Raw genomic sequence first — 230,686 nt, 5'->3', positions numbered from 1 at the left:
TACAGGCAAGCGATCAAAACAGACAATATGTACATGTAAAAGCTTCTCATTTAGATATTCTTAAGAAAATTAATAGATATGTCTATTATCAAGATAGTTTGCTTGATGATGAGATGATTATAACTGAAAGTCTAGCTCTTGAGATGAATTTAGACGTTGGAAATGAAGTTTTTATTCAAGTGAATGAGCAACAAAAAACATTTAAGATTGTCGAAGTTGTTAAAGATGATATGCTTTTTGATGAAATGCAAATCTTTATTGATAAAACTGAAGGGTTACCATTTTTCTTAAATGCATTAAGCCCCTCATTGGCAAGTTTAAATCCAATCTTGCTTTCTAACATTTACAATAAAGTGTATATTGACATCCATGCATCATATGAGATCAACGATGTCATTACAATACTTCAATCAAAAGAACCTTATCGTTTGTTAACCTACAATATCACTGTTGACGACGATGCAATTCAACAGTTTATTCAAAGAAATATTACAGCATTTTTTATGATTATTTCAATCTCATTGTTTGCGATTATGTTCGTATTAAAAACGACACTAGAAGTTTATTTCCACGAGAAGAAACAATTGTATGCTACCATTCATATCTTGGGTGGAAAAAAACGATTCTCCATTGGGATTGTCATGATGGAGATGCTGATTTTCTTTTTTATCTCATTTCTTTTAGCAATTTCTTTATCCCAACTCATCATTAATTTTGGATTAAATTATCTTGCTTCAGATATGATATACAAAATATCCTATATACGTATTTTATACGCACTTCTAATCAGTATGGTTTTACTATGTGCTGTTGTTTATTTTTACTTTAAAAAGTTTTTTCAAGTTTCTGACATTAAGAGTCTTAAAGATTTAGATGACAGAAATAAATTATCGAAATCATTATTACTAGGTATAATTATATTTTTTATCTTCGTATATATGATTCTATCTATCGATATTATAGAGTCCTTATTTAATGGTTATCATGTGATTATTATACTTATAATTACTTTATACATCCTTGTTTACTTGATAAAACTTTCATTTTTTTCAATCAAAAAGTATTGGTTTAAAAAACATGATAGAAATATCGGTTATTATCAAATAAAAGCGATGCTTACAAAAAGCACTTTTAAGCATTATTTAAACTTGGTACTTATTGCATTTTTAACAATCTTGTTATTGGTTTTTGCGAATGATTACATGGTCCAAAGAGCAGAAGCTTATCAACAAACTTATGAACTCGATTTCATCATTGGAAATATTACAAGTGAATATGATGATAAATACATAGAAATTGAATCAATTTATGAAGTTGAGGACATTTCAAAAGCTGGTTTATTTCAAGAAGTGAAAATAGCGAATGAAAATCAAACCATTAAACAACTGATTTCGATGAACTCTGAAGATATTCAAAAATTCTTTCATACTAATATAAGTGATGATGCACTTAGAGATTTAAACAAAGTAACAACCTTATATGTCATCTTGCCTGATAGGTATACATATTTATATGATTATCATCTTGGCGATGAGATTGAGATATATGTAAATGGAGAATACAAAGAACAAACATTTATCATCGCCGGTTTTTTTGAAAAACAACTAGGTGATCTAGCTTTCACAAATCTACATCATATATATGATGAAGGTGATATCTATAATGTGTTTTTAGTTAATGCAAGTGGACAAAAAAACACACTAAAAGATATACTTTTGGATGCATACAGCCAAGAACTCATTTCAATCTTTGATGTTGAAGATGAAATGGCACCACTTATTTTTGAGATGAGAAGAGTCACTACATATATTACATTTATTCTTGCGATTATCATTATATGTTTCTTAGTCGCTTTAATGAATCATTCTATCTTGCTCTATCATGATTTAAAAGAAATATATGCAAGAATGTTTGTGTTGGGTATAGATAAAAAGATGATGACAAAATCGCTCATTAAAGTTTTCGTTACTATATTTCTTGTTTTGTGGCTTATTAGCACTATAGGTTATGTATTGATTGCAGTCAAAATGTCTGATTTAGCTATTTTGTTTGGAGAATATGAACCGATCAGATTATCAATCAAACCTATATGGCTAGGTGGAATATTATTAATACTAACATTTAGTATCAATCAACTGTTTTACATCTTAAAGGTAAATCAAGTGGATGCGATAGAAGTTTTAAAAATAAATAGAATGTAAAGAACTTCAAAACAATTGATATTTTATGGACTAAGTAATATAATGAGGGTAAGCAACAAGAAACATTTTTGAAACAATTGACATAAAAATATTCTATAAGGAGGATATTATGAAAAAGATTCTTTTATTGTTTGTATTTTTAACTTTTGCATTTGGGATTGCGGCTTGTACAAGAGAAGTTGATCTCGATTTAGATGCACCACAGAACTTAGATATTACGGATGGTGTTTTGACCTGGGATGCTGTTCCTGAAGCCGATCACTATGTCGTTTTTGTTAATGATGCAGAATACGAAGTAGAGGAAACAACATTTGATTTAACAACATTAGATCTAGCACCAGATACATATGCTGTATCGGTGGTTGCTGCTAAAGACGATAAAGTCTCCATACCTTCTGCTGTTTTAAACTATGTCGTTACGGATGGAACTGTTGATACGGTTGATGCACCAACAGGAGTTGCTATCAGTGCGGGTGTGCTCACGTGGAATGCTGTGACAGATGCAACCGGTTATATCGTTTATGTTGGATCACTTTCTTACAGTGTTACAACAACTTCACTAGATTTATCAACTAAAAATATTCCAGTAGGTACACATAATGTTTATGTTGTTGCTAAGAAGGATGCTTTAACATCTGATAATTCTGCTACAGTAACTTATACGGTAGAAGAAAACATTTCACAAGATAACATTATTACTTCAATACTAAGTGGTATAAACTCTAATTATGAAAAAGATATGACTGAAGATGATTTTGAAGATGAATGGGCATACAATGAATACTTAACCACTTATGATATGATTGAAGCTTATGCAGGTGCAGCAATATCTATGGGCATGTCACAAAATCAAGCAGTTATGTTCTTTGATGATGCTAAAGATATGGCTATGAATATGCCAATGATGACAGGTTTAGATGATTTCTTATTTGAACTAGAAATATTAGATCTTTATGGTATGGACCATCAAGATTTAGCAAACATGGTTTATCAGTTTGCGCTTGTTATGCTAGAATCAGGTATTAGAAGACAAACATTAGATATTGCTTACTATACAGAAGAAATACCAATGTATGAACAACAAATCACTGATATTGTGTTGACACAAGATTATATCGATGCATACAACTATATGAAGAGTTTTGCAACTGTTGATGAATACGATGGTCTTGATGCATTCTTTAGTGGAAATCATCGTGAATTTAGATATAGTGTAGAAGAAATATATTATGCTTTAGTATATGGATATAATTTCTATCCTGAAGATTATTATTTTGAAGATGAAATGATGAGTGAGTACTTAACTGATATGCATATGATCATGGTTGCAATGTATCAAGATGTTCAAGGACAAGCATTTATAAACAATATGTTTTCTGAATTAGAAGCGTTATTTAATCTTTACGATGCAATTGAGTGGAAACATGAAGCAGAAATGCACGTTGAAGAACTCACACAAATGAATGTCATGATGGGTGAAATGATAACACTGATGACTACTGAAGAAACACATTTTAAGGGGTCTTTAGAAGTTGTATTTGAGTTCTTATTGACTGTAAAAGATACATTCCCTCAAAATTCTATAGACTTAATCGATGGCGCGATATCTGGCGATGCTTTAACATTAACAGAAGGATTAATCATTAAAGACGAAATGGTACTGATGTTACAAAACGCATTACCAGCAGCTACTGATTTTGAACTTTTATATGAAACAGTGTTAATCATCTCAGGTGAACTTACAAATGCGGATATTACAACAGGATTACAGTATGCTCAAGTCAATGGTCAAATAAGTCATGCGTCAATTAACCTATTCTTAAGTTTAATCGGAGACATTGATGAAACATTAATCACTGGTGGTCAAGCAATTCTTGATCAAGCTTATGATGAAGTATACGAATACTATGATTTTGAAAACAACCCATTAGTTGTTATTGACTTTGCTTTATATGTGATTGATTATCTTGATCAATTTAAACTAGATTATGCAACTGAAATCGCTGCACTTGAGGCTTTAACAACACCTGCATATGAAGAGTATTATTATATGTTAGCCATCGAAAATATCATTTACCAAGTAGAAAACGATGCTTATATGCCTGAAAATGAAAAAACCATTGTGTTAGGTATGTTAGAAGATTTAAAACTTGAGTTTGATACTTATAAGGCACTTAGTGATTTATTAGGTGGTGCTGCAAATGATGTATTTAGATATGTTGTTGATACAGAAGCAAGAATTATTAAAACTGTCATTGCACTCAATGAAAATCAAGGTACTAATATGATTCAAATGATGGTTGATTTAGAACAACTGATCAATGACATTAATATGATTGATTTAGAACTATTTGAAGGGGTTACAAGTGCTGAGTTTGATATTATCTTAGATGCTGCTAGACTTCCACTTAAAACTGCATTACAAATGGAAGGTGTTGTATTACCATTTGATACGATGTTTGAAGCATTAAAACCATATATCAATACTGTGATGTTAAATACGATAAATCTTCAAGCTGATTTAATGGCTCAGGCGGATTTAATTGATTTAGATGCGTTTATCTTAAATACAAATTTAAGTACTCCAGAATTGGGTATCGGACTAGCAATCGCAGAAGTATTAGATAATACATTTACTGCAACTAATGAAGCTTTAGTTTTAGCTACTGTTGATATTGTTTTTGATCAAATCATTGAGTATACTGATATATTTGCACTTACTGGTGCAACTCAAGCAGAAGTTGATCAAATGCAACTTGATGTTAAAGCACAGCTTAATATGATCTTTGATGAAGTTGAAGCAATCGCTTTATTAGATGCTGATAATTTAACTTTAGCTGATGAAGAGAGAATTTATAATTTCATGATGATGTTTGGTAGTGAACAGCAAGAAGAACCAATCATTACATAAAAAAAACTTAATGAAATAATAAAAGCTATTTGACAAATCATCGTCAAATAGCTTTTTTGTTATCTTTTTTCTATAGGTATAAAAATTTCGAAATAAGGATTGTTCAGATCTCTTCCACTGCTATAAACTTCATGCTTAATTGGAAGTGGATCATAATATTTTATATGAGGATCTAATTTTAATTTGTACTCACTATGCTCAATCCATTCAAATATGTCATGATATGTTTGACCAATCGATTGATTTTCTGGATGTGATACATGTAAATATAAGGATTCTGGGACGTTAAACTCAATCATCCCCTTTGGTATATCTTGTGATTGATCAACTTCATATACAGAATAATGAACAAAACCACCATTTTTTGTATGGTAAGATAAACCAAGTTGATGTTCAGGATTCACCGCTTTAGGTAATTCAGAAACACGTTCACTCATATCTTTAATCATTTGTTTTAACTCAGTAATTTCTTTCCAATTGCCTTCCCACTTCATGCCTATCGTGCGATAAGCTTCAAGCTCAATAATGTCAAAATTTAACTTTTCCATACGACACCTCCTCAAAATACATATCTATTCTATCATGAAATACTTTAATTTCAAATGAAAGATTTATGATATGGCTTCAGTTCTAAATAAAGTGTTTAACCACTTTATATGCAGGGTAATCATTGGACCTATTGCGAAAGCTAGTATGAAACTGCCGACATTAACTGCCCCAAAACCTATGCCTGCTAAAAAACCAAATAACGTTGCGAGTACAATGGCGAATAACTCAATCATGATACGCATCGTAAAAAATTTCTTTATGTTCAAAAGACGCATTAAACTTATAGTGAGTTCATCATAGACCATTGCAGGGTATTTTGAAACGATGATCACTGCTAAGCCTAAAGATAAAATGACTGCACCACCCACATAGAAGATGAGTTGTAGCCAAAGGACATTTACTGTGTAACTACCAAAAACAATGATATCCCAGAAGTCAATGACTAAGCCCAAACTAAAAACTGGAACTAAAATGAATAGATATTTCCAATGTTTGTTGTATAAAAAAACAAAAGCTAATACAGTAACATTGATGATGATAGAAGCTGTACCGATTGTCATACCAATCAGTTGACTGAAATTATTTGAGACAGTGTCCCATGCTCCAGCACCAAGTGATGATCTTAGTAAGACATTAATACCTAATCCTAGAATCATGATCCCAAACACATACAAGAATATCCGTAACGGATAGTTTTTCATAAACTTTTGATCCATATTGACCTCCAAGGTTGATCAACTACTAATTAACATTATAACAAAAAAAACCTTCTTATTATGTCAATAATCAATAAAATTCAAAGATTATTGACACATTATTAGAAAAATTATGATAAGATATATACAAATCATTTATTGGAGGATTTGTATGGATGCATTGCTTATTATTCTAGGGATATTAACAGTTGTCTTCTTTGTGCTTGCGATGACGAATGGTATCAAAAAATATATAAAAAATAAACCAGTCTTATGGATTGCATCAAAACATAAGATTTTTGGTATGGCTGCATCTTTGTCTGCATTGACACACTTTATCATCGCTATCATTAATGATGCTTTAAGACTTACCGGATTATTGACGCTCATCGCATTATTATTAACAGGTGCATTTGGAATGATGTTTTCGAAGCTTAAAAATAAAAAATTATACATTGCACACCGTGTGATGGGTCCAATCACGTTTGTTTTAATTATCATTCATATTATTTTTAATACGACTACGTAATCAAACAAGGATTTTGTCCTTGTTTTTATTATATCGACAAGTTTGGTTGTGATAGATTGAGAACTATTTTGAAACATGGTCACATGGCGAAAGTTTATATCGAAGACGACATCGTGTATAAAACATACGATGATTTTTATCCTGAAGAATGGGTGGATAAAGAAATATACATACACGATATTTTAAGACGTAAAACGCACTTGAATGTCTCTGATGTTGAAAAAGTAAATGCACATGAAATAAAAATGCCTTATCTAAGCCATCAAAATTTAGGATTTTACTTAATCAGAAATATCGATGAAGCATTACTCAATGACTTTGTAAACATTCAGCATGAAATTCACCAATATAAAGGCCTTGAACTTGAAAATGCACATATCGTATTTAAAAGATGGATTGAGATGAGTCAGCTCGCAAAAGAGATCAAACATATCGCACAAAATGTATTAGAAACCATAGAGTATGAAAACTATTTATGTCATTTTGATTATCAGCCTTCTCATGTTGTTCTTCATGATAGTTCATACTATATTATGGATTGGATTCACGCGAAACTTGCCAATCCGATATTAGATGTTGCTAGTACATATGTTACGCTTAGGTTAGAGCAATATGATCTTGCAAAAAACTATTTGAATAAAGCTTCATCCATCATGGATTTTGATAAAGAAAAAATTCTTTTTGCAGTCCCACTGATGGCAGCAATCAAAATGATTGAGACAGATGATATTTTCGAACACAAAGTTTTAACAACTTTAGTATATGATCCTAAAAACAAAGATATTACAAAATAGACCTTTGGTCTTTTTTTTCTGACGTTTGGTGCATAGTGTTGTTATTTTTCATAATAATCACTACTCACTGATTCTAGTACATCCGTAATTCCAGGATCACTTTGGAAATTTCTATAAGTGATTCTCTTTTTTATCTTTTTAACTCTTCTGTATAAATCATCAATCATAGAATTCCTGCTTTCAATAATTTGACGACTGTTAATGTGTTTTGATTTAGGCGTATGATTATATCTATAAACGAAAAAATTCATGTAATGTTGTAGATTTTTTAGACGATATCCTGCGTGCTTGAATAAGTATCTTTTTATATTGCTATGTAATGAATCTACTAAAAGTGTATTGTATTTTCCATCACATTCTCTGCGTGCATCATAATTAGGGACACTAAATTGACGCATAAATTGTTTCTGTATTACCGATCCATCATGGATAAATTTAGTCACTTCTCCAATGTTTTTTGTACATAAATCAATAAACTTTTTTGGTGAAGCGTTTCCTCTTGATGACACTTTAGCTATAGTTATTCCTTCTAAACTTATCAAAGTAATCACGCAAAGATGATTAAATGAAATCCCTCTAATCCCCTTACCATCACGTCTAACCAGTTTATATCTTTTATCACTTATTCTGACGAAAGTCTCATCTACTAGAATAGTTCCATTCAAAAATACCTCATCTTGGTAATCTCTTAAAGATTCGAAGATAAGGTATCGATAATATAAAGCTGTCTTTATATCAATGCTTAGGTTTCTTGCGATTACTTCTAAAGTTACATCATCAATCATAAATCCAATAAATCTTTTGAAGATGTAATCACTATTATTTAAGTAACTTGTTGTAGATTCGTCTTGTATAAAAGTTCCCATACAAGATTTACACTTAAATCTCGGTTTACCATTCTTAGTACGACCATGCTTGATTGTAGAATTAACTGTACCACAAAGTGAACATATTTTGAACTTGGGCATAATACTCCTTAGACCACAAAAGCGAGTATTTCACCCAACTAAGGAAAGTCGCCAAACAAACCAGGGTAAAATACTCGCTTTTGCGGTTCCTTAGTTTATTTGTTTGGCACGTTCATTATAACATTTTAGTTTTGGAAAATTCCACTCAAAATAAAAAGTTTAATATTCGCCCTTGTTAATGATTTATCAGAAAAATTTAACAACACTATGCACCAAACGTCAGCTTTTTTTTGTAAAAAAATTCAACAGGATTTTATTATTTCAATAAGAAAATGATATAATGAGTGAAAATGGCATTATAAAAATGAATAGGATGGTGCATATATGGATATAATTCTTGGTGTAAAAAACTTAGTGAAATCATATAAGGATATCGTTGCTGTTGATGATATATCTTTTGATGTAAAAAGAGGCAGTCTTTTTGCATTTCTAGGACCAAATGGTGCTGGTAAATCAACAACAATCAATGTAATCACAACGCTATTAAATAAAGATTCTGGTGACGTTACATTAAATGGTGAAACCAATGAGAAATATTTTAGAGAAAAAATAGGCGTAGTCTTTCAAAACAATGTGCTAGATGATGTTTTAACAGTTAAAGAAAATTTGATTTATAGAGGAGCTCTATATCTAAAGACCAAAGAAAAAGTGTTGGAAAGATACGAAGAGTTATCTGAGTTTTTAAATTTGAAAGAATTTGAGAATCAAAGATTTAAAACATTATCTGGAGGACAAAAAAGAAGAACAGAAATTGCTAGAGCATTGTTTGCTAATCCAGAGTTATTATTGCTTGATGAACCAACAACTGGATTAGATCCAGAGACTAGACAAATTGTTTGGAAAGTTATTCAAAGACTACAAAAAGAAAAAGGTATTACCATATTTTTAACTACACATTATATGGAAGAAGCAGCAAATGCAGATCATGTAGTTATCATTAATAAAGGTAAGATCATGGTTCAAGGTACACCAGCTTACTTAAAGGAAAAATTTAGCTTTGATCGTATTAAAGTTGTTCCATTTGATAAAGAAGCCTTTAAGGATAAAATGAAATTTTTGAAAAGAGCTTATGAAAAAATAGCTGATCAATTTATCATAACTGTTAAAGATACAAAAGATACTTTAGACCTGATTGATGAAATCAAAGAGCACATCAAACAAATTGAAGTTGTTAAAGGATCTATGGATGATGTGTTTATTAATGTCGTCGGAAAGGATGAAATTTATGTATGAGTTTGTTTCATTAGTCAAAAGACATATGCTTAAGTTTTTAAGAGATAAAACTGCAGTCTTTTTTTCATTCTTAAGTGTTATTATTTTGCTAACGCTATATTTTCTTTTTATTGGTGAAAACTATGTGAATGAGTTAAGAAATATTCAAGAACAAGGACTCATTACTAGAGAGTTTGTTGACTTCATGAAAATCAGTAATATGATGGGTGGGATCTTAGTCATTAACACAATCTCTTTATCTTTGGGTATCATGGGAAATATAATAACTGATTTAGAACAAAGATCTTTAGATGCATACTTAGTAACGCCTGTTAAGCGATATAAAATCATTTTTAGTTATTACATCTCATCGATTATTGTAACTGTATTCTTCACATTATTGATGTGGGCATTTACAATTGTTTATGCAGGTATTATCAGTGGATACTGGTTCTCATTTGAAGTGATATTACAAACATCATTATTGTTGTTATTCTTCACTTTTGTCTCAGCATCATTGATGATTTACTTAACAACTTTATTACGCTCAGTTAATGCTTTTGGTACATTATCTGGTGTTTTAGGCACATTAATTGGATTTATATGTGGTATTTATATGCCTTTAGCAGTGTTCTCTACTGGAGTCACTTATGTTTCATCCATATTTCCATTCACACATATGACAATATTGCTAAAAAATATCATGTTAAATGAACCTCTTACAACCTTAGAAAGTATTATACCAGCTGAAAATGTTGATATCATGAGATTATACTTTGGTGTTAATGAACTTGGATTGTTTGGACAACATGTGGATATGATTTGGTTGATGCTTGGTTCAGCAATGATTGCGGGAGCTTTATTATATTTTGGTTACTTAAATATGAGTAGAAAAATTAAGCATTAACATACGATTTAATGAAAACACCTTGATGGTGTTTTTTTTGTAAAAACAAAAAAATGACTAAAAATACCTAAATTTTAACAAAAAAAATTGAATTAAAACGTTTTCTATGCTAAATTATATTTACATGTGGAGAGAAATATATATGGAGAAATACTTTAAACAGGCACAAAAAAATTTAAAAAATAAATACGGTGTTGATGTTATTGATGATATTATTCTTGGGAGTAAAGATCGTGTTTTGCTTTATGCAGATATATCAAATAAAGAGGATATTCATTTACATGTCATTAGCAACTCATTAAAACTCGTTGGATTATCAGAAAGCGATCAAATATCGATGAAAGAGCTGATGAACCTCATTGATTACAGTAATAAATATGCTGAGGTATCGGGTATTACAGAATACAAGAAGTATATTATTAATGAATTACATAATTTCGATAAAAGCATGAATATAACTATACCAGTCATTCATAAAAATCTAAGAACATGGATTCACTTTGATGGTTTTAAAGTTGAGTCAAATCAAAACATTTATGCGCTATTTGCAACTAACATTACTGAACTTATGGAACACGAAGAAGAATTATACGAAAAAACACATAAAGACTCATTGACAAAATTATTTAATAAATATGCTTTCGATTATCATTATGGACTAAGATATCATATGGATCATTTACATATTTTATATATAGATATTGATGATTTTAAGAATATTAATGATCAATATAGTCACCATGTTGGTAATGAAGCCTTAATAAAAATGTCTCATGTACTTAAGCAATACGAAACCGAACATAACAAATTCTATAGGTTAGGTGGAGATGAGTTTGTTGGATTATTTTTTGAACAAACGGAGAAAGTTTTACACGTTGCAAATGATATTTTAAGTAAAACAAAACAGATCGAGTTACCTAAGACAAGTAAAAGATTTTCAGTTTCCATGGGTATCATAAAAGGCACAGTCAAAAATGATTTAGTTAGAAAAGCAGATGATTTATTATATCAAGCTAAAAATAATGGTAAAGATCAATTCGTTTTTGAGATTGAAGTATAAAAAATGCGCTTCTCGATTTGAGAAACGCATTCTTTTTTACTTAATAGGAAGATATCTTTATTCATAAAATCGTGGATATCAACAGGTGGTCCAAAGTAAAAGCCGTTTTGAAGGGCATAGCGATAGTCTTCTAAGCGAAGTTTTTTCTCTTCATCAGAAATTTTCAATTTGATGGTATTAAAATATTTTGGCATAGGTTTAACCTCCGGGGTCTCTTAGTAAAGAATAATCTAGATTAAGTTTCATGATGTGGCCACATGAACATAAGATGGGATGATACTTATAAATTGATTTTAGCATATGTATCCAATTTGAGCGAGAACGTTTGAGTTTAATAGAAGCATTTGAAAGTAGTTTTTTGAAAGTAGCGACCGATTTCTTTGATTTATTTGCATAGAAACCAAAATAGCGAATGGTGTGAAAGTGCTCATCTGGAATGTGAACGATGAGTTTGGCAATAAACCTAAAGACATGTTCAGTGATGGTTTGTCTACCAAGAAATGAAGGATCATCTTCTGATTTATCATCATCTTCATGAGGATCATAGGTCCAAGTGATCATATGGGTAGAAGTATCGAGATTCAAAATACGTTCTTCAGAAATTGCAGGACGTGAAGCATAACGTGTGATATAATCAGAAACTTTTTTCGCAGCATTCAGAAAACCATAATCTTTAAGTTTTGGACCATGTGCATAAAAGCCTTTCTTATATTTTGAGATGAGAGAAGATCTCAAACGATTGAAGCGGTTATAGATGTCCTTACTCGCGTGGACCTTTAAGTAATTTGAGATATTTCTAAGTAAAGCAAGTTGGAAGTAAAGTCTAAGTTTTTCAAAATGAAAGTAAGAAAACTTTCGCAAGTTTTGATTGAGATCGAGCGTTCTTTCAGCAACCAAAACGTGAATATGAGGATTAAACTTAAGATCACGCCCAAAGGTATGAAGAAAAGCAATGAGACCAAGTCTACGATCTTCTTTAACTGCAATCTTTGATGAAAAGACAAGTGCTTGAAGCGCTTCATTAACAGATGAGAAAAAGACATCAAAAAGCCCCCGATAAATTCTAAAGTAATCTCTAAGTTCTCTAGCGATAGAAAAGACGAAGTGACGGTGAGGGACATCTAAAAGTTTTGATTGAACAGCAATCGTTCTTTTCTCACGATAGTTCTGGTTACAAGAAACACAAAATCTAGAATGACAAGATAAACCTTGGAGATGAAAGTTATCACAAGAAGGACACTCGAAAAAAAGATGTCCTTTAGATAAATTTTTACAGTCAATCATTTTTTCAACATTAGAAATGATGGCAGGTCTTAGTCTATCGATAAACAAAGGTTTAAATATGGGCCAGTATGTTTGAAAGATGGATTGAATGGTTAGTTTTGGCTTTCGATAGGCTTTCAAATTTGAAAGTTTATTCAGTTCATTTTCATAGACATCCTTACCCTGCATCGCAGCGAAGGCTAAGAGATCTATAAACTTATATTTGAGTAAGATAGGGTCCATGATTCTATTATAAAAAGAAAGATAAAAAAAGAAAAGGCGATTTTATCGCCCTGAGTGAATTTATTCACTTTTGTTCCTCTTCTTTTTTTGTTTCCTTAAGCTTTGAGTAAAATAAGTCTTTGATTTCATTTGGACTCATAAATGGTAACAAATGAGACTCATCAAATCCTTCAAGTTTACCTTCACTTATTTTTTCTCTAATCATATGAATTGTATTTGCAGATACAAATGGTAACACATGCATCAAGTGATCATGCTCATTTTTCTCAATCATTTGGGCAACGATTTCTTCTAGTTTGTGTCTTGATAAAAATGGGTATAACTTGTAAAGAGGTACTTCAGTAACTTCATTAGATAATATTTTATCAGCAAGTTCTTCTAAATCTTCATCATTCATAAATGGTAAATATTTGTAAACGTTCATTAGTTTACTCCTTTCTTATATAAATATGATTTTTATGTGAGACCATACGTCTCTCTTCAACAGTTAAATATGGATATAGTTCATCGATCTGAAGTTTATCATAAGTGATGATATATCCTAATAAGTAAACACGTTCATCTTCACTTAAATGTGGCCGCATGAGTGTATATGGTAGTGTTATCTTGCCTTGAATGACAAGGTTAATAAACTGTTTTCTTTCTTCAATAGTAAATAAATAGAAATATGACTTAAAATCTTTATCAAGTTGATCAGACTTGATAAGGTTTGAAAACACAGCTTCTCTTGGTAACTGGATCAGTTGTTTATCCAAATCCTTTATTAAGAGATCAGTATCTTCTAAGAGTGATTCTATACTGATGTTAAATAGTTCAGTAAGAAGAATCATCGCCTCAATGGAAGGTATACTTTTTCCAGTTTCCCATTTGCTAACTGCTTGACGTGACACATATAGCTTGCTAGCGAGCTCATCTTGTGTCATGTTTTTTTCTTTACGTAAAGATTCAATCGTTTTCCCGATTTTTGCTAAATCAACCATACATACCTCCTTTACACTCTTATTTTAGCACACAAAAAAATGTTTTAAAGCAACCTTTAGTTGCAGCATATATTTACAAAAAACAAGTGATATAAGATTAAGATTGGTAAATAGAAAATGTTTACACTTTTAATTTTACAATAAATTTACTTAACTCTTACTGATTCATGATATCTTATTTATTTGATTAAACATATAATATGATTGAAAAAATAAATGAGGAGATTTGAAATGAAGAAAATTAAAGGTTTAATGTTATTATTAGTCTTTGGCTTAACTTTAGGACTTGTTGCATGTCAAGCTGAAGAAGAAGGATTTAATACAGATAGTAATATTACTGTATATACAAGAGATACTACGTCAGGTACAAGAGCAGGTTTTATGGGTGGTATTGGATTTGATGAAGCAGAATCAAGTGATGATGTTTTGGTTGAAGGTTTTGTTATTAAAGATAACACAGGCATCATGACATCATTGCAAACAGATGAGTTTGGTATTGGTTATGTATCATTATCAAGTTTAACTAACGAAATTAAAGGTTTATCATTTAATGGTGTAGCACCAACAGAAGCAAATGTTATTAACAACACATATGATTTAAAACGTCCATTTAACTGGATGGTTAGAACTGAAGGTGACTTCCCTAGTCAAGAAGTTGAAGACTTAGTTGAAGCATTCGTTGCATTCTTAGGAACTACTGATGGAGCTGATATCATCAATAATGCAGGTGCAGTTGCACTTCCAGCTACTCAAACTTGGGATGATATTAAAGCAAATTATCCAATTACTGAACAAGATAATAGTGGTGTAACTGTAAGATTTGGTGGATCGGATTCTATTCAAAAAGTAGCAGAAGCATTAACACAAGCATTTAGTGCTAAAGCTGGTAACTTCGTCGCTGATCATGACCATACTGGTTCAAGCGATGCGTATAAGAGAGTTGTTGGCGATCAAAAAGATGAATCTGTAGGCAAAGATGTTGGATTTGCATCTAGACCATTCAAAGATAGTGAGTTAGAAGTTGGTGGAGTTGCACTTCCTGAAGAACAATATGGTCAACTTGCATGGGATGCTATTGTAGCAATCGTTCATGTTAATAATCCATTGAACAATGTCACAGCAGATGATTTAAGAAAAATCTATGATGGTACCTATACTAAATGGTCAGATTTAATCACTGAATAAAGTTTAAGATAAATAAGATGAAGACCTTTATTAGGTCTTTTCTTGCGTGTAAAGGATGAGAATATGCAGCAATTATTAAATTTAAGAAAATCAAAGAACGGAAAAAACAAAATCATTGATATCATCACAAGAAATTTTTTATTCTTTCTTGCGATTTTATCATCATCATTTGTGTTTGTTGTTGTAGGTGTTATCCTAGTCAAAGGAATCACACCTTTTATCAGTGATAATGGTGGACTAGGATCAGTGAGTTTGTGGAGATTTTTGACAGGAGATACATGGCTCATTGGTGAATCTTTCAACTCTAATCTATACAGTGTAGGGTTTATCATAGTAAGCACATTGTTTATCGCCTTTTTATCACTATTATTAAGTTTTCCTGTAGGTGTATTAACTGCTTTATTTATTGCAAAGATTGCACCAAAAAGACTTGCTGAAACGTTAAGAACGGTTATAGAACTTTTAGCATCGATACCCTCAATTATTTATGGTTTATTTGGTGCAGGTTTTGTATTAAAATTCGTATATAATTTTAGTGCACTTATCGGCTATCAATCAAAGGGTGGTAACTCTATGCTAGCAGCTGTGATTGTGCTAGCAATTATGACAATACCAACAATTACTTCAATTAGTGAAGTTGCAATTAGATCAGTAGATAAAGAAATTATTCACGGTTCACTAGCATTAGGAGCAACGCCTATGCAAACGAATTTTAAAGTTGTATTAGCGGCAGCTAAATCTGGAATTTTCACATCTGCAATATTGGGTGTAGGTAGAGCACTGGGTGAAGCAACTGCAGTCAGTTTAGTCGCTGGTGGTAGAAGATCTGGACTATCTTTTAATATACTAGATACAACATCCACTTTAACAACAACTATGCTTGAAGGTATGAAAGAAACTGTAGGCTTGGATTATGATATACGCTTTTCAGTTGGTATTGTTTTAATGGCAGTGATATTGCTTACCAATTTAATCTTGAATACGATTAAAAAGAAAGTAGGTCATGTCCATGTTAAATAGAAATAAAAGAGAAAATTTATATAAAGGGATAACATATGGTGCTTCGTTTATATCTCTTGGTGTATTATTGCTGATTGTAGGATATGTATTTTTAAATGGATTTAGATTATTAAATTTTGATTTAATTACCAATAATTATACTGCAGTTACTTATATTGCAGATCTGGATGAAGGATTTGAGTTAGGTAATTATACAACAAGTAAAGAGTTTAATGAAGAGACTTTTTATTCGGAAAAATGGGGGCTAGCATTAACTGATGATACTGATTTACAAGGTAAAAATGTGATTGTAGTGACTTATGTTCATCCTGATTCACCACTCCATACACTTCAAAATAAAGGTGTAGGTGATCCTAATTTAGATTTGAGAACTGAATATGAAGTGATCAGAATTGCATTTGATGGTGCAGCAAGCGCTTTATCAAGCCGTGGTGCAGAAAACATGATCAATCTCCTTGATCAACAAGATAATATTAGAGAATTAGAGTTTGCGACCACGGGTGGAGGCATTAGAGGTTCTATTATTACAACACTTTACTTAATTGTATTAACCCTCGTATTTGCCCTTCCTATTGGTATTGGTGCAGCAATCTATTTAAATGAATACGCAAAAAATAATAAATTTAATCGTATGTTAAGATCATTTATTGAAACTTTAACTGGTGTACCATCGATTATTTATGGTCTCATGGGTCTAGCCATATTTGTACCCATAACCATTAGACTAACATCAGCAACTACAGGGAATCTAATTTCTGGTTCAATGACTTTAGCAGTAATTCTATTACCAGTGATTATTAGAACGACAGAAGAAAGTTTAAAAGTTGTTCCTGATGATTATAGATTTGCAAGCTTAGCTTTAGGAGCAAGTAAAACACAAACAGTGTTTAAAGTCATTTTGCCGAATGCATTTAGTGGTATTTTAACAGCAACATTACTGGCAATCGGTAGAATTATTGGTGAAAGTGCTGCGTTAGTATTCGCAATCGGTACATCGATTAAAGATGACGTGTACCTAACAGATAGATCAACCTCTTTAGCAGTGCATATATGGTCGATGATGACTGATGAACCTGCAAATATAGAGTTATCATCAACGATAGCATTAATTATCTTGATGATTGTATTAGTATTAAATATATCAATTAAGTTGGTATCAAAAAGATTTATGAGAAAGTATGGTGTAGTCAGATGACAATAGTTGAAAATAAAAAAACATTTGAAGTAAAAAATCTAGATTTATATTATGGTGAAAAACAAGCTTTAATCAACATAGAACTACCGATTTATGAAAAAGAAGTTACAGCGCTAATCGGTCCTTCTGGATGTGGGAAGTCCACATTTTTAAGAACGTTAAATCGAATGAATGATTTGGTTGAATCATGTAAGATTTCTGGTGATGTTTCATATCACGGACAAAACATTTATGATCAAAACACTGATGTTATTGGACTTAGAACGAAAGTCGGTATGGTTTTCCAAAAACCTAACCCCTTTCCAATGAGTATTTATGATAACATTGCTTATGGTCCAAAATGCCAGGGTTTAAAAAACAAACAGGAGTTGAATGAAATTGTTGAAACTAGTTTAAAACAAGCAGCTCTATGGGATGAAGTTAAAGACAGGTTAAAAGAAAGTGCATTGTCGTTATCTGGTGGACAACAGCAAAGACTTTGTATTGCTAGAACGATTGCGATGAAACCAGAAGTGATACTAATGGATGAGCCGACTTCTGCGCTTGATCCGGTTGCAACCGCAAAAATAGAAGATTTAGTGGTAGAATTAAAGAAAGATTATACAATTGTTATCGTAACACATAACATGCAACAAGCTGCGCGTATATCAGATAAAACAGCATTCTTCTTAATGGGTGAGCTCGTTGAATTTGGGGATACAAATCATGTATTTTCAACCCCAGAAAATAAAAAAACAGAAGAATATATCACCGGTAGATTCGGGTAAAAAGGAGAAAAAATATGACATTAAGACAACATTTAGAAGAAATGATTGAAGAACTAAAAAAACAAGTTGCAGAGATGGCAGATCTTGCCTTAAGTAATTTAAGAGAAGGTTTGGATGCATTTAAAAATAATGATTTAGAGCTTGCTAAAGTAGTCATCAAAAAAGATGACCAAGTTGATCAGTATGAAGAAGAGATCGCTAAACAGGCGTTAAAAATTATATGGAGAGAACAACCAGTCGCAAGCGATCTTAGGCTGGTTACTGGTATTTTAAAACTCATTACAGACTTAGAGCGTATTGGTGATCATGCTACAGATATCGCAGAAATGACACTTCACCTAGAAGGTAGTCTAAATAAAAGAGTTTTACCAATTACATCTAAAATGGCTGAAATTGTTGAAGAAATGGTTTTATTAAGTATAAAAGGATTGGTTCATGTGAATGAAGAAATTGCACAAGAAGTCATTAAAAAAGATGATTTAGTCGATGAATTATTCCAACAACTCATCACAAAGATGACAACTGAACTAAAAAATGATAAAATTGATGCAAATGAGCTCATTTATGTGCTCATGGTTGCTAAATATTTTGAGCGTGTTGGTGATCATGCAGTAAACATAGCACAATGGATTATCTTCATGGTTAAAGGAACACATAAGAATACATTGTTATTCTAAAGGAGGGGCATATATGCCAATGATTTATTTTGTAGAAGACGATCAAGCTATTCAATATGTGATTGAAAAAACGATTGAAAATGCTGGCTTTAAAGGTCAAGGCTTTTCTACTGGAGAAGCATTTATGCAAAGTTTTAGAAAACAAAAACCAGATATGATTTTACTCGATGTGATGCTACCTGATACATCAGGGTTAGATTTGCTGAAATTGATTAGAAAAATTGATACCCATATACCGGTTATGATGGTATCTGCACTACAAAATGAAATGGATAAAGTGATAGCTCTGGACTTAGGTGCCGATGATTACATGACAAAGCCATTTGGCGTTTTAGAGTTAACATCACGTATCCAAGCAAGACTTAGAACCCTTCAAGGCGATTATATTTTCTCGCTAAAAAATGTGAGATTAAATGACAAAAAACATACATTTAAAATCAACGAAGAAGAAGTTTATTTAACAAATAAAGAATATGAAATATTAAAATTGTTATTAAAAAATCAAGGTGATGTTGTTTCTAAAGAAATGATTTTTAAATTTGTTTGGGAAACAGATTTTATTGGTGAAACAAGAACATTAGACATGCACATCAAATCATTAAGACAAAAACTAAGAACAAATGACGCGCATGTAGAAATAAAAACTATACGTGGTGTGGGGTATCATATCGAATGAAAAAAGCCGTCATTAGAAATAACATCTTACTTTTATTAAGTGCATTTATGTTGTTTTTTGTGATTGTTTTTTTAGCCATGTATCATTTCGAAAAAAGACATCAATCATCGATGATGTCTTTTTTGTTAGATGAAGTTGTTACAAGTTACGAAAACTATAGCGAATCAGATCAAGATTTTGTGAGTTCATTTGATCAAAGCCAAAGAAGAATAACTATTTTAGATCAAAATGGATTAGTCTTAGCGGATACACATGATGAAGAAATAGGGCAAGATAAAAGTGAGAGACCTGAAATTCTTGATTTAGGAGCAGTGTACATCAGAAAATCTGACACGATTAATGTCGATTTACTATATATTGCTAGTCGTCTAGATGATGGCACATATATAAGGGTTTCTATTCCATTAGAAACACAAATCAGCACCTATCGTCAAGTGATGTGGGCATTAGTCATCAGTGCCTCATTCATTTTAGTTATTTACTATTTTGGATTAAAAAGAGTTAATGAAAATTTATTAAAACCTTGGGATAAAGTCAAAGATGGTATGGTTAGACTTAATCAAGGAAAATATCAGATGATGAGTTTAAATAGCCCTTATGAAGAAATCAATGAAATGCTTCATGAGATGAACCAAATCAATTATGAAACATCAAAAAACTTAAATAAAATTCATAATTATCAGGAACAGCTTAGATTTATTTTAAGCGAAATTAGACAGTCTATATTGTTATTTGATCATCAAAAAAAACTCATGTTCTTTAATGATGATGCAAGCATATTATTCGACTTAACAGATGAATATTTGAATCAAGAAGGATATAAGTTTATTAGAGATGTCGAGCTTAATAAGGCGATTGATAGTGTTTATGAGCACAACAAACCATTTCAAAAAGACTATAAAGCTAAGGATAGAATTTATGATTGTTATATTTATCCTCTACACAAAAACGAAGAAGATGAACATCTTGCAAGTATTTTAATGGTGTTAAAAGATGTTACTGAAGAACGACAAATAGGACAGATGAAAAGAGATTTCTTCTCTCATGCATCTCATGAACTAAAATCACCACTGACTGCGATCAGAGGATATGCCGAATTAATTCTTTATGACATGATTAAAGATCAAAAAGAAGTTAAGGAAAGCTCTAAAAAAATTATCAATCAAACTGAGTTTATGTCAGCGCTTGTTGAAGATATGCTGATGTTATCAAGATTAGAAAACATTAAGGAAGAAACATATCAAGATATAAAACTTCATCAGATTTTAGATGAAGTCCTAGATACACTTAATCAACCTTTAAAAGAAAAAAATATGAAAATCAATATCATACACAAAGAAGATATTTCATATTACGGTGATCCTTTGGATTTTACTAAGTTGTTTAAAAACCTGATTGAGAATGCTTATAAATATAGTGATGACAACAAGACGATTTCACTTGAACTAAAAGCAGTTAAAGATGAAGTTTTATTTATTGTTAAAGATCAGGGTAAAGGCATTCCTAAAGAACACCAAACACGCGTGTTTGAAAGATTCTATCGTGTCGATAAAGGTAGACTTGATGGTGGTACAGGTTTAGGACTAGCAATCGTTAAACATATTGCGATCAAATATCATGGGAAGATTAATTTGAAATCGAGCCTTTCAGAAGGTACAACCATCAAAGTTTCTTTTAAGCGTTAATATGAAGAAAAGGAGTTATCTTTGTTAAAATGTATTTGATATAAAACGTAAGGAGTTTAAAAATGTCAAAATTATATATGTTAACAAAACCTAATTGTCCTAATTGCAACAAATTAAAGCTTTTTTTAAAGACCGTGTTAAATAATAAATATCAACATGATATTACCATAGTAGATAAAGAAGAGAACTTTGATTTCTTTGTAGAAATGGTAAAAAAATATATGGTATTAGCTTTACCTGTACTAATCAAAGATGACGATATCTTAATAGATATGAAGCCGGATTTGGTTAAAGCATTTTTACAAAAGCATACTGGAAAATAAAAAAAGAGCAGTAATTCTGCTCTTTGTCATTTATATATGGCAGGGATAACAGGATTCGAACCCGTACTAACGGTTTTGGAGACCGCTGTGCTACCATTGACACCATATCCCTAACAGCATGTATAAGTATAGCATAAACAAAGATTAAAATGCAATTGTTAAAAAAGAAAAAAGACGAAAATTTACTTTTCGTCTTCAACATCATCTTTAAAGATTGCTTGATTGGATACTTTAACTTCCTTTTCTTGTTTCATTCGCATTCTTTGTCTTACATATTTATGGAAGAATAAGAAATAAGTAATCATGAGTACAACTAAACCATAAATAAACATGATTCTCCACATCACACCATTATATCCTGATAAATCGTCTTTTTCGGTAACTAAATTAAACTGAATGATATCATCTTCTGTAAGACCATCATCACCAAAGTCATCACTTAAACGATAAGATTCAGGATCGATCGCAAAATTGCTATCTTTATGATCGTCGTGTACAGCATCTCTATATTCAGTAGTAGAAGCAACAAAGAATGGGATTTCATCAAAAACATAACTGCCATTATCATTTGTTTCGCCATTAGAATACTCTAGTGTTAAAGTCTCGATAGTTGCATACTCAGGTTCAGCATTTTCATCATCGTTTTGAATCAACATATAATTTACAGCATCAAATAAAAATAATGCAGGAACATTGTAAATACTAAACTTTAATATAGGATCATAAATAATGCTGCCATTGTTTTGATACTCTTCATTAACCAAGAGTGTTTGATGAGATAAAGTTACTGACATTCTTATAATAGGGTTATCGATGAGTTCATCGTTTTCAGTGATCTTAATATTATTAATCACAAACATTAAACCATCGTATTTTTCTTCTCCATAAGAAATACCAATAGCATAAGCAGATAAATTAAATTGATAATCGCCTTCGTCACTGATGTATTCATAAACTTTTGGAGTTTCACGATAATAATCAATCGTAAGAGATGTCATTAATCCCTTAAGTAAAGTTTCATCATCGTCTCTATTTTCTCTAATCTCACCATCATAATATTCTTGTAGTTTCGCAGTATATGCTAATCTAAATACTACAACTGAAATAAATACAATTGCAAGCACATAGATGGATCTACCTATCCATTTCATCATGTATATCACACCTTTCGTAAAGTATGATACACGATAATTTATAAATATACAACTAAAATAAAAAAATTACATTATTTCACTTTACAAATATGAAATTTATTGTATAATAGAAATTGCGCTATGATATGGCGACCGTGGCGAAGTGGTTAACGCATCGGGTTGTGGTCCCGACATTCGAGGGTTCGATTCCCTTCGGTCGCCCCATAATAGCATTTAGGCCCATAGCCAAGGGGTAAGGCAAGGGACTTTGACTCCCTCATCGTTGGTTCAAATCCAGCTGGGCCTGCCATTTAAAAGTTAGAGAAGCGACCTGTCGTTTCTTTTTTCTTTTTAAAGTAAAAAACCTTTTATTTCAATAGTATGAAATAGGAGGAATAAAAACATGAAAAAAATATTTATTTTTATTACAATGATTTGTTTAAGTTTAATCTTATTGCACGGAGAAAGTTATGCAACAGTTGAAACGCTTCCTATTGGAAAAAATTATTTAGATGTTTCAACATTATTTGAAGTTGGTAATGAACCAAATGTCTATCAAAGTAACACAGAGTTTAAAATTAATAATGGACCAACCTATACGCTTGTGATGAGTAGACAGGCTGTTTCTGTTTGGTATGACGAAATACAAACATTAGAAGCCGAAATAACTTATGTGAATGCTGCAAACCCCATGCCTTTGGCTTATCAAAAAGATGAAGTTAATGAAAGAGTTTATATTGAATTTACACCAAATGATGATTATCTTTTAATCGAGATTTTGCATTTAGATGCTTCAAATTTTGTTGCACCATATGAAATCATTTTATATGAAGGTACCTATCAAGATTTCGCTGGTTTTGAACCATTTATTGATCCTAATGATGTCTTAAAATATTATGGGCAAATAAAAATAAACTACGATAATCTTTTAACAACAGAAACCATCTCTTCATATATTACAGCACAATCACCATCAGGATTAAATCTATCTAAGCAACTTTCTTATGATACTTATAGTCAAAGTGATCGCTTGCCTGGAAATTATGAAATGATTTATGAAGCAACTTTCAACAATATAACAAAGCAATACATTTTATCTGTTTTAGTTGAAGATTTAACTGCACCGGTGCTATCTTTATCTGAACCAATAAGGATACCTTTATCTGATAAAGTTGATGTCAACACATTAACATCATACATAAGTGTTACAGATAATGTTGATGTTTTATCACATGAACATTTAGCTATTACGTATGATACTTATACATCAGCTACAACTGTAGGGATCTATCAGATAACTGTCGATGTTACTGATTCAAGTTTGAATCATACTTCACAAACGTTTGATGTAGAACTATATGATAATCAAGGACCTATTATAAGAGGCTCATCGCAAATTTACTTGTATGTAGGAGATACACCTTTAACTCACGAACAAATTCTAGGTTATTATGTGATCACCGATGATGTCGGAGTTAATCTATCTAGCATTCGTATATCTCATGATGGATATTTGCTAAACACTGAACCAGGCATCTATATGATGACCGTATCTGCCAAAGATACATCAGGAAATACATCGACAAAAGACATTTATATTCATGTAATTGATAACCGAGGACCGGAGTTTAATGTGAACGATTCATATATCATTACAACAACACCAACTCAAATAAAGTCAGCAGAGGATATTATAACTTGGTTATCACAGACACTAGAAAGTGAAGGTGTAACAGCTACAAATATATCTATAGATCATAACGAATATGAACATAGAGCAAGTAAATCAGGTGCTTATTATGTATATATGAACTATCAAGTTGATGATCAAACATATCAAACACGTGTTCTCATAGATGTTGTTGACGAACCGGGGTTTAATATGTTATATTTATTAGGAATCATTCCAATTTGCGGACTCATTGTTCTTTCTTCGTATATATATAGAAAGAGAAAATTAAAAATCTAAGATTATTTCAAAAAAGAATTGACACTTTTCTAAAAAAAAGGTATAATTCTTTTTGCGCGGGTGTGGCGAAATTGGCAGACGCACTAGACTTAGGATCTAGCGCCTTACGGCGTGCAGGTTCAACTCCTGTCACCCGCACCAATTACTCAAAAGAAGCGACATTGTCGTTTTTTTATTTGAAATCCTAAAGTTTATAAACTTTTTAAACTTTATTAAATATATGTGAAATTTCGAGAAACCCTTAAAAAAAACCTCCAAATGCGTTATAATGAAATGTGGGAAATGCTCATATCAAAAATGGAGGTTAACTATGTTAAAGGTAGGAACAAAAGTTCAGGATTTTTCTTTGCCTGATGCTTATGGAGAAACACATAGCTTAAAAGATTATTTAGGAAAAAAAGTAGTGATTTATTTTTATCCAAAAGATAATACTTCAGGATGTACAGCACAAGCCTGTGCATTTAGAGATTCATATGATCAATTCAAAGAAAAAGATATCGTCGTCATTGGGATTTCCAAAGATAGCGTAAAAAGTCATAAAAAGTTTGTTGAAGACTATGACTTACCGTTTATCTTATTAAGTGATGAGGATGTAAAAGTATGTTCATATTTCGGAGTATATGTTGAAAAAAGCATGTACGGTAGAAAATATATGGGTGTAAATCGTTCAACATTTATTTTAAATGAAGAAGGCGTTATTACTCACGTGTTTGAAAAGGCATCTCCAAAAGAGAATGCAGCTGAGATTTTAGAAGTATTAACTTAATACTAGAATCAGGAGGAAGTATTTATGGTAGCTAAAAAAGTTATTAAATCAATGGATGGTAACGAAGCAGCAGCATATTGTTCATATGCATTTACAGAAGTTGCTGGTATATATCCAATTACACCATCCTCACCAATGGCACAATACGTTGACCTTTGGGCTTCTGCAGGTAAAAAGAATTTATTCGGCATGCCTGTGAAGATTATCGAAATGCAAAGTGAGGCAGGCGCTGCTGGTACAGTGCACGGGTCATTACAAATGGGAGTATTGACTACAACATATACTGCATCACAAGGTTTATTATTAAAGATACCTAACATGTATAAAATCGCTGGTCAAATGTTACCAGGTGTTATTCATGTTGCGGCTAGATCTATTGCTGCTCAAGCACTATCAATCTTTGGTGATCATCAAGATGTTATGGCAGCAAGACAAACAGGATTTGCATTCTTAGCATCTACATCTGTTCAGTCTTCAATGGATTTAGGCGGTATTGCACATTTAGCAGCAATCAAGTCAAGTATTCCATTCGTTCATTTCTTTGATGGATTTAGAACATCACACGAAGTTCAATCAATCGAAGTTTTAGATTATGAAGTATTTGATCGATTATTAGATAGAGAAGCTGTTGCGAAGTTCAGACAAAAAGGATTAAATCCTGAAAGACCTGTAACTCGTGGTACAGCTCAAAGTGATGATGTTTACTTCCAAACAAAAGTATTACAATCATCACATTATGCACAAGTTCCTGATATCGTTAATGAGTACATGCAAGAAATCTCTAAGGTGACTGGTAGAGATTATGCACCATTTACTTATTATGGTGACAAAGATGCAACTGATGTTGTGATCGCAATGGGTTCTGTGTGTGAATCAGCTAAGCAATCTATTGATTATTTAGTAGGTAAAGGTAAGAAGGTTGGTTTGCTAACTGTTCATTTATATAGACCATTTAGCACTAAATATTTCTTAGACAAAATGCCTAAGACTGTTAAGAGAATTACAGTGTTAGACAGAACAATGGAACCAGGAGCAACTGGCAACCCATTATACTTAGATGTTAAATCTATTTATTATGATAAAGAAGATGCACCTATGATTTTAGGTGGTGTTTACGGATTATCATCTAAAGATACAACTCCAGCGATGGTTGTCTCAGTATTTGAGAATATGGCTGGTGCCCAAAAAGACAAGTTTACTATTGGTATTGATGATGATGTCACACATACATCGATTACCTATGATAAGAATTTAGACTTAACTGATGCGAACACTACAGAATTATTATTCTTCGGATTAGGTTCTGATGGTACAGTTGGGGCTTCTAAAAATATTACTAAGATTATCGGTGATAATACTGACTTATACTCACAAGCTTATGCGTCATATGACTCTAAAAAAGCTGGTGGTGTAACACGTATGCACTTAAGATTTTCTGACAAACCTATTCGTTCTACTTACTTAGTTAATTATCCTAACTTTGTATCATGTTCAACTGATACATATCTAACAAAATATGATATGTTAAAAGGATTGAAACAAGGTGGAACATTCTTACTAAATACACAAACACCTGCAGAAGATATTGAAACGTTATTACCTAATAAAGTTAAACGCCAATTAGCAATTAAAAAAGCTAATTTCTATATCATCAATGCAGTTGACTTAGCTTATGAAATTGGATTAGGTCGTCGTATTAATACAATTATGCAATCTGCATTCTTTAAGTTGAATGAACACCTAATGGACGCAGAAAAAGCAAATGAATTAATGAAATCATATGCTAAAAAAACATATGGACGTAAAGGTGATGCAATTGTTAAACTTAATGAAGAAGCAATTGACGCTGGATATAAGAACATCGTTAAAGTTGATGTTAAAGCTGAATGGGCAACATTAACTGATGAAGTAGAAGCATCTCATGATAGCCGTCCAGATTTCGTTAAAAAAATCGCTGATATCGTTAACGCAATTGAAGGTGATTCACTTCCTGTATCTGCATTCTTAGGTTATGAAGATGCACATATGGAAAATGGTGCTTCTGCATTTGAAAAACGCGGTATTGCAAATTACGTTCCTGAATGGAGAAGCGAAAACTGTATTCAATGTAATCAATGTGTGTTCGCATGTCCACATGGAGTAATTAGATCATTCTTAGCAGATGATCAAGAAGCAGCAAACGCACCTGAAAGCGCAAAATTCATTGATGCTAAAGGTAAAGACATGGCAGGATACAAATTCTCAATTCAAGTATCTACACTTGATTGTACAGAATGTGGTGTCTGTGTTGAAGTATGTCCTACAAAAGAAAAATCACTTGCAATGGTACCAATTGGTGATGAACTTGCTAAAGGTAGCCAAGAAACTGCAAATTATTTCTTCAACGAAGTTACATATAAAGACTTAGGTGATAACAATCCTAAGAACTTAAGTTTCAGACAACCTCTATTTGAATTCTCTGGAGCATGTGCTGGTTGTGGTGAGACACCATATGTTAAAGCACTTACTCAACTTTATGGAGATCATTTAGTGATTGCAAACGCGACAGGATGTTCATCAATTTATGGTGGATCATTCCCTGCAACTCCATATACGACAAATGCTGAAGGCTTTGGTCCAGCATGGGCAAACTCATTATTCGAAGATAATGCTGAGTTTGGTTTCGGTATGAGAATCGCTTATGAAACTGTAAGAGATAGAGTACAAACATTATTAGCAGACCATATGAGTGAAATGCCTGAATCACTTCAAGCATTAGCTAAAGAATGGATTGAAAATAGAAAAGATGCTTCAATCACAAGAAGATTAAAACCAGAAATGGTTAAAGAACTTGAAAAGATTGATAAACCATATGCTAAAGACTTACTTGATATCAAAGATTACTTTGTGAAGATTTCACAATGGATCCTTGGTGGAGATGGTTGGGCTTATGATATTGGTTATGGTGGTATTGACCATGTTATGGCAAATAACGAAGATGTTAATATTTTAGTACTAGATACTGAAGTTTATTCAAACACTGGTGGTCAATCATCTAAATCAGCGCCTACAGGATCAATTGCGAAGTTTACAGCTGCTGGTAAGAATACGAAGAAGAAAGACTTAGCTGCAATCGCTATGAGCTATGGCCATGTTTATGTAGCTCAAGTATCTTCAGGTGCTTCACAAGCTCAAGTTGTTAAAGCAATGAAGGAAGCTGAAAGCTATGATGGTCCATCAATCGTTATCGCATACTCACCATGTATCGAACACGGTATTAAAGGTGGTTTAACTAATTCTGCTCAACAAGGTAAGTTAGCTGTTGAATGTGGATATTGGCCAACATTTAGATTCGATCCAAGAAGAGAAGCTGAAGGAAAGAATCCATTCCAAGTTGACTCAAGACCTCCGGTATGGGATAAATACCATGATTATCTACTTAATGAAGCAAGATACTCACAACTTGCACAAATCAACCCAGATCATGCTGCTGAATTATTAGATAAGAATATGCAAGATGCTAAGAAACGTTGGAAGATGTATCAAAGATACCTTGCAATGGATTACTCATTAGATCAAGAATAGTAAAAAAATAGTAAAAACTGTACGATGTTTAGCATTGTGCAGTTTTTTTTAGTAGAAAAGTTTTGACTTTTTCCTAAAAAAGATTAAAATAGTATAAAAGAATAGCAGAAAGGAAATTTATACATGAGCCAAACTTTTTTAAAAAAGTTTTCTTTTAGTATCTTCATGTTGCTTTTGATATTTACTTTAGTTGCATGTGATCCTGAAGAAACCCCTGAGGATCCTATTGATCCAGTAGATCCAGTTACTTATGTTGTAACATTTGATACAAATGGAGGAGGTGAAGTTGCTTCTCAAACAATTGAAGAAAACAAGACAGCTACTCTGCCACAGGCACCAGAAAAAGAAGGATTCAATTTTGTTTATTGGTACCTTGACGATGAGAATGTCGCGTTTGATTTCTTGACAGTCATCACGGAAGATGTAACACTTTTCGCACTTTGGGAAGAAAAAATCCCTGAAGGGCCAACCGAAGAAGAACTGATTATGCTTGATATCGAAGCATTTGACAGCTTCGAAGGACTTGTTGTAACGACTAGTAGTCTTGAACTACCAAGCAAAGGTGAAAATGGAACTGTATTATCATGGTCATCATCTGATCCTACTGCAATCACAAGAAGAGGCATTGTTATTCCTAATCCAATCGGTGGAGAAGATAAACAAGTTACTTTGACACTTAATACAAGAAACGGTGATACAAGATTAACATTTACTTATGATTTAGTTGTTAAAGCAAAAACTGAAAGTGTCATTACAAGTGAAGTAGAACTCCCTTTTGAATCTACAACAAACGAATATACAGTCGCAAATGGAACTTTACTGACATATTATGTAGATGAAGGGCATGTACCATACGTCAATTTACAAGATTATATGAATTTGTTGAATGGATTTGTCTATTCTGATGAGATTGAATACTTATTTGATGCTGAAACTCAAGTCTTAACCATGACTTATGATGTCACTTATGATAATGACACTGAAGATCCTCTTGATGATGAGACATATACGTATACAGCATTATTGGATTTCGTAGAAAACACGATTACTGTAGATGATATGGCATTTTTTAGTGGTTATGTTCAATCAACCGGTACAAATTATTCTGAAGGATTATCGTATTTAGACGAAATGTATATCGAAGATGGTGACCAAGTTGTCTTTGATTTAGATGCTTACCGTTTTGATATGATTTATGATGATGGGGCGTATGTCATGCCTATTCATATTATTAATCTATTATTTGCTGGTAGTAGCTATTATAATGTTTATTATCACGTCGATGGTTATAAAGGCATTTATGCATTTGGTGAAGAACCAGAAACATTTAGAACAAGTGTAGCAAATGATACATCAGTACCTGCAGATGTTCAGTTAGCAACATTTGATGCGTTTGCATTTACTCTAGATTATTTATATGGTCTCAAAAAGACCAATAGCGTAGTTACGTATTATGATCAACTTTATGCAAACGTTCAAGGATTCTTAGGTGTTTCAACAAGCACAATAAATAATGCATATAGTGATTTTGTATTAGAAAACTTAGATGAACTGCATTCATCAATGATTTACACAACGGTCTATGATGATGTTGAAGGTGAAACACCTAGTTTATCGATATTAGATTTAGGGCCTAGAGTTAAATCTTGGTATGATGTTTTATTCTCAGTTCAAGATGCAATTGATGCAAGATGGCCAGATGGAAATATTCCGCCATATCGAATCATTGAAAACACTGCAATCATCTATCTTGATGGATTTGTAACGAAATCTGTAGATGATGATGAAAGTGTTGTTGATAGTGACGATTATATGAGAGATGCAATTGAAGCTATGTTTATCGAAAATCCAAATATAGAAAATATTGTTGTCGATTTATCATATAATACAGGTGGTAATTTAGGTGCATTATACCGAGTATTAGGATACGTAACAGAAAACCCTATAGAAGTAAATTATCAAGATCCACTGACGAATGAAAAACAAACGTATTGGGTAGAAGTAGCTACAAACGCAGTACAAAACGTCGATTGGTACTTTTTAACATCAAAAGTAACCTTTAGTGCAGCAAACCTTATGGCTGCAATCGGAAAATATCAAGGTATTGCAACTATTATAGGCTCAACGTCAGGTGGTGGAGCAAGTTCAATCATACCTGTTATATTACCTGATGGCTCTATATATCAATTAAGCAGCTTAAATGTCTTAAGTTATAGAGAAGGATCTGATGTAGATGGCTGGACATATAATGATATTGAGTATGGCGTAGAACCTGACTATTTCTTGGCAGTTTCTGACCTTTATAAAGATCAAGCCATTCTTGACTTAATAAATGCTATTAAAGATGGTACTGCAACACCATATGCTTCTTCATAATAGAAACAATGTATTCAAAAGTATTTCAAACACAAAAAAACTCATATGATTTCTATTTACAAAAGAAGAAAGTGGCATAATGTACCTATAAATATTATAAAAAAGGTAAAATTTTAACTATTATAAAACGTTTTCACATGAAAACTATAGAAATTTCCAAATAACGTGATATAATAGTAAAAAATAAAAGAAAGATGGAGGAATGAAAAAAGTATGATTAAAAAAAGTTTATTAGTATGGCTTTTACTTATCTCAGGCGTATTACTTGCTGCTTGTGGTTCTAAATCATTTACTGTAACATTCGATAGCCAAGGTGGAACTGCTGTTCCTGCTGTTGAAGTTGAAGAAGATGCATTAGTAACTGAACCTACAGCACCAACAAGAGAAGGCGTTGATGGTAAGGCATATAGTTTCACTGGTTGGTTTACAGACGAAGCTGCAACAAGCGCTTTTGATTTTGAAACACCAATTACTGAAGATGTAACATTATATGCTGGTTGGACATTAAATGTCGTTGTTAGTTTTGAAACTAAAACTTCTGAGACTTTAGATCCAGTATTATTGGGTGAAGATGGTGGTACAGTGACTAGTGCACCTACACCTACAAGAGCTGGTTATGAGTTCGGTGGTTGGTTCTTTGGTAGACCAGGTTTAACTTGGTTAGAATCAAGTGCAATTGAATTCCCACTTGAAGTAACTGATTCAACAACATTATATGCTTATTGGGAACCAATTGATTCAAAAGCTGTGAGCTACGCTGCAGGCGAAACTTATACATGGAGTTTAACTGCTGATACAGCATTAATCTTAAACCCATTAGTTTATCGTTGGAGTCATGAAGATGCTTTAGTTGATTTAATGGCTACTGCCCTTTATTCAACAGAAGTTGACTGGGAAACAGCAATCGCTGATGGTGTTGCTGATTACATGGGCGATTTCTCTAAGATTGAAAATAGAGAATTCTCAATTGAAGCTTTAGACTATGTTAATATTTTAGTCGGTGCTACAAGATTCCCTGTCGATTCAAATGGTGATGAACACTTAACACCAGAAGGTAGATATAATCGTGATGCTGCAAGCAGTATTATGGATACTACATGGACTTACCATATTAGAGAAGACTTAATGTTTGAAAATGGTGTAGCGATTACAGCTGAAACTTTCGAATATAGTTTACAACAATATCTAGATCCACTTCAAAATAACTTCCGTTCTAATATTTTCTTCAAAACTGAAGAAAACAGAAGTGGTTATCCAATTGCAAATGCTTATGAATACTTTACTGGAACAGCAACTTGGGATCAAGTTGGATTTGAAATTATTGATGATTACACATTCTCAGTAACTACATTTGAACCAGTATCACAAGCAAGTGCTGTTGGATTTGGTAATAACTTAAGACTTGTTGAACCAGCTGCTTATGAAGCTTCATTAACTGCTGATAAGACAAATTCAACTTATGGTACACCTGCTAATCCTTATGTATCATATGGTGCTTATATCATTAAATCTTGGGATGAAAACCAAAGAGTTGTAATGAATAAAAACTATGACTATGTATTAAAAGGTACAATTAACTATAAATCACAAGTTATTGAAATCGTTGATGATGTTGATCAAAGAATGCAATTATTTGAAGATGGTCAATTATCTGTTGCTGGATTAACTCAAGATTATTATGCACAATATGCAGAAAATCCAAATGTTAAGAAAGAATGGGATGGATATCCTCAATATATTATTCTTAATACTAGAGGTTCTGTTGCAGAATACGGTGGAACACACGAAATTCCAGAAATCATGTTAGACAAACGCTTTAGACAAGCATTATTCTATGGTTTCGACAGAATTTATTATGCAAATAATGTTTATGCACCAAATACTGCATCATTATTACATGTTCCTATGGATACAAAAGCATATAACCAAGATCCACTATATTACTCAGAATCACCACAATATTTCCAAGTTCTTGAAAATGCAGATATTGATCCAGAAACTATGGGTTACATCCCATCAAGAGCAGTTGATTTATTCAACGCAGCTTACAATGACTGGGTAGCAGATGGAAATACAGGTCCTGTTACACTTAAATTAGCAGGAACAGATGGACCATTTGAACTTATATTATATCAATATGTAAAACAAAGTTTTGAAGAACTATTTGGTACAGATAAACTGATTGTTGAAATTTCTACAAACCCACAAGAAGCTCATGACGCAGTATTAGACCGTATGGACTTTGATATCGTGTTAACTTCAGTTGGTTTTGGTACTTCAACTGGTATTCAATGGCAATATGGAGCTATCGGTGGCTTTGCTGGTGAATTCTGGCATGGTTTTGGTTTAGCTAATCCATTTGATAAATCTGCAATTTCTGAAGATAATCCAAAGGGTTATGCATCATATTGGATTGAAGATTTAGAAGTTGATCTATCTAACACTTGGGCTTTCTTAGAAGAACTTGGTTTAGATGAAATTGGCGACAATGAAGACTATATGAAATGGTATAACTGGTTACAAGAAGAAACAGACCCAGACACTGGTGCAGTTGTTAAACCTGCTGGTATCCTTAGAGAAACAATGCAAGATGTAGCAATCAGTCTATATGCTGACTCTACACCATTTGATGCTACTGCTAAAGAACCATTCCCAGGTGCAACTACAGATGTTTATAACATCGTAGCAGCTATGCATGAAGCAATGATGGATTGGGTTAACTTAATTCCAACAGTTACTCGTTCTTCAGCTATCGTTTATGCTGATAACGTTGTAATCACATGGCCATTCTATCACGGCGCATTTATTTGGGGACCAAACAGATATCGTTACCTAAATACTGATGCTGATTTCGCTGATGGACTATATAATCCATACGCACAATAAGATTCATTATAAGTTTATAATTTAGAGAACTACTATGTAGGGGTATTTAGTCAAACTAAATACCCTTCATATTGTCTATAAAGCTCATTAAATTTAGATAATTGAGTTAAATATAGACTTTGAAAAAACTCAATTATCTAAGTTTAACCCAGCTTGAAAAAGTATCACATTTATTATAAAAATATAATAAAATCTTCGGTGATCATAAGTAAGATTAAGTGATATATTTATCACATTTTTTAAGTAATCTTTTAAATCGTAATTTCAAATTTTCCTAAAAGTTATTTGTGACAATGATGCTTATTGAAAAACTGAGGTTTTTATGATATCATAGTCTAGAAGTTTCACATATTCACTATGTGAATATTTTTAGTACACTAAAAAAGTCAATTCATGAGGAGTGATGAAAGTTGTTAAAGTATTTTGCAAAAAGAATGGGGTTAATGGTGATTACCTTTTTTATCATCATCTTTTTATTCTTTATCTTCATTAAAATGTTACCAGACAATTATGTTCCTGTACCAGGACAAGGTAACGATTGGTACGAAATTCATAAGGCCAGAGAAGGTTGGGATCAACCCATCGTTGTACAGTTTGGTTTATGGATTAGAAACATCGTAACTGAAGGATCATTTGGTTTTTCACACATTTTGAGAAGAGATGTTTCTACGATTTATTTTAGTAAAATTCCAGCTTCAGTACAAATCAATATTGTACCTTATTTATTATCTATACCATTTGCTATTGTATTAGGTATAGTTGCGGCACTTAATAAAAACAAATGGCCTGATACCATTATTTCAATTGGTATTATGATTTTTATCTCTGTACCATTTTTTGTTGTCGCTGTATTATCACAATATTTATTCTATTTTAGATTAGGATGGGCACCAGATTATAAGATTGCCACCGCATCTGAGTTTGCAGAACTTGGAACGATGTATGGCTTGAGTACTTATATATTACCAGTAATCGTATTAACTGTTGCCAGCATTCCAGGTTTTGCACGTAGTGTTCGCGCAGAGCTAACTGAACAGTTAACTCAAGATTATATGCTACTAGCGCGTTCTAAGGGATTAACAAAGAGACAAGCTGTCTTTAGACACGCATTAAAAAATGCGCTTATACCATTCTTGCCAGCGATTTTCATTGGCGTAGTACTTGTTTTTAATGGTGGTATCATTACAGAACAAATCTTTAGAGTTGATGGTACTGGACGTATCTATTTATCAGCATTTAGAAGTAGGGATTATCCGCTGTTGATGTTAGTTAATACATTTACTCAATTTATTGGCTTAGTTGCAGCAATTGTAAATGATGTTTCATATACATTGTTTGATCCAAGAATTCGTGTAGGAAGTGGGAAGTTATCATGATAGATATTGATAAGAGTAAATTAGTTTTCGCTCGTGAAGTTGATGAGAAAATACTCGATCAACCACTAGAAACAAAAGAAATTGGTTATTATAAAGATTCATGGAATCGATTCAAGAAAAATAGAGCGTCACTCGTAGCGTTCATCATTATATGTATAGTGTTGTTTTTTGTAATTTTCGGTCCATATATGAAAAAATATGATTTGCCTGAAAGAGACTCAACTAATGCTGTTCGTCTTGGTTTTTTAACACCGAAAATTCCAGTTTTAGAAGAGTTAGGTATTTTTGATGGTACAAAAACTGTTACTAGAGGTAAAAGATTTTTAACATACATGTATCATTCTGAATTTGGTGAAGGTATTATCTTGTCAGGTATGCCACAAGAGTTAATCGATGATCCAAATCATCCGGATTATGCTGATGTAGATTCTTTAACTGTTAAAGTAGATTATTATGCATATACTAATTATATTACTTCATTCATGCCAGAAAGATATTTTGGTATTATTGACACGAATATAGCAAATAACGAAAACGTTGACCCTCTTGGGGAAGTAAGAAGAACACTTACACAAGATGTTTTTGATGAGTATTTAGAAAAAAACTATATTATTGATATATTAGCAATTCGTGAGATTACTGATCAAAATGATCCATCAATTAAGTATTATCAATATGAAGTTAGGTTAAATCAATTCCTTACATCCATAGATCAAACTCCAGAAGACACATATTTCTGGTTTGGAACAACTAGAGAAGGTCGTGATTTATTTACTGAATTATGGAGAGGTGCAAGAATCTCTATTTTAATGGCAGTTGCTGTTGTTATGATTAACTCAATTGTTGGTCTAACGATAGGTGCGATTGCTGGATATTATGGCGGTCTATTAGACTTAATGTTTGACCGTTTTGTTGAAATTGTATCAGGTATTCCATTCTTAGCTGTATTAACCTTATTAACATTAAGATATGGTAGTCCATTCTGGGTCATTGTCTTAGCGTTTACGTTAACTGGCTGGATTGGTTCTTATGGAACAGGTCGATTACAATTTTATCGATTTAAAAATAGAGAGTATGTTTTAGCTGCGAGAACTTTAGGTGCGCCAGATAAACGCATTATGTTTAAACATATATTCCCAAATACTTTAGGACTTATTGTTACAGGATTAGCTCTTGCAATTCCAATATTTGTCTTTACTGAAGCAACATTCTCATTCTTAGGTATTATTAACTACCAAGATGCAATCAGTGTTGGTATGCTTATTCAACAAGGTCAAGCAGTGATGCAAGTACATCCACATACACTATTATTCCCTGCGACATATATTTCAATTTTAATGATTGCATTTAACTTGTTTGGAAACGGATTAAGAGATGCATTCAATCCATCATTGAGAGGAGTAGAATAATGGCAGAAAAAATTTTAGAAGTTAAAGATCTAGCGATCTCATTTAAAACTCAATATGGTATTTTACATGCAATTAGAGGTGTTTCTTTCGATTTATATAAAGGTGAAACTTTGGCAATCGTAGGTGAATCTGGATCCGGTAAGAGTGTTACATCTCGTGCAATTATGGGATTATTAGCTGGTAACTCAATTTATGAAGACGGAACAATCATGTACAAAGGTAGAGATTTATTACAAATTGATGAAAGTCTTATGCATGAAATTCGCGGAAGTAAAATTTCCATGATTTTCCAAGATCCAATGAGTTCACTTAACCCAATTGTTAGTGTCGGTAAGCAGATTACAGAAGCATTAAGATTCAAGCTTGGTATGCCAGATGAAATGGCTAAAAAAAGAGCAATTGAACTCATGAAATCTGTTGGTATTCCTGAACCTGAGAAAAGATATAATCAATATCCTTTCCAATTTTCAGGTGGAATGAGACAAAGAATTGTTATCTCTATTGCGCTAGCAAATAATGCAGAGATTCTTATTTGTGATGAGCCAACAACATCATTAGATGTTACCATTCAAGGTCAAATTCTTGATTTGATTAATGAACTGAAAAAGAAAAGAGATTTAACAGTTATCTTTATTACGCATGACTTAGGTGTTGTTGCAAATGTTGCAGATAGAATTGCAGTTATGTATGCAGGTAAAATTGTTGAAATCGGAAAAGCTGATGAAGTTTTCTATGATCCAAAACATCCGTATACATGGGCATTATTATCATCTATGCCAAATTTAGCAACTTCAAGAGAGTTAGATGCGATTAAAGGTACTCCACCAAATATGATTTACCCACCAAAAGGTGACGCTTTTGCACCAAGAAATAAATACGCATTGGAAATAGATTTTGAAGAACAACCTCCAATGTTTAAGGTATCAGATACACATTACGCTGCTACATGGTTATTACATCCAGATGCACCTAAGTGTGAAGTTCCAAATGCAGTTAAGCGATTAAAAGAAAACAGAGGGAGTGTAAAATAATGAAAAAAGAAAATACTTCAACTGTTGATTATTCAAAAAAAGTTTTAGAAGTCAAAAACTTAAGAAAATATTTTTTCTCTGGTACTGGTAAAAACAAACTTGCTGTACCAGCAGTAGACGGTGTATCTTTTGATGTGCACAAACGAGAAGTTTTTGGTTTAGTTGGTGAATCTGGATGTGGAAAGACTACAACAGGAAGAACAATCATTAAGTTATATACACCAACAGATGGAACGATTGATTTAGATGGCGTTCGCATTTCTGCAGGATACCAAGGTAACAAAATTAGAATTAAAGAAATTAAACAAGAAGCAAAAGAAAAGATTGCTTCATTAAATGAATATAACCGCAAGGTTCTTGATCTAAAGAAAGAGTTGAACCAAAAAATTGAGCTTTTAAAAGGTGATTTAGAAAGCATTAGAAAGCAAGAAAAAATCGACCTTAAAAAGGCACAAGATCCAATTGAAAACTACAATGCTACATTGTATGAACTGAAAAACAAGTTCAATTTGGATGTAGAAAATGTAGATTATAATTTTCATCTTAAAAAGAATGAAATTCTTGGCCACATCAATAATACTGCTGCAAAAGAATATGATTACGAACTAAAACTCGCTTTAAGAAGATATCAAAGAAGAATTGAAGCATTAAAAGAATCAGCTGCTTTAAAAGCAGAAGTTATTAAAGAAAGAATGGAAGTTCAAAAGGAAGAGTATTTGAAGCTCAAAGCTCAAATTGATGCTAAATATGAACCTTTAATTAAAAATGCTGAAAATGATATTATTGATCACAAAGCTGCAAACGAACAAATTAAGCAATTAAAAGCTCAAAGAAATCAAGAAAAAGCCGAACTTAAAAAGCAATATCTAGAGCAAAAACGTAGCGTTGTATATCCAAACAAAACTGAGATCAATAATGAGCTTAAAAAGATTAAACTAAGTTACAAACAAAAGGCTGATGAAAAATTAGCCGAAATCAATCAAGTCAAACAAGAATACAAAAACCTTATTGACGGTATTTCAAAAGATAGTACTAGTACGGTTGTTGATAAAAACTTAGTTGAACAAATCAAGCAAGAAGCTAAAGAAAAAATCAAAGAACAAAAAGATATTATTGATGAAATTAAAAAGACTAATAAGTCTCACGAAGCATTAGAAAACTCAAGAAAAATGCAAATGATCTTCCAAGATCCAATTTCTTCATTAAATCCAAGAATGACTGTTAAAGAAATTGTTGGAGAAGGTTTAATTATTCAAGGTGGTTACACTGATGAAGAAATTAGCAAAAAAGTTGGAGAAGCACTTCAGTTAGTTGGGTTAAGTGCTGAATATGGTACAAGATATCCACATGAGTTTAGTGGTGGTCAAAGACAAAGAATTGGTATCGCAAGAGCACTTATTATGAATCCAAGTGTTATCATTGCTGATGAACCAATCTCTTCATTAGACGTTTCTATTAGAGCTCAAGTCATCAACTTATTAACAAAATTAAAAGATGAACTTGGACTTACAATACTATTTATCGCACATGATTTATCTGTTGTAAGATTTTTCTGTGATAGAATAGCAGTTATGTACTATGGTAAAATTGTAGAGGTTGCACCAGCAGAAGAATTATTCAACAATCCGATGCATCCATATACAAAATCATTGCTTTCTGCGATACCTCAACCAGATCCTGACTACGAGAAAGGCAGAAAGAGAATCGACTATAATCCAAGAATGCATGATTATAGGATTAATAAACCTGAACTTAGAGAATTAGCTGAAGGGCATTTAATTTATGCCAATGAACAAGAGTTTGTTGAATATAAAAAAATATATAAAGCATCAAATCAAGAAGCTAAACCTAAGAAAGAAACTAAAAAAACAGGAGGAACTAAGAAATGAAAAAAATACTTCTTGTAGTATTCCTCATGGTTAACTTACTAGTATTAGCATCATGTAGAGATAATGGAAATGATGAAAAACTAATTAACGTTTTATTTTTTGCTGGTAATAATGTAACATCTGTAGATTCTTATATAGATTTAAAACAAGGTGAAAAGATTGAACAACCAGATTTACCTGAACGAAGTGGCTATACTTTTACAGGTTGGTATAAAGATATTGAAAAAACAGAATTATGGGACTTTGAAAATGATGTCCTTGGTGATAAGACAATCATTCTTTATGCAGGATGGGAACCACAAATTTTAAACTTATATTTTGATCTAAACGGTGGTACGATGTTAACAGATGATTATCCGACACAGTTTACTGCTGGAGATTCATTTGTTTTACCAACAGCAAGAAGAACAGGTTATACATTCTTAGCTTGGTATACATATGATTGGGAAGATGAGTCATCAACCATTCCTGGTGATAAAGGTTATCAAAATACTCCAAAAGATCAAACAGAAGATCTTTATTTATATGCACATTGGGATCCAATTATTGTAACAGTTTCATTTAGAGCAAATTATCCAGTTGAAGGTGGACCTGCAAGTCCAAATTCAATATCTATACCTTATGGAGATGTTATAGATTTCCCTGATATGGAAGATACAGATAGTTATGTGTTCCTTGGTTGGAATTCACGCTCTGATGGTGAAGGTACTTGGTATGTCAATGGAGAAATATTTACAAGATCTCAAAGATTGACGGTTTACGCTATATGGCAAATCAAGTAAGTCAGCCAATTGAACAACTAAAACACTACAAAAAAAAGAGAAACAAAATTCTCTTTTTTACTCTTATACCCCCTGTAGTGTTTTTAATCCTGTGGGCATTTTTTAATTTTGTATTAAATATTAACCCAGATATTCTGCTGAGTATTTATATTCCACTAATCATCGGATATTTGGTTTATGTTAATTTACTAAGGGGTAAACTTTCTTATTATAGTATGTATTATGATTATTATCATATGCTCACCTATCAAGAAGGCATCCAGAAAGTTAATGGCAAACTTTATACAAAATCGTGGCTTTCACAATTTGAAACTGATGGATATACAAAGACATTAGAAACTAATGACTACATTGTCTATCTGCAGTTCTTAACTAAGCTCAAAAATGTTTCTAAGTCTGGTCATGTCATGAATGTTGTCGTTGTTGCAAAACATAAAGATGTCGACTTTTATAACGAAGAACTTCAAAAACATGTCGAGGAAAAGCTTAGAGAGTATGATGAACATGACAAAGTGAGCAAACATTTGTTTTTTCAGTTTAAACGCTATGAGAAGATAGATGATCATGCGAAAAATGAGATTAATCAAATTGTAAACTATAAACATAACAATCAACATTTAATTCATATTAATATTGGATACTCAAATGAACAAGGTATGGCATATTTTCTTTGTCCAATAAAGAGATATCCAAGCAAGTATTACTATTATAGTTGTCAACAAATCAAAAAGTATAGTAAAATAAGGGTGAATGACAACTAGCGATGTATGTGAGTAACATACAAACAACGAAAGGAGTAAAGATTTCATGAGAAATCTTATACATATAGATGAAAGATGAGCAAAAGATTATGCTTGATGAACAAGAAAACTTTCTAATAGAAGATGATCTAGAAGAAGAAATATCTGAAGCACAAGCTCCTAAAAAAAGCGCTGAAGAAATACGTAAGCTGAAAAGAAGAAAAGCAATCAAAAAACATTTGATAAGCGCACTAGTAATGACTGTTGTTTCAATACTGTTATTCATATTTGGACTGATTTGGCAAAATGATACCAGCCTATTGGCAATTACTGATGCTTTGTGGCTTGTTGTCGTTATAGAATTTTTTATAGGATGGACGTTCTTTGTTTATAATTTAAACATATTTTCTTCTATCATTTATTCAACAAAATCATTTTTCCTAATGATTACAGGTAAGAAACCAAAAATAGATTATTATACATATATGAAAAAAATTGAAGATGATCCGATTCCTAGTTATTATTATAAAGTAATTTTTATTTCCACATTTATTCTATTAATTCCTGCGGTCTTATTGCTTGTTATATATTTTTAGAAAAGAGGGTATGATATTGTGAGATTACTTAGGAAATACAGAAAAAGAGCTTCAAGAAGACATGATAACGATAACGAACACTATAGAAAAGGGTTGAAGTATCAATTTGGTGTTGGTATTAAAAGAGATCATGATTTAGCACTGGATTGCTACAGGCAAGGTGCTCAAGAAGGTGATTTTTTATCACAGCAAAAAGTTAAGTATAGCAAACTCAGTCAAAGAGACTTGATGATCAATCTCATTGTCATGATTATAGCAATCACAATCGGTATTATTTTTAACATTTTATGGATTAGTGTATTTGTTATTGGTGTGACAATTGCCGTTTTTTCAATTATAGGTACACAACATTATTGGCATCGTAAGAGTTTTGCTTATATTATGAACTGGACTTCGTTTTTCTTAACAACGCTTCTAATTATCCCGATTTCGACCATCATTCCATATTTTAATGGCATCACATGGATTCCAATTACCATGATGTTTACCATTGGATTCTTTGTTTTCTTTGGAGGTATTCTTTTATTTATCAGTGAAAAAGAGAAACAAAATATCGTCATATTTGTATCAGGTTTATTCATACTCGTATTGACTTTTGCAGCATTATCATTTGAAACACCTGGGAAAAAGTTTATTGTTAGAGAAGTTGATGGCGGAGTAGAAATCGCAGCTTATCGATCATCAGATACTCATGTTGAGATTCCTAAAAGAATCAATAATCAAAAAGTCGTTTCTATTGGACCATCAGCATTTTACGGAGAACCCATCGAAAGTGTTATTGTACACGACGACATCATAGAAATTAAAGATTATGCATTTGCACATACGAGAAATCTTGTAGAAATTGAGTTGCCAAAGGATATCATTTTATCAACTGGAGTTTTCTATGGAGCCAGTAGTTTAACAAGTGTAGACTTACCGGATAATATGACGAGTATCCCTGATGAGTTATTCTTTGGAGCAACCAAACTCAATCAAATTGAGATACCAAATACGGTTACTTCCATTGGTGATCAAGCTTTTGCTTATACATATGCTTTATCAGAAATTGAGATTCCATATGGTGTACTCAGTATAGGTTCTGGTGCATTCATGGCTAATCATTTCACATCGCTTGAAATCCCAGATAGTGTATCTACTATAGGAAGTTTTGCGTTTGCAAACGCTCCGTATTTAGCTGAAGTCAGTTTATCAACTAACATCAGTAAAATCAGTGATAATTTATTTCAAAATAATTATAGTTTAACAACATTTACAGTACCTAATCACATCATTTATATAGGTAAAGAGGCTTTTTTAGGAGCAATCAACTTAGAAAGTATTAGTCTTCATAATCAAATCACCCATATTGGTGAAGGTGCATTTAAAAATAATTATCAATTGGATAATGTTTCAATTCCTAATTCCATCACAAGTTTAAGTCCTCACTTGTTTCAACAAGCAAGATCTTTAAAAAATATTACTTTGCCTAGTACATTAGTTGGCATTGGAGATCGTGCATTTAGTGGTGCATCAAGTTTAGAACAGATTACATTACCAAATAGTATAACCCATATTGGTAGTGGAGCATTTGAGTATAATACAAGCTTGACAAGCATTGATTTACCAAGTAATCTAACATTTCTTGGTAGTGGAGCATTTTACGGAAATACAGCATTAACTGAATTAAACATACCAAATCAAGTTAAGAAAATTCAATCTGATTTATGTTATGGTTGTGAAAGTCTAACAACAGTTACATTCGCAAACGATATAACAGAAATAGGAGATCACGCATTTTATAACAATCAGATGTTAAAAAATATCGTGATTCCAGGTACAGTCACTTCAATTGGTGAATATGCATTTTATGGAAATAGTGAACTTGAAACAGTTACGATAAGTGAAGGCGTATTAGAGATAAAAGCTTATGCATTTTATGGCAGTTCAAGTTTAAATGAAGTGAATTTACCAGCATCTCTACAAACCATTGATGATGGGGCATTTGGAGGATGTTTGGCACTTGATGAAATATATCTACAAAATAATTTAGTAACGATGGGACATTATGTCTTTTATGGATGCTCTAATCTAACCATTTACTTACAAATGGCTTCAGTTCCAGAGACATGGACATCAAGTTGGAATCCAGAGGATTTAGATCTTGTCTTATCACACAACCCATGATAAAAACATAGAATAAACAACAAAAAGAGTGACCCTTGATTAATAAAATAAAAAAGGACTTCTTAGGAAGTCCATTTTTTTAGGGAGTTAACTTTTTTATGATGATACCTGTGGATGGCAGTCCAAGTATATCAAGCGTAAGTAACACGCTGTATTTTGGGAGAAAAATACATTAATTGCAGTATGTTGATATAAAAGGTCAACGACTACACATATATAATAACATAAAAAATTGAAAGTCAATGTAAATTTACATAAAATTTTCATTGAAAACGTTTCCCTATGATTTATCGATATAGTTAGTATATTATTAGATATATTTTGGGAAATAGTTTATAATAGTAATGGTAAATAAGGAGGAAATTATGGCAAAATTAGAAATCAAAAACCTTCATGTAGAAATCGAAGGCAAAGAGATATTAAAAGGCGTAAATCTTTTAGTTAATTCTGGAGAAGTTCATGCAATTATGGGTCCAAACGGTACTGGGAAATCAACACTTGCGAGTGCACTGATGGGACATCCAAAATATGAAATTACTTCAGGTGAAGCATTTTTAGATGGTGAAAACATTCTTGAGATGGAAGTTGATGAAAGAGCTCGTGCGGGCTTATTTTTAGCTATGCAATATCCAGCGGAAGTTCCAGGTGTTACAAATAGTGATTTTATGCGTCAAGCACTTAAGGCAACTTCAGGTCAAGAGGTTGGATTGTTTGACTTTGCGATTAAGTATGAAAAAATGGTTGAAGAATTAAAAATGAGACCAGACTTAGCGCATCGCTATTTAAATGAAGGTTTTAGTGGTGGAGAAAGAAAAAGAAATGAGATTCTTCAACTTAAAGTATTAAAACCTAAATTTGCAATTCTTGATGAAATAGATTCAGGATTAGATGTAGACGCATTAAAAATTGTTGGTGAAAATGTAAGTGGTATGGTTAATGATGAGTTTGGATGTATCTTGATTACACACTATCAACGTATCCTAGATCATATTACACCAACTAATGTACACATTATGATCGATGGTAAGATTGTAATGAGTGGTGGAAAAGAACTTATCGAAAAAATTGATAAAAATGGTTACGAATGGATCAAGGATGAATTAGGTATAGATTTTGAAGTAGAGGAAGCGTAATGGAATCAATTGTTATTAAGAATCATGAAATAACATCAAACATTCCAAGCGGGTTTGTTTTTGAAAATCAAAAATTAATCATTCCTAAAAATAACCATTACCCAGATCCTATAAAAATAACGATTGAAGACGATAACAACGAGGATTTGACAATCATCGTATCAGAACATACAAGTATTAAAATCATTTTAGAAATTGCAAGTACAGATTTAATAGAAAACACGTATAAGCTTAATTTAATCGCAAAAGATAATAGTCAAGTTAAATATTTACTTGTTAGTGAATTAGAAAGTAACAAAGCATTGCTAGAACATTATTTTACAGCACATAGAGATGCAAAATTAGATTTAATTGGTGGATTTGTAAGCAATGTCATCGAAGCGAAAATGCATGTAGATCTTATTGGTGAAGGTGCCGAAGTTAATATGAGAGCTGTTGCAGTATCATCAGATGAACATAAACAAAGTATTGATGTATTGATTGTACACAAAGCACCGAACACATTTGGTAATATGACAAACATAGGCATAGCAAATAAATCAGGTAGAATATTACTTAATGGTGTTGAAAAAATTGAGAAAGGTATGAAGAATGCAAATGCTTTCCAAACCTTAAAAGGTATTATTACTTCAGATAAGGCTGTTGTCGAAGTAAATCCAATACTACTTATTGATGAATATGATGTTAAAGCTGGTCATGGTGCTACCATTGGTAGAATCGAAGAAGAACAACTTTATTATCTGCAAAGTAGAGGATTGAATAGAGCTGAAGCTGAAAAATTAATTATTAATGGATTCTTAAAACCAATCATTGATGAAATCGATGATGAACCATTAAGAGAAAGATTTGTAAATCTTGTAAACTCAAGAATATGATAGATGTAAAAAAAATAAGACAAGATTTTCCTATATATAGTAAAGAACCTAAATTGACATATCTTGATTCAGCAGCATCATCTTTAAAGGTGAAATCTGTCATTGATCAAGTTGATCAATACTACCAATATTTAGGTGTAAATGTGCATCGTGGTGCTTATGACCTAGCGTATGAAGCAACAAGACTTTATGAAGCATCTAGAACAAATGTATCTAAGTTCATCGGCGCAAACGAAGACGAAATCATCTTTACAAGAGGAACTACATCAGCACTTAATATGGTTGCTTATGCGTATCGTGATATTTTAAAGGAAGATGATGAGATTATCACATCTGAATTAGAACATCACTCATCAATTCTTCCGTGGATGATGACCGCTAAAAAAACCGGTGCATCCTTAACTTATGTTCCTCTTACAAAAGAAGGTAGAATTACAGTTGAGTCATTTAAGAAGGTCTTAAGTGATAAAACTAAAGTTGTAGCATTAACCTATGTGTCAAATGTCATGGGATATCAAACGCCTATCGAAGAAATCATACGTCTAGCACATGCTAATGGGGCTATAGTCGTTTTAGATGCCGCACAAGCTGTTCCACACATGGCAGTTGATGTAAAGGCTTTAGATGTTGATTATATGGCTTTTTCAGGTCATAAAATGTTTGGTCCTTCTGGTATAGGTGTCTTATTTGGAAAAAACCATCTACTCAACATGTTAGAACCCGTAGAATACGGTGGAGAAATGGCAGATCAAGTCTTTAAAGATCATGCAACGTGGAAAGAAGCGCCTTTAAGATTTGAGGCAGGAACACCGATTATTAGTGGTGCGATTGGTTTATCTGCAGCTGTTGATTACATTCAAAAAGTAGGATATGAAAATATCCATGAACATACAATGGCACTTAGAGATTATACCATCAAAAAACTTGAGGAAATTGATAGTTTAACCATATATAATAAAGAGGCAGATATTTCAACGATTACGTTTAATATCGAAGATATACATCCACATGACATTGCAACAATGTTAGATCAATATCAAGTAAGTGTCAGAGCAGGACATCATTGTGCTCAGTTAGTTTCTAGATTCTTAGGTGTAAACTCTACACTTAGAGTATCATTTCATATTTATAATGACTTTAATGATTGTGATGTATTAGTTTCAAGCATTAAAGCAGCAAAAGATTTTTTCTCATCATTTTAGGAGACTTACTATAATAAGTCAAGCAATAAATGATAAAAAATAGTAAAAGACCTCACATGGAAGCCTATATAAGTTTTATGAACAAATAAGAGGTAGCTACACCCTCATTTGATTATTTGAAATGTGAATGATCAAATGTCAGTTGGTTGACACCTAAATAGTATATCGTGCGTATTAGTTTTCTAACAGAGTGAACCATGGCGACTTTATGATGTTTACCTTCAGCACGTTTCTTAAGGTAATAATCATAGAGTTTAGGATTCAATCTTAAGCCCGCAAAAGTGATTTGCCAAAAAGTCATTCTAAGTAATCCGGATCCACGTTTGACGATATGTCCTCTGGTTTCTATTGTTCCTGATTGATTGACAGATGTATCCAGTCCAGCAAATGAAACAATTTGAGCTGGATTTGTAAAGTTTTTAAAATCACCAAGTTCGGCGATGATAATTGCTGCAGAGATGATGTTGAGACCTGGAATGGTTGTCAGTGTTTGATTGATATTTTCCATGAGATGGATGATTTCATGTTCAACAGATTCAATGATTTCAGTTAACGTCTCATAGTGTTTTATGGAGTGTTTAAGAAGTAACAGATCAGACTGAGTTTCATATCCAACTGATGATTTAGCTAAAGATTTAAGTTTTTGAACTCTAACATAAGATAATCTGCCTTTAGAGTGACTTCTAATGGATTCATAGTCATTGTTAGAAAGTTTCGAAATTCTTGCTCTGGATTTGAACTTTTTAAGGATGAACATCGCACTACTAGAGAGTCTTTCGTTAAAAAAAGGTTTAAACTCAGGAAAGATACGATCAAGGATGTTTGTCAGTTCAATGAGTGTTTTAGAACGATTGACCATTTGAACATGACGATACCTTACCAGTTGTTTTAATTCGTTGATGTGGTAAAATTTAGTATGTAAGGTCTTGTAGTCAACAGAACCTAGCATACTTGAAATCGTTTTGGCGTCAACTTTATCTGTCTTTGTCTTACGTAACGATAATGCCTTGGAAAACATGTGCGTTAAGTAAGGGTTAAATTCCAGATAAGTATAACCAGATGCCGTGATAAACTGTTTAAGGTTTGATCCATAGTGTCCTGTTGACTCAAGACCTATTCTTATTTCTTTTGACTGATCTAAAGATTTTAAGACCTCAAGAAATAAATCGAAACCTAAACGATTGTTATCAAAGCTGAATGCTTTGATTTGAATACCTGCTTCAGTAGCTATGAAGCAGTCGTGTTTGTACTTAGAGATATCAATTCCGATTAAGTACATAAAAACACCTCCAATATAAGTTTTAGCACTGGGTAAGTCACAGATTTCTTATTTATGTAGTCTTGTGATGAAGCGTCAAGCGCTAACTTACTGATTGACATTAAAAATAAGAACTGTGGTAAGAGTCTCCTCCAATAGTCAAAGCTATATATAAATGACACAAATCCACAGTGCTTAATTTAATTATAACAATAGAAAGAAAGGAAGTTATACTCTAACTATTATTACAGTTTTGAGTATACAAGGTCAAGATGAACTTAGAACAACTCTATAGACAAGTCATTATGGAACATTATAAAAACCCTAAAAATAAAGGATTTATCGCAGATCCATCATACATGACTGTACATTTAAATAACCCTAGCTGTGGTGATGAAATGACAGTTCAACTCAAAGTTGAGGATCATAAAATCACTGATATTAAACATCAAGGCACAGGGTGTTCAATATGTTGTTCAAGTGCTAGTGTGATGAGTGAATCATTAAAAAACAAAGACATCGGTGAGGCTACTGATATTATTCATGAATTTTACGAGCTGATTAAAGGATATCCATATAATCCAGATATTCTTAAAGGAGATGCGATTGTATATCAAGGTGTATCTCAGTTTCCTGCAAGAATTAAATGTGCAACATTAGCATGGAAAGCAGCTGAACAAGGATTATTAAAAATAAAGGAGGATCAAGATAAATGATGGATGACAATAAAAAGAAAATAGATGCCATTGTTGGTGATTACAAGTTCGGTTTTAAAACTGAAAGTAAAGCACTTATTAACACTGGTAAAGGTCTTAATGAAGACATTATTAGAGCTATTTCTAAATATAAAAATGAACCAGAATGGATGTTGGATTTCCGTTTAAAAAGCTACCATAAGTTTTTAGAACTTCAAAACCCATCATGGGGACCAGATTTATCTTTCATCAAGTTTGATGAAATCACATATTTCTTACGTGCAAGCGAAAGAGCAGAAACTAGTTGGGATGAAGTGCCTAAAGAAATTAAAGATACTTTTGAAAAATTAGGTATTCCAGAAGCCGAAAGAAATTATTTAGCAGGTGTATCTACACAGTTCGAAAGTGAAGTTGTGTATCATAATACCATGAAAGAACTAGAAGATTTAGGTGTTATTTATGTAGATACAGATACAGCTTTAAGAGAGCACCCTGAACTTGTTAAAAAGTATTTTGGAACTGTCATACCATACAGTGATAACAAATATGCAGCATTAAACAGTGCAGTTTGGAGTGGTGGATCATTTATTTATGTACCTAAAGGTGTGAAAGTACCGAAACCATTACAATCATATTTTAGAATTAATTCAGAACAAATGGGTCAATTTGAAAGAACACTCATCATCGTTGAAGAAGGCGCATATGTCAATTATGTCGAAGGATGTACAGCTCCAACATATTCAAAAGATTCCCTTCATGCAGCGATCGTCGAAATTGTTGTACATAAAGATGCAACATGTCGCTATACAACGATTCAAAACTGGAGTAATAACGTCATTAATTTAGTAACAAAACGTTCATTTGTCTATGAAAATGGACATATGGAATGGATTGATGGAAACATTGGTTCAAGTGTTAATATGAAATATCCATCTTGTGTATTATTAGGCGAAAGAGCAAAAGGAACAACCATTTCAATTGCCTTTGCTGGTCAAGGTCAAATCCAAGATGCTGGTGCAAAAATGATTCATGTTGCACCTAACACAACATCAACCATCATCTCAAAATCAATTAGTCGTGGTGGTGGATCAGTGAACTATCGTGGTAAAGTTGATTTTGGTAAGAAAGCAAAAGGTGCTAAGGCGCATGTCGAATGCGACACAATCATTTTAGATGACTATTCATTTAGTGACACGATTCCAACAAATGTTGTAAAAAATAGCGATGTTTTCTTAGAACATGAAGCAACCGTATCGAAAATCAGTGAAGAACAATTATTCTATCTCATGAGCCGTGGTTTAACTGAAGAACAAGCTACAGAAATGATAGTTATGGGCTTTATAGAACCATTTGCAAAAGAACTACCTATGGAGTATGCAATCGAGTTAAATCAACTGATTAAACTTGAAATGGAAGGCTCAATTGGATAAAAATTTTAAAAGAGGTATTTGTTTGAAATAAATACCTTTTTTTTGTACCATTTTTAGCGTAAAATAGACATAAGGTGATTTCATGAAAAAATTATTGATTCTAGCAGTTTTCATTTTAATCGTGACTGGATTATCGTCTTGTGTTAGACAAGTAACATATGATGATCTTTTAATGCAATACCAACAGGATGTTTATGCTCGAAATGATATATACGAAGATTATATAAAAACATATAATGATTTGAATCAGCATGTGATTCCAGCGATTGTTAAAGTGAATCGAACAATTCCGTTAAGTCAGACGACTTCCACAGGTTCTGGATTTATTTTTCATGAAGATGATGAGAATTATTATGTCATCACGAATTATCATGTGATTGAGTCTAATGGTTTTTATGCAACAATTACAGTGTATGATTATTTAAGTCAGGCATATCAAGCTGAGTTAATTGTAGCTGATCCTGCTTATGATCTTGCAATATTGTCTTTTCCTAAAGAGGATGACGTGCTTCATGTTTTAGTTTTTGATGAAGATATGTTGAATTACAGCGATCCTGTTTATGTGATTGGATATCCAAATGGACAAATTCATGGAATTACCATTGGAAAACTAGTTGATATTGATCAAGTTGACCTCGAATCTGGGGGTATATCTGCCATCGATTTTGAAATTTATATTATCGACGCTCCTGTTGAAACAGGAAGTAGTGGTAGTGTTGTTATTAATGAAGCATATGAAATCGTTGGTGTTATTTTTGCTGGAAATTTTAGAGAGAATCAAGATACTTCAACGTTTGCTTTTGTCGTACCAACCGAAAAAGTTTTTGAGTTTTTTGAGCTTTATGAGTTTTTACTTGAAGACGAGGTGACATCATGAAAAAAATATTAGGTCTCATTGTGGTTATGCTCGTCATTTTATTGCAAAGTTGTGGCATGATTGTGGTTGAAGAAGATACAGAAGAGTATCTTATGCTTTCAGATCAATACAACCAGTATATAACACATGATGCAGTTGACTTTGATGATTTTAAAGCACTGATGAACAATGTCACAAATCAAACAACACTTTCTGTATTCATGCTTGTAATAGAAACCAAAAATACTTTTAATAGAGTTACGAGTAGATCTTACCAAACTGCAACTCTAGTTGAGAATGATCTTAAGTATATGTATTTATTGACTACGTATGAAAAGGTTGATGAACGTGCAACTTCTATTGATTATAGTCTTTATGATGCATATGGTAACCTTTTAGAAGGTGAGCTATATGATCATGATGAAGAGTTATGTGTGATTCGAGTTGAAAAAGCAGGTACTGCATATCCTAAAGCTCAACTTGCAAAATTTCATCCAATGAATAAAGAGTTAGTTATCATGATCTCAAACGCTGATACGGTCTTAAACTTGCAAAAACTCGGGTTTTTCTTATATCAAAATGAAGCGTCTTATGTAGAGATCAAAAGTCTTGAAAGTGCAATTGGAAGTCCTGTTTTTAACTTGAAACTAGAGTTGATAGGTATTCAAGTTTCATATGGTGTTGAACATGCTTTACTTATAGACTATCTTGTTATTTCTGAGTTTTTAGATAAAGTTTTTTCTACATAAAGGTGGTATTTATGTATAAGTTTATTGTGATTGAAAGCAAACTAAATATTGATCAATATGAGTCGATGTTGCTATCGCTTTTTTCAGAGTTTATTGATATTGATAAAGTTGACAAGTATGATCATCAACTGATCATATATTTTAATCATGATTTGGAACATTCTTTAAAAGATGTCATCATTAATCTATCTCAAGATACTCTTGTTGATTTTAGATTATATGAATCTCACAGATATATTTTAAAAGAAGATTTGGAGCGAAGTCTTGATTTTATTAAGAATAAACTCAAGACGATTAGTTTTAACTTATACACTTATTTAGATGATCATATCATCATGCTTCATTTTATTGATCATTTGAATAAGTCATTTAAAGCTTTTGTATTTGGAAAATTTATGCATGATCAAATTATGTTAGAAACAATTAAGACATTTCTTGAGCACAATCAAAATGTTGGTTTAGCAGCAAAAGCATTATATGTTCACAGAAATACATTAACGCAACGATTGGACAAATTTTATCAAACGACTGGATTTGATGTAAGAAAGTTCATGGACGGATTGATCGTTTATCATTTATTAAGATTGACATAAAAAGTGTGCAACGTGCACATTTTTTTTTATTTGATTCCTTGTTATAATTGAATTACGATTTACAAATAGAAAGGAAATGAAAGATGGCTACTTTAAAATTAAAAGATATTAACAAAGTATACCCAAATGGTGTTCAAGCTGTATTTGACTTTAATCTACAAATTAGAGATAAAGAATTTATTGTATTTGTTGGACCTTCAGGATGTGGGAAATCAACGACACTTAGAATGATCGCTGGGTTAGAAGAAATTACTTCAGGAGAATTATACATTGATGATGAGTTAGTAAATGATAAAGCACCTAAAGATAGAAATATCGCGATGGTATTCCAATCTTACGCTTTATATCCTCATATGACTGTTTATGATAACATGGCTTTTGGTCTAAAACTAAGAAAAATGCCAAAAGATGTGATTAACGAAAAAGTTCAAGAAGCTGCAGATATTCTAGGTCTTACTCCATATTTAAAACGTAAACCTAAAGCTTTATCAGGTGGACAAAGACAACGTGTTGCCTTAGGTAGAGCAATCGTTCGTAATGCTAAAGTATTCTTAATGGATGAACCATTATCAAACTTAGATGCTAAATTACGTGTGCAAATGCGCGGTGAGTTAATTAAACTTCACAATAAGATCGAAACAACAACAATTTATGTAACCCATGACCAAATTGAAGCGATGACAATGGCTTCAAGAATTGTAGTTATGAAAGATGGTTATATTATGCAAGTTGGTGCACCTAAAGATATTTATGACAATCCAGAAAATATGTTCGTTGCTGGATTCATTGGTACACCTCCAATGAACTTTATCTATGGTAAAGTCGATAAGAGTGGTTTATTTGTTGCTGGTGAACATAAAGTTCAAGTTCCAGAAGATAAGATGGAAATCATCAAATCAAATGGTATGGTTGATAAAGAAATCGTTTTAGGTATTAGACCTGAAGACATTCATGATGAAAAAGTGGTTATGGATACTTACCCAGGAGCAGTACTTAAGTTAAAAGTTGACGTTGCAGAATTATTAGGATCTGAAACAAACATTTATACTCAAGTTAATGAATCTAATATTTGTGCAGTTGTAAATGCAAGAGCAAATATCTCAATTGGTGATGATATCAAATTAGCACTTGACATGAATAAGTCACATTTCTTTAATCCAGAAACTGAATTAGTATTAAAATTAAAAGATTAATTTAAAGGCCGAAAGGCCTTTTTTTTGAGGAAAAATATATGAATTATATTATTAATAGCAAGCTTGGATGTAATATATATCAAAAAAGCAATATGGATTATTTTAAAGGTAGTAGTATAAGTTATATTAAACAATTATGTCAAAAGCACTTATTTACATTTGAAGGATATCTTAAATCATGTAGAGTTGTATTTAAGTATAAATATAAAATACCTTTATATATAAGCAACTCAATACAACTGATTCCAACAAAATCAGCGAAGCATATGGATGTGATTTGGATCAATTATGCTCAAATCAAGCACTTTATGGTAAAAAATCAGAACTTATTGCTGGTTTTTCATGATGGCATGGAAAAAATGATTGAAATGAGTGAAATTGCATGGATAAAGCAAATTAAAAGGTTAGATATGATTAAATCCTATAAAGTAAAGCATTTTCATAGCTAATCTTATAGAAAATGTATAGAAATAGTGTTATAATAATAACGGCTTATAACAAGAACAAAAACTAATTAAGGAGGAAATCATATGGCTAAAAAGACTGTGAGAGATGTCGAATTAAAAGGAAAGAAAGTTTTAGTAAGAGTTGATTTCAACGTTCCACTTAAAGACGGTGAAATTAGTGATGAAAACCGTATTGTCCAAGCACTACCAACGATTAAGTATATTTTAGAAAAAGGTGGTAGAGCAATATTATTTTCACATCTTGGCAGAATTAAAGAAGCTAAAGATTTAGAAAAGAATAGCTTAAGAGTAGTAGCAAAAAGATTAAGTGAATTATTAAACCAAGAAGTTAAGTTTATTCCAGAAACAAGAGGTCAAGCATTAGAGGATGCTGTATCTGCATTAAAAGATGGGGAAATCCTAATGTTTGAAAATACCCGTTTTGAAGATTTAGATGGCAAAAAAGAAAGCAAAAACAATCCAGAACTAGGTAAATACTGGGCTTCACTTGGTGATGTGTTTGTAAATGACGCATTTGGTACAGCACATCGTGAACATGCATCAAATGTTGGTATTTCAAACAACATCAAAGAGACTGTTGCTGGTTTCTTATTAGAAAAAGAAATTAATTTTATTGGGGGAGCATTAGAAAATCCTGAAAGACCATTTGTTGCAATTTTAGGTGGAGCAAAAGTTTCTGATAAGATTGAAGTTATTAAAAATTTATTGAAGGTTGCAGACCGCGTTTTAATTGGTGGCGGTATGGCATATACATTCTTTAAAGCAATGGGTTATGAAATTGGCACTTCTTTATTAGAAGCAGACAAAGTAGACCTAGCTAAAGAATTACTAGAGATTTCTCAAGGTAAAATTTTATTAGGTGAAGATATCATAACAGGTAAATCATTCGATCCAGAAACAGAAAAAAATGTAAGAACTATTGATCAAATCCCAGCTGATGAAATGGGTATGGATATTGGACCTAGAACTGCTGAAAAATTTGATTCAATCATAAAAGAAGCTAAAACTGTTGTTTGGAATGGACCACTTGGAGTGTTTGAGTTTCCTAGATTTGCAGATGGTACGCGTCATGTTGCACAATCATTAGTTGAAATCAAAGATCAAGCAACAACAATTATTGGTGGTGGCGATTCAGCTGCTGCGGTCATCCAATTTGGATTAGAAGATGGATTCACACACATTTCAACAGGTGGCGGCGCGTCTTTAGAATATTTAGAAGGAAAATTACTGCCTGGTATTGAATGTGTTGATAACAAATAACATATGGTAAATATTGGGAAAAAAATAAGAGCACTTCGGTTAGGAAATAACTTAACCCAAGAAGAACTAGCAAACCGTTTAGAACTTACTAAAGGATATATATCTCAACTAGAAAACAATTTAACATCTCCATCGATGCAAACCTTATTTTCGATCTTAGAGGTGTTAGGAACTGATGTTCATGAATTCTTTAGTCATGAAGAAGAACAAACGGTGGTCTTCAAAAAAGAAGATTTCAATGAAAAAGAAAATGACTTACTAAAACACAAAGTAAGTTGGGTTGTACCAAACGCATTAAAATATGAAATGGAGCCTATCATCATCGATATAGAACCAGGTGGACAGTCTGAAATTGATAATCCACATGCAGGTGAAGAATTTGGTTATGTCCTTGAGGGGCAAATTACACTTGTCTTAAATAAAAGAAGATACGTGATTAGAAAAGGCGAAACATTTTATTATTTAGCAAATAAAGAACATTATTTGATGAATCCTAGTAACCAGAAAGCAAAGGTACTATGGGTTTCAACACCACCAATGTTTTAAAAGGAGAGATATAAATTATGGAAAAAGAAATTAGTATTAAAAGTACAACAGGACTACACGCTAGTCTAGCTGCAAAAGTTGTGCAAACAGCATCAAAGTATGCTGTAGAAATTGAATTACATTATCAAGACAAAGTTGTCGACTTAAAGTCAATCCTCGCTCTAATGAGTTTAGCTGTTCCTTACGGCGAAAACGTCAAAATTATCGCAAGAGGTTCTAGAGCTGAAGAAGCGATTAAAGATGTTTCTTCAATATTAGGATAATTCTATGAAAAGAATTCCTATGATTGCAGGGAACTGGAAGATGTTTAAGACAAAAGATGATGCATTAGCATTCATCTATGCTGTAAATGTCAAGGTTCCTGAAAAAGAAAAAGTTGAATCAGTGATTTGTGCACCAGCAATCTTCTTAAGAGATTTAGTGAAACGCGAGGGAGAAGATTTAAGAATAGGTGCCCAAAATATGCACGAACTTGACGAAGGTGCATATACTGGTGAGATTAGTGCAGGTATGTTGAAATCTTATGGTGTTGAGTATGTTGTGATTGGACATAGTGAACGCCGTGAGTATTATAATGAAACTGACGAATCAGTTAATAAAAAATTGATTCAAGCAGTTCGTCATGAAATCACACCTATCGTTTGTGTCGGTGAATCTTTAGAAATTAGAGAAAATGGCACAACAAATACGTTTGTTAAAGATCAAGTTGTTAAAGCTTATCAAAATGTTACTGAAAAAGAAGTTTTAAAAACAGTTATTGCTTATGAACCTATTTGGGCAATTGGTACTGGAAAAACAGCGACACCTGAACAAGCAAATGAAACCATTAAAGCGATTAGAGATGTATTAGTTGAACTTTATGGAACGACTATTGCAGAACAGATCAGAATTCTATATGGTGGCTCAGTGAAACCAAATAACGTTGATGAATTACTAGCACAATCAGATATTGATGGTGCATTAGTTGGTGGTGCTTCACTTGATCCAGAATCATTTTTGACACTTGTAAATGCAGCATTAAAATAAACTTATAAACATATAAAATCCACAGATGTGGATTTTTTTGTTATATCAATAACAACAAAAAAAGCAACCCAATTTGAGTTGCTTTCTGTTTGATAAGTTTATTATCTGTTGTAGAATTCGACGATTAATTGTTCGTTAACTTCTTGAAGAATTTCATTTCTTTCAGGATAACGCGCGAATACACCAACATTTGTTTCTTGGTCGTAAGTAACAAAATCAACTGATCTAAATTGTGCTTCTAAAGCTTCTTTTACGATTTTTAAATCTTTTGAAGCTTCTCTTAATTTGATTTGTTGACCTGGAACTAAACGATAAGATGGAATATCTACTTTTTTACCATCAACTAAGATGTGTCCATGATTTACTAATTGACGAGCTTGTGCTCTAGTTCTAGCTAATCCTAAACGGTAGACAACGTTATCTAAACGTGCTTCCAATAAACGTAAGAAATTTTCACCATGAATACCTCTGATCTTAGCAGCATCATCGAAGATTCTTCTAAATTGTTTTTCAGATACGCCATAAGTGAATCTAACTTTTTGTTTTTCTTGAAGTTGTAGACCGTATCCGCTTAATTTAGAACGACGTTGACCATGTTGACCAGGTGCATAAGGACGTTTTTTTAATTCTTTTCCTGTTTCAGAAATTGAATAACCTAAACGACGTGAAGTTTTCCATGTTGATCCAGTGAAACGTGACATAATTTTTACCTCCTATATTTTTTTGGTGGTAAAAATTGCAATTTCTTTAATCACAAGGTATCCCGATGTTCTGTTCACCATAAAGCAGAATGGCTACTAAGGGCTCCTAAAGGTAGGGATCTCACTTATGATAAAAAGTTGCCTGCTTTTTACCGACGCTATTTATTTTACCTTACTAAAGGTTAAAAGTCAATCAATTTTGTTAGTAAATCAACAAATGCTTCAAAGAAGTTTTTTAATTCGTCATCAAATCTTGATTTTACGGGACTATCGACATCTAAAACACCAAAAAGTTTGTTGTTAATGATGATAGGAACAACAATTTCAGATCTAGAATTCGAGTCGCATGCAATATGATTTTTGTGGGCTAAGACATCATCAACAACCATGGTTACTCTTTTTTCTGCTGCCTCACCACAAACGCCTTGACCAAGTGGTATGGTTGAGCATGCAATATGACCTTGAAAGGGTCCTACGGTTAAGACTTTTCCATCATATAAGTAAAAACCTGCCCAGTTGAGTGTATCAATAGTGTCATTGATAAATGCAGATGCATTTGATAGAAGTGCAATTTGATTTGGTTGTGTTTCTAATAAAGCTTTTGCTTGTTCAATATATTCTTTTATTTTCATAACTAATCACCTAACATATTATAACATATATGTTAAAATAATATATGGTGATAACATTGAAAAGAAAAATATTAATTAGATTTGGGGATTTAATGCTAAAAGGAAAAAACATTAATTTCTTCATAAAAAGAGTAAGAGCCCACGTTCAAAATAAATTAAAAGATTTAGAAGTATCATTTAAGTTTGAACACGATCGCATATATGTAGATTATTTATTAGAAGATGAAAAAGAAGTGGTAAAAAGATTAAAACAAGTACCAGGTATTTTTTCGTTTAGTATTGTTTATTTAGCATCACACGATATTGATGATATTGTAAGAGTTTCAATTGATTTACTCAACCAAGAAATCGATAAGCCATATAAGACATTTAAAGTTGAGACAAAAAGAACTGATAAATCATTTCCACTAACATCATTAGAAATTAGTAGAAAAATTGCTCCTATGATTTTATCACAAGTCGATAAAAAACTTATCGTTGATGTTAGACATCCTGAAGAGGTTTTGAATGTAGAACTTAGAAAAGATCAAACCTATATATATGTCTCTAGTATTAAGGGAATGGGTGGTTTTCCATATGGTACTGGTGGAAAAGGGCTCATGATGATGAGTGGAGGCATAGATTCTCCAGTAGCAAGCTATCTTGCGATGAAACAAGGCATTGAACTTGAACTCATTCATTTTGAATCAACACCACTGACACCGCTTGAGTCAACACAAAAAGTGATTGATTTAGCCAAAATGCTTACCAATTTCACGCAAGATGGACAAATTAAACTTCATATTATTCCATTTGGCGATATACATCAAGAGATTTTAAAAAATGTTTTTGATCCCTATATCATCACAGTTATGAGAAGAATGATGTACCGTATCGCTGAAAAATATGCAAGAAAAAATAAAATACTCGCACTCTTAAATGGCGAGTCAGTTGGGCAAGTCGCATCACAAACATTAAACAGTATGGGCGTTGTTGAAGCGGTGACGAAAATGCCTATTTTAAGACCATTAATCACGTATGATAAACAAGAAATCGTTGACATATCTAAAACAATTGAGACTTATGATATTTCGATCAAACCATTTAACGATTGTTGTAGCATATACGTCCCAAGAAACCCGGTTACTAAACCTATGGAAGTCTACGCGAAAAAATATGAAAACACATTTGATTATGAGTCTTTAATTGAAGAAGCTATCTCAGGTGTTATGACACTAGATATCAATCAACATACGGAAATAGATTTAACCTTACACGGATTTAGCGTTAAAGAAGCATATCAAAATTATATGAAAACAAAGGGTGATTCAAATTGATGATTGTTTCCAAACAAAATAAACAATTTAAGATATGGAAAAAATTAAAAGTAAAAAAATATCGTGATTTTCATGACATGTTTTTAGTGTATGGAAAGCACTTAATTGAAAAAGCAAAAGAGACGAATCAGTTGATTGAATTATTAACATCAAATCCAGATGTTGAAGGCACATTGATATCTAAAGAACTGATGGATGAATTACAGCAAACAGAAACTTATATCGATCAAATTGGTGTCTGTAAAAAAAAGAACACAAAAATCGAGTCTAAGAAGATTTTAGTTTTAGATGATGTTCAAGATCCTGATAATGTTGGTGCCTTAATCAGAAGTGCATCAGCATTTGGATTTAGACATATAATTTTGAGTCAAAAATCTGCTGATTTATATAATGAAAAAGTTATTCGTGCATCTAAAGGTGCTATCTTTGATTGCTATATTGAACGCGCAAATTTAATTTTTGAATTACCAAAATTAAAGCAACAAGGGTATCAAATTGTTGGTGCTGATGCGCATGAACAAGGAACACCAAAATACGATCAAAAAGTTGTTTTAGTCATGGGTAATGAAGGTCATGGATTAAATCAGGAAGTTAAAGATTTATGTGATCAATATGTTACTATTAAAACTGATCATGTAGAAAGTTTAAATGTGAGTGTTGCAGGAGGCATCCTGATGTATGAGTGGAGGGATAATAAATGAAAAGTACAATCACAGGTTTTTTCGATCATAAAGGAAAACTTTCACTAGAAGGGCAAATAGATGTTGCTGTTAAGCATGATTTAGATGCAATTTGTCTACGGTATTATGATCATAAACCATTACTTGAAATTTCAGATAAAGGCATTAAAGATATTTTGCAACAAACAAAAGATAAAAAAATAAAGATTGCAGCAATTGATACACTCATTGAAGCATATGACCTCAACAATGACGCAAAGGCTGCTAATGCTTTTGATGAGTTTAAATTTGTGGTTAAGCTTGCAGATAAGCTAAAAGTTAATCACCTGTTTATTAGATTACCTAAATTTAACGATGTCATTGAAGAATTTGAAAATATAAAGTTAAGATTAGAGCCTTGGATTACTCACGCTTCCAAGCATGGTAAAAAACTCATTCTTGTACCAGATAATGACTATAAAGCTAATACATATGCTTATGTAATAAAAAAGATGAAGACAAATATTTTGTCGGTTGCATTTGATCCGGTGTATTTCATGATGATTCACGAATCTACAACGACATCATATCGCATCTTAAAAAAGAAGATATCAGCGTTTATTTGTCACGATGCTGATTTTAAACTAAAACCAAAACTTATCGGATATGGAAAAGCAGATATTATTAATCTGTTTAAAAAGTTGATTAGGGATCGTTTTTCAGGATTACTTATGATGGATAATGAGTTCTATCATGAAATCTTCGAGCCTGAAGCTAAAAAAGAGGGATTTTTTAAAAAGATTTTTTCAAACAAGAAAAAGCAAGAAAAACAACAGATTGATGATTTGTCACGACGTATTTTCCCCAACGAAGAAACAAAAAATGTCACCTATGATGACATTTTGAGTAATCAGATTAAAGTTGTAAATATTGTGTTTAAAAAATAATTATTCAACTGTATCTACTGAATGATCAAGAAATTCGAATGCAGGTTTTGCATTTGGTAGATTATCAAATAGCTTTGTTGTATACATGATGCCATTAATATGATCAAATTCATGTTGGAAAACAATGCCTACATAGCCTTCTAGTTCTAGTTTTACTGGAATGAGTTGATCAGACTTTATATCATAATGGAGTGCTTCAAAAGTCACTGATTTATATCTAGGGGTGATACCTTCAGTTTCACGATCCACACTAAGACATCCTTCACCACCAGGTAAGTATATAATTTCTTGACTTTTACTTGTAAGCACCGGATTGACTAGAGCGTAAGAATAAAGAGTTCCATCAAAGTCTTGAACATGACAAGCAAACATACGTTTTGATACATTGACTTGTGGTGCAGCTATACCAACTGCTGGTCTAAGACCGTATTTTTCAACCATTTCTTCATTTTGAGAATTCTTTACATATTGTAATAAATCTTTTAATAGTTTTTTGTCAGCATTCGACAAAGGAACCTTGACTTCTTTAGCAACCATTTCTAGTGTCTTATGGCCTTCACGAATGATGTTTTTCATTAATATCATATTATACACCTCATATATATTATAACATAACTGGGAGGATCTATGCGCGTTGATAAGTTTTTAAGTTCCATGAAATTTTGTACACGAAAGCAAGCGAAATCATTTTTAGAAACCCATGAGTTTTTAATAGATGAAACTCGCATATTTTCACAAAGTCATAGTTTTGATCCGAACATTGAAAAGGTATATATTGATCGAAACTATGTTTATTATGAACATCCAATACATCTTATGCTAAATAAACCGAAAGGTTATATATCAGCAAATAAAGATCAAATGTTTCCTTGCGTAACGGATTTAATTAAAGAGCCTTTTCATCGATTTGACTTTTCGATTGCAGGTAGACTTGATTTAGATACTGAGGGACTATTGATCTTAACAACAGATGGACAGTTTTTACATGAGATTACACATCCAAATTATCACCTGCCTAAAGTTTATGAAGCTCACTTAGATCATCGATTTATGCATGACCAAGAGTTATTAGAAGGTGTTCAAATATTGGATGGAAAAAATAAACCATATGAAGCAAAGGCATTAGAAATCAGAAATGAAGGACAAATCGTCTTTATTACTATTGATGAAGGAAAATTCCATCAAGTCAAACGGATGTTTTCTTCTGTAGGATATAAAGTGCTATACTTAAAGAGAATAAAAATAGGAAAATTATCACTTGGAGACTTAAAACCAGGTGCATATGTAAAAATAGAAAGAAGGGATTTATTTGACTGAAATAATCATGCAGGCTTATAACGTACTTGAAGAAATACTAAAAGATCCTAAACTAAAAGAAATTAAGAAACTCAATCAAAAGTTAGACCAAGCTTATCCAAATGAGATCAAGGCTTTTGAAGAAGCTAAAATAAACTATCAAAAGGTTATGGATGAAGGTGGAAAATATCATCCAGACTATAAAGACGCAATCAAAAAGTTAAGTGAGTCTAAAAAAAATCTATATGAACAACCAGATGTAAAAAGATACCTATCATTAGAATTAGATTTTGAAACTGAACTCAACGCATTCTTAAATGAATTATCGAAAGCAGTTTCTGATCATGTGCCAGCTCCAAACAAGTTTGGAATGATTAAAAAAGGAGGTAGTTGCCATGTACACGAATAGAATTTCATATGTAGCCATCTATCATGGGAAACATGTCTTAAACAAGCTAAAAAATCTACCTGTAGATATCACATATATCTCGGAAAAGCAAAATTATGCTGTAGTTTTTTTTGATAAGAACAATGAGCAAATGATTCAAAAGCAAATGAAAAATGTGAAGGGGTTAAAACATTTTGGACCATCACAAACATATAACGAAGAACTAAATTTTTAAGTGTTAAGGAAAAATACTTGACAGATATAAAAAAATCGTTATAATAGATATGTATAATCAAAAAGAAAGAGAGTGAAAACACATGGCAGTTAGATTAAGATTACAACGTTTTGGTTCAAATAAGAAACCATTCTATAGAGTTGTAGCAAGTGAATCAAGTAAACCAAGAGACGGTAAATTCTTAGAAATTATTGGAACTTATGATCCACTGATTGGAAAAGTTTCAGTAGATCAAGATAAAGTACAAAAATGGATGAATAATGGTGCATTACCAACTGATACTGTTAGAAGTTTATTTAAAAAGTACAACGTTTTAGACAAATAAATTAGGGGGGTATGAAGTATGGCGGTAGATTTTGAAAAGCTTATCAAAAATATGATAGTGCCATTAGTCGTGTACCCTGATGATGTTTTAGTTAAAATATTATCAACCGATGATAATACCATTACCATTCAACTTTTAGTGAATGAGGCTGATTTAGGCCGTGTTATTGGTAAAGGCGGTAAAATTGCGAGTGCAATGCGCACCATCGTTTATGCTGGAGCGTCAAAAGAAAACAAACGTGTACACATCGATATTGATGCGTTTTAAGGAAGATTATCCATGTATCAAATAGGAAAAATTACAAATACACATGGCATAAAAGGCGAGGTTAAAATCTACAGTTTAAGTGATTTTGACCGCTTTTTAGTTGGTCATGAGATATATACCTTAAATAAAAATGATAAAACCGTTTTTGAAATCGAACAAGTTCGAATGCATAAAGGGATGTATATCGTTAAGTTTAAAGGGTATGATAATATCAATGATATACTTCCATATAAAGGGTTATTCGTATATTCTGATGAAGAGATAGAAGATCAACTTGAAGATGATGATTATCATTACGAAGATGTCATCGGTAAAGATGTTATATTAGAAAACAATGAAGTTATTGGTAAAGCAGTAAGTTTAATTGAGGTACCACAAGGACATTTGCTTGAAATCGAAAAGCTAGATGGAAAAAAAGTGTTAGTTCCTTTTATTAAAGAGTTCATCGGTGAAATTGATGATCAATCCATAGTGATCAAACCTATAGAGGGTTTATTATGAAAATTGATATTATCACTATTTTCCCTGAGTTTTTCCAAGCTTTTTTAGAAACTTCCATCATTAAAAGAGCAATTGATCAAGGATTAGTTGAAATCAATATGCATCAACTTAGAGATTATTCACACCAAAAGCATAATAAAATTGACGATACACCCTATGGTGGTGGTGTTGGCATGCTGATGCAGTTCCCGCCATTTTATGATGTCATCAACACATTAAAAACTGATGATAGTTATGTGATTATGCTCTCACCACAAGGAACCGTATTTAACCAAAAGAAAGCAACAAAACTATCTTCATATCAACATTTAATTTTGATTTGTGGACATTACGAAGGCATTGATGCAAGAATAGAAGCATTTATTGATGAAGAAATATCTATTGGAGATTACGTGTTAACTGGCGGAGAGATACCTGCGATGATCTTAAGTGATGCTGTCATTAGACTTGTTCCTGGTGTCATCCAAGAAGCGTCCTATCAAGAAGATAGTCTTCAAAACGGTTGGTTAAAATATCCACAATATACAAAACCTGAAACCTATAAAGGGTATAAAGTTCCAGAAATATTAAGATCTGGACATCATAAAAACATCGAAGATTGGCGTCAAAAAGAAAGTATCAAAAGAACCTATTTAAAGCGGCCAGATTTAATTAAAAAAATAAAAATGACAGATCAAGAAAAAATGATTTTAGAACAAATCAAATCTGAAAGCAAAAAATAGTGAAAAAGGTTGCAAGTTCAATTGAACTTTGATATAATAAAAAAGCCGAAAATGCACAATGGTCCGCTGTTAAGATGACAAGAACATTGGAAGGAAAGAGAGTGAGACGAACATGGCTAGATTAAAAGGGCAAGCATTAATTGCTTCAATTACAAATGCTTACATCAAAGAAGTACCTGAATTTGGTGCAGGGGATACTGTTAAAGTATTCGTTAAAATTAAAGAAGGTAACCGCGAACGTATTCAGTTATTCGAAGGACTTGTTATTAAAAGACAAGGCGGTGGAGTTTCTGAAACATTCACTGTAAGAAAAGTTTCTTACGGTATTGGTGTAGAGCGTACTTTCCCACTACATTCACCAGCGATTGACCACATCGAAGTACCACGTAGAGGTAAAGTAAGACGTGCTAGATTATTCTATATTCGCACGTTGTCAGCTAAGGCATCTAGAATTAAAGAAAAACGATAAGTTTTATAAAGAGGCGATTGCCTCTTTATTTTTTTTGTAAGCGAATGAAAATATTTTCATAAAATGCTTGAAAGCCTTTACACCGCGTGATATAATATCACTATAAAAAGATTTAAAGAGGTGATATTGATGGGTAATGCAACCATTTATGATGTTGCTGGTGCTGCAGGCGTATCTTTAGCTACAGTATCAAGAGTACTAAATAACCCTGAAAAGGTAAAAGAAGAAACGAGACAACGTGTCTTAAAAGTCATCAAAGAATTAGGGTATAGACCAAATGTGATTGCTAGAGGTCTAGCAAGTAGAAAAACAACAACGGTTGGTATCGTTATTTCAGATGTCACTAGGGCTTCAGTTGCTGAAATGTTAGGTGGTATCGGTGATATCGCTCAAAACTATAAATATTCAGTCAAGCTTTTTTCAATTCGTGAAGATATGGATGTTAATGATATTTTACAAGATATTGTTGCTGAACAACTTGATGGTGTCCTATATTTAAATGACGAGTTAAGTGAGAAGAGGATTGATGATGTTAGAAAAGTATTTGTTGAGAACCAAATTCCATTTGTTTTAGCAAATGTGGTTACTGATGACCCAACAGTACCTATGGTATCAATCGATTATGAAAAAGCTGGCTATGAAATCACTAAGATGATGATTGATGATCACCGTAAAGATATTTATTTATTAAGTACTGCTCGTCGTTATTCAGTGAATGATAAAAAAGAAGCAGGTTATGCTAAAGCGATGACTGAAGCAGGACTTGAACCAAAAATCTTTAGAACAAGTGGCGATACACATATTAATCGTCAACATTTTACAACGTTTTTTAGCGATAAGAAAATTGATGCTGCTATAGGTGTTAGAGATTCAATTGCGGTAAGCTTTATGAATATCGCAAGAGATCATGGAAAAGAAGTTCCAGAAGATTTAGCAGTTGCTGGATTCCAAAATACAAAATATGCACTTTTATCTAGACCTAACTTGACTTCTATTGATGTTCCAGTGTATGATATAGGTGCTGTCTCAATGAGACTACTTACGAAGCTCATGAACTCAAAAGATGTAGATAATATTAGAATTATATTACCACATTATATTGTTACTCGTGAGTCTACAAGAAAAAACTAAATCGATCGATGAAATAAATTAAAGTAGAGTTTTAAAAACCTAAAGTAGAGACTTCATGAATGGTGGAACATGAGGAGAAAATAAAACTTGAATTACACTTATGGAGATCAACCTAAAAATGAGTGCTAGGGCAACCTAGAACTAAGGTGGTACCGCGAAATGATTCGTCCTTAGAGTGTTCTAAGGGCGATTTTTATTTTTTATAATACAAGCAACCGGTAAAGATGTCAAGCACTAAAAATATAAAAAACGAGTATAAAGTTAATAAAAAGCATCATTTAAAGACATGCTTAAAAAAGTAAAAGTTATAAGAATTAATCTAATTAAGTTTTACTTATAAAGTCTATTGGTACTCAACAAACCATAGATAAGACGAATAACTCTTCTAGCAGTTAAGGCGAGTGCACGTTTGTGTTGATGAGTCGTGACTTCATCATATTTCTTATGATAAAAATCACGATACTCAGGTATATGAATTCTAGCCATGTTGGCTGCTTGGATTAAAAAGTAGCGCAAATATTTATTTCCAGTTTTAGTCATGTAAGTCTCATCAGCGGTGAATTTCCCGGATTGATTTTTACGCCAGGTAATACCTGCATATTTAGCAAGTGCATCATTGGATTCAAACTGACTAATATCAACAATCTCAGCTAAGATACCGGCTGCATAAACTTTACCAATACCAGGTATAGACGTTAAGATTTGATAGTGATCATGATTAAACCCAGCGACTTGTCGCAAAATGGCTTTATCAATATCTTTCATTTCATGTTCATAACATTTAATGACATTTATGGATGAGGCGAGAGCTGTATTAATAGGATCATAAGAAACTTTATCAAGACGATAAGAATCTCTAGCAGCTTTTTGGATCTTAGCAGCGATATCAAGTGAATTATCAAAGCGATTTTTACTTGATTTAGCAACAAAGTCAGATAAATCTTCTAAAGATGAATCGATAATATCATCAATGGTTTTATAATCTAATAAGAGATCAACAGCAGTTGATCCAAAGTTATTAGAAAATATAGTTTCAAAGTTAGAAAACTTTATAAACACGTTATTAAGGGCATAAACCTTCTCATTGGATAGTTTTTCAGCAATATGAAGTCTATGCCTTGTGAGTCTTTCTAAAGCAAGTCTTTGACCACCTTTAAAGGGAGTTAACTCATCGGTTCTTCCAACTCTAGCAATATCAGCTAAGATGTAAGCATCTTTAGGATCAGTTTTATCCATATCAGCAAAACTTTTTCTATAATTTTTAGAAATTTTAGGATTGATGAGATAAACTTTGATATCGAAAACACTCAAAAACTTAGAAGCTGATAAGTAGGTCGCAAGATGACCGGAGTAAACACCAGTTGACTCTAAGATGACAATGACTTTAGAGAGATGATGTTTATCAAGAAGTTTTAAAATATGCGTTTCAATTAAGTTCGCACCATCTTGGGTATTAGGAATATTGACAGATAAAAGTTTATCACGATTAAAGTTAAGTGCATAAACGTGATTGGACAGTTTAGCAACGTCAATACCAACACATAAAGTATGATTCAAAAGAACACCTTCTTTCAAGGGAAAATAGATATAAGAGAAGTCCTAGCCTTGAAAGACAACTGCAGCCTCGCCAATAAGAAACCACCGTTAGACATAGAAGTTGAGTGAAATCTAACGGGTAACAACAACCGGTTAGCAGATAAGCCAATCAAGCAGGTTTGCACGCTTAAATAGCACCATGATGTGCAAGGAGTGGAAGCAGATTCTTCTGGTTACATCTTGATTTAATTATAACACTAGGACTTCAAACTTATAAATAATGATATGTAGTAAGGTATCAACCTAAATCTACACTACATATTATACGAGGAGTGAGAAACATGAATTTATATGATGATTTAAAATGGCGTGGACTGATCAAAGATGTCAGTAATGAAGAAGAAGCTAGACGCTTATTAAATGAAGAGAGCGTTAAATTTTATTGTGGATTTGACCCAACAGGAGAATCTCTTACCGTTGGACACATGGTCCAAATCGTTAGAATGTTATTACTAGAAAAATATGGACATACACCAATCGTATTGATTGGTGGAGCTACAGGTTTAATTGGTGATCCTAGACAAACAAGTGAAAGAAAGTTATTAACACTTGAGGAATCGCTAAAGAATGCAGATAAAATCAAGAACCAATTGAGTCTGTTTTTAAATCCTGAGAAAGCTATATTTGTTAATAATTATGATTGGATTAAAAATATTGATATGATCTCTTTTTTAAGAGATTATGGTAAACATTTTTCAATCAATTATATGCTTGCTAAAGATACTGTACAAAAAAGATTAGATGTAGGTATTTCATACACTGAGTTTTCTTATATGCTGATTCAAGCGATTGACTTTCTTCATTTATATAGAACACATGATTGTAAGATTCAATTTGGTGGTTCAGATCAATGGGGAAATATTACAACAGGTTTAGAACTTATTAGAAAACTTGAAGGTGATGAGTCAAAAGCTGTAGGTCTTAGTTCACCGTTGTTACTCAAAGCTGATGGATCCAAATTCGGTAAGAGTGAATCTGGTGCATTATGGCTAGATAAAGAATTAACAAGTCCATATGAGATTTATCAATACTTTGTTAATGCTTCTGATCAAGATGTTATTAATTATCTCAAAACTTTAACATTATTATCAAAAGAAGTTATTGAGGATCTAGAAGAAAAACTGCAAAAACAGCCAGAGCTTAGAGAAGCACAAAAGAAACTTGCTGAAGAAGTTACAGAGCTTATGCATGGGAAGCAAGCTTTAAGTGAAGCTTTAAGAGTAACAAATGCTTTATTTAGTGGAGATTTCAATGATTTAAATGAAAATGAGTTTAAAATGATTGAAAAAACACTTGATGTAGCGCATTTGTCAAGTGGGACAGAACTTGTTGATGCACTTGTTGAAACGAAACTAGCATCATCAAAAAGGGAAGCTAGACAGTTTATTACAAGTAACGCAGTGAGCATTAATGGTGAAAAAATAGATGATTTAGCATATACTTTAAGTCAAGAACAAACGTATCACAACCGTTATGTCATGATGAGACGAGGAAAGAAAAAATACGCACTTGTGATCCTAAACTAGGAGTCAAAAAATGGATATCATATTATTTAATCCTTTATCAAGAAATGGAAAAAAAGAAAAATTCATACAAGGGATTGTTGATCATTTAGAGCATAAAGGTAATGAAGTTAAAACACAAAACTTACTTGATATCACAGATGTCAAAGGTTTTTTAGAGACGCTTGATCCTCACGATCGTTTGATTTTAGTTGGTGGAGATGGTACATTAAATAGACTGGCTAATAAGATATATGAACTTGATTATCCAAATCCTTTATACATGTATCAAGCAGGAACTGGCAATGACTTTGTTAGAAGTCTAAAAACAAAAGAAAAGATCGTTTTGATTAAACCTTATTTAAAAGATTTACCTACTGTAACCTACGAGCGTCGGGATCAATATTTTTTAAATGGAGCTGGAGCTGGTCTTGATGGATTTATTGGTCATTTAGTTAATCATTCGAAATATAAGAAGAATAAACTCAATTATTTTAGACATGCATTTGAAGGTTTTATTAAATTTAAGCCAATTAAAGCGACCATTCATTATGAAAATGAAACTGTTCAAGAAAACAAAGTTTGGTTTGTGAGTGTCATGCATGCGCCATATTTTGGTGGAGGTATGAAGATTGCACCTAAAGCAAGTAGAAACGAAAGAAGTTTATATGTAGTTATGGTCAAAAAGATTCCTAAATGGCTACTTATATTTATATTTCCTACAATCTATTTAGGATGGCATGTTATCTTTAGAAGATATGTATCAATCAAACGAGTAGATCACGTAAAAATAACATTTGAAAAAGGAACGTACATGCAAATTGATGGAGATGTTATGTATCCAATTGATTCATTTGAAGCAAAAATATAAAGAAAGAGCGATGCTTGCCAGCATCGCTCATTTATTTTATTTGACGCGTCCTAAACCTATGCGTTTATAGACTTTAAACATTTTCTTTCTAGCAATTTCTGAAGCTCTTTGTCTACCTTGATCTAAAACTTCATCCAGGTAAGGACTATTGATAATTTCATGATATCTTTCCTGAATTGGTTTTAAAGTATCTGCGACTATGTCAGCTAGATTTTCTTTAAACTCTTTATAACTCGAGTCTTTATATTTGAGTTCAATGTCTTTAATTGATAAATCCGTTAAGGATGCATAGATTTGAAGTAAATTGGATATACCAGCTTTATTTTTCAAATCATATTTGATAGTTGTATCACTATCTGTAACTGCTGATCTAATTTTGTTTTTCACTTGATTTAAATCATCTAACAATAAAATATAGGCTTTCTGATTTTCAGCAGACTTATCCATTTTTTTATCTGGCTCAGTTAAAGATTTGATACGAGCTCCAGTTTTTGGGAAAAATCCTTCAGGAACAACAAATGTATCTCCATATAAGTGATTAAATCTTTGTGCAAGATTTCTTGTAAGCTCTAGATGTTGTTTTTGATCATCACCAATTGGAACAATATCGGCATCATAAAGTAATATATCTGCAGCCATGAGTGCTGGATATGTTAAAAGTGAGGTTCTTATCCCTTCAGTTTGTTTTTGCTTTTTGTCTTTATATTGTGTCATACGTTCCATTTCACCAACATATGCAGTTGATTCCATGATATAACCTAGCACAGCATGTTCAACGACTTCAGACTGCACAAATAAGTTAACTTTATTTGGATCAAGTCCACAAGCAATATATAGAGCTGCAATACTTTTGATACTCTTCTTTAGCGCTTGTTTTTCTTGTGGTGTCGTGATAGCATGTAGGTCAGCGATAAAAATGAAGAACTCTGTATCTTCTAATTCATCTTGTAGTTTTACAAATTGTCTAAGTGCTCCAATATAGTTCCCTAAAGTAAGAGAACCAGTAGGTTTAATACCTGATACTAATCTTTTCATATAAAATACCTCCAAAAATAAAAATAGACGTCCTTATCATCTAAGGACGTCTTTAAACGCGGTGCCACCTTAGTTCTAGATTAAAATCTAGCCCTCAAACATCGTTAAAGCCGATGATACTTTATGCTCCAAGGCCCCATTCATTTAAATCAGTGTTATTGGTTTCCATCAGCCCAACTTTCTATAAACACACATATTTAAATTACTTTTTCCTTTTCATTGCATATTCATTATATCACTTTTTTGATTTATGCTTCAAGTGTTTTTTCAAGTTCTGTAACAAGTTCATTAAAACGTTTGATGACAGCCATGAAAGTTTCTTTATTGGTTAAGTCAGCTCCAGCTTTTTTCGCTTGGTTTACTGGATAGTCACTACCACCTGATTTAAGTAGTCCTAGATATTTTTCCATTGCTTCAGGTTTTTGCGCCTTCACATCTGCATAGATTTTAAGTGATGCACTAAAACTTGTCGCATATTGATATACATAAAATGGTGTATGGAATAGATGAGGGATATATGCCCAAACATATTCTTTACCATTTTCTTCCGTAATATCAATATCATAGAAGTGTTTGTATAAGTCAATCATAATCTTGGACAATGATTGTTCTGTAACAGGCATGCCTTTTTCAACTAATTCATTTGCTTTATATTCATAAGTTGCAAATAGTGTTTGTCTAAAGAATGTTCCCATAATCCCGTCAATAGCTTTTTGCAATAAAGCAATTTTTTGTTCCTTTGTCGTTGCTTTACTCACCAAATAATCTAATAAGTTGTGTTCATTAAATGTTGATGCGATTTCTGCAACAAAAATCGTATAATCAGCAGTTGCCATTGGTTGATGTTCATTTGAAAATAATGTATGTGCTGAATGTCCTGCTTCATGTGCTAAAGTAAATAATGCATCAAGTGTATCATCGTGGTTTAGTAAAATATATGGATGGAATCCATAAAAACCAGAAGAGTAAGCGCCTGTACGTTTACCATCTCCAGGGAAAGCATCCACAAATCCATCTTTAACAGCTTCTTTTTGTCTTTCAACAAAAACAGGATCTAAATGACTGATAGATTCGAAGAAAATGTTTCTTGAATCTTCAAACGTATATTTAGTATCGTCTGTTACTAAGTCTAAGAAACGATCATAGGTACGATGTTTTTCTAAGTTTAAGTATTTCTTTCTTATATTGAGATAACGTTTAATACCTTCTGTATTTTCATAGGCAGCATCCATTAAGTTCTTATAAACTTCAACTGGAATGTTGTTTCTAAATAATGCAGCTTCTAATGCAGAGTTATATCCTCTTGACTTATAATTTGCTGCTAATTGTTGTAATACTAAATTGTAAGTTGCAGCAAATGTTGTTTTATTATCTTTATAACGCTTAAATGCGGCTTCAAAGACTTTTTGACGATCCTCAGCATCTTTTGTTTGACTAATAATAGAGCGATAATTTGAAGAAGTAATCTTTTTCTTTGAACCATCTTTGAACTCAACTTCTTGATCAACAGCATCAACAATCGCTAATCCTTGATATAAAGATGACGGTATAGATCTGATTGGACCAAAGTTTGCCATGATTGATTCTTGATCATCTGATAATACATGTTTTTGTTGGAAGAATAATTTTTGCATAGGAAACTTATAAGTTTTTAAGAAATCATCTTTTTCAATAAAACTCATCACTTTTTCTTCACCAATTGCGATTAACTCAGGTGATACATATGATGTTTTTTGTCCTAAGTCTGATAACATTAACATAAGTTGTTGGTTTTTTGAAGATTTTACATTGTCTTTTAAGTTCAAATCACTATTTAAGTGAATAAAACCATATAAGCGATATAATAGATGCGTTGCTTCCTCTTCTATTTTGTAAAATGATAAGAAATCATCAAAATTACCTAGTTTTCCTTTAAATCCAGCTAATTTGTTGATATATTCAGGCATTTCTTTTAAGCCCTCATCCCAAGCTTCAATGCTTGGATAAAATAACGATAAATCCCATTTTGACATAATAAGACCTCTTTCTTGATAGTATTTCCTTTAATTATAACGTATAAACCATAAAAAACCAACCTTAATAGTCTATGGGAAAAGATGTAAAACACCAGAAAAAACGTTTTCACAAGTTGAAAATAATTCTAAATAAGTATATAATTAAATAGCAAGACTACAAAAGTGCTATAGGATAATACCTATGCTCCAAAAGGAGGAAGACAGTGATTACAATATATACAACCCCAAGTTGTTCGTCATGTCGGAAAGCGAAGAAGTGGCTTGATGATCATAAGGTACCTTATGAGGAGAAAAATTTGTTTAACCAACGCATTACTGAAGAAGACATTGATATGATGTTAGCAAATGCTGAAAATGGATTTGATGATATTATCTCAACTAGATCAAAAGTCTTTAAAGAACAAGATTTAGACATTGAAGACATGAGAATTAGCGAATTAAAAGAATTTATTCTCGATAATCCAAGTGTTTTAAAGCGACCAATCATTATTGATGGGGATAAACTTCAAGTTGGTTATAATGATGAGGAAATACGCGTATTTATTCCTAAGAGACTTAGAGAACTAATTATGTGTACGAACTGTCCACAAGGTGAACACTGTGACTATCAAAGTGCGCTTAGACGTTATTTTGATGAAATCAAACAAGAACATACGAATCGTTAGATTATCAATAAAACAAGTCGCTGTATGCGACTTTTTTATTTCATGAATCTAAATAAGTATAAAAAAAATCCCTTATTGGGATTCTTTTGATTTTTTAAGAAGTTTCTTAAAATTGTTTTGTAAGTGTGTAAAGAAAGCTAAAACGACGGATGCTAAAGTTAGCATTAAGCTTAAAACATAAGCTGTTTTAACCGCTGGTGCATATCTTGAAATGACATAAGGATCATTATTTAATATACCAGAATGATCAAGATGTAATGCGAAAACAATTGCTAGAATAACAGCGCCTGATAATAAAGTGCCCTTATCTTCAAAATACCAAGCCAGCCAAAACAAAATCACTGGAATCACTAGATAATGTATAGTAGGTACAGCAAGTTCTCCATAATTATTTAGATTATACCAACTTTGAGTTCTTGCGAGTATAGAAACAAGTAATAAAATACTTGCGACAAGTGCAGTAATGAAAAACAATAAATTTCTTTCCTTCATTTAGATCCTCCATCGATTGTAACTTTATCTTTTATTATAGTTTTATTAGGCCGTTTTGTCAATATTTCATAAAAAAAGATAGCATTTTAGCTATCTTTTACATGTAAATGCTCTTTCACTCTTGCGTTTTGTTGGTTTTATCTCTATATTGTGCGATTTTAGGAAATTTTCAAAAATCTTTTTTCCTTCATCGTAATGTGAAGCTTCATATTCAATTTCATAATCAGTCACATTGCAATAATCGCAACGATCTAAGAATAATGTCCCACCTTCATAAGGTGTTGATACTCTGTGATTTTCTAGATTAACTTTGTATGTAACAAAATCATCCATGTTTTCAAAAAAGTCTCCGGTATTAAATCCGTTTTCAATCATATCTAATGCTTGATCTTTCTGCAAGAATACATGATTTTCAAATGCACCATCATCGCTTTGACATTTCATTGTGACTTTAAATCTGGAATCACCTTTTTGTCTGATACGTAAAACGGTTTGTTTTTGATTAAACTTGTAATCATCAGTATCAAAATAGTAATTAACCTGCTTAAAGATATTATTTTCCAAATCGAATTGCTTTAATAATTCCAAGTATTTCTCCTTGGTTATTGCTGACTTAAACTCAATTTCAATATTTTTTATCATGACAATCTCCTTCATAAAGAACTCACATCATTGATATGCATTTACATTATACCAAATCACCCATTTTTTTTAAAGCAAAAACGTTTACATTTCACAAGATATATCCAATATATTTGATATTATCAATTAATTTGGTAAAATAAAAACGTAGAATAAAACTATTCAATAGGAGGAATATTAAATTATGGCTATTAAAGTAGCAATTAACGGTTTTGGCCGTATTGGTCGTCTTGCGTATAGACTCATGGCAGATGATCCAAAGTTTGATGTTGTAGCAATCAATGACTTAACAGATGCAGAAACATTAGCTTACTTATTAAAGTATGATACAGCACAAAGAAACTTCAAGGTGGATTCAATTTCAACTGAAGGTGACAAATTAGTTGTAGACGGTAAAAAGATTACAATTCATGCAATTAAAGACCCTAAAGAGTTACCATGGAAAGAGTATGGTGTAGATGTAGTATTAGAATGTACTGGTTTCTTCGCTAGTAAAGAAAAAGCTTCATGGCATTTAGAAGCAGGTGCTAAAAAAGTTGTGATTTCAGCTCCAGCTGGTAGCGATGTTAAAACAATCGTTTATAATGTAAATGATGATGTTCTTGATGGATCTGAAGATGTAATTAGTGGTGCTTCATGTACAACTAACTGTTTAGCTCCAGTTGCAAAAGTGTTAGATGATAACTTTGGTGTTGTTGGTGGATTCATGACAACTGTTCATGCTTACACAGCTGACCAATCTTTACAAGATCAACCACACAAAAAAGGTTTCATGTCAAGACGTGGACGTGCAGCTGCTGAAAGTATCGTTCCATCATCAACAGGTGCTGCAAAAGCAATCGGTTTAGTATTACCACAATTAAAAGGTAAGTTAGATGGTACAGCATTACGTGTTCCAACTGTTACAGGTTCAATTGTTGACTTAACAGTAGAAGTTAAGAAACATACCACTTTAGAAGAAATCGATGCTGCATTTAAAGCTGCTGCAAACGAAACTTTAGCATATGTATCAGATCCAATTGTATCAAGTGATGTTATTGGTACAAGATATGGTTCATTATATGATGCAAACACAACTCAAATTGTAAACTATGATGACAGACAATTAGTTAAAGTTATGGCATGGTATGACAATGAAATGAGTTATACTGCTCAATTAGTAAGAACAGTTTCTAAATTAGCAAGTTTAATTAAGTAATAAAAAAAATTCGAGAAGCGGCTCAAATGAGTCGCTTTTTTTGACTTAATAGGAAATTCTATTTTCAAATCTAAAAATCAAAATAGACAAAAACCCCACAGTTATGTGGGTGAGTAAGATATAAGTCAAAACAATTATCTAAAAACCTTTAAGGTTTGTTTATGATAAACATCAAGTGGTACAGAAGATTCTTTCCCACAGTTTTCACAGTATATTTTAGGATAATCAGAAATAGATTCATCCCAAATTTCTAGTAAGATATCATATTCCTCAACATGTTCAGTGCCACAAACAAGACATTTAAAACGAACGAATTCATCAAAGATATCTTTATTCATAAAATCGTGGATATCAACAGGTGGTCCAAAGTAAAAGCCGTTTTGAAGGGCATAGCGATAGTCTTCTAAGCGAAGTTTTTTCTCTTCATCAGAAATTTTCAATTTGATGGTATTAAAATATTTTGGCATAGGTTTAACCTCCGGGGTCTCTTAGTAAAGAATAATCTAGATTAAGTTTCATGATGTGGCCACATGAACATAAGATGGGATGATACTTATAAATTGATTTTAGCATATGTATCCAATTTGAGCGAGAACGTTTGAGTTTAATAGAAGCATTTGAAAGTAGTTTTTTGAAAGTAGCGACCGATTTCTTTGATTTATTTGCATAGAAACCAAAATAGCGAATGGTGTGAAAGTGCTCATCTGGAATGTGAACGATGAGTTTGGCAATAAACCTAAAGACATGTTCAGTGATGGTTTGTCTACCAAGAAATGAAGGATCATCTTCTGATTTATCATCATCTTCATGAGGATCATAGGTCCAAGTGATCATATGGGTAGAAGTATCGAGATTCAAAATACGTTCTTCAGAAATTGCAGGACGTGAAGCATAACGTGTGATATAATCAGAAACTTTTTTCGCAGCATTCAGAAAACCATAATCTTTAAGTTTTGGACCATGTGCATAAAAGCCTTTCTTATATTTTGAGATGAGAGAAGATCTCAAACGATTGAAGCGGTTATAGATGTCCTTACTCGCGTGGACCTTTAAGTAATTTGAGATATTTCTAAGTAAAGCAAGTTGGAAGTAAAGTCTAAGTTTTTCAAAATGAAAGTAAGAAAACTTTCGCAAGTTTTGATTGAGATCGAGCGTTCTTTCAGCAACCAAAACGTGAATATGAGGATTAAACTTAAGATCACGCCCAAAGGTATGAAGAAAAGCAATGAGACCAAGTCTACGATCTTCTTTAACTGCAATCTTTGATGAAAAGACAAGTGCTTGAAGCGCTTCATTAACAGATGAGAAAAAGACATCAAAAAGCCCCCGATAAATTCTAAAGTAATCTCTAAGTTCTCTAGCGATAGAAAAGACGAAGTGACGGTGAGGGACATCTAAAAGTTTTGATTGAACAGCAATCGTTCTTTTCTCACGATAGTTCTGGTTACAAGAAACACAAAATCTAGAATGACAAGATAAACCTTGGAGATGAAAGTTATCACAAGAAGGACACTCGAAAAAAAGATGTCCTTTAGATAAATTTTTACAGTCAATCATTTTTTCAACATTAGAAATGATGGCAGGTCTTAGTCTATCGATAAACAAAGGTTTAAATATGGGCCAGTATGTTTGAAAGATGGATTGAATGGTTAGTTTTGGCTTTCGATAGGCTTTCAAATTTGAAAGTTTATTCAGTTCATTTTCATAGACATCCTTACCCTGCATCGCAGCGAAGGCTAAGAGATCTCTAAACTTATATTTGAGTAAGATAGGGTCCATGATTCTATTATAAAAAGAAAGATAAAAAAAGAAAAGGCGATTTTATCGCCCTGAGTGAATTTATTCACTTTTGTTCTTTCACGTAAAAAAAGTGTAAAAAATAATGAAAATCAAAGTTTTTTGTACTGATAAGTGTTTTTTTGTTGACATTTTATGAGAATAAGATATAATTATAATGAATTATGATACGGTCATAGTTCAAAAACATAATGTTAAAGGCAAACTTAAGGAAACTTAAGGACGCAAAACTATAGGGCCTGCAATGGTAGCCAGTTGTCATTAATACTTTAAAAAGTTATGACATGCTGATTATCTAGGGCCTTTTATATTTAACAACTAGAAAAAGATAGTCAACGGCATAATCGTTGGCTTTTTTCATAGCCTGTAATTAGGAGGTAGTTTATGTGCTAAGAGGAAAACATGTTCAAATTTTGATCATTATATTATTAGTTATCGCTTTAGCATTTACATCGACTGCCGCGGTTGCTTATTGGAATGATGTCAATACAAACTCTAATGTAATCATTGAGTTTGGAGGCGAACAAGCAAACCTTCAAATTGTTGAAGTCGGAGATGAGTTCACTGGACGGTTAGTACTAAAGGCAAAGCGTTCTTCGTTGGACAATATGAAGAAGCAAGTTTTACTTACTCAGTATCAGTTGATAAGGAGTTAGTAAAAAGTGTGAATTTGATTGTAGAAGCTTCAAGTATATTGATTGGTGGTTCTGATGAGTATGCTCATTTAGTTGAAATTACGATTAATGGCACTAAAGACTTGCATGTGAATGAATTATTCAATTCCGCAGTTGAAGTCGTTGTTGTAGTTAGACTGATTGAACCTCTTGATGAAAGCGAAGTAGATGATCCTTTAGATGCAAATGTGGAAGATTCGGTTGCTGCATTTGAAGCTATTAAGGGTCAGGATTTAAGTTTCACGTTAAGTTTTAGTGTAGAACCGAAAGAAGAAGTTGTTGAATAAAAAATAAAAATAAAAAAAAGGTTAAAAACAAAGGAGAGATTTATTTATGAAACAAAGAAAATTAGTTATTGGTTTATTAGTTATGTTAGCGGTAGCAGTTAGTGGATTTACATTTGCGTTTTGGGCAGGAGCAGTATCAGATGCAACTGCATCAGCAGACGAAACTATTACTATTGGTTCTGGTCAAGATGTTACAACAACTGTTACTTTAGGTGAAGGTGCAGGAAATGCAAATAATATTAATAATATTTTAGTACCTGCTGGCAGAATATCAGATAGCACACCAGCTGGTCAAGGAGAAACACTTGTTACACAAGTAGTTTACACTTACAATGTTGATTGGGATGAAGCAGGTACTGCTGCAGATGGATTTGAAGGAACATTATCAGTGGTTGAATCTAATGTGTTTATTGATGGAGCAGTTGTTAGCTGGGATGATAATGGTACACCAAATAATTATGTGAATGTTGCTATTTCACTAGCAAGTACATCTATTTCAGTAAATGGTGGTTCTGTAGAAGTAACTGTTACAGTAACTATTGATGAACCAGTAGATGCAAATGACTATGATTTGGTAGCAAATGGTGTGATTACATTTAATTTGACATTCTCTGTTGATTCTTCTTTATCAGCATAATTCTTATTATACAAGTCATATATCAAATGCGACTCTATTGAGTCGCTTTTAAACCTAAACCTTAGGAGGTGATTTCATGAAAAAATGTCATAAATGTATTTTATCAACATTACTAATTGTAATGCTTTTCATGTTATCACTAACTACAAATGATACATTTGCTTTTTGGGCAAGTTCGATATCAAATGCTCAAGATCAAGCAAATGGTCAAGTGACAGTAGGTACTTGGACATTCGGTCCTAATTCTCCAAATGGCATCTCATATTATGATGCACAAACACCATATACAACTGGAAACCTCGTTTGGTTTAATGGTCAAATGTGGGAATACAAAGGTTCATATACTCTAAATAATGAACCATCCATTCAAAATAATTGGACTGTATATAACGATCTAAACTGGTATGCAGAAATCACTTATTATCCAGGAGATATCGTCTTATTTAATGAAAACATTTATGTTGCTCAATGGCAACATACAAATGCAAATCCAGAGACATCAGGTATAAATGGCCCTTGGGCACCTGAAGTTACTGATACGTTAAGTTGGACAACAGGACAAGCATCTGAACTTAATAGCATTGTATATCATAATGGTTCAATTTGGATTTATAAAGGTTACTATACAACATCAGAACCAGGCACCCAAAATGACTGGGCATTATATGGTGATTTAACATTCTCATTAAACTATGTGTATGCTAATGGTGATATTGTCGAGTACAATGGCAATTATTACATTACAACCAATGGTGGATGGGCTACAGGATCTGTTCCAGGAACAAATGGAGCATGGACAGTATTGAATGTTCCTACATTTAATGGTTCAGTACCTAACAATACAGAATACACATTATATAATGGTTTATTCTATGTGGCTCTTCAAGGCAAAGTTACTGGTAAAGACAGAACAGTTGTTCCAGGTTCTTTAGAATCAAAAGGTATATGGCAAGCGATAAACACTCAAGAGTGGCAACAATATAACACATATAATAATGGTGATTTAGTTATGTATCAAGGTGATGTTTATGAACTAGCTAATAGTCTTAACTCATCTGATATACCAGGTACAACTCAAAACAGTTGGAATGGTATGGCAACCATATACTACAATTCACTGAACACCTATACTCTTGGTGAATATGTTGTCTATAATGGTGAAGTATATGTTGTTGTTAATGCAACTAACGCAAACCAAGGTGCACCAGGCACTATTCAAAATGCTTGGAATAGACTCACAGGTTATGACTGGTATTCATATCATGTATATCAATCAGGAGATGTTGTATTCTATAATGATGCTGTATATCAAGCATTACAACAAACCGTAAACGAAATACCAGATATAACACCAGCTTCATGGGGTTTGTACGAAAATTAATAAAAAAGCCAGCATGAACATAAAAAATGCTGGCTTTGTCATAAAAAGTTTAAAAATATGATATAATGACATCAATAATTACTATAAATATAGGGATGGGTCATATATGAATCATAAAACAAAATCTGTTATAAAAGATGTAGCTTTCTGGTCAATGTTTGTCTTACTTGGACTCTTAGTCTTATTCATTCTTATGGAAGCTTTTATACCTAAACAAACCATTAATATTTTTCAAGTAAGAACTTATATAGCGAAATATGACACAATGGAACCTTCAATTAAACCTAATGATCTTGTGTTTATCAATAAAGTAAATGCTAGTCAATTAGAAGAAGGGGATTTAATCACCTTTGAAGCAGATATTAACTATGATGGTGATACAGAAATGGTCACATATTATGTTGATAGTATCACTGAAGTTGATACTGATACATATCGTATATCTGTGATTGCTGAAGGAGCAACCGTTCCTTTTGGAGTGATTTTATCGGATCGAATTGTTGGAGGCTATGCTTTTAGAATTCCTGTTTTAGGAAGCATTATTGAGTTTATCAAAAGTCCATTTGGTATTGGTGTTATTGTCATCAACGGATTAATTATAACAGGCATTGTCATCATTGTTAAACATGGGCAAAAGGTTGAAGACAAAAAAGAGGTAAGCGATGAAGATTAGTGCATTTAGGATGTGGAATCTTGAATGAATTATTATCAACTGAAGATTTATTACTATATTTAAATCATAAATCAGAACAGGTAGTTACTAAAAAAAGTAAAAAACCTAAGCATAAAAAGAAAACTAAACAAATCATATTTGGAAGCATTGTTATCCTAGCAGTGCTTCATTTAGTGTTTATGGCTTTACCGCTGATATCCAAAGATTTATCTAAAGAAATTTTTAACTATCGATATGTGATCGCGATTAGTAAAGATCAAGAAATCGACGAAGATTTGACAGGTGAAGTCGTAAGACTTAAGACCATAGATAAAACTACTTTAAACTCTGGAGATCGAGTATTGGTTTTTGGGCTTTATGGCAACAACTATTATTGGGAAGTCGAAATCTTAGATAATGATATAATCAGTCAAGAAGTCGAAGCTACTTTTGATGATGTCATTAGAAATAGGTATAGTTATGATGAAATCGAAGGTATATATACTGATGAAGCTAACATCATTGGCATATTCTATTACACAGCATCGACACCTAGAGGATTCATAACGATGATTATATTACATGCATTAATTGTATATATTGTTCATTATGTGATGTTTAAAGATAAAGATAAAATACTAAAGGATCAAAAAAGATGAAAAAACAGAACAAATCTCAAACAATTAAAACAGTTTTATTTTACTTGGTTACACTCATTTTACTTGTCTATGTTTCTTTAAGTTTGTTTTTACCTGAGAAAGTGATTGATGTTTTTAGATTTCAATTAACAACGATTTCCACATTAACAGAATCCATGAAGCCTACCATTGAGCCTGGTGATGTCATCATGCTTAAAAAAGTTGATGAAGAAGATATCGAAGTAGATGATGTCATCTCATTTTATAATTACGCAAGAGGACAAAATTCACAAGGTGAAACAGTTTGGGTGAAAATTAGAATTGTCCATAGACTCATTGATATTGATGATCAGACAGGTGCGTATATCACTCAAGGTGACAACAACTCCAGTGTTGATACAATATATGATGAAAACGGTAATATTACTGATTTAACATATGATCAAGTGATTGGTGCCTATGTGTTTAGATTGCCATTCTTAGGAACGATAGTTTCAGGACTAAGAAATCCTGTATTAGTTGGTTTATTGATTGTTAACATCACTATTGTTGTTGTGATTGTTAAGTTAATTAAGAAAAAGGATGAACCAAAAACTGAAGGTGAAGATCATGACTTGGGATGATTTAATCAAAAAAGAATTAGAAAATCCATATTTCAAAGCATTAATCGCTTTTTTAAAAGATGAAGATGCACATCATGTTGTATTACCACCAAAAGAAAAGAGGTTATCCTGTTTTAAACTAACTCCGTATGAAGATGTTAAGGTAGTCATCATTGGACAAGATCCATATCATAATCTTAATCAAGCGCATGGGCTAGCATTTAGTGTGGAAAATGAAGATTATCCACCGAGTTTAAAAAATATCTATAAGGAGTTAGTATCAGATTTAAATATCCCATATCCAAAAACAGGAAATCTTACGCATTGGGCAAAACAAGGCGTTTTATTGTTAAACACAGTATTAACAGTTAGACTGCATGAACCACTATCTCATCAAAAAAAAGGGTGGGAAACTTTCACTTTAGAAGCAGTTAAAAAAGTAAATGATAAAGAAAAACCAGTGGTATTTATTTTATGGGGGAATCATGCGAAAAGTTTTATGAAATACATTGATCTAAATAAGCATCATGTTATTTCATCTGCACATCCATCTCCATTATCAGCATCAAGAGGTTTTTTTGGATCAAAACCGTTCTCTAAAACAAATTATTTTTTAGAAAAAGAAGGTCTAAAACCTATAGATTGGATTTTAAAATAAATTGATATACAAAAAAAGATTAATATTGTATAATGAACCTACAGAGTAATTAGGAAGCGTTAAGTGTCTAATCATGGGATGTCGGATTAGAACGAACACATTTGTGGCGGTTTTCTAATGCGTCCGCTGTAAGTGATTATGGTGGACCTCTAACATAAGGAGGTCTTTTTTCATGAAAAAAAGTAGAGAATTACAGAAGTTAGTTTTAGCATCATCGCTCGTTGCGATCTCAATTGTTATCGACATTTTCTTTAAACAAATATTGAGTTTCAACAACTTTGGTGTACCGTTTTATGCGATCCCAATAATATATGGATCAATTGTTTTAGGGCCCATCTATGGGTTAATTATGGGATATGTTTCAGATTTAGTGGGCTTTGTTGCTTTTCCAAACGGAACATATGCGATTATCTTTGCATTAGGTGCTATGCTTTGGGGATTTGTACCCGGTCTGTTCTTATATAAGAAATATGATCGTATTAAACTTGTGTTTGTATTGTTTTTAACACATGTTTTAGTTACTGTCGCAAATACCATAGGTTTACTAACATTTTTATCAAGAGAAACAGCTTTAGCGAGTTTAACTGTAAGATTAACAATGATTCCAATAAATGTTGTAATCATTACAATTTTGGTTCATGCTTTACAAGAAAAATTAAATCCAGTTTTAGTTGATATGCAAATTAAAAGACCAAAAGGACAAACTGCTTAAGAAACGATGAACAAGGCTGAAAAAACCTTGTTCATTTTTTTATTAATGAGCAGTTTTCATGTATAATAGAAGTGGTGATGAAATGGTAAAAATAATAGGAGCTGGATTAGCGGGCGTTGAAGCTGCTTACTTTCTAGCCAATCAAAATATTAAAGTAAAGTTATATGAAATGAGACCAAAAAAAATGACTCCTGCACATCAAACAGGTCATTTTGCTGAACTCGTTTGTTCGAACTCATTAAGATCAAATGATGAACTTAATGCTGTTGGTTTGTTAAAAAGAGAGATGCAATCTTTTAACTCTTTAATCATGGAAGCAGCTTATCATGCACAAGTCCCTGCAGGATCTAGTTTAGCTGTAGATCGTGATATGTTTTCAGGATTTATTGAAGATAAAATTAAGCATCATCCAAATATTGAAGTAGTTCTTGATGAAGTTTTAGATATTGATGTTGATGAATATACGATAGTTGCTGCTGGACCACTTGCTAGTGATCATCTTTTCGAGAGTATCAAACAGCTGGTTCATCAAGATCATTTACATTTTTTTGATGCGATTGCACCAATTATCGATGCATCTTCGATTGATATGAACACATGCTATTTAAAGTCAAGATATGATAAAGGTGAAGCTGCATATATTAACTGTCCTATGAACAAAGAAGAATATGATAGATTTTATCAAGCACTCATTACAGCTGATTTAGTAGAACATAAAGGTTTTGAAAACAATGTGTTTGAAGGGTGTATGCCCGTTGAAGTGATGGCATCAAGAGGAGAACAAACACTCTTATACGGACCATTAAAGCCAGTAGGTTTAGAAGTTGAAGGGAAAGATAAACCTTATGCAGTTGTTCAATTAAGACAAGATGACTATAGTAAATCAATGTATAACATTGTTGGTTTTCAAACACATCTCACATGGCCAGCGCAAAAGAAAGTCATTAGTTTAATTCCTGGATTAGAACATGCTAAAATTGTAAGATATGGTGTAATGCATAGAAATACTTATTTAGAAAGCCCAAACATATTAAATCCTGCATTTCAATCTAAAGTATATCCTAAACTTTTTTTTGCAGGTCAAATATCAGGTGTAGAAGGATACGTGGAATCAGCGGCATCTGGACTTAATGCTGCAATTCAAATGGCATCATTGATCAAAAACAATCAAATAGTGCCACTACCTAAAGAAACAATGATGGGCGCAATGGCACATTATATATCAACACCAAACAAATCATTTGTGCCGATGAATGCGAACTTAGGATTATTTCCTGAACTTGGATATAAACATAAGAAAAAAGAAAGAAAAATGCTATATAGAGATCGTTCTTTTGAAGCACTTAAAACCTTTAAGGAGGAGAATGCTTGGATTATCTAGATGATTTTTTAAATGACTTGCAAACACAAAAAAATTATTCAATCCATACGATACAAGGATATAAAAGAGATATCCTTGATTTTCATGCGTTTATAACCAACGAAGAACTTGCTGAATCTTTAGTTGATGCAACCCGAGAACGTCTAGCAAGACATTTTATCGCACATTTGGATAGTTTAGAGTTATCTGCTAAAACTATCTCTAGAAAGATATCCGCTTTAAGAACTTTCTATGGATATTTAATGAAAAATCATATGATAGATATCAATATTTTCGAGCATGTTGAAACACCTAAGATTCCTAAGAAATTACCTAAGATCATTGAAGATGATGAAATGGAAATGATCTTTAAATCGATTGATAGATATAATCCTTTGGGGTTTCGAAATTATGTCATGTTAGATTTACTGTTTAGTTCAGGACTAAGAGCATCTGAACTCATCAATATGACAATTAAGGATTTGATGCTTGATCAAGAACAAATTTTAATCCATGGTAAAGGTTCAAAAGATCGTTATGTACCCCTTCATAAAAAGCTAGTTGATGATCTTAGACACTATCTCACATATATACGTCCTATACTGCTATCAAAAGGTAAAGACACACACACGTTATATGTCTTTATAAACTATAAAGGTGGACATTTAAGTGTTAGAGGACTTCAAATCATATTAAAAACGATCATTCAAAAATCAGGTGAAACATTTAAAATACACCCACACATGCTAAGACATGCATTTGCAACCACGTTACTCAACCATGGTGCAGATCTTAGAGTTGTTCAAGAGCTTTTAGGCCATGAACATTTAAAATCAACACAAGTCTATACGCATGTATCAAGTGAAACTATAAAAGAAAAATATAAGTTAACACACCCAAGGATGATCAAAAAATGAGAGAGCTAGGACCCCCTATTATTGAAGAGGGAATTATTAAAAAACCTCAGAAACGTAGAAAAACAATTCGAGCAATTATTATCAATGATGAAAAGCAAATTCTCATGCTCTACTCGAAACGTTTTGATGATTATACATTTCCTGGTGGTGGATTGAAATCTAATGAAAATGAAGAAAAAGCCTTAAAAAGAGAACTTAAGGAAGAAATTGGGGCTTCACAAATAAAAATTAAAGAACCCTTAGGGTTTATTAACGAAATCAAATATGGTTTATTTACAAATGAATCAATTTATCTTCAAACATCAATCTATTATTTTGTTGATGTTGAAGAAATTGGATATAAAAAACTAGAAAAAAGAGAAATCATTGATGATATCAAACCTGCATTTGTTGATATAGACTTATGTATCGATCATAATCAAAAAGTGATGAAAGATGCTAATCATCAGGCGTATGGTTTGAAAACAGTATTACTCAGAGAAGAAGTTGTATTAAAAAACATAAAGGAGAGATTACATGAGAAAATTTGAAATTGTCAAGGCTTATGAAAATTATGACGTTATGGTTCCACAAAGACAGACAAAACACAGTGCAGGATATGATCTTGCAAGCATTGAAGATGTAGATATTAATCCAGGGGAAATTAAAATGATCCCAACTGGACTAAAAGTATTACTTCCAGATAACGAAGCATTACTCATTTTCCCAAGATCATCTTTAGGCATTAAAAAAGGTCTAATGATGAGCAATAGTGTTGGTGTTATTGATTCAGATTATTATAATAACGAAAATAATGAAGGACATATCATGATTCCTTTATATAATTTTTCAAATAAAAAAGTGACCGTTTCAAAAGGTGAAAGAGTGGCTCAAGGGATCTTTATGAATTACCTTCAAACTATAGATGATGACCCAAATCATACAGTGAGACTAGGTGGTTTTGGTAGCAGTGACAAAAAAAGATAAAAAATAAAGCAATAACTTGAAAAAACACTATAAATATGATATATTTAATAAGGCTATTAAAATACACATGTATGATGTTAAACACTCAAGTGCCTTTAAAGCATTAAAGGTGGGTGTCTAAAAGTCATGCAGAGGAAAAAACAAAAATGGAGGAATGAATTTTATGGCAGTAGTTTCAATGAAACAATTATTAGAGTCAGGTGTACACTTTGGACATGCGACACGTCGTTGGAATCCTAAAATGGCACCATACATCTTTACGTCAAGAAATGGTATTTATATCATTGACTTAAAGAGAACAGCAGAAGAGATTGAGATTGCGTATAAAGCATTATACGACATCGTTGCTGACGGTGGTAAAGTACTATTTATTGGTACTAAAAAACAAGCTCAAGAATCAGTAAAAGAAGAAGCGATTCGTACAGGTCAATTCTATGTTGATCAAAGATGGTTAGGTGGAACACTTACTAACTTCAAAACCATTCGTCGTCGTATCAAGAGATTACACGACCTTTACAAAATGGAAGAAGATGGTGTGTTTGAAAAATTACCTAAAAAAGAAGTTTTACAACTTAAAAACGAACGTACTAAGTTAGAAAAATTCTTAGGTGGTATCAAAGATATGAAGAAAGTTCCAGAAGCAATCTTCATCATTGATCCTAGAAAAGAAAGAAATGCAATCTTAGAAGCGCGTAAGTTAGGTATCAAAGTATTCGGTATTGTTGATACAAACTGTGATCCAGATGATGTAGATTACATTATTCCTGCAAACGATGATGCAATTCGTGCAGTTAAATTAATCACATGGGTTATGGGTAATGCAGTGATTGAAGCACAAGGTGGAGCTGTTGAAAAATTTGATGAAGAAACAGTTCAAGAAGCTTCAAGAAGAGATTATAACAATGATCAAAAAGAAGCGAAACCAAAACCGAAACCTCAACCAAAACCTCAACCTAAAGTAGAAGAAGTTGAAGTAGACGAAGATGAAGTCGAAGAAGATGATGCTGATGATAATAGTGTATCAGAAGAAGAATTAGAATCAATGACAGTTGCTGAACTTCGTGCCTTAGCTAAAGACCGTGGCATTACTGGTTATTCAACCCTTAAAAAAGCAGAACTTATTGATGTACTAAAATAATGCGATAAGGGGATTTTTATCCCCTTATTTTTTACAAAAAATATAGATTAAAAAATAATATATAAATGAAAAATCAAGGAGGCATATCATGGCTATAACAGCTCAAATGGTAAAAGAATTAAGAGAAAGAACTGGCGCAGGCATGTTAGATTGCAAAAAAGCGTTAGAACAAAATGATGGAGACATCGAAAAAGCTATAGATTTCTTAAGAGAAAAAGGTATGGCAAACGCGGCTAAGAAAGCTGGAAGAATTGCTGCTGAAGGTTTATGCAGTATCGAAGTGAATGGTAATGAAGCAGTCATATTTGAATTAAACTCAGAAACAGATTTTGTTGCTAAAAACAAGCAATTTTTAGATTTATTAGACAGTGTAGGAAACACAATTTTAAATTCAAGTGCAGCAAATACAGAAGAAGCTCTAAAAGTAGAAGGTAATGGTAAAACTGTAGAACAAATGTTAATTGATGCAACTGCTACAATTGGTGAGAAAATATCACTTCGTCGTGTATCAAGAGTTGTTAAAGAAGACGCTCAAGGATTTGGCGCTTACAAACATATGGGTGGACGCATCGCAGTTTTAGCAGTATTAGCAAAAGCTGATGAAGAAGTTGCAAAAGATATCGCAATGCATATCGCTGCACAAAACCCTAAATATCTAAATCGTGATCAAGTTGATGCAGAGACATTAGAACATGAAAAACACGTTTTAACACAACAAGCACTTCAAGAAGGCAAACCAGCGAATATCGTTGAAAAAATGGTTGTTGGACGTTTAAATAAATTCTTACAAGATATTTGTTTAGTTGACCAACCATTTGTAAAAGATACTGATCAAAAAGTAAGTCAATACTTAAAATCAAATCAAAATGAAGTTTTATCATTCATCAGATTAGAAGTTGGCGAAGGTATCGAAAAGAAAGAAGAAGATTTCGCAGCAGAAGTAGCAGCACAAGTTCGTAAATAAATAAAAAGGGGCGTGGCATGATGTACCAAAGAGTCATTCTGAAATTAAGTGGAGAAGCTTTAAAAGGCAATGGAACTTATGGCATACATCCAATTACTGTCAAGAAAATCGCGACAGAAATCAAAGAGATTTATCAGTTGGGTGTGCAGGTAGGAATCGTGGTAGGTGCTGGTAACCTATGGCGTGGTAAAACAGGTGAAGAACTTGGTATGGACCGCGCACAAGCAGACTATATGGGAATGCTTGGTACCATCATGAATGGTCTTGCAATGCAAGATGCCTTAGAATCTTTAGATGTACCTACAAGAGTGATGACAGTTTTACCAGTCAGTGCGGTTGCTGAACCTTATATTAGAAGAAAAGCAATTAGACACTTTGAAAAAGGTAGAGTGCTCGTTTTCTCAGGCGGTACTGGTTCACCATTTTTCTCAACAGATACTGCAGCAGCACTCCGTGCAGCTGAAGTCAATGCCGATATTATATTAATGGCAAAAAATGGTGTTGAAGGTGTTTATGATAAAGACCCACGCAAACATGAAGACGCAAAAATGTTCAAGGAAATCTCGCAAAGAGAGTTACTGAAGCAAAAACTAGAAGTTATGGATCAAACAGCTGCATCTATATGCACTGAAAATAAACTCGATATTCTTGTGTTCAACATGAATGAACCTGGAAATATGAAAAAAGCAGTTATGCAAGAAACGATCGGGACACTCGTTAAATGGGAGGAATAAAGCATGAATCATGAACAAGCAGATATGATTTTAATGGAATTAGAAGATCATATGGAAAAATCTTTGCATGTACTGGTAAGAGATTTTGCACAAATAAGAACAGGTAGAGCGAATCCAGCTTTACTTGATCACATTATGATTGATTATTATGGTGCGCAAAGTCCAGTAAGACAAATTTCATCTGTTTCCGTTGTTGAAGGTAATCAGTTATATATTAAGCCTTACGATAAATCAGCATTAAAACAAATTGAAACAGCAATCTACGCATCTGATTTAGGACTTAATCCTATGAATGATGGTATGGGGATTCGCTTAATTCTACCTCAACCAACTGAAGAACGTAGACGTGAACTTGTCAAAGAAGTTGAAAAACTAGCTGAGCATGCAAGGATCAGCGTTAGAAATATTCGTCGTGATGGTAATGATCACATGAAAAAATTGGGATTACCAGAGGATGATGAAAAAGGATACTTAGGAGATGTACAAGAACTTACAGATAAGTACATTAAAAAAGTTGATCAGGAATTAAAAAGTAAAACCGACGAACTCATGAAAATATAAAAGGCTCTAAGCCTTTTATTTTTTTGAATGTGTGAAAATAATGAATATGTTTCATTTATAATATAAATGAGTTATAATAAATAAAGGTGATAGATAGTGAAAAGCAACAATATACCAGAACATGTTGCCATTATTCTTGATGGTAACGGCAGATGGGCAAAAAAAAGAGGACAATCAAGATCATTTGGTCATTATATGGGTGGAAGAAATCTTTTTAGTGTCGCAAGACATGCGAAAGATTTTGGCATTAAAAAATTATCTGTTTATGCATTTAGTACAGAAAACTGGAAAAGACCCGAAGATGAAGTCAATTATTTGATGACAAAACCAATCGAAATGTATCATGAAAACAAACACAGAATCAGTGAAATAGATTATAAAGTTACTTTTTCAGGTAGAAGAGATCGCTTTAGCAAAGAGCTATTAGAAGTGATTAATGAAATTGAAAAACAAACAGAAAAACATGAAGGTTTCACTTTAAATATATGTGCCGATTATGGTAGTTATGATGAAATCATTACTGCGATCAATAAGATTGATAAACCAGTCACTAAAGAGAACTTTGAACAAGCACTCATGATCAAAGAACCGGTAGACTTACTCATTAGAACCAGTGGTGAAATGAGAATATCAAATTTCTTACTATGGCAAATTGCCTATGCAGAGTTTTATTTTACCAAAGTCCATTGGCCAGCATTTAATAAAAAACAATTAGAGAAAGCGATTAAATCATATCAAAAAAGAAATCGTCGCTTTGGAGGCTTGAAATGAAAAAGAGATTAATCACAGCGATTATATTATCAGCAATTTTAATACCGATTGTAAATTTTGAAATCTTTTTAGCTGTATTTCAAGTATTTATGATTTTGTTCGTCATCGTGTCATCGACTGAAATGATTCGCATGTATGAGACAGAGAAGAAATTTCAATGGTTACCAAAAATAGGCATTGTTATTTTAACACTAGGCACATTCTTTAGTGTTGGGGGCGTTTTAGGAAATTTAGAACATAATCCATTAGAAGCAAATGGCTTATTGAGCATAACTGTTCCTCTCATCACTCTAGTACTCTTTAGTTTCTTAGTTTTATTTAAAGAGTTTAATGGTCTTGATGTTGGTAAGGCATTAACCATTATCAATTATGTTGGGCTAGGAGCAGCATCCATCGTTATTCTAAGATTTTTAGGTGTTAGATTCATCGTTTACTTGTTGTTGATTACATCAACAACTGATATGTTCGCATATTTTTTTGGGATGAAATATGGTAAACATAAATTAGCACCACATATCAGTCCAAAGAAATCTTGGGAAGGTGCAATCGCAGGTACTGTATTTGCGACGATTATTGCATCATCATTTGCATTGTTCTACGGCTATTTTTTCCCAGCGGGAACATATTTAGGAGATTTAGTGAATTCAGGTGGACAGTTAACACTATTAGATAATTTTTCTTCTTTAGGAGAAAGAACACCACTTTGGGTACAAGCTTTAGTGTTAGTGCCTATTACGATGATCGCATCTATTTTTGCTCAAATCGGAGATTTAGTTGCATCAAGATTAAAAAGAACCTATCATATTAAAGATTTTGGAAACATCTTACCTGGTCATGGTGGACTATTAGATAGATTCGATTCTGTACTATTTGTAGCATTATTTTTAAATGCGATATTCTTTTTAATCTATAGACTTTATCCAACGGTCGTGATTTTATGAAACATATATATTTATTAGGATCAACAGGATCTATTGGCATGCAAACACTTGATGTCATGTTAAAACATCAAGATAAGTTTAATCTGATAGGGTGTTCATTAGGATCTGATGATGAGAAAAATAAATATATTCTAGATACATTCAAACCTGAGATTGCATGTTTGAGATATGAAAAGCAGTTATCTAAGTATCCTAATCTTTACCCAAACGTAAAATTTGTTTGGGGAGATCAAGGATTGATTGAGCTTGTAACATACGATAAAAAAGGTATTGTTGTAAATGCATTATCTGGTTCAGCTGGGTTACACCCAACCGTAGAAGCTATTAAGACAAAAAAAGATATAGCTTTAGCAAATAAAGAAACCTTAGTTATGGCTGGTGATATGATCAATAGCTATGTCAAAACATATGATGTCAAACTCTATCCAATCGATAGTGAACACAGTGCGCTATGGCAAACTTTAGATCATGAAAATCAAAAAGATATCAAAAAAATAATTATCACAGCAAGTGGTGGATCATTTAGAGATTTATCAAGAAACGAGTTACAATATGTGACTGTTGAAAAAGCGTTAAAACATCCAAATTGGGCGATGGGTGCTAAAATAACTATAGATAGTGCAACCATGATGAATAAGGGTTTGGAAGTTATCGAAGCGCATCATTTGTTCAACTTAGATTATGATAAAATCGAGACAGTCCTTCATAAAGAAAGTGTTGTACACGGATTAACATATTTTAATGATGGAACAGTTAAAGCAAGTCTAAGTGTTTCAGATATGAGAATTCCAATTGCTTATGCGTTGTTTTATCCAGAAAGAACAGATTATGATAAGGAGTTAGAATTGACTCATTTATCATTCAAACCCATGGATTATGAACGCTTTCCATTATTGAAGTTAGCTTATGACGTTGGAAAAAAAGGTGGCATTATGCCAACTGTGATGAATGCGGCTAATGAAGCAGCAGTTCATTTATTTTTAAAACATAAAATTTCGTTTTTAGAGATTGAAGAACTGGTTTACAATTATGTGGGCAAAACAAAGCAAATTGAAAAGCCTACATTAGAACAAATTATTGAGATAGATCGTAATATTCAACAAGAGATTTATCGAGCATATGAGAAGAGGTAGTTTATGGTTATATTAAATATATTATTATTTGTTGTTGTATTAGGTGTCATTATCCTAATCCATGAAGCGGGGCATTTTTACTTCGCAAAAAAAGCAGGCATATTATGCCATGAGTTTTCTATAGGGATGGGTCCTGCACTTTATCAAAAGCGTAAAGGTGAAACCATGTACTCAATTAGAGGTATTCCTATTGGTGGGTATGTCTCTATGGCTGGAGAAAGCATTTCTGATGCACTCATAAAAAAAGAACAAACCATTGGTATAAAAATCAATGAGCAAGATCAAGTCTATCAAATTATTCTTACAGATAAAGTTGAAGCTGACTTAACTGGTGTTGTAGAAGCATTTGATTTATATGGTAAAGATTTTGATCCATTATATATTGATTTAAATGTTGATGGCCAAACAAAACGCTATGCTGTATTAAGAGATGCAACTTATCAAGTAAGCGAAAAGAACAAAATGTGGATTACACCAGCAGAAAAGAGTTTTGAAAGTAAAACTTTATGGCAAAGATTTATGGTCATTTTTGCAGGTCCAATGATGAATTTTATTTTAGCATTTCTACTCTTTTTAATTGCGGGATTTTTTGTTGAAAAACCAAATCTTGATTCTAATGAATTATTTGAAATAGTACCTGGTTATGCGGCAGATAACGCACAACTTGAAGTTGGCGATAAAATTTTAAAAATTAATGATAAATCAGTTGAAGATTGGAATGATTTATCAAATATTATGGCAGATCTTGACCAATCATGGATTGATGTTATGTATGAAAGAGATGGCTCATCGTTTGTTGAAATCAATGTCAATGTGAGTGTAGCTGTTCAAATGGCAGGCATCACAAATACTTACATAGATTCTGAAACTGGAGACATAACCATATATAGAGATCCAATCATTGGGCAAAGTTATGGTCGTGCAAGAAGTGATGGCGGTCTTTTAGAAGGAGACGTCATTGAAAATATTGTCGTAAATAACGAATCTCATGTGATCCAGAGTTGGGATGATATCGTTACAGTGTTTAGACAATATGATCGTGGTGAACTTGTCATTTCTTATAGAAGAGATGGTGTTGTAGGTAATGCATATTATGACATGATCAGTGCAAACGCATTAACAAAACTTGGAAGTCAACCTATTGTCTTTCAACTAGGAGTAAGTCCATCTAGTGAGTTTGACTGGAGTTATTCTTTATTATATGCACCAAGAAGATTTTATTCAGATGTATCTGAAGTCTTTACAACATTAGGTTTATTATTTAGTCCGAAAGAAGATTTGGGCATTGGTGATTTATCAGGTCCAGTTGGTATATATACCCTTGTGAGTAGTACAGCAAGACAAGGTTTACTATCAATCATTGTTTTTACAGGGTTTTTAAGTATCAATATTGGACTGTTAAATTTACTTCCAATTCCAGCACTTGACGGAGGAAGATTGGTCTTCTTGGGTATCGAAGCAGTAACAAGAAAACCATTACCAAGAAGAGTTGAAAACACAATTAATAATGCAATGTTTATTTTATTATTGTTTATGTTCATCTTTGTAACATATAATGATATCTTAAGATTGATTAGAGGATAACACGAAAATCATAAAAAAGCTTACAAAAGAACAGATTTTTCTGTTCTTTTTTTGTCATTTTAGAGCCTTATAAAGACATTTATAAAAAAAGTTTTTTTTCTAGTCAAAAGTATTGACTTTAAGTTTAAAGTAAGATACAATATAACAGGTCGCCCAAAAAGGGCACTTACCGAATCTGAATGTAAATGAATATTAAAATTATCACGAAAAAGTTGTAATTTTAGTTGACAAACAAAGTTTGATTTGGTATTATATTAAAGCACGCCAAAGAATGTGTGCGTGTGATTTAATCTTTGAAAACTGAATGATGATGAGTGTATCAAGAGTAACAAAAATAAGAGCTATTAACAAACAAACTATAATTTATGGAGAGTTTGATCCTGGCTCAGGATGAACGCTGGCGGCGTGCCTAATACATGCAAGTCGAACGCACTAGTTTACTAGTGAGTGGCGAACGGGTGAGTAACACGTAGGTAACCTGCCCTTAAGACGAGGATAACCATTGGAAACGATGGCTAAGACTGGATAGGAATATTTGAGGCATCTTAAATATTTTAAAAGACCTAGCAATAGGTATGCTTAAGGAGGGGCCTGCGGCGCATTAGTTAGTTGGTGAGGTGAGAGCTCACCAAGACGATGATGCGTAGCCGGACTGAGAGGTTGAACGGCCACATTGGGACTGAGAAACGGCCCAAACTCCTACGGGAGGCAGCAGTAGGGAATTTTCGGCAATGGAGGAAACTCTGACCGAGCAACGCCGCGTGAATGACGAAGTACTTCGGTATGTAAAGTTCTTTTATCAAGGAAGAATGACTCGTGGAAAAACGAGAGTGACGGTACTTGATGAATAAGCCCCGGCTAACTATGTGCCAGCAGCCGCGGTAATACATAGGGGGCAAGCGTTATCCGGAATTATTGGGCGTAAAGGGTGCGTAGGCGGTCATTTAAGTCTTTGGTGTAAGTGCAAGGCTCAACCTTGTGATGCTAAGGAAACTGGATGACTTGAGTGTGATAGAGGTAAGTGGAATTCCATGTGTAGCGGTAAAATGCGTAAATATATGGAGGAACACCAGTGGCGAAGGCGGCTTACTGGGTCACAACTGACGCTGAGGCACGAAAGCGTGGGGAGCAAACAGGATTAGATACCCTGGTAGTCCACGCCGTAAACGATGAGTACTAAGTGTTGGAGAAATTCAGTGCTGTAGTTAACGCAATAAGTACTCCGCCTGAGTAGTACGTACGCAAGTATGAAACTCAAAGGAATTGACGGGACCCCGCACAAGCGGTGGATCATGTTGTTTAATTCGATGATACGCGAAAAACCTTACCAGGTCTTGACATCCCATGCAAAGCTTAAGAGATTAAGTGGAGGTTATCATGGAGACAGGTGGTGCATGGTTGTCGTCAGCTCGTGTCGTGAGATGTTGGGTTAAGTCCCGCAACGAGCGCAACCCTTATTGCTAGTTACCATCATTAAGTTGGGGACTCTAGCGAGACTGCCAGTGATAAACTGGAGGAAGGTGGGGATGACGTCAAATCATCATGCCCCTTATGACCTGGGCTACAAACGTGATACAATGGCTGAAACAAAGGGCAGCGAAGCAGTGATGTGAAGCGAAACCCAAAAAAGCAGTCTCAGTTCGGATTGAAGTCTGCAACTCGACTTCATGAAGTCGGAATCGCTAGTAATCGCGAATCAGAATGTCGCGGTGAATACGTTCTCGGGGTTTGTACACACCGCCCGTCAAACCACGAAAGTCGACAATACCCAAAGCCGGTGGCCTAACTCTTCGGAGAGGGAGCCGTTTAAGGTAGGGTTGATGATTGGGGTTAAGTCGTAACAAGGTATCCCTACGGGAACGTGGGGATGGATCACCTCCTTTCTAAGGAGAAAGGCATATACATAAACGTATATAAAAATTTCCAATATACACTCATCATATTCAGTTTTGAAAGATTAGATCTTTCAAGTTTTAATAAGTTTGATCTTTGAAAAGTAGATAAATTCTGTCGTAAAGAAAATGAAAGAATAAAAAAAGGTTAAGGAAAAAAGGGCGCACAGTGGATGCCTAGGCACTAAGAGCCGATGAAGGACGCAACTAACGGCGAAACGCCACGGGGAGCAGTAAGTACGCGACGATCCGTGGGAATCCGAATGGGGAAACCCGTCATATGGAAGATATGACATCTGCGCAAGCAGAGGGAAAACGCAGGGAACTGAAATATCTAAGTACCTGTAGGAAAAGAAAGTAAAAACGATTCCGCTAGTAGCGACGAGCGAACGCGGAGGAGCCTAACACCATAATAGTTACAAAACCACACACTAAAAGAACGGCGTGGGAAAGCCGACCGAAGAAGGTGAGAGTCCTGTATTTGAAAGTGTGCGGACTAGGGTGTTGAGAAGTACGGCGAGACACGAGGAATCTTGTCGGAAGATGTGAGGACCATCTCATAAGGCTAAATACTACTTAGTGACCGATAGTGAACCAGTACCGTGAGGGAAAGGTGAAAAGAACCCCGGGAGGGGAGTGAAAGAGAACCTGAAACTGTGTGCTTACAATTAGTCAGAGCCCGTTAATGGGTGATGGCATGCCTTTTGTAGAATGAACCGGCGAGTTACGGTATCTAGCAAGGTTAAGCTTTAAGGAGTGGAGCCAAAGCGAAAGCGAGTCTGAATAGGGCGTTAAGTTAGGTGCTGTAGACCCGAAACTGGGTGAGCTAGCCATGAGCAGGTTGAAGTTTGGGTAAGACCAAATGGAGGACCGAACCAGGACACGTTAAAAAGTGTTTGGATGACTTGTGGCTAGGGGTGAAATTCCAATCGAACCCAGAGATAGCTGGTTCTCCCCGAAATAGCTTTAGGGCTAGCGTTAGCAATAGTTTTTATGAAGGTAGAGCACTGAATGTGTGATGGCCCCACCTCGGGGTACTGAGCCCAATCAAACTACGAATGTCATAAAAAGTAGCTAGCAGTCAGACTGTGGGTGATAAGGTTCATGGTCAAAAGGGAAAGAGCCCAGACCGTCAGATAAGGTCCCAAAATTGATGCTAAGTGGAAAAGGAAGTGAAGATGCACAAACAACTAGGAGGTTGGCTTAGAAGCAGCCATCCTTTAAAGAGTGCGTAAAAGCTCACTAGTCGAGTGACTCTGCGCCGAAAATGTACCGGGGCTAAGCATCATACCGAATCTACGGATTTGACAAATGTCAAGTGGTAGGGGAGCGTTCTAACAGCGGAGAAGCATGATCGGAAGGACATGTGGAGTGGTTAGAAGTGAGAATGCCGGTGTAAGTAACGAAAAGATAGGTGAGAATCCTATCCGTCGAAAACCCAAGGTTTCCAGGGGAAGGTTCGTCCGCCCTGGGTAAGTCGGGGCCTAAGGTGAGGCTGAAAAGCGTAGCCGATGGATAGCAGGTAGAGATTCCTGCACTAGTTTATGAACTGATGGAGTGACAAAGGAGGCTAACATCCGCCCATGATTGGATTTGGGACAAGGAAACGAGCTTAGTGTGTAGGCAAATCCGCACACTATATAAGAGTGAGTTTCGGTAGGTAAAGGATGATGACGTCAAACTTTCAAGAAAAGCTTCTAGGGCTAATTTATAGACTACCCGTACCGTAAACCGACACAGGTGGGAAGGTAGAGTATACTAAGACGCGCGAGAAAACCCTTGTTAAGGAACTCGGCAAAATGACTCCGTAACTTCGGGATAAGGAGGACTTTTAATGAAAAAAAGAAGTCGCAGAGAATAGGCCCAAGCGACTGTTTATCAAAAACATAGGTCTCTGCTAAACCGTAAGGTGATGTATAGGGGCTGACGCCTGCCCGGTGCTGGAAGATTAAGAGGAGATGTTAGGCAACGAAGCATTGAATTGAAGTCCCAGTAAACGGCGGCCGTAACTATAACGGTCCTAAGGTAGCGAAATTCCTTGTCGGGTAAGTTCCGACCCGCACGAAAGGCGTAACGATTTGGGCACTGTCTCAACAAGGGACTCGGTGAAATCAAGCTGCCGGTGAAAACGCCGGCTACCCGCGACAGGACGAAAAGACCCCATGGAGCTTTACTGTAGCTTGATATTGACATTGGGTGTAAGATGTACAGGATAGGTGGGAGACTGAGAACCTAGGACGCTAGTCTTGGAGGAGTCGACCTTTGGATACCACCCTTCGTGCATCTGATGTCTAACCCGCCGAAGTGGATTCGGGGGGACAGTGTCTGGTGGGCAGTTTGACTGGGGCGGTCGCCTCCCAAAGAGTAACGGAGGCGCCCGAAGGTACCCTCAGAATGGTTGGAAATCATTCGTAGAGTGCAAAAGCATAAGGGTGCTTGACTGCGAGACAAACAAGTCGAGCAGGGACGAAAGTCGGGTTTAGTGATCTCTCTGTACCGCATGGAAGGGCAGAGACTCAACGGATAAAAGCTACCCTGGGGATAACAGGCTTATCGCTTCCAAGCGTTCACAGCGACGAAGCGGTTTGGCACCTCGATGTCGGCTCGTCGCATCCTGGAGCTGGAGAAGGTTCCAAGGGTTGGGCTGTTCGCCCATTAAAGCGGCACGCGAGCTGGGTTCAGAACGTCGTGAGACAGTTCGGTCTCTATCCGTCGTGGGCGTTGGAGATTTGAAGGGAGCTGCCCCTAGTATGAGAAGACCGGGGTGGACATACCACTGGTGCACCAGTTGGCTTGCCAAGGCCACAGCTGGGTAGCTAAGTATGGAAGGGATAAACGCTGAAAGCATCTAAGCGTGAAGCCCACCTTAAGATGAGATCTCCCAATTTAGTAAGATCCCTTATAGACGATGAGGTTGATAGGCTGGGTGTGGAAGCATGGTGACATGTGAAGCTGACCAGTACTAATAGATCGAGGACTTAACCTTTACTTTCATTTGAAATATATACAGAATTTATCTAGTTTTGAGAGATGTCTGGTGACGATGGCGAAGTGGTCACACCTGTTCCCATACCGAACACAGAAGTTAAGCACTTCAGCGCCGAAAATAGTTCTAAGGAGCGAAGATAGGACGTTGCCAGGCAAATCTTACTTATTAAAAACCAAAAAGTAGCGTCTACTCTGTGCCTACATAGCTCAGTCGGTTAGAGCACCTGACTGTTAATCAGGGGGTCCTAGGTTCGAGTCCTAGTGTGGGCGCCACTTATTCAATTTAACGGCTAATGCCGTTTTTTTTATTTTCTATCATGTTTTTATGCTATAATATGTTCAAATATACATTATCGGGGTATTAAAATGAATAGATGTCCGCTTTGTGGTACTTTAAATGAAGAAGGTAAGGATTTTTGTAAGAGTTGTAATCATGCATTAAGTTTAAAGGATCAAGTTGAAAGACCTAATCGTTTTGTAGAAGTCTTATTTGGTGCTATCTTTATCATTTATGGGCTTATTACTTTAATTTTAAATTTTATTGTTTTAGATTCTATATTGTTTGAACCTTTGATGTTTATCTTGATTGGTGCCTATATGATTGGAAGTTCAGTACTTTTGGGCGATTATAAAGAAAAAGTTGAACTGATGAATATAGAGCAAAAGCAATTAAAAGATAGAATTGAATTTTTAGAAAAACAAGCTAACAATAAATCATAGTTTCGCATAAAAAAAAGGATATTATCCTTTTTTTGTTAAAATAAGAAACTTAATAAGGGCTCTATTTGAATGAGTATAGGTGCAATCATGAGTGAAACAATACTCATGAGTTTTATCAGAATATCCATGGATGGACCTGCAGTATCTTTTAAAGGATCTCCGACTGTATCACCTATAACAGTAGCTTTATGTAGGAGTGTTCCTTTACCTCCTTCATAGCCCTGTTCAATATATTTTTTGGCATTGTCCCAAGCACCACCTGAGTTTGCCATAAAGATTGCTAACATCATGGATGAGACTAACCCGCCTATGAGTAGCCCACCTAAGCCTTCAGGACCTAAAAGAAGACCCGCAATGATAGGTGACAACAAAGCGATTAATGAAGGTAGAATCATCTCTTTTAAAGCAGCTTGTGTAGAAATATCTACACATTTTTTATAATCTGGGAGAGATGTACCTTTAAGTATTCCAGGATCATTTTTATATTGTAATCTCACTTCATCAATCATTTGATGTGCGGCTTTTCCTACAGAATTAATGACAAGTGAAGAAAACAAGTAAGGAAGCATAGCACCAATAAAGACACCAATAACAACACCGGGATTTAATATATCTACACCTGATGTGGTTAGGTTTGTTGCTTTTTCATAAGCAAAAAATAAACCAATGGATGTGAGTGCAGCTGATCCTATGCAAAAACCTTTAGCGATTGCAGCAGTTGTGTTACCTACAGAATCTAAGTGATCAGTTATTTTTCTAACACTTTCATCTAGATGACTCATCTCAGCAATTCCACCTGCATTATCGACAATAGGTCCATAAGCATCAACACTTATAGTCATACCTGCTGTTGAAAGCATACCAACTGCAGCTAATGCTATACCATAGATATCTTGAGTGAATAAATAAGCTAATAAAATACCTGTAACAAGTAACATCACTGTGATAAAAGTAGATTTCATACCCACACTAAAACCTGCAATGACGTTGGTTGCACCACCGGTTTTAGATTGCTCAACAATATTTAAGACATACTTATGTTTATCAGAAGTATAGTATTCAGCAATCATGCCAATACCAATACCAACACCTAAGCCAACAGCAATTGTTAAAAACAACATCCAGGCTCTACTGCCTTCAAATAATAACAAGCTCATCAGTAAAGACGAAAATAACATAAATAAGGTATTCAAATAGGTTGCACGATTAAGGGCTTTTTGGGGATCTTTCCATTTTTTTCTTCTCATGATCATGATTGAAACAACTGTTGATATGATGCCTAATGAAGCGATAATCAGCGGAAACATAACTGCTGACAGTATATTTGATAATGCAGGTTCTGTAATCAAACTAGGTTGTTCAATTACTATTTCAGGTGAAAAATTAACAAATGCATATAAACCAAGTGTAAGTGCTGAAATCAGTGTTCCGATATATGATTCTGTTAAATCAGAACCCATGCCAGCAATATCACCAACATTGTCACCAACGTTATCAGCAATGACAGCAGGATTTCTTGGATCATCTTCAGGGATATTTGATTCTACTTTACCTACTAGATCAGCACCTACATCAGCAGCTTTCGTATAAATACCTCCACCAACCCGACCAAATAAAGCAATCAAAGATGCACCTAAACCATAACCGGTAATGATATGTATAGCATGAGATAAAGCAAGATATTGATCATAAGCTTCAGATTTAAAACCACCATATAATGTATAAAAGACAAAAAACAAAGATGTTAAACCAAATAAACTTAAACCAACAACAGTTAATCCTAATATAGAACCACCTGTAAAAGATGTTTTAATTGCATGAGACATACCGAAAAGTCTTGCTTGATCAGTCGTTTTATGGTTTGCTTTTACGGCTGCAAGCATACCGATGTAACCAGCTAAACCAGAAAAAGAAGCACCAATGATGAAAGTAATAGAAGATCTATACCCAATTCCTTCAGCACCTTTTAAAGATGGTATAAAACCAATTAAAGCTAAAGTTATAGCAACAACTAAAGCAACAATAAACATCACTTTATATTGTCTTTTCATGTATGCCATTGCACCATCTTTAATATATGAAGCAATCGCATTAATTTTTTCATGATTAACTTTAATCTTATTTAGTTTTTTTAAAAGTATGATGGCGTATAGAACAGAGATGAGTGAAAGAGAAATGATGATTCCCAAAAAAATAACAACCATAAAAAATTGATCAAACACATGTATCACCTCAACATATCATATAATCGCAATTTACCTTTATCATATTACTAAATAAAAAAAATAGCAAACGCATTTGATGAGTTTGCTATAACTACTATTTAAATAACAACCTTAAACTATTCAAAATGACTAAAATGGTTGAACCTTCATGTGCAACTACACCAAGTGGTAAATCTATCAATCCAAAGACGTTAGAAATCATAAGAAGGGCTATAACACTTATTGAAAATATAATATTTTGAATTGTTATTGATCTCATACGTTTTGCAAGTAATAATGTTTGAGGAAGATTTTCGATTTGGTTATTCATAAAGACAATATCAGATGTTTCTAAAGATACATCAGTTCCTGCTCCCATTGCAACACCAACATCAGCAGTAGCAAGAGCTGGTGCATCATTGATACCATCACCAATCATAAGTACTTTACCTAAATCCTTTTGAAGCTGTTTGATTCGATTAACTTTATCTTCTGGCATACAGTTTGCTTCAAAGTGATCAATGCCAGCCTCTTTAGAAATTATTTTAGCGGTAGCCTCATGATCACCGGTAAGTAAAACAGGCGTTATATTTTGGTCTTTAAGCGCTTTGGTGACTTCTTTGACATTATCTCTAATACTGTCGGTTAAAGCGATGTAACCAACGATTTCATCGTTTTTAATGATATATATCATACTATAGCCTTTTTGCATTGCTGATTTTAAAGCACGATCACAATGCTCAGATGATTTTGCATCAAATTTTCCAACTTTCCAAGTGCTATCTTTATAGTTTGCTTCCATACCTTTTCCAGAAATCTCTTTGGTTTCTAACCCTTTAATGTCTTCACAATCTTTTAAGTGTTCAACCACAGCTTTTGCAAGTGGATGGTTGGATTGTTTTTCAATGGCGCATACAATTTTTTTAATCTCAGATAGGTTTTCGCTTTTTATCGCTTTAATCTCCACAACTTTCGGAACACCTGAAGTAATGGTACCTGTTTTATCAAAAACAACTGCTTTAATACCAATTAAGTTTTCTAAAGCTTTTCCACCTTTAATAAGAATTCTTTTTTTAGCTGCGTTAGATAAACTCGCTAACATTGCTGGAGTAATTGATGCTACTAAAGCACAAGGCGAACCTACAACTAAAACGACCACACCTCGTCTAAATGATTCAGCACGATCTAGCCACCCAAATAGCGGTGGAAGAAACATAAATCCTACCGCAAATATAATAACAAAATATACATAATATTTTTCGATTTTATTAATAAGTGTTTGTGACTCTGTTTTATTGTCCTGTGCTTCTTTTACAAAATCAACAATTTTCTGAACCACAGAGTCCTTTGGACTTTTTGTTGTTTCTACAATAATTGTTTGTTCTATATTGATAGATCCAGCAAAAACCTCATCACCTTTATGTTTTCCTACAGGAACATATTCACCAGTAATCGGTGATTGGTCTAAAGAAGTAGAACCTTTTATAATCTTTCCATCTACAGGAACTTGCTGTCCAACTTTCACAATGACTTGATCAGAAATTTTTAAGTTTTGAATTTGAACTTCTGTCTCATTTCCATCTTCATACAATATTGCAGTCTTTGGTGCTAACTTAAGTAAACTTGTTAGTTCTTTCTCGCTTTTTGATGTAGCATAAGATTCTAAAACACCACTGATTGAAAAGATTAAAATAAGGATTGCGCCCTCTTCATAACTGCCAACGAAAAATGCAGCTAATGCAGCTAGAATCATTAAAATCTCTACATTTAATGACTTGTTTTCAATGGTTGCGAGTACACCTTCTTTTGCTTTAGCATAACCTCCTATTGCAAAAGACAGACCAAATAATGCAACTACAAACCAAGCATCATCATAAAGATGTTGAAATATGAATGCAGTTATAATAAATATAATTGATATAATGACCGAACTGGTTTCAATAATAAGTTGTTTTTTTGTCATATATTACCTCCGAAGTTGTTTTTATTATAGTTTAATTATACCAAAAAGCAATACAAAATTATAAATAAGTGCATAAATTATTATAAAAAAGGTATTTATTTATAAAAGAAATAATTTATAGATTGAATCTGTGTAAAATATGTAATCGTTGTATTTATAAATAAGTTGTCATTTTATAAAAATATGATATACTTTTTACGAGGAGTTGACAAAACATGAACTATATTAAAGAAGACCATAAAATCTATGTATTAAATGAAGAGAATAATAAAATTGTTGAAGCAACATTTCCTTTTTATAAGGAGGGTGTTGTTGTTGTCGATCACACCTATGTCGATCCATCTTTAAGAGGTCAAGGTATAGCTAGTGAACTCATGCATGAAGTGTCAAGATTCGCAAAAGAAAAAGGATATAAAGTTGTAGCAACTTGTCCATATGCAGTCGTTTGGTATAAAAAGCATAAAGAGTATGACGATATTATTGATTTTGAAACACAAACAGAATTAGCACCTGAATGTAGAATATAGGAGTGTAAGATGGATAAACCTTTAGTGATATTAGTCTCTGGTGGCTCGGCATCAGGCAAGAGTACGGTTGTAAAAGAAATATTGAATAAAGCAGGATTGAATGATGTGATTATTATAAATCATGATGATTATTATCTAGATCAATCGCATTTGCCACTTGAAGAACGATTTAAAACCAATTATGACCATCCAAGATCATTAGATAATGATCTTCTTTATCATCATCTAAAAAAACTCATTCACTTTGAACCTATTGATAAGCCAACATATGATTTTGTTAATCATACAAGAAGTGAAAGAATAGAACATATTGAACCAAAAAAAGTTATTATTGTTGAAGGTATTTTGATTTTAGAAAATTCAAGGATTAGAGAACTATCGGATATAAACTTGTTTGTTGAGTTAGATGACGACACAAGATTTATTAGAAGAATGCTTAGAGACATGAATGAACGCGGAAGAACTCTAGATAACATCATATCTCAATATCAAACGACAGTAAAACCGATGTTTCATAAATACATTAAACCAACAAAAAGATATGCGGATGTCATTATTCCAAATGATACAAAACATGATATCGCAGTTGATTTAATCGTGACTAAAATCAAACAGATTTTAGGTGATCGAAAGTGATATTATTTACTGTTGCAATGTATGAAGAAGCCAACCATATATTAGAAGATTCCATATATAAAAACGACCTGATCATTACTGGAATAGGCAAGACAAATGCAGCAATGAAGCTTACTGAATATATGGCGAATCATAAGGTCAGCTATATCGTTAATATCGGCTTTGCTGGAGGAAATATTGCATATGATGTCAATGATATTGTCATTATTGATCAAGCAAGTTACCATGATTTTGATTTAAGTCTTTTTGGTTATAAAAAAGGACAAGTTCCTGGATATCCTGAAGTCTTTAAATCTAATCCTTATCTTATAGAAAAGGTTAAATCAGTATTTACGAATGCTAAGACGGGACACCTATATACAGGTGACTATTTTATGACAGATAAAGTTGAAGAACCAGCAGTTTTTGATATGGAAGGAACGAGCTTATATCAAGTAGCATGGCACTTTAAAGTTCCAATCATAAGCGTGAAACTTATTTCAGATGTCATTGGCATGGAGGATCATTATCAATCATATAAAACTTTTGAACAAACACAAGGCGCAAAAATTCTACATGATATATACAAAAAAATAAAGGAGGCATTCTAATGAAAGGACTCATTGTTTTTAGTCATAACATGGAAGATGTTGAAAGTTTAGCGACAAGAGCTTTACTAGTTAGAGCTGGATTTGAGATGCACTCACTTACTTTTGAGAATACAAAGCATATAAAAACTGCTTTTGGCCAAGAAATCATAGCAGATTATACGATGGATGAAATTGAAATTGATACCTATGATTTTGTTGTAGTTCCTGGTGGTAAGTATGTGGCTCAAATTGTTGATCAGGATGTGAATATTAAATCTTTAGTGACACAGTTTTATCAAAGAAATAAGTTAGTTGCAGCAATATGTGCAGGTCCTAGGTTTTTAGGACAAGCAGGATTATTAGATGGTAAAAACTTCACTGCATATACAGATAGTGAAAAAGATATGCCTAAAGGTCATTATTTACCTAATAAAAAAGCCATAACAGATGGCAATATTATTACTGCTAGAGGTGCGGGTGCTGTCTATGACTTCGTATATGAGATTGTCACATATTTGATAGACGAGACTAAAGCAAAAGCACTACTTGAAAGCATCCTTTTTTAATCAAATATACAGCACATATTGACTCATGTAAAAAAAACAAAAAAACTTTTTTAATAGCCTTGACAATTCGAAAAATATTGGTATAATTATATGTGCTGTTGCATATTGGCCCGTTGGAGAAACGGTTAACTCACATGCCTTTCACGCATGCACTCACGGGTTCGAATCCCGTACGGGTCACCATCTTTTTAAAACAAACGTAGACATACGTTTTTGATATGAGTTATTTAAACTCTTTGAAGTACCCATAGCTCAATTGGATAGAGCGTTTGACTACGGATCAAAAGGTTAGGGGTTCAAGTCCTCTTGGGTACGCCATTTTTAAACGGGAAGTAGCTTAGCTTGGTAGAGCGCCTGGTTTGGGACCAGGAGGTCGCAGGTTCAAATCCTGTCTTCCCGACCATTTTAATCAGCGGGTGTCGTATAATGGCTATTACCTCAGCCTTCCAAGCTGAAGACGTGGGTTCGATTCCCATCACCCGCTCCATATTGAAAGCATAGGTTTGATACAATTGTATCAGGCCTTTTTTTGCGTTATATAAGGCCGCTTCTCTATTTGTATAAATTTAAGGATACTAAAAAGCGCATTAATTTTAATGATTTTCGGGAGTTTCCATCAAATTTCTACACGATTACATTTTAAAATACACGATTTAAAGTGTATTTACACGATTTGTTAGTTTTCGGCTAATAAGGCGAAAACTAGATGGATTCGCACCTAGGAGCGAAAAATAAACAAATTCGTATAGAAATGCGAAAAAAATAGTGTATAATATATATAAGGAGGTGTTATCATGTATTTTGCATTAATTGGAGACATTATGTCATCGAAATCGTTAGAAGAAAGAACAAGGATACAAGAAAAATTAGAAAATTACTTAAATATATTGAATGAAAAATATGAAGGAGTAATGAAAAAAAAGCTGGCAATAACACTTGGTGATGAATTCCAAGCACTATTCCAAAAGGGGAATTTTCTATTAGAAATAATTCATAAAATTGAATTAGAAATGTATCCAACAAAATTAAGATTTGGTATCGGAATAGGAAATATTGTATTTGATCATGGTTATTTAGACTCTCCATATAAAAGTGATGGGGAAGCATGGTGGAATGCTAGAAGAGCTATTGATGATGTAAAGATGAAAAATTCAAAAAACAAACAAGAATATTATTCAAACATATATGTGATTTCTGAAAATGAACATCTTAACAACCGAGTGAATATAATATTAGATTTATGTTATTCAATAAAAATAAACTGGACAGAAAAGCAAATAGATTTGATAAAATATACCATTGAAAATTACGGTTTCCAAGATAAGTTTGTTTATAAGGATGTAGCAAACGATTTTAAACAAAGCGTTTCTACAATATTTGGAAAATATAATTCAGCCAAATATGTCAATTATATGAGTGTAATGAATATGATCACAAAAGAAATTACAAAAGAGGAGGATGAAAATGATTTTTAATCTTTTATTGATATTCCATTTTTTATCTGATTTCTATTTACAAAATGATACAAAAGTTGAGATGAAAGCGAACCAAAAACTCTTGACATTAAAATTTTATAAAACAGAGATGTTTAAACATGTTTTATTATATATTATAGTATCCTCATTAGTTTTTACTCTTTTTGTTAGCAATGATGTAATTGATTACTTAATTGTTATTTGTGCATTTCTAACACATGGGGTAATAGATGTTATAAAAATTAAGTTAAATAAAAAATATGATGGCTTAAAAAAACAATTGTTTCTACTAGATCAAACCATACATATTTTAATTCTGTATTTTGTGTCCGAATATATAGTCAATAATTTTTCTATACTGGAATGGATATCTATTGATAATTCATATTTGCTATATATATTAATCATATTGTTGTTAGGAAGAACAGCAAATATTATATTTGGTATTTTGTTTGAAAACTACAAACCAGAAAATCAAACTATTGATGATGGTCACAAAAATGCAGGTGGATTAATTGGAATTATGGAAAGAATTCTAATTTTTGTGTTTTTGGTTTCTGGGAATATCGGTTCTGTTGGATTTATCATCGCTGCAAAATCAGTTGCGCGATTCAAGAAATTGTCAGAAACTCAGTTTGGTGAGTATTTTTTATTAGGAACATTATATAGTGTATTATTTACGTTATTAACGTATTACATATTTATTGGTTAGTGATTTAATTTATATTTTGATTTAACATTACTTATAAAAAGGGATGATAAATTTGGTTACAATTATTAGAAAAGCTACAGCTGAAGATGCTGAAGGAAAAGGGTATGTTCATTATCAAAGCTGGATTGAAACATATACCGGTCTTTTTCCTGATGATGTTATGGCAAGATTATCCCTTGAAAATAATATACAATTAGCAAAAGACTATCCAGAGAACACATATGTTGCTATTGTAGATAATAAGATTATAGGATTCAGCTGCTACCTCGAGTCACGAGATGAAGATCTTGATGATACAGGTGAAATAATGGCAATATATATATTAAAGGAGTATCAAGGATTAGGTATTGGACAAAGACTAATGGAAGTTTGTTATAAAGAGTTGAACAAATATTCTAAACTATCATTATGGGTACTTGGAAGTAGTAAGAAGTCGGTAGGTTTTTATGAGAAACAAGGATTTGTTGCTGATGGAAAAACAAAGATGCTTCATGGAAAAGAAGTTATCAGAATGATTAAGAGTTTGTGAGGTGATGACATGTTTTTATTCTTCGAGTTTGATGATCTAACTGATGGTGAAATTAGATTAGTAGTTGATGAGTTGATTCCAGAAGACAAAGAAAAAGGTTTTGTTCCTGCATATAAGTTTAACATTGTAGAACAAAAATCAGATCTGAAAGTTGGATTTATAGATATAAGGATTGGACACAATAAAGGTTTGTATCATGGTGGCAATATTGGATATACAGTATATGAAAAACATAGAGGAAATAATTACGCTTTAAAAGCTTGTAAATTAATAAAGAATGTTGCTATCAAACATAACATGGAATATCTATATGTTACTTGTAATCCTGATAACATAGCTTCAAGAAGAACATGCGAAAAGTTAGGGTTACCTTTGCTAGAAATTGTTAAATTACCAGAAGATAATGACATGTACAAAGAAGGCGAAAGACGAAAGTGTATATATTATTGGAAGTTGTAAAATAGATTAGGTAAATTTGGAGGAAACGAATGAACTTAGTGATAATTATTGGAGCACAAGCAGTTGGTAAAATGACAGTAGGGGAAGAGTTATCGAAAATAACTAATTTAAAGTTGTTTCACAACCATATGTCCATTGAATTAGCCCTGAAACTTGATAATTGGGGAACACCTTTATTTAATGAAATAAATGGCGGCATTAGAGATCTAGTAATGAGTTCGTTTATTAAAAATAAAAAGGACTTGATTTTTACTTTTACATGGGGATTTGAATTAGAATCTGATTGGGAGTATATGGAAAATATTAGAAGAAAATTTCAGGAGTATAAAATACATTATGTGGAATTAGTATCTGATATTGAAGTGAGACTATCACGAAACACAACTGAAAATAGATTAAATGCGAAACCAAGCAAGAGAAATGTTGAATGGTCAAGACAAGAAATCATAAACACTAATAAAAATCATAGGTTGGTATCTAATGACGGGGAGATAAAGTATGACAATTACATCAAGATAAATAATTCAACGCTTACCGCAATTGAAGTAGCTGATAAAATCAAAAAAGTGTTTAATCTTTAATTTAAAATAACATATATTAGGGGTGAATAGGATGCTAAAAGATGACGACTATAAACTAATAGAAACTGCAAAGAATATTATAATGAAAAATTTTGATTCAGATAATTGGTGTCATACTGTAGGGGCTTCTTTATTGACAAAAAGTGGTAAAATTTATTCTGCAGTAAATGTTGATGCGAACTTAAAGAGTGTTTGTGCTGAGCATATAGTAATAGGTATGGCTATATCAGATGGTGAAAGAGATTTTGAAAAAATAGTTGCAGTGTACGGTAAAGATAAGCAGGAGATTATACCGCCTTGTGATTATTGTAAAGATATGCTAAAAGAGTATGCACCAAACATTAAAGTCATTATGCCTAATGAAATAATTTTTAATCTAAAGGATCTATAGTATAAGGTAGTTGGATCAAACAATTTAGATATTTAGAGTTCGATACCGAACATCATATAGATAGTTGAATAACCTATTTTGATACAAAAAATTAATGCTAAAAAAACGCAAAAAATAAAAAGGCTAAACTAAGCCATAAATTAGGGGTGTAATTTTTTCGGGTGGGGGTGTAAAAATTTTGGCTAGGGGTGTAAAATTGTATGAAAATAGGTCATACAACCCATATTGAAAGCATAGGTTTGATACAATTGTATCAAGCTTTTTTTTGCGCTATATAGGGCCGTTTCACGATTCACCTATGTTTAATAAGCTTGAAAATCGCACTGATTTTACTCGATTTTAATCATTTCAATAGAATTTCTACACGATTACATTTTCAAATACACGATTTAAAATGGATTTACACGATTTCAGTAATAAGCCATTTAACTAGTATAATAGGATAATATTGTGTTTAAATTTAGTTGACTGAATGGTATAATAAATTCAAAGGAAAGTTGCATGTTGCTATTTTTTATATCTAGTGTGGTACCTGTTTGACCTAGAGAATCATAGCAGTGCAATAACTTAAGAGGTAACAGTAATAAGGAGGGTGTACTATGATGATTAAAAACAAAGCTTGGGATTGGAAAAATGAAAAAAATCCAAGATGGCTGATTCCTAGTGAAGATGCATACTATTTTTTACATCGTTGGAAGGATCTTGAATATAAGAGGATATTGGATCTTGGTTGTGGTAGAGGGAGACATTCTTTATTATTCGGACAAAACGGTTTTAATGTAATGGCAGTGGATTTATCGGAATACGTTGTTAAGGAACTGAAAGATAGATTAAGAGATCTAAACTTGAATATAGAATGCAAAGTTTCTGATATGACAAAAATAGATGTAGAAGATAATTATTTTGATTGTCTGTTTGCATATCATGTGATTTCGCACTCTACATCTGAGGGAGTAAGAAAAGTAATCTCTGAAATAAAAAGAATTGTTCGTACAAATGGAGAAATTTTTGTGACATTTGGAAGTCTTGAAACTTTATCAATGGTTCAACCAGATAAGATTGAATATATTGAACAAAATGTAATATTAAAGAAATTCGGTGTTGAAGCTGGTATACCTCATTTTTATGTAGATGAAGAGATAATAAGGAAATTAATGAAGGATTTCAAAATTATTAGTGTTAGAAAGGCGCAAAATATTGATTTATTAGGAACCAAAAAATATGGATATCATTATTTTATACATGCAGAAGTAATTGGTTAAGAGAATTGGTAAACAGATATTAAATTGGACAAAAAAGTTGGATGCTTATTGTCTAAGTGACAGAATTAGGGTGCTATACCCAACATTAAGTAGATAGTGGAATTAACTATTTTAACACAAAGAATTTCACAATAAAAAAAGTCAAAAAATAAAACCACTAAACTAAGCCATAATTTAGGGGTGTAATTTTTTAGGGTGGGGGTGCAAAAATTTCCACTAGGGGTGTAAAATTGTAGCAAAATAGTTCATTCAACCCATAAGAGTAGAATAGGTCTGATACATTTGGTATCAAACCTTTTTTTTTGGCTTTATTTAGGCATTTCTATATTTTGTCATTGTGTTAAAATAGGTTACTCCATAGGTAGAGAACGACCTATTTTGATACAATTTTCGTATAAAAGCAGAACACTCTACACTATTTCATTTTGAAATACACGATTTAAAATGATTTTACACGATTTTATTAATCTAGCCATTTAGCTGGTATAACAGGATAATATTGTATTTAAATTAAGTTGTTTAGATGGTATAATTATTTCAAAAGGAAAGTTGCATGTCGCTATATTTATGTCTAGGGTGGTAACAAAGTGTCCTAGAAAATCATAGCAGTATAAATTGTAAAGGAGCATACAATATGAAACCAAAAATGAAAAGAATACTTGACAGAATTCATCAATATAATGTTTCAAATATGGCTGAACTTAATTATGGGTTAGATGCTAATATTGTATATGATGCTTTGGTAGTTGCTCCTGGTTGGAAACCAAGTAAAATTATTAAAGATGATAGTTTCAAAGTTACAACTTTAGCTATCCATTCATATATATCGGGATTTTTAGTAGAAAAAGAAGGTATGAAGATTGCTTGGATTCAAATATCATCGAGTGCTTCTAATTTGTTAGATCATCTTACTTTAACTGCTGAATTAAAATATAAAAAACTAATTTTTGTTGGTGCAGTAGGTGCTTTGACTGACAAATTTAATGTAGGTGATATTTGTACACCATCTTATAGTATTGCGGGTGTCTTTGCTAATGCTTATTTAGAAGAAGATATTAGAAATTATAAGCCATTTGAAAGAGTGAAACCTGATGAAAGGTATGTTGATAGAGTAATTGATTTAGCAAAGCTATCTGGAGTTACTTTAAGTAAAGCTTCTGTGTTTTGTACGGACTCAATTGCGTTAGAATACTACCATCTTGATGAAATAAAGAAATTTAGTACTGATTTAATTGAAATGGAAACAAGTACCTTTTACTTGTTAGCTGATTTACTAGAGGTTCCTGCCATTGCATTATTAGTTGTTTCGGATAACTCTGCTGCTGGACATCCTCTAGTTGGTAGAGATGCAAAACTACAAGAAAAGTATAACTATGGTAGAAGCGTTATTATACCTGAATTAATATATAAAATCGCGCAGGATAAATAGAGTCTAAATTATATTGAGGAGTTGATTACATGAAGTATATGAGTTTTAATCGTTCATGTTCTTTTACATGTTTGGCTTATATGATAGGGGAATATGGTTTAAATTATACGGATAAAGATATAGCAATAGAAATGAAACTGGCATATCTTTTTTATAATGACTCAAAAAATAATGAATATTTATCAGGTGCCATGTTGCAAGGGAAGAGATGGTTTGATTTATTCTTGAATCGTCATTCTTTTGAGTTTATTGAAGACGAATATAAGAAAACTGCTGCGTTATCTTTCATTAAGAATTCTAATAGAAAATTAATGGTGGGGATAAATTTAAAAACCGGTAAACACGCTATGGTTTATTGTCCATCAGAAACACAACTGTTTAGATTCTTTAATCCTCATTATGAGAATGATGGTGCTGCTGACTTTTTTGTCTATTCAGATAAAGAGTTGATTGATCTTCTAGATGATGAGGTGACTATTGGCTACATTAATCATAATCCAAGAATTACAGGTCCTGAGTTAGAACTATATGATCATTCAAATGGGTACCTAGATAGATATGTAGTAGACATAATTGAATTTTGTTCGATTGAACATACACTTGATGAGATACGAAAAGTAAAAGAATCATTGTTTGCTGGACTATTACTTTCTCCAATTCCATTATTAGAATTTGAGGGAGAGACTGAACTTGTTGGTTGTTTAAGAAAACTGCAAACTGATTTCATAAATGCTTTACAACAAACAAAGACTAGTATTAGACTATTAGATTATATAAATCCATTAGAACTAAATTCATGTGTTAGAAAGTATAAGGAAGCGATTAAAGTGAATGTCGTATTTTAGTCTAGTCAATTTAAGACTGAAAAAAGAGGTGATTCAATGAGAAAAGGCTTTGATATATTTGGAAAAGAATATGGTGTAATGTTTAGAAATGATATACACCATAAAGATTCAGTAGACTATCAAATCTGCAAAAAAATGATACTTATAAATTCAGATTCTGAAGACTATTTATATAATCGTCCCATTTCAAAAATTGACATTGAAGTCACAAATCATGAATTATTTAATTTTGCGAAGAAGTTTAGAGGAAAATCAGATCTTCAAACAATAAAAAATGTTTTAAATTTTACTAGAAATATAGTAAGAAACTACGATGTTCCTTTTGATAATATGGAATTCGGTGGAACAGAAAAAGAGATTATCGATAGAGGGACCGACTGGTGTACGGATATCTCGCGAGTTGGTTTAGCGTTATTACAGTGTTTGAATATTCCATGTCGATTGGCTATATTAGTTAATGGAAAAAAAGCATATAATGGTCACACGGTATGTGAAGCATATATCGATGATGAATACATTTTGGTTGATTTTACATATGGTGTTTTGGGATTTTTGTCAAAGAAGTACTCAGTAAAAGACTTACTCAATAAACCTAAAATTGTAAACAAGATCTATAGTTCTAAATTAGACTTGTATATTGATTTAGAATATATTGAAGGCTTATATAATAAAGCTGCAATATCTGAATACGATATTACGAAAAAACATGACTTCACTATTAGTAAGCCCAATAAGTATTACTTAAATATGATGAAACTTTCCCACGATGGTTTTTGGAAAATGGGTGAAGACTTGGGAAAAGACAAATTGATTATTAGAAAAGCTACAGTTGAAGATGCTGAAGGAAAAGGTTATGTTCATTATCACAGCTGGATTGAAACATATACCGGTCTTTTTCCAGATGAGGTTATGGCAAGATTATCTTTAGAAAAGAATATACAATTAGCAAAAGACTATCCAGAGAATACTTATGTAGCCATTGTTGATAATAAGATTATAGGATTCAGCTGCTACCTCCAGTCGAGAGATGAAGATCTAGATGATACCGGTGAAATAATGGCAATATACATATTAAAAGAGTATCAAGGTCTTGGGATTGGAAAGAAACTGATGGAAGTTTGTTATAAAGAATTAAGTAAATATTCTAAATTATCATTATGGGTACTTGGAAGTAATAAGAAGTCGGTAGGTTTTTATGAGAAACAAGGATTTGTTGCAGATGGTAAAACAAAGATGCTTCATGGAAAAGAAGTCATCAGAATGATAAAGAGTTTGTGAGGTGATGATATGTTTTCATTCTTTGAGTTTAATAATCTAGCTGATGGTGAAATAAGACTTGTAATTGATGAGTTGATTCCTGAAAATGAAGAAAAAGGATTTGTTCCTGCATATAAGTTTAATATTGTAGAAGAAAAATCAAATCTGAAAGTTGGATTTATAGATATAAGGATTGGCCATAGTAAAGGTTTGTATTATGGTGGCAATATTGGATATACTGTATATGAGGAATATAGAGGGAATAATTTTGCTTTTAAAGCTTGTAGATTAATAAAGAATGTTGCTATCAAACATGAGATGGAATATCTATATGTTACTTGTAATCCTGATAACGTAGCTTCAAGAAGAACATGTGAAAAGTTAGGGTTACCTTTGCTAGAAATTGTTGAATTACCGGAAGATAATGATATGTATAAAGAAGGAGAAAGACAAAAGTGTATTTTTTATTGGGCACTACAAGTATAAATCACTTTGCTAAAATAATTGCTAAACCTGAATAGAAAAGTAATTAAAACGGTCATGATGCCCTAAATAGAAAGGTGGATGACTGTTTTTTATTAATAAATTGAACAGAACCAAAAAGTAAAAATATCTTACAAATAGAAAAACTCAACTAATAGTTGAAAAATGGTAGTAAAATAGGTTATTGTTATATTAGGAGTCTAATGTTTTAATGGAGTCAAGGAGATGATAAATATGAGTATAGGATTAAAAATCAAAGAATTAAGAACTAGAGAAGGAATCACCCAAGACTCACTAGCTAATTACTTAGGAGTATCATATCAAGCCATAAGTAAATGGGAAAATGATGTGACCTTACCAGATGTGAAATTACTAAAACCAATTTCCAATTTTTTTGGAGTAACAATTGATTATTTATTGGATAATGAGAATATGGATGAAGAGATGTTTCTACGACAAATTCTTGATAAATATCACAGTTTATCAAATAAAGGAGATATAGAGTCAGCTATTACCCTGCTTAGAAATGGATTAAAAGAGTATCCAAAGAATTATGTAATCATGTCAAAATTAACACAATCGTTAACGACAATAACGAAATCTACACATGAACATATGATGCAAGAACACGCAAAAGAAGCACTAAAGTTATGTGAAATCATTATAAGTGATTCTAATGACTATGGATTGATTGATAGTGCTATTAGTACGAAGTTTTATTCGTTTATCGATTTAAAAGAATATGATAAGGCAATAGAAGTTGCTAATCACCGTCCATCCATGTGGCATTCAAAAGACTTCTTACTATATTCTGCTTACCAAGGTGAAGAGGCAAATAACTACTTACAAAAGATGATTTTGCTACTTATGGATCAATTGACTTCTTACGTATTTTCATTAACATACAAGTTAAAGGGTGGAGATGTTTATACACTTGAAGAAAAAGTTAAAATCACTAAATCTGCTATTGGAATTATTGATATAATACTCAATGATGGAAATTATCAATTTTATAGTAATCGTCTGAGAAGATTTTATACATTCTTGGGAATCTATTATTCAAGATTGGGGAAAATCGAAGAAATGTATAAATCACTAGAAAAAGCAAAAGAACTATCCTTGTACTATGATTCGTTGGTAAAAGATGAGAAGTACACTTCAGTAATTGTTAATTCTCAAATATATCACCCAGATCAAACAGTGAAGAATGCAGAATGGTCGGACTTCTATGTATTCAAGGATAGATTAAAAAGGAAAGAGTTTGACGAGTTTCGAACTCATGAAAGGTTCTTAAGTTTACTTGAAGTGTGAAATCCTCTTCCAAGTTGTATGTTTAAATAGTTAATCAAGGGTTTGATACCCAACATTTAATAGATAGTGGGATACCCTATTTTGACACAAAGAAATTACTACCTGAAAATTAGCCGAAAATAAAAAGGCTAAACAAAGCCATAATTTAGGGGTGTAATTTTTTCGGGTGGGGGTGTAAAAATTTCTGCTAGGGGTGTAAAATTGTAGCAAAATAGATCATACAATCCATATTTTAAAAGTCGACATTTTGTATCCAATACAAGATGTCTTTTTTATGTTTTCCGCTCTATAGGCAGGTTTCAGGAATATTTAATCGTTTAGAAATAAGTCGACAATGTCGAGTAAATAATTTAAAATGTCGACATAATAAGGTATAATATAGTTAAAGAGGGTGAAAAAATGAATTATACGAAAACATTAAGAGAGTTTTTTAGTCAAAATCAAGGACATATATTTGATGTACAATATGAACAAAATCACCGGTTCTCATTAATTCCATATAAGACATTACTAAAAATACTAAACAGATTAGAAGAAGAGGGAATTGTTTCTAGTATTGCGAAAGGTGCATATATTGTCAATTCTGATGATGAGTTGGATATAGATAAAGCTATCAATGATTATTATGTTGAACGTTTTAGTGGAATGATGATTGGTAAAGAGATGTATAACTATTATGATATCGGCGATCAAGATGAGGATTTTGTAGAAATCTATACAAACAAGATAATCTCAAACAACAAATCAATAGGGAAATATCACTTAATTAAGTTCGATACTCATTTTTATGATGAAGTAGTGCGTTTAGTGACTGCTTTAGAATTAATAGAAAAAGTAAGCACAATTAAAGATATCAACTATATTCGTTATAATGAGGAAAAAGAAGCTGGAGTAAATTCATATACTGATGAGATTTTCAAAGAAATTATTACAAACCACAAGTATAAGTATTCAACCATAGCAACACTTGATGAAATGTTAGATAGGTTTTCAATTGAAAATAACGCTTTAAGTATCTATAAAGAGAACTAATTAAATGTACTTTAGAAACAATGAAACAGACTTCTGGAATTGGTGCAGACATTATTTAAGACGAGCCAAGTCTGTTATCAAAGCATATGATTGTATTGATAGTACGAGTTGCCGTATTAAGAACATCAAAAAATACAAAGAAGCAAAAGAAATTATGGAACCGTATGAAGTATTAAAATGTTCACTCTCTGATGAACAAAATCAATTACTAGAAAAGTCATTGATCAATAATAAGGAACTTAGATACAATTTTAAAACATTTAATAACTTAGATGCAATTATGAGAAATTGGAGTCGAATCTGTTTTCCAGAACACAAGTTAAAACTCAAATCAATTGATAAAGTAGAAATTGGTAAAATCATAAAAGAACAAAGACTAAATCACGGGATGTCATTGAAGTTTGTGGCTGATTTACTACACATTAGCGAAGCTACACTGAAAAGTTATGAGATGGGAACTAGATTAGTTAGGCTTGATGTGATTTATCAATTATCGCAAATTTATAATATGACTATTGACGACCTTGTAGAATGTAATGTGTAAATTTACTGAAGACTTGATTTAACATGATTATTATTATGAATTTGACAATTTAAATAAATCATCCTCCTTTGGAGGATATTTTTTTGTTTCATAAATTTTCACATTTTACTTTACAAATAACATCTTTTTTTGTATGATATGATAGTGAGCACTAACATACAAGGAGGAATTATGAGGAAAATTGCGAATTTTTTAATGAAATATCCTGTTAAAACAATGATAGGGATGGTTGTGTTAATTTTAGTTTCTTTGGTAGGTATAACACAAATAGAACTAAAGACGGGGAATGACACATTGGTATCTGATGATACGGAAGTTTATTTAGATAATGAAGCTTATCAGAGTGAGTTTGGACAAGATCCTATAATAGTAATTTATGAAAATGAAGATCCATTTAGTAAAGAGAGTATTGATTTTATATATGCACTTGATCAAGGTATCGAAGGTCTTGATGGTGTTTTTTCTGTCAGTAGTCCTATAGTGATGATTGAACAAACTTCAAAAAATTTATTGGAGCAATCTGAATTGGGTTTAATTGAAGTGAGTTCAGGTTTAGAAATCATGGCAGAGCAACTGGAATTGTTGAGTACTAGTTTGAGTCAAGAACAATCAAGTCCTATTAATTTAGAATTATTAAGTGCTAGTTTGACACAGTTGGTGACTGCACAAGAAAATTTGGGTACAGGTCTTGTGAACTTCAGTGATTTGACTGATATCATGGGATTATCAGTATCTCAAATGATTACGGATTTGATTGGATTATCTGAATCGCTTTCTGATCCAAGTGATTTGGACTTATTAAATCAATCTATACAAAGTTTAAATGTACTTGAACAGCAATTGGTCCAATTTGATGCACTTGATGATTTAAGTGAAGTATCGACACAAACGGTGACTGCTCTTTCTGGTTTAATTACCAATTTATCAACACTTGCAGAAACATTAGACATGCAAAAGGCTCAGATGTTAACATTGTCAACTCAAATTGGAGAGTTATCCACTGCTTTAAGTGATATCGCATCAAATCTAAATTTGATGGCTTCACAGTTTAATGCGTTTGAACCAGGGTTTCCTGAAACTGAAAGCACGTTAGAAATGATGTTGTATGATGCAGGTCATTTAAGATCAGTATATGAAGGCTTTTTGATTGATGAAACGACAATGCGAATGGTGATTGTATTAGAAGCAGGCGTTTCAGATGTTGAAATTGCAGCGATTCATGATGCTTTAAATGTTGTTGTTGAAGATGAAAATCAAACAGAATATGTATTGATTTCTGGTAAACCCATATTGGATCAATCTATTAAGTCATCGATGATGGAAAGTATGCAAGTGATGATGATCAGTAGTGTATTAATTATGATTGTCATTTTAATGATAGTTTATAATGTGCGTATGAGATTGATGCCAATTGTGATGATTATGATAGTCGTTGTAGCAACTGTTGGATTGATGGGATGGATGAATATTGGTTTAACAATGGTTTCAATGGCGGTATTTCCTGTGTTGATTGGATTGGGTATTGACTATTTCATTCAATTTCAAACAAGATATGAAGAAGAAAGAGGGGGATTTGCAAATGAAGACTAAAAATAGTTCCAGAAAAGCCCTGATTAAAACAGTTAGAAAAATGGTGCCTGCGGTCTTGATTGCTATGATTTCAACAGCATTAGGCTTGTTGAGTTTGTATCGTTCAGATGTACCGATGATTCAAGATTTTGGTTCAATGCTAACAATAGGTATTATGATTGCATTTGCTATAGCACTTTTTGTCTTTTTGCCTTTTATGTTTGTAAAAGATTGGTTCTTTAAAGCTGAAAAGGTTAAAAAGCAAAAAAAGATTGTTAAGCATAATAGGTTTATACATGGCTTAACTGGGGTCATTTTAGAATTTAGATATACTGTCATTGTTGTTGCAGTTCTAATAGCTGCTACTGGTATATATGTTGATATAGATGCACCAGCTGAGACTGATTTAGAATCTTTTATGCCACAAGATTCAGAAGCGTTAGCAGATATTGAAGAACTGAGAACTATTATTGGATCTACTGAACAATTGGCTATTGTTTTTGAATCGGAAAATATTTTATTGGATTTAGAAAGTATTCAAAGTGTTGAAGATAATTTGTTAACAACCTATGATGACATCATCATTGAAACAACGTCGATTACTACAATGTTTGAATTGTTAGGAATAACTGATTTATCTGCTGTTGATGAATCAACGCTTGATATGATTCCTGTCGATCAAAGAAAATTATTTATTAATGACAGTTATACAAAAAGTGTTTTCAATATGAATATTGTTGATTTATCTGATGAAGAATTTGATGAATTGTTGACGGAATTAGAAACTTATTTTAACGGTTTAACCGTTGATTATAATATAACTGTTACTGGTCAGTCAATCATTGATGTAGAACTAATGAAGAGTTTAACCACAGGTCGATATGAAATTACCTTAATTGGACTTGGACTGATTTTCTTTAGTTTATTTGCGATTTATCGTAAATTCTCTAGAGCAATCTTACCGTTGTTACCAATCATATTGATTGTTGGTTGGAGTGGTTTGGTGATGTATTTATTTGATATGAGCTATACACCATTAACAGCGACTTTAGGTGCGCTTATTATGGGTATTGGTACAGAATTCACCATTTTGATTACTGAGAGATACGAAGAAGAAAAACATAAGCAGAAAAGTGATAAAGAAGCGATCAAAGTTAGTTTGGCTAAGATGAGTAATCCGATTTTAGTTTCAGCATTGACAACAATGGGAGGTTTTAGTGCTTTAATTTTCTCGGACTTCGTTATTTTATCAAATTTTGGTATAATGACTTTAGTCAATATATCGCTAGCACTCTTATCGACATTGGTGGTTTTACCCGCTATACTGTGTGTCACTATAAGAAAGCCTAAGCAAATAGTACATAGTTAAAAAGGTGGTGATCTTGTGAAAGAAACAAGACAGAATATTCTAAATGCAAGTTTAGAAGTGTTTTCCGAAAAAGGATTTAATCAAGCAACAACCCTAGAAATATCAAATTCAGCTGGTGTGGCTGAAATGACGCTTTTTAGAAAGTTTCAAACCAAACAAAATTTGTTTATTGAAACTGTTGAATATGCGCTTGGTGTATCTTTTGGATTGGAAACAGAGATTGATTATCAAAAACCTTTAGTTGATTTTTTAAAAGAAGTGTTACATCAAAAAATGTTGCTAATTTCTAAACATAACAGATTGGTGAAAATGCTGATTAGAGAATCATTATCACATACCATTCCTGATGAATTGGATGTGACGAAAAGAATTTCTAAAGATTTAATGAGTAGGATTGAAACTTACGTTAGTATGAATAAGGTTCATTTAAATCCAGAAGCATTTTCTGAAGTGATTGCAGGGATTCTGTTACGATATGCCATTATGGAAGATCAACCCATATATCATTTAATAGATCATGATGAACAATTGAAGTATATTGAAAACTATATTAACGTTTTAAATGTTTAAAGGAGATTAGAAAGATGATTGTAGCGATATTTGTTGTATTACTAGGACTGCTTGCTATTTATCAAGGCAAGTTTGTTAGAAAGCATAATTTAAAACTTTATATAGGTTTTACTGTTGTCTCTGTTTTGATGTTTGTTTTACAGGATAAAGCATTCAGTACTCCGTTTGTTCAAGGATTTTTAGGATTAAGTTTTTATTATCTTGTGATGGTTGCCGGTGCACTTAAAAAAGGATCGAAAGTTAAGAAGAGTTTGATGGGAGTAAGAAGAGAGTATTCGATTTTAGGATTTATTACAGTCTTACCTCATACTACTAAGTATTTATTAGAATGGTTTAATGGTGAAATTGAATTTCCAATTTATGGTGTTATTGGATTTGTATTAATGATTCCATTATTCATCACATCATTTCAATCTATTAGAAAATTGATGACACAAAAATCTTGGAAAAGATTACAAAGTGTTGCGTATGTGATATATATTTTACTCTTCATTCATCTAATTATAAATTATACAGAAAGGATAAATTTAGTTTTATATTTGGTTTTATTTGTTAGTTACTTTGTCATGAAGATTGCATTCGAAATCAAAAAGGCAAAAGAGAAACAAATGAAGCTGACAAGATAAGATATATAATTGATTTATTTGTACTACTCTGATTTTTTGGCCACATAGATATAACCTTAGACATAAATAGAGATTTATTTCACAAACAAGATTGATTCCATTCTCGGTCCATTTCAAAGTGAAACTATAAGAAAAACAAGTGTTTTCTGTTAGTATAGTTTCCAACTTATGGCTAAAGAAAAAGGTTCGATACCCAACAACAACCATATAGTGGAAATACCTATTTTGACACAAGAAAATTATCGCTTCTAAAATTGAGAAAATAAAACCTCTAAACTAAGCCATAATTTAGGGGTGTAGTTTTTTTGGATGAGGGTGTAAAAATTTCCGCTAGGGGTGTAAAATTGTAGCAAAATAGGTCATACAACCCATATTGAAAGCATAGGTTTGATACAATTGTATCAGGCCTTTTTTTATATTAATTTAAGTCGTGAAGAGAATCAAAATTAGACATAGATATCATAATCACATTTTTTGTAAGTTTATCTAAGTTCTTTTTAAAATATTCTTGTTTTATGATATAATTTTCTTGCTATTGGAGTTGATGATGTGAAAAAAATAGAACTACTAGCTCCTGCAGGTGATAAACAAGCATTTATAGGTGCAATTAATGCTGGTGCAGATGCTGTGTATCTTAGTGGTAAATTCTTTGGTGCAAGGAAATACGCAAATAATTTTACTAAAGAAGAAATCAAAGATTTAATTAAGTATGCTCATATAAGAAATGTCAAAGTATTTGTTACCATCAATACTTTGATTTTTGAGCATGAAATAGAATCTCTTTTTAGCTATGCAGATGATTTAGTTTCATCAAATGTAGATGCCTTAATCGTTCAAGACTTAGGTGTGTTACATCAATTTATAAAAAGATATCCAGATACTGAAATTCATGCATCAACGCAAATGAACGCTTTTAATAAAGAACAAGTCGCATACTTAAAAAATAGTGGTGTAAAAAGAGTCGTTTTGGCTAGAGAAACTTCGATTGATACAATAAAAGAAATCAAACAACATGTTGACATTGACTTGGAAGTTTTTGTTCATGGAGCATTATGTGTTTCATACAGTGGAAACTGTCTTTTTAGTTCGTTAAATGGTGGAAGAAGTGGAAATAGAGGAGCATGTGCACAACCATGTAGATTAGCTTACGACCTATTAGAAGGTGATACAACTGTTGTAAAGGATACTTATTTATTAAGTACAAAAGACTTAATGACATTAGGTTCCCTAAAAGATATTATGGATAGCGGAGTGAGTTCGCTAAAAATTGAAGGTCGCATGAAAAGAAGTGAATATGTGATTGCTACAGTACGTGCCTATAGAGAAGCAATCGATCATATTCTAGAAGGGAAAACATTTGACATTGAAAAACGGATACAAGAGTTACTTTCTGTTTTCAATAGAGCATATACCAAAGGATACATCCTTAATGAACAACCTTACAATATAACTAATCTTTTTAGACCAAATCATCTTGGTATCGAAAGTGGTGAAGTTCTTGATTTTTATAATGGGAAAACAACAATCAAATTAACACATAGGATACACTTAAAAGATGGTTTTAGAATCATAGGAAAAAAAGATTTGGGAGGCAAAATTGATAAAATCATTGTCAAAAACAATTCAGTAACAGAAGCCTTCGCAGGAGATATGATTACTATCGATTTACCAAGAAAAGTGGATATAGGAGACAAGTTTCATATTACTCAAAATCACGTTTTAGAAACTTCTTTACAACCATATTTAGATGAAACCTACAATCTTATCCCTCTTGAAGGAAAACTTATTGCATATGTTGATAAACCACTTGAAATATATATAAAAACGCCATATTCATCATTTGTTTCTTATCAAAGTGAATACATTGTTCAAAAAGCAGATCATCCAAAACAAACAGCTGAGGTTTTACGATCGCAAATAGATAAGTTGGGGGATACACCATTCTTTTTAGATTCATTTCAAGTGCATACGGATGGGATTTCATTTATCCCGAACAAAATACTCAATGATCTAAAAAGAGGAGTTGTAGAAAAACTTGTTCAATCTTTAATACATGATAAAAAGTCTAAGATTATCACAGAAAACTTTAAAAATATTCCTGTTAGCATAACAAATAATATAACAGTAAAAGTAGAAACGAAGGCTCAACTCGAAAAAGTGATTACTTATCCTGTAGATTATATTTTTATTAGTGAACACATAACATATGATGGTGATGACAAAAGAGTTAAAGTTTTTTCTAATAGAATATGGAGTTCAAAAAACAATAAAGTAGCAAGAGATTATGGCCAGTTACCATCCGAATTTATTGATGCAACGATGAATGTAACAAACAGCTTCACAGTAAATGAACTGCATAAACAGGGTGTTAAAACAGTTCCTTTATCTGAAGAGTTAGATAACTTTCAAATCGAAGATATCATGAAGGGCTATCAAAATCGATTTGGCAACATACCGAATTTAGAAATGATCATTTACAATACACCAGAACTCATGCTATTAAAGTATTGTCCAGTAACAAAAGGACTTGGTATTGATAAACTCAAATGTAATCAATGTATGAAGTATGATTATTCTTTAAGAAATAAGGATAAAAATTATCCATTAATTAGAGATTCAGGATGTACGATGAAATTATTACATCATACAAGAATCAATAAAACAAATCATATCAATATGTATAAGAAGTATGGTATTCATAACTTTAGAGTTCATTTTACTACAGAGTCAGCAAATGAAATAGATAACGTACTGAAATCGATTGTTTAAATCATACGATAAACAAAGATTTGATATTACTGTATCAGATCTTTGTTTAATAAATAGGTCTCATTTGATACATCATATGAAAAGTAGGGGATTTGTAATCATATTAGCACTAGATTGATTGTCAATATTATGTTACAATGGTAAAAATCAAGAAGAATCTAGAGTTAAAAAAATATCACTATAGTGATAGTCCTTAATGGATAGCTCTATATAAAGGGAGAGCAAATGAAAAAAAACATAGGCATAATAAGCACTGTTGTGATAACTGTTCTGTTATCTATATTAGGATTTGTTTTGGGAGGACTTAATCTTAGTGAGCTTCAGTTAGATACTTTGACAATACTCATCATTGTTTGTGCAATGAGTATGGCATACTGTTTTATAGTTGGAGAAATCACTGGAAATAATTCTCAAATGGACAAATTATGGTCAATTTTACCTATTGTATATGCATGGATTATTGTATTTAAAAGTGGTATGGATTTTAGATTAATTGTGATGGCTGTGCTTATTTCCATATGGGGGATAAGACTAACTTTAAATTTTGCAAAAAAAGGTGCTTATTCTATTAAGTTTTGGGCTGGAGAAGAAGATTATAGATGGATTATCCTTAGGGAAAATCCTAACTTAAATAAAAAATGGAAATGGGCATTATTTGATTTATTTTTTATCTCTATTTATCAAAATGCATTAGTGCTTGCGATTTGTTTACCCTTGCTTGCAGTCATGGAATCTACAACTTCATTTAATGTTTTTGATGTGATTGTTGCAGTTGTTTTACTAGGGCTTATTGTATTAGAAACAATTGCAGATAAGCAGCAAATGGCATTTCAAACTAAAAAATATAAGTTATTAAATGAGTTTGAGAAACTAGAAGACTTACCAAGCCCATATCATAAAGGATTTAATACGAATGGATTATGGGGGAGATCAAGACATCCAAACTATTTTGCTGAACAATCTATTTGGGTAGTTTTGTATATCTTTTGCTTAAGTGCTGGTGTAACAAATCACATCTTTTTTAACTGGACAATCATAGGCTCTATGTTTTTGATATTACTCTTTATGGGGAGTTCATCTTTTTCAGAAGGTGTTTCACTTAAAAAATACCCAGATTATAAGGATTATGTCGAAAGAGTTTCTAAATATGTGCCATTAAAAAAGTATAATGAAAATAAATAGATCTACAAATTATTAATATGTTAAGGAGTAGAGAATGATGAACTATATTAAAGAGTATGAAACATATTTATCTAAAATTGGAGATAGAAAAGCATTATATAGTTTAATCGAAAAATCTTATCACATAAAGACCGCTTTATATCCAGGTAGCTATATTGATATAAGTGCGTCATTGGTCATACCAAATGTTACATATATCGATAACTTTAAAGGTGCTATTAAGTTTTTCCAACATATGGACGAGATTAAGGACTATATCATCTTAAATAAGCAATATGATGAAGCACCAGTAATTCAGTTTTTTGGGATTGATTACAATGAGTCTATAGACATGAGCGAAGTCGATTTGATTATTTCACAGTTTGCAGGTTTTGTAGGACAAGCAACTAAAAAATATCTAAGAAAAGGTGGCATTTTACTTTGTAATGACAGTCATGGAGATGCTACATTAGCATATGTTGACGATGATTTTGAGTTCATCGGAGTCATTGATTCTTGTAATCAAATCGTGTCAAGCGGGTTAGATAAGTATTTTAAATTTACAAAAGAAAAGGATATCGATATCCATATAGTACGTTCAACCATGAAAGGACCAAAGTATAAGCTTCAACCTAGTAATTATATTTTCAGATTAAAATGAAAATCAGCAAACAAACAAAATGTTTTAAAGTATTCTCATGTTTTATATGAGAAAACACTTAGAGCTTTTAAATCTTTCTATATAGACATCTCTTTATAGGGATGTCTTTTTTTAATTTGCTATACATGATATAATTTGGAATATACATAACATGGAGGATATCAAAATGCCTAAACAAAAAATATCTAAGGAAAAACTCATAAGAATCCTTATTTGGGTTTCCATTATCGCAATATCGTTCATTGCGATATACGCACTTAGATTAATCGCTGCAAAACCTCTCGGGAATATTTCAAACGCTTTTAAATCTGTATTTATTCCGTTTGCGATAGCTTTTTTCTTAAGTTTTATCATTGGACCTTTTGCGTCTATGATAGAAAGTAGATTAAAGATAAAAAGGGGTATAAGTATTGTTCTAGCAATTATTCTAGGACTCAGTGTAATCATCGGATTATTAACTTTTGTGATTGTAAACTTAGTCGTACAAATGAGTAGTATATTCTCAAGTCTCATCAATATGATTGATGCAGTTTGGTTAGAAAATATAGTAAGTGTAGTTGAAACATATGTTCAAACATATATTAACGATACAGAACTTGCTGAAATATTGAATCAATTAACATCAAATGGTTTATCAGTTGATCGTGTTATTGAACTATTGGGTGGTATCCTGGGGTTTCTATCTAATTTAACTTCTTCAATATTTCAAGCAGTCATGATTTTAATATTAACACCAGTATTCTTATTTTATTTAATTAAGGAAAAAGCATATATTTTTAATGGGATCAATAGTGTTTTTCCAGAAAATGTGCAGCCACATCTTGAGGCTCTAGGCACAAGAACAGATACATCAGTTAGGAATTATTTAAAAGGACAAGGGATTATGATTGCACTCATTGCCACATATTTCTCTATTTTCCTATCTATACTATCGTTTTTTATTCCGGGTTTTAGTATTCAAATGGCGATATTGTTTGCACTCATTATGGGGTTATTCAACATCGTGCCTTATATTGGGGCTTGGATTGGTCTTTCTTTACCAGTATTATTTATGTTTACACTACACTTAGAATCGGTTCAAAACAACGAAGCAAAATCAATCTTTGTTATTGGGATTTTGATTGTCGTTGTGTTACAAGTTGTTGAGCAAGTCATCGAAGCTTCTGTTGTACAACCACAAGTACTTGGAAATAAAGTACAAATTCATCCATTGCTTGTTTTATCCAGTTTGATATTCTTTGGTGGTATTTTTGGATTTGTTGGTGTGTTACTTGCAGTACCGCTTGCAGCTACTTTAAAATCCAGTTTAGAGTATTTCAAATCTTTAAACAATAAGAAACCAAAACAATCTACAACATAGCATGTTGTTAATTAAGTTTTAAATATGGTAAAATAATAAAAAGTTTGATTTTAAAATAAAAATAAAAAGGATGGTTTTTATATGAGTAATCCATACGTTTTAGTAACTGATTCATGTAGTGATTTAACACTTGAACAAGTCAAGAAGATGGAAATTGATGTTGTTGCATTATCTGTTGAAATTGATGAAAAGACATATAAGCATTATCCTGATGAGAGACAATTAAATGTAAAAGATTTCTATGATTTATTAAGAGACAAGAAAGTTGCAAAAACGTCACTCATCAATGTTGGGGAGTATTTAGATTTTTTTGAAGGAAAACTTAAAGAAAATAAAGATATTTTATATATTGCATTTTCTTCAGCTTTATCTGGATCTTATCAATCATCAGTGATTGCTAGACAAGAGCTTTTAGAAAAATATCCAGATAGAAAAATTGTGATTATTGATTCTAGATCTGCATCTATGGGTCAAGGGTTACTCATTTGGTATGCTTATCAAAAAATGCAGGAAGGATTAAGCATTGATGAAGTTGCAAAATGGGTAGAGATGCATAAACTCAAATTATGCCATTTATTTACAGTTGATGATTTAGGAACCTTAAAACGTGGAGGAAGACTTTCAGGAACTCAAGCATTATTGGGTTCACTTTTAAAAGTTAAGCCTGTTCTCCATGTTACAAATGAAGGTAAATTAGTGCCTATTAAAAAGGCAAGGGGTAGAAAAACTTCTTTACAAACGATTGTCGATATTATGAAAGAAAAAATTGAGAATCCTTCTGATCAAACCATTTTTATTTCTCATGGAGATGATTTAGAAGATGCAAATTATACCGCTCAGTTAATCCAAGAGCAAATCGGTGTCAAAGAAATTGTTTTTGGAATGATTGGACCAGTCATTGGTGCACATTCAGGTCCAAAGACAATTGCAGTGTTTTTTATGGGTAATGAAAGATAATAATTTAAAGCCAAAAGTCATTTTGGCTTTTTTTTAAAGATATGAAGATGTTATAATATAAACATGAAGTAAAGATTTCTAAATAGGGAGAAGCGTTATGTTTGATGAGCAATTGATAGAAAGTTTAACAAGTTTACTTCAAAATGCCATACTACTTTTTGGTTTAGGCTTTTTATTTGCCGCTGCAACTTTTGATACAAAAATTAATAAAACAGTTGTCAAAGTCATCATGGGACTTATTATCGGTGGAATCACTTTACTCATTATGCGTAATCCATGGGAACTAGAAGCAGGTTTGTTTTTTGACACAAGAAGCGTGCTGCTGAGTGTTACCGGTATGTTTTTCGGAGTTATACCAACATCAATAGCAACCAGTGTTGCAATGATATACAGAATATTCATTGGTGGAGATGGCGTTTATGCAGGTGTTGCAACCATCATCATGTCTGCAACTATAGGTCTTAACTGGAAGCATATCCGTAAGTTTTTACCGAAACTGCCATTTTATATAGAGTATTATGTTTTAGGTGTTTTAGTACACATTGTTACTTTGATGAGTTTTTTACTGATTCCATGGCCACAAGCTTTTACTGTGATTAGACATACAGCAATTCCTTACTTAGTTTTCTTTCCAATCATCACATTATTGTTAGCAATTGTTGTTCATCATCAAAAAAATAGATATCAGATGCAAATTGACTTAAATCATCAAAAGGTTCTTTTGCAGTCTAGTATTGACTCAACACAAACCATGGAAATATTTGCACTCGATAAAAACTATAACTATTTAACATATAACCAGTTTCATAAGGAATCTATGCATAGATACTATGGTGTAGATATTGATCAAGAATCAAACTTTATTGATATGATTTCAAATGATGCAATTAAAGATCGATTAAAGAAATCTATTGATAGAGTTCTTCAAGGAGAATCATTTAAATCAATTATCGAAATAGAAGATCAAAAACACCATTTTTTAGAAGAGGTTTTCTCACCAATATATAATGATAAAGAGATTATAGGTGTAACTATTTTTATTGAAGACATTACCATTAGAAAGCAATATGAAAATGAAATTCTTGCTTTAAGTTATAAAGATGCTTTAACTGGTCTAAATAATCGAAGAAAACACCAAGAACAGTTACTTAGTTTGAATAAGCGAAAATATCATCCAATATCAGTTGTCTTTTTTGATATTAATGGGTTAAAAGTCATGAACGATGCTTTTAGTCATCAAGATGGAGATAAGCTCATCATTTTAGTGTCTCAAATGATTGCCGAAATGTTTAAAGATTATAATAACTATATTTCTAGAATTGGTGGAGATGAAATTATAGTCTTATGTCCAAATACTGAAGAAGAAGATGCCAAGAGATTAGCAAATAAAGCAAAAATAAAAATAGAAAACGAACAAATCAATCATATGGCAGTTTCTGTCTCATATGGTGTAAGTGTTAAACATGAAGATGAACATTTTGAAGAAATCATTAATCGTGCAGAGTCAGATTTATATAAGAACAAGCTTTTTGAAAGTGGATCACATCGAAATGAAACGATAAAAACGATCTTAAACACACTAAAAACAAAAGATGTGTATTCTGAAGAGCATTCTAAAAGAGTATCTGATATATGTAGACAAATCGGAAGAAGACTAGGCATGACCAAACAAGATCTAAACTTGCTGACAATGATTAGCAATCTTCATGATATCGGTAAGATAGCTATAGAAGATAAAATCTTAAATAAACCGGGTAAATTGAACACTGAAGAATGGCAAATCATGAAAAGACATCCAGAAACCGGATATCGTATATTGTCATCTTTACCAGAATACGGTGAAATAGCTATGGATATTTTATCTCATCATGAAAGATACGACGGTAAAGGTTACCCAAGAGGTATAAAGGGTGAAGACATACCAATAAGAGCAAGAATCATTGCGGTTGCAGATGCTTATGATGCAATGACCTCAGATAGACCCTATCGAAATAGAATGACTCATGAGGAAGCGGTTACAGAACTTTTGAATAACAAAGGCACTCAATTTGACCCTAAAATTGTGGATATTTTCATGTCGATTTTTAGCAAAAACCAGTAAAATCGTGTATAATGTATATAGAGAAATATGGAGGTAGCAAGATGATTAGAAAAACAAAAATTATTTGTACAATTGGACCAGCAATTGAATCAGAAACAATGATATCAAAAATGATAGATGCTGGTATGAATGTGGCTAGATTAAATTTTTCTCATGCAAATCATGAAGAACATTTAGCACGCATTAAAATGATCAGAAAAGTCTCAAAAGAAAAGGGACGTTATATCGGAGTTATGGCAGATACCAAAGGACCTGAGATTAGAACTGGGAAGTTTGAAAACGATAAAGCAGAATTTAAAACTGGAGACATTATTGAAGTTCATAGAGAAAACATATTGGGGAATTCTAAAAGATTTCACATTGATTGTAATGAACTTTATGATGATATGATTCCAGGGCAGTTCATTCTTATTGATGATGGTAAAATAAAACTTACTGTTTTAGAAAATAAAGATGGCGTTATGAAATGCGAAGTGATGAACTCAGGTGTTATTAAAACCAAAAAAGGAGTTAATGTACCTAATGTAAAACTTTCAATGCCATTCATTTCTAAAAAAGATCATGATGATATTGTATTTGCAGCGAGCAATGATGTTGATATGTTTGCTCTATCATTTGTAAGAAGAAAAGAAGATGTATTAGAAGTTAGAAAAATATTAGAAGATATGGGCAAAGGTGACATCGAAATCATTTCTAAGATTGAAAATCAAGAAGGTGTTGATAATCTTGATAGCATATTAGAAGTATCTGACGGTGTTATGGTTGCTCGTGGAGATTTAGGTGTGGAAGTGTCTACACAACTTGTACCTCTATATCAAAAACATATTATTAAAAAAGCTAATGAAGCTGGTAAACCTGTCATAACAGCAACACATATGTTAGAGTCTATGATGACATCACCAAGACCTACACGTGCTGAAGCATCAGATGTCGCGAACGCGATATTAGATGGATCAGATGCGATTATGTTATCTGGAGAATCAGCTGCTGGTGAATATCCAATAGAAGCTGTTTTAACAATGGATACCATTGCAAAAGCTATTGAACCAAGTATTCCTTATCGTGACCGATTAGAACATAACATTAAAACAAGTCAGCAAACTGTTAATGATGCAATTGGTATTGCTGTCAGTCAAACAGCATTATCACTTCCGAAAGCTGAAGTCGTTGTCGCATTTACAGAAACTGGTGGTACCGCAAAACGTATTTGTAAATTTAGACCATCAACACCAATAATCGCGATTACAGATAGCCTTAAGACTTGTCATAAGTTATCTTATTATTGGGGTGTTCATCCAGCATTTAGAGAAGATGTTAAAGATTATTCGTTATATGATGAAGCAGCGATAGATACTGCAAAAGCATTTGGATATAAATCGGGAACGACTCTCATTATTACATCTGGTTGGGCGCAACACCATGGTTCAACCAACACCATGAGAATTATTGATATTCCATAAATAGAAAACCGCTCAGCGGTTTTTTTATGTTTTGAATGGAAATGCTTTGATTATTTACTATGAATAAATGTATAATAGAAGAAACAAGCGAAGGAGTTTTGAAAGATGGAAAATAAGTTGAACTCTAAAGATAAAAATAATTACGACTTACAAAGTGGATTGAATGCCACTAATGAATCTATTAAAATTATCATTTACTATATACTTGTAAGTTTATTATGGATATTTGGATCTGATCGCTTATTGGAAATCATAGTTCAAGATCCTGATCGTATATTAAGATTTCAGACGATTAAGGGCATATTTTTTGTCATTTTCTCTGGTGTGATTTTTTATCTAATTTTATTTAATAGAATTAGTTTATATGTCGCTTCAATTGTTGACTTAAAAAAAGCTTATAAAAGACTAGATAAACTTCATCAAACTTCTCTTGATTTGGAAGAAAAGTTGTATCAAAAAGCATATTACGATGAACTCACTGGATTACCGAACAAAATATTGCTTGAAGAGAAGGTTGACCAATATATAGAAGAGCATCCAAAGCAAATGATGGCACTTGTTTATATGGATATTGATGAGTTTAGAAATGTCAATGAGGTTAAAGGGCATCAAGTTGGGGATCAACTGATTCAATCAGTTGCTCAAACTTTAAAAGCGTTTGTAAAGGATACAGATATTATATGCCACACTGGCGGTGATGAGTTTGTTGTTGGTTTTTTTGATCTAACAGATTTATCAAAGTTTTTAATAGACATAGAAAATTTTTTCAAAAATATAAAAAGAAGTTATATCCTAGATAAGGATGAATATTTTATTACATTTAGTGGAGGGGTTGCATTAGCACCTGATCATGGGCATGACTACATCACTTTACTTAGACACGCAGATAGTGCACTTTCTATGGCCAAGAGTAAAGGCAAGGATCGTTTAGTTATTTTTGATGATGAAATGGTAACTATGATTACTCAACAAACAGAAATGCTCAACCAGCTTAGAAATGCTATTCCAAATCATGAGTTTTCTCTACATTACCAACCCGTTATTGACCTTAATGATGGCAAAGTGATTGCAGCAGAAGCATTAATCAGATGGCATAATAAGATTAAAGGTTATATTCCACCGCTTGAATTTATTTCTTTATCAGAAAAAAATGGATATATCAAAGACATTACAGAATGGGTATTTTATCAAGCTGCTAAAGAACTAAAAAAATGGCCAATGAGCGATAATTTTAAGATATCCATTAACTTATCTGCTGTTATGCTCATTCATGAGACGTTTTTAAAATATTTGAACCAGTGGATTGAACAGTATCAAATCGATTGCAAAAAAATCATTTTAGAGATAACAGAGACTGCAGTGATTAGTGATATTAATAGAAGTATTCACGTGCTTTTACAACTTAGGAAATTAGGATTTACAATTGCACTAGATGATTTTGGAACTGGTTACTCATCATTAACATATTTACAAAAACTTCCGATAGATATTATTAAGATTGATCGTGGGTTCATTAGTCATATTCAAAAAGAAACTAAAGAGTTTCATGTTTTGAAATACATGATTGATTTAGCGCATCATTTAAACATGTTTGTTGTTGCAGAAGGTATTGAGATTGAGGAACAACAAAATATGGTAAAAAATTATAAAGGAAATTATGCACAAGGTTATTATTATGCAAAACCGATGCCTCAAGATCAATTGATTAAGTTTTTAAAAGAGCAAAAAAAGTTAAGTAGTTAGAACAAAACTAGGTAAAAAATAATCTAAATGTTTGTTTTGATTTTTAGAATATATCAGCTTTGATTAATAAAGAATACTACACAAATTACTTATTCATGCACATAAAGATATTTGATAAGGTTAAAAACTAGATGAGTTTGTAAGGAATCCTTCATGGGATTCTTTTTTTAATGGCTAAACTATGCTATAATATCAAAGATAGGAGTGATAAAATGCCAAAAAAAGAATTAATTAGAAAGTTAGCAGAACTTGCTGTGAAAGTTGGAGCTAACGTACAAAAAGATCAAGTTGTAGTCATTAGAACATCAACAGAAACAAAAGTTTTAGCTAGAGAGATTGCTGAGCAAGCGTATTTAGCAGGCGCAAAAAGAGTACATGTACAATGGAGCGATGAGTTTATATCTCGTCAGTCATTATTACATGCATCATTAGAAGAGTTAACTTACGTTCCTGATTATCTTGTAAGCCAGTATCAATATTTTGTCGATCAAGGTGCATGCTTTATCTCAATTGCATCTCCAATTCCAGGATTAAATAAAGATGTTGACCCTACAAAGTCACAAAAATCTGGAATCGCAATGCAAAAAGCAATTGCTTTCTTTAGAGAGTTTTTAATGGGGAATAAGTCGCAATGGACAATTGTTTCAGAACCAAACCCAATTTGGGCAAAACAAGTATTCCCTGAACTTGATGAGGAAGAAGCAGTTGAAAAACTTTGGAATGCTATACTCGATGCAAGTCGTGTGACAGAAGACAATGATGCTATTAAAGAATGGGAAGACCACAATGCTAGATTATTAGCACATAACAAGATTTTAAATGATTACAATTTCAAACATTTACATTTTAAAAACAGTTTAGGTACAGATTTGATTGTTGAACTTGTAAAAGATCATGTCTGGGCTGGTGGCGGAGAAGTCGCACTTAATGGTGCATATTTTAATCCAAATATCCCAACAGAAGAAAACTTCACAATGCCATATAAATGGGGAACAAGAGGAAAAGTTGTAGCAACTAAACCACTGAACTATCAAGGTAAACTTATTGATAAATTCTGGTTGGAATTTAAAGATGGTAAAGTTGTTGATTATGACGCTGAAGTTGAAAAAGGTGCATTAACAAATCTTTTAGAAACTGATGAGGGAAGTAAGTATATCGGTGAAATTGCACTCATTAGTCATGATTCACCAATTTCAAACACTAACATTTTATTTTTAAATACATTATTTGATGAGAACGCTTCATGCCATATGGCTTTGGGTAGAGCTTATCCAATGAATATTAAAAATGGTGTTAACTTAGATATTCCAACACTTGAAAAATCAGGATATAATAATTCTATGGTACATTCAGACTTTATGTTTGGAAGTAGCGATATGGAAATTACAGGTTTAACACAAGATGGAAAAGAAGTAAAAGTATTTGAGAAAGGTAACTTTGTCATTTAAGGGCTCTTTTAAGACGCCCTTTTTTTATTGGTAAAGAAGGATTGATTATGGAAAACATTAAGCTAGATGCTTTTTTAGATTATAAATATATATCTAATCTTAAAAGCAACAAAAGTCAAACAGCAGCGGCATTTACTGTAGGTAGTGCAAATTTAGATGAGAACACATATCATAATGATCTCTATCTGATTGAAAATGATAGAACAAGAAAGTTATTATCCTTAAAGAAAGATTCAGCTTTTATTTGGATAAATGATCATGAGTTGCTGATTTCAATGAAAAAAAATAAAAGTGATGAAAAAAAATCTAAAGATAAATACTCAACATTTTATAAATATGACATGATAAAAAAAGTCATTGAAAAAGCTTTTGAACTACCGATACCAGCATCAGTTGTTAAATATTTGGGACATCATAAATATCTTGTTCAAGCACAACTATCTAGTTTTGAACATCATCTTTACTTAGATGCTAAAGAAAATAGAAAAGACTTACTGAAAAAGATGAAAGAAGATGCTCTTTATGAGGACATCAATGAAATTCCTTTTTATGGTAACGGACAGGGTTTTACTGCAAATAAAAGACAACAATTATTTATCTATGATGAAGAAAAAGATATGTTGGACTTAATTGTTGATCCAGATTTTAATGTTGGTAGAGTTGTTGTTTCAGATGATTTAAAACATGTTTATTATACTGGAAAACAAGCAAAGCAAATCAAAAGTTTAACAACACATATTTATGTTTATCATGTGGACAGTAAGATTACAGATATTTTATATCATGAAGATGATTTTTCAATAAGTCAACTCTTTGTTATAGATGAAAAAATCATTGTTGCTGCAAGTGATATGAAAACTTATGGTATGAATCAAGACGATGATTTTTATGAGCTTAAAAATAAAAAATTAGTGATATATAAACCCTATGGGTTATCTATGTCATCATCGATTGGTAGTGATGTAAGATTAGGTGCTAACAAGCAATCACTTGTCCATCGTGGGTTAATTTATTTTGTAAAAACAAACGACGACCACACGGATTTAATGGTCTTAGATCAAGAAAAGAATATAAAATTAGTTTTTGAAATGAATGGATCCATTGATGGTATAGAAGTCATCGATAATGAGATTTACATTGTAGGGTTACTTAAACAAAAGCTACAAGAAATTTACAAAATAGATTTTGGGAAATTAAGACAATTATCTAGATTAAATCAAAAAATACTAAAGAGTAAATTTGTCTCAAAACCAAAAACCATGATTTATAAGTCAGTACATCATGAAGTCAAAGGGTTTGTATTATATCCTAAAGATTTTGATATGAATAAAACATATCCAGCGATTTTAGATATCCATGGAGGTCCAAAAACAGCATATGGCAAAGTCTTTTATCATGAAATGCAGTATTGGGCTAATCAAGGATACTTCGTTTGTTATGCTAACCCTAGAGGTAGTGATGGCAAAGGTGATCAATTCGCCGATATAAGAGGAAAATATGGAACGATTGATTATGACGACTTAATGAATTTCACAGATCTAGTTATAAAGAAGATTCCGCAAATTAATTTGGAACAATTTTTTGTAACAGGGGGTTCATATGGTGGGTTTATGACAAATTGGATTGTCGGTCATACACAAAGATTTAGGGCAGCTGCAACGCAAAGAAGTATTTCGAACTGGTTATCATTTCATGGAACATCTGACATTGGTTTTTATTTTTCTAAAGATCAAACTGCAGGTCACCCAAATGTAGATACTGATCTTTTATGGCAACAATCCCCTATGAAATATGCACTTCAAGTGAAAACACCACTTTTATTTATTCATTCTGATGAAGATTATCGTTGTCCGATTGAACAGGCCATGCAGTTTTTTACTATTTTAAAAGAAAAAGGACTAGATACGAAATTTATTTGGTTTAAAGGTGAAACACATGAACTTTCTAGAAGTGGTAAGCCACAAGCAAGAATTAAGAGATTAAAAGAGATTACAGAATGGTTTGAATCTCACAAATCATAAAAAATGTAAAATCCTTCGGTATTTATATAGTTTTGGTATATAATGAAAGTAATAACAAAGGAGGGTTTTAATATATGTGTTGGTTTTTTAAAAAACGTAAAGCAAAGAAACAAGCTTTACAAGAAGAACAATTGAAAATGCAACAAGAATCGATGAAAAAAGAGTCTATTCAAAAAGAAAAACCTGCTCCACAACCAGTTGAAACAAAGCCAGTCGTAGAGCCGGTTAAAAAGGTTGAAGAAAAGAAAGAAGAGCCAAAAGCTGTAAAAGCTGAGCCAAAAAAAGCGGAAACTGTAAAAACAGAACCAAAAAAAGCGGAACCTGTGAAAGTGGAAGATGATAAGGAAGATGCGAAATCTAAAAATCCTAAATATCATGTTTCTCAAAACAAAGATCCCAAAAGTCCAGCCTTTAAACAATGGCGTGTTCGTAAAGAGGGTTCTAACAAGACCATTAAGTATTTTGATACACAAGCTTTAGCAATTGCGTATGCAGAAGATTTAGCTGAAAAAAACGATACATCCATTGTTATTCATAAACTTGACGGAACCATTCGTAAACAAGATTATCAAAAGAAAGAATAAATGATACTTATTACACATAAGGTGTTTGTAGACAGTTAGGTCTATAAACACCTTTTTAAATATAAAAGGACAAAATTAATTGTCCTTAATTAATGCAAGTTCATCATCTTTTACTGTGAGTGAATATTTTTGATGAGGTTCTATTGAACCATCAATGATTTTGGTTGCGATAAGCGTCTCGATATGTCTTTGAATATAGCGTTTAAGTGGTCTTGCGCCATATTCATCATTATATCCGTGCTTAATTACGTATTTTTGGATAGACTCATCAAAGTTCATCATAATATTCTTTTCTAACAAGCGTTTCTTTAAGTCGTTTAACATCTTAAGCGCTATTTCGATTTGAACTTTAAGTCCAAGAGGATTAAATATTATTTGCTCATCTATACGATTCAAAAACTCAGGTTTAAATTTAGATTTCACTAAGTTTTGTACTTCCTTTTGAGCGTCAGCATCATTTCTTAGTAAAAACTCACTACCAATATTAGATGTTAATATGATGATTGTGTTTTTAAAATCAATTGTTCTTCCTTGATTATCAGTTAGTCTACCATCATCTAGTATTTGAAGGAGTATATTGAAAACTTCTGGATGAGCTTTCTCGATTTCATCAAATAGAATAATTGAATAAGGTTTTCTACGAACAGCTTCAGTCAGTTGACCACCTTCATCATATCCTACATAACCAGGAGGAGAACCAATGAGTCTAGAAACACTGTGTGATTCCATATACTCACTCATATCAATTCTAATGATTTGATGTTCGCTATCAAATAATGCTTCAGCAAGTGATCGAGCCACTTCGGTTTTACCAACACCTGTTGGACCTAAAAACATAAATGATCCAATGAAACTGTTTGCTAAATATGGACAGTAATTAAAAAAGGCTAGGAAGAGTTGACATTCTCAATTGTAGAGGTGTCAACTCTTTTATTATTTTACTTTGTCTATCTTCATTGTAATATGTGATGTAAGAATCGACAAGTGTTTTCATTTGTTTTATTGTGATTTGATGATGAAGATGCATACATTCACTTTTAAATTGACTGAAGAAAGATTCTATTGGACAATTATCTACGCAGCTGCCTTTTGCTGATACACTATGTTTTATCCAATGTCTTTTCAACCACCTATGGTAAGTTTGTCCAACAAATGCGGTACCTTGATCAGAATGCAGTATTAATCCTTTGCGATAATTTCTGGGTACGGTTCTTGTTGCTTGTTTTAAAGTATCCATGACTAGTTTCAAATCATTTCTTTCGGAAACTTTGTAACTGACAATATATTTATCATAGAGATCTTTTATCGCACACAAATAGATGGTTCCTTGTGTTGTGGGCAAATAAGAAACATCTATACTCCACTTTTGATTTGACATTTTTGTGGTAAAATCTCTTTGAAGGAGATTAGGAATGCGATGATGGTTGACCTTGCTATATCTTTTTCTCTTTCGTCTGATAATAGACTGAATACCATTCAGTTTCATGTATCGATACACGGTGCTCTTCGTGGTAAAGACGCCGTGTATTTTCTTTAATTTCATTTGAATTGTTTCTATGCCCCATCTTTTATCTTTATGGTAGAGACTAACAATCTGATGGTTAAGCAATTCATTGAACGCTTTATATTTTGGCCTACCTAAGCGAATCCATTCATAGTAACCGCTTCTTGAACATGACATCCTCATGCAGAGATAGATGATAGAATAACGATCCTTTAATTGGTCTATGACTTGGTATTTTTCTCGCGCGTTCTTAGGTAGGCTACCGCTTTTTTTATGTCTTCACCACTTTTGATATATTTTAACAGTTCTTCTTTACTCATGATGTCCAAGTTAAGCTTCTTAGGTCTACCTTTGTTTGGTATATCTTTTTTCGTACCTTTTCCTCTACGATCTACACAAGTGCCATGCTTTCGATACTGTTTTACCCATAAATCTAATTGACTATGAACAATATCAAAACTTCTAAGTATTTGACGCTGTGTTTTCTCTTTGCTTAAATACAGTTCTACAATCTTGTTTTTCTCATCAATTGTATACGATGGATGCTTTCTTGTTTTTCTTTCATTCATTCTAACGACTCCTTTATATTCATTCTAACAAAAAAAGCTAGAACACTATACTATGTCCTAGCCTTTTTTTAAGTTGTCCGTTTTAATCAAATAGTTTCATCGGTCTGTTTTCATCTTTGATACCAGCTCTTTGACGGATGATTGCATCACTGATTAGACGAATTGCATGATCTTGTCCAATCACGCGATTCTTCAAGGTTTCTTCAAGGTGTAGAAGCTTTTCTTTATCACCTGACATGAGTTTTGTGATTGGGATATGTGTCCATTTAGAAACGATTTCTGCAATGCTTTCCTCGCTAACAACTTCAGTTAATAATTTACCTTCTTTTGAACCTTCTTCGGACATCTCGTTGATTTTCTTTTCTAACTCTGGAATTTTACTGTATTGTAGCTCAGCAGCTCGTTGATAATTGTTATCATTAAAAGCATTTTGTAAATCAACGCGTAATTGCTCAAGTTCGTTTTTCTTAATTTTAATGGCATTGATTTGTTCTTTTTCTGCTTCCCATTGCTTTCGCAAATCTTTTTCTTCTTTTTTCAAAGTGTCGATTTCTTCTTTGATTTTTTTTAAACGATCTTTTGATATGGGATCAGATTCTTTATCCAGTGCAGTTTTTTCGATTTCTAGTTGCATGATTTTTCTTGTGACATCATCGAGTTCTACAGGCATAGAATCAATTTCCATACGAATAGAAGCACAAGCTTCATCTATAAGATCAATCGCTTTATCTGGTAAGAAACGATCAGTGATATAACGATTTGATAAAGTAGAAGCAGCGATAATCGCTGGGTCAGATATATGCACACCATGATGGGCTTCAAATCTTGATTTAAGGCCTCTTAAGATACTAATGGTATCTAGAACAGTAGGTTCTTCAATCAAGACTTTTTGGAAGCGTCTTTCGAGTGCAGAATCTTTTTCGATGTATTTTCGGTATTCGTTTAGTGTGGTTGCTCCAACACAATGCAGTTCACCACGTGCAAGCATCGGTTTTAACATGTTAGATGCATCCATAGCACCATCAACTCGTCCTGCGCCTACGATCGCATGTATTTCATCGATGAAAAGTATGATTTCACCGTTTGAGTCCTTGATTTTCTTTAATACAGCTTTAAGTCTTTCTTCAAATTCACCTCTGAACTTAGCACCAGCGACAAGCGCAGCTAGATCAAGTTCATAGATGATCTTATTTTGTAATCCTAGGGGAACGTCTTTATCAACAATACGTCTTGCAAGGCCTTCTACGATTGCGGTTTTACCAACACCTGGTTCACCGATTAATACAGGATTATTTTTTGTTTTTCGTGATAGTATTTTGATAACTCTTCTAATCTCATCTTCTCTACCGATGACTGGATCAATTTTACCTTTTTTGACCTCATCAACAATATTACGTCCAAATTTCTCAAGAACTTTGGGGTCGTTGTTATAGTCTTCCATTTGTGTAAAGTTCATGATAAGCCTCCTTTGGCAGTCATTATTTATGATTGCCATTTATATTATAAATCAAAGGTTTGGCACTGTCAACTATAAAGTGCTAAATTATATCATTTGATGTATAAAAGTTCTATGCTATAATGATTGTGGTGATAAAGATGGTGAAAGTATTGTTTGTATGTCTAGGAAATATTTGTAGATCACCTATGGCAGAAGGATTATTTAGAAAACGAGTTAAAGATTTAGGGTTAGAAGATCAAATTCATATTGAATCTAGAGCAACATCCTCATGGGAAATTGGAAATAAACCCCATCCAGGAACAAGCAAAATATTAAAAAGAGAAGAAGCTCTATATGATGATATGTACGCTCAAAAAATCACACAAAAAGATTTTGATGACTATGATTTTATTATTGGCATGGATGATCAAAACTTAAAAGACTTAAGGAAACTTGCAAAAGACCAATATCATAAAGTGTTTAAATACTTAGATGTTTGTGAACAATGTAAGTATAAAAATGTAGATGATCCATATTACACAGGATTATTTGATAAGACATTTAGTGATATTTATAATGTCATGGATTTATGGATAGAAATATTTAAGAAACAAATCGTTTAAAATAGCTATATGAGGATTGACTTTTTTCATACTAAAAGTTATAATAATATAGCATGTTTTAAGGCCCTGTAGCCAAGTGGTAAGGCATGGCACTGCAACTGCCTGATCGCCGGTTCAAATCCGACCGGGGCCTCCATAATTCGTAAAAATTACAAATAAGATTGATTTCTTGTTTGTTTTTTACATTGTCTTAATGTGTACTTGAATTTAATAGAGGGATTAAGGCTGAAATATACAGGTTTTAGAACTTTATTAATCGAAAATGAGTTGTGATTTTTCATCAGGAGAAGTCATATATTTAAACAGAAACTTAAAACTTTTGAAAGCAATAGTTTGACAAAAACAAATTATACACTTATAATAAAAGTGCTCTTAAAAAAAGAGTAAAAGGAGAAAACATGAAATATAGCACAGTTAAAATAGGCCTCGATTCACTAAAATTATCAAAACTTGGATTTGGATGTATGAGATTTCCAGTTGCTAATGGTAGTGTAGATTACACGAAAACCAAGGAGTTAATTGATCATGCTATTTCGAATGGTATTAACTATTTTGATACTGCTTATGATTACCATAATGGAAATAGTGAAATTGTTATTGGGGAAATACTATCTGAGTACCCAAGAGATGAAATCTACATTGCGGATAAACTACCGCTATACAGATGTCAAACATTAGATGATTGTGAACGCATTTTTTATGAACAACTTAGCAAATTAGGTACATCATATATAGATTTTTATTTGATCCATGCCTTGAATAGTGATACTTTTACTAGGATGAAAGACCTTGGAGTTATACCGTTTCTTAGAAAACTTAAATCAAAAGGTTTTATTAAATATATTGGTTTTAGTTTTCATGATTCTTATATGGTTTTTCATGATATTATTAATTACCATAAGTGGGACTTTGTTCAAATTCAACTCAATTATTTTGATACGGACTTTCAACAAGGAATGAAAGGTTATGCAGAACTAGTGAAAAAGAACATGCCAGTATTCATAATGGAACCGACTAAAGGTGGAAGATTAGTTTCACTTAACAAATCTATTAAGGATAAGATGAATTCGATCTCGCCGGATAAATCTATTGCATCATGGGCGTTTAGATGGTTTGCCAACCTTAAAGTTTCGGTAATATTGAGTGGGATGAGTTATATGGAGCATTTAAAAGATAACATCGAAACTTTTAGTACTTTTGAAAGTTTAAATAATGATGAACACTTATTGATCTTGACAATCGTACAAGAGTTAAAAAACTCAACCAAAGTCGAATGTACATATTGTAATTATTGTGCACCTTGTCCTAAAAATGTTGCTATAGCACAAAATTTTTATATATATAATCAATTCACAATGTTTCATAATTTTCAATGGGCAAGACAACAACTAAGTAAACTCAATAACAACAATATGGAGTCTTCTAATTGTGTAGACTGTGGTATATGTATACCCAGATGTCCTCAAAAAATACAGATACCCAAAGTATTAGAAGAGTTTGAGCATTTTAAAAAAAATATATTCATTGGGAGGAATAAAAATGAAGTTTAGTAAGTTAAAATTAATTTATGTGGTACTTGTAATCTTGTTTATAATACTTTTTGTATTCGGATTAACTAAGGCCATATAGGAGTTGAGTGAAATGAAAAAAACAAGTAAGAGTTTGATTAAAAACTATTATAATGACGGGATACTAGATCTATATTACTTTTTGTTCTGCTTTTTCTTTATGACAAACGTTAGTTTATCCAGAATGGGTTTATCTGATTTTATAGCACCACTAATAAGTATTTCAGTAAGTGTAATTATCTATAAAATGATTAATCAATTATCAAAAAAATTTAGCGATCAGATAAAAGGTATTGCAGTGTTTAAAAAAAGCAGTTTTAGACTTAATGAAATAATTTCCTTTTTGGTAATTATCTTACCAGTTATAACTAGCACACTAATAATTCTCATACGAGAAGATGTTCTTACGGGTGAAAACTTCATAATGTTAATCGTCTTTTCAGTTGTATTAGTTACCATTTCATTACTTTTGACACTGCGTTTCAAACAGTTCAGATTTTTGTATTATGCATTAATTATTTCATTATCATTTGTGATAGGAAAATGGATTGATACATCAAAAGAATTAAATTATGTTACACCAATACTTCTTATATTTGCAACTTTGATAATTCTCTTTATTTCGGGATTAGTTGTCTATAAGTTTTTGCAAAGAAATTCCCTAACGATATCGGGGTTGACGAGCGATGAGTAGAATAAAGCAGATTAATAATGGTGTAAGTGAGATTGATAAGGTGTTACACTCTCCACTCAGACTAAATATTGTGCTTATCTTGGATGAACTTGAGTACTGTGATGCTGTCTTTTTAGTAAATCAGTTGAATATCAGTTGGGGCAATTTATCCACACACCTTAATGTATTAGTAAATGAAAAATATGTTTCATCTGAAAAAAAGTTCATCGAAAAAAAACCTAAAACTATATTATCGATAACACAACTTGGAATTGAACGTTTGCAATCATATAAACAGAATATGACGAATTTGATAGGTGATAAGAATGAGTAGCATCGAAATTAATTATATTCATAAATCTTATGAAGGGTTCAAACTTGAAGTTGATAGTCTTCGATTTAATTCAGGAGAAATTATCGGTGTTATAGGTCCGAATGGAGCAGGAAAATCAACACTTTTGAATATATTGTTCAACCTAGAAAAGCCAGATAAGGCTGAGTTTAGATTGTTTGGCACAAATTTTGAGGTAAATCGAAAAATGCTACTTAATAATATTGGATATGTAACAGATGAGACTTCTGTGTTTGAGGATCGAAGTATTTACTGGAATGAGAAGTTCTTTTCAAGTTTTTATGATAATTGGAATTCCAATATGTTTTATGACTTGATGTCTAAGTTTAGTTTAGACTCAGATAAGAAGATAAACGAGTTATCAAAAGGTATGCGAATCAAAGCACATATTATTTTTGCACTCTCGCAACAACCACAATTATTGATTCTTGATGAACCTACATCCGGAATAGATCCGATAGATAGGTCTCAGGTCTTGAAATTATTAAAAGAGTATGTTAGTGAAAAAACTTCTAGAACGTTAATTATCTCTTCTCACATATCAGAAGATTTAGATCAAATTGCTGATATTCTGTTATTTATGAAAGATGGTAAGGTGTTGGAACATGATACTCTAAGAAACCTGAAAAAAAGATATGCAGGTGTATCAAAAATTTCAGATCTTATAGATAAGCTTTATGAATCTAAATAAGTTTTTTCGCATTCAGATTCTTCATGTTCGTTTTGTTTCGAAGCCTGTGTTAATCTACTTGATTCTAGTAGTATTATTTACTTTCTTTAGTTCTAAACTGGATTTTGTTTACATAGTCTTTAACATTCTTACTTACGTGTTTACGATGATATTCGTTTCTGTAACCCTTTATTATAATTATGAAATTTACAATTACGAGAGGATTTCCTTACGATTACCTGTAAATAGAAGTTATCATTCGATTGCAAGAACAGTGATTTATTTGGTCATATCATTTGTAGTGTTTTTACCTAGTACATATTGGTTCTCGAGAAATCTATTTGTTGATCTTAATGATTTGTTATTTGCAATCACATTGTTGTCAGTTGCAATAGTTTCCCTAATTGTACTGTTGATTCAGTTATTACAATCTGTTTATGGTACATTGCAGTTTAAAAAAGTTTTATTAGTGTATTCTTCAGTTGTAATGTTATTGCTGTTTGCACGGAATGATATTAACATCTTCGAGCTGAATGTTGCCTCCTCGTTACTATCAAAAATGAATATCAATTTACTCTCAGGGGGATTAATGTTTGTGATTCTTCTCGAATGGTTAATATTCAATGTTTTACTCGAAAAAAAGAAGTGAGAGGAGATAAATATGTTAAAGTTTTCTAAACTGTACTGGGAGTTATCTTATAAAAAACTAGTTAGTTATGTATTTCTATATCCAATTATGATGCTGCTTATTCAGTTCGACTCATCAGGGTTAGAAGTTGAATCTTTGTCTTTTTCTTCACTTCATTTATTTGGAATACTAATAATCATAATGACACAGAATACAGCTTTTAGGATTAACAAGTACTTGGCACAAAACAACTATAAATTGATTGTTAATAAACTTCCAACACCTATGAACAGTTGGATTCGTAGTTTTATGATTTTTATTATATTATTTTCCTTATTAACTCTTATCATAGCTTGTGGATATATTTGGATTCTAATAGATGGTGTCCAATTGAGATGGGAGATCATCAACATGATTTTCTTTTCGAACCTCATTGCATCTACGTTGTCTATAGCGATAATTTATCTCCATACTTTGTTGAAAACCAGTGATTATTTAGTTGTGAATTATATTTTACTATTTTTTGGGTTAATGACTCCGCTATTAATGATTACAATAGGAAAAATACTGAAACTTGAGGTAGTAACTAGATTGCCTTATAGAATTACTGAGATTTCATGGATTCCCATTTCATTGTCATTTAGTGTTTTAGTAATTATCATCATGTATGGGTGTGAAATGAAGAAAGTGTGAATATGAAGAGGTGAAAAAATGAGTCGAAAATATTGATATATCTTTACGTTAGGTCTAGTTCTTGTTGTAGAAATTTTGAGTCTGCACATCTATGAGTTGAATGAACTGCATGAACTAGTGTTTGTAACAATATCGATACTAGTAACGATTATATTATTGTTTTTTGTGATATTTATGGCAGAAAAAAATACAGATCAATTGGATTTGTTTAGTCAAGGTTTATATATCATTGCAATAGCATTATTTCTAATTGTTGGATATATGTTTGAGATATTTTATTTATCATGGCTGTTCCTTCCAATAGCCCGTGCAGTTATCCTCATAAAAAAAAGTTCTAATAATTAATATTAGGACTTTTTTTTCGAATTGCAGTAAATACTGTTATTTATATTTTTTTGAGTATAGAATTAGTTTCTTCTTGATATCTTCATTTTTGAAGTGTTTGTCAATTTCATCTTCTTTAATAATTTGTCCATCCATCATCAGCTGTATACAAGATTTCGCAACGATAACTTCCATTTTTTCTGGGTTATCAAGAGCCTCCAAGAAATTGATTTCTCCATCCTTGTTCAAACCATTCATCATGTTTTTGTAGATTTGATTGTTTTGCCCAAGTGCAAGTCCGATTTTCTTGATACATCTAAATGCTTCATAGATGTTAGCGATGTTGATTACTTCTTTCGTTCTCAAAATATCTCCTCCTGGGGTTAATATGTGATCTACAGTTACTTCTAATACATCACTTAACTTTAATAACAGTGATGTATCCGGGAGTGTAGAACCTGTCTCCCATTTTGATACTGCTTGAAAACTGATATTTAATCTGTCAGCAAGTTGTTTCTGTGTTAGCTGCAATTCGGTTCTTCTAGACTTAATATACTGTCCAACTTTATAAATGTTCATAGTATACCTCCAAGTTAATTATATTCTATCTTTCTTAATTCAACAATAACTTGATATTTGAATTAAATCAACTATAAATTGAATGTTCTCTTGACAATTGATTTATATAGCTTTAGATATATGATTAACAAGACTCTTGAGTGATTCATGTCAAGTGTTAGATGTGAAAATATAGCTCTAAGCTGGTCAAAAAAATAAACTCGGGTCATTTAGAAAAAGCAACACGGGTTGATAGCACTGAAAATCGAGATAAACACTGTACGGACAAGACATAATTCGTAAAAAATACAAATAAGAACCATTCTTTATTTGTATTTTTTTATTATATTAGTAGTTATTTGTAGTGAAATATTACCTATTTAATGTCTCTATTGATATCTTCAATACATTTATTATATAACTGTATAGGACTCATTTCTAAGTCCTTTTTTATTGTATTAATGAACATGTTAATCTCATAATCATTCTTTTTTGCAATTGATGTAATTATGCATAAGTTTGCATACTTTTCAGCATCAAGTCTATTACCTAAAATTAAGTTTGAGTAAGACTGAACATAGTACAGATGAGCTAAGCCACTAAAGTCTGAATGTTTAATTGAATATTCAATACCTATTGAAGAGATATGTTTAGCTTCTTTATGTTTGTGCAATCTTAATAAGAAAAGTGATGTGTTAGAGAAGATGGAAGGAAGAATTTTGCTTGTTTCTGAACTAGTATATGTTACTTCAATATCGTAGAGGATATTTATTAACTTATTAAGTGCTAGGACCTTATTAGTCTTGATTTCAATCTCTGCAATCAACTGTAAAGATATTAAGCTCACGAAGTCGAAAGCGAAAAAGGCTAAACAGTTTGGATAGTTACAGAGTTTATATAGTTTTAATAAGATTTCTTGAAGTGGAGTACTGTTAGTCTCGTAGTCAGCTTTACAGTAGCAAAACCCTAAAAATCTTTTATTTTGCTCTTCAACAATACTGTTGAGTTTCAAGGTGCTTGATTGTTCATAAAATAGTTGATAATTTCTATTTATAATTAAACTGTATAGATTGTTAATTCTTTGAAATTCATAAACATCTTGTTTGCTTGCACTGTAATAGAAATCCACAGTGCTAATCTTAAGTTTTTTACAAAATGCAGATATTTTGGGATGCTTAAGAGATCTTTGTCCAGATTTATATCTATGAAATGTTCTAATATCAACAATGTCCTCACAAAAATCATCAATAGTAAGTTTGTTCTTTATTCTTAAATTATCAAGATGTATTGCATATTTTTGACTTTCTTTCATATACTCTCCCTAATTGTGACTATTCTGGCCATTCTCGATATTCTTTTTCTTAGTTATCCTAATAATGAGGAGGAAGTTATGAAAAAGAAAATCTTATATTTCTTGATTATAATACTATCTCTGTTATGCCTTATCAATATGAATAGTAATATAAAGGTGAACGCAGACGGGGAGGACATCACTTCAGTTTCATCTCCAAGTCCTCGACCATAACTTAATTATACTCTTATGAGAGGTATATTTTCAAGAAAACGAAAATAGTAGATGTGAATCTACGTTTTCGTAAAAAGATTTTTTGGAAAGGAAGTATATGACTGTAAATCAAATAATTAAAATAGAGTTTCCTGCATTAAGTAAAACAATTAAGGAGTACTCCTCAAATAATTTTATTAGAAGTTATGCAGAACAAATAGCACTAGTAAAGTATCCAGAAGAGAAAGTAGTACTTGAAACCTTATTAAGAAAACTTGTAGATTGGTATGAGAAAGAAATTGAAGTAATTATACGAAGTGAGTATGTCAGAAGTAAAGAAGAACATATCTTCTGCTTTAGTTTATTGAAACAAGTTATTGTTTTGATGGATGAAGGTTGAGGGTTAGCTACTTCAAATAAATAAGAAAGCAACCGGTAAAGATGTCAAGCACTAAAAATATAAAAAACGAGTAAAATTTAATAAAAAGCATCATTTAAAGACATGCTTAAAAAAGTAAAAGTTATAAGAATTAATCTAATTAAGTTTTACTTATAAAGTCTATTGGTACTCAACAAACCATAGATAAGACGAATAAGTTTTCTAGCAGTTAAGGCGAGTGCACGTTTGTGTTGATGAGTCGTGACTTCATCATATTTCTTATGATAAAAATCACGATACTCAGGTATATGAATTCTAGCCATGTTGGCTGCTTGGATTAAAAAGTAGCGCAAATATTTATTTCCAGTTTTAGTCATGTAAGTCTCATCAGCGGTGAATTTCCCGGATTGATTTTTACGCCAGGTAATACCTGCATATTTAGCAAGTGCATCATTGGATTCAAACTGACTAATATCAACAATCTCAGCTAAGATACCGGCTGCATAAACTTTACCAATACCAGGTATAGACGTTAAGATTTGATAGTGATCATGATTAAACCCAGCGACTTGTCGCAAAATGGCTTTATCAATATCTTTCATTTCATGTTCATAACATTTAATGACATTTATGGATGAGGCGAGAGCTGTATTAATAGGATCATAAGAAACTTTATCAAGACGATAAGAATCTCTAGCAGCTTTTTGGATCTTAGCAGCGATATCAAGTGAATTATCAAAGCGATTTTTACTTGATTTAGCAACAAAGTCAGATAAATCTTCTAAAGATGAATCGATAATATCATCAATGGTTTTATAATCTAATAAGAGATCAACAGCAGTTGATCCAAAGTTATTAGAAAATATAGTTTCAAAGTTAGAAAACTTTATAAACACGTTATTAAGGGCATAAACCTTCTCATTGGATAGTTTTTCAGCAATATGAAGTCTATGCCTTGTGAGTCTTTCTAAAGCAAGTCTTTGACCACCTTTAAAGGGAGTTAACTCATCGGTTCTTCCAACTCTAGCAATATCAGCTAAGATGTAAGCATCTTTAGGATCAGTTTTATCCATATCAGCAAAACTTTTTCTATAATTTTTAGAAATTTTAGGATTGATGAGATAAACTTTGATATCGAAAACACTCAAAAACTTAGAAGCTGATAAGTAGGTCGCAAGATGACCGGAGTAAACACCAGTTGACTCTAAGATGACAATGACTTTAGAGAGATGATGTTTATCAAGAAGTTTTAAAATATGCGTTTCAATTAAGTTCGCACCATCTTGGGTATTAGGAATATTGACAGATAAAAGTTTATCACGATTAAAGTTAAGTGCATAAACGTGATTGGACAGTTTAGCAACGTCAATACCAACACATAAAGTATGATTCAAAAGAACACCTTCTTTCAAGGGAAAATAGATATAAGAGAAGTCCTAGCCTTGAAAGACAACTGCAGCCTCGCCAATAAGAAACCACCGTTAGACATAGAAGTTGAGTGAAATCTAACGGGTAACAACAACCGGTTAGCAGATAAGCCAATCAAGCAGGTTTGCACGCTTAAATAGCACCATGATGTGCAAGGAGTGGAAGCAGATTCTTCTAGTTACATCTTGATTTAATTATAACACTAGGACTTCAAACTTATAAATAATGATATGTAGTAAGGTATCAACCTAAATCTACACTACATATTATACGAGGAGTGTAACTATGAAACTAAAAAAAGTAAAGAAAGCTAAGCAAAGTAGTCCTATGGAGTTAGCGAATATTACTTGGTGTAGCGGTTGCTGACATGTTTCATTAAGAAATGCACTAGATGCATTTCTTTTCGGAAAGGAGAGGAATATGTTAATTAAATCTGAAAATCTTATAACCTATAAAATTGATGATGGGTTCATGATTTATAATAAATTATACGGGAAGTTACTGTTTATTGATGAAACACAGCATCGAATAATGCAATTCTTCTATGAGCTTAAAGAACTTGATGATTTAGTAGCAAGTATGAATCTTTATGATCAAAGGGAAATTCTAGAAGATATCATTAAGGATTTTTTGGAGTATAGAATTCTATTAGAAGGCAACTTCAATGAAAGATTGCATTTGAAAGAGGAGAATAAGTCTTTTATTAACCAAACTAATGATGCTTCTAGCATAGATTTTATTGGTTTTAGCATCACAGATAAGTGCAATTTTAGTTGTAAGTATTGTATAGCATCACATCAATATCAAAAATATAATAAACCGAAATTTGATTCTGATAAATTGATTAAGTTTATTGACTGGTTTATTGTACAAGCTATTACATACAATAAAAGTGAAGTAGGTATTGGTTTTACTGGTGGTGAACCTTTGATAGAATGGAATATGATTAAGAGTGTGTTGCAATTTATATTTGATAAACATAGATCAAGTATAAAAATTAATGTTTTTATCAATACCAATGCTTCTTTGTTGACCGAAGAAATATGTGCTGATTTTAAGAACTTCAATATACAACCATCATTAAGTTTAGATGGATATAAGATGGTTAACGACACTGTAAGAGTGTATAATAATGGAGAGGGAACATTTGATGATATTTTAGGAGGTATGAGGTTGCTAAAGAAGGCAGGAATAAATATATATGGTTTTTACCTCACTTTAACAGATGATAATTTTAATGTTGATGAAAAAAAACTTTTTGATTTTTGTGAGGTTAATGGGTTTAACAATATCACTATAGAACCCGATTTAGTAAAACCGCTGAGCAAAAGTACTGATGAAGTTGTGGAAAAGTTAATGAAGTTCTACTTTGTAGGGAAAAAGAGAAACGTTCAAGTGAATGGATTCTGGAAAAGACCATATAATAATTTAACTTCATATCAGGATGTTAGAAAAGGTTTTTGCAGAGCTTTAGATTTTAAATCTATAGTTGTGAATCAAAATGGGGATATCTCACCATGTGGATATTCCAATACAGTTTTATCAAATATCTCTAATCCTGAATGCTTCAACACAGAGTACAAAAAATTTATACTTAGTAATTTGCCTGGAGAGATTTTGAACTGTAATAACTGTGAAATAGAAGGTGCTTGTAAAGGGGGATGTTTTATTACTCGTGAACAGAACGATTCTGAGTTGTTTGAATATCGATGCAGAATTTATAAAGGAGTAACTAAAGAATTGATAACGTCAAGAGAGAACTTTTGATTATGCGAGGTGGTAAAATATGATTAAAAAACAATTGATGCTAATTTTAAACTTTTCAAGAACTAGTATTATCATTCCAATTACAACGTTATATTATTTGCGAATAGGGCTTGATTTATCTGACATATCTTTTTTGATTTTAGTTGGATCAATCGTGGTATTTTTGTTAGAATTTCCAACAGGATTGTTGTCAGACAAATATAGCTCCAAAAAATTAGTCATAATGGGTTTATTCTTTGAGATATTCGGAGTTGTTCTAATAGTGTTGAATGTTTCATATTTTTTCATAGTTATTGGTAATATCATGATAGCAATAAGTATTGCTATATTATCTGGTGCAATTGATGTCTATATTCTTGCAAATTTTAAAAGTAAAAATGAAACTTTAAAGGATTTCTATGCAAGACTTAATCTAGACAGAATTCTAGTGAATTTACTAGTTGGTGTACTTGGTTTATTCTTATTTTATTACAATTTCTATCTTCCAATGATTATTAAGATATTTTTGAGTGTTACTGTTTATTTAATTGTTTTCCTAACGGATGATGAGAATAGTAGACAATCCCAAAGTATGAGTAATTCGATAAAAAGTCTAATGAAAAAATGCTATCAGGATGTTAAATCTAATAGAATATTGTTTAGCTTGATAATTCTTAGCTTTGTATTTATTTTCTCAGTTAATACAATTTTCACGTTTTGGCAACCAATCTTAAGTGATTACCTAAGTCTAGAAAATATTAAGTACGGCATTATAATCAGTTTTGTATTAAATTCGCTCGGATTAGTAGTAGGAGCTTTCTTCTATAAGAATAAACTAAAAAAAATGAATCAAAATCGTTTATTTATAATCACTTATAGTATTTTTATTCTTATTCTTAGTTTTGTAGTGATTGCAGATGATTTCATTTTCGTCTTACTATTAATATTACTATATTATGTTTTAATGTCGATTATTGGTCCTTCAAGACATTTTTTAATTAACTCTAGGGTCGACAACACTAACCGTGCAAGTATCTTATCTTTCTATTCATTGATAGATCAACTTGGTGTTTTCTTCTTTGGTTTAGTTGGAACAATTGTTTTATCTATATACGATTTAGATGTATTACTCTTATTAGCATCTGTATTGCCTCTTCTTGCTGTATTGCCAAACCTAGGAAAGTTCTTGAGAGTTAATAGAGAGAACTAACTATCAAATCCTATTTATTTTGTCAAGTGTTTTAGTGAAAAGACCGCTCTAAGCTAGTCAAAAAAATAAACACGGGTCATCTAGAAAAAGCAACTCGGGTTGATAGCTCTTAAAATCGAGATAAACTCGGTACGGACAAGACAATTAAATCTTTAATAGGTAGTGAAAAACTACCAAATAATACCAAATTATGCCCTTTTAGGGCATTTTTTAATAAAAATAGTTCATCTGAAAGTCTGTAACGACCTCCAAGATGGACTTTTATTTTTGAAAATATAAATTGAAATTAAGTTATGACACGGGTTCGAACTTTATAGATAAACAGAATATGTAACATCAACATTTTTATAACCAAGTTTCAAAGGTAATACGGATTCAATTAACTTATGATTATACTCACCATTATCAAATAGATTAAGTTTGATAGAATAATTTGATATTGAGTGGATTGTAATTGCAGCGAATATTTTTTTGATTTTTGTATATCTAAAGTATCATCAATATTACGAATAAACTTAAAGTAACTGTGAAGATTGTTTTTGCAGATAAAAGTTTGGTTTTGAAATTTAATAAGTCTATCTTTTCGTTAGAATTTTCTAAATCAGTATCACAAACAGTTACACTTTCATTTATGTATGATGTAATGTTTGGTGTTAAATCATTCATATAAAATTTCATTTGAGAGATAACATCGATTAGTAGAATAGTTAAGTTTTTAACAGTAATGCTTACGCTATTCTTTTTCTGCTTATTATAGCAACATAGATTAATGAATTGAAAAATGATATAATAACTACAAAGAACATAAAGTACAAGAAAATGGTATCAATTCAAAATTTCCAAAAATGGAGTGAAGTATCCTTAAAAATAAGAGGAGTGGTTAAAGTGGAAAAACATCAACTAATAATAAATGAACTTGAAAAAGTCGAAACTTGGAAAGATGAAGAGTCTTTTTTAGTTGATGCACTAATCATGAGTAATGCAAAACTATTCATCAAATCATATAAAGATATTGAAGAACATAGCATAGTAACGGTCGCACCTCTATTAAGACAAGTTCATGAAAATATTATAGCCATCCTTGGGATAGGTGATGGTGTTATCACAATGAAAGACTTCATTGAACAATCATATAAACCCAAAACAGTTATGAATAAAATAAAAGATAAAAACCCTCAAATTGATAGTGATAATTTTGATTTTACTAACAATTATTTGTTTGGAATAAAGGAAACGCTTAATGTATTTACTCATACAAATTTTGAAGGAATTATGACTTTATTTACAGAAAGATTTCAAGTCTTTGAGTCAATTGAATTTAATAAAATCATGATGAAGTTTTTTGTAACATTGTTGGAAGGTCCTTTTATTGCAATTGTAAATAGCATTTATAAATTAGATATAGAGTTACCAGCTAAGTATGACCTGAATAAAGAGTTGAAACGTATAAATTCTCTTAAATACATCACAAGACATTTTCCTGAACCTATTAAAGAATTTATAAATAATTCAGAAGTTCTTAATGGGTATTATAAGAACATTATAAATTCTATTAAAACAGCCTCAAATGAAGTAAATGGAAGCTCCCATTCTAATTCAAACTAAATGCAGGAATCACTTTTGAAATCAGTTTTTCATATAAAATTGAAAATAGATTTTGTAAAAAAGGAGAATGAGTATGTTTGATAAAGTTTTTATTCATGCAAATGATTTTTTTGAAGTAGCTAGGAGATGTGCCTTTCCTAAAGGAGAAGTTACTAAGAATAATTTACCATTAATTGTTCCTGAGTTTGTAAACCTTGCTTTTGCATGTGAGTTATACATAAAATCTATTGCTCAATTCACCAACGCTAATGTCAAGAAAACTCATAAACTTAATGAATTATTTGATAAATTAAGTGCTAATGACAAAGAGGCAGTTTACTCTCTTTGGAGAATTACTAATGGCAATAACGTGGACGATCATTATTATGTTAGGCAAATGATTAGAAATAACTTAGAAGCCGTTACAGATGTCTTTACAAGATTTAGATATGCTCATGAATGGGCAACCACAACTATAAGTTTAGAACATAGTTTTACTACCGAACAATTCGTGAAATTTTCGACCCTAAGTGCAAGTAGACCTTTTGGATCACCGCCAGTATATTCTGGATTTTTAAAGCAATTTACTATAACAGTAAAAACATACGCAGAACAACTAATGGGGAAACAATATAATTCGTAAATTAATATAAAATCCGTTAAAATTAATGAATTCATAAAGTTCTATAAAGTAAGTGAATTTATTCAAGTAGGTGATAAAGATGCATAACTATTCAAACTCAGATTATCAATTGCATTTGAGAGAACAAGAAAATAAAACTATTAAGCAAACACTAATTGTAACTGGAAATGGATTTGATCTGCAATGCGGATTAAAGTCTAGTTATTATGATTTTTTTAGTTGGTGTGAGTTAAATATAAAGGGGTTTAAAGACTTAAAAAACGCTAAAAATAGTACGTTTAATAGTCAAGGGCTAATTCAGGGGGCATTTGAAAATAATCCTAATCTAACAGTCTGGGATTTATACTTCATGTATAAAAGCACATTAACAAATAACAAATGGTGTGATATTGAATTCGAAATAAATGAATCTATCCAGTCTGGTTTTTGGAACTCCATAATTAGTGACATTAACTATTTTCAAGAAAATGGAAATTGGTCTTATCCTGACGAAGAATGGTTCTTTGCATGGATGATGAACGATAGATATTACAGTAATAACAATTGGATGTACTTAAACTCTGGATTTCCAACTGGAATGATTAAAACTGTTCAAGTGTCAAGTGATGATTTTCACAGCAAGTTATTACTTGAATTAAATATTTTTGAGAAAAGATTCTCCAACTATATGGAAGATGAATTAAAGAAAAATACTGATTATCACATGAATCAATCAAACCTTCTTAATAAATTAGTTCAATCAACAACTAACGATGATACATATAGTATATTAACGTTTAATTACACACCATATAGTTCGGAATACAAATATATAAATATTCACGGTGATTTAAAATCATTGATTTTTGGTATAAGTAATAACAACAACAAAAACAGTCTTGCACACATATTTACAAAGTCACACAGAAGAATGGAAGAAGAATTGCCAATACTGGCTGATTTTGTTTCTAGTAAGGAAAATACAGTGGTTTTTTATGGAGTGTCATTCAACAATTTGGATATTGATTATTATAGGATGATTATAGAACAATTCGGATATGATAGATTGTACTTTTGCTATTCAGACTATGGAGAAATAAATAGGAAATCTGAGTATGAAAATGCAGTTAAAAAATTGGTTGAACAATTGTCTATTGGTGATTTCTATAGTTTGAGAGAGCAGGGAAAAATTAGAATCATAAAAATCGATTAAGATGATAAGTACTACATAATATTACTATATGCTATTTTAAGGGAGGGGCAACAAATGTATAATTTAGAAAACCTTAATGATTATGAGTTTGAACAACTAGCTAAAGACATAATGCAAAAAAAATTGAATATCAAGTTGCATAGGTTCAAAAAAGGTCAGGATGGCGGAATTGATATCTGCGATAATGATTTTAAAATTATTATACAAGTTAAGCATTACTTTAAAAGTTCATGGAGTAATTTAAAAGCTGCTTTAAAATTGGAAATTCCAAAAGTAGAAGACTTAGACCCTCAAGATTATTATATTTTCACAAGCATCAGTCTTAATCCACAGAATAAAAAAGAAATATTAAATTTATTCCCAAAATATATAAAAAATATTTCACATATAATTGATAAAATTGAAATAGATGATTTTTTGGCAAATAGTGAAAATGAAGATATTTTGAATAAACACTTCAAACTGTGGTTTTATTCTGCAGACTTGTTAAATAAGATGTATCAAAGACATGTTTTTCTGGACTGTGAAGAACTCTTGTTTGATATAAACAAATCGGTTCAACGTTTTGTGAAAACTAGTTCATACAACGAATGTTTAAAAAAAATGTCTGAAAATAATGTTTTGATCATAACAGGAAGTCCTGGTGTTGGAAAGAGCACAATTTCAAAAATGATTGTTTTGAATTATATTAAGAAAGATTATTCTGTAAGATACGTTTCTAACAATAATGTAAGCGACTTGAAAAATTCACTTAGTAATAATCCAGAAAAAAGAGAAATAATTTTATTGGACGACTTTTTAGGGCAACACTATTTAAAGATTAAGGAATCTACTTCTAATGAAATAAAAACACTAATATCATATGTTGAAAATAGTTCTTCTAAAAAGATAATTTTAAACAGTAGGATCACTATTTTAAATGAAGCAAAACAATCAAATATAGATTTTGAAAAATTCATTCAAGAACAAAAAAATAATAACTATGTTATTGATCTAGATAAAATGAGTCATCTTGAAAAAGCGAAAATATTTTATAACCATCTATTCTTTTCAAATGTACCAGAAAATCATTTTAAGATTATAAAAAAAAGTTCAGCATACGAAAACATTATAAAACATAAAAATTATAACCCTAGAATTATTGAGTATGTTACTAATACATATAATTTGGAAAATATAGATGCCGATGCATACAGACCTTTCATAATTGATAACTTAAATAATCCAGATAAAGTATGGGATGATGAATTTAGAAACCGATTGACTGATGAAGATAGAATATTTATGCATACTTTGTATTCTTTAACTGATAGTTCAATAGAAGAAGTTATTCTTAGAAAAGCATTTGATAAGAGGATATTTAAAGAAGGAATTGTAACAAATCAAAATGTATTTGATGACGTTTACAAAAGATTAGGTGAAGCTCTAATTAAAACGACTATAAATAATTCAAAGAAAACACCATACTTAGAAATATCTGTTATCAACCCCTCAGTTAACGATTATTTAAAAAAGAGAATTTATTCTAATTTAAATGAACAGAAATCGATAGTTAAGTATGCTAATTATATCGAACAGGTTAACAAGATAATGACCATCAATGATAAAGAAAGAAAAATGTTCTTTAACCATAATGAATTGTTGTTGGAGTCGTTTTCTAATCAAACAAGTTATTTTTATCTTAAACATTTAATAAGTCTAAGTGTTTTAGATAAAAATCAAGAAAAAAACGTACAAGAAGCATTTGAAAAAATATGTGTGAAATCTTCTTGGTTATATGAGGATTTAATGGTGGAATTGCTTGAAAAAGGATATTGTGATTTTTATAATCTAATCAATCTATTATTAAACAATTTGGAAAGCGCATTAAGACTTTTCCCTCTAGACTCGATTAAAATCATATATAAGTTGTTAAAACAAAAACAAAAAGATTTTAGTAAGGATATAGAAGATACATTTGCAACCCTATTTATTGAATCAATACAAGATTATGTTTTAGATGAAATGAATAATGAACTGCCAATCATTGTTGCAAATTGCATGTTAGAATCTAATCCGACAATTAATCCTGAATATGATTATGAAGAACAATACGTTGAGTACTTTAGTAGCAAAATAGAAGATTTAATAAATGAGGAGATCGAGCAAAAGATTATAAGCCAAATAAAAGAAATTCCAGTATATATAGAAAATACAAGTATAGATAGGGGATATATATTTTATAATATTGATATCGACGGAGCAATTAAAGCTTATATAAAAGAAAGAGAAGAAGAAAATAGAGATTATGATAACTATGATCAACAGTATGCAGAAAAAGAAGAATGGGATATAATCCATGAGTTATTTTCAGAATAGTAATCTATTCAATAATAGTGGGTTATGAATCCATTAGTGAGTAAATGATATACTTTTATGGGTATTAGATATGCAAAATCGAGTAAAACAAGGAAAAATGTAAATAGGGAGATCTTATGCAATATAAAATTATAGAATATACAGAAAAATATCATGATGAATGGGTTAAGTGCAGATTGCTATCGTTTTTAGATTCTTCATACTTTGATGATGTACATAGAGAAAAAGAACGAGAAGAAAATCCAACACTATCACTGCTTGCCTTGTTTAATGATGAAGTGATTGGTTTTATTGATATTGAATATGAAAGCAATATAGGAGATGTCTGCTATCTTAAAGGCAAACAAGGTGGTGTTGTTTGGCATTTAGGGGTTTTAAAACAATATAGAAGACACGGAGTTGCTAATCGACTACTAGAAGATGCAATTACTAGATTAAAAGATTTAAACATCGAAAGACTTGAAGCTTGGACTCAGGATGATTTAGCGGCAAATAAATGGTATGAGATGCAAGGTTTTGTTTTTAAAGAATCCTATTTGAATGCTTATTTTAATGGATCGCTTGAAAATATTAAGGAATACTTGAATCTTGATAAGATTGGTACCATTTATGGTATTAGAAAAATAAATTTTGAAGCACCAATTGAAAGAAAAGATGAACTTAGTAAAATATGTTATAGATTACATGAAGTGAAATTATACGAGATAATATTTTAACTTAGAATCAATTCAATAAATCACTGTTTATGCATTCTCAAATAGGAAAATAATATACTTTTATGGGTATTAGATATGCAAATAGTGGAAAAATCGAGTAAATAACGGAAAACAAAAAAAGAAAAGATTGGAGATCTAAAAATGGACATAATTAGCACAAAAAGACTTATACTCAGACCTTACAATAAAGGGGATTTTGATGCTGTTCATGAGTATGCTTCAAATGATGAAATTGTTAAATATATGCTTTTTGGTCCAAATACATATCAAGAAACGGTAAATTTTGTTACTAGAATTATTGACTTTTATTATTGTGAAAAACCAATAACTAATTTAGAGTATGCGATTGAGTTAAACGGATCAATGGTTGGTGGAGTTTCAATACATATTGACTATGATCAAAAAGTAGGTGAAATGGGCTGGATACTAAATCCTATATTTCATAGACAAGGCATTGTAAGTGAAGCTGCAGAAGCCCTAAAACAATATGCAATTAGTAAGTTTGGTTTAATTAAAATAATTGCGAAATGTGATTCACGAAATATTGCATCTCAGGGTGTGATGAGAAAAATTGGGATGCATAAAATTTGTGTTGAAGAAAATACAAGGATAGATAAAAAAACTGGTATTTATGAGTTTCATAATTTGGTTTATCAAATAGAAACATTATAATTAATCTATTCAATAATTACCATTTATGATGTCTTAAATAGGAAAATGATATACTTTTATGGGTAGTAGATAGGCAAATAGTGGAAAAATCGAGTAAATCAAAATAAGGAGTTATTGTGAGCGATAGAATTTGGATAAAAAACTTAAAATCAGATATAGATCAAATCGAGCTGTTTATAGTTGAAATGAAAAATTATGTTAAACATTTATCTAAAATTGATTTTGATCCTATTCGAGTACATAATTCAATCATCAGTCAATTTACTGATTCACTAGAAGCAGTAGTCATACTTTTAAATAGCAATTACAAAGATTCTTCAACTTTGTTAACTAGCAAAATTAACAATATCAATGGTATATTCATTTACCTTAGAAAAATGATTGAAGCTGATATGATACTTAATATTGCTATAAATAATGGAAAAGAACTTTATGAACTTTATTTATCTCAAGATTCAATTGATGAATCACATGTAAGTAATAAATTTGGGAATAATAGAAATATGTTTGCATTTTCAAATGAACCATCAAATAAGAAATACTACTGGATTGAAAAAGCACTTGATAAAAGGGTTGATTCAATTGATGATTTAATAGATTTAGCTCATGTTGTCCCTGATGCCAAATCCAATATGAAGGCATGGATAAAAGAATGTAATTATATGTCGCATCCTACTTTATATTCTGATGATAAAATAATTGCTCCATTTAATGGAACGTTTATGGATGATATTTGCTATGTTTTTGAAATAATAATTGAAATCATTCATGCTTTTTATGAAATGATAAAAGCAATTGAAAATATACCTCAATATCATAGTGAATATGACATTGATAAAATTAAAAAAAGAATACCGAATGAAACTGTTTGCTAAATATGGACAGTAATTAAAAAAGGCTAGGAAGAGTTGACATTCTCAATTGTAGAGGTGTCAACTCTTTTATTATTTTACTTTGTCTATCTTCATTGTAATATGTGATGTAAGAATCGACAAGTGTTTTCATTTGTTTTATTGTGATTTGATGATGAAGATGCATACATTCACTTTTAAATTGACTGAAGAAAGATTCTATTGGACAATTATCTACGCAGCTGCCTTTTGCTGATACACTATGTTTTATCCAATGTCTTTTCAACCACCTATGGTAAGTTTGTCCAACAAATGCGGTACCTTGATCAGAATGCAGTATTAATCCTTTGCGATAATTTCTGGGTACGGTTCTTGTTGCTTGTTTTAAAGTATCCATGACTAGTTTCAAATCATTTCTTTCGGAAACTTTGTAACTGACAATATATTTATCATAGAGATCTTTTATCGCACACAAATAGATGGTTCCTTGTGTTGTGGGCAAATAAGAAACATCTATACTCCACTTTTGATTTGACATTTTTGTGGTAAAATCTCTTTGAAGGAGATTAGGAATGCGATGATGGTTGACCTTGCTATATCTTTTTCTCTTTCGTCTGATAATAGACTGAATACCATTCAGTTTCATGTATCGATACACGGTGCTCTTCGTGGTAAAGACGCCGTGTATTTTCTTTAATTTCATTTGAATTGTTTCTATGCCCCATCTTTTATCTTTATGGTAGAGACTAACAATCTGATGGTTAAGCAATTCATTGAACGCTTTATATTTTGGCCTACCTAAGCGAATCCATTCATAGTAACCGCTTCTTGAACATGACATCCTCATGCAGAGATAGATGATAGAATAACGATCCTTTAATTGGTCTATGACTTGGTATTTTTCTCGCGCGTTCTTAGGTAGGCTACCGCTTTTTTTATGTCTTCACCACTTTTGATATATTTTAACAGTTCTTCTTTACTCATGATGTCCAAGTTAAGCTTCTTAGGTCTACCTTTGTTTGGTATATCTTTTTTCGTACCTTTTCCTCTACGATCTACACAAGTGCCATGCTTTCGATACTGTTTTACCCATAAATCTAATTGACTATGAACAATATCAAAACTTCTAAGTATTTGACGCTGTGTTTTCTCTTTGCTTAAATACAGTTCTACAATCTTGTTTTTCTCATCAATTGTATACGATGGATGCTTTCTTGTTTTTCTTTCATTCATTCTAACGACTCCTTTATATTCATTCTAACAAAAAAAGCTAGAACACTATACTATGTCCTAGCCTTTTTTTAAGTTGTCCGTTTTAATCAAATAGTTTCAATTTGTCATTATTTAAAAAAGATTTTTTCACTAAATTAAGTAATAAGTTTTCCGATGCGAGTAATTTTAAACAGGTGGATTATAATCAAGTGCCATATAATATCAGAGCTGAATTTTCAATGATGACTGTTGGTATAACGGCATCATTTATAGAAAATGGATTAGGCGAAAGAAAAAAAAGATCACTAGGCAAGTTGGTTGACATATTTGCTGAAGATTTAAGAGATTTATTAATTGGATATTATCAAAAAAATAATGCTATTTTCTATTCAAAAATTAGACAAGTTTTGGAAGATGTTTCATACATAAATCAAATATTAAATATGACCGAAGAACAAATAGAAATATTTCAATCATATACGGATATCCAAAGATATATAAATGCTGATTATGTTATTAATATGAGAAAAAGCTATATTAAACCACCTTTTGACTTTAAAAAGTGGAATATAAACTCTAGTAATAATAAAATGACGGTCGAACAGTATTATCAACAAAACCTCACATTTTTAAAAGACTATTTTAAGAATAACTTTAACCAAAACGTAAAAACAAAAGATATTAAAAGACCAAACTCATGGCTTTATGATGGCAAAAATATTCCGAGCAATTGGCAAATGATTAAAACAATGCTACTAAACATTAATCATCATACACATGAAAACATTGACTTTTATAGTGGGCTATATAGTTTGAGCAGTTTACATTGTCATATTAACAACTTTTCAATAACCAACAAATATATACAAAAAGAACAAACATACATTTATTGTTAATAATATTGATAAAATGTACATAAATCACTTTTAAATAATGTACATTTTATCAATATTATTAACAGGGTAAATATCTATAGGAGAAAAGGGTTTATGATAAAGAAAATCTGTGATAGAATAGGAGGTGAAAAATATGACATACGCAATGACATTAGACAACTCATGGGAACTCATGAGTGAAGAAGAGATGTATGATGTTAATGGGGGGGCAGTATTCCTTGGTGGGCTGCAGCACTAGGAGCTTTAGCTATAGCTGCAATTGCTACAGCAATCATAGTAACAGCCGGTGCTATCTTGGTTGCTGGATGGTCAGCAGTCATGGTACTAGGACCTGTATCAGCACTTGTAGGTGCAGTTGGTGCTAAAGTTGCACTTGGTTTTTTTGCAACTTCTGTTGCTGGGGGAATATCCCTCGGAATAGCAGTTGGAAATTGGATGACAAGCTAGCATTTATTAAGGAAAGGAAGCGGTTATATGCAAATTAATGAAAAAAATAAGTCAATAAATAGAATTAGAGTTTTGTCATTATGTGTTTCATTTTTGCTAGCAATGAACTTTGGAGTACAAGTCAGTTTATATATACTCAATTTGCATAACATAGACTTCAATTTACTTATTGCATATTTTTTGTTAGTACTTGTATCATTTTTAGGATATTATTACATTTTGCATGAGTACAAGAAGCAACTTCATAAAGAGAATACATGATTATACAATTTTAGTATTAGAGTAGTTATCAGAGTAGTCAAGGAACTTATAATGAAATGAAGCGGAAAACTTCATAGAGTTATAAGTTCTTTTTTTATGCCAATCGCATTTATCAATCGCGTTTTCAAATGTATTTAAAAGGTGGAATGAAAATGCAAAATTAGTCAAAATGAAATTTATCGAAACATGTGCAGAACTTAAACTTACTCATATCTTAAAATATCAAGCGATTCTTTATAACCATGAGATGGATGACATCATTGGTGAGATGATTCACTATATTGAAAGTAAAAAAGGTAAAGCAACACGTATCTTAACCATTACTAAGGGATTAAACTTTGAAACAGGTAAACAAAGACTCGTGATGGATTTTTATATAGAAATGAATCAACCCACCATAGGTAGTAACAAGTTTTCATATCTACCCATTTATGAATTAACCAATTGTGTCGTCTCTAAATATAAAGGTCATCCACAAAACGCTTCTATAGCAACCAAAGAAGTAAATGACTACATTAAAAAACATGAACTAGAACCAATCAGTCCAGTACATCAAGTGATGAAGATTGATAAAAAGACTAAAAAGAAAGAACAAAAGAAGAACGAAGTTGACTTAGAAGTCTATATCAAAGTCAATTAAAACACAATAAGGGAAACGAAATCACACGTTTATGGCGGTAGAGGGATTATGGATCTGAAGTACCCTATAAGTTGACTAATCATCAACAATCAATCTAAGAGGGTAAATATCTATAGGAGAAAAGGGTTTATGATGAAGAAAATCTGTGATAGAATAGGAGGTGAAAAAAATGACATACGCGATGACTTTAGATAATTCTTGGGAACTAATGACTGAAGATGAAATGTATGATGTAAATGGTGGAGGAACTGTCGATTTACTTTACATATCATATAATGACTTAGTTGGACTTTTAGGTGCCGCAATGATGTCAGGAATGACAGTCACTTACGCTTACATGGGAGTGCATTTAATCGCAGCTACTGTAGGTATTTCAATCCCAGTTTTAGGCTTGTTAGCTAGTGCTTATATTCTAGCACACGCAGCCCAATTAGCTGTTGCTTTAATTGATGCTGCCGGGTCACGAAAAGGTATAATGATTCAAGCAAATACCTTTTGGGGAATACCAACAGGAACATTCTCATTTTCTGTCCAATAATTAAGTAGGATCCACACCAAACTTGTGTTTGGTGTGGAATACCTTTGGAGGAGCACAATATGGCTAAAAGTAAAATTTATTTTATTATTAATATGTTTTTTTATTTAGATATAGTTATTTTGTCTATTGTTATATCTAATTTTGGGCTAGAGAGTACTAATGGATTTTTTTTGGTCTCACCATATCTTTTTATCTTTATTTTTGCTAACTATTTTAAAATTTTCCAACCAGATATCAGAAAATATTATGCTTTAACATTCCTCGTCAAAGTATTGCTTGTATTATTAGGTTATAATGCTGGAAAATATATTTTAATGTCTACTGTACAAGTTCTATTATTTAGTGTGTTGATTTGCCTAATTTTTGTGTCGCATATGATGGATAATTACATATTTCACAACAAGAAGTTTAAAGAAGTTTTTTTAAATAGTTATCAAATTCCAGACATGACTATGAATAATTTAGCTAATATTGCTGATGATGAGAATCTTAGAGAATTATTTAGTGCTTCAAAAACAATGATTTCAAAATTACATTTTAATACTTTTTGTTTGGGTTTTTCATATGTATTATTAATTATGTCAATCATATTTGTTAATAGTACTGTTATGAGAATCTTTGGAATTGTACTAATATTCATAAGTATATTGCTTTGTTTTTATATTCTAAGGATTTTTTATATGGACTTTATAATTAATAAAAAAATAGGCTTAAAATTAGGTGTATCTGTAATTCTAACAGCTATTGTTCCTTTCTCACTCTATATTTTTCATAACTTTGTTCTTAGCTCTTCAAATACTTATATATTCGCCTTACTTGTGGTTTTTATTATCCCATATTGGAGTATATATAAAAAAGAAGCAAAGTTATTGTGGGATAAATTTATCTTAGAATACAAAGAGAAGATTGGATCAAATGATTTTTAAGTTAGCAATATTTCTATATTTTCATTAATGATGAACATATATTAAATAATAGAGTTATAAAGATGAAGGTAACATTAATTTTTCACGAATATATAGAGAGATGATAAATTAAATGAAAGGAGATAATCAATGCCTGATAAAAAATCTTGGAGCAAGGTGATTGAAACTACTGAAGGACCTGTTGAACTTAGTTCATATACAACATCTGATGGTAGCACAACTGACATAGAAAAAGGCTCGGATTACTATAAATCACAGCACAACAATGAATCTAACGATAGAGATGTTTGTGTGCATGATCATAATTCAGATGGGACTGAAGACAAAACATGGTATGCTAAATCTGATGATGAGTCTAGCGAAAAACATGAGTATGATGAGGATGAAGTAAAATCAGAACATTATGAAGATAAGTAGTTTTTTGTAGAAACTAGACGATTTCGATTACATTAGTGAACCGGAATTAAAAAAAACATTTCATTTTCAATACTAAATTAAGTGGAATAATCAGGTATTTACTTTCTCGAATTTTCCAGTATTTTCCACTTTAGGTCATTTTCTTACCAGTTGTAGTAGGTCAACTATTTTCCATAATTTACCCATAGATACCACTACTTACTCGATTTTTCTCGAATTAGCAATTTCTTACCAGTTAGGGTTAAAGAGCCCCCAAAAACACGACCCTTTAAGGTTAACAGAGACTCCAATGACTAAGACAGAATTTGAGACTATTTCTCAAATTCTTTTTTTTGTGATAAAATTATTGTAATTCATTTAAAATTTGTTCTGTAATACATGTGCAAGTCATACTTGACAAAATGGATAATGAAGTTGGTGGGTTATTCTGTTAGTTAATAGTATAATTCTTCTATGGGGTGATAAAATGGATTATGGAATAAAAATATACGAATTAAGAAAAGAAAAAGGTCTGTCACAAGAAGAAGTGGCTAACAAATTAGGTGTTTCTAGACAAAGTATTAGTTTGTGGGAAACAAATCAAGCTTCTCCATCTGTGGAAAATCTGATTTCCTTTGCAAAGTTATTTAATACATCTATTGATGAATTAGTTGGTGTAAAAGATGTGAGAACAATAGTAGAAAATATTGAAGAAACTTCACTATTTAGTATCGAATATAAAGAAGATAAACATGTAGTTTATAGTAGAGATTACAAGTACTTAAACTCAAAAGCTGATATGATTATGTTCTTCTTAAGCCTTGCCTTTTTAATTTTTGCGCTATTATCTTTTTTAAGTGCATTGAATATGGAAATTCAAATTGCTAGAATTGCTTTAATTATTGGCTTTATTAGCAACATGATTGGATTGATCATCTATCCGTTTTATATTTATATCAATATTCTAAAAAAGACTGAGAATCAACATAATATTCATATCGAATTTCATAACGATTATCTCATTTATGATTGTTTCTATTTCAATAAAAAAACGATTCCGTACGAATTGATTGATTACTATATTAGAAAAAAAGATTATCTTCTTATCTATACTATTAAAGGTCCAAGGATATATGTTCCTACTATAAACGATATAGATATAGATGATTTTTTATCTGAAAAAGTTGAGAGAAGAAAAAATAAAAAACCGTTTTGGAAATAAAAGCAACACACAATATTTTAGGGTAAAACTCCGTAATGTATACATCAAAATCGGGTAAAACTCCGTAATAAAGACACAAGTTTATAACAAAGAGATGCTTGATTATTAAGCATCTTTTTTTAATTGTAAATGTTATAATTAAATGTTATATTTATATATAGGAGTGCACAGGATTATTGCTTAAAGCATGGATTCAAAAATCAAATATAATATTATAGCGAGAGGAAAAAACAAAGAAATGAACGTTAAAGAAAGCGGAATCATAGATATTATTAAAGATAAATATCAACAAGACACGATACTATTAATTGCTACAGCAAAAGATAATGTACCATCAGTTAGATCAGTAGATACTTTTTATCACGATGGTTCTTTTTGGGTGGTGACAGATTTGAGATGTAACTACGTCAATGAAATCATGAGTAATGAAAATGTGATGATATCTGATGGAGGACATAACAGATTTTGGTCAAAGGCATCTGTTGTTGGTCATCCTTTAGAAGAGAAAAACAAATCCATTCGAGATGTATACATGAAAGTGTTTCACCATTGGTATGAAGAAGTCAATAATGAATCACTAGATAGTGTTTGTTATATAAAGATTACTCCATATAAGGGGTATATACATAAAGATAAGATTGGCTATGCGTTTAATATTGAAGAAGATAAAGTAGAGAAAAAAGCGATCACACATCATATAGATGTTAAACTTGAACCTTTTTGGTAACAGGATTATCATCAGCGAATATATAGTATAATAGACTGCAGAGTTAAAAAGGTGTATTATGAACAGAGAAATATATTTTTTAAATATGAAATTAGAGATTGGAAAACATGGGGAGATGTTTTTCAATCTGTTTCTATTTTTGAACCTTTAATCAAAAGAATTTTTGAGATTGAACAAATACCATTTGGTAAAATAGAAAACACGAAACCAGGTACTCATGGTGTTTTTAAAGTGGGTAAATATATAGTTAAGATATTTGCTCCAAAAGCATCTGAATATGATAGTACATCAGCATATGAAACAGAAATAAAGGCTATGGATATAGCTCATAAACTAGATATCTTAGTCCCAAAGATGATCGCGAAAGGTAGTGTTGATGATAAGTATGAGTTTAATTACCTGATCATGGAATATATAGATGGTATAACAATAGGAGACATAAAGTCTTCGTTATCAAGCGATCAAAAATACATTATCGGTAAGAAGATAAAATGGATTGTGGATCGCTTTTCAAAATCATCTGAACATATCAATGAAATTGAAGTTATAAATCGGACGTTAGCATCTGATAAATGGATGGATTGTCCAAAAGATATAAAAGATATGCAAACACTTTTTCTAAATCAAATCAAAGATGAAAAAAGAGTTTTTGTACATGGTGATTTAACAGAAGATAATATCATAATCACGCCTAATTTTGATATATACATACTTGACTTTGCAGATGCAGTATCAGCACCTAAAATATATGAATATATGCCGCTCATCGCAGACGCTTTTAGTTTTGATAAAGATTTTATTCGTGGTTTTTTTGGAGATATAAATATACATGAGCTTGCAACATTATGCTTGCATGGGATATTAGTTCACGAGTATGGTTTTCAATCTATAAAACAGCTTTTTACAGATGTGATTGATGTAAAAACACTTAAAGAACAGATTTATTTTGCTATGGGTAAAGTTTAGTTTAAATCTATATCTCTTGTTATGCATATATAATAATTTTTCTAAATAAAAGTGATATACTAAACATAGAGGTGACATTATGGATATTAAAAGAATCATTATTTACACAGTTTTAGCTGCAATTACTGTTGCAATTGCAACCATAGGCTTTACTAAGTTTGGAGATGAAGGATTACTTTATCCAATGCTTATCACATTAGGCTATTTCACTGTATTTTTTATTGTTGCACAAATAATTAAGGATAACTCAATTGTTGATATGGGCTGGGGATTAGGATTTGTATTTGGAGCGTGGGCTACGATATTGTTTACAGAAAATCCTACCATATTATCATTTGTGATTGCTGGGTTTATTACTTTATGGGGTGTAAGACTTTCCGCAAGACTAATCAGAAGAAATTGGGGGAAACCTGAAGACTTTAGATATGCAAATTGGCGTAAAGAGTGGGGAAATAAAGTTGTTATTATTGCTTTTTTTAGAGTATTTATGATCCAAGGCATTATCAACTTTATTGTTGGTGCTGCAAGTTATTACATCATTAAGTTTAATACATTTGCTTTTGAAGGCATATCACTGATCATTGTGATCATTGGGTTACTTATTGCAGCAATAGGATTATTCTTTGAAGTCGTTGGTGATGAGCAATTACGAAAACATATAGCTATGAAAACAAAGAAACTTATGGATAAAGGTTTATGGTCTATTACAAGACATCCAAATTATTTTGGAGAGATCGCGATATGGACTGGATTATATATTGTAGGTTTTTCAATGTTATTTACAGATGCAAATATAAGTATCATCTATTATCTCATTATGGTGATTTCCCCATTATTAATGAGCACAGTACTCATTAAGATATCAACACCTATGTTAGAAAAGCATATGTCGAAATATGACGGTTGGGAAGCTTATACAAAAAAAGTTCCTATGATTTTCCCTTGGGGAAAAGCTGATCAATAATATCATGAAACTCCAGATTATGGAGTTTTATTTTTTTAAGTGGTATAATAATCCTAAGATATGATTAATGGAGATTAAATCAATGGTTGGGTTTATATTATTTATTTTTTTCTTATGGACAATAAGTTGTCTTTCAATTTTCAAACCAGTCCTTATACTGAAAATAAGCGATTATTTTAGAATTAAAGGTAAAGTTGAATACACCGATTATGCTATTCATTCTGTCATTTTTGGTGGCGTAGTTATGTTTATTGTTAGTTTGGTCTTAATATACTTTTATATAACTGATGTATATGTTTTTACATATCTAAACTATCAGATATCATAGAGAAGGGGTAGACTATGAAATATGAAGAGTGGAGCAAAGAAGATTTAATAACAAAGATTCATGAGTTGGAAGAAGCACTGGAAAAAGAAATTGATGTAAAGAATAACTCATTTTTAGTAGAGTTTCCATGGCTGGAAATTTAGGTCAATGGCATTGGTTTTATGATCGTAATAAAGTTGTATTTAATGAAAAGAAAGTTTCTCAGTTAGGATACGATCCTCTTGTTATTGGAGAAGTAGGATTCGAGTTTTTTACTGATAAACTGCATCCTGATGATTATGAACCAGTGATGCAAAACATGAGAGATCACTTAGCTGGTAAAACTCCAACATACGAAGTTGAATACCGGATTAGACATAAAGATGGACATTATTTATGGTATTATGATCGAGGTACAGTGACTAAAAGAGACCAAAATGGGAACCCATTGTTTTTACAAGGTATTGTTTTTGATATCAGTAAATCTAAAAAAATTGAAAGTGATCTTATTGAACTATCAGAAAGAGATACATTAACACATACGTATAACAGAAGATTATTATTTCACAAAATAGATGAATTAATTAAAATGAAATTCCATAAACAAGCACCTTTTTCATTGATCATGTTTGATATCGATCACTTCAAAAAGATTAATGATCGTTATGGACATCTTGTTGGAGATGATGTTTTAAAGCTTTTAGCAAAATTAATTATGGAAGATAAAAGATCGAGTGATTATATCTATAGATATGGTGGTGAAGAGTTCTTTTTGGTGCTTCCAAGTACAGATATAGAAGGAGCAATTAAAGCAGCAAAACGCTTGCATCAATTGATATCAAATCTTAAAGTTCCAAAAGTTGGTCACATTACTGTAAGTATGGGTGTGGTTGAGTATCAACTAGAAGAAACCATTGATGATGTCATCAAACGCGTTGATGATCTCATGTATCAAGCAAAAAATGCTGGACGTAATCAAATCAAGTCATAGAAGATGCTCATGCATCTTTTTTTTTCGCATTCTTTACAAAAAAAAGATTGATAATCGATGTTTATTGGTTTATAATATAGATGGTTATCAATATAGATAAACATCGATATAGGATGGAATGAATTTATGAAAGAAAAAATGGTAGATTACTTTAAAGTGCTTTCAGATTTGAACCGGTTAGAGATTGTGGAGTTATTAATTAAAGGAGAAACATGCGGATGTACTTTAATCGATAAACTGCCAATTTCACAACCAACACTATCTTATCACTTAAAACATATTACAAAATCTGGACTAGCAACCGCTAGAAGAGAAGGTAATTGGATTAAGCATTACATTGATCGGTCAAAAATTGATGAGATGATTGAATTTTTAGAAAATTTGAAAAACGCGAGTGAAGATGCATGCAGTATATAGGAGATTTCTTTGCTTTTTTAAATGATGCTCTGCTAAAAATGACTTGGTTACAATCACTTGTTGATAGATTTTTAGTTGATGTAGTCGGAATAAAAGAACAAACTTATATAAAAGACAGTCTATCGTTTTTTATTTATGATGTAATCAAAATATTTATTCTATTATCGGTATTAATATATATATCATCTTATATACAGTCGAATATAACTCCAGAAAGAACTAGACAGACCTTATCTAAATTTAAAGGGATATCTGGTCATGTTGTTGGTGCATTATTAGGCACAGTAACTCCATTTTGTTCGTGTTCATCAATTCCAATTTTTATTGGATTTACAAAAGCCGGATTACCAGTCGGGGTTACATTTTCGTTTTTAATTTCATCACCTCTTGTTGACCTTGCATCTGTGATACTTCTTGCGAGCATCTTTAATTGGACGATTGCATTGTCTTATGTCGTTGTTGGATTAGTGATTGCAGTCATTGGTGGATTGCTCATCGATAAATTCCATATGGAAAAACATGTGGAATCGTTCATTACAGAACAAAAAGAAACTATGACTAATATTGAAACTGAAAGTAAAACACGAAAAGAAAAGCATACATATGCTTTCGAGCAGGTTAAGGAAATCATTTCAAGAGTATGGATGTATATTTTCATAGGTGTCGGTATAGGTGCAATCATTCATGGTTATGTCCCACAGTCATTGATTGAAACTGTTTTAGGAGATAACAATCCATTTTCTGTATTGATCGCGACGATTGTAGGCATTCCAATGTATGCAGACATTTTTGGAACATTACCGATAGCAGAAGCATTAGTGTTAAAAGGTGTTGGCATTGGGACTGTATTAGCCCTTATGATGGCTGTAACAGCATTAAGCTTACCATCAATCATTATGCTTAAAAAAGTGATTAAACCTAAACTATTAACGATGTTTGTATCTATTGTAGTTGTTGGTATTATCATTACGGGTTATTTATTTAATATATTTGGTTATTTATTCATATAAAAAGGAGATAAGAAAATGAATATTAAAGTATTAGGTACAGGTTGTCCAAGTTGTAAAAAATTAGAAAAAAATGTTTATGATGCTTTAAAAGCATTAAATATTGAAGCAGAAGTAGAAAAAGTTACAGAAATTAAAGACATTATGTCTTATGGTGTGATGCGTACACCAGCACTTGTTGTTGATGGAAAAGTTGTCATATCAGGGCAAGTACCTGTAGTTTCAAAACTTGTAGAAATTTTAAAATAAAAGGAGACTTACTATAATAAGTCAAGCAATAAATGATAAAAAATAGTAAAAGACCTCACATGGAAGCCTATATAAGTTTTATGAACAAATAAGAGGTAGCTACACCCTCATTTGATTATTTGAAATGTGAATGATCAAATGTCAGTTGGTTGACACCTAAATAGTATATCGTGCGTATTAGTTTTCTAACAGAGTGAACCATGGCGACTTTATGATGTTTACCTTCAGCACGTTTCTTAAGGTAATAATCATAGAGTTTAGGATTCAATCTTAAGCCCGCAAAAGTGATTTGCCAAAAAGTCATTCTAAGTAATCCGGATCCACGTTTGACGATATGTCCTCTGGTTTCTATTGTTCCTGATTGATTGACAGATGTATCCAGTCCAGCAAATGAAACAATTTGAGCTGGATTTGTAAAGTTTTTAAAATCACCAAGTTCGGCGATGATAATTGCTGCAGAGATGATGTTGAGACCTGGAATGGTTGTCAGTGTTTGATTGATATTTTCCATGAGATGGATGATTTCATGTTCAACAGATTCAATGATTTCAGTTAACGTCTCATAGTGTTTTATGGAGTGTTTAAGAAGTAACAGATCAGACTGAGTTTCATATCCAACTGATGATTTAGCTAAAGATTTAAGTTTTTGAACTCTAACATAAGATAATCTGCCTTTAGAGTGACTTCTAATGGATTCATAGTCATTGTTAGAAAGTTTCGAAATTCTTGCTCTGGATTTGAACTTTTTAAGGATGAACATCGCACTACTAGAGAGTCTTTCGTTAAAAAAAGGTTTAAACTCAGGAAAGATACGATCAAGGATGTTTGTCAGTTCAATGAGTGTTTTAGAACGATTGACCATTTGAACATGACGATACCTTACCAGTTGTTTTAATTCGTTGATGTGGTAAAATTTAGTATGTAAGGTCTTGTAGTCAACAGAACCTAGCATACTTGAAATCGTTTTGGCGTCAACTTTATCTGTCTTTGTCTTACGTAACGATAATGCCTTGGAAAACATGTGCGTTAAGTAAGGGTTAAATTCCAGATAAGTATAACCAGATGCCGTGATAAACTGTTTAAGGTTTGATCCATAGTGTCCTGTTGACTCAAGACCTATTCTTATTTCTTTTGACTGATCTAAAGATTTTAAGACCTCAAGAAATAAATCGAAACCTAAACGATTGTTATCAAAGCTGAATGCTTTGATTTGAATACCTGCTTCAGTAGCTATGAAGCAGTCGTGTTTGTACTTAGAGATATCAATTCCGATTAAGTACATAAAAACACCTCCAATATAAGTTTTAGCACTGGGTAAGTCACAGATTTCTTATTTATGTAGTCTTGTGATGAAGCGTCAAGCGCTAACTTACTGATTGACATTAAAAATAAGAACTGTGGTAAGAGTCTCCTCCAATAGTCAAAGCTATATATAAATGACACAAATCCACAGTGCTTAATTTAATTATAACAATAGAAAGAAAGGAAGTTATACTCTAACTATTATTACAGTTTTGAGTATACAAGTATATGTATGAAGAAAGTAGCGTTTGTTTGTATACACAATAGTTGTAGAAGTATTATGGCTGAAGGTTGGGCTAAACATTTAGGTGAGGGTGTTATTGAAGCATATTCTGCAGGCACTGAAAAGTATGATGCTCCAAAACCTATGGCATTAGAAGTCATGACGGATGCAGGTGTTGATATGAGTCATGCGAAAAGTAAATTACTAGATGTCCTTCCAGATGATTTAGATATCTTAATCACGATGGGCTGTGGGGTCGAATGTCCTTTTGTGCCATGTAATCATAGAGAAGATTGGGGATTAGATGATCCAAGCGGTGGTCCAAAAAGTGGATTTGAAGAGACTCGTGAGTTGGTTAGAAAAAAAGTTGTTGAACTGATTGAACGTATTGAAAAAGGCGAATTATAGTCATGAAACAGATGAGCTTCTTTGAAAAATACTTAACATTGTTTGTATTACTATGTATGAGTATTGGACTTTTGATTGGGAATTTTTTAGGATTTATACCAGAGTTTTTAAATCAATTTGAAGTTTACAATGTTAATATACCTATTGGTATTCTTATTTGGATTATGATCTATCCAATGATGTTAAAAATAGATTTCACTTCTATCAAAAATGTTGGAAAAAATCCAAAAGGTTTATATCTTACTTGGTTTGTTAATTGGCTTATAAAACCATTTACCATGTTTTTAATTGCTAGCTTGTTTTTCTTTGTTTTATTTAAAAATCTAATACCTAATGAGTTAGCAAATGATTATTTGGCAGGTGCTGTTTTACTAGGTGCTGCACCATGTACAGCTATGGTTTTTGTCTGGAGTAGTTTAACTAGAGGTAATCCTGCATATACCCTTGTTCAAGTAGCAACCAATGATTTAATCATATTGTTACTATTTGTACCTATTGTAGGTTTGCTATTAGGTATTGGTGGTATAACTGTACCATGGGGTACACTATTTTTATCAGTTTTAATCTTTGTAGTGATTCCGCTTCTAGCAGCTTCGCTTACAAGATATTATATAATCAAAAATAAGGGTGAAGAATTTTTAAAAGAAATAGTTATTCCAAAATTTTCGAAAACAACCATTATGGGTTTATTAGTGACTTTAATTCTTATCTTTTCACTCCAAAGTGATCTCATCATTGATAATCCAACACATATTTTACTCATTAGTATTCCACTTGTTATTCAAACGTTTTTCATATTTTTTATTGCTTATTATGGCGCAAAATTGATTAAACTACCACATGATGTTGCTGCTCCTGCAGGTATGATTGGTGCGAGCAATTTCTTTGAGTTAGCAGTTGCTGTAGCAATCGCATTATTCCCCCTTAATCCAGGTGTAGCTCTTGTGACAATCGTTGGTGTATTAGTAGAAGTTCCTGTGATGTTGATATTAGTTAAAATCGCGAACAAAACTAAAATGATGTTTGACTAGAACAAAACAATCTGTAAAGATTTAGAATATTTCAATTGACTTTATGTTGACATTTTTTATTAAAAAGATATAATGGAAGCGTATAAAAACTTAGGGGGCATAGAAATGATAGCTAAGAAATATTTAAATACAACTTCAATATTTTTTACTATTTTATATAGTTTATTCATTTATATGATTATACAAGGTGTATTTATAATTAGGGGCAGCGTTTGTACAAACACATTATACGATGATACATTCTTTATGGTTTTGAGAAGTGCGTTTTATGTGGTTGCGCTAATGATACCTTTAGCGACAATATTAAAATTTTTTAAGGATATGAGTAAGACAAATTTGATCAAGCTGATCATGAGTATCATACCAATCATTACCGCTTTGTTATACATCATCTACGCTTGTATGTAAAAAAATAGTTTATATGTTGACAAAGAAAAAAAATTCATTATAATAAAGAGTAAATTCTATGATAAAGAAGAGTAACTTAGGTAAACATATTTAGCGAGTCCATGGTAGTGAAAGATGGATATATTCAATAACTAAGTGAATGGCCTTTTGAGAAGCAGGGTGAAATAAGTAGCCTGAGCCGGTTGGTTTCCGTTAGCAAACTAAAAATATAAAAGTCTTAAATGATGGAGTATTTTGTTAAAGGAGAAACATAGTTTCTTGAATTTGGGTGGTACCACGAGCATCTCGTCCCGATGGATGATGCTCTTTTTTTATACCCAAAAAACAAATACTTTTTCCTAAAAAGACGAGAAAGGAAAAAGAAATGGAGTTTGGAAAATTTGGTGGACAATATGTCCCAGGACCTATTCTTAAAGCGGTTAAAGAAGTAGAAGAGGCTTATAACAAGTATAAGCATGATGAGGATTTTTTAAATGAATTTAAATTTTATTTAAGAACGTATGCAAATAGACCTTCTTTATTGTATTATGCAAAAAATATGACAGAAGATCTTGGTGGCGCAAAAATTTATTTCAAAAGAGAAGATTTAAATCACACAGGTGCACATAAAATCAATAACGTGATTGGTCAAGCACTCCTTGCAAAACGCATGGGTAAAAAGAAATTGATTGCGGAAACTGGGGCTGGACAACATGGCGTTGCGACTGCAACTGCGGCAGCATTATTTGGTATGGAATGTGAGATTCACATGGGATATGTCGATATGATTAAGCAGTCTTTAAATGTCTATCGTATGGAGCTATTAGGAGCTAAAGTTGTTGCAGTTCATGATGGTTTAAAGACTTTAAAAGAGGCAGTAGATAGTGCTTTAATTACATGGAGTAGTGAACTAGAAGATACTTTTTACTTAATTGGTTCAGCAGTAGGTCCACATCCATATCCAATGATGGTAAGAGATTTCCAAAAAGTGATTGGCGAAGAGATTAAGGTACAACTAAATGAAGTCGAACAAAGACTTCCTGATTATGTCATTGCTTGCGCAGGTGGTGGAAGTAATGCTATTGGAGCATTCTACGATTTTATAGATAATAAAGAAGTTAATCTTATTGGTGTAGAAGCAGCTGGAAAAGGTATTGATACGAAAGAACATGCTGCAACCATGACACTAGGAAAAGAAGCTGTGATTCATGGTATGAGAACACTTGTGTTAACTGAAGATGATGGTGAAATTTCTCCAGTTTATTCGATCTCTGCAGGTTTAGATTATCCAGGTATTGGACCTGAGCATGCATATTTAAAAGATATCGGAAGAGTTAATTATGTAAGTGCAACAGACGAAGAAGCTGTGTCTGCATTTGAATATTTATCAAAAGTAGAAGGTATCATACCAGCGATTGAAAGTTCACATGCTGTCGTAGAAGCAATAAGACTTGCACCAAAACTTCCTAAAGATAAGATTATTGTTGTCAACTTATCCGGTCGTGGAGATAAAGATGTTAAGCAAGTTGCTAAATTTAGAAATTATGAATTAATCGATTAGAAATGATTGATAATAAAAGAAGATATTGGCTTAATATCTTCTTTTTTTGTTTTAGTGTGACATTTTCATTTTGCACTAATTATGCTATACTTAATATAGACAAAACGATGTTTAGAAAAGAGGTTCATATGGAACAAAATAATTATAGAATTGCACTTTTAATTGATTCTGAAAATATTTCAGCTAAATATATTAAACCAATCATGCATGAGATCGCAAAATATGGGAGAATTGTCATTGCAAGGTTTTATGGAGATATATGGAATTTACCAAAAGAATGGCACCAAACAGCTTTAAACTATGCGATTAAACCGATGCATCAGTATAATGTTGCATCTGGAAAGAATGCTGCAGATATGGCGATGGCAATTGATGCTTTAGAGATGATGTATCAAGAAAAAGTTAATACGTTCTTTTTGATTACAAGCGATAGTGATTTCACACCACTTGCGATGAAACTTAGAGAAGGTGGTATGACCGTTATTGGTGTTGGTAATGAAAAGAAAGTTACAGAGGCTTTCAAGTCAGCATGTAATGAGTTTAAGTATTTTGAGTATTTAGAAGATGAAGATGGAACTGCTTCAACTACAATGAATAATGACGATGATGACATTGAAAAAATCATAAAAGATATCATCATAGATAATGGCAATAAGATGCCATTAAGTAATTTAGGCAATATGTTAAGAAATAGAAGTTCTGATTTTGATGTAAGAAAATACGGAGTTAAGAATTTATCCAGCTTAGTCAATACATTTTCTGGACTAAGAACGATTCAAAATGATATGATTGTAGAGTTTAAATCAGGGTTGAATTTTGATGAAATCGCTAAGAAAGTTATCGACATAGTCAGTGAACAGAAAACAAATAAGATGTTGTTGTCACAATTAAAGCAAGAACTAGAAGAAATCTTCTTAGGCTTCAATTATAAAGAATTTGGGTTCTCACAATTCGGTAAGTTTATCGCGAGTATAAAATCAGTTAGCGTAAGTAACAATTGGGTTAAATTGGTGAAGACAAATGGATCTAAGAGAAATAAATAACAAGAAGAAAAGGTTAGAAGGCTTCATGATTTTTGGGGGAGCAATTACAGGTATATCATTTATCAGTTTTATTGCAAATCCAGTTTTTATGATTGGATTTATTGCTGGTGGTCTCATCATGGCAATTACGGGATCACAGTTTAAAAAACTATCTACTGATTTCAAAGCCATACATGTTAAAAAAATCATTGAGGATGAGATTAAAGGCATTGATTATGATCCAAAAAAAGGCTTTGAAAAAGAAGTGGTATATGGATCGAAAATACTGAAAAAAGAAGATAGATATTATAGTGAAGATTATTTATCAGGCGTTATGAAGGATAAAAAATTTGCTTGCGCTGATGTAAAACTTCAAGATGTTAGAAGTAATGGTAAATCTACAACGGTTGTTACAGTTTTTCAAGGCAGATTTTTCATGATTGATTTTGAGAAAAAATTTGAAAACGATGTCTATATCATGCCGAATCTATCTATAGGGTTTAATTGGTTTTCTGAATTACAGAGAGTTGATTTAGAATCGATTGCTTTTAATAAACTTTATGATGTGTTTTCAGTTGATAAACATTCTGCATTTTACTTATTAAAACCAGCGTTTATGGAAAAACTTATTGAGTTTAGAAGTGTTGCGAAAAGAGTCATGTTTGGATTTAAAGATAATCAAGTTTATATCGCTTTAGACACAAGAATTGATTCTTTTGATTTGAGGATGTTTAGAGAAATTGATCAAACATTTTTTGAAGAAATAAAAAAAGAAATTAAGCTCATTGAAGAACTAATTGATTTAATTCCTGCATAAAAAAAGCCGAATCAAGCGATTCGGCTTTATCTTTACTTACGGTTTTTAACTAACTTAATACTTTCGATAATTAATATGGGTAGAATTACTAATCCAATAATAATAAACCAGTAGTTAAAAGGTAGTGCTGTTATACCAAAAACATCTCTTGTAAATGGTATGAATACAACCAGTAGTTGTAAAGTAATACTTGCTGCTAAAGCATAGAAAATAAACTTATTTCTCTTAAGTTTAAAGATTGAATAGAGTTCACTTCTTACATTGAATGCATGAGCTAATTGGGATAATGCAAGAACGATAAACGTCATTGTTTGCGCAGTAATCATTTTTACTTCTCTAATTGCTGAAGGCTCTAAGAACCATCCGATGATATATGCTGCAAATGAAATTAATCCTAGCATTAAACCTTGAAGTCCAATTTTCATACCTAATCCATCAGCAAATATCGATTTTTGTGTATCTCTTGGCTGTTGATCCATGATATTCTCTTCTTTAGGTTCTAAACCTAATGCAATAGCCATGAGTGAATCAGTTACAAGATTTACCCATAGGATTTGAACAGCGGTAAGTGTAGTAACGCGACCGCTAAAGATTAATATGCCGATAGTTGTTCCTAAGAAAATTGTAACAATTTCACCGATATTACAGCTGAGTAAAAAGTGGATTGCTTTTTTTATGTTTGCAAAAATGGTTCTACCTTCGCTTACTGCATTGACAATCGTTGCAAAATTATCATCGGTTAAGACCATATCAGCTGCACCTTTTGCAACTTCTGTACCTGTGATACCCATTGATATACCAATATCAGCTTTTTTAATAGAAGGAGCATCATTGACTCCATCACCAGTCATTGCAACAACTTTATTTGCTCTTTTCCAGGCATCAACAATACGAACTTTGTTTTCTGGACTTACACGAGCGTATACTCTTATGTTTTCTAGTTTTTCAAAAAATTCATCATCACTCATTTGATCAAGTTCTTTACCCGTGATTGCAAGTTCATGATCAGATAGAATATTTAGATCACGAGCGATCGCAACTGCAGTATTGATATGATCACCGGTAATCATAATCGTTTTAATACCAGCTCTATTACATAATTCGATAGCGTCTTTTGCTTCAGGTCTTGCAGGATCAATCATGCCAACTAAACCAAGGAGCGTTAAGTCAGTTTCTAGATCATCAGTTGTTAAGTTTTTTAATGTTAATGACTTATCTATTTTCTTAAATGCAACAGCTAATACGCGTAAAGCATTGTTTGACATATCCTGATTTGCTTTTTCATAGGGCTTAATATCAAATTTTTCTTGGTTATAAACAGAAGAAGAACGACTAAAGATGACATCAGGTGCCCCTTTAACAACTGCGTATCTTCCATCTTTAAAATCATGAACAGTTGTCATCATTTTTCGATCTGAGTCAAATGGAAGTTCGTATATTCTTTCATTATCATCAATCATATCCATTGGCTTTTTATTTAATGTAAGTGCAAGATCGATGAATGCTATTTCAGTTGGATCCCCTATTTTTACATATTGATTGTCTTGAATAGAGACTTTCGTGTCATTACATAAGGCACCAAATAATGTTAATTTATCTAAGGCTTCATTAGTTTTGGTTTTCTCATTGATATCTACTAATTTATTTTCAACAAAAACTTTTGTAACAGTCATTAAATTTTGTGTTAATGTACCAGTTTTATCTGAACATATGATACTCGTAGATCCTAAAGTTTCTACAGCAGGAAGAGTTCTAATAATTGCATTCTTTTTAACAAGATTTTGCATGCCTAAAGCTAATACAATCGTAATAATTGCAGGTAATCCTTCAGGAATTGCAGCTACAGCTAACGCAACAGAAGTAAGTAATGCTTCTTTCCAATCTTCAAATGAAGCACTTCCGTCAATGGTATAAGCTTCAATAATTGTAATTGCGAAGATGATGAATGTAATACCTAGGGCAAGTAAAGCTAAGGTCTTACCAAGTTTTGCCATACTTTTTTGAAGCGGCGTGGTTTCTGACATTGTTTCACTAAGCATTGTCGCTATTTTCCCTAATTCAGTTTGCATACCAGTGTGTATAACAACTGCCTTACCTCGTCCATAAGTGACTACAGTCCCCATGAATCCTAAATTGGTACGATCACCTAATGCAACTTCATCTTCATTAATTATTTCTACTGTTTTTTCAACAGGAATGGCTTCACCAGTTAATGGAGACTCGTCAGTTTTTAAGTTAATGGATTCTATGATTCTAACATCAGCAGGGACATAATCTCCTGCATCTAAAATAACAATATCACCAACAGTTAGAAATTTAACATCGATTAATTTTTCTTGACCATCTCTTAAAACTTTTGCTTGTGGCGAAGACATAGCTTTGATTGATTCCAGTGCTTTTTCAGCTTTTGCTTCTTGAAATAAACCGAGTAAAGCATTTAATAAAACAATCATTAAGATTAAGATACCTTCTGAAGGCTCATCTGTAACAAATGATAAGATTGATGCAGCAATAAGCACATAAATCATAAAGTCATTGATTTGATCGAAAAATCTTAAAATCAGTGGTCTTTTTTTAGATTCTTCCAACTCATTTCTACCATATTTTTCTAATCGCTTTTTGGCTTCATCTTCAGTTAAGCCATTTTCTATGTGAGTATTTAGATTTTTTATAGTATCTTCATAAGATAATTGATAACTTTGTTTGTCCATAAGATTCTCCTTTGGTGTCATTTATCTTATATTTTATCATATTATGGGTCATCTTTCATGTTTATTGGGGATTATCTTAAACTATGAAAGAAATAATCACAAAATAGTATTCTTATTTAAAACATCATCTTGTATAATGAGTTTGAGGAGTGATACTATGGCATTTATGGAAATTCAAATGAAATCAAACATGTTAGATATGAATACTACTGTTGCAGTTATCTATCCAGAGCATATTGAGAAGCAAAAAAAGTTAAGGTCTTATATCTATTACATGGATACACAGGACATTATATGGACTGGATGAGACAAACTGCAATTGAGAGGTATGCAAATATGTATAGTATTTGTGTTGTGATGCCTTCGGTTCATAATAGTTATTATACAAATAATATATACAACATTAAATATTTTGATTATGTTGCTAAAGAATTACCTCAAATCATTGAACATATGTTTCTTGTATCTAAAAAGAAAGAAGATCGATATGTTGCTGGATTATCCATGGGTGGGTATGGGGCATTAAAAATCGGATTAACCTATCCAAACAAATATGAAAAAATAGCAAGCCTTTCGGGTGCTATCGATGTGGATAGATTGTATGAACTCAATAAGCATTTACCAAAAAGCAAACAGTTTATCAGTGCATTTAGAAAAATGCCTGTCAAAGGCACAAAGAATGACATTTTTTATTTGTTAGAAAAAGCATATAATAAAGGGCACATACCGGGCCTATTTATTGCTTGTGGAACAGATGACTTTCTTTATCCAGATCACATCAATCTATTGAAAAATTTAAATGAAAAAAACATCCCATATATTCATCAAGAATCACCAGGTGGTCATGAATGGAGATTATGGGATATGTATATTAAAGATGTTTTAAAATGGATGTTTGAATAAATTTTTATTTTAATAACCAAAGCGCAAATGTTTCAAACATTTTTCGCCATGCAAGTTCATTATGAATATCATCAGTTTCAATGTAGAAGATATCTTCTACATTTTTTTCTTCTAAATGAGTTTTTAAATGTCTACTGTTATTTAAATATATTTTATTGAAGTTTTTATTTGATGGGTCAGATGACTCGTTCTTGCCGATGGATATAAAAAACCTTTGATCTGGTTTAATGTCAGCTACATCAATATATTTCAAAAAATCATCTTCATTAAACCAAGATGCTAATGAAAAAACACCAACATTTTTAAATATATCAGGATGTTTTGCGGCAATATATGTAGAAATATAAGCGCCCATAGAACTTCCGGCAATTGAAGTATGTTCATAATTAGGTAGCGTTCTAAAATTTTTATCGATATAAGGTTTAACTTTCTTAACTACAAAATCAGCATAGACATCACCGAGACCGCCGATCTGAATCTTAAACATTTTTTTAACCATGTCTTTTCCAACCCAAGGGGAATACTCAAAAAACCGTAAATCAGAATTGTCAATGCCAACAACAATTACATCTCTTTTAATTTTATTATCAGTTTTTAACTGTGATAAAGTTTCATATACTCTCCACGATGACTGATTGTAAGCAGTACGATCTTCAAATAGGTTTTGTCCGTCATGCATATAAATCACAGGATATGCTTGATCACTTTTTGCATAATCATCCGGAACTAAAACTCTGATCGTACGTTTTTTTTGGGTTGTCGGTATCATGAGTTGTTTTTTTATGATGTTCACAAAATCATCTCCTTTTGTTTATTTTATCATGATTTTTAGCTCTTTAGAGGCTAAACATCGAAAATTGTATGTTAAAATAAAAGTATGGTAACGGAGGTGCTTTATGAAGGAATTTACCTTTTTAAAAACAAATAAGAAAACACCAAGGTTAGGATTTGGTGCATGGCAATTAGGCAATACTGAATTTTGGGGTTATATGGCTTATGATGATGGAGTAGGACTTGTCAAAAAAGCTATAAACTCAGGTATTCGCTTTTTTGATACAGCCCCTGGATATGCAGCAGGCATGAGTGAAACAATTATCGGTGATGCAATATCTGGTAAAGAAGATCAAATCATTGTTAATACAAAGCTTGGGCATATGGCTGATGGAAGTACTGATTTTAGTGTTTCATCACTAGAAGAGCAAATTTATGAATCTTTAGAAAGACTAAAGGTTAAATCACTAGATAGCGTTTTATTACATAATCCAGATATGAGCATATTAAAACACGAAACAGATCATTTTGAAGAGTTAGATCGTCTTAAAGAAGAAGGTTTAATTAAGGCCTATGGCGTAAGTATTGATACTTATGAAGAGTTAGAAGCTGTGATCGAACATTTAAATGTTGATGTAGTAGAGATACTATTTAATATCTTTTTTCAAGAAGCGAGACCATTGTTCAAAAAAGCTAAAGAAAAAGGAATAACGCTTATTACAAAAGTTCCACTTGATTCAGGTTGGTTAACTGGCAAATATAATGAAAATTCCGAGTTTGAAGGCATCCGTTCGAGATGGGATATTGAAACGATTGAAAGAAGAGCTAAACTCGTTCAAGAAATCAAAAATATCACTAAAGATGACAATGTTACGAAATATGCGATTGCATTTATCATGAGCTTTGATGAAATTGATTTAGTGATTCCTGGTATTAAAAATATCGAACATTTAGAAAATCACATTGAATATCAATCATATAAGCTACCAGAAAAATTTAAACAAGCTTTTATAGATTTATACGACAACCACATTAAGAACGATCCACTTCCATGGTAATGATAAAGAGTCTTTCAAGTTTCTTGATTGACTCTTCATATTTTTAAAGAAAGGTATATAAACAAGGTGAATGACATATTATGGGAACTATAATTAATGCAGCTGCAATTATACTAGCGACCTTTCTAGGCATCATTTTTAAAAAGGGATTATCTGAAAAAATACAAAAAGCAATTATGTTCACGTTAGGATTAGGCTTGATTGCATTATCTATTGGGTGGTTTGTCAAAGATTTTATAGTCTTTGATGGAACGTCTTTTTCAACACGAATGGATTTGCTCATCATATTATCTTTAGTGATTGGTGTGATCATAGGTGAGTGGATTGATATCGATCAAAGACTTACTGATCTGGCATACAAAGTCGAAAAAAAATACAAGCTACCACCGCTTGCTAAAGGTTTCATTACAGCAACCTTAATCTTTTGTGTGGGCGCTATGGCAATTACAGGCGCAATTCAAGATGGATTAGGTCTAGGCATGACAACACTACTAATTAAATCAACATTAGACTTTATTACCGCAATGGTATTGGCTTCTTTCTTAGGTATTGGGGTTGCCTTTTCAGCAATCAGTGTTCTTGTCTATCAAGGATCAATCACGCTTTTAGCAAGATATTTAAGCAGTTATGCAACACCAGATATAATCAGTGCATTATCTATGATTGGAAGTATTATATTGATTGCTATTGGATTTAACTTTATGGAAATTAAAAAAATAAAAGTAGCCAACTTGCTACCTGCATTACTTATTCCAATCATATATGAAATTATAATCAATATATTTTAGGAGGGTTTATGCCTATATGTAAGATCTGCGGATCAAAACAAATAAAAACATATAAACATCCAAGGTTTGATATGATTTTTCATGAGTGTGAATCTTGTGAAGTGATTTATAAAGATGAAACCAATAGAATAACACTTAAAGAAGAGAAGCATGTTTATGAACAACATGAAAACTCTATTGAAGACCAAGGATACGTGAACTTTCTTACAAATTTTGTAGATAGTGCATTGATTCCACACATAAAAAAAGGTCATTTGTTAGATTTTGGTAGTGGACCTGAACCTGTTTTAAAGGAAATTTTGAATAAAAGATATCATTTTGATGTGGATATATATGATTACTTTTATGCAAAGGATGAATCAGTATTTAATCATGTCTATGACGGCATCATTTCTTCTGAAGTTTTTGAACATCTATGGCAACCTAGACAGACACTAAATCAATTGAAAAGTGTTTTAAAAAAAGATGGTATACTAGCCATTATGACGCTTTTTCACCCGAAAGAAAAAGATGAATTTTTTGATTGGTTTTACATTAGAGACCCAAGCCATGTCACATTCTACACTCCAAAAACATTTGAAGTGATGGCAGATAAAGTTGGGTTTAAAGTCATTGAAACAAATAATTATAGATATATTACATTAAAAAACAGCTGACAAAATCAGCTGTTTTTACTTTCTCTAATCAGTGGCATACTCATACATCTTGGACCGCCACGACCTCTAGATAACTCACTAGATGGAATTTCGATGGTCTTAACGCCCTCTTCTTGTAAGAGTTTATTTGTGATTGCGTTTCTTTCATAAACAATCACAACACCAGGCGCTATTGCAAGTGCGTTGGCACCATCATTCCATTGTTCTCTATCTGATGCGATTTTATCATCTCCACCACATGGGATGACTGTAATTTTAGTTTTTAAATGATATGAGAATAGACGTTTTATTGAGTAATTTTTAGGGATGATTCTAAGTGTTTTTGGACGACTTCCTCTATAGATTTCATATACATTTAAGTTGCCTAAAAAATCATGATGAATCAAGAACTTATCCTTGTCAACTTGAGTTAAAACTGTATCTAAATGCATGAAACTTCTTTTTTTAGGTAAGTCAATTGCTAAAACAACTTCTGCATCAGTTTTTGCGAAAATGTGTTTCGCAAAATTTTCTACGCCATCTGGTTCTGATCTTTCAGATATACCTACCGCAATCACTTGATCACTTAGAACTAAAATGTCTCCACCTTCAATCGAATAATCTTCAGATCTATCGTAAACTTTAGGTGTATCTTTATAGATTGGATGATATTTGAAAATATATTCACCATATATGGTTTCTCGTGCTCTTGTGTTCTTATACATCTTATTAAGTGAGACATGGTCATAGACAAATGCAAATGGATCCCTTGTAAAATAAAGATTCGGCATTGGATCTGTGATAAATGGATAATCTCTAATGTAGTCTTTCAAAGTTTGCTTTCTGTAAGTCTGAAAATCGGTTTTGACAATACCTGACATCGTTGTTAAAATCATTTCTTTTGTTGGCATGTTGCTCAAGTAATCATAAACTTTTTGTTTTGATTTATGATGATTAAGATTCGATTCTTTTAAAAATTGGTCGATAAATTGTTTTTTAATAGCTGGTGTGTAAAGACTTTCTTCAACTAAATCAGCTAAATAAACAACTTCCACGCCATTTTCTTTCAAAACTTTAGCTAAATAATCATGCTCCTCTTGAGCTTTAATAAGCCAAGGGATATCATCAAATAACAACTCATTTAACCACTTTGGTGTTAAGTTCTCTAGTTCCCTGCCAGGACGATGTAAAAGTACTTTTTTTAGGGGTGCGACTTCAGAATAAACACTAATTTTTTTCATGTTAACCTCCGTATTCAAAATTATTATAACATAAAAATTTCATCTCAAAATGATATCATGTATAATAAAGGAAAACAATAGATAGATGTGGTGATTAAAATGAGAAAATTGGCATTAGTAACAGGTGCAACTTCGGGTATAGGCAAAAGTTTAGTTTTAACACTTTTAAAGGCTAATATTGACGTGATAGGGTTAGGTCGAAGTGATGAGAAAATTGAACAGTTAAAAAAAGAAGTAAATCATTTAGATAACAAGAGTGAACTTATGATTGTTAAAGGTGATTTAAGCAATCATGAAGGCATTATAAATATCTCAAATCAGGTCATACATCTTTTGGAAGAAAAAAACATAAGACTTGATTATATGTGCCATGTTGCAGGAAGAGTTACTTCAGGATATCATATCAGTAAAGACAATCACGAGTTAACCTTTCAAGTAAATCATTTGGCTGTTGTAGATTTAACTTACCAATTACTTGATTATATGAATCAAAATACAAAATCAAGAATACTTGTGGTTAGTTCACAGTCACATTATAGAGCTAACATTAATTTTAATAATCTAGAGACCAAAACACTTTATTCAATTTTAAGGTCATATAAAAGATCTAAACTATATAATGTATTATTTGTAAAAGGATTTGCTAGTAAGTATAAAGATATACCAATATATGCCATTGATCCAGGTTTAGTGAAAACTGATATTGGAACTAAAAACACATCGAAATTAGCTAGTTTCATATGGACATGGCGAGCAAAAAAAGGTATTGATCCTGAAGTTGCCGCTAGACATATGTTAAATGTTATAACAGAACCCAACTTTGATAATCAATCCGGAAGTTACGTCAGACATGGTGTGATTGTAACATCAAATCCAATCACATATAAAGAAGAAGTGATTGAGAGATTGTGGAATGAGACATTACATATGCTTGAAATCAAAGATTTTTTTGCAGATAATTTATAATTACAAGTGCAACACTAAATAAAAATCAAAAAAGTTCATAGATTCCTTTATAATGTAAGTGACCAAACAAACACAAAAGGAGAAACTATGAACTACATACATCTTACCATAGAAGAAAGAACATGTATATATCAGTTATGGTTATCAGGCGTGAGTATTAGACAGATTAGTAAAGCAGTAAAGAGGAGTCCTAGTACGATATCTAGAGAGTTAAAGAGAAATTCATGTGGATATCGTTACAAATACTTACCTCATGTCGCACAAAAAAAATACAACAAACGTCGAATCAATAGCCATAGAAAGGTAAAAATATCACCAATCATCAAAGAGTATATTGAAAGCAAATTGAATCAACAATGGTCTCCAGAACAAATAGCTATGAGAGATAAAGGACAACCTGAAAAAATCCCCTGTTTTTCAACTATTTATAGATGGATCCATAAGAAATATCTTATCAAAGGAAATATGACAAAATTAAGACGTAAAGGCAAGTTTAAACGACCTGCAGAAACAAGAGGACGATTCAATATTGGTAAACCGATAAAAAAACGGCCTAAAGAAGTTTATAAAAGACAATCCATAGGTCACTGGGAAGCTGATACAGTTGAATCAGGAAGATTTAATCATCAGCGCAAAAGTAAATACTGTTTTGTCACATTAGTTGAACGTAAATCAAGACTGTATCTTGTTAAACTGTTGCCCGATAGGACAAGTGAGAATGTCACGGCTGCGATGATTGAATTATTATCACAGTTTCCATCGGAACTTGTAAAAACAATAACATGTGACCGTGGAAAAGAATTTTCTAGATATCAAGAGATTGAAGAGAAGTTAAATTGTCAGATGTATTTCGCTGATCCTTATTGTGCATGGCAAAAAGGAACTAATGAAAATACAAATGGTTTATTAAGAGAATATTATCCAAAAGGAATGGATTTGTCACAAACTGATCATCATGAAGTTAATGAAGTATTAAATCGTTTGAATAATAGACCAAGAAAATGTATCAACTTTAAAACTCCATTAGAAGTAATCAATGAGCACTATGATGCGTTGCACTTGAATTGACAAATTATCTGCAAAAAAAAAGTTAGGGATATCTCCTAACTCATGAGTTTATAAAGTTTTATGTGTGCCATCACAATAAGGCTGATTTTTAGAGTGCTTACAACCACATAAATAGTATGTGCCATCTTTTTCTACAGTAAATGTTTTAGGTGTATGACTACTTCCTTTATGACTTTGAAGGTCACAAAAAGGTTGATGTTCACTTTTTCCACAAGTGCAAAATAAGTACTTTTTACCAGCTTCAAGTTCAACGACATAAGGTTTTTTTTGAGCAATTATTGATTTATCCATATAATAAAACTCCTTTTTCTTTATTATATATTAGATTTATAAATAAGACAAATAAGTGTTCAAACTGAGGAGATAAATTATGAAGAAATTATTAAAAATAACAATCATAACACTGTCTATGCTAATCATTTTCTTTTTAGGGATTATCATTAGATTAGTTTTAGTAAGAACGATTGATATCAACAAACAAGAAAAACACATGGAAATGATAAGAGAGTTGTATGAATCAGGGCAGCATGATGATCTCGATGAGAGTAATTTTGTGAACTTTGATCTTGATAATCCATCTGTAAAATTAGACGATATTCGAATGCTTGCATCACATAATAGTTACAAAAAAGTAGGTCCAGCAATCGGTAGATTTTTCGTTGGTTTAGGTGACTCATTTGCTGAAGCAAGAGCTTTGAATTATGGTTATCAGTCTATAACTGACCAACTTAACCTCGGGATTAGAAGTTTTGAGTTTGATTTAAGATTTAGAAACGGCGTTTTTGAGTTAACACATGTACCACTTGTAGATCAAAGTAGTCAAGCAGTAAATTTTGAACTTGTTTTAGAAGAGATTAAGCTCTTTTCCGAACATCAAACACATTTGCCGATTATCATTTTAGTTGAAGTCAAAGATGATTGGATGATGCTTGATCCATTTTTAGATGCTTTTGACCAAAATGCTTTAACCCTTTTAGATGAACTTATCAGCACTAAACTTCAAACTTATGTATATAAACCATCTCATTTGATTGATGAAACTGAAGTTTTAAGTGATGTCATCATGAATGATGGATGGCCAGTGATTAGTGATCTTTTGAATCAAACGATTTTCGTTTTACATCCAGGAAATTATACTGCGCCCTACTATGAGATGGATAAAACCTTACAAAAACAGTCCATGTTTATAGGAAGTTATTATACTGAGATATTACCAAGTTATGCATCCTTTTTTGTACAAAATGATGTGGATGTAGAAAAAATAAAAACACTAGTTGATCAGCACTTCATGGTGAGAACTAGAATAGATTCTAATCTACATTTTAGTCAATCAAGATTTTTAGATGCTATGGAAAGTGGTGCACAAATATTGACTACTGATTTTTCAATAGGTAGAAGTGACTTAAGTATAGAGGATGTTATTTACTTAGAAAATAGCAAAACCATCATTATAAAAGAGGATTAAAAATATTGGGCTTGATTAATCACTTGATTCGTGTATAATAGTAATACACTCTAAAAATAAAGGGAGGAATCTCCGTGAGTTTTCAAAAGACAGAAGAAGAGCTTCGCGAAGCCCAAAAGAACTATCAGATTGTTGTTGATACACTAGAAAAACGTGGTGTCAAACTAGAAGATATTGCAGAAATCACCTATGACTTACAAAAAAAATATATTCCAAATTTAACTTTGGAGTATTGTTTAGAACATGTAAAAAAAGTTGTAAAGAAAAGAGAGGTTCAACATGCAGTTATTACAGGTGTAGAACTTGATGTTTTAGCTGAAAAAGGCTTGTTATCTGAACCACTTTCAACAATATTATTAAATGACTACGGTTTATATGGTATTGATGAAATCATGGCATTGTCTATCGTTAATGTATATGGATCCATTGGATTTACAAATTTTGGATATGTAGATAAAGCAAAACCGGGAATTATCGGTGTTTTGGATAAGGAAGGAAAAAAACCAAATCGATGCAATACATTTTTAGATGACATCGTTGGGGCTATGGCTGCAGCAGCAGCAAGCTCAATTGCACATAGATTTTCAAAATAAAGGCGCATGCCTTTTTTTCTTATACTTTCAAGAAATTGAGTTTTCATATATAATAGTTATATAAGACTTCATTTATGTAGAGGGATTTATGAATAATCATGATGGTTTTCAAGAAATTGTATTAAGTATTGCAACTGAACTGATTAATATCAACATCAATGAGTTTCATGAGAAAATCGAAAATGCGCTTGCTATGGTGGGCGATTTTCTTGATGTAGATCGTGTTTATGTATTTAGTTATGATCACGATAAACGTGTCATGAGCAATACATTTGAGTGGTGCAATAAAAACGTGTCAAAAGAAATAGAGAATTTGCAAAACATCAGTATGGACATTTTTGATCAAGTATGGGTCAATCATCACTTAGAAGGAAATCCTGTGATTTACGAGGATGTTATTGCACTAAAACAAGGTCATTTAATATATGATATATTAGAGCCTCAAGGTGTAAAATCAGTAACAACACTTCCATTAATGAATGCGGATCAATGTTTAGGATTTGTTGGCTTTGATGATGTTAGAAATAAAAGGCAATGGAATGATAAAGAAATGAACTTGCTCAAAGTTCTTTCCGAGGTTATTACCAATGCGATATTAAAACAGGAACAGCAAAAAGTATTAATAGAACTCAAACAGAAAGCTGATGAGGCTAGTTTAGAAAAAAATCAGTTTTTAGCCAAAATTAGTCATGAGTTTAGAACACCATTACATGGAATTTCTAATGCATTGTATTTACTTGAGTCGACTGAACTTTCGACAGAGCAAAAAGAATATCATGATATTGCATCTTACTCAACAAAAGCTTTGATGTCGATGATTAATGATTTATTAGATATATCAAAAATAGAGAGTGGTCAGGTTGATATTTTTGAAGATATATTTGACCTAGAGAATGAACTGACAAATATGATGTTGACCATATTTTCAAAAGCATATGAAAAGGGATTAGATGTTGATTTTGATTTTGATTACTCGATCAAGCATCATTATATTGCTGACTATTCAAAAATCAGACAAATTATTTTAAATTTATTAAGTAATGCGATTAAATACACACATCAAGGATATATCAAAATGAGTGTTAAATGCATAGAAAAAGGTGATGTATTCGACCTTGTTAGATTTACTATAGAAGACACAGGTATTGGTATTCATGACCATCATATCGATAAGATATTTGATAAGTTTTATCAGATTGATTCGGGAGATTCAAGAAAATATGAAGGTACAGGCCTTGGTTTATCCATTGTAAAGCAGTTGATTGAAAAACTTGGTTCCTCTATAGATTTAGAAAGCACACCAAATAAGGGAAGTAAGTTTTCATTCAATCTATCTCTAAAAAAACAGGGATTTGTTGATTTTAAAGAAGTTCATGGACTTAAAGTATTACTTACCGATCAAGATCTTGTGATGAAACACTTTGAAACGATGTTCCTTTCTATGGGTATGTATGTCAGTTATTTTGAAGAAAATGAACTTCAGAAGTACGATTTTATTGTATTTAATCAGGAAAAGTCTTTAGAACTCATAGATTTTTATAAAAATAACTATGCGAAATCATCTACATTATTTATTAAAGTTGGAAGTTTTGATCGTATACATCACATGCAAATTCAATTATATTTCCAAAAGATCATATCAAGAAAAACTGTATATCAAAAGATAGTCGGGCAATTATTTGAAAGAAAACAAGAACGATTTGATAAATATAACGAGGCATTATCTGGATATGCTTTGGTCGTAGATGACAATCGCTTAAATCGAATTGCACTTGAAAACATATTGAAAAAACAAGGAGTCCATTCAAAACTTGTTGATAGTGGACAAAAGGCTATTGAGGCAGCAAAAAATGAGCGATTTGATATTATCCTTATGGACATTCAGATGCCAGAGATGAGTGGTATTGAAGCATCAAAAAACATTAGAAGCTTAGGTCCGCAATATGGTTATATTCCTATCATTGGGGTAACAGCAAACGCATTTTTAAATGATTATGATTTGATGAAAGAGGCACAAATGAATGACGTGCTATTTAAACCAATTCATATGGAAGCATTAGAACGGATTTTGAGAAAACATCTTTCTGTCCAAAAACAAATCTTTGTGCCAGCTTCTTTTTTAGTTTTTGACCAAAAAGATTATATGTATAGGTTTGATGATAGTTTTGATATTGCTAAATCTGTAATAGAAGCCTTCTTAGGAGAGTATAAAAAAGATATGCATGCGATTAGAGAAGCTATAGAATCAAAAAATCGTATTGAGATTAAAGAGAAACTACATTATTTTAAAGGTTCTTGTTCATATTTATCAGGTAAACGAGCAACATGGTTATTGACAAATATGATGGAAATGAATGAGAAAAAAGATCAATCATCTTTAGAAAAAGCATACGAAGTATTATCATACGAAATCATAAAGCTTGTAGATGTTTTAAAAGTGTTTTTAGAAAAACTAGTATAAGATAGGTGAAAATATGAAAAAAGAAAACTTAAAGAAAAAACTAACACCATTACAATATCATGTGACTCAAGAGCAAGGGACTGAAAGACCATTTGAAAATGAGTTTTGGAATCATCACGAAGAGGGGATCTATGTTGATATCGTATCTGGAGAACCTTTGTTTTCAAGTCTTGATAAATTTGATAGTAGTTGTGGGTGGCCAAGTTTCGCTAAACCATTAACATCAGTCAATACCAAGCTAGATAAAAGCTTTGGGATGATGAGAACTGAAGTTAGATCAAAAGATGCAGATAGTCATTTGGGACATCTATTTACAGATGGTCCTATTGAGCTAGGGGGATATAGATATTGCATCAATTCAGCAGCATTAAGGTTTATCCCAAAAAAAGACCTAGAAAAAGAAGGGTATGGAGAGTATAAAAAGCTTTTCGAAAAGTGATTTGATGAAACCTTATGACATTGATAAAGAGTTAAGAATATTAAGGCCTTTACGGTATAAAAAATATTCTTCGTTTAGAAGAGTTATTTTTAATATGATTTTTAATATGAGCTTATATTTTACGAAACCTACAAAAGGTATGAATAAAAAAACTTATGTCATTAAGGGCTATCAAAATAAGAAAATAAAAGTATTTGTCTTAAAACATAAAGATGAAACAAAAAATGAAAAAGGATTGCTATATCTTCATGGTGGTGGATTTCAAATTGAGGGAACTTTGGTTCATTTGAGAATGGTTTCTGATATGATTGATGACTCCAATCATTTAGCTGTTTTTGTTAAATATAGATTAGCGCCAAAATACCCATTTCCAATAGGATTAGAAGACTGTTATTCAGCTTATTTATGGATGATTGAGAATAAAGATATGCTCGGTATAGATATCAATCAAATATCTATTGCTGGCGATAGCGCGGGTGGAAATTTATCAGTTGGTGTTGCGCTTTTAGTTAGGGATCGACTAAAAAGATCTTTTGAGAGTATGTTGTTGTTTTATCCGGTCATTGACCATAGACAAATCTCACCATCAATGAAGATGTTTGATGATACACCGATGTGGAACTCTATTTTAAATAAAAACATGTGGGAAATATATTTAAAAAATGGTGATTATGGTATGCTTACTTATACATCATTTTTAATTGCTGATTTAAAAGGACTACCAACAACATATATAGAAACTGCGGAATATGATTGTTTAAGAGATGAAGGCATCTGGTTTGCAGAAAAGCTTAAATCATTAGGTATTAAAGTTGTAGAGAGACATATGAAAAATGCAGTACATGGATATGATGCCGTTTTCTTTAGTCAATTCATTAGAAAACGCATCGACGAACGCACATTATTTTTATTAGGGAGATTAGATGATGAAAAAAATTGACATAAGTTCTTGGAAGAGAAAAGATGTTTTTGAGTTTTATAAAGATATGGAGCTTCCAAGGTACCAAATTACAGTTGAACTGGATGTAAAAAAATTCTATGATTATGTAAAAGCAAATAAACGATCATTTTACTTTTCATTTATGTGGATATTACTAGATGAATTAAATAAAATTGAAAATTTTAGATATCGATTTGTAGATGGAGCACCTTCTCTTTTTGATTTAGTTTCACCCTCTTTTACAGATAAAATAGAAGATGGTGATACATTTAAAATAGTGAATGCTGATTTCATAAATGATATTGATGCATTTCAAGAAAAAGCCATTCAAAAATCAAAAAGTCAAGGCAATAAATTTATTGATTTAGAGGAAGAAGTCAGACAGGATTTAATTTATATAACTACGTTTCCTTGGGCTAAGTTTACTCAAACGAGTCATCCTTCAAACATAGATTCTAAAGATGCTGTTCCTCGAATAGGATGGGGAAAATTTGAGAAACAAGGTGAAAAAATGATGATGCCTTTATCCATAGAAGTTCATCATGCGTTTGTTGATGGTTTTCATGTAGGTAAACTGATCAACCAATTAGAAAAACGACTAGAAGAGTACTAATTTTAGTACTCTTTTTTTGGTAAATTATGTTATTTAGAAACATTCTTAAATTTTCTCATGTATTCTTATTATAACTATGTTATAATACAAATGTAAGTGCTTTTAACAAATGGAAGGGAGATTTAAAATGAGCGATTTCAAACACTTTGACTACATGGCCAAACATAGATATGAGCAGGTAGTCTATTTTTATGACAAGACGACAGGATTGAAAGGAATTACATGTATTCATAACACCACATTAGGGCCAGCCCTTGGTGGAACTAGACTGTGGAACTATGAATCAGAAGAAGCTGCAGTGTTAGATTGTTTAAGATTATCAAGAGGTATGACTTATAAAGCTGCTGCTGCTGGGCTCAACTTAGGTGGGGGAAAAACAGTATTAATTGGGGAAGCAGACAAAGTTAAATCTGAAGCATACTTTAGAGCTTTAGGACGCTATGTTCAATCTTTAAATGGCAGATATATTACTGCTGAAGATGTGAATACATCAACTAAAGATATGGATTTTGTTGCTATGGAAACAGATTATGTTGTTGGACTAGAAGGTAAGAGTGGAAATCCTTCGCCAATGACAGCGCTTGGAGCATTCCATGGTATTAGAGCATCACTTATGCATCAATTTGGCGATGAGGATATTTCAAAATACACGTTTGCAGTTCAAGGCGCAGGGCAAACGGGTTATTATTTAATCAAACATTTAGTAAAGAACAATGCGAAAAAAGTTTATTTTTCTGAGATCAATGAAAAACATATCGCAAGACTTAAAAAAGAAAATCCAGATGTAGAGTTTGTTAAACCTGAAGATTTTTATAAATTAGATGTAGATGTATTGGTTCCATGTGCTTTAGGTGGATCTTTAAACTCAGACACGATTCCGCAAATCAAAGCGAAAATTATTGCTGGTACAGCTAATAACGTATTATTAGATGAAGATATTCATGGAGATATGATCAAAGAAAAAGGTATTTTATATGCTCCTGATTTTGTGATTAATGCTGGTGGTTTAATTAATGTTTATCATGAGTTATTAGATTACAATGTGGGACGTGCTACTAGAGATATTGAAAAGATTTATGATCGCTTATTAGACATTTATCATATCGCTGAAAGCGAAAATATCAATACACATATTGCAGCAAAAGTATTCGCGAAGAAGAGAATAGAAACAATTAATCGTTTACATGACAATTATATTAAAAGATAGGATGTGATCAAGTGAAAAAAGGAAATTTAACATTTGACAATGAAGCTTGTAAGGGATGTGAGCTTTGTACGCATGTATGCCCAGTAGATATCCTTAATCTTGACAAAAATAGAATGAATTCTAAGGGATATCATTTGATAAGTGTCACAGATATGGATAAATGCATTGGGTGTGCAAATTGTGCAATCATATGTCCTGATTCAGTTATAAAAGTAGAGGTGGCAGACAGATGAGTAAAGTATTGATGAAAGGTAATGAAGCGATAGCAAAAGCAGCGATTAAAGCAGGATTAGATTGTTATTTTGGCTATCCAATTACACCTCAAAATGAAGTGCCAGAGTATTTATCAAAATTATTACCTGAAGCTGGTAAGGTGTTTGTTCAAGCTGAAAGTGAAGTTGCAGCAATTAATATGGTTTATGGTGCTGCTGGTTCTGGAAAAAGAGTAATGACATCATCATCTTCAGTAGGTATTGCCTTAAAACAAGAAGGTATTAGTTATATTGCAGGTGCTGAACTACCATGTGTTATTGGTTCAGTCATGAGAGGTGGTCCTGGATTAGGAACCATACAACCTTCTCAAGGTGACTATTATCAAGCAACGCGTGGTGGAGGCAATGGGGATTATCACGTGATTGTATTAGCTCCAGAATCTGTTCAAGAAACAGTTGACTTGGTTAAAGAATCTTTTGATATCGCAGATGCATATAGAAATCCAGTCATGATTTTAGCTGATGGACTTATTGGTCAAATGATGGAAACAGTTGATTTAGATATTCCAGTCAAAAAAAGAGAACTACCAAAGAAATCATGGGCAGCTATAGGAACTAAACACCATGAAGGTAGAAATGTTATAAATAGTTTATTCTTAGATCCAAATGAACTGGAACAACATAATTTAAAACTGCAAAAGAAATATAAAGAAATAGAAAAAAACGAAACAAAATATGAAATGATTAATATGGATAATAATCCAGATTATGTCATTGTAGCTTATGGAACAACAGCAAGAATCTGTCGTTCTTCTATTGAAATCTTAGCAGAAAACGGTGTGAATGTAGGCATGATTAGACCGATTTCTCTATGGCCTTATCCTAAGAAAGCATTTAGTGAAATACCTAAGAGTGTTAAAGGTTTAATGGTTGTAGAAATGTCATTAGGACAAATGTTAGATGACGTTTTAATTTCAGATAGAGGTAGACATAAAGTAGCATTTTATGGAAGACCTGGTGGTATTGTTCCAGAACCAGAAGAAATTGTTGAAGCTATCATGACTTTTGATGAAAGAGTGGTGGAATAGATGATTAAATATGAAAGAAGTCTGGGACTTACAGATAATCGAACACATTATTGTCCAGGGTGTACACATGGTATACTTCATAAATTGGTAGCGGAAGTATTAGATGAACTAGGTGTTTTAGATCACACAGTGGGTATTGCATCTGTTGGATGTTCAGTGTTTAGTTATGAATATATCAATTGTGACATGCAACAAGCAGCTCATGGTAGAGCTTGTGCGGTTGCAACTGGTGTAAAACGTTCATTGCCTGAAAACATTGTATTTACTTATCAGGGCGATGGAGATTTAGCATCGATTGGTATTGCTGAAACAATTCATGCAGCAAATCGTGGAGAAAACATCACTGTTATTTATGCGAACAACACCACTTATGGTATGACTGGTGGTCAAATGGCCCCTACAACATTAGTTGGACAAAAAACAACAACATCTCAAGATGGTAGAGTTCAAGCATTACATGGTGGTCCGATTAAGATGTCAGAGATTTTGGGACAAGTAGACGGTGCTGCTTATGTAGAACGTGTCATGCTAACTGATGTTCCAAACATAAGAAAAGCTAAAAAAGCGATTAAAAAAGCTTTCCAATATCAAATTGATGGTAAAGGGTTTTCGATGATTGAAGTTTTATCGACTTGTCCGGTAAATTGGAAAATGAAGCCATTTGACGCAATGAATCGTGTCAAAGAAGAAATGGTTCCTATCTTCCCACTTGGAGTATTTAAGGATGTGATGAGTCATGATTAGAAGAATTAGAATAGCTGGCTTTGGTGGCCAAGGTGTCATGCTTACAGGACAACTCATTGCCTATGCAGCAAACCTACAAGGATTATATAGTGTTTGGGTACCTACATATGGACCAGAAACTAGAGGAGGTACTGCAAACTGTGCAGTGACGATTAGTGATAAACCGATTTACTCACCAATATTTAAAAAAGCTGATGATTTAATGGTGTTTAATCTACCATCGCTTCATAAATTTCAAGATTTAGTTACAGACGAAGGAAACATTTTCTATAATGCTTCATTGATTGAAGAAAAAGTTAAGCAGAAATGTCATATCTATGGTATACCAATGAATGAGATTGCAAATGAACTTAATAAACCTCAGGTTGCTAATATGGTTATGCTAGGTGCTTACTTAAAAGTAAACAATATCTTTAAAGAAGAAGTGATTGTAGAAAGTTTAAAACATTTCTTAACAGGTGAAAAAGAAGCTTTATTGCCAGTAAATCAAAAAGCGATAGCTGTAGGTTATGAATACGTATAAATCAATATAAATTCAAAAAAAGAACTCATTTCTTCATGAAAATTGAGTTCTTTTTTTTGTTTATTTAGGTATGTAATTTGAGATTTCTAGAAAGATATTGCTAAATTCTGATTCCTTTCGATAGAATACTGCTGGACTTCCAAATGGTACTTGAATCATATGTGTTCCTTGACTAAACTCTATACCGCTAAATAGATGAATCCATGTTCCTTCAGGCATATGTATCGATATTTTGCGTTTACCTTTCGATAAGACTGGAAAGACTATGAGATCTTTACCTAACATAAAAGCTTTGTCTGTAAAATAATCAAAATGAAACATAAGAGGTCTAATCATAGGGTATCCACTAGCTTGATATTCATTTTCCACTGCTAAGAAATAAGGCTTTAACATGTAATGTATATTTGTAAAAAACGATGTAAGTCTTAATACTTGATCGTCATGGTCAAATTGAACATTTTTCCAAGGTTTATTACCTTCATGAGATCTCATGATAGGAGTAAATGTGTTCATTTCTAACCAACGTATATAAAGTTCTTTAGAACGTTTAATAAAAGGTACTGTCGTATAGCCTCCGATATCAGAGTGAGAAAATCCTATACCTGAAAATGATAATGACAACATCGCTCTTAAAGCAGAAGCCATGCCAAAGTCATCCGTAAAGTCAACATGTTGATCTCCATTCCAAATGCATGTTGTATAACGACTATTATCTTTATAACCTGCTCTATTAAAGAATAATGCTGATGATAATAGGTTTGACTCTTCTAGAACTTCTCTATTAAGTTTTGCCCAAAGATCTGGCCAGTGATTATGAAGCTCTTCGGCAGTCCCAGAATGAAGTTTACATTTTACAGGTAAATATTCCCCGAAATCAGCCATCCAACCCATAATACCTAAGTCAATATAGTTTGTTTTAATGATGTTTTTAAACCATGTATAAGCATCTTTATGTGTTAAATCAACAATACCAAACAAAAATGAGGTTGCTTTTGTTAAAAACGGAGTTCCATCAGCGTTTTTAACTAAGTAATCAAGCGCTAATGCTTCCTTATACATATCACCATTTGCATTTAAATAAGGGTTTATATAAGCAAGAAAATGAATACCTTTTTTATGCCATTTGCTGATTTGATCTTTCAAATTTGGATATAGCAAATGATCTACTTCCCAGTTCCAATAAACTTGTTTACCGAAAAAAGTATATAACTCACCACACCAATCTTGGGACCAAACCCCGTTGATTTTCGCATCATAGTCTATTAATTTATTGAGTTTTCGATTAATGATTTCAGTCCCACCTTGAATTGAAAAAATCATGCCATCATAAATCCAATCGGGCAATTTTGGTAATTTACCTATGTGATGACTTAATGCGCCGGATAGTTCAAGAAGTGACGGTTTTTTTACGAAATCAATCTGATTTACTTTTGAATACAAAGATATCTGGTGTTCATCATTTTTTGAAAAATCAAATATTGCATAGCCATATGTATCAACATGACAAAAATAGTTTTGTGAAGAGACAAAAGTTGGTGCTACAAAATATGTTTTATAGTCCTTAAAAGGCCATCTTTTAGGCTTTAATTTAAACATACGTCTAATAATTTTATGATATATCTGCTTTCTCGTAATATGTTCTTCAACCCAGTTTCTCACGATATTTCCTTTTAGATTCAAATCTGTGAAATGTTCACCCATACCAAATATGCGCTCTTCCAAATGAGAGTTTATGTTAAGTCTAAAGGGTTGATTCAAATTGATAAATTTTAAACTAAGTTGTCCTTCTTGGTTTGAGATAACTTCGATTTTAAAGTCATTCAAATCGATAATATTATCTTTAATTTTAAATGATTTAACAGGTTCAAAATGTGTCTCATCTTGAAAATCAAACTCACCATTTGTCATTTCGATATTTAAGGCTTTTTCTCCGATAAATAAGCAAGGTTTATCTAGACTGTGCCTTAAAAGAAGCAAATCATCTATATAAATTTCAAAACCATCTTTGATACGATTAATCATGATTTACGCCTTCTTTTTTCCATAAGCTTTGATAGTCTTGGCCTGTAATGCTTTCAATGATTTGTTTATGATCTGAAGCTACATCTGTTTTTGAACCGCCAGCTTTTAATCTAGAAATCTCAGACATAAGTATTTCATGATTATTTGGTGATATTTTATATCTAAAAGAAGATATAATACCTAGAGTTAATAGAACAACTGGTCCAAGTAGGAACATTAAGCGAATACCAAGCAAAGTTTCAGGTGTTTGTGTTTGGACAACGTCGTTTAATGGTTCTTGATAATTCACTGCTTCAAGTCCCACACCAACTAAAAACAATGCGACTGCTTGAGCTATCTTTCTCATAAAAGTCATCATACCTGCATAGATACCTTCACGTCTTTTTGTAGTAATCATTTCATCTGCATCTACTACAAAAGCTAGCATGTTGTAAGGTGTCATAACACAACCACTTAATCCCAAACCAACAAAAGCACCGACGATTAATAATGCCCAAATAGGTATATTTTGATTAATCATGAAAAGTGCAAATACTGCAATCATCCAAATAGTTGCGTGTATTCTATAGGTTTTGGCATTTCCAAATTTGTTGACTAATTTCATTACGATAAATAAAGACAACATTTGAATAATAACGACAACACCTAATAAAACTTGATAGTTTTTGTATTGATTCAAATAATCTCTAATGAAATAGATTAATAAAGCATTAAAAATATCCATTGAGACATAAGCTGCTATATACATAGATGTATGAATACGTAATGACTTGTTTTTTAGTGTGGATCCAAAGTCTTTTGATATTTTTTTAGCTACCTTAGGTAAAGGTAGTTTTTCAGTTACTTCAAAAATGTGTTTTTTCTCAAATGTTCCAAGGAAAACAAAAATCCAAGGAATAGAAAAAATTAAACCAAATATAGTAGCCATGACCATATAACCTAAACTCGGATTCGAATCAAAGAAGTTTATAATGGTAAGTGGTAATACAGCACCCAATAACATACCACCTTGTGAGAATAACATTCTTATGGTAATCAGTTTTGATCGTTCTTGATATTGATTCGTCATCTCTGAAGGCATAGAGTTATAAGGCACCATGACTAATGTAAATACAGTATTAAATAATAGATAAACGAGTAAGTAATAAATAAATTTGGCTACATCGCTAGATAATCCAAAAGAAGACCATAATAAAAACCACGACAAAAAGATTGGGATGATCCCTATTAAAAAGTATATTCTTCTTCGACCATATTTGCTTTTTGTATTGTCAGAAATGTAACCCATGGTTGGATCAGTAACTGCATCCCATACTTTACCGATTAAGATGATTGTACCAGCAAGTGCTGGTGTGATTTTTGCAACATCTGTTAAAAATACTAAAAATAACGCACCTATAATGAAAAAAGCTCCGCCACCATATAAATCCCCAACAGCATACGAAAAAATATTTTTCATTGTTAAATTTTGTTTCTTTTCCATGTGTTTCTCCCTCTCGTAAAAGCGCTTTCTTTATAAAAATGATACCATAACATTTTCAATTATAAAATATATATTCACAAATATATTACTTTTCTTTTCGCTTTTTTAAAGATAAGGCATTTATTGTTTATAAAGTGTAAATATATTTTTATATTCAAAACTAAAATGCTATAATAAAATTAATAAAAAATCATATTAAGGGAGACTTTATGAAACTAGATTATAAAAAGACGTTTTATGTGGGCTTAGCGTTTTTCATTATTACGATATTTTGGCAAACTTATGATAATATTATCGCTAAGATTATGATTGACAAGTTCGGTTTAAATCAAACGACTTCGGGGCTCGTCATGGCACTTGATAATATACTAGCATTATTTATGCTTCCAATATTTGGTGCTATTTCAGATAGATCGAATCATAAGAAAGGTAGAAGAACTCCTTTTGTGATTATAGGGACTGTTGTAGCTGCATTTGCATTTATGAGTTTATCGTTTATGGATAATATTCAAACAGCAAGAATTGAGCAAACAGAAATCATTGGATTATACGAAAATTATAAAGATAACGATGATCGAAAACTTGAGACTTTTTGGGCAACTCTTCTAGATGAGATGGATGAAGAACGACAAGCAAAAGAAGATGCAGGCGTTATTACTGCAAATGCCTATAATAGATTTAAGACAAATACGTATGATAAAATCAATCAAATTCTAATTGAAAACCCTGGTGAAGAATTAACAGTAGGGGATCTAGCATTTTTAAATGACTATTATCAAACCTATTTATCAACACTTGCATGGGAAGAAACAGTTCAAAGTCCATTTAATTTTATCGTATTTGTTAGTGTTCTATTGATTGCACTTATTGCAATGTCTGTATTTAGATCACCTGCTGTAAGCTTAATGCCAGATGTAACGATTAAGCCACTTAGAAGTAAAGCAAATGCGATTATTAATCTGATGGGTGCAGCCGCAGGGACAACATCGTTAGTTTTACTTACTGTATTAGGACTAGATGGTAGATCGTATGTTCATTATACGTTAGCGTTTGTTATCGTTGGCGTTATTATGTTATTTGTTTTATTGATTTTCTTATGGAAAGTCAAAGAACCAAAACTTGTACAAGAGAAAATAGAAGAAGAGTTAAGATTGAATCTTATTGAAGATGAAGATGAGACTCATGACATGAAACAACTGCCTAAAGATAAACAACGTTCACTCATTTTGATTTTAGCCTCAGTGTTCCTGTGGTTTATGGGATATAACGCGATTATATCAAAAGTATCAGATTATGTACCTCATGTCCTTCAAATCCCATCATTTACTTTACCTTTATTGGTTGCAAATGTCACAGCAATTATAGCTTTTATTCCTATTGGTATAATTTCAACAAAGATTGGACGTAAAAAATCAATTTTAATTGGTATTGTATTACTAACTATATGTTTTGGGGCAGCTTCCTTTGTTAATGAAGAAACAGGATGGATTATGTATATTGTATTTGGTCTAACTGGTATTGGATGGGCAACCATCAATGTTAACTCATATCCAATGGTCGTAGAACTTGCTAAAGGTTCTAACGTTGGTAAGTATACGGGTTACTATTATGCATTTTCTATGGCAGCTCAAATATTAACACCGATCTTATCTGGTGTTTTCATGGATTATGTATTTAGAACTAGACTTGTCTTATTCCCATATGCAACAATATTTGTCGCAGCAAGTTTCATCACAATGTTCTTAACTAAACATGGTGATGCAGCATTTATTCAAAAGAAGAGTTTACTAGAAAACTTCGATGTAGATATGGATTAAAAAAATGAGGTGCCAAAATTACTTTGGCACCTTTTTATTAGGTTTAAAATATTCGAAAACAACATTATCATAATGAGATTTAACAAAATCAAAATCTTTTTGTGATCGAGCGGCATAACTAATGATAGTTATGCCTTTTTTCTTTAATTTATCTAAATATTTATTTGGCATATCATAGATACCATAACTAATGAAATCTGGCTTTGTAAAGAGATTGAAAGCCATGCGTTTCATCAAAATTTTAAACAGTTTTGGCATTTTTTGATCAGATCTAAAAAACTCAGATATTTGTCCTCTAATGACATCTTTGTGGTGTTTCTTTAAATAATAAACAACTTTTGGATGAAAACTAAATACAGCATATTTACCAGTGTAGTTTTCCATAATCTTCATGAAGTTCACACATAACTTTTTTACGTTTCCATGAGGTTTTAACTCTATTAAAACTGGCACTTTGCCATCAATAAAATCAAGTGTGTCTTTTAAAGTAGGAATAAACTCACTATTTTTTAATTTAAAATGCTTAAGTTCTTGATATGTGATTTCATCAAGTGTTTGATCAATTCCAAATAATCGACTCAAATTGTAGTCATGAAAAACGACAACTTCACCATCTTTGAGTAGGTTAATATCAAACTCAATACTATACCCTTGTTCTATTGCAAGTTTAAATGACTCTAGAGAATTCTCAGGAACAGTTTGATCTAGTGTATGTAATCCTCTATGAGCGATTAAGTTTTCTTTAAGCCAAGTTAGATCTTTCATCATGCACCTCTATAGTATTAAGTATGTAGCAATGCCTAAAAGTGCTGATAACAGAATAATCTGAACAGGACTTGATTTTTTTCGTAAAAATCCAAATAAAAACACAACGACTAAAATGATTAAGTTTTTATAATTAAATCCAGAAAAGTTGAAAATAACTTGTGATAAGTTGACATTTGGAAATATACCACGAATAAACAAACCGATGGATACAGTTAAAATAAGTCCTATAACAGCAGGCTTTAAGCCCTTAAAGGCCTCATTAACAATTCTTGAATTCAAAAATTTACTACCTAAAGAAGCAATAAGAAGAATAATGATGAAGCTTGGAAGTGCGACACCAATGGTTGCTGCTACAGCACCTAAAACACCTAACTCATGAGTCCCAATAAAAGTTGCCATATTGATTGCAATCGGTCCTGGTGTCGATTCTGCGATACCGATGAAATCATAAAGTAATGTTTCTGGAATATAACCACCACCAACAATTTCTTGTTCGATGAGTGGAATCATCGCGTAACCACCACCAAAAGTGAAGAGGCCAATTTTAAAAAACATCCAAAATAGGTTCAAAAATTCTAAAATCATACTGTTTTCGCTCCCTTCAAACTCTCAACATATCCAAAGATGATTGCTAAAAGAGCGCTTGCTAATAAAATATAAATCACACTAATTTCGGTGAACATGGATACAATAATGGATGCAACCAAGATGGCTACTGAAAACAATGTAAAGTGGATTTTTTTCGATAGTTTTAAAGCTGCTTTAAAAATCAATACTGCTACACCAGCTTGAATGCCATAAAACGCATATGCTACAATTGGATTTTCCTTAAACTCAATGATAAATAAAGAAATGATTGAAATAATGATAAAAGAAGGGAGGATAACCCCCAATGTTGCGAGTAAACTACCTTTGAATTTTGCAATCTTATAGCCTATGAAAGTTGCCGAGTTAATCGCAAATACACCTGGTGTTGACTCAGAAATAACCAATATTTTTAATACATCTTCATCATCGACCCAATTTTTATTATGAACCACTTCGCGACGCATGATTGGCATCATCGCCAATCCACCACCAAAAGTAAGCGCACCTATCTTAAAAAAGGTCCAGAAGAGTTCCCATAAGGTATGTTGTTTTTTCATTATGTCCACCTCTTTTACTTTAGTTATTATAACATATTTTATCTATGATAAACATAATCTATGTTATAATACTTTTGCAAAGGATGGTATGCGGCATGAAATTTATAAAAATATTTTTTTTAGTCACATTATTACTTGTATTTCAAGGGTGTGAACAAGTATCAAATCCACAATTAGGTATGCCCAAAATAAATGGACTCAGCAATGTTGAATATACGATTGGTGATGTAATCCCAAACTATTTGGAAGGTGTTACAGCAGAAGACTATTTGGGTACACCTATTTTAGACATTACTGTGGATGATCAAGAAGTTAATTACAATCTAGAAGGCACATATAATGTATATTATAAAGTAGAAGATACATATGGCAGTAAAATTACTGCAAGTATCAAAGTTTTTGTCAGTGAACCAACACAGATCATTGACTATAATCCGCCATATTTCGAAGGTATAAAATCATTTAATTATTATATTGGTCAAGAGGTTATTGACTATCAAGCAGAAATTAAAGCTTATGATACCCTCGATGGTGATATAACCGCTGATATTATTTTTGATGGTGAAGTAGATTTTGAACAACCAGGTGTTTATGAAATCACTGCTACTGTCTATGATTCTTCTGGAAACAAAAGAATAGAGCGATTTAGCGTCTTTGTTTATGATAATGAGGCACCTGTTATTTCTGGATATAACCGTATATATCATTACATTGGCAGTGGAGCACCAGACTATATGAAACTCATTAGTGCGCATGACAATGAAGATGGCGATATTACACATGTTATCACGATAAATGATGAAATGGTTGATCTTAATACAGTAGGCTCTTATCCGCTTTATTATAAAGTGATTGATTCATATGGTCATGTGATTGAACAAGTGGTTGCTGTTCAAGTTGATTATAACGATCAATCAGTTGATATAGATGATTTAAATGTATTTTATATCAATGATACACATGGATCAATTTTGGAAAACAATGAAGAAATGGGTTTAGCTAAAATTGGAAATGTGATTTTAGATGAATACGATAAAAATCCTTATGAAACACTATTTTTAAGTGGTGGTGATTTACTTCAAGGAAATATTTTATCTAATTTTTATTATGGTGCATCGATGATTGAGATGTTTAATTATATGAATTTAGATGTCTTTGTTGTAGGCAATCATGAGTTTGATTGGGGTTTGGATACAGTTGTCGAGTATTTTGATCCTAGTACTTTAGGCACAAAAGCAGAATATCCATTACTTGCTGCAAATCTCTTTTATAAAGATACAGAAACAAGACCTGATTTTATAGATGCATATGCAATTATTGAAAAAGGAGATTTAAAAATAGGTGTGATTGGAACGATTGGTGCAGGACTAGAATCATCGATTGCTAAAAGTAGGGTAGAAGATTATGAGTTTCAAAATCCTACCTACTGGACTGAGTACTATACCGATGTTTTAATCGATGAGTATCAAGTTGATGCTGTGTTTGCAATTAATCATGGTAATGATAACTACTATAATATGACAGTAAGTACCAATGGAAATATTAATGGTATATTTAACGGCCATTCGCATTCCAATGTTACATCTGATGTAAATGGTGTACCACTCATTCAAGCATCGTCGAATGCTAGAGTTTTAGGATTTTTATCATATAGTGTTGATGAAACGAATAAACTTTCATTAGATCATATTGATAATTTAGTTGCAAATGATGATATAAGACTACAAACTCCACATCCGGGACTTGATGCACTCATTCAAACGTATGTTAATCAAATTGAACCACTACTAAACGAAGCAATTTTATACTCATCTCAAAGTTATGATCGAACGATTCTAACTGAGTTTATGGCTGAAGTCATGAGAAAAGCAGCTGACGCGGATGTTGGTGTTCACAATAGTGGCGGTACTAGAGATTCACTAGTTCAAGGACAAGCGATTACTGTTGCTACAACTTATAAAATTTTCCCATTTGATAATCAAATCATATCTGTTTATATTAAAGGTAGTGAAGTCATTAGTTTGTTTAATAATTCAAGTCTTAAATACAGTTTAAGATCCGGTCTCAATGAAAACGACATTGACCCAAATAGTTATTATTGGGTATCTACTAATGATTATGTTTTTGGAAATTATGATGAATTTCAAGTTTATGAAGATATTTATTTCCCAGGAATTGTTGATCGTATCGCTTTTGAAGATGAACTTAGAGAGCGTGCAGAAACAACAACTGAGTTTGTTATAGATTAATAAATTAATAAAGGCGAATCGCTTTTATTTTTTTGCATATCATTGCAAACGGTTTCATAAAAAATATTATGTTATAATATGAGTAGATTATTATGGAGGATTATGCACTATGGTACCATCATTTGAAAAAAGAGTTAGAGCCTTTGCCATTGACACATCTGCGGTGTCCTTATTTATTATATTATCCTTGTTTTTAGGAGAGTATTATAAACCCTTACCTTATATAGTTTCAGGTGTCGCTTTTTTAGGTTTTTACTTTATACCTTATTTATCTAAGAAAACACATGGCCAAACACTCGGTAAAAAAGTTCAAAGAATCCAAATTGTAAAGATAGATGACTCAAAAGCAGAACTATGGAGATTGTTTTTAAGAGATGTCTTTAAACTAGGGGCAAGCATTTTAACATTTGGTATTTACTTAATCGTTGCTTTCTTTGTGATGTCGGATAAAACCAGCAGAACCATCCATGATTATATATTTAAAACAAAAGTCATTGATTTAGAAAAGCCAACAGGGAAATTTGAGGCATTTAACAAAACAGAGTCGATGAGAAAAAGAGGTTTCTAATGAAGAAAATAATTATTTTTATGATACTGATTTCGATGAGCTTTGGACTCATTGCTTGTCAAGATGAACCAATAGATCCAATCGATCCGGTTGATCCATATGATTTTGAAGAAATCAACCCATTACAAGATGTATATTATCAAATCTTTGTAAGAAGTTTTGCAGATAGTGATGGAGATGGTATTGGCGATTTAAATGGTATTACACAAAACCTTGATTATTTAGAAGAATTAGGGATAACAGCTTTATGGCTATTACCAGTTCATCCATCTCCTTCTTACCATGGATACGATGTTACTGATTATTATGATATCAATAGTGACTATGGAACTATGGAAGACTTTGAAAACTTACTAACTGCTGCAAACGAAAAAGATATTAAAATTGTTATGGATTTAGTGATTAATCATACTTCTGATCAACATCCTTGGTTTAAAGACGCAATCAGTAGCACATCAAGTCCATATAGAGATTACTACGTCTTTAATAATGGTACTCCATATTCATATTTTGTTGGCGGTATGATGGATTTAAATTTTGAAAACCCTGAGGTCATTGACGAAATTTATAATATTGTAGATTTCTACTTAGCAAAAGGTGTTCATGGGTTTAGATTAGATGCTGCAATGCATTTTCTCGAAGGCATTAATGCTGATTGGGAAAACACTTTGTTCTTATTAAATCTTAAAGCACATATGGAAAGAGACTACCCAAATAGTTATATACTTCCAGAAGTATTTGTTCCTCAATATAGTCTAATATCTGATTATTATATTGGGTCCGATTCATTATTCAACTTTTATTTTAGAGGGGAAGTCCTTGATAAAATAGGTATGCAAAATAGCAGGTTTAATTTTGTCGACAATTTAAATCGTGCCTATAACACATTTAGAGAAGTGGATCCGGAATTTATTGATGCACCTATTTTAGGTAACCATGATGTTGATAGAATTGCTTCTTCACAAGGATTTATCAATCAACCTGAAAAGCTTGCTTTGGCAGCTAGAGTCTTAATGACTCTACCAGGGAATCCGTTTATTTATTATGGGGATGAACTCGGGATGAAAGGATATAGATACGAAGGTATGAACATACCAGGTTATGGCGTTGTATATGATGAATATCGTAGACAACCATTTATGTGGGGTTCTCCAACATATGAAACTTATTGGCTACCAAGTGATGGATCAAATGATCATACAGCAGATTTAGAGACTCAAAAAACTGATCAAACTTCACTTTATAACACATACAAAACAATGATTGAACTTAGAAAAGAAAATCCGGCTTTAATGTATGGGAATTATTTTGAACCATATGTCAATAATGTATTACAAATTCAAGGATATGTAAGATATTATGAATACGAAGACTTTAAGCAAGCAGTTCTAGTGTTACATAATATGACACCTGATGCTTTTGAAGTTAGTGTTGAATACTTAGAGTTTATTTATGGAGATAGCCTTAACATTGATGGATATGGCACAATCATTTTAGAAATAGACCCTGACTTGATTGAGGATTATATCTAATGTTTATTGTCAAATATTTCAAGTATGCAGTTGACTATCCCAATTTTTTTGAACATGCTAAAGAAAAAGGATGGAAAGTATTTATATTTTTTATCTTACTGAGTTTAATCAGTCTATTTCCTATGAATCTACTTATAGTACAAGAAGATGGTTGGAAACTTGATTTTATTGAACAAAGTTTTATATCTGAAACACCAGATTGGCAACTACCTGATGAATGTAATATCATTGCAAATGAGTTTATTTGTGAAACTGAAACTGTATATAATTATGAACATCGAGGCGTCAAATACGTATTTAACATTCAAACCGAAACATACGATGAAAGTGACGAAAAATCAATTTTATTTATGAAAGATAGGGTTGTTTATACAAACGGTGAAGGTGCATATATGATTGGCTATGATTACAAGGGGTTTGACGACAGTTTAAGTTTTAGAAGCTTAAACTTAGCCACCGGAGAAGATCGTGAAAGCATGTATGAAACTTTTGGTGAATCTATAGAAACAAGCTTTGGGAATTACATTATTTTATATACATTGTTGGTTAATATTGGAACAAGTATTGGATTATATGCATTTTTCGTACTCGTGATGAGTCTTGTGATACAGTTGTTTAGATTCGGATACTCAAGCTTTTTGACTTTTGGACAAACAATGAAGATGGTCGTTTTTGCAATGGGCCTACCAAGTATAATCAGTTTTATTGTAGGATTTGTTGAACCAACGTTTGCACCAGTTGTTTTTCAATTTGGTATTGGAATCATCCTTATGGTAGTTATGTTAAAATATGGTAAAAAAACATTTAAATAGTTGAAAAAAGAGCATTTATAAATATTAGTGCTCTTTTTTTTCGATTTTATTTCGAATCGGAAAACGCTATCATAACGATTTTCAAAGCAAATTGCTTGACTTTATAAAAATTATGTTATAATTGAGTCGTAAATTACGACTCGTTAAGGAGACATAAAAATGAATAAAGAAACTCATTTCTGTAAAGAAAAAATGGAACTTTTTTATACACGTTTAGAGGAACACAAATCTAAACCAGGTCCGTTAATGCCAGCACTTCATGATGCTCAACATATTTTTGGATATATTCCTTTAAGCATTCAGAAGATAATTAGTAAAGAACTTGGAGAAAGTGTAGCGAAAATCAACGGTGTTGTATCATTTTACAGCAATTTTTCTGTTACACCTAAAGGTGAACATGAAATCAGTGTTTGTTTAGGTACAGCATGCTATGTCAGAGGATCTAAAAACGTCTTAGAAACATTTGAGCAAGAACTAGGCATAAAAGATGGTCAAACAACTAAGGATGGTAAAGTCACATTGTCTTCTTCAAGATGTATTGGGGCATGTGGGTTAGCACCTGTTTTTTCTGTAGATCAAGCAATTCATGGTAGTGGTACAGTAAGTAAGGTTAAAGATATCATGAAAGAAATGAAAGAAGATCATCATGAAGTTAACTGAAATTATAAATAAGTATGAGTGTCATGTTTATCATGAAGAAGCCTTTATGGATAAGGATATTGAATTTGCGTTTTGCTCAGATTTGATGAGTGATGCTCTTGTGATTATGAACTCAGTTAAGGATGATCGAATTCTAGATCATTCTATCTTGATTACAGGACTTGCTACACAACAATCTATAAGAACTGCTGAAATGCTTGACGTGAATGTTGTCTTACTTGTCAGAGGGAAAATACCTTCAGATAAAGTCATTCAACTTGCACTGGAGTCTAATATCATTTTGATTTCAACAAGTTATACCATGTTTAATATTAGTGGTATGATGTATCAAGATGGCATTAGAGGTATTAAATACGATATACAATGGTAGAAAAAGAATACCAAATCATAGCTAAAAACTATGAGTTAGCAGGTAGAGCTTCATCAGACATTAAAAAATGGCTGAAGCAATTAAATATTGATAGATCTTTACTTAAAAGGATTTGTGGATCATGCTATGAGGCAGAGATTAATGTTGTAATTCATTCGGTAGGTGGATACATGACTTTTACGCATTATGAAGAGAGTCACTTTGAAGTCAATGTGTATGATGATGGTCCTGGTATATTGGATATTGATCTTGCCATGACTGAAGGATACAGTACTGCAACCGAACATGATCACATGAATGGTTTTGGTGCCGGAATGGGACTATCTAATATGAAAAGATTGTCAGATATTATGGAAATTAATTCAAGTCCTGAAGGTACACATATTCGTATGATTTTTATCGTTGGTGATAAGTATGTATAAAGTTAAAGATATGCTTAGTTCTAATTATGAACTTATTACAAATAGGGAGACAATGAACAATGAGTTTCAAGGTGTTTATGCAACTGATTTATTAAGTTCCGCAATAAAACATATGAAACATAAAGAAGCTTTGATCACTTTAATTACTTCACAAACAACCATTTCATTAGCTGTTATGCTTGATGTTGAGTTGGTGATTATCGTCGATAACCAAGATGTTGAACAAAAATTTATTGATAGAGCAAACACAGAAAACATCGCACTTGTAAAAACAGCATATATGACACATGAAGTGATCATTGATTTATTCCAAAGAGGATTTATATGAAATATGCATATGATCTACATATTCATAGTGTATTATCTCCTTGTGCTGATGTGCTGATGACACCGCATAATATATTTAATATGGCAAAAATCAAAGGACTAGACATCATAGCTGTTACGGATCACAACTCCTGCAAACAACTTGAAATATGCGATGAAATATCAAAAAGTTATGACATGCTTTTTATTCCTGGCATTGAAGTAACTGTTAAAGAGAACTTTGATGTTCTATGTTATTTCAAAACAGTAAATGATGCATTAAGTTTTGATGAAAAACTAGAGCCATATAAAGTAAAAGAAACATACGATGTTGATTTATTTGGCAATCAAGAAATTACTAATATTTATGACGAAATCATCGATACTTATCCATATTTATTAACAAATCCAATGGATATATCTATTTTTGAGTTAATTAAAATACTGAAAACATACGATCACTTATTGGTTTTTGCTCATATTGATCGAAAATTTCGATCAGGTATAAAGTATCTAGATCAAGTTAATGTAGATGCTGTCGAATACAAGTTTAAAAAACCAGATGATCATAAACAGATATATATGTTTAATTCAGATGCGCATCAAATTATTGACCTGTTAGAAAAAACAGATCAAAATACGATCGAAATTGAAAAACTAGATATAGATCATTTTTTTAGGTACTTTAATCATGACTAATTTATCAGATTATATTTATGACCTTTGTCAAAACTCAATCCATGCAAAAGCAAATACCATTATCTTAACCCTCTCTCTTTCTAATGTTTTAACGATTATCATTCAAGATGATGGTATAGGCATGGATCAAGAAGCATTAGATAAAGTCACAAACTTCAATTATACAACGAATAAAAACCGTAGTGTTGGTTTGGGATTATCAATGATCTATGATTTAGTTAATCAAACAGAAGGATCATTTGAGCTCAAATCAAAAAAAGATCATGGAACAACTTTAAGATTAACATTTAATCATCAGCATATTGATTTTCCAAAATTTGGGAATTTTGGAAGTATCATTTCAGATTTATATATGTATGAAGACTTGACAAACATTAGATTATATATAAAAAATGGACAATTCTACATGTTTGATTTAAAGCAAATTTTATCCAAAGAGAAAACTGTCGGTATAAAAAAATATATCGAAGAAAATATTAATCAAAAACTAAGAAATATAGGGGTAGACATATGAAAACTCTAGACGAACTAAAAAAATTAAGAGATGAATCACTAAAAAAGATGACAATGAGAGATGTCAAAGACGGATTTAGAATTCAAGTTGGTATGGGCACATGCGGCATCGCAAGTGGCGCAAGACCAGTCATGAATGCTTTTTTAGAGCAAGTTGAATTTCACGATTTAAAAAATGTTACAGTAACTCAAGTAGGATGTATGGGTGAATGTGCTTATGAGCCCATGGCAGAACTCATAGATGAATCTGGTCAATCATATATCTACTGTAGTTTAACCATACCAATGGTTAGAGAAATCGTTGATAAACATATCATGAATCACCAACCAGTGACAAGATATTTATTATCGAATAGAAAGGGTGTATGACATGTTAGAACGTACTCAAGTCCTCATTTGTGGAGGCACTGGATGCATGAGTTCACAATCAAAAGAAATCAAGAAAGCTTTTGAAGAAGAACTGACCTTACTTGGAATTAAAGAAGAAGTTGGTCTGGTTTTAACAGGCTGTTTCGGTCTTTGTGAAAGAGGACCGGTTATTGTTGTTTATCCAGATGAAACATTTTACGCGCATGTTAAAGTCAGCGATGTAAAAGCCATTTGTGAAGAACATTTGTTAAAGGGTAGAGTTATTGATCGCTTACTCGTGAAAAACCCTTTGGATAAAGGTAAGATTAAGCAAATGAGTGAACTTAAGTTTTACTCTAAACAAAAACGAATTGCACTTAGAAATTGTGGACAAATCAATCCGCTAGATATCAAAGAATATATCGCAAGAGATGGTTACTTAGCGTTGGGGAATATTCTTTCAGAAATGACTCCAGAAGATGTCATTAAAGAAGTTACTGATTCAGGTTTAAAAGGCCGTGGGGGCGGAGGCTTTTTAACTGGAAAAAAATGGATGTTTGCAGCACAATCAGAAAATGATACTAAATTTGTGATTTGTAACGCTGACGAAGGTGATCCAGGTGCTTTTATGGATCGTGCTATTTTAGAAGGTGACCCTCATTCTGTAATCGAAGCAATGGCCATTTGTGGTTATGCAATTGGATCAAATCAAGGATATATCTATGTTAGAGCTGAATATCCAGTTGCAGTAGAAAGATTGAAACATGCAATAGAAGAAGCTAGGTCCTACAATCTATTAGGAGATAATATATTTGATTCAGGTTTTAGCTTCGATATAGATATTCGCTTAGGCGCTGGTGCATTTGTTTGTGGTGAAGAAACTGCACTCATTAAGTCAATTGAAGGCTATCGTGGGATGCCAGTATTAAAACCTCCATTCCCAGCAATCAAAGGATTATGGGGATATCCAACAAACGTTAATAACGTTGAAACATTTGCCAATATTCCAGTGATTTTCTTAAAAGGAGCCGATTATTTTAAATCCATCGGAACTAAAAACTCATCAGGCACAAAAGTGTTTGCTTTAGGTGGGAAAATTAATAATACAGGTCTTGTTGAAGTTCCTATGGGAACGACACTTCGTGAAGTCGTTTATGAAATCGGTGGAGGTATACCAAATAAACGTAAATTTAAAGCTATTCAAACAGGTGGTCCATCTGGTGGATGTATTACAGAAAAAGATTTAGATACACCGATTGACTTTGAAAACTTAACCAAATTAGGGTCTATGATGGGCTCTGGTGGGATGATTATCATGGATGAAGATAACTGTATGGTAGACGTTGCTAGATTTTATTTAGATTTTACAGTTGATGAATCATGCGGTAAGTGTACACCTTGTCGTGAAGGTACAAAACTGATGTTAGACATCTTAAATAGAATTTGTGATGGAAATGGAACCCTAGATGATATTGATGAACTTGAAAGACTTGGTGAAATGATCCAAAAAACATCATTATGTGGGCTAGGTCAGACTGCACCAAATCCGGTACTATCAACTTTAAAGCATTTCAGAGAAGAATATATTGCACACGTTGTTGATAAATCATGTCCTGCTGGTGTTTGTAGAAATCTAACGAATTATGTGATCGACGATAGTTGTATTGGTTGTACAAAATGTGCTAAGAACTGTCCGGTCAATGCAATTTCTGGATGGCCAAGACAAGTTCATACAATAGATCCAGAGCTATGTATTCAATGTGGAGCTTGCAAGAAAGCATGTCCAGTAGGTGCTATATCTAGTCAACCCTTAGAAAGAGGTATCATATAATGGATAAAAAAGTTAAAATAAATATTAATGGTATCGATCTTTTAGCAGATCAGGGAGATACAATCTTAAAAGCAGCAGAAAAAAATGATATATTTATTCCGCGTTTATGCTTTCTAAAAGACGTCCATGAAGAAGGCAATTGCCGTATTTGTTCTGTAAAAGTTGAAGGACAAAAAAACTTGAAACCTTCATGCAAAACGATAGTTGAAGAAGGCATGAAGATTATTACTGATGACCAAGAGATTTATGACAATGTGACTTTAAATCTTGAACTTTTAACGCATAGACACCAGTTTGAATGTTTTAAGTGCTCTAGAGAAAATAATTGTGAATTTTTAGATTTACTTAGAAAGTACTCAATCGATAACGAATATACAAATGCTTATGGTCCATGTGATTTAGATTTTTATCATTATCAAGATGATTCAAAAGTGATGGTTATTGACAGTAGCAAATGTATTTTATGTGGACGATGCGTATCTGCATGTGAAAAATATAGTGGATTGTCAGTGCTTAGTTTTAATGAACGTGGTAATAAGACATATGTTGGTCCAGCACTATTTCACGATATTGCCGATAGCGGCTGTATCTATTGTGGTAAATGTATTGGGGCATGTCCAACTGGAGCGATCAAAGGATATGATTATATTAAGCAGATGGAAAGAGATTTAAGAGATCCAAACAAAAAAATCGTCGTCCAAGTTGCTCCAGCAGTTAGAGCTGCTCTTGGAGAAGAATTTGGTTATCCAATTGGTACAAATGTTGAAGGTAAAATGTTTTCTGCACTTAAAAAACTAGGTGTTGATGAAATCATGGATACAAACTTTACAGCTGATTTAACCATTATGGAAGAGGGTACTGAACTCATTCATAGATTAGAAACAGGTGGAAAGTTTCCAATGTTTACTTCATGTTCACCTGGATGGATTAATTTATTAGAATTGTACTATCCAGAGTTTATCCCTAATCTATCTTCATGTAAATCACCTCAACAAATGGCAGGTGCTTTGATTAAGACATATTATGCTGAAAAAATGGAAGTAGATCCTAAACATATAGTGTCTGTTTCTATCATGCCTTGTATTGCAAAAAAAGCAGAAGCAAACAGAGAAGAAATGGGTAGAGATGGATATAGAGATGTTGATTATGTACTAACAACAAGAGAGTTTGCTAGATTGATTCGAAGAAGAGGTATTGATTTTCAAAATCTTGAAGATAGTAAACCCTATGGTATGCTTGCATCATATACAGGCGCTGGAACCATATTCGGAGCTACAGGTGGTGTAATGGAAGCTGCTCTTAGAACGGTGAGCGAAATTTTAGAAAACAAATCTACACCAGTTGAGTTCAAACAAGTCAGAGGAAATGCCGATATCAAAGAAGCAACATATAGAATTGCAGATATGGATTTAAATGTTGCTGTTGTTCATGGTGGAGTTGCAATTCTAGAATTCTTAGAAATGATAAAGCAAAATCCAAACAAATATCATTTTGTTGAATTTATGGGCTGTACAGGTGGATGTATCAATGGAGGTGGACAGCCTATTGTTAAAGCCATCGATCAAGAAAAATATGATGTCAGAGCCTTAAGAGCTGGTGTTTTATATGATATTGATGAGAAACATACGTTAAGAAAATCTCATCAAAATGAGTTCGTCTTAAAACTATATGAAGAATTTTTAGAAAAACCTTATTCTAAGAAAGCTCATGAACTACTACATACAAACTATCAAAAGAGAGAAGCTTACAGTGATGTTGAATAAATGTTTGATGATGATCTTTATAGGCATGACAACTATTATGCTATCATCATGTAAACATGAAGACATACAGATGATTGTTCCGGCAGGTTTGCCGCAACTTGCTCAATTATACATGCAAGCAAGTGATGACTATGACATCACAATCGTAGAAGGTGCTGATCCACTTGTTGCCGCATTTGGATCAGCATCTTACGATGTCATTATTGCACCAACAAACTTAGGTGCTAAACTTTACGATTCAAAACCAGATTATCAACTCGTAGCGAGTATTACTTGGGGTAGTTACTATTTAGTTAGCAAGACAAGCATTGATGAGATGGATCAACTTGATATTGTTGCCTTTGGAAAAAATCAAATACCAGATGCGATCATGCAATATGTATTAGAGGGTTTAGAATTTGATTTTGAAATTAGTTATTTAGATAGTTTAAGTTCAGTTGTTAGTGAATTTGTTTTAGACGGAAGTAAAGTTTATTTAATGAGCGAACCTCAATTGAGTGTTGTTGCATCAAGTAACACATCACTTGATATATTTGATCTTCAAGCTGCTTATGAAACACTAACTGGGTATGAAGATTTTCCACAAGCAAGTGTGTTTGTGCATCATACTTTAAGTGATCAAGCTGTTGAAGATATAAAAGCGGATTTTGAAAATTCTATTCGTTTGCTTAATGAAGATCAAGAAGCATCTGCTCAATTAGCCATAGAGCTTGGTGTAAGTATAGATAAAGAGGTTATTATTGCTTCCATACCAAGATCTAACATTGAGTTTAAAGATAGTTTAGATGCAAAAGGTGACATTATCTTTTTCTTAGGATTACTCAAAGGGTTTAATCCGAATTTTGTTGGAGAAGACTTACCTGATGACAATTTTTATAGATAGAAGGATACTATGAAAAAAGGACTTATAAAAACATCATCAATTATGTTTATATTTTTGATATGGTTGATTATATATGAGGTTGTTAGTCATCCTCTTTTAGTGCCATCATTTTCACAAGTGCTTCAGGCCTGGATTGAAATGTTGAGTCACAAGATATATATCACAAGTTTTGCGTCCTCTTTTTTCAGACTATTTGTTAGCATCTTTTTTTCTAGTCTATTTGGAATATGTTTAGGTATCTTGGCTGCTAGGTTTTCAAATGTTGAAACATGGATCAAGCCATATGTGACTATATTGAAAACAGTTCCTATCATATCAATTATTATTATTTTATACATTCTCTTTGGTTATGTATACGCACCCTACATCATTGTCTTTTTAATGGTTTTTCCGCTTTTTTATCAAGCAACATATCAAGGTATCTTAGGTATTGATCAAAGTTATCTTGATGTTTTTCATTTAGAAACCGATGAACTAGGATTAAGTGTTAAACATGTATATCTACCTTTTATAAGAGATCATGTCATTTTAGCTTTGTATCAGTCGTTTGGTTTAGGGTTCAAAGTACTTGTTACATCAGAGTTTATCACTCAAACGACTACGTCAATTGGTAATCTATTATACCAAGCGAAAACAAATTTAAGATATGATCTTGTTTTTTCGATAACCATCGTCATGATATTGATAACAGTTGCTTTTGAAGTTATTTTAAAGTATTATAAGCATAAACACGATATCTAATCAAAAAGGGTGGTATATGTGAAAATCACTGACTATTTCAAACCAAAAACAATGGTTTACACAGGAGAACATGTAGAACAACAAACAAAAATTAATCGGTTTGTTTATCACAAAGATCGATTTGACAAGTTTGATGATTTGAAGATTGATCAGGATCAACAGTATATACAAGTCATAGGACTTAACGATATTAAAGTCATGGAAAACATTAAAGAAATGTTTTCCATTGATGCATTTATTATGGAAGATATACTTAATGTACATCAAAGAAATAAGATTGAATATGGAGATGACTATATTTTTGCGAGTTTTTCATTTTTTCATACAGACGAAAAAACATTAAGAAAAAGATACATGAGTATATATGCTAGTAAAAATGTTGTCTTTTCTTTTCATGAAAAAGAGCCTAATTTCTTGGCTCCACTAGAAGTGCTTATCAAAGAATATCACGAATTAAAAACCAATCAATCAGATTTTATGTTTTATCAGATACTTGATTTAATCACAGATGATCACTTAGATATCTTAGATGATTTAGAAGATCAAATGAATGAATTTGAAGAGCAAATTATTGAGGCAAAGCAAATTGATGAAGAAGCTTTTTATGTTCTAAGAAAAAGAGTGATTCAACTTAAAAATATGACAAGCCCTATATATGATCAACTCAGTGGTTTACTTACAAAGCAACATCCAATGATGAACAGTCATGTCAAATCTTATTATCATGATTTGATTGACCATATGAGTAGACTTGATCAAAAGTTAAATCATTTGAAGGATATGATGAGAACATTACTCGATTTGAATATGAATCATCAATCAACACGAATGAATAAGATTATGTCAACCTTAACGATATTTTCAGCAATTTTTATACCATTATCATTTTTAACAGGATTTTTTGGGATGAATTTTGTACATTTTGGCGTTTTAGCATATGAACATGCGGTCATCATATTTATTTCTGTTTGTCTGCTTGTCGCAGGTATGATGGTATATATCTTTAAAAAACATAAATGGTTTTAATAAAAGAAAAGGGAACTTCAACCGAAGTTCCCTCATTTATTTAATTAAGCTTATTCATCGATTGTTAATTGATTGATGTTCAATGCTAATCCAGGATTTTCCATCGATCGATTGATATCAAATACAATTGAACCATAACTGATATCTTCATTATCAAAGCTTGCTTGTGAATTATAGAAGTAAATCATCATCGTATAAGCAGAAGCACCAATGCTTTCAAAGTTTTCTTCGTAAAGTTGACTAGAAACATTATAAGCAATTTCTTCAAGTTGTGATAATTCTTTGAAATCTTCAGTAACAATCACATGAGCAATGATCTCATCTGATGTCATACTTTGATCAATGATTGTAACTTCGATATCGATAGGTTTGTTATCTCTACATGCGGCTAAAGTCACCAAAGTTGCGATTAAAACAAATATTGTTAATAATTTTCTCATTTTATTCACCACTTCCTTCATTGAGTGTTACATTGTAGTATTGTCCACCTACATATAAAGTGTAGAAATATAATTGATACCCGGTATAAGGACTTTGAACAGCAATTGTAATAGTATATCTACCAGGAACATCTACATCATGATAATTAGAATAATAAATATCTACACTGTCATTTAAAACCTCGACATTTGAGGCAGGATCAAAACTTGCACCCTTTTCAATAGTCACTGATGTTTCTTTAATTTCGATTGCATCACCTAGTTCCTCAACTAAAATCATAGTTGTATTTGCAGGTACATATACAGCATTCGATATCGTTTCAATACCATTGATGTTAGCCTCAATTGAATTTGTTAATACATTGTAAGTTTTACCAGCATCTAATGTAACACCAGTAATTCCATATCGAGGATTACCTGAATGAATAACGATGACATCTGGAGCATTTGTACCACCAGTAATTCTATATGCTAAACCTTGCATACCAGCATCAGTATCTAAGAACTCTAAGTTTGCAAGTATATCTGCAGCACTATTCATTCTAAAGTGAGGTAGTGCTTTTCTTATATTAATAAGTGTTTGATAATACTCAAATACTCGATAGTATTCAACTTTTCGATCCCATCTGATTTGATTGACACTATCAGGTGATTCATAAGAGTTGTGATCATATCCACCAGCACCGTCTGGTTTTGATCGCATGATTTCAACCCCTGCATGCAAGAAAGGAATACCTTGAGATGTTAAGATGATTGCGTTTGCTTGGATTTGCAGTTCATCGATTAAGCTTCTTGAAACATTTGTTAACCTAAATTTATCATATAGAGTGTTGTTATCATGTGCGGATACGTAGTTAATTGTTTGATTTGGATTTAAATGCCAAGGATCAAATTGATTGATACCTGGGTAATCAATACCACCTACAATACCGTATTTGATGCCATCATAATTATATGCTGATACGTTTCCTTGTACCCATCCAGCTTCACCTGACTGAAATACGGATCCTTTGACAGCATCTCTAGTTATATCATTGAATGCACCAACATTATTCATGTTTCTTATATTAGTCTTACCAGCATCAATGCTTTGTGGAAGTGGTGTTGATCCACCATTCCATGGCTCACCATAAACAACAATCGTTGGATCAATTTCTTCTAACATAGCTTGAATTTCATTCATCGTTTCATAATCATGAAGTGCCATTAAGTCAAATCTAAATCCTGATAAGTTATACTCTGTTGCCCAAAATTCAACCGAATCAACCATGAATTTTCTCATCATTGCACGTTCTGAAGCTGTTTCATTACCAGTTCCTGAACCATTAGAGAAACCACCTTCTTCAGTTAGTCTATGGTAATAACCAGGAACGATTTTATGAAAATTCGATGTTGCTGATTCACCTGTGTGATTATAAACAACATCCATGATGACTCTCATATCTTTTTCATGAAGTGCCATAACAACTTGTTTAAATTCGTTGATTCGAGTTGCTCCATCAAATGGGTTTGTAGCATATGATCCTTCTAATGTGTTGAAATGATAAGGCATATAACCCCAATTAAAAACGTTTTGATAATTTGGGTTATTTGCGACTTCAACTTCATCAACGTAACCAAAATCAAAGATTGGAAGAAGTTGAACAGCATTTACCCCAAGCTCTTCCATATGATCCAACCCAGTTTTAACAGTTAATCCATCATCTGTATAAGTCGTACCAGATTCAGTTAACCCCATGAACTTTCCGCGATAAGATTCTGTGCCATTCCATGAGCTATGAGAGGTTAAATCTCTAACATGAAGTTCATAAACAATATAATCTGTTAAGTTTTGAATATTATTAGGACGATCATCGTATGTCCAGCCTTCAGGATTAACTTCATTGAAATCTACGATCATACCTCTTTGGCCGTTTGCGCCAGTTGAATAAGCATATGGGTCAGTAACTTCAAAAGTTTGTCCATTGTTATTTACTGTAAATGTATAGTATTTAAAATCATAATCACCAGTAAGTTTAATTTCCCAAGCTCCATTTTCGATTTTATACATCGGCTCAGACTCAAATGGTGTAAGTTCAGCGTTTGGTTCACCTGAGTCATTGTAGTTTGGATGACCTTGATGATATAAGTTTAATGTAACTGATTGACTCAAAGGTGCCCATAATCTAAAGATTGTATATTCATCTTCAAAACTAACACCTAATGTGCCTTCATAAGTATATAGATTTTCAAAAGCCTCTGTATCATAAATGTTTTGAAGAGAAACGATTTGTTCGCTCTCATTATCTGCGAATTTTGCAACTACAGAGTAAGTTTTTGAAATATCAATATTAGGAACAGTAATTGTCGTCGTTGTTGTTGTCGTTGTTGTTGATAAAACAAGAATATCATTTTCAAACACATCAATACCTAAAGTAGGTACAGTTGTTGTTTTTATGACAATTTGTTCGTTTGCATTAAACGCAGCTGTCAATATTTTATCTCGATAATCAGGGATATTATTATCCAAATCTGCTTGAGATGTACCAATTCTAATATCGCCCTCAACAAAATAAGCATGAGCGACTCCATTAACGACCTCAATAGTGTTTAAATCGATAAAACGATCTCCACCCGGTTCGCGATAGCCATCCCAGCTTCCTTTTCTAATGATAATACCTAACTCAGTAGCATCAGTATAATCATTTGCTAAATCTACTTCATAATAAACACCATAGTCACCAGTGTTTTGTGGATCAAAGTCATGTTCGATTCCACCACTTGATACAGGTTTACTTTCCCACATCCAAAAATCATATCCAGTGTAATTTTGATCATATCTATAATAATGTACAACAAGAGTTGTTGGTAGTTCTGCAGCAACAGAAGTTATACCTATTGTAAAAATTGAAAATATGACGAGTAGCATTGTAATTATTTTTTTCATCTTTATGCCTCCTTATATTTTAAATATAACATGTAACATGAGTAAAATGTTTATATAATGATAGCGATTACAAAAGGAAAACGGTTGCACAATTGCGTCAAGTCTAAAGCGTTTACATTATTTCATTTATTGTGATAAAATCAAAGTGTTCAAGAATTGATTAGAATTCTTAATAAAAAATTAGGAGGAAGAAGAATAAAATGAAAAAAATATTTTTGGCATTCGTTCTTATCTTTTCCGTATTTGCACTATTTGGAGTAGATTCATTAGCTGCAGGTACTGGTAACTTAGTTGTACATTTCCAGTCTTGGGATGGCGACTATGAAGGATTAGGATCACATGCTTGGGGTGACACTGCTGCTGGTAGACTTTATGATGGCACTGATAGTTTTGGTGTTTATTATGAATTTAACGAAATCGCAGTTGGAACCGAAGTAGGGTTTATTGCTGTTTACTGGAAAGATGGCGGTCCAGATTGGTCGGCTAAATTAACTGAAGATGTTAATATTGCTGCAGATACAATTATTGAAGGTGAAACTGTTCATGTATATGTATTCGAAGGTGCCAAAACAGGTAAAACTGATGGCGTGATCACTGATCCACAATATTTTGTTGCATCTAACGACCATTACAATATGCTTTTAACTTATTATGATCCATCTGGAAGCTATGAAGAAAACTTAGGTGTTCATGCTTGGAATGGTTGGGTTAATGATGCTGAGAAGTATGGTACTGACTTTGGTGTTTGGGCAACTCCTGCGTTAGTATTTAGTACTGCTGGTAAAACTGCAAGCGGAAATGAAGTTAAAGCTGCTATGCTTCAATCGACAGCTCCTGATGCTGG

226 protein-coding genes, 10 tRNA genes, 3 rRNA genes, 3 pseudogenes and 1 other annotated feature (2 of these 243 only partly in view) are annotated in these 230,686 nt (G+C 32.2%); of the genes and pseudogenes, 198 read left to right on the top strand and 44 right to left on the bottom strand.

Annotated elements, in window-relative coordinates; genetic code table 11:
- Positions 1–2,201, top strand: the 3' portion of a protein-coding gene (locus BK011_08640; GenBank protein AUD65745.1) for a hypothetical protein. The gene continues 322 nt to the left of window position 1, outside the view; the window shows 2,201 of its 2,523 coding nt (coding positions 323–2,523); the start codon falls outside the window, past its left edge; the stop codon is at positions 2,199–2,201.
- Between the two features lie 109 nt (positions 2,202–2,310).
- A complete protein-coding gene (locus BK011_08635) occupies positions 2,311–5,112 on the top strand; it encodes a hypothetical protein (GenBank protein AUD65744.1) in 2,802 nt (933 codons plus the stop codon).
- Between the two features lie 59 nt (positions 5,113–5,171).
- Here BK011_08635 and BK011_08630 read toward each other — a convergent pair whose 3' ends face one another.
- Positions 5,172–5,660: a hypothetical protein gene (locus BK011_08630; protein ID AUD65743.1), complete on the bottom strand. Its 489-nt coding sequence runs from the start codon at positions 5,658–5,660 to the stop codon at positions 5,172–5,174.
- A gap of 63 nt (positions 5,661–5,723) precedes the next feature.
- Complete coding sequence (locus BK011_08625; protein AUD65742.1) at positions 5,724–6,377, bottom strand: hypothetical protein; 654 nt, start codon at positions 6,375–6,377, stop codon at positions 5,724–5,726.
- Positions 6,378–6,528: 151 nt separating this feature from the next.
- On the opposite strand from BK011_08625, the gene BK011_08620 reads away from it, so the two are divergent.
- Together BK011_08620 and BK011_08615 are read left to right on the top strand one after the other, a co-directional pair.
- On the top strand, positions 6,529–6,885 hold the full coding sequence (locus BK011_08620; GenBank protein AUD65741.1) for a hypothetical protein: 357 nt from the start codon (positions 6,529–6,531) through the stop codon (positions 6,883–6,885).
- A 56-nt stretch (positions 6,886–6,941) separates the two neighbouring features.
- Positions 6,942–7,679, top strand: coding sequence for a hypothetical protein (locus BK011_08615; GenBank protein AUD65740.1), 738 nt, complete (start codon positions 6,942–6,944; stop codon positions 7,677–7,679).
- Between the two features lie 41 nt (positions 7,680–7,720).
- Here BK011_08615 and BK011_08610 read toward each other — a convergent pair whose 3' ends face one another.
- Complete coding sequence (locus BK011_08610; protein ID AUD65739.1) at positions 7,721–8,647, bottom strand: hypothetical protein; 927 nt, start codon at positions 8,645–8,647, stop codon at positions 7,721–7,723.
- Between the two features lie 324 nt (positions 8,648–8,971).
- Here BK011_08610 and BK011_08605 point away from each other — a divergent pair, with 324 nt between their 5' ends.
- From BK011_08605 to BK011_08595, 3 genes are all read left to right on the top strand, one after another.
- Positions 8,972–9,880: a multidrug ABC transporter ATP-binding protein gene (locus BK011_08605; protein ID AUD65738.1), complete on the top strand. Its 909-nt coding sequence runs from the start codon at positions 8,972–8,974 to the stop codon at positions 9,878–9,880.
- Positions 9,873–10,766, top strand: coding sequence for a hypothetical protein (locus BK011_08600; GenBank protein ID AUD65737.1), 894 nt, complete (start codon positions 9,873–9,875; stop codon positions 10,764–10,766). Before BK011_08605 ends, BK011_08600 begins: the two co-directional genes overlap by 8 nt.
- Positions 10,767–10,908: 142 nt before the next feature.
- The gene (locus BK011_08595) at positions 10,909–11,826 is read left to right on the top strand and encodes a hypothetical protein (protein ID AUD65736.1); all 918 of its coding nucleotides are present in this window, start codon (positions 10,909–10,911) and stop codon (positions 11,824–11,826) included.
- Here the strand turns inward: BK011_08595 and BK011_08590 are convergent.
- The 4 genes from BK011_08590 to BK011_08575 form a co-directional block, all read right to left on the bottom strand.
- On the bottom strand, positions 11,799–12,020 hold the full coding sequence (locus tag BK011_08590; protein ID AUD65735.1) for a hypothetical protein: 222 nt from the start codon (positions 12,018–12,020) through the stop codon (positions 11,799–11,801). The genes BK011_08595 and BK011_08590 overlap by 28 nt on opposite strands.
- Positions 12,021–12,024: 4 nt before the next feature.
- Positions 12,025–13,332, bottom strand: a complete 1,308-nt coding sequence (locus BK011_08585) for a hypothetical protein (protein AUD65734.1) — start codon at positions 13,330–13,332, stop codon at positions 12,025–12,027.
- Positions 13,333–13,396: 64 nt separating this feature from the next.
- Positions 13,397–13,756 carry a hypothetical protein gene (locus BK011_08580; protein ID AUD65733.1) on the bottom strand — a complete coding sequence of 120 codons (360 nt, stop codon included), beginning with the start codon at positions 13,754–13,756 and terminating at the stop codon, positions 13,397–13,399.
- A 4-nt stretch (positions 13,757–13,760) separates the two neighbouring features.
- Entirely contained in the window at positions 13,761–14,312 is a 552-nt protein-coding gene (locus BK011_08575; protein AUD65732.1) for a hypothetical protein, read from the bottom strand.
- 231 nt (positions 14,313–14,543) lie between these two features.
- On the opposite strand from BK011_08575, the gene BK011_08570 reads away from it, so the two are divergent.
- The 8 genes from BK011_08570 (at position 14,544) to BK011_08535 (ending at position 21,840) form a co-directional block, all read left to right on the top strand.
- A complete protein-coding gene (locus tag BK011_08570; protein ID AUD65731.1) occupies positions 14,544–15,497 on the top strand; it encodes a hypothetical protein in 954 nt (317 codons plus the stop codon).
- 63 nt (positions 15,498–15,560) lie between these two features.
- Entirely contained in the window at positions 15,561–16,517 is a 957-nt protein-coding gene (locus BK011_08565) for a phosphate ABC transporter permease subunit PstC (GenBank protein AUD65730.1), read from the top strand.
- On the top strand, positions 16,501–17,712 hold the full coding sequence (locus BK011_08560; GenBank protein AUD65729.1) for a phosphate ABC transporter, permease protein PstA: 1,212 nt from the start codon (positions 16,501–16,503) through the stop codon (positions 17,710–17,712). Before BK011_08565 ends, BK011_08560 begins: the two co-directional genes overlap by 17 nt.
- Complete coding sequence (locus BK011_08555; GenBank protein ID AUD65728.1) at positions 17,709–18,479, top strand: phosphate ABC transporter ATP-binding protein; 771 nt, start codon at positions 17,709–17,711, stop codon at positions 18,477–18,479. Before BK011_08560 ends, BK011_08555 begins: the two co-directional genes overlap by 4 nt.
- A gap of 14 nt (positions 18,480–18,493) precedes the next feature.
- On the top strand, positions 18,494–19,156 hold the full coding sequence (locus BK011_08550) for a phosphate transport system regulatory protein PhoU (GenBank protein ID AUD65727.1): 663 nt from the start codon (positions 18,494–18,496) through the stop codon (positions 19,154–19,156).
- A gap of 19 nt (positions 19,157–19,175) precedes the next feature.
- Entirely contained in the window at positions 19,176–19,832 is a 657-nt protein-coding gene (locus BK011_08545) for a hypothetical protein (GenBank protein AUD66177.1), read from the top strand.
- Positions 19,829–21,517 (top strand): hypothetical protein, encoded by a 1,689-nt coding sequence (locus BK011_08540; GenBank protein ID AUD65726.1) that lies wholly within the window; start codon positions 19,829–19,831, stop codon positions 21,515–21,517. The genes BK011_08545 and BK011_08540 overlap by 4 nt, the downstream gene beginning before the upstream one ends.
- 62 nt (positions 21,518–21,579) lie before the next feature.
- On the top strand, positions 21,580–21,840 hold the full coding sequence (locus BK011_08535) for a hypothetical protein (GenBank protein AUD65725.1): 261 nt from the start codon (positions 21,580–21,582) through the stop codon (positions 21,838–21,840).
- Between the two features lie 37 nt (positions 21,841–21,877).
- Here BK011_08535 and BK011_08530 read toward each other — a convergent pair.
- A tRNA-Trp gene (locus BK011_08530) sits at positions 21,878–21,952 on the bottom strand.
- 70 nt (positions 21,953–22,022) lie between these two features.
- Positions 22,023–22,994, bottom strand: coding sequence for a hypothetical protein (locus BK011_08525; GenBank protein ID AUD65724.1), 972 nt, complete (start codon positions 22,992–22,994; stop codon positions 22,023–22,025).
- 128 nt (positions 22,995–23,122) lie between these two features.
- Between BK011_08525 and BK011_08520 the strand changes: the two genes are divergently transcribed.
- The 19 genes from BK011_08520 to BK011_08430 all read left to right on the top strand — a co-directional run bounded on the left by BK011_08520 (position 23,123) and on the right by BK011_08430 (position 47,733).
- A tRNA-His gene (locus BK011_08520) sits at positions 23,123–23,198 on the top strand.
- Positions 23,199–23,209: 11 nt separating this feature from the next.
- Positions 23,210–23,283 (top strand) — tRNA-Gln (locus tag BK011_08515).
- Between the two features lie 93 nt (positions 23,284–23,376).
- Positions 23,377–24,942 (top strand): hypothetical protein, encoded by a 1,566-nt coding sequence (locus BK011_08510; GenBank protein AUD65723.1) that lies wholly within the window; start codon positions 23,377–23,379, stop codon positions 24,940–24,942.
- Positions 24,943–24,998: 56 nt separating this feature from the next.
- A tRNA-Leu gene (locus tag BK011_08505) sits at positions 24,999–25,083 on the top strand.
- 169 nt (positions 25,084–25,252) lie between these two features.
- Positions 25,253–25,708 carry a peroxiredoxin gene (locus BK011_08500; GenBank protein ID AUD65722.1) on the top strand — a complete coding sequence of 152 codons (456 nt, stop codon included), beginning with the start codon at positions 25,253–25,255 and terminating at the stop codon, positions 25,706–25,708.
- 24 nt (positions 25,709–25,732) lie between these two features.
- Entirely contained in the window at positions 25,733–29,272 is a 3,540-nt protein-coding gene (locus BK011_08495) for a pyruvate:ferredoxin (flavodoxin) oxidoreductase (GenBank protein ID AUD65721.1), read from the top strand.
- Between the two features lie 123 nt (positions 29,273–29,395).
- Complete coding sequence (locus BK011_08490) at positions 29,396–31,648, top strand: hypothetical protein (GenBank protein AUD65720.1); 2,253 nt, start codon at positions 29,396–29,398, stop codon at positions 31,646–31,648.
- 213 nt (positions 31,649–31,861) lie between these two features.
- Positions 31,862–34,534 (top strand): hypothetical protein, encoded by a 2,673-nt coding sequence (locus BK011_08485; protein ID AUD65719.1) that lies wholly within the window; start codon positions 31,862–31,864, stop codon positions 34,532–34,534.
- A gap of 410 nt (positions 34,535–34,944) precedes the next feature.
- Positions 34,945–35,910, top strand: a complete 966-nt coding sequence (locus tag BK011_08480) for a hypothetical protein (protein ID AUD65718.1) — start codon at positions 34,945–34,947, stop codon at positions 35,908–35,910.
- Positions 35,907–37,319: a hypothetical protein gene (locus BK011_08475; GenBank protein ID AUD65717.1), complete on the top strand. Its 1,413-nt coding sequence runs from the start codon at positions 35,907–35,909 to the stop codon at positions 37,317–37,319. Before BK011_08480 ends, BK011_08475 begins: the two co-directional genes overlap by 4 nt.
- Entirely contained in the window at positions 37,319–38,350 is a 1,032-nt protein-coding gene (locus BK011_08470) for a peptide ABC transporter ATP-binding protein (protein AUD65716.1), read from the top strand. Before BK011_08475 ends, BK011_08470 begins: the two co-directional genes overlap by 1 nt.
- Positions 38,350–40,239, top strand: coding sequence for a hypothetical protein (locus tag BK011_08465; protein AUD65715.1), 1,890 nt, complete (start codon positions 38,350–38,352; stop codon positions 40,237–40,239). Before BK011_08470 ends, BK011_08465 begins: the two co-directional genes overlap by 1 nt.
- A complete protein-coding gene (locus tag BK011_08460; protein AUD65714.1) occupies positions 40,236–41,021 on the top strand; it encodes a hypothetical protein in 786 nt (261 codons plus the stop codon). Before BK011_08465 ends, BK011_08460 begins: the two co-directional genes overlap by 4 nt.
- Before the next feature lie 215 nt (positions 41,022–41,236).
- The gene (locus BK011_08455) at positions 41,237–41,782 is read left to right on the top strand and encodes a hypothetical protein (protein ID AUD65713.1); all 546 of its coding nucleotides are present in this window, start codon (positions 41,237–41,239) and stop codon (positions 41,780–41,782) included.
- 68 nt (positions 41,783–41,850) lie between these two features.
- Positions 41,851–42,357 carry a hypothetical protein gene (locus BK011_08450; protein ID AUD65712.1) on the top strand — a complete coding sequence of 169 codons (507 nt, stop codon included), beginning with the start codon at positions 41,851–41,853 and terminating at the stop codon, positions 42,355–42,357.
- 18 nt (positions 42,358–42,375) lie between these two features.
- Positions 42,376–44,523 carry a hypothetical protein gene (locus tag BK011_08445; GenBank protein ID AUD65711.1) on the top strand — a complete coding sequence of 716 codons (2,148 nt, stop codon included), beginning with the start codon at positions 42,376–42,378 and terminating at the stop codon, positions 44,521–44,523.
- Between the two features lie 365 nt (positions 44,524–44,888).
- Complete coding sequence (locus tag BK011_08440; GenBank protein AUD65710.1) at positions 44,889–45,656, top strand: Fe-S cluster assembly ATPase SufC; 768 nt, start codon at positions 44,889–44,891, stop codon at positions 45,654–45,656.
- Complete coding sequence (locus tag BK011_08435) at positions 45,656–46,531, top strand: hypothetical protein (protein ID AUD65709.1); 876 nt, start codon at positions 45,656–45,658, stop codon at positions 46,529–46,531. Before BK011_08440 ends, BK011_08435 begins: the two co-directional genes overlap by 1 nt.
- The gene (locus BK011_08430) at positions 46,528–47,733 is read left to right on the top strand and encodes a cysteine desulfurase (protein AUD65708.1); all 1,206 of its coding nucleotides are present in this window, start codon (positions 46,528–46,530) and stop codon (positions 47,731–47,733) included. Before BK011_08435 ends, BK011_08430 begins: the two co-directional genes overlap by 4 nt.
- A gap of 112 nt (positions 47,734–47,845) precedes the next feature.
- Here the strand turns inward: BK011_08430 and BK011_08425 are convergent, their stop codons facing one another.
- On the bottom strand, positions 47,846–49,012 hold the full coding sequence (locus tag BK011_08425) for a hypothetical protein (GenBank protein ID AUD65707.1): 1,167 nt from the start codon (positions 49,010–49,012) through the stop codon (positions 47,846–47,848).
- 251 nt (positions 49,013–49,263) lie between these two features.
- Here BK011_08425 and BK011_08420 point away from each other — a divergent pair, with 251 nt between their 5' ends.
- The 11 genes from BK011_08420 (at position 49,264) to BK011_08370 (ending at position 57,806) form a co-directional block, all read left to right on the top strand.
- Complete coding sequence (locus BK011_08420) at positions 49,264–49,707, top strand: SUF system NifU family Fe-S cluster assembly protein (GenBank protein ID AUD65706.1); 444 nt, start codon at positions 49,264–49,266, stop codon at positions 49,705–49,707.
- Complete coding sequence (locus tag BK011_08415) at positions 49,707–51,116, top strand: Fe-S cluster assembly protein SufB (protein ID AUD66176.1); 1,410 nt, start codon at positions 49,707–49,709, stop codon at positions 51,114–51,116. Before BK011_08420 ends, BK011_08415 begins: the two co-directional genes overlap by 1 nt.
- Positions 51,117–51,198: 82 nt before the next feature.
- Positions 51,199–51,993 (top strand): hypothetical protein, encoded by a 795-nt coding sequence (locus BK011_08410; protein AUD65705.1) that lies wholly within the window; start codon positions 51,199–51,201, stop codon positions 51,991–51,993.
- A complete protein-coding gene (locus BK011_08405; protein ID AUD65704.1) occupies positions 51,990–52,721 on the top strand; it encodes a hypothetical protein in 732 nt (243 codons plus the stop codon). The genes BK011_08410 and BK011_08405 overlap by 4 nt, the downstream gene beginning before the upstream one ends.
- Positions 52,722–52,732: 11 nt before the next feature.
- The gene (locus tag BK011_08400) at positions 52,733–53,314 is read left to right on the top strand and encodes a hypothetical protein (protein AUD65703.1); all 582 of its coding nucleotides are present in this window, start codon (positions 52,733–52,735) and stop codon (positions 53,312–53,314) included.
- Between the two features lie 83 nt (positions 53,315–53,397).
- Positions 53,398–54,507, top strand: coding sequence for a sugar ABC transporter ATP-binding protein (locus BK011_08395; protein ID AUD65702.1), 1,110 nt, complete (start codon positions 53,398–53,400; stop codon positions 54,505–54,507).
- Positions 54,508–54,545: 38 nt separating this feature from the next.
- The gene (locus BK011_08390; protein AUD65701.1) at positions 54,546–54,956 is read left to right on the top strand and encodes a hypothetical protein; all 411 of its coding nucleotides are present in this window, start codon (positions 54,546–54,548) and stop codon (positions 54,954–54,956) included.
- An 81-nt stretch (positions 54,957–55,037) separates the two neighbouring features.
- Positions 55,038–56,234: a phosphoglycerate kinase gene (locus tag BK011_08385; protein ID AUD65700.1), complete on the top strand. Its 1,197-nt coding sequence runs from the start codon at positions 55,038–55,040 to the stop codon at positions 56,232–56,234.
- A gap of 3 nt (positions 56,235–56,237) precedes the next feature.
- A complete protein-coding gene (locus BK011_08380) occupies positions 56,238–56,780 on the top strand; it encodes a Cro/Cl family transcriptional regulator (protein AUD65699.1) in 543 nt (180 codons plus the stop codon).
- Between the two features lie 14 nt (positions 56,781–56,794).
- Entirely contained in the window at positions 56,795–57,043 is a 249-nt protein-coding gene (locus BK011_08375) for a hypothetical protein (protein AUD65698.1), read from the top strand.
- A 4-nt stretch (positions 57,044–57,047) separates the two neighbouring features.
- Positions 57,048–57,806, top strand: a complete 759-nt coding sequence (locus BK011_08370) for a triose-phosphate isomerase (protein ID AUD65697.1) — start codon at positions 57,048–57,050, stop codon at positions 57,804–57,806.
- Between the two features lie 101 nt (positions 57,807–57,907).
- On the opposite strand, the gene BK011_08365 is transcribed toward BK011_08370, so the two are convergent.
- Positions 57,908–58,507: a 30S ribosomal protein S4 gene (locus BK011_08365; protein ID AUD65696.1), complete on the bottom strand. Its 600-nt coding sequence runs from the start codon at positions 58,505–58,507 to the stop codon at positions 57,908–57,910.
- A gap of 182 nt (positions 58,508–58,689) precedes the next feature.
- Entirely contained in the window at positions 58,690–59,139 is a 450-nt protein-coding gene (locus BK011_08360) for a hypothetical protein (protein AUD65695.1), read from the bottom strand.
- Positions 59,140–59,168: 29 nt separating this feature from the next.
- Here BK011_08360 and BK011_08355 point away from each other — a divergent pair.
- The 3 genes and pseudogenes from BK011_08355 to BK011_08345 all read left to right on the top strand — a co-directional run bounded on the left by BK011_08355 (position 59,169) and on the right by BK011_08345 (position 62,061).
- Positions 59,169–60,455: pseudogene (locus BK011_08355) on the top strand (tRNA 4-thiouridine(8) synthase ThiI).
- On the top strand, positions 60,455–61,156 hold the full coding sequence (locus BK011_08350) for a hypothetical protein (GenBank protein AUD65694.1): 702 nt from the start codon (positions 60,455–60,457) through the stop codon (positions 61,154–61,156). Before BK011_08355 ends, BK011_08350 begins: the two are co-directional and overlap by 1 nt.
- Positions 61,153–62,061, top strand: a complete 909-nt coding sequence (locus BK011_08345; protein ID AUD65693.1) for a hypothetical protein — start codon at positions 61,153–61,155, stop codon at positions 62,059–62,061. Before BK011_08350 ends, BK011_08345 begins: the two co-directional genes overlap by 4 nt.
- Here the strand turns inward: BK011_08345 and BK011_08340 are convergent, their stop codons facing one another.
- Complete coding sequence (locus BK011_08340) at positions 62,062–62,646, bottom strand: peptide deformylase (GenBank protein ID AUD65692.1); 585 nt, start codon at positions 62,644–62,646, stop codon at positions 62,062–62,064.
- Positions 62,647–62,688: 42 nt separating this feature from the next.
- Here BK011_08340 and BK011_08335 point away from each other — a divergent pair, with 42 nt between their 5' ends.
- The 9 genes from BK011_08335 (at position 62,689) to BK011_08295 (ending at position 67,395) form a co-directional block, all read left to right on the top strand.
- A complete protein-coding gene (locus BK011_08335; GenBank protein AUD65691.1) occupies positions 62,689–63,378 on the top strand; it encodes a hypothetical protein in 690 nt (229 codons plus the stop codon).
- A complete protein-coding gene (locus BK011_08330) occupies positions 63,371–63,766 on the top strand; it encodes a hypothetical protein (protein AUD65690.1) in 396 nt (131 codons plus the stop codon). Before BK011_08335 ends, BK011_08330 begins: the two co-directional genes overlap by 8 nt.
- A complete protein-coding gene (locus BK011_08325) occupies positions 63,753–63,980 on the top strand; it encodes a hypothetical protein (GenBank protein AUD65689.1) in 228 nt (75 codons plus the stop codon). The genes BK011_08330 and BK011_08325 overlap by 14 nt, the downstream gene beginning before the upstream one ends.
- An 82-nt stretch (positions 63,981–64,062) precedes the next feature.
- Complete coding sequence (locus BK011_08320) at positions 64,063–64,305, top strand: 30S ribosomal protein S16 (GenBank protein AUD65688.1); 243 nt, start codon at positions 64,063–64,065, stop codon at positions 64,303–64,305.
- 18 nt (positions 64,306–64,323) lie between these two features.
- Complete coding sequence (locus BK011_08315; GenBank protein ID AUD65687.1) at positions 64,324–64,572, top strand: hypothetical protein; 249 nt, start codon at positions 64,324–64,326, stop codon at positions 64,570–64,572.
- 12 nt (positions 64,573–64,584) lie between these two features.
- Positions 64,585–65,073 carry a 16S rRNA processing protein RimM gene (locus BK011_08310; protein ID AUD65686.1) on the top strand — a complete coding sequence of 163 codons (489 nt, stop codon included), beginning with the start codon at positions 64,585–64,587 and terminating at the stop codon, positions 65,071–65,073.
- Positions 65,070–65,795, top strand: a complete 726-nt coding sequence (locus tag BK011_08305) for a tRNA (guanosine(37)-N1)-methyltransferase TrmD (protein AUD65685.1) — start codon at positions 65,070–65,072, stop codon at positions 65,793–65,795. The genes BK011_08310 and BK011_08305 overlap by 4 nt, the downstream gene beginning before the upstream one ends.
- 112 nt (positions 65,796–65,907) lie before the next feature.
- Positions 65,908–66,264 (top strand): 50S ribosomal protein L19, encoded by a 357-nt coding sequence (locus BK011_08300; GenBank protein AUD65684.1) that lies wholly within the window; start codon positions 65,908–65,910, stop codon positions 66,262–66,264.
- A 129-nt stretch (positions 66,265–66,393) separates the two neighbouring features.
- A complete protein-coding gene (locus tag BK011_08295) occupies positions 66,394–67,395 on the top strand; it encodes a LacI family transcriptional regulator (protein ID AUD65683.1) in 1,002 nt (333 codons plus the stop codon).
- A gap of 330 nt (positions 67,396–67,725) precedes the next feature.
- Here the strand turns inward: BK011_08295 and BK011_08290 are convergent, their stop codons facing one another.
- Positions 67,726–68,952 (bottom strand): hypothetical protein, encoded by a 1,227-nt coding sequence (locus tag BK011_08290; GenBank protein AUD65682.1) that lies wholly within the window; start codon positions 68,950–68,952, stop codon positions 67,726–67,728.
- 320 nt (positions 68,953–69,272) lie between these two features.
- Here BK011_08290 and BK011_08285 point away from each other — a divergent pair, with 320 nt between their 5' ends.
- Both BK011_08285 and BK011_08280 read left to right on the top strand, forming a co-directional pair.
- Complete coding sequence (locus BK011_08285; protein ID AUD65681.1) at positions 69,273–70,517, top strand: tyrosine--tRNA ligase; 1,245 nt, start codon at positions 69,273–69,275, stop codon at positions 70,515–70,517.
- Positions 70,518–70,527: 10 nt separating this feature from the next.
- Positions 70,528–71,364: a hypothetical protein gene (locus BK011_08280; protein ID AUD65680.1), complete on the top strand. Its 837-nt coding sequence runs from the start codon at positions 70,528–70,530 to the stop codon at positions 71,362–71,364.
- A 36-nt stretch (positions 71,365–71,400) separates the two neighbouring features.
- Here BK011_08280 and BK011_08275 read toward each other — a convergent pair whose 3' ends face one another.
- Positions 71,401–72,399 carry a tryptophan--tRNA ligase gene (locus tag BK011_08275; protein AUD65679.1) on the bottom strand — a complete coding sequence of 333 codons (999 nt, stop codon included), beginning with the start codon at positions 72,397–72,399 and terminating at the stop codon, positions 71,401–71,403.
- Positions 72,400–72,647: 248 nt separating this feature from the next.
- Positions 72,648–74,411: an oligoendopeptidase F gene (locus BK011_08270; GenBank protein ID AUD65678.1), complete on the bottom strand. Its 1,764-nt coding sequence runs from the start codon at positions 74,409–74,411 to the stop codon at positions 72,648–72,650.
- A 206-nt stretch (positions 74,412–74,617) separates the two neighbouring features.
- On the opposite strand from BK011_08270, the gene BK011_08265 reads away from it, so the two are divergent.
- Positions 74,618–75,079 carry a hypothetical protein gene (locus BK011_08265; GenBank protein ID AUD65677.1) on the top strand — a complete coding sequence of 154 codons (462 nt, stop codon included), beginning with the start codon at positions 74,618–74,620 and terminating at the stop codon, positions 75,077–75,079.
- A gap of 72 nt (positions 75,080–75,151) precedes the next feature.
- On the opposite strand, the gene BK011_08260 is transcribed toward BK011_08265, so the two are convergent.
- Together BK011_08260 and BK011_08255 are read right to left on the bottom strand one after the other, a co-directional pair.
- Positions 75,152–75,571: a hypothetical protein gene (locus tag BK011_08260; GenBank protein AUD65676.1), complete on the bottom strand. Its 420-nt coding sequence runs from the start codon at positions 75,569–75,571 to the stop codon at positions 75,152–75,154.
- Positions 75,572–75,661: 90 nt separating this feature from the next.
- Positions 75,662–76,213, bottom strand: a complete 552-nt coding sequence (locus tag BK011_08255; protein AUD65675.1) for a hypothetical protein — start codon at positions 76,211–76,213, stop codon at positions 75,662–75,664.
- 184 nt (positions 76,214–76,397) lie between these two features.
- Here BK011_08255 and BK011_08250 point away from each other — a divergent pair, with 184 nt between their 5' ends.
- Complete coding sequence (locus BK011_08250; GenBank protein AUD65674.1) at positions 76,398–77,411, top strand: type I glyceraldehyde-3-phosphate dehydrogenase; 1,014 nt, start codon at positions 76,398–76,400, stop codon at positions 77,409–77,411.
- Between the two features lie 134 nt (positions 77,412–77,545).
- On the opposite strand, the gene BK011_08245 is transcribed toward BK011_08250, so the two are convergent.
- Together BK011_08245 and BK011_08240 are read right to left on the bottom strand one after the other, a co-directional pair.
- Positions 77,546–77,878, bottom strand: a complete 333-nt coding sequence (locus BK011_08245) for a hypothetical protein (GenBank protein ID AUD65673.1) — start codon at positions 77,876–77,878, stop codon at positions 77,546–77,548.
- Positions 77,879–77,882: 4 nt separating this feature from the next.
- Positions 77,883–79,190, bottom strand: coding sequence for a hypothetical protein (locus BK011_08240; protein ID AUD65672.1), 1,308 nt, complete (start codon positions 79,188–79,190; stop codon positions 77,883–77,885).
- A gap of 207 nt (positions 79,191–79,397) precedes the next feature.
- Positions 79,398–79,471, top strand: a binding site (cyclic di-GMP riboswitch class I).
- Between the two features lie 123 nt (positions 79,472–79,594).
- Between BK011_08240 and BK011_08235 the strand changes: the two genes are divergently transcribed.
- From BK011_08235 to BK011_08110, 26 genes are all read left to right on the top strand, one after another.
- Entirely contained in the window at positions 79,595–79,864 is a 270-nt protein-coding gene (locus tag BK011_08235; GenBank protein ID AUD65671.1) for a hypothetical protein, read from the top strand.
- 8 nt (positions 79,865–79,872) lie between these two features.
- Entirely contained in the window at positions 79,873–80,169 is a 297-nt protein-coding gene (locus BK011_08230; protein AUD65670.1) for a hypothetical protein, read from the top strand.
- A 46-nt stretch (positions 80,170–80,215) separates the two neighbouring features.
- Positions 80,216–80,806 carry a hypothetical protein gene (locus BK011_08225; protein ID AUD65669.1) on the top strand — a complete coding sequence of 197 codons (591 nt, stop codon included), beginning with the start codon at positions 80,216–80,218 and terminating at the stop codon, positions 80,804–80,806.
- A 76-nt stretch (positions 80,807–80,882) separates the two neighbouring features.
- Positions 80,883–82,187 carry a hypothetical protein gene (locus BK011_08220; GenBank protein ID AUD65668.1) on the top strand — a complete coding sequence of 435 codons (1,305 nt, stop codon included), beginning with the start codon at positions 80,883–80,885 and terminating at the stop codon, positions 82,185–82,187.
- Positions 82,188–82,293: 106 nt separating this feature from the next.
- Positions 82,294–82,860 carry a hypothetical protein gene (locus BK011_08215; GenBank protein AUD65667.1) on the top strand — a complete coding sequence of 189 codons (567 nt, stop codon included), beginning with the start codon at positions 82,294–82,296 and terminating at the stop codon, positions 82,858–82,860.
- 20 nt (positions 82,861–82,880) lie between these two features.
- Positions 82,881–83,498 carry a hypothetical protein gene (locus BK011_08210; GenBank protein AUD65666.1) on the top strand — a complete coding sequence of 206 codons (618 nt, stop codon included), beginning with the start codon at positions 82,881–82,883 and terminating at the stop codon, positions 83,496–83,498.
- Entirely contained in the window at positions 83,495–84,100 is a 606-nt protein-coding gene (locus tag BK011_08205; GenBank protein AUD65665.1) for a signal peptidase I, read from the top strand. The genes BK011_08210 and BK011_08205 overlap by 4 nt, the downstream gene beginning before the upstream one ends.
- A complete protein-coding gene (locus tag BK011_08200; protein AUD65664.1) occupies positions 84,087–84,737 on the top strand; it encodes a uracil-DNA glycosylase in 651 nt (216 codons plus the stop codon). Before BK011_08205 ends, BK011_08200 begins: the two co-directional genes overlap by 14 nt.
- A 172-nt stretch (positions 84,738–84,909) precedes the next feature.
- Positions 84,910–85,449, top strand: coding sequence for a hypothetical protein (locus BK011_08195; GenBank protein ID AUD65663.1), 540 nt, complete (start codon positions 84,910–84,912; stop codon positions 85,447–85,449).
- Positions 85,450–85,531: 82 nt separating this feature from the next.
- Positions 85,532–86,830 carry a methylenetetrahydrofolate--tRNA-(uracil(54)-C(5))-methyltransferase (FADH(2)-oxidizing) TrmFO gene (locus tag BK011_08190; protein AUD66175.1) on the top strand — a complete coding sequence of 433 codons (1,299 nt, stop codon included), beginning with the start codon at positions 85,532–85,534 and terminating at the stop codon, positions 86,828–86,830.
- A 71-nt stretch (positions 86,831–86,901) separates the two neighbouring features.
- On the top strand, positions 86,902–87,726 hold the full coding sequence (locus BK011_08185) for an integrase (protein AUD66174.1): 825 nt from the start codon (positions 86,902–86,904) through the stop codon (positions 87,724–87,726).
- Positions 87,723–88,256, top strand: a complete 534-nt coding sequence (locus BK011_08180; GenBank protein AUD65662.1) for a hypothetical protein — start codon at positions 87,723–87,725, stop codon at positions 88,254–88,256. The genes BK011_08185 and BK011_08180 overlap by 4 nt, the downstream gene beginning before the upstream one ends.
- A complete protein-coding gene (locus tag BK011_08175) occupies positions 88,243–88,692 on the top strand; it encodes a deoxyuridine 5'-triphosphate nucleotidohydrolase (protein ID AUD65661.1) in 450 nt (149 codons plus the stop codon). The genes BK011_08180 and BK011_08175 overlap by 14 nt, the downstream gene beginning before the upstream one ends.
- A 163-nt stretch (positions 88,693–88,855) precedes the next feature.
- Entirely contained in the window at positions 88,856–89,830 is a 975-nt protein-coding gene (locus tag BK011_08170; GenBank protein ID AUD65660.1) for a 30S ribosomal protein S2, read from the top strand.
- A gap of 88 nt (positions 89,831–89,918) precedes the next feature.
- Positions 89,919–90,794 carry a translation elongation factor Ts gene (locus tag BK011_08165; GenBank protein ID AUD65659.1) on the top strand — a complete coding sequence of 292 codons (876 nt, stop codon included), beginning with the start codon at positions 89,919–89,921 and terminating at the stop codon, positions 90,792–90,794.
- Positions 90,795–90,811: 17 nt separating this feature from the next.
- Complete coding sequence (locus BK011_08160; GenBank protein ID AUD65658.1) at positions 90,812–91,528, top strand: UMP kinase; 717 nt, start codon at positions 90,812–90,814, stop codon at positions 91,526–91,528.
- Between the two features lie 3 nt (positions 91,529–91,531).
- Complete coding sequence (locus BK011_08155) at positions 91,532–92,089, top strand: ribosome recycling factor (GenBank protein AUD65657.1); 558 nt, start codon at positions 91,532–91,534, stop codon at positions 92,087–92,089.
- 96 nt (positions 92,090–92,185) lie between these two features.
- Complete coding sequence (locus BK011_08150; GenBank protein ID AUD65656.1) at positions 92,186–92,860, top strand: di-trans,poly-cis-decaprenylcistransferase; 675 nt, start codon at positions 92,186–92,188, stop codon at positions 92,858–92,860.
- Positions 92,857–93,801 (top strand): hypothetical protein, encoded by a 945-nt coding sequence (locus BK011_08145; GenBank protein AUD65655.1) that lies wholly within the window; start codon positions 92,857–92,859, stop codon positions 93,799–93,801. The genes BK011_08150 and BK011_08145 overlap by 4 nt, the downstream gene beginning before the upstream one ends.
- Positions 93,798–94,934 carry a 1-deoxy-D-xylulose-5-phosphate reductoisomerase gene (locus BK011_08140; GenBank protein ID AUD65654.1) on the top strand — a complete coding sequence of 379 codons (1,137 nt, stop codon included), beginning with the start codon at positions 93,798–93,800 and terminating at the stop codon, positions 94,932–94,934. Before BK011_08145 ends, BK011_08140 begins: the two co-directional genes overlap by 4 nt.
- Before the next feature lie 3 nt (positions 94,935–94,937).
- Positions 94,938–96,518, top strand: coding sequence for an RIP metalloprotease RseP (locus tag BK011_08135; protein AUD65653.1), 1,581 nt, complete (start codon positions 94,938–94,940; stop codon positions 96,516–96,518).
- Positions 96,519–96,880: 362 nt separating this feature from the next.
- Positions 96,881–98,408, top strand: a 16S ribosomal RNA gene (locus BK011_08130).
- Positions 98,409–98,555: 147 nt separating this feature from the next.
- A 23S ribosomal RNA gene (locus BK011_08125) occupies positions 98,556–101,396 on the top strand.
- 47 nt (positions 101,397–101,443) lie between these two features.
- Positions 101,444–101,552 (top strand): 5S ribosomal RNA (gene rrf, locus BK011_08120).
- Together the 16S, 23S and 5S rRNA genes with 1 tRNA gene alongside form the textbook arrangement of a ribosomal RNA operon.
- A 42-nt stretch (positions 101,553–101,594) precedes the next feature.
- Positions 101,595–101,671, top strand: a tRNA-Asn gene (locus tag BK011_08115).
- A 93-nt stretch (positions 101,672–101,764) separates the two neighbouring features.
- Positions 101,765–102,118, top strand: a complete 354-nt coding sequence (locus BK011_08110; protein ID AUD65652.1) for a hypothetical protein — start codon at positions 101,765–101,767, stop codon at positions 102,116–102,118.
- A 35-nt stretch (positions 102,119–102,153) separates the two neighbouring features.
- Here the strand turns inward: BK011_08110 and BK011_08105 are convergent, their stop codons facing one another.
- Positions 102,154–104,322, bottom strand: a complete 2,169-nt coding sequence (locus tag BK011_08105; protein AUD66173.1) for a sodium-translocating pyrophosphatase — start codon at positions 104,320–104,322, stop codon at positions 102,154–102,156.
- Between the two features lie 115 nt (positions 104,323–104,437).
- Positions 104,438–106,285 (bottom strand): cadmium-translocating P-type ATPase, encoded by a 1,848-nt coding sequence (locus BK011_08100; protein AUD65651.1) that lies wholly within the window; start codon positions 106,283–106,285, stop codon positions 104,438–104,440.
- A gap of 215 nt (positions 106,286–106,500) precedes the next feature.
- Between BK011_08100 and BK011_08095 the strand changes: the two genes are divergently transcribed.
- The 37 genes from BK011_08095 (at position 106,501) to BK011_07915 (ending at position 141,292) form a co-directional block, all read left to right on the top strand.
- Complete coding sequence (locus BK011_08095) at positions 106,501–106,812, top strand: hypothetical protein (protein AUD65650.1); 312 nt, start codon at positions 106,501–106,503, stop codon at positions 106,810–106,812.
- A gap of 9 nt (positions 106,813–106,821) precedes the next feature.
- Entirely contained in the window at positions 106,822–107,448 is a 627-nt protein-coding gene (locus tag BK011_08090; GenBank protein ID AUD65649.1) for a uridine kinase, read from the top strand.
- Positions 107,445–108,038, top strand: a complete 594-nt coding sequence (locus BK011_08085; protein ID AUD65648.1) for a hypothetical protein — start codon at positions 107,445–107,447, stop codon at positions 108,036–108,038. The genes BK011_08090 and BK011_08085 overlap by 4 nt, the downstream gene beginning before the upstream one ends.
- Positions 108,038–108,583 carry a hypothetical protein gene (locus BK011_08080; protein ID AUD65647.1) on the top strand — a complete coding sequence of 182 codons (546 nt, stop codon included), beginning with the start codon at positions 108,038–108,040 and terminating at the stop codon, positions 108,581–108,583. The genes BK011_08085 and BK011_08080 overlap by 1 nt, the downstream gene beginning before the upstream one ends.
- A gap of 107 nt (positions 108,584–108,690) precedes the next feature.
- Positions 108,691–108,766 (top strand) — tRNA-Glu (locus BK011_08075).
- Between the two features lie 58 nt (positions 108,767–108,824).
- Positions 108,825–108,901, top strand: a tRNA-Arg gene (locus BK011_08070).
- An 8-nt stretch (positions 108,902–108,909) separates the two neighbouring features.
- A tRNA-Pro gene (locus BK011_08065) sits at positions 108,910–108,986 on the top strand.
- Between the two features lie 9 nt (positions 108,987–108,995).
- Positions 108,996–109,070: transfer RNA gene (locus BK011_08060), tRNA-Gly, on the top strand.
- Between the two features lie 307 nt (positions 109,071–109,377).
- Positions 109,378–110,058: a hypothetical protein gene (locus BK011_08055; protein ID AUD65646.1), complete on the top strand. Its 681-nt coding sequence runs from the start codon at positions 109,378–109,380 to the stop codon at positions 110,056–110,058.
- Positions 110,048–110,770, top strand: a complete 723-nt coding sequence (locus BK011_08050; GenBank protein ID AUD65645.1) for a hypothetical protein — start codon at positions 110,048–110,050, stop codon at positions 110,768–110,770. Before BK011_08055 ends, BK011_08050 begins: the two co-directional genes overlap by 11 nt.
- A gap of 43 nt (positions 110,771–110,813) precedes the next feature.
- Entirely contained in the window at positions 110,814–111,299 is a 486-nt protein-coding gene (locus BK011_08045; protein AUD65644.1) for a hypothetical protein, read from the top strand.
- 9 nt (positions 111,300–111,308) lie between these two features.
- Complete coding sequence (locus BK011_08040; GenBank protein AUD65643.1) at positions 111,309–111,758, top strand: tagatose-bisphosphate aldolase; 450 nt, start codon at positions 111,309–111,311, stop codon at positions 111,756–111,758.
- A 29-nt stretch (positions 111,759–111,787) separates the two neighbouring features.
- Positions 111,788–112,339 carry a hypothetical protein gene (locus BK011_08035; GenBank protein AUD65642.1) on the top strand — a complete coding sequence of 184 codons (552 nt, stop codon included), beginning with the start codon at positions 111,788–111,790 and terminating at the stop codon, positions 112,337–112,339.
- 31 nt (positions 112,340–112,370) lie between these two features.
- The gene (locus tag BK011_08030; GenBank protein AUD65641.1) at positions 112,371–112,730 is read left to right on the top strand and encodes a hypothetical protein; all 360 of its coding nucleotides are present in this window, start codon (positions 112,371–112,373) and stop codon (positions 112,728–112,730) included.
- A 602-nt stretch (positions 112,731–113,332) separates the two neighbouring features.
- Positions 113,333–113,992 (top strand): hypothetical protein, encoded by a 660-nt coding sequence (locus tag BK011_08025; protein ID AUD66172.1) that lies wholly within the window; start codon positions 113,333–113,335, stop codon positions 113,990–113,992.
- A gap of 634 nt (positions 113,993–114,626) precedes the next feature.
- Positions 114,627–115,421, top strand: coding sequence for a hypothetical protein (locus BK011_08020; protein AUD65640.1), 795 nt, complete (start codon positions 114,627–114,629; stop codon positions 115,419–115,421).
- Positions 115,422–115,450: 29 nt separating this feature from the next.
- Complete coding sequence (locus BK011_08015) at positions 115,451–116,266, top strand: hypothetical protein (protein ID AUD65639.1); 816 nt, start codon at positions 115,451–115,453, stop codon at positions 116,264–116,266.
- Positions 116,267–117,046: 780 nt separating this feature from the next.
- A complete protein-coding gene (locus BK011_08010; GenBank protein AUD66171.1) occupies positions 117,047–117,544 on the top strand; it encodes a hypothetical protein in 498 nt (165 codons plus the stop codon).
- 9 nt (positions 117,545–117,553) lie between these two features.
- The gene (locus tag BK011_08005) at positions 117,554–118,009 is read left to right on the top strand and encodes a tagatose-bisphosphate aldolase (GenBank protein ID AUD65638.1); all 456 of its coding nucleotides are present in this window, start codon (positions 117,554–117,556) and stop codon (positions 118,007–118,009) included.
- Positions 118,010–118,240: 231 nt separating this feature from the next.
- Positions 118,241–119,317 carry a hypothetical protein gene (locus BK011_08000; GenBank protein ID AUD65637.1) on the top strand — a complete coding sequence of 359 codons (1,077 nt, stop codon included), beginning with the start codon at positions 118,241–118,243 and terminating at the stop codon, positions 119,315–119,317.
- Between the two features lie 399 nt (positions 119,318–119,716).
- Complete coding sequence (locus BK011_07995; GenBank protein AUD65636.1) at positions 119,717–120,349, top strand: hypothetical protein; 633 nt, start codon at positions 119,717–119,719, stop codon at positions 120,347–120,349.
- A gap of 4 nt (positions 120,350–120,353) precedes the next feature.
- Positions 120,354–120,893, top strand: coding sequence for a hypothetical protein (locus BK011_07990; GenBank protein AUD65635.1), 540 nt, complete (start codon positions 120,354–120,356; stop codon positions 120,891–120,893).
- A gap of 171 nt (positions 120,894–121,064) precedes the next feature.
- Positions 121,065–122,483, top strand: coding sequence for a hypothetical protein (locus tag BK011_07985; GenBank protein AUD65634.1), 1,419 nt, complete (start codon positions 121,065–121,067; stop codon positions 122,481–122,483).
- Positions 122,446–123,831: a hypothetical protein gene (locus BK011_07980; protein ID AUD66170.1), complete on the top strand. Its 1,386-nt coding sequence runs from the start codon at positions 122,446–122,448 to the stop codon at positions 123,829–123,831. Before BK011_07985 ends, BK011_07980 begins: the two co-directional genes overlap by 38 nt.
- A 15-nt stretch (positions 123,832–123,846) precedes the next feature.
- The gene (locus tag BK011_07975; protein AUD65633.1) at positions 123,847–124,401 is read left to right on the top strand and encodes a hypothetical protein; all 555 of its coding nucleotides are present in this window, start codon (positions 123,847–123,849) and stop codon (positions 124,399–124,401) included.
- A gap of 14 nt (positions 124,402–124,415) precedes the next feature.
- Complete coding sequence (locus tag BK011_07970; GenBank protein AUD65632.1) at positions 124,416–125,027, top strand: hypothetical protein; 612 nt, start codon at positions 124,416–124,418, stop codon at positions 125,025–125,027.
- A 549-nt stretch (positions 125,028–125,576) separates the two neighbouring features.
- Positions 125,577–127,796, top strand: a complete 2,220-nt coding sequence (locus BK011_07965) for a hypothetical protein (protein ID AUD65631.1) — start codon at positions 125,577–125,579, stop codon at positions 127,794–127,796.
- 360 nt (positions 127,797–128,156) lie between these two features.
- Positions 128,157–128,978, top strand: coding sequence for a hypothetical protein (locus tag BK011_07960; GenBank protein ID AUD66169.1), 822 nt, complete (start codon positions 128,157–128,159; stop codon positions 128,976–128,978).
- Between the two features lie 34 nt (positions 128,979–129,012).
- A complete protein-coding gene (locus BK011_07955) occupies positions 129,013–129,618 on the top strand; it encodes a hypothetical protein (GenBank protein AUD65630.1) in 606 nt (201 codons plus the stop codon).
- A gap of 166 nt (positions 129,619–129,784) precedes the next feature.
- Positions 129,785–130,978 carry a hypothetical protein gene (locus tag BK011_07950; protein AUD65629.1) on the top strand — a complete coding sequence of 398 codons (1,194 nt, stop codon included), beginning with the start codon at positions 129,785–129,787 and terminating at the stop codon, positions 130,976–130,978.
- An 81-nt stretch (positions 130,979–131,059) separates the two neighbouring features.
- Positions 131,060–131,935: a fatty acid-binding protein DegV gene (locus BK011_07945; protein ID AUD65628.1), complete on the top strand. Its 876-nt coding sequence runs from the start codon at positions 131,060–131,062 to the stop codon at positions 131,933–131,935.
- 97 nt (positions 131,936–132,032) lie between these two features.
- Complete coding sequence (locus BK011_07940) at positions 132,033–134,036, top strand: hypothetical protein (protein AUD65627.1); 2,004 nt, start codon at positions 132,033–132,035, stop codon at positions 134,034–134,036.
- A 41-nt stretch (positions 134,037–134,077) separates the two neighbouring features.
- Entirely contained in the window at positions 134,078–135,496 is a 1,419-nt protein-coding gene (locus tag BK011_07935) for a pyruvate kinase (GenBank protein ID AUD65626.1), read from the top strand.
- A gap of 105 nt (positions 135,497–135,601) precedes the next feature.
- Positions 135,602–137,239 (top strand): hypothetical protein, encoded by a 1,638-nt coding sequence (locus BK011_07930; GenBank protein AUD65625.1) that lies wholly within the window; start codon positions 135,602–135,604, stop codon positions 137,237–137,239.
- Between the two features lie 212 nt (positions 137,240–137,451).
- Positions 137,452–138,687, top strand: a complete 1,236-nt coding sequence (locus tag BK011_07925; protein ID AUD65624.1) for an aminopeptidase — start codon at positions 137,452–137,454, stop codon at positions 138,685–138,687.
- A gap of 47 nt (positions 138,688–138,734) precedes the next feature.
- Positions 138,735–140,708 (top strand): hypothetical protein, encoded by a 1,974-nt coding sequence (locus BK011_07920; GenBank protein ID AUD65623.1) that lies wholly within the window; start codon positions 138,735–138,737, stop codon positions 140,706–140,708.
- 74 nt (positions 140,709–140,782) lie between these two features.
- Positions 140,783–141,292 (top strand): hypothetical protein, encoded by a 510-nt coding sequence (locus BK011_07915; protein AUD65622.1) that lies wholly within the window; start codon positions 140,783–140,785, stop codon positions 141,290–141,292.
- Between the two features lie 75 nt (positions 141,293–141,367).
- On the opposite strand, the gene BK011_07910 is transcribed toward BK011_07915, so the two are convergent.
- The 4 genes from BK011_07910 to BK011_07895 form a co-directional block, all read right to left on the bottom strand.
- Entirely contained in the window at positions 141,368–142,129 is a 762-nt protein-coding gene (locus BK011_07910; protein AUD65621.1) for a hypothetical protein, read from the bottom strand.
- Positions 142,130–142,169: 40 nt separating this feature from the next.
- Entirely contained in the window at positions 142,170–143,021 is an 852-nt protein-coding gene (locus BK011_07905; protein ID AUD65620.1) for a hypothetical protein, read from the bottom strand.
- Positions 143,018–143,365: a hypothetical protein gene (locus BK011_07900; protein AUD65619.1), complete on the bottom strand. Its 348-nt coding sequence runs from the start codon at positions 143,363–143,365 to the stop codon at positions 143,018–143,020. Before BK011_07900 ends, BK011_07905 begins: the two co-directional genes overlap by 4 nt.
- 82 nt (positions 143,366–143,447) lie before the next feature.
- Positions 143,448–144,821: a hypothetical protein gene (locus BK011_07895; GenBank protein ID AUD65618.1), complete on the bottom strand. Its 1,374-nt coding sequence runs from the start codon at positions 144,819–144,821 to the stop codon at positions 143,448–143,450.
- A gap of 140 nt (positions 144,822–144,961) precedes the next feature.
- Here BK011_07895 and BK011_07890 point away from each other — a divergent pair, with 140 nt between their 5' ends.
- The 8 genes from BK011_07890 to BK011_07855 all read left to right on the top strand — a co-directional run bounded on the left by BK011_07890 (position 144,962) and on the right by BK011_07855 (position 150,010).
- On the top strand, positions 144,962–145,426 hold the full coding sequence (locus BK011_07890; GenBank protein ID AUD65617.1) for a hypothetical protein: 465 nt from the start codon (positions 144,962–144,964) through the stop codon (positions 145,424–145,426).
- A gap of 62 nt (positions 145,427–145,488) precedes the next feature.
- Positions 145,489–145,562, top strand: a tRNA-Cys gene (locus BK011_07885).
- A 262-nt stretch (positions 145,563–145,824) separates the two neighbouring features.
- On the top strand, positions 145,825–146,976 hold the full coding sequence (locus tag BK011_07880; GenBank protein ID AUD65616.1) for a hypothetical protein: 1,152 nt from the start codon (positions 145,825–145,827) through the stop codon (positions 146,974–146,976).
- Positions 146,977–147,067: 91 nt separating this feature from the next.
- Entirely contained in the window at positions 147,068–147,688 is a 621-nt protein-coding gene (locus tag BK011_07875; protein AUD65615.1) for a hypothetical protein, read from the top strand.
- Complete coding sequence (locus BK011_07870) at positions 147,681–148,001, top strand: hypothetical protein (protein AUD65614.1); 321 nt, start codon at positions 147,681–147,683, stop codon at positions 147,999–148,001. Before BK011_07875 ends, BK011_07870 begins: the two co-directional genes overlap by 8 nt.
- Complete coding sequence (locus BK011_07865) at positions 147,994–148,710, top strand: hypothetical protein (protein ID AUD65613.1); 717 nt, start codon at positions 147,994–147,996, stop codon at positions 148,708–148,710. The genes BK011_07870 and BK011_07865 overlap by 8 nt, the downstream gene beginning before the upstream one ends.
- The gene (locus tag BK011_07860) at positions 148,697–149,338 is read left to right on the top strand and encodes a hypothetical protein (protein AUD65612.1); all 642 of its coding nucleotides are present in this window, start codon (positions 148,697–148,699) and stop codon (positions 149,336–149,338) included. Before BK011_07865 ends, BK011_07860 begins: the two co-directional genes overlap by 14 nt.
- Before the next feature lie 12 nt (positions 149,339–149,350).
- The gene (locus BK011_07855) at positions 149,351–150,010 is read left to right on the top strand and encodes a hypothetical protein (protein ID AUD65611.1); all 660 of its coding nucleotides are present in this window, start codon (positions 149,351–149,353) and stop codon (positions 150,008–150,010) included.
- A gap of 381 nt (positions 150,011–150,391) precedes the next feature.
- Here BK011_07855 and BK011_07850 read toward each other — a convergent pair whose 3' ends face one another.
- Both BK011_07850 and BK011_07845 read right to left on the bottom strand, forming a co-directional pair.
- On the bottom strand, positions 150,392–150,913 hold the full coding sequence (locus BK011_07850; GenBank protein ID AUD65610.1) for a hypothetical protein: 522 nt from the start codon (positions 150,911–150,913) through the stop codon (positions 150,392–150,394).
- Positions 150,914–151,268: 355 nt separating this feature from the next.
- A complete protein-coding gene (locus BK011_07845; protein ID AUD65609.1) occupies positions 151,269–152,204 on the bottom strand; it encodes a hypothetical protein in 936 nt (311 codons plus the stop codon).
- Between the two features lie 310 nt (positions 152,205–152,514).
- On the opposite strand from BK011_07845, the gene BK011_07840 reads away from it, so the two are divergent.
- Positions 152,515–152,796 carry a hypothetical protein gene (locus BK011_07840; protein ID AUD65608.1) on the top strand — a complete coding sequence of 94 codons (282 nt, stop codon included), beginning with the start codon at positions 152,515–152,517 and terminating at the stop codon, positions 152,794–152,796.
- Positions 152,797–152,942: 146 nt separating this feature from the next.
- Here BK011_07840 and BK011_07835 read toward each other — a convergent pair whose 3' ends face one another.
- The gene (locus tag BK011_07835; GenBank protein ID AUD65607.1) at positions 152,943–154,169 is read right to left on the bottom strand and encodes a hypothetical protein; all 1,227 of its coding nucleotides are present in this window, start codon (positions 154,167–154,169) and stop codon (positions 152,943–152,945) included.
- Between the two features lie 454 nt (positions 154,170–154,623).
- On the opposite strand from BK011_07835, the gene BK011_07830 reads away from it, so the two are divergent.
- Both BK011_07830 and BK011_07825 read left to right on the top strand, forming a co-directional pair.
- The gene (locus tag BK011_07830) at positions 154,624–155,970 is read left to right on the top strand and encodes a hypothetical protein (GenBank protein AUD65606.1); all 1,347 of its coding nucleotides are present in this window, start codon (positions 154,624–154,626) and stop codon (positions 155,968–155,970) included.
- A 19-nt stretch (positions 155,971–155,989) separates the two neighbouring features.
- Positions 155,990–157,159 carry a hypothetical protein gene (locus BK011_07825; GenBank protein ID AUD65605.1) on the top strand — a complete coding sequence of 390 codons (1,170 nt, stop codon included), beginning with the start codon at positions 155,990–155,992 and terminating at the stop codon, positions 157,157–157,159.
- A gap of 486 nt (positions 157,160–157,645) precedes the next feature.
- Here the strand turns inward: BK011_07825 and BK011_07820 are convergent, their stop codons facing one another.
- Complete coding sequence (locus tag BK011_07820) at positions 157,646–157,825, bottom strand: hypothetical protein (protein AUD65604.1); 180 nt, start codon at positions 157,823–157,825, stop codon at positions 157,646–157,648.
- Positions 157,826–158,044: 219 nt separating this feature from the next.
- On the opposite strand from BK011_07820, the gene BK011_07815 reads away from it, so the two are divergent.
- The 7 genes from BK011_07815 to BK011_07785 all read left to right on the top strand — a co-directional run bounded on the left by BK011_07815 (position 158,045) and on the right by BK011_07785 (position 165,199).
- Positions 158,045–158,764, top strand: coding sequence for a hypothetical protein (locus tag BK011_07815; protein ID AUD65603.1), 720 nt, complete (start codon positions 158,045–158,047; stop codon positions 158,762–158,764).
- 73 nt (positions 158,765–158,837) lie between these two features.
- Positions 158,838–159,386, top strand: a complete 549-nt coding sequence (locus BK011_07810; GenBank protein ID AUD65602.1) for a hypothetical protein — start codon at positions 158,838–158,840, stop codon at positions 159,384–159,386.
- A 79-nt stretch (positions 159,387–159,465) separates the two neighbouring features.
- Complete coding sequence (locus tag BK011_07805; GenBank protein ID AUD65601.1) at positions 159,466–160,578, top strand: hypothetical protein; 1,113 nt, start codon at positions 159,466–159,468, stop codon at positions 160,576–160,578.
- Positions 160,579–160,632: 54 nt separating this feature from the next.
- Positions 160,633–162,936 carry a hypothetical protein gene (locus BK011_07800; protein ID AUD65600.1) on the top strand — a complete coding sequence of 768 codons (2,304 nt, stop codon included), beginning with the start codon at positions 160,633–160,635 and terminating at the stop codon, positions 162,934–162,936.
- Between the two features lie 116 nt (positions 162,937–163,052).
- Positions 163,053–163,652, top strand: a complete 600-nt coding sequence (locus tag BK011_07795) for a hypothetical protein (protein AUD65599.1) — start codon at positions 163,053–163,055, stop codon at positions 163,650–163,652.
- Between the two features lie 141 nt (positions 163,653–163,793).
- Positions 163,794–164,324: a hypothetical protein gene (locus BK011_07790; GenBank protein AUD65598.1), complete on the top strand. Its 531-nt coding sequence runs from the start codon at positions 163,794–163,796 to the stop codon at positions 164,322–164,324.
- Between the two features lie 116 nt (positions 164,325–164,440).
- The gene (locus BK011_07785) at positions 164,441–165,199 is read left to right on the top strand and encodes a hypothetical protein (protein AUD65597.1); all 759 of its coding nucleotides are present in this window, start codon (positions 164,441–164,443) and stop codon (positions 165,197–165,199) included.
- Between the two features lie 13 nt (positions 165,200–165,212).
- Here BK011_07785 and BK011_07780 read toward each other — a convergent pair whose 3' ends face one another.
- Together BK011_07780 and BK011_07775 are read right to left on the bottom strand one after the other, a co-directional pair.
- Positions 165,213–166,064 carry a hypothetical protein gene (locus tag BK011_07780; protein ID AUD65596.1) on the bottom strand — a complete coding sequence of 284 codons (852 nt, stop codon included), beginning with the start codon at positions 166,062–166,064 and terminating at the stop codon, positions 165,213–165,215.
- Positions 166,061–166,408: a hypothetical protein gene (locus BK011_07775; GenBank protein ID AUD65595.1), complete on the bottom strand. Its 348-nt coding sequence runs from the start codon at positions 166,406–166,408 to the stop codon at positions 166,061–166,063. The genes BK011_07780 and BK011_07775 overlap by 4 nt, the downstream gene beginning before the upstream one ends.
- A gap of 188 nt (positions 166,409–166,596) precedes the next feature.
- On the opposite strand from BK011_07775, the gene BK011_07770 reads away from it, so the two are divergent.
- The 15 genes from BK011_07770 to BK011_07700 all read left to right on the top strand — a co-directional run bounded on the left by BK011_07770 (position 166,597) and on the right by BK011_07700 (position 177,341).
- On the top strand, positions 166,597–167,283 hold the full coding sequence (locus tag BK011_07770) for a hypothetical protein (protein ID AUD65594.1): 687 nt from the start codon (positions 166,597–166,599) through the stop codon (positions 167,281–167,283).
- Between the two features lie 474 nt (positions 167,284–167,757).
- Positions 167,758–167,991: a hypothetical protein gene (locus BK011_07765; protein AUD65593.1), complete on the top strand. Its 234-nt coding sequence runs from the start codon at positions 167,758–167,760 to the stop codon at positions 167,989–167,991.
- Positions 167,992–168,160: 169 nt separating this feature from the next.
- Entirely contained in the window at positions 168,161–168,631 is a 471-nt protein-coding gene (locus BK011_07760) for a hypothetical protein (GenBank protein AUD65592.1), read from the top strand.
- A gap of 169 nt (positions 168,632–168,800) precedes the next feature.
- Entirely contained in the window at positions 168,801–169,169 is a 369-nt protein-coding gene (locus BK011_07755) for a hypothetical protein (GenBank protein AUD65591.1), read from the top strand.
- A 59-nt stretch (positions 169,170–169,228) separates the two neighbouring features.
- Positions 169,229–170,095: a hypothetical protein gene (locus BK011_07750; GenBank protein AUD65590.1), complete on the top strand. Its 867-nt coding sequence runs from the start codon at positions 169,229–169,231 to the stop codon at positions 170,093–170,095.
- A gap of 129 nt (positions 170,096–170,224) precedes the next feature.
- Entirely contained in the window at positions 170,225–170,512 is a 288-nt protein-coding gene (locus BK011_07745; protein ID AUD65589.1) for a hypothetical protein, read from the top strand.
- A 466-nt stretch (positions 170,513–170,978) separates the two neighbouring features.
- Positions 170,979–171,713 carry a hypothetical protein gene (locus BK011_07740; GenBank protein AUD65588.1) on the top strand — a complete coding sequence of 245 codons (735 nt, stop codon included), beginning with the start codon at positions 170,979–170,981 and terminating at the stop codon, positions 171,711–171,713.
- Positions 171,714–171,900: 187 nt separating this feature from the next.
- Positions 171,901–172,440 carry a hypothetical protein gene (locus BK011_07735; protein ID AUD65587.1) on the top strand — a complete coding sequence of 180 codons (540 nt, stop codon included), beginning with the start codon at positions 171,901–171,903 and terminating at the stop codon, positions 172,438–172,440.
- Positions 172,441–172,491: 51 nt separating this feature from the next.
- Positions 172,492–173,406 carry a hypothetical protein gene (locus BK011_07730; GenBank protein AUD65586.1) on the top strand — a complete coding sequence of 305 codons (915 nt, stop codon included), beginning with the start codon at positions 172,492–172,494 and terminating at the stop codon, positions 173,404–173,406.
- Positions 173,407–173,590: 184 nt separating this feature from the next.
- The gene (locus tag BK011_07725; protein AUD66168.1) at positions 173,591–174,370 is read left to right on the top strand and encodes a hypothetical protein; all 780 of its coding nucleotides are present in this window, start codon (positions 173,591–173,593) and stop codon (positions 174,368–174,370) included.
- Between the two features lie 82 nt (positions 174,371–174,452).
- Positions 174,453–174,698: a hypothetical protein gene (locus BK011_07720; protein ID AUD65585.1), complete on the top strand. Its 246-nt coding sequence runs from the start codon at positions 174,453–174,455 to the stop codon at positions 174,696–174,698.
- Between the two features lie 127 nt (positions 174,699–174,825).
- Positions 174,826–175,668, top strand: a complete 843-nt coding sequence (locus BK011_07715; GenBank protein ID AUD65584.1) for a hypothetical protein — start codon at positions 174,826–174,828, stop codon at positions 175,666–175,668.
- Between the two features lie 126 nt (positions 175,669–175,794).
- Positions 175,795–176,085, top strand: coding sequence for a hypothetical protein (locus tag BK011_07710; GenBank protein ID AUD65583.1), 291 nt, complete (start codon positions 175,795–175,797; stop codon positions 176,083–176,085).
- Positions 176,073–177,095: a hypothetical protein gene (locus tag BK011_07705; GenBank protein ID AUD65582.1), complete on the top strand. Its 1,023-nt coding sequence runs from the start codon at positions 176,073–176,075 to the stop codon at positions 177,093–177,095. The genes BK011_07710 and BK011_07705 overlap by 13 nt, the downstream gene beginning before the upstream one ends.
- A gap of 15 nt (positions 177,096–177,110) precedes the next feature.
- A complete protein-coding gene (locus tag BK011_07700) occupies positions 177,111–177,341 on the top strand; it encodes a hypothetical protein (GenBank protein ID AUD65581.1) in 231 nt (76 codons plus the stop codon).
- 115 nt (positions 177,342–177,456) lie between these two features.
- Here BK011_07700 and BK011_07695 read toward each other — a convergent pair whose 3' ends face one another.
- Complete coding sequence (locus BK011_07695; GenBank protein AUD65580.1) at positions 177,457–178,623, bottom strand: hypothetical protein; 1,167 nt, start codon at positions 178,621–178,623, stop codon at positions 177,457–177,459.
- A gap of 252 nt (positions 178,624–178,875) precedes the next feature.
- Here BK011_07695 and BK011_07690 point away from each other — a divergent pair, with 252 nt between their 5' ends.
- The 6 genes from BK011_07690 (at position 178,876) to BK011_07665 (ending at position 184,092) form a co-directional block, all read left to right on the top strand.
- On the top strand, positions 178,876–179,274 hold the full coding sequence (locus BK011_07690) for a low molecular weight phosphatase family protein (protein AUD65579.1): 399 nt from the start codon (positions 178,876–178,878) through the stop codon (positions 179,272–179,274).
- Positions 179,275–179,276: 2 nt separating this feature from the next.
- Entirely contained in the window at positions 179,277–180,305 is a 1,029-nt protein-coding gene (locus BK011_07685) for an arsenical-resistance protein (GenBank protein AUD65578.1), read from the top strand.
- A gap of 105 nt (positions 180,306–180,410) precedes the next feature.
- On the top strand, positions 180,411–180,713 hold the full coding sequence (locus BK011_07680; GenBank protein AUD65577.1) for a hypothetical protein: 303 nt from the start codon (positions 180,411–180,413) through the stop codon (positions 180,711–180,713).
- Positions 180,714–181,077: 364 nt separating this feature from the next.
- Positions 181,078–182,253 carry a tryptophan synthase subunit beta gene (locus BK011_07675; protein AUD65576.1) on the top strand — a complete coding sequence of 392 codons (1,176 nt, stop codon included), beginning with the start codon at positions 181,078–181,080 and terminating at the stop codon, positions 182,251–182,253.
- A gap of 128 nt (positions 182,254–182,381) precedes the next feature.
- Entirely contained in the window at positions 182,382–183,296 is a 915-nt protein-coding gene (locus BK011_07670; protein AUD65575.1) for a hypothetical protein, read from the top strand.
- Positions 183,274–184,092, top strand: coding sequence for a hypothetical protein (locus BK011_07665; GenBank protein ID AUD65574.1), 819 nt, complete (start codon positions 183,274–183,276; stop codon positions 184,090–184,092). The genes BK011_07670 and BK011_07665 overlap by 23 nt, the downstream gene beginning before the upstream one ends.
- A gap of 32 nt (positions 184,093–184,124) precedes the next feature.
- Here the strand turns inward: BK011_07665 and BK011_07660 are convergent, their stop codons facing one another.
- Complete coding sequence (locus BK011_07660) at positions 184,125–186,803, bottom strand: calcium-translocating P-type ATPase, PMCA-type (GenBank protein ID AUD65573.1); 2,679 nt, start codon at positions 186,801–186,803, stop codon at positions 184,125–184,127.
- Positions 186,804–187,052: 249 nt separating this feature from the next.
- On the opposite strand from BK011_07660, the pseudogene BK011_07655 reads away from it, so the two are divergent.
- A pseudogene (locus BK011_07655) lies at positions 187,053–187,706 on the top strand (hypothetical protein).
- A gap of 4 nt (positions 187,707–187,710) precedes the next feature.
- Here BK011_07655 and BK011_07650 read toward each other — a convergent pair.
- Positions 187,711–188,529: pseudogene (locus tag BK011_07650) on the bottom strand (hypothetical protein).
- A 73-nt stretch (positions 188,530–188,602) separates the two neighbouring features.
- Between BK011_07650 and BK011_07645 the strand changes: the two are divergent.
- The 3 genes from BK011_07645 to BK011_07635 all read left to right on the top strand — a co-directional run bounded on the left by BK011_07645 (position 188,603) and on the right by BK011_07635 (position 190,979).
- Positions 188,603–189,535, top strand: coding sequence for an oxidoreductase (locus BK011_07645; GenBank protein AUD65572.1), 933 nt, complete (start codon positions 188,603–188,605; stop codon positions 189,533–189,535).
- 77 nt (positions 189,536–189,612) lie between these two features.
- The gene (locus tag BK011_07640) at positions 189,613–190,323 is read left to right on the top strand and encodes a hypothetical protein (protein ID AUD65571.1); all 711 of its coding nucleotides are present in this window, start codon (positions 189,613–189,615) and stop codon (positions 190,321–190,323) included.
- Positions 190,324–190,331: 8 nt separating this feature from the next.
- Entirely contained in the window at positions 190,332–190,979 is a 648-nt protein-coding gene (locus BK011_07635; protein ID AUD65570.1) for a hypothetical protein, read from the top strand.
- A gap of 5 nt (positions 190,980–190,984) precedes the next feature.
- On the opposite strand, the gene BK011_07630 is transcribed toward BK011_07635, so the two are convergent.
- Entirely contained in the window at positions 190,985–192,199 is a 1,215-nt protein-coding gene (locus tag BK011_07630) for an arginine deiminase (protein AUD65569.1), read from the bottom strand.
- A 99-nt stretch (positions 192,200–192,298) separates the two neighbouring features.
- Between BK011_07630 and BK011_07625 the strand changes: the two genes are divergently transcribed.
- A complete protein-coding gene (locus tag BK011_07625) occupies positions 192,299–193,165 on the top strand; it encodes a hypothetical protein (GenBank protein ID AUD65568.1) in 867 nt (288 codons plus the stop codon).
- A gap of 87 nt (positions 193,166–193,252) precedes the next feature.
- The gene (locus BK011_07620) at positions 193,253–194,233 is read left to right on the top strand and encodes an IS30 family transposase (GenBank protein ID AUD65567.1); all 981 of its coding nucleotides are present in this window, start codon (positions 193,253–193,255) and stop codon (positions 194,231–194,233) included.
- 48 nt (positions 194,234–194,281) lie between these two features.
- On the opposite strand, the gene BK011_07615 is transcribed toward BK011_07620, so the two are convergent.
- The gene (locus BK011_07615) at positions 194,282–194,524 is read right to left on the bottom strand and encodes a hypothetical protein (GenBank protein AUD65566.1); all 243 of its coding nucleotides are present in this window, start codon (positions 194,522–194,524) and stop codon (positions 194,282–194,284) included.
- 79 nt (positions 194,525–194,603) lie between these two features.
- Between BK011_07615 and BK011_07610 the strand changes: the two genes are divergently transcribed.
- The 11 genes from BK011_07610 (at position 194,604) to BK011_07560 (ending at position 204,518) form a co-directional block, all read left to right on the top strand.
- The gene (locus tag BK011_07610; protein AUD65565.1) at positions 194,604–195,698 is read left to right on the top strand and encodes a hypothetical protein; all 1,095 of its coding nucleotides are present in this window, start codon (positions 194,604–194,606) and stop codon (positions 195,696–195,698) included.
- A gap of 128 nt (positions 195,699–195,826) precedes the next feature.
- Entirely contained in the window at positions 195,827–196,291 is a 465-nt protein-coding gene (locus tag BK011_07605) for a phosphatidylglycerophosphatase A (protein ID AUD66167.1), read from the top strand.
- 88 nt (positions 196,292–196,379) lie between these two features.
- On the top strand, positions 196,380–198,752 hold the full coding sequence (locus BK011_07600) for a hypothetical protein (GenBank protein ID AUD65564.1): 2,373 nt from the start codon (positions 196,380–196,382) through the stop codon (positions 198,750–198,752).
- A gap of 13 nt (positions 198,753–198,765) precedes the next feature.
- Complete coding sequence (locus BK011_07595) at positions 198,766–199,191, top strand: peptide-methionine (R)-S-oxide reductase (protein AUD65563.1); 426 nt, start codon at positions 198,766–198,768, stop codon at positions 199,189–199,191.
- Positions 199,160–200,131 (top strand): hypothetical protein, encoded by a 972-nt coding sequence (locus tag BK011_07590; GenBank protein ID AUD65562.1) that lies wholly within the window; start codon positions 199,160–199,162, stop codon positions 200,129–200,131. Before BK011_07595 ends, BK011_07590 begins: the two co-directional genes overlap by 32 nt.
- Entirely contained in the window at positions 200,115–200,744 is a 630-nt protein-coding gene (locus tag BK011_07585; GenBank protein AUD65561.1) for a hypothetical protein, read from the top strand. The genes BK011_07590 and BK011_07585 overlap by 17 nt, the downstream gene beginning before the upstream one ends.
- 127 nt (positions 200,745–200,871) lie before the next feature.
- On the top strand, positions 200,872–201,951 hold the full coding sequence (locus tag BK011_07580; protein AUD65560.1) for a leucine dehydrogenase: 1,080 nt from the start codon (positions 200,872–200,874) through the stop codon (positions 201,949–201,951).
- A gap of 11 nt (positions 201,952–201,962) precedes the next feature.
- Positions 201,963–202,184, top strand: a complete 222-nt coding sequence (locus BK011_07575) for a 2-oxoacid:acceptor oxidoreductase (GenBank protein ID AUD65559.1) — start codon at positions 201,963–201,965, stop codon at positions 202,182–202,184.
- Positions 202,181–203,251 (top strand): 3-methyl-2-oxobutanoate dehydrogenase subunit VorB, encoded by a 1,071-nt coding sequence (locus tag BK011_07570; protein ID AUD65558.1) that lies wholly within the window; start codon positions 202,181–202,183, stop codon positions 203,249–203,251. The genes BK011_07575 and BK011_07570 overlap by 4 nt, the downstream gene beginning before the upstream one ends.
- Entirely contained in the window at positions 203,252–203,995 is a 744-nt protein-coding gene (locus BK011_07565) for a hypothetical protein (protein ID AUD65557.1), read from the top strand.
- Positions 203,988–204,518 (top strand): hypothetical protein, encoded by a 531-nt coding sequence (locus BK011_07560; GenBank protein AUD65556.1) that lies wholly within the window; start codon positions 203,988–203,990, stop codon positions 204,516–204,518. Before BK011_07565 ends, BK011_07560 begins: the two co-directional genes overlap by 8 nt.
- 60 nt (positions 204,519–204,578) lie before the next feature.
- Here BK011_07560 and BK011_07555 read toward each other — a convergent pair whose 3' ends face one another.
- Positions 204,579–206,540, bottom strand: a complete 1,962-nt coding sequence (locus BK011_07555; GenBank protein ID AUD65555.1) for a hypothetical protein — start codon at positions 206,538–206,540, stop codon at positions 204,579–204,581.
- Positions 206,533–208,023, bottom strand: a complete 1,491-nt coding sequence (locus BK011_07550; protein ID AUD65554.1) for a hypothetical protein — start codon at positions 208,021–208,023, stop codon at positions 206,533–206,535. Before BK011_07550 ends, BK011_07555 begins: the two co-directional genes overlap by 8 nt.
- A gap of 209 nt (positions 208,024–208,232) precedes the next feature.
- Between BK011_07550 and BK011_07545 the strand changes: the two genes are divergently transcribed.
- Positions 208,233–209,840 (top strand): hypothetical protein, encoded by a 1,608-nt coding sequence (locus BK011_07545; GenBank protein ID AUD65553.1) that lies wholly within the window; start codon positions 208,233–208,235, stop codon positions 209,838–209,840.
- A gap of 18 nt (positions 209,841–209,858) precedes the next feature.
- On the opposite strand, the gene BK011_07540 is transcribed toward BK011_07545, so the two are convergent.
- Genes BK011_07540 through BK011_07530 form a run of 3 tightly spaced genes read right to left on the bottom strand, consistent with a single transcriptional unit; the run spans position 209,859 to position 211,753 of the window.
- The gene (locus BK011_07540; GenBank protein AUD65552.1) at positions 209,859–210,605 is read right to left on the bottom strand and encodes a hypothetical protein; all 747 of its coding nucleotides are present in this window, start codon (positions 210,603–210,605) and stop codon (positions 209,859–209,861) included.
- A gap of 9 nt (positions 210,606–210,614) precedes the next feature.
- Entirely contained in the window at positions 210,615–211,193 is a 579-nt protein-coding gene (locus tag BK011_07535; protein ID AUD65551.1) for a hypothetical protein, read from the bottom strand.
- Positions 211,190–211,753, bottom strand: a complete 564-nt coding sequence (locus tag BK011_07530; protein AUD65550.1) for a hypothetical protein — start codon at positions 211,751–211,753, stop codon at positions 211,190–211,192. The genes BK011_07535 and BK011_07530 overlap by 4 nt, the downstream gene beginning before the upstream one ends.
- A 95-nt stretch (positions 211,754–211,848) precedes the next feature.
- Here BK011_07530 and BK011_07525 point away from each other — a divergent pair, with 95 nt between their 5' ends.
- The 16 genes from BK011_07525 to BK011_07450 all read left to right on the top strand — a co-directional run bounded on the left by BK011_07525 (position 211,849) and on the right by BK011_07450 (position 226,476).
- Complete coding sequence (locus BK011_07525; GenBank protein ID AUD65549.1) at positions 211,849–214,002, top strand: hypothetical protein; 2,154 nt, start codon at positions 211,849–211,851, stop codon at positions 214,000–214,002.
- Positions 214,003–214,111: 109 nt separating this feature from the next.
- Positions 214,112–214,570: a hypothetical protein gene (locus BK011_07520; GenBank protein ID AUD65548.1), complete on the top strand. Its 459-nt coding sequence runs from the start codon at positions 214,112–214,114 to the stop codon at positions 214,568–214,570.
- Positions 214,570–216,102, top strand: coding sequence for a hypothetical protein (locus tag BK011_07515; protein AUD65547.1), 1,533 nt, complete (start codon positions 214,570–214,572; stop codon positions 216,100–216,102). Before BK011_07520 ends, BK011_07515 begins: the two co-directional genes overlap by 1 nt.
- Positions 216,102–216,914 (top strand): hypothetical protein, encoded by an 813-nt coding sequence (locus BK011_07510; GenBank protein AUD65546.1) that lies wholly within the window; start codon positions 216,102–216,104, stop codon positions 216,912–216,914. Before BK011_07515 ends, BK011_07510 begins: the two co-directional genes overlap by 1 nt.
- Before the next feature lie 192 nt (positions 216,915–217,106).
- On the top strand, positions 217,107–217,574 hold the full coding sequence (locus BK011_07505; GenBank protein ID AUD66166.1) for an NAD(P)H-dependent oxidoreductase subunit E: 468 nt from the start codon (positions 217,107–217,109) through the stop codon (positions 217,572–217,574).
- Positions 217,561–217,944 carry a hypothetical protein gene (locus tag BK011_07500; protein AUD65545.1) on the top strand — a complete coding sequence of 128 codons (384 nt, stop codon included), beginning with the start codon at positions 217,561–217,563 and terminating at the stop codon, positions 217,942–217,944. The genes BK011_07505 and BK011_07500 overlap by 14 nt, the downstream gene beginning before the upstream one ends.
- Positions 217,938–218,366, top strand: a complete 429-nt coding sequence (locus tag BK011_07495) for a hypothetical protein (GenBank protein ID AUD65544.1) — start codon at positions 217,938–217,940, stop codon at positions 218,364–218,366. The genes BK011_07500 and BK011_07495 overlap by 7 nt, the downstream gene beginning before the upstream one ends.
- Entirely contained in the window at positions 218,359–218,694 is a 336-nt protein-coding gene (locus BK011_07490) for a hypothetical protein (GenBank protein AUD65543.1), read from the top strand. Before BK011_07495 ends, BK011_07490 begins: the two co-directional genes overlap by 8 nt.
- Positions 218,691–219,371, top strand: coding sequence for a hypothetical protein (locus tag BK011_07485; GenBank protein ID AUD65542.1), 681 nt, complete (start codon positions 218,691–218,693; stop codon positions 219,369–219,371). The genes BK011_07490 and BK011_07485 overlap by 4 nt, the downstream gene beginning before the upstream one ends.
- The gene (locus tag BK011_07480; GenBank protein ID AUD65541.1) at positions 219,364–219,885 is read left to right on the top strand and encodes a hypothetical protein; all 522 of its coding nucleotides are present in this window, start codon (positions 219,364–219,366) and stop codon (positions 219,883–219,885) included. Before BK011_07485 ends, BK011_07480 begins: the two co-directional genes overlap by 8 nt.
- Positions 219,882–220,253: a hypothetical protein gene (locus BK011_07475; protein ID AUD65540.1), complete on the top strand. Its 372-nt coding sequence runs from the start codon at positions 219,882–219,884 to the stop codon at positions 220,251–220,253. The genes BK011_07480 and BK011_07475 overlap by 4 nt, the downstream gene beginning before the upstream one ends.
- 1 nt (position 220,254) lies before the next feature.
- Complete coding sequence (locus BK011_07470; GenBank protein ID AUD65539.1) at positions 220,255–222,063, top strand: NADH dehydrogenase; 1,809 nt, start codon at positions 220,255–220,257, stop codon at positions 222,061–222,063.
- Positions 222,063–223,826, top strand: a complete 1,764-nt coding sequence (locus tag BK011_07465) for a hypothetical protein (protein ID AUD65538.1) — start codon at positions 222,063–222,065, stop codon at positions 223,824–223,826. Before BK011_07470 ends, BK011_07465 begins: the two co-directional genes overlap by 1 nt.
- Entirely contained in the window at positions 223,816–224,709 is an 894-nt protein-coding gene (locus tag BK011_07460; GenBank protein ID AUD65537.1) for a hypothetical protein, read from the top strand. The genes BK011_07465 and BK011_07460 overlap by 11 nt, the downstream gene beginning before the upstream one ends.
- 9 nt (positions 224,710–224,718) lie before the next feature.
- A complete protein-coding gene (locus tag BK011_07455) occupies positions 224,719–225,450 on the top strand; it encodes a hypothetical protein (protein ID AUD65536.1) in 732 nt (243 codons plus the stop codon).
- Between the two features lie 18 nt (positions 225,451–225,468).
- Positions 225,469–226,476: a hypothetical protein gene (locus BK011_07450; GenBank protein ID AUD65535.1), complete on the top strand. Its 1,008-nt coding sequence runs from the start codon at positions 225,469–225,471 to the stop codon at positions 226,474–226,476.
- Between the two features lie 50 nt (positions 226,477–226,526).
- Here BK011_07450 and BK011_07445 read toward each other — a convergent pair whose 3' ends face one another.
- Positions 226,527–226,916, bottom strand: coding sequence for a hypothetical protein (locus BK011_07445; protein AUD65534.1), 390 nt, complete (start codon positions 226,914–226,916; stop codon positions 226,527–226,529).
- A 1-nt stretch (position 226,917) separates the two neighbouring features.
- On the bottom strand, positions 226,918–229,842 hold the full coding sequence (locus BK011_07440) for a type I pullulanase (GenBank protein ID AUD65533.1): 2,925 nt from the start codon (positions 229,840–229,842) through the stop codon (positions 226,918–226,920).
- Positions 229,843–230,042: 200 nt separating this feature from the next.
- Between BK011_07440 and BK011_07435 the strand changes: the two genes are divergently transcribed.
- Positions 230,043–230,686: the 5' portion of a hypothetical protein gene (locus BK011_07435; protein ID AUD65532.1), read on the top strand. It continues 1,228 nt past the right edge of the window; only the first 644 of its 1,872 coding nucleotides appear in the window; its start codon is at positions 230,043–230,045; its stop codon lies off the right edge, out of view.

The sequence above is a fragment of the Tenericutes bacterium MZ-XQ genome (assembly GCA_002838205.1).
Taxonomy (GTDB): Bacteria; Bacillota_I; Bacilli_A; order Acholeplasmatales; family Acholeplasmataceae; genus Mariniplasma.
Note: the sequence above shows the minus strand (reverse complement) of the source record. Positions and strands in the feature narration are given on the sequence as shown.

Coding starts and splice junctions, on each gene's coding strand:
- BK011_08025 (AUD66172.1), top strand. CDS start 113,333: ATGATTAAAAACAAAGCTTGGGATTGGAAAAATGAAAAAAATCCAAGA.
- BK011_08045 (AUD65644.1), top strand. CDS start 110,814: ATGATAAATTTGGTTACAATTATTAGAAAAGCTACAGCTGAAGATGCT.
- BK011_08535 (AUD65725.1), top strand. CDS start 21,580: ATGTCAAAATTATATATGTTAACAAAACCTAATTGTCCTAATTGCAAC.
- BK011_07705 (AUD65582.1), top strand. CDS start 176,073: ATGCAGTATATAGGAGATTTCTTTGCTTTTTTAAATGATGCTCTGCTA.
- BK011_07750 (AUD65590.1), top strand. CDS start 169,229: ATGGCTAAAAGTAAAATTTATTTTATTATTAATATGTTTTTTTATTTA.
- BK011_07455 (AUD65536.1), top strand. CDS start 224,719: ATGAAAAAAGGACTTATAAAAACATCATCAATTATGTTTATATTTTTG.
- BK011_08635 (AUD65744.1), top strand. CDS start 2,311: ATGAAAAAGATTCTTTTATTGTTTGTATTTTTAACTTTTGCATTTGGG.
- BK011_07940 (AUD65627.1), top strand. CDS start 132,033: ATGTTTGATGAGCAATTGATAGAAAGTTTAACAAGTTTACTTCAAAAT.
- BK011_07825 (AUD65605.1), top strand. CDS start 155,990: ATGATTAAAAAACAATTGATGCTAATTTTAAACTTTTCAAGAACTAGT.
- BK011_07635 (AUD65570.1), top strand. CDS start 190,332: ATGCCTATATGTAAGATCTGCGGATCAAAACAAATAAAAACATATAAA.
- BK011_08340 (AUD65692.1), bottom strand. CDS start 62,646: ATGATATTAATGAAAAACATCATTCGTGAAGGCCATAAGACACTAGAA.
- BK011_07670 (AUD65575.1), top strand. CDS start 182,382: ATGGAACAAAATAATTATAGAATTGCACTTTTAATTGATTCTGAAAAT.
- BK011_07615 (AUD65566.1), bottom strand. CDS start 194,524: ATGGATAAATCAATAATTGCTCAAAAAAAACCTTATGTCGTTGAACTT.
- BK011_07910 (AUD65621.1), bottom strand. CDS start 142,129: ATGTTTTTAGGTCCAACAGGTGTTGGTAAAACCGAAGTGGCTCGATCA.
- BK011_07480 (AUD65541.1), top strand. CDS start 219,364: ATGACTAATTTATCAGATTATATTTATGACCTTTGTCAAAACTCAATC.
- BK011_07960 (AUD66169.1), top strand. CDS start 128,157: ATGAGTATGGCATACTGTTTTATAGTTGGAGAAATCACTGGAAATAAT.
- BK011_08225 (AUD65669.1), top strand. CDS start 80,216: ATGAAACAAAGAAAATTAGTTATTGGTTTATTAGTTATGTTAGCGGTA.
- BK011_07525 (AUD65549.1), top strand. CDS start 211,849: ATGAAATTTATAAAAATATTTTTTTTAGTCACATTATTACTTGTATTT.
- BK011_07445 (AUD65534.1), bottom strand. CDS start 226,916: ATGAGAAAATTATTAACAATATTTGTTTTAATCGCAACTTTGGTGACT.
- BK011_08155 (AUD65657.1), top strand. CDS start 91,532: ATGAATCATGAACAAGCAGATATGATTTTAATGGAATTAGAAGATCAT.
- BK011_08570 (AUD65731.1), top strand. CDS start 14,544: ATGAAGAAAATTAAAGGTTTAATGTTATTATTAGTCTTTGGCTTAACT.
- BK011_07620 (AUD65567.1), top strand. CDS start 193,253: ATGAACTACATACATCTTACCATAGAAGAAAGAACATGTATATATCAG.
- BK011_08145 (AUD65655.1), top strand. CDS start 92,857: ATGAAAAAGAGATTAATCACAGCGATTATATTATCAGCAATTTTAATA.
- BK011_07585 (AUD65561.1), top strand. CDS start 200,115: ATGATGAAAAAAATTGACATAAGTTCTTGGAAGAGAAAAGATGTTTTT.
- BK011_07830 (AUD65606.1), top strand. CDS start 154,624: ATGTTAATTAAATCTGAAAATCTTATAACCTATAAAATTGATGATGGG.
- BK011_07595 (AUD65563.1), top strand. CDS start 198,766: ATGAAAAAAGAAAACTTAAAGAAAAAACTAACACCATTACAATATCAT.
- BK011_08055 (AUD65646.1), top strand. CDS start 109,378: ATGTATTTTGCATTAATTGGAGACATTATGTCATCGAAATCGTTAGAA.
- BK011_07700 (AUD65581.1), top strand. CDS start 177,111: ATGAATATTAAAGTATTAGGTACAGGTTGTCCAAGTTGTAAAAAATTA.
- BK011_08100 (AUD65651.1), bottom strand. CDS start 106,285: ATGACAAAAAAACAACTTATTATTGAAACCAGTTCGGTCATTATATCA.
- BK011_07695 (AUD65580.1), bottom strand. CDS start 178,623: ATGTACTTAATCGGAATTGATATCTCTAAGTACAAACACGACTGCTTC.
- BK011_08455 (AUD65713.1), top strand. CDS start 41,237: ATGTATTATGATTATTATCATATGCTCACCTATCAAGAAGGCATCCAG.
- BK011_08580 (AUD65733.1), bottom strand. CDS start 13,756: ATGAACGTTTACAAATATTTACCATTTATGAATGATGAAGATTTAGAA.
- BK011_08605 (AUD65738.1), top strand. CDS start 8,972: ATGGATATAATTCTTGGTGTAAAAAACTTAGTGAAATCATATAAGGAT.
- BK011_08255 (AUD65675.1), bottom strand. CDS start 76,213: ATGATAAAAAATATTGAAATTGAGTTTAAGTCAGCAATAACCAAGGAG.
- BK011_08035 (AUD65642.1), top strand. CDS start 111,788: ATGAACTTAGTGATAATTATTGGAGCACAAGCAGTTGGTAAAATGACA.
- BK011_08390 (AUD65701.1), top strand. CDS start 54,546: ATGAATTATATTATTAATAGCAAGCTTGGATGTAATATATATCAAAAA.
- BK011_07535 (AUD65551.1), bottom strand. CDS start 211,193: ATGATTTTAGAATTTTTGAACCTATTTTGGATGTTTTTTAAAATTGGC.
- BK011_08165 (AUD65659.1), top strand. CDS start 89,919: ATGGCTATAACAGCTCAAATGGTAAAAGAATTAAGAGAAAGAACTGGC.
- BK011_07880 (AUD65616.1), top strand. CDS start 145,825: ATGAAATATAGCACAGTTAAAATAGGCCTCGATTCACTAAAATTATCA.
- BK011_07715 (AUD65584.1), top strand. CDS start 174,826: ATGGCTGGAAATTTAGGTCAATGGCATTGGTTTTATGATCGTAATAAA.
- BK011_07550 (AUD65554.1), bottom strand. CDS start 208,023: ATGGAAAAGAAACAAAATTTAACAATGAAAAATATTTTTTCGTATGCT.
- BK011_07600 (AUD65564.1), top strand. CDS start 196,380: ATGAATAATCATGATGGTTTTCAAGAAATTGTATTAAGTATTGCAACT.
- BK011_08555 (AUD65728.1), top strand. CDS start 17,709: ATGACAATAGTTGAAAATAAAAAAACATTTGAAGTAAAAAATCTAGAT.
- BK011_07685 (AUD65578.1), top strand. CDS start 179,277: ATGAAACAGATGAGCTTCTTTGAAAAATACTTAACATTGTTTGTATTA.
- BK011_08250 (AUD65674.1), top strand. CDS start 76,398: ATGGCTATTAAAGTAGCAATTAACGGTTTTGGCCGTATTGGTCGTCTT.
- BK011_08470 (AUD65716.1), top strand. CDS start 37,319: ATGGCAGAAAAAATTTTAGAAGTTAAAGATCTAGCGATCTCATTTAAA.
- BK011_07440 (AUD65533.1), bottom strand. CDS start 229,842: ATGAAAAAAATAATTACAATGCTACTCGTCATATTTTCAATTTTTACA.
- BK011_08050 (AUD65645.1), top strand. CDS start 110,048: ATGATTTTTAATCTTTTATTGATATTCCATTTTTTATCTGATTTCTAT.
- BK011_08110 (AUD65652.1), top strand. CDS start 101,765: ATGAATAGATGTCCGCTTTGTGGTACTTTAAATGAAGAAGGTAAGGAT.
- BK011_07995 (AUD65636.1), top strand. CDS start 119,717: ATGAATTATACGAAAACATTAAGAGAGTTTTTTAGTCAAAATCAAGGA.
- BK011_08565 (AUD65730.1), top strand. CDS start 15,561: ATGCAGCAATTATTAAATTTAAGAAAATCAAAGAACGGAAAAAACAAA.
- BK011_08385 (AUD65700.1), top strand. CDS start 55,038: ATGGCTAAAAAGACTGTGAGAGATGTCGAATTAAAAGGAAAGAAAGTT.
- BK011_07850 (AUD65610.1), bottom strand. CDS start 150,913: ATGAACATTTATAAAGTTGGACAGTATATTAAGTCTAGAAGAACCGAA.
- BK011_08575 (AUD65732.1), bottom strand. CDS start 14,312: ATGGTTGATTTAGCAAAAATCGGGAAAACGATTGAATCTTTACGTAAA.
- BK011_08395 (AUD65702.1), top strand. CDS start 53,398: ATGGCTACTTTAAAATTAAAAGATATTAACAAAGTATACCCAAATGGT.
- BK011_07570 (AUD65558.1), top strand. CDS start 202,181: ATGAGTAAAGTATTGATGAAAGGTAATGAAGCGATAGCAAAAGCAGCG.
- BK011_08220 (AUD65668.1), top strand. CDS start 80,883: ATGAAAAAATGTCATAAATGTATTTTATCAACATTACTAATTGTAATG.
- BK011_08005 (AUD65638.1), top strand. CDS start 117,554: ATGTTTTCATTCTTTGAGTTTAATAATCTAGCTGATGGTGAAATAAGA.
- BK011_08545 (AUD66177.1), top strand. CDS start 19,176: ATGATTTATTTTGTAGAAGACGATCAAGCTATTCAATATGTGATTGAA.
- BK011_08410 (AUD65705.1), top strand. CDS start 51,199: ATGAAAAAATTATTGATTCTAGCAGTTTTCATTTTAATCGTGACTGGA.
- BK011_08600 (AUD65737.1), top strand. CDS start 9,873: ATGTATGAGTTTGTTTCATTAGTCAAAAGACATATGCTTAAGTTTTTA.
- BK011_07775 (AUD65595.1), bottom strand. CDS start 166,408: ATGAATGAAAGAAAAACAAGAAAGCATCCATCGTATACAATTGATGAG.
- BK011_07935 (AUD65626.1), top strand. CDS start 134,078: ATGATTAGAAAAACAAAAATTATTTGTACAATTGGACCAGCAATTGAA.
- BK011_08215 (AUD65667.1), top strand. CDS start 82,294: ATGAATCATAAAACAAAATCTGTTATAAAAGATGTAGCTTTCTGGTCA.
- BK011_07465 (AUD65538.1), top strand. CDS start 222,063: ATGGATAAAAAAGTTAAAATAAATATTAATGGTATCGATCTTTTAGCA.
- BK011_08320 (AUD65688.1), top strand. CDS start 64,063: ATGGCAGTTAGATTAAGATTACAACGTTTTGGTTCAAATAAGAAACCA.
- BK011_08280 (AUD65680.1), top strand. CDS start 70,528: ATGGATATCATATTATTTAATCCTTTATCAAGAAATGGAAAAAAAGAA.
- BK011_08465 (AUD65715.1), top strand. CDS start 38,350: ATGAAAAAAGAAAATACTTCAACTGTTGATTATTCAAAAAAAGTTTTA.
- BK011_07860 (AUD65612.1), top strand. CDS start 148,697: ATGAATCTAAATAAGTTTTTTCGCATTCAGATTCTTCATGTTCGTTTT.
- BK011_08095 (AUD65650.1), top strand. CDS start 106,501: ATGAACTATATTAAAGAAGACCATAAAATCTATGTATTAAATGAAGAG.
- BK011_08190 (AUD66175.1), top strand. CDS start 85,532: ATGGTAAAAATAATAGGAGCTGGATTAGCGGGCGTTGAAGCTGCTTAC.
- BK011_07610 (AUD65565.1), top strand. CDS start 194,604: ATGAAGAAATTATTAAAAATAACAATCATAACACTGTCTATGCTAATC.
- BK011_08015 (AUD65639.1), top strand. CDS start 115,451: ATGAAGTATATGAGTTTTAATCGTTCATGTTCTTTTACATGTTTGGCT.
- BK011_07980 (AUD66170.1), top strand. CDS start 122,446: ATGAAGAAGAAAGAGGGGGATTTGCAAATGAAGACTAAAAATAGTTCC.
- BK011_08590 (AUD65735.1), bottom strand. CDS start 12,020: ATGCCAAAATATTTTAATACCATCAAATTGAAAATTTCTGATGAAGAG.
- BK011_07515 (AUD65547.1), top strand. CDS start 214,570: ATGAAGAAAATAATTATTTTTATGATACTGATTTCGATGAGCTTTGGA.
- BK011_07985 (AUD65634.1), top strand. CDS start 121,065: ATGAGGAAAATTGCGAATTTTTTAATGAAATATCCTGTTAAAACAATG.
- BK011_07630 (AUD65569.1), bottom strand. CDS start 192,199: ATGAAAAAAATTAGTGTTTATTCTGAAGTCGCACCCCTAAAAAAAGTA.
- BK011_07690 (AUD65579.1), top strand. CDS start 178,876: ATGAAGAAAGTAGCGTTTGTTTGTATACACAATAGTTGTAGAAGTATT.
- BK011_08030 (AUD65641.1), top strand. CDS start 112,371: ATGCTAAAAGATGACGACTATAAACTAATAGAAACTGCAAAGAATATT.
- BK011_08490 (AUD65720.1), top strand. CDS start 29,396: ATGAGCCAAACTTTTTTAAAAAAGTTTTCTTTTAGTATCTTCATGTTG.
- BK011_08140 (AUD65654.1), top strand. CDS start 93,798: ATGAAACATATATATTTATTAGGATCAACAGGATCTATTGGCATGCAA.
- BK011_08350 (AUD65694.1), top strand. CDS start 60,455: ATGATTGTTTCCAAACAAAATAAACAATTTAAGATATGGAAAAAATTA.
- BK011_07950 (AUD65629.1), top strand. CDS start 129,785: ATGCCTAAACAAAAAATATCTAAGGAAAAACTCATAAGAATCCTTATT.
- BK011_08430 (AUD65708.1), top strand. CDS start 46,528: ATGATAGATGTAAAAAAAATAAGACAAGATTTTCCTATATATAGTAAA.
- BK011_08540 (AUD65726.1), top strand. CDS start 19,829: ATGAAAAAAGCCGTCATTAGAAATAACATCTTACTTTTATTAAGTGCA.
- BK011_07680 (AUD65577.1), top strand. CDS start 180,411: ATGATAGCTAAGAAATATTTAAATACAACTTCAATATTTTTTACTATT.
- BK011_08160 (AUD65658.1), top strand. CDS start 90,812: ATGATGTACCAAAGAGTCATTCTGAAATTAAGTGGAGAAGCTTTAAAA.
- BK011_07725 (AUD66168.1), top strand. CDS start 173,591: ATGCTTATCACATTAGGCTATTTCACTGTATTTTTTATTGTTGCACAA.
- BK011_07565 (AUD65557.1), top strand. CDS start 203,252: ATGATTAAATATGAAAGAAGTCTGGGACTTACAGATAATCGAACACAT.
- BK011_08325 (AUD65689.1), top strand. CDS start 63,753: ATGTACACGAATAGAATTTCATATGTAGCCATCTATCATGGGAAACAT.
- BK011_07660 (AUD65573.1), bottom strand. CDS start 186,803: ATGGACAAACAAAGTTATCAATTATCTTATGAAGATACTATAAAAAAT.
- BK011_07790 (AUD65598.1), top strand. CDS start 163,794: ATGGACATAATTAGCACAAAAAGACTTATACTCAGACCTTACAATAAA.
- BK011_08485 (AUD65719.1), top strand. CDS start 31,862: ATGATTAAAAAAAGTTTATTAGTATGGCTTTTACTTATCTCAGGCGTA.
- BK011_07945 (AUD65628.1), top strand. CDS start 131,060: ATGAGTAATCCATACGTTTTAGTAACTGATTCATGTAGTGATTTAACA.
- BK011_08460 (AUD65714.1), top strand. CDS start 40,236: ATGAAAAAAATACTTCTTGTAGTATTCCTCATGGTTAACTTACTAGTA.
- BK011_08400 (AUD65703.1), top strand. CDS start 52,733: ATGTATAAGTTTATTGTGATTGAAAGCAAACTAAATATTGATCAATAT.
- BK011_08175 (AUD65661.1), top strand. CDS start 88,243: ATGAGAAAATTTGAAATTGTCAAGGCTTATGAAAATTATGACGTTATG.
- BK011_08415 (AUD66176.1), top strand. CDS start 49,707: ATGGATGACAATAAAAAGAAAATAGATGCCATTGTTGGTGATTACAAG.
- BK011_08595 (AUD65736.1), top strand. CDS start 10,909: ATGGAGAAATACTTTAAACAGGCACAAAAAAATTTAAAAAATAAATAC.
- BK011_07460 (AUD65537.1), top strand. CDS start 223,816: ATGTTGAATAAATGTTTGATGATGATCTTTATAGGCATGACAACTATT.
- BK011_07590 (AUD65562.1), top strand. CDS start 199,160: ATGGAGAGTATAAAAAGCTTTTCGAAAAGTGATTTGATGAAACCTTAT.
- BK011_07720 (AUD65585.1), top strand. CDS start 174,453: ATGGTTGGGTTTATATTATTTATTTTTTTCTTATGGACAATAAGTTGT.
- BK011_07810 (AUD65602.1), top strand. CDS start 158,838: ATGTTTGATAAAGTTTTTATTCATGCAAATGATTTTTTTGAAGTAGCT.
- BK011_07800 (AUD65600.1), top strand. CDS start 160,633: ATGTATAATTTAGAAAACCTTAATGATTATGAGTTTGAACAACTAGCT.
- BK011_07490 (AUD65543.1), top strand. CDS start 218,359: ATGTATAAAGTTAAAGATATGCTTAGTTCTAATTATGAACTTATTACA.
- BK011_07845 (AUD65609.1), bottom strand. CDS start 152,204: ATGAAAGAAAGTCAAAAATATGCAATACATCTTGATAATTTAAGAATA.
- BK011_07505 (AUD66166.1), top strand. CDS start 217,107: ATGGAACTTTTTTATACACGTTTAGAGGAACACAAATCTAAACCAGGT.
- BK011_07555 (AUD65555.1), bottom strand. CDS start 206,540: ATGATTAATCGTATCAAAGATGGTTTTGAAATTTATATAGATGATTTG.
- BK011_08180 (AUD65662.1), top strand. CDS start 87,723: ATGAGAGAGCTAGGACCCCCTATTATTGAAGAGGGAATTATTAAAAAA.
- BK011_07820 (AUD65604.1), bottom strand. CDS start 157,825: ATGAATGATTTAACACCAAACATTACATCATACATAAATGAAAGTGTA.
- BK011_07470 (AUD65539.1), top strand. CDS start 220,255: ATGTTAGAACGTACTCAAGTCCTCATTTGTGGAGGCACTGGATGCATG.
- BK011_07665 (AUD65574.1), top strand. CDS start 183,274: ATGGATCTAAGAGAAATAAATAACAAGAAGAAAAGGTTAGAAGGCTTC.
- BK011_07545 (AUD65553.1), top strand. CDS start 208,233: ATGAAACTAGATTATAAAAAGACGTTTTATGTGGGCTTAGCGTTTTTC.
- BK011_08585 (AUD65734.1), bottom strand. CDS start 13,332: ATGGACCCTATCTTACTCAAATATAAGTTTATAGATCTCTTAGCCTTC.
- BK011_08435 (AUD65709.1), top strand. CDS start 45,656: ATGGAATCAATTGTTATTAAGAATCATGAAATAACATCAAACATTCCA.
- BK011_08610 (AUD65739.1), bottom strand. CDS start 8,647: ATGCCCAAGTTCAAAATATGTTCACTTTGTGGTACAGTTAATTCTACA.
- BK011_08195 (AUD65663.1), top strand. CDS start 84,910: ATGAAAAAAAGTAGAGAATTACAGAAGTTAGTTTTAGCATCATCGCTC.
- BK011_07740 (AUD65588.1), top strand. CDS start 170,979: ATGGATTATGGAATAAAAATATACGAATTAAGAAAAGAAAAAGGTCTG.
- BK011_07915 (AUD65622.1), top strand. CDS start 140,783: ATGTGTTGGTTTTTTAAAAAACGTAAAGCAAAGAAACAAGCTTTACAA.
- BK011_08260 (AUD65676.1), bottom strand. CDS start 75,571: ATGAAGGAAAGAAATTTATTGTTTTTCATTACTGCACTTGTCGCAAGT.
- BK011_07540 (AUD65552.1), bottom strand. CDS start 210,605: ATGAAAGATCTAACTTGGCTTAAAGAAAACTTAATCGCTCATAGAGGA.
- BK011_07920 (AUD65623.1), top strand. CDS start 138,735: ATGGAAAACATTAAGCTAGATGCTTTTTTAGATTATAAATATATATCT.
- BK011_08010 (AUD66171.1), top strand. CDS start 117,047: ATGGGTGAAGACTTGGGAAAAGACAAATTGATTATTAGAAAAGCTACA.
- BK011_08500 (AUD65722.1), top strand. CDS start 25,253: ATGTTAAAGGTAGGAACAAAAGTTCAGGATTTTTCTTTGCCTGATGCT.
- BK011_08560 (AUD65729.1), top strand. CDS start 16,501: ATGTCCATGTTAAATAGAAATAAAAGAGAAAATTTATATAAAGGGATA.
- BK011_07970 (AUD65632.1), top strand. CDS start 124,416: ATGATTGTAGCGATATTTGTTGTATTACTAGGACTGCTTGCTATTTAT.
- BK011_07865 (AUD65613.1), top strand. CDS start 147,994: ATGAGTAGCATCGAAATTAATTATATTCATAAATCTTATGAAGGGTTC.
- BK011_08510 (AUD65723.1), top strand. CDS start 23,377: ATGAAAAAAATATTTATTTTTATTACAATGATTTGTTTAAGTTTAATC.
- BK011_07495 (AUD65544.1), top strand. CDS start 217,938: ATGGTAGAAAAAGAATACCAAATCATAGCTAAAAACTATGAGTTAGCA.
- BK011_07755 (AUD65591.1), top strand. CDS start 168,801: ATGACATACGCGATGACTTTAGATAATTCTTGGGAACTAATGACTGAA.
- BK011_07520 (AUD65548.1), top strand. CDS start 214,112: ATGGTACCATCATTTGAAAAAAGAGTTAGAGCCTTTGCCATTGACACA.
- BK011_08345 (AUD65693.1), top strand. CDS start 61,153: ATGAAAAGTACAATCACAGGTTTTTTCGATCATAAAGGAAAACTTTCA.
- BK011_08205 (AUD65665.1), top strand. CDS start 83,495: ATGAAAAAACAGAACAAATCTCAAACAATTAAAACAGTTTTATTTTAC.
- BK011_08405 (AUD65704.1), top strand. CDS start 51,990: ATGAAAAAAATATTAGGTCTCATTGTGGTTATGCTCGTCATTTTATTG.
- BK011_07475 (AUD65540.1), top strand. CDS start 219,882: ATGAAAACTCTAGACGAACTAAAAAAATTAAGAGATGAATCACTAAAA.
- BK011_07530 (AUD65550.1), bottom strand. CDS start 211,753: ATGAAAAAACAACATACCTTATGGGAACTCTTCTGGACCTTTTTTAAG.
- BK011_07485 (AUD65542.1), top strand. CDS start 218,691: ATGAAATATGCATATGATCTACATATTCATAGTGTATTATCTCCTTGT.
- BK011_07930 (AUD65625.1), top strand. CDS start 135,602: ATGGAAAATAAGTTGAACTCTAAAGATAAAAATAATTACGACTTACAA.
- BK011_08135 (AUD65653.1), top strand. CDS start 94,938: ATGGTTATATTAAATATATTATTATTTGTTGTTGTATTAGGTGTCATT.
- BK011_08275 (AUD65679.1), bottom strand. CDS start 72,399: ATGAAAAGATTAGTATCAGGTATTAAACCTACTGGTTCTCTTACTTTA.
- BK011_07625 (AUD65568.1), top strand. CDS start 192,299: ATGAGAAAATTGGCATTAGTAACAGGTGCAACTTCGGGTATAGGCAAA.
- BK011_07580 (AUD65560.1), top strand. CDS start 200,872: ATGAGCGATTTCAAACACTTTGACTACATGGCCAAACATAGATATGAG.
- BK011_08105 (AUD66173.1), bottom strand. CDS start 104,322: ATGGTTGTTATTTTTTTGGGAATCATCATTTCTCTTTCACTCATCTCT.
- BK011_08495 (AUD65721.1), top strand. CDS start 25,733: ATGGTAGCTAAAAAAGTTATTAAATCAATGGATGGTAACGAAGCAGCA.
- BK011_07900 (AUD65619.1), bottom strand. CDS start 143,365: ATGAATGAAAGAAAAACAAGAAAGCATCCATCGTATACAATTGATGAG.
- BK011_08630 (AUD65743.1), bottom strand. CDS start 5,660: ATGGAAAAGTTAAATTTTGACATTATTGAGCTTGAAGCTTATCGCACG.
- BK011_07990 (AUD65635.1), top strand. CDS start 120,354: ATGTACTTTAGAAACAATGAAACAGACTTCTGGAATTGGTGCAGACAT.
- BK011_07560 (AUD65556.1), top strand. CDS start 203,988: ATGATTAGAAGAATTAGAATAGCTGGCTTTGGTGGCCAAGGTGTCATG.
- BK011_08380 (AUD65699.1), top strand. CDS start 56,238: ATGGTAAATATTGGGAAAAAAATAAGAGCACTTCGGTTAGGAAATAAC.
- BK011_08310 (AUD65686.1), top strand. CDS start 64,585: ATGTATCAAATAGGAAAAATTACAAATACACATGGCATAAAAGGCGAG.
- BK011_07955 (AUD65630.1), top strand. CDS start 129,013: ATGATGAACTATATTAAAGAGTATGAAACATATTTATCTAAAATTGGA.
- BK011_07805 (AUD65601.1), top strand. CDS start 159,466: ATGCATAACTATTCAAACTCAGATTATCAATTGCATTTGAGAGAACAA.
- BK011_07795 (AUD65599.1), top strand. CDS start 163,053: ATGCAATATAAAATTATAGAATATACAGAAAAATATCATGATGAATGG.
- BK011_08200 (AUD65664.1), top strand. CDS start 84,087: ATGACTTGGGATGATTTAATCAAAAAAGAATTAGAAAATCCATATTTC.
- BK011_07760 (AUD65592.1), top strand. CDS start 168,161: ATGAAATTTATCGAAACATGTGCAGAACTTAAACTTACTCATATCTTA.
- BK011_08360 (AUD65695.1), bottom strand. CDS start 59,139: ATGAAAATAAAAGAATATATTGAACAAGCAAAAGCTTTATTAGAAACA.
- BK011_07710 (AUD65583.1), top strand. CDS start 175,795: ATGAAAGAAAAAATGGTAGATTACTTTAAAGTGCTTTCAGATTTGAAC.
- BK011_07500 (AUD65545.1), top strand. CDS start 217,561: ATGAAGTTAACTGAAATTATAAATAAGTATGAGTGTCATGTTTATCAT.
- BK011_08040 (AUD65643.1), top strand. CDS start 111,309: ATGTTTTTATTCTTCGAGTTTGATGATCTAACTGATGGTGAAATTAGA.
- BK011_08240 (AUD65672.1), bottom strand. CDS start 79,190: ATGGACCCTATCTTACTCAAATATAAGTTTAGAGATCTCTTAGCCTTC.
- BK011_08450 (AUD65712.1), top strand. CDS start 41,851: ATGAAAGATGAGCAAAAGATTATGCTTGATGAACAAGAAAACTTTCTA.
- BK011_08270 (AUD65678.1), bottom strand. CDS start 74,411: ATGTCAAAATGGGATTTATCGTTATTTTATCCAAGCATTGAAGCTTGG.
- BK011_07875 (AUD65615.1), top strand. CDS start 147,068: ATGAAAAAAACAAGTAAGAGTTTGATTAAAAACTATTATAATGACGGG.
- BK011_07675 (AUD65576.1), top strand. CDS start 181,078: ATGGAGTTTGGAAAATTTGGTGGACAATATGTCCCAGGACCTATTCTT.
- BK011_08305 (AUD65685.1), top strand. CDS start 65,070: ATGAAAATTGATATTATCACTATTTTCCCTGAGTTTTTCCAAGCTTTT.
- BK011_07735 (AUD65587.1), top strand. CDS start 171,901: ATGGATTCAAAAATCAAATATAATATTATAGCGAGAGGAAAAAACAAA.
- BK011_08525 (AUD65724.1), bottom strand. CDS start 22,994: ATGATGAAATGGATAGGTAGATCCATCTATGTGCTTGCAATTGTATTT.
- BK011_08370 (AUD65697.1), top strand. CDS start 57,048: ATGAAAAGAATTCCTATGATTGCAGGGAACTGGAAGATGTTTAAGACA.
- BK011_08365 (AUD65696.1), bottom strand. CDS start 58,507: ATGTCACGTTTCACTGGATCAACATGGAAAACTTCACGTCGTTTAGGT.
- BK011_08080 (AUD65647.1), top strand. CDS start 108,038: ATGAAAGGACTCATTGTTTTTAGTCATAACATGGAAGATGTTGAAAGT.
- BK011_08475 (AUD65717.1), top strand. CDS start 35,907: ATGATAGATATTGATAAGAGTAAATTAGTTTTCGCTCGTGAAGTTGAT.
- BK011_08090 (AUD65649.1), top strand. CDS start 106,822: ATGGATAAACCTTTAGTGATATTAGTCTCTGGTGGCTCGGCATCAGGC.
- BK011_07895 (AUD65618.1), bottom strand. CDS start 144,821: ATGAACTTTACACAAATGGAAGACTATAACAACGACCCCAAAGTTCTT.
- BK011_08295 (AUD65683.1), top strand. CDS start 66,394: ATGGGTAATGCAACCATTTATGATGTTGCTGGTGCTGCAGGCGTATCT.
- BK011_08000 (AUD65637.1), top strand. CDS start 118,241: ATGAGTATAGGATTAAAAATCAAAGAATTAAGAACTAGAGAAGGAATC.
- BK011_08245 (AUD65673.1), bottom strand. CDS start 77,878: ATGCCAAAATATTTTAATACCATCAAATTGAAAATTTCTGATGAAGAG.
- BK011_08625 (AUD65742.1), bottom strand. CDS start 6,377: ATGGATCAAAAGTTTATGAAAAACTATCCGTTACGGATATTCTTGTAT.
- BK011_07765 (AUD65593.1), top strand. CDS start 167,758: ATGCAAATTAATGAAAAAAATAAGTCAATAAATAGAATTAGAGTTTTG.
- BK011_08420 (AUD65706.1), top strand. CDS start 49,264: ATGAACTTAGAACAACTCTATAGACAAGTCATTATGGAACATTATAAA.
- BK011_07855 (AUD65611.1), top strand. CDS start 149,351: ATGTTAAAGTTTTCTAAACTGTACTGGGAGTTATCTTATAAAAAACTA.
- BK011_07870 (AUD65614.1), top strand. CDS start 147,681: ATGAGTAGAATAAAGCAGATTAATAATGGTGTAAGTGAGATTGATAAG.
- BK011_08285 (AUD65681.1), top strand. CDS start 69,273: ATGAATTTATATGATGATTTAAAATGGCGTGGACTGATCAAAGATGTC.
- BK011_08335 (AUD65691.1), top strand. CDS start 62,689: ATGCGCGTTGATAAGTTTTTAAGTTCCATGAAATTTTGTACACGAAAG.
- BK011_07645 (AUD65572.1), top strand. CDS start 188,603: ATGAAGGAATTTACCTTTTTAAAAACAAATAAGAAAACACCAAGGTTA.
- BK011_08020 (AUD65640.1), top strand. CDS start 114,627: ATGAAACCAAAAATGAAAAGAATACTTGACAGAATTCATCAATATAAT.
- BK011_08170 (AUD65660.1), top strand. CDS start 88,856: ATGGCAGTAGTTTCAATGAAACAATTATTAGAGTCAGGTGTACACTTT.
- BK011_07745 (AUD65589.1), top strand. CDS start 170,225: ATGCCTGATAAAAAATCTTGGAGCAAGGTGATTGAAACTACTGAAGGA.
- BK011_08440 (AUD65710.1), top strand. CDS start 44,889: ATGGCAAAATTAGAAATCAAAAACCTTCATGTAGAAATCGAAGGCAAA.
- BK011_08300 (AUD65684.1), top strand. CDS start 65,908: ATGGCTAGATTAAAAGGGCAAGCATTAATTGCTTCAATTACAAATGCT.
- BK011_07510 (AUD65546.1), top strand. CDS start 216,102: ATGTTTATTGTCAAATATTTCAAGTATGCAGTTGACTATCCCAATTTT.
- BK011_07925 (AUD65624.1), top strand. CDS start 137,452: ATGCCAAAAAAAGAATTAATTAGAAAGTTAGCAGAACTTGCTGTGAAA.
- BK011_08550 (AUD65727.1), top strand. CDS start 18,494: ATGACATTAAGACAACATTTAGAAGAAATGATTGAAGAACTAAAAAAA.
- BK011_07840 (AUD65608.1), top strand. CDS start 152,515: ATGACTGTAAATCAAATAATTAAAATAGAGTTTCCTGCATTAAGTAAA.
- BK011_08315 (AUD65687.1), top strand. CDS start 64,324: ATGGCGGTAGATTTTGAAAAGCTTATCAAAAATATGATAGTGCCATTA.
- BK011_08425 (AUD65707.1), bottom strand. CDS start 49,012: ATGTACTTAATCGGAATTGATATCTCTAAGTACAAACACGACTGCTTC.
- BK011_07890 (AUD65617.1), top strand. CDS start 144,962: ATGGTGAAAGTATTGTTTGTATGTCTAGGAAATATTTGTAGATCACCT.
- BK011_08620 (AUD65741.1), top strand. CDS start 6,529: ATGGATGCATTGCTTATTATTCTAGGGATATTAACAGTTGTCTTCTTT.